Genomic DNA, 171,290 nt, shown 5'->3' with positions numbered 1-171,290 from the left:
AAAGAGGTCGAACTTCAAGGCGCTGCGGGGCGTGATCATGCGGTGGCTCGGACTGTGGCGGGGGACTCAAGATTGAGTGGGTGGGTTTTGAGAGGTTCCCTATGGCAACGGCGATGGTGCCAACAATTGCACCCACAGACCAGGACGATCGCAGGATCCCCAGCCCGCCGGCATCAGTCTTCAACTGGTAGAAGGCCAGCGGCGCGAGGTAGGTTGCCAGGAAAGTGAATGCGCTATAAATGATGGAAATCATCACGATCAGCGGAATTTGATGGGTTGGAGATCCCGCTTCCGATGCCCGTGCTTTATTGCCCGCAGCTATGGCCGCAGCTGGTTGGCCCAGGACGGACACGTCCTAGAGGCTGCTTGCCCTTGGCCGAGATCTCCGGGAAGCCCGTGATTCTTGAAACGTCTTCCCCTCACTCCAGAGCCGTGCCCAATGCTTATGAAAGCAGCTTGTCGTAGACCCATGTAATCCGCTTAGGAAGGCATTGGGTCGCCAGATCGTATCGGTCTCGTATGTGCTCTCGCGCCTGACGGCCCATATCATTGGGGCTGCCCTTTGTGCTCTTCAGTGCTTCGCATACTCTACGAGCCATTTCGCTCGTGTCGAAGAAGTCCACTAGGTGCCCAGTCTCTCCATGGGTGATTACCTCTCTCACCGGGGCGGTATCACTTGCAACGATAGTGCACCCGATGCTCATTGCCTCTAGCAGACTCCATGAAAGGACGAAGGGGTATGTCCAATACACATGTACAGAGGAAACTTGCAGTACTGAGAGGTACGCCTCATAAGGCACTTTTCCCAGAAAGTGCACTCGGCTCCATTCCTCGTCCGTCAGTTGAGCGTGGGCGGGGATGGCAAATTTCTCTTTCCAGGTGGTGTAGCCATCAAGCTCGGGATCCGCCGACCGACCGTAGCTGACTCCATCGCCCCCGACAATCAACACGTGTGCAGTCGGGCTGCGGCGCAGTATTTCGGGTAGGGCGCGCATGAAGATGTGGTACCCGCGATAGGGCTCCAAATTTCTGCTAACGAATGTGACCACTTGGTCAGCAGCCCGAAGACTCAATTGCCCATTGACTTTGACTGTGGCCGCGGGATTCGGACAAAGGCGGATGGTATCGATGCCATCATGAGCAACGGTGGTGTGCTCACGGAAGACTTGAGGATAGGTGTTGCTTTGCCAAAGCGTTGGGCTTATTGCCGCATCCATTGCTTCTAGATGGAGCAAACTGACGGCGTTCCTCATGCGAAGCATGGATGCGGTCTTCAATGTGTCCGAGGATGCAAATTCAGGATCGAAGCCGACGTCCTGATGCTCCATGCGATAGAAAAACTCCAAATACAACCCGAGACGAGCCTTGGGCCAGAGGTCCTTCAGAAACAGGCTCTCGCCCCAAGCCGGGTGCGCGACGATTGCGTCCGGCGTCCAACCCTGCCTCTGCAATGAAAGGGCCGCTCTTAAACAAGCCTCACCGAGGATCACCTTGGTTTCTACGTCGCTCGCCCATCGATGAACGTTGGCGGACGTCCCACGTCGAGTACGGTACGAGAGCACCCTCACTCCCTTCCACACGGTGACTCCACTTGCACCTGGGCGCATGCTGAGAGCTACTACATCGTGACCCTCGCGCGCCAACGCGGGAGCCAAATGCAGAAATTGGCCGGGGAAGTTTTGGTGGACAAACAAGATTTTCATAATTAGAAGCAACGTGCTTCAATCTGGCACCGTAGACTCAAAAATGCCAGAGAGGGATTGCAGCAAAAAGCGGGCGAGAAGAAGCCAACTTCGCAATGAAGGGCGCCTACAAGGAAACCTGTGGATGAGCTACAACGTATGGTCGAGCATCAAGAATAGCATTGAAACATTTTGATGCAACTTCACCCATTTAGGTGGGTGATTCTCGAGCTTTAGCTTCATGGAGCACGCTAGCATCCTTGTAGAGAAAGAGGCTCCACACTACTTGAGGAGCGGATGCCGAAGCAACATGGAAAAAAGCGCACCAGGCCGACAACAGGCGCGGTCACAGTAACACTGCAATTTCTTGAGTCCTATGCATCATCTCGCGAGACTTGGTCTTATCTTAAAAAATGCAACCTGAAATCCCGAATCAGGAATCCATGATGATCAACCGCTTTGCACTACGAATGCGCCGCAGACACGATACCACGGACACAAGCAGAACCCTCCCTAGTTATCAAGGTCGACTATAAAGGATTTTCGGATGATCTTCCTCTCAAGAATTTGGTACTCCATTACACAAATCGCGAATCGAAAATTAATATGCTTCGTTTTACCTTGCCTGATTATTTTATCCGCAGAAGAAGCGAATTCTGGCATGCCATTCCCAAGCCCAGTGCCTCTCGACTATTTTCTGTCGTCTAAAAAGCCGTTAATATTTATCGGGAAATTCACAAGAATTGTATACATTGATGGCAAGGCTGGCGAACTAATAAAATTCACTGACCGAGATCTTTCTGGTGAGCTTTCATTCATGGAAAAACCAGAGAACAGATCGGTCAGCGATCAGTTCATGGAAATAATTGACGCAAAAGTTTACATGATGGCGCCTGACTCCACGGATTCATTAAAGTACGTTGAGCATTGCGAATTCAAAAAGCTATATATTTCCTCAAAAATTGATTTAATAAACGAAATTGAGCGTGACTTGTACTACAAGAGTCTTGTTGGGAACGAGGTGGTATTATTTTTATCCTACCGTGCAACTTACCAGCGTGGAGTTGAGAAATTTTCTACACCAATTTTCATTCCCGCTCTTGGATCTAATTGGAATGATGGAAAGCCACTGCCAGTCGAAAGCTTGACCAGTGTAAAGGATTTTGCGCTGAGAGCGGGATTTGCAGCTCCAACCTTGAAATCATGCAATAAAGTAAAATAATACCATGACAATCAAAACCATCCCTGACATTAATCGCGACAGCTATCTCAATTTTGTGGAGAATGGTGTAGACGGATCACTATATCGGCCATGGGATGAGAGGGGCGAACCCGTTAATGTATATTTTTTTAAAGCAGGCGACATCGAGGGGCCTTATTATGATGGCCACCTCAAAATGAACGCGAATGGCACCTATCAGGTAAGAGACTGGACTCCTGAAGAAAAAAAGAGAGCAGAAGCGGCATTTACAACAATGTCAAAGGGGGTAAAGGTAAGCTTCACCTTTACTGACGATCCAAGCAAAGCTCAGATTCGAATTGGATTAGGGGTTCCAGCCACAAATCATACCGGAATCGAATTAAGAAACAACATAAAAGAAAATCCTAAGAGTGAGATATTTATCGACCCCAGTGCCATTGAGAATGCTGCCTATGGAGGGTTTGGTTATTTTGCATTGCTTCACGAAGTAGGTCATGCAATGGGGTTGGACGACCTCAATACAAATTCGTCCACCAGCACAACTACTGAAAGTCAGGCAGCCTCAGTAATGTCGTATGCAAGACTCCTAGGTGGACTAGGATGGCAAGTTCACGACACCTACGCTACTAGACCTTTGGTGCTGGACCTTGTGGCACTTCATGAGTTATATGGAGCCGAGGCTCTACAAAGCGGCCCAACCACCTATGTCTTTAATCCCAGGGGACTCTCAAGCGAAGAACAGTTGGCAAAGGGAGATGAAGATACTCAATTTTATGCTGGCCAAGTTCGGGCAATTTGGGACTCTGATGGCATCGATACGATGGACCAAAGGTATTGCGGCAGCCCTTGGGCGTCGGCTCACGCAGAATTTCCCTGGACAGTGGTCGCATGAACATGCTCATCGTCTTGCGCGCAGTCAACGCCATTCCGACCTTCACCGGGATACCGGAATTCTCGATGTCGGTGGCGGTCATCGCCATCGCGACGTCGGTCAGTGATTTCTATTTACACCAGCGAAGGCGGATGACTGTTCCGACAAGATTGAGGGCATCATTGGACTCCTGAAGACGAAACGGGTAAGTGCAGCGGCGACATGACGCACTCATTCAGGCGCGCCATAGTCAAGCAGCTTGGCAGCTTGGCTCGCCCCTGATGAGCGAAAATACCCCAACACACTCGCCACACTACGATGGCCAGTCATGGCCATAGTGTCCGCAAGAGGTATGTTCTGCGTTCCAGCTTCGGTGACAAACCCTGAGCGTAGCGAGTGAGCAGAGTACGAGTCGGGCAATCCCGCCGCCTGGGCCCGTTCCTTCACGATGTCGCGCACCGAGGCAGGAGAAAGCCCAGCACCAGGTTTCCCGCCTTTGCCCACGCGTCTGAACACAGCTCCTTCGCTGATCCCTGCAGCAGCCAGCCACCCCTCCAGGGCCTCACCAGCCACGCCCTCAATGGGCTTGTAATTTTCAGGCCGATCCACTGCCATCTGGTTGGTCTTGGAATGGGTGAGCACATAGGTGAATGACCCTGGGCCATTTCGCCGAAGGCTCTTCATATCCGCGGCCGCCACCTCGGACCGGCGGCGCCCCCCACTGGCAAAGGCGAAGAGGAGGAGGGCGCGGTCGCGCAAACCCTTCAGTGTGGAGAGATCGCAGGTCTCGATCATCGCCATCAGCGGATCCTTGGTCAGAGCGTCCTTCTTCTTGGGAAGGTCGCCGCGCTTGCCGTAGGCCCGGCGCGTTTTCCCCAGTAGCTCGCGTACCTTGGCATCCTGACACGGATTCTTCAGTTCCTTGATCTGATGGGTCTTCGAAAGGACTGCGATCCGATGCACCAAGGTATTGAGAGCCATCGGGCCCAGCTTTCCCTTGAACCCGGCCTGGACCAGTACATCGTCGATCGCGGGCGGCAGTTCGTGCACCAGCCCATCGGCCGTGGTGCGCTGCGCATGGTCGACGATGAACTGCAGCACCGCGCTGGGCGGCACCGGCAAGGCTATCGGCTGGCCATACCGCACATTGAACCAGGCAGCCCAGTAGCGCAGGGCAGAGCGGTAGCTAGCAAGCGTGTTGACCGACTCGCCCTCGCGCAGCAGCTCGTGCACCGCACGCGCCGTAGCATCCGACAGCATTTCCGGCTGCAGCGCCGGCAGGCTTCTAAGGGTTGGAAGGCGCATTTGTAGCCACGAGAAGTCGATTTTTGCATTTTTCGTACATATGATGTATTGTTTTATATACAAAATAGAGTTGAACCGCGATAAACATGCCTTATCGTGGGTAATTCTAACGTTGGAGTAGGGCAATGCAACCAGGAATTGTTCGAGGGCCGCGAGGCGTGCAAATGGATGAGGTTTGGGCCGCAGCCGATGCCGTGCTGGCCCTGGGCGAGCGGCCAACCATCGAGCGCGTTCGGCAGCGGCTCGGCCGCGGGTCTCCCAACACGGTCGGGCCTATGCTTGATGGCTGGTATGGCGCGCTGGCCAAGCGGTTGCAGGCGCCAGGAGAGACTGCAGAGCAAGTCGCTGGCGCCGACGCGCCCCTGCCCGCTGCGGTTCTCCGGGCTGCGAAGACCCTGTGGGGCAGGGCGCTGCAGTACGCCGATGAGCGGACAGCAGCCCAGTTCAACCAGGCTCGCGAAGAGCTGAATGCTCAAGTCGATGCGTTGAATCACGCCCAGGAAGCATTGGCTCAGGAAACCCAGCGTCTGGCCGACCGCAGCGAGGCCTACACGGTAGCGATGCAGGCTAAGGATGCCCAGATCGCCGAACTGGGCCGCTTGGTCCAGGATCTGCAACAGCAGCTTGCAAGCAGCCAGGAGATGCTAGCAACGGCTCGATCAGAGGGTGTGCAACTGCGCTTGGCGGCGGATGCAGACCGTCGAAGGCAAGAGGTCAAGGAGGCAGAGTACCTGGCCGAACGCTCGCGCCTAGAGGAGCGCGCCCAGGCTCAGGAGCGCAGGCTCAACGCAGAAGTAGATCGGGCACGCCAGGATTCAAAGCGCTTGGCTCTCCAGTTGGAGAGCGACAACCGGAAATCTGCCAAGTCCTTGTCTGATTTGCAGGACAGGGTCCGAGAGCTCGAGGTCTATGGGGGCGCACTGCAGGCTGAGAAAGCAGGCTTGGTCAAAGACCTGAATGCAGCTCGCGATGAAATGAAGGCCCTTCAAGCAAAGTTTGACGAGCGCAACAATGACATGTTCGCTGTTCTCAACGAACTGCGTGATCGATTGCCGCCTAGCCAGACCGGCAATGTTGAATCGCCTACTGCAAAGAACCGGAGAACGAGGCGCTAGCACCAGCAGCCGGCTACCGTGGTGCAGGAGATATGCTGCTGCCCAGCCGTGAGGCTCCCACCAACCGAACGCCAAGGCTTCATGCACACTCTATTCAGTGACGCAAGCGACCGCCGTTTTGCTGCAGTCGGCCTCGAGTGCTGATTCGGGAGGCATGTTGGTGAGCAGACGAACAAGCGGAAGGCATATTGGTTAGCGTGCGAACAATCGGAAGTGAAGTTGGAGAGCTTCATACCGGCAGGCAAGTTGGGTTGCTGTTGACGCAAACGGCACTCAAGGTGGTGAGGTGATGGTCGGATCGCTGGCAAACCGCCTTGCTGAACGGCGTTTCTTCCGTCTGACTGCACAAGTTCTCTGCCGTCGGACAACAGCCTCAAAAAAAGTGCAAGCGATAGGAGGAGCCATCGCGTGAGCAAAAAGTACTTTAGTAGATACGATGTGTATTATGTTAAATATCATACGCACCAAACAGCGGGTTGCGCGCCGCATCCAGACCCTGTCACCGGCCCGCATTCATTCGGCGCCAACGCCGCTCGCCCTTCTATGCGGTCAGCATGGAACTTGGCGCAATCGGGCCGATGAACCCTGCCACGCCAGAACCCATGGACCACAGTCAGCAACTTATTGCCCCGCTGCCCCAGCGCACGGGCTTCAGCCCCGAGGCGCTCGGGCACCTGATTCGAATCCATCTCGCAGCTGTCCACGTCGAAGGACAAAGAGATCCTCACCGAGGAAGAGTTCGCAGCGAAGAAGGCTGAACTGCTCGCCAGGATCTGAGTTCGACTCACCCCAGCGTCATTGCGCCTTGCCTGCCCGTGGCCGGTGCGGCACCGGCTTCGGGCTGTTCTGGCTTCTGCTCCTTTTAGCCCTGGGGGGCGCTGCCGGTTCGCCGGTGGAACTGGGTGGCAACCGGTCCCGCAGCTCTTTGAGCACGGCGAACAGCTCGTTGCTGCGCTCGTCGACCTTGGCCTGCAGGCCTCTGGCCTCCTCGCGGGCGGACTGCAGCTGCTGGAACAGACTGGCCTTCTCGGCTTGCAGGGTGCCTGCATGGGCGTCGAGCTCCCGCGCCCTGTCCGTGGCATCGGCCAGCGCCTTGGCGGCTTTCTTGCCGTCCACCTCGAGCTGCAATGCGAGCCGCCTGGACTCCTGGCGCGCCCGGTCAACCTCGGCATGGAGCCTGCGCTCCTGGGCCTGTGAACGCTCTTCGAGCCGGGATCGTTCGGCCTGGTGTTCCAGCTCTCTGGCCTCCAGGCGCCGCCGCTCTGCATCCGCCGCCTGGCGCAGTTGCACACCCTCGGCGCGCGCTCTGTCCAGCAGTTGCTGGCAGGCCTGCAACTGCTGCTGCAGCTCCTGGGACTGGCGTGCCAGGTCGGCAACCTGGGCGTCGCGGGCTTGCATGGCCACCGCATAGGCCTCACTGCGGTCGTCCAGGCGCTGCCGGTCCCGCGCCAGCCCCTCCTGGGCGGTGCGCAGTATTTGCTCCTGTGCCTCCAGGCCGGCGCGGGCTTGCGCGAATTGGGTGGCAGCCTGTTCGTTCGCATGCTGGAGCGCCCTGCCCCACAAGGTTTTCGCGGCCCTGATGACCGGGGCGGGCAACGCGGGATCGGCATCTGCCAACGGATCCACTACGTCCGCGGGCGCTTGAAGCCGGCGGGCCAGGGAGCCAAACCAGCCATCGAGCATGGGCCCCACTGTGTTGGGGGATCCACGGCCCAGTTGGGGTGATCTCAATTCACGCTCAGATTTTTACGCCACCCATTGCGGGTAAACCCGGAGCTCTAAGACGCCTTGACCGAACCCGATCCTGCTGCCAGAGTGCCCGTCCAGGGAGGCAGGAGAAATGTCGGGATTTCATCAGCGCTTCATAGGCTCAACCGCGTTCCCCAAGACCCTCACCGACATCGATCTGGGGCTGTGCTTTCGGCTGTCCAAGGAAGATGTGGATGCTCTGAAGTCGCGGTACCGAGACAACGCGCTTGGGCCTGCTGTCCTGCTCGTTTTTCTGCGTGCGTCAGGGCGGCATCTTGAGAACTTGACGCTCATCCCTGCGCTTCTTCTGAAGTACCTCAGCGCTGAGCTCCAGCTGCGACAAACGTCCATTGCCTCGCTCAAGTCCCTGTACAAGCGGCCTGCAACGTTGACCGCCCACCGTCAGTGGATCCTCGAAAACCTCGCCAATCTGGCACCGGCAACTGCGCAGAACCTCGATGAACTCGGCAATGCGCTGAAGGCCCTGGCGACAACGGCTGTCTCTGTCGAAGACCTGGTCAAGCGCGCGGAACTCTGGTTGCTCGACAACCAACTGCTGATCCCCCACGAACGGATACTGCGGAGCATTGCCGCCCGAGCGTTTGAGGCCGAAACGGCCGCCGCGCTCGAAGTGGTGCGGGTCAAAGTCACTGAGGCCCATGCTCACAGGGCCTTGAAGGCTGTCTTTTCCGGGCGCAAAGGCCGCACCGGTGGCACGCAGCTGGAATGGCTTAAAGAGCCGCCCGGGAAACACGGGCTTCATTCACTTCGTGAAGCAAGCAAGAAGATCGCCTTTCTCAAGGAACTGGGTGTCCATGACTGGGATTTGTCCGCGATTGGTGGAGAGCGGATCCGCGCCTATGCCCGAGCCGTGGTGCATCGCCCCCCATCAGCAACGCGGTTGCTGGCCGAAACGACCCAGATGCTCGAGGTTTGCTGCTTTCTGCGCGCGACCTTGCTTGAATTCACCGACAACGCGTTTTACACAGCGGGCCGCCATCTCAACCGCCTGATCGGCCAAGGACGTGGCCGCGTGCAGTCCTTGCGCGCGCAAACCGCTATGGAGTACGCACAGCAAGAGCAGCGGGTTCGAGCGGTGATCCATAGCAATGACAAGACCGACAGGCAAAAAGTGGAAACGCTCAAGGAAATGTACCCCTCGGAGAAAGCACCACCCAACCTCTCTGGCTCTGCCCTGGTGCGCGACCACTTGGCCGGCGAGCGCTTTGCGGTGGCTTCAGTGCTCAGCGCTTTTGAAGGCATCGAGATCGAGGGACCAGACGACGATCCTGCGCTCCAGTTGGTCCAGGCACTGCGCGACATCAAAGCTCAGAACCTGAACGAGCTGCCCGCTGACTTCCCACTGCCAACCACGGACAGGGTATGGCATGACTTGCTCAAAGGCGATGACCGGAAACGGGCCTTGGGGGCCCTGCAGGCTTCTACCGCTCTGGCCATCCACAAGGGGCTGCGCGGCGGCAGGCTGTGGGTAGCACATAGCTGGAAGCACCGAAATCGTGAGGACTTCTTGATCCCGAAAGATCAGTGGGATCGAGACCGCAACAAGCTCACCAGTGCAATGAACGCGTTCTCAGACCCAAAGTTGTATTTGAAGCGGACCCGCCACGCGTGCGAAATTGGCCTCCGAGCGCTGTCCGAGGCGCTGGACGCCGGTAGGCTGGAAATACACGAATCCCAGCACATCAGCTTTCCCAGGTTGTCTCCTCAAGACATCGACATGCAGGTCGAACGGGCACGAGATGCCATCTTCAAAATCATCGGACCAGAGCGCTTCGAAAAAATCCTGATCGAAGTGGATGCCAAGACCAATTTCTCGGAGGTCATTCTTGGTCGAAAGGCGAAGTCCACCCGCGAACTCATTGCCCTGTATGGCGCAATGCTCGCGATGGGCACTGAAAATGACGTCGCCGGCGTTGCAGCCATGATCCCGCGTGTCGAGCTGTCGCACATCGCGGCCGCCATGCGGCTGTTGGAGAACCCTGAGCGCGTACGGGCTGCGAATGACCGGGTGCTGGTTTTCCAGATGGAGCACGCCATTGCCGCGCATTGGGGCAACGGGGAGAAAGGCTCTTCGGACATGATGTCCATGGACGCAAGCAACCGCCTCTTCAACGCCCGTGTAGACCCGCGCCGCCGCACTTTCGCGGTGGGCATCTACACCCACGTCCTCGATAGCTACGGCGTTTTCTACGACCAGCCAATCGTCCTGAACACGCGCCAGGCGGCCGCGGCCATTCATGGGGCCCACTGGTACAACACCAAGAGTCCGGTGGACCGCAAGCTGCAGTGGCTCGCCGTCGACACGCACGGCTACACGTCGATCGCCATGGCCACGGCCAAGCTGTCGGGGTTCGATCTGTGCCCCCAACTTCGCAACATGGCCGAGCGAAAGCTCGTGCTGCTGCACGGCATGAAGGTGCCGGAGAACATGGAGCGCCTGAAAATCCAGTACATCTCGGAAAAGTCCATCGTCCAGGGGTGGGACGAGGCCATGCGCGTCATGGCTTCAATCCACACTGGCCGGGTGACCCCACGAGAATTGCTGGAAAGGCTCGGCTCGCACGCTGCCGGCTCACCCATGTTCAAGTCCCTTGAGAACCTTGGCCGCCTGCTGCGTACCGTCTTTCTGTGCGACTACTTTTCCAACGAGAGCTTTCGCCGGGAAATCCATACGAGCCTGAATCGCGGGGAGTCGGTTCATCAATTGCAGCGGGCCATTTACTTCGGGCGGATCTCCCCCAGTCGTGGGCGCAGGGAAGACGAGATGGTGGCCATCAGCGGATGCCATGCACTCCTTACGAATGTGGTCATCGCTTGGAACACGCACCGGATGCAGCAGGTCGTCGACCGCTTCGCCAAAGAAAAGCACCCCATCGAGGATGACTGGATTGCCCATATGGGGCCGGTGCACTTCAGTGGAATCAACTTCCGGGGAACGATGGATTTCGCGGTGGAGGAGTATGTTGATGCCCTCCTGGAGCGCGCCAGCCGGCGGCGGGTTGTCGGGGCGTGAGACTGTCGGCCGCCTGGCGCGCCGAACCCATCGCAGGGCTCCGTTCCGGGATTTCTTGGCTGCCCAAATTGAGTGCCCAAAATTTAGGCAGCTCATTTCACGTGCAAATTTTTACTCTGGTCAAAAACTCAACCCAATAAAATCAACAACTTAGAGCTGCTTTGAGGTTTGCTTAAAATTTAGGCAGCTCATTTCACGTGCAAATTTTTACTGTCGAGCCTTTAGCGCCCTCTACCCAGAGGGGCACTACGCTCTGCCGTTTTGGATCACCGATGGGGCAGCCTGCGCAGTCGTGTTGGTCAAAATTAGCCCCCCTCGTTGCGAACCAGGAAGGCGTCTTTTGGTGCGACGTAATGTTGCCCTTGTGTCCGCCACGCTTCACGCCATACTGCTCGGCATTTAACTTAGCAGGGGCCGCGACATTGCCAAAGGTCTTGACCTTGCGCTCCTCGGTTCCGCCGATCGCGCACGTGATGAAAACTCGGCGTCGGTCAGCGGCCTCACGGGCACATGGTGGCGCCCTGGGCTATGCCGGCCAGGTTCGCCGCGCTCAACAGGGCTGCTCCCTTTAACTCAGAAGCACAACTCAATGACGATATCACCCGAGGTTCTTGGCAACAACGCTGCAGGACGGCTGTATGCAATTCTTTCCGCTGCAAAAGTTCAGCTTGTGCATCCAAACCCAAATGCGGCTGCAAGCGCAGGGTGGCTAAGGGCTGCAGGGCTGCCAGGCAATGAAAATGAGGTGGAGAGCGCGCGTCTCGCCGCAGAGCTGATCACGGCCATCGCAAGGGAGATTCCAGCGGTGCTGGAGGCGACGAAGGCGGCGGGCATCCCAGAGGGACTGATCGGGCCCCAGGTGCACCACTTGGGGAACTCTCTCCACGTCCATCTTCTGAATGCGCAAGGCTCTCAGTCAGCGCAATACATCACTGGTGAGGCCCTACTAGCGCTTGGCTGGGCTTCGGTGGTTCTGCCGAACGAAGATGTCGTCGTGGAAGATGCGGCGGTGGCAGAGTTGACACAGAAAATTGACGAGCTACGCCAAGCGCTTGAGGTGGAAGGCATCCCCCCTTCGCTTCGGCGATATGCCGACCAGCAGTTGGAAAGTCTCAATCGCGCGCTTCGGATGTTCCGTGTCCAGGGGGCAGCACCTTTTCGCAGCGCAGTTCGCAAGGCAGTGAGTGATGCCCACTTCGATGAGGAAGAAATCAAAGCGGCGCTGGACACTCACGCAGAATCCCCGCCCGTTCGAACGCTTCGGGAAAAACTGGGCGGCGCGCTGAAATCTGCGGCGGCTGTCGCAGGAGAAGCTGAGAAGTTTACCAAGGCGGCAATTTACTTGGGCAATCAAGCCAAAGATGGAGCAACGCTTTTGATTGATGCCGTCTCAAAGCTGTAGAACTACCTTCGGTCGGAATTTTGCAACGAAATTTCTAAATTCCGCATTTAGAAGCCAGGCGGCTGGAATCCAGCCAGCGATGGACGAAATACCCATTGCTCCATTTCCTTCGACCCGCCAAGTAAACTGACCGGAAGTATCCCAGGTTGCGAATAGGCGCCTGTTCCCAAGCTTCGTGCATCGATGGCAATAGGCTGAGGTCAAAAAATGGGTTCTGAACTGACACAAGAAGATAACCGGAGCCATACTTCTCGTGCAGACTTGAGTAAGAACCCTTCTCCAGCTTTATCTTTATCACCTCTACCAAGCCGTCTAAAAATTGGGCGTCAGGGTTTACGATCCCAGATTCCATCGGCTTTGGAGTCTCGCCAAGCGTAGCATGAGACATTATATCGGCAGCGAATCTTTTGTTCAGCGGGGCCATAGTCACCTCTACCCAGCTGCATGCCCTTTTTGATCGAATAATCGCATCCGGCGGGTCTGGCTGCTCAGCAATAACGTATGTTGAGCGGTGACGTCGATTGAGCTCCTCGAGAAATATATCGACAATGGCCTTTTCGTGTGCAACCTTAACCAATCCACGGGCGTTCACCATTCACCCCTCCATTTAGTTGATTTTTGTACTTCACTGAGTAATTACCCGATTCAAGCAGCGGGTCAAATCTCAGTGAAGTCCAACAGGTTACTTGTGGATTAGTGTGATGATTGCCGCGAACCAAGGCAGAATGGCCAAAAACGACCACACCCGGGGCACTTGGCGCCAGGTAGCTCTCCTCAGCAGCGCAAATCAGGGCCGAGTCTGAGAATTCAAGCCACCAGCGCGGGCAAAGCGCGGGGAGGCAGTCTCTGGGGAGAACGCGAGCCATCATCGCGCTCGCTTTATCGCCCCACTGTTGCCTGCGGCAGCCCTAAACCTCAGTTTCCCTTCATCGCTAGGGCCCGATTGGATCAAATTTCCAAACGAAGCGCAAAACGGTAACAACGCTACCTATAGTGTTTTTACAATTACAAAAACACTATATATAGTGTGTTGACAGTTTTCGGGTTGAAGAGGTCCGGGTCCCGGCAGCCGTCTCCAGCAATGGGTGAACTGGAATGTGGGGTCGTTCATTTGCCTGCGGGAGATCGAAGCGCGTCCAGGCGATTCATCAACTCTGTCGTGAGTTGCTGACGAGCGGCATCTGCTGCGACGGTTGCTGAAAGCTGTCGCTCCAGCTCCAGATTGCGCTGAGTGGCCTGGAGCAGATCGGCCCGCAAACGGGTGTTTTCTTCCTCCTGGCTCAGGACCTTTGCTGTCAACTCTTCCAGTTGCTGGGGCATATCCGCAAAGCCTTGAGCGGCTTGCTGGGTCACTTCCAGTTGTGTTCCAAGCTGCTGGAGCTGTGACCTGGCCAGGCCCAGCTCCCGTGAAAGCGCCTGGTTCTGCTGATGGTCGTTGCGCATCTGCTGCTGGCTGGCCAAGGCGGCCGCATTCGCTTTGCTCAGCTCCGTTTGCAGGTACTGCAGCTGCTGCTCGTGCTGGCGGAGCTCGCGCTCGCGCTGCTCTTTGGACGCTTCACGAAAGTGCTCCAGCGCTTGCCTAGCATGGGTGTGCTTTTCTTCCAGCGACTGGCTGTGAGTTTGGGCACTCTCCACTCGTGCATGCAACTGGGCAACCTGCTCGGTCAACTGGGCCAGCTCTTTCTCCTTGTTTGCCAGCTGCCTGCCGGCGCCCTCTGCGGCGTCGCGCTCCTTGGTCAACTCGGCCCCGGCCTGCTCCAACTGCTGCCTGGTCGCCGCTGCCTCACTTCTGGATGCGTCCAAGCTGGCTTTGAATTGGACTTCCTTGCCGTTGAACTCCTCCATGAGCGCAACCACCCTCGCATTGGTCTCGAACTCCAGCCGGCCGGAGAGGCGGTTGACCAACTCTGCGATTTCTTCGCTGATACTGATTTTGGGCGCCGCGGCGTTGGCTTCGTCCTCTTCAATTTCCTTGAGGTACCGGTGGATGGTGGCCTTGGATCCGGTGTTGCCAAGCTCGATGCGTACGGCATCGATGGAGGGGTACTTCCCTAGGCTCACCAGCCGATCCCTGGCTCGCAGCACCTCGGACTTGTAGATTCCACCTCTGGCCATGGCATTCTTCCAACTATTTCGTACCGTGGTACATACTACGATATTACATACTAGTTTGTTGCGTTTTGGAGCTCATTCTTCGGAGAAATTCGAATAAGTTAATAAGGGTTTATCTGTTGTGATCACTTCAAAGCCCGCAAAAATGGGGGGGCCGCAGCATGTAACGCGATGGGAGGGGTGGTTTTTCAGTTGCGCGGTCGCGCGTTAAAAATCAGACATGGGGCCGTGGCATGCTATCGATATGAGCATCACATGCAATCTAAGAACCTGGGCAAGGCGGATCAAACGCGATGGAGTGACGCTGTGGTTTGCAGGAAAGAATCCACGCACCCCCTGGTACGCAAAGGCCCTTGGAGTGTTTGTCGTGGCGTACGCGCTCAGCCCGATCGACCTGATTCCGGATTTCATACCAGTGCTGGGGTACTTGGATGATGTATTGCTGCTCCCCGGCCTGATATGGGTCGCTATCAAACTTTTGCCGGCGGACGTCCTGGCTGAATGCAGAACACAAGCCGATGAGTGGATGGCTTCCAAAGCAGCAAAGCCGACCAGCAAAGTCGGCGCAGTCGTTGTTGTACTACTGTGGCTCGCTGCCTGCTTGGGCGCCTGGTATTGGTGGAAGTCGGGCATGACTGGCTGAGGGACGGACTTGCGCGAATCGCCTCGGGAAGGCGCTTCTCCGCCGCAGGCTTTGCGGCATAGGCCTTTGTGAACCTCCGTGGCTACGCTTAGACACAGTGCTGTCAAAACTGTAATGCTGCGGTCAGCGGCATGTGGGTGCCGGATTTCTAGACTTGTCTCCGAGGTGCAAGAAGGTTGTGCCTCCTGAATTCCCACCCGGGCGTTCAGTGCTCAAGGAGACCCCATGAAAGCTCGTTTCGCCCTCATCGCATTCAGCCTGGCAGCCACTGCTACGGCGTCTTTCGCTTCGACCGCGTTTCACACCAGTCCTAGCCAGGAAGAAGGTGCCACTTTCGTGCCATCTCACCTGGGCCGCACCGTCAGCCGTGAAGACGTCCAGCAAAACGTGCTCGTTGCGCAGCAAAACGGTTCGTTGCACTGGATCAGCCGCGGCTACCCCGCCACCTATCCACTGGTCAAAGCACCGGTGTCAAACAAGAGCAGGCAACAGGTTCTGGATGAACTTCAAGCTGCTCAAAAGGGCCCCGCCACTACGAATGGCGTGCGCGACCTGGGCGGCGAGATCGGCTGGGTCGAAGCCCACCAGGCGCCGTGACCGGCTGAGGGCCCTCGGGCCTGACACACGCAATGCAATCGACTCCGCCCATCCAAGGCACAAATTTTCGCTTCCAACCATTGACCTTAAGGACCAACATGAAACTCAAGACCACCCTCATCATCCTCGCGCTGAGCGCAGCCCCTGCATTCGCTTTCGATGCCAGCCATGGCGCCCAGTCCAAGACACGCGAGGAGGTCAAAGCCGAGCTCTCGCAAGCCCTGCGCAGCGGCGACATCATGGCCGGCGGGGAAATCGGCGCCAAAGTCAGTGAGCTCAACTCCGGTGGCTACCAGTTGAAGACCCCGGTGCTGGGCAAGACCCGGGACCAGGTGCGCGCGGAACTGGAGCAGGCTGTTCGCAGCGGTGACATGCTTGCCGCCGGGGAATCCGGATCACGGCTCAATGAACTGCAGCCCAACCTGTATCCGTCCAAGATGGCGCAAGCAGGCAAGACACGCGAGCAGGTCAAGGAGGAACTGGCAGAGGCTATCCACACCGGGGACCTGATGGCCGCCGGCGAGGACGGCCGCAAGCTCAATGAAATCTACCCTGGCCAATACCACCAGCACCACGCGGGCTCGACGGCCGCGCAATCGGGCCACTCCAATGGCCGCGATCTCTGAACATCAGATCCAGAGCCCAGTCGCGCTGGGCTGGCCCGCCCTCACGCTCCGTGGTGGTGGGCACCAGCGCCGTTCACTCGTGCACACCGGGTGCGACCGGTGAGGTATCTGAATCGGCCGACTTGAGCTCGCCTGTGCTCTAGTTCATCTCACGTTTGACGAGGGCTGCCGAGCAATCCCAAACCTTGACGTAGACCGGCTCTCCAGCAACCACGGCTACATCTGCAGGCAGACGCGCAACGGTCCAGCGCGACCGACCCACCTCTCTCCACTGAACAATGGCGAACCGCTCTTGCGCACGATCTAACTGATCGGCCTTGCACCGGCGCTTGTAGAACGCCAGGTCCTGAGCAGTGGCTTCAACCCTGCTGACTTTGCCCACGCGCCAACCCTCCGCCCACGGTAGGGAGTTTTCATACACGGGGGTGGCGCAGCCGGCGGCGAGCATGGCCACGACACACAGCGCTGGCAGGCGCCACCTGTTTGCCCAGCGCTGTGCAAAGCAGGAACGGAGGGTGGTCGTCCACGCGGAAATCACACGGGTGCTTTCCAGTGATCCGCACCAGCATTCGAAGTGCCGGCGGCAGCCGTACCGCAGGCTTGGGTTTCCAACTGAATGGTGGTGTGGGTGATCTCGAATTGCTTCGCCAGCAACTGGTTGACGGCGGCCAGCATGGTGCCAGGGTCTGCCGCTTGCGGGTTGTACACGACGTGAGCGCTCAGGCTGGTCTTGGCGCTGCTGACCGCCCAGACATGCAGTTCATGCAAGGACACCACCCCTGGCAGGTCCAGGAGCGCACGCTTGAGCTGAGGCAGATCGATGCCTTCGGGGACGCCTTCGAGCAGGATGTTGAGCGTCTCTTTCAGGAGGATCCAGGTGCGCGGCAGCACCCACAAGCCGATGGCCACGGCAATGACGGTGTCGACCCAGTTCCACCCTGTGAACAGAATGACCAGCGCCCCCACGATGACCCCAATCGAGCCGAGCAGGTCGCTCCAGACTTCAAGGTAGGCTCCTTTGACGTTGAGGCTGGAATCCTTGCCTGAGGACAGAAGGCGCATGCTCACGAGGTTGACGATCGTGCCCAGTACAGCGATCACCAGCACCCCAGTGGTCTGGACTGCCGGCGGGTTGCTCCAGCGTTGCCACGCCTCATAAAGGATGTACGCCGCAACGCCAAACAGGAGTAAGGCATTGAACGCGGCGGCCAGGATCTCAAATCGGTGGTAGCCAAAGGTGCGCCGGTCGTCGACATCCCGGCGCCCGACCCGAATGGCCGCCAGCGCAATGGCCAGCGCCGCCACGTCGGTGAACATGTGTGCGGCATCGGACAGCAGAGCCAGGCTGTTGAGCATGACGCCGCCAATGACCTCTGCCAGCATGAAACCGCCGGTGAGCATCAGCGCGTAGCGCAAAGCCTTTTCGTTTCCTGCCGCTGGCAAAGCGTGGTCGGAACCTTTTCCCATGGTCTGTCTCCTCAGATTCAGTCTGGTGATGTCATCGACCGCGTTCAGTCCGCGGTCCTCGTCCGGCCTTGGCGCTCAGTGACGTCGCCGGTGCCGAGGCTTACCCGTGGTCCGGCACTTCAAGCGCGTTATTTGCCGGTCCCTCAGTCTCTTGGCCAGTCGCCGGCTGTACTTGGTTCGAACGTCCATCGGGGGATGGCGCTTGAGCCACATGTGCCGCAGCCGCCAGAACACAAACACAGAGACCAACAAGCTGATCCAGATCCAGAACAGCTTGGCGAAAAGCCCACCCTGGGCCGCCTGCATTGACATGGATCGCTCCTTTTTGCCTCTAAGGGCAAGGACATGCACAGCGCCGAGGGGCGGTACGGACCCGCCACTGCGGTGTCGTTCGCATGGACTGGAGCGATGCTTCGGGCGGCGTTGGTGTTACTTCAGCGTGAAGCGGACCGAGGCGACCGACTTGCCGGCCTTCGAGACGGCGACCACGGCTTTGGTACCGGCGGGGACCTTGAAGCTACCCGCGGCTTCCAACTTGCCCTCACCGGCTTGGAGTTGAACCTCCTGCTTCTCGCTGCCGGCCAGCAGGGTGACCTTGGCGGTCATCCCCGCCACGGCAACGGGTTTTCCGTGGTCGCGCATGAAGAGCTGCAGCTTGTCGGCACTGGCGACGAATTCGTACTCGACGTCCTTGGCTTCCGCCACAGCACCACCATGCATCGGCTTGACGTCGTGGCCGTGGTTGTCAGCCGCGATGGCTGCGCCAGAGATCGATACCGTGAGGGCGAGAAAGAGGTGGGAGAGTTTCATGGCAGTTCCTTTGGGGTTGGAGAAATGGGAAGGTCCCGCGATCAGCGGGACCGCCTTTGACTACACAGGCTTCGGTGCGTCCGGGTGGGAGGGCTCGGCAGACACGTCCTCGGCTTCTTCATCGGGCCTGTGGGCCAGCCGGTAAAGAATCGGCAGCACGAGCAGCGTGAGCAGCGTGGATGAAAGAATTCCACCGATCACCACGGTGGCCAGAGGACGCTGGACTTCCGCGCCGGTGCCTGTGGCGATGGCCATGGGAATGAATCCCAGCGAGGCCACCAGGGCGGTCATCAGCACCGGGCGCAAGCGGGTCAGGGCGCCATCCCTGATCGCTTCGTCCAGGCCGACACCGCCTTCCCTCAGGCTGCGGATGTAGGAAATCATCACCAGGCCGTTGAGCACTGCCACCCCAGAGAGCGCGATGAAGCCAACGGCCGCGGAGATGGACATCGGAATGTCCCGAAGCCACAGCGCCAGGATGCCCCCTGTCAATGCGAATGGGATGCCGGTGAAGACCAGCAAACCGTCCTTGGCATTGCCGAACATCGCGAACAGCAGCACGAAGACCAGCAGCAGGGAGACCGGTACAACGATCTGCAGGCGCTTGGTGGCTGACTGCAGGTTCTCAAAGGTGCCACCCCAGCTCGTCCAGTAGCCGGTGGGGATCTTGATCTGCGCCAGGCCTTGCTCGGCCTCTGCAACGAACGAGCCCACATCCCGTCCGCGCACGTTGGTGCTCACGACAATGCGGCGCTTGCCGTTCTCTCGGCTGACCTGGTTGGGGCCGGGTGCCAGCTCGAACGATGCGACCTCACCCAATGGGATGAAATTCGTCTTGGCTTCCGTGCCACCGGCAGACCGCGGCAACGGTATGGGTAGCCGCTTCATGCCTTCCAGGTCATTGCGAAGCGCCTCAGGCAGGCGAACCAGGATGTCGAACCGGCGGTCCCCCTCGAACATGGTGCCGGCCTCACGACCACCGATGGCCGTGGCCACGGTGTCCTGGATGTCGGCAACGTTCAGCCCGTAGCGCGCTGCCTTCTGGCGGTCGATGTTCACCGTGAGCATCGGAAGGCCCGTCGTCTGCTCGACCTTGACCTCGGAGGAGCCCTGGATCTTTTGCAGCATGGCGGAGACTTCTTCAGCGGACTTGTTCAACACGTCCATGTCGTCACCGAAAATCTTCACGGCCACGTCACTGCGCACCCCTGAGATCAGCTCGTTGAATCGCAGCTGAATGGGCTGGGAGAACTCGTAGTTGTTGCCGGGGATCTTGCCAATGACTTCCTGGATCGCCGCGAGCAGCTCATCACGGGTCTTTCGAGGCTCGGGCCATTCATCCATCGGCTTGAGCATGATGTACCCGTCCGAAATGTTCGGCGGCATGGGGTCCGAAGCAATCTCCGCAGTACCGGTTCTGGCGAAGATGCGCTCGATTTCGGGGAACTTCGCTTTCAGCGTCTTTTCGATCTGCTGCTGCATCGCCACCGACTGGGAAAGGCTGGTGCCCGGAATGCGCAGTGCCTGGATCGCGAAGTCGCCTTCATTGAGGTTGGGTACAAACTCGCTGCCCATGCGGGTCGCGATCAGTCCGCACAGGACCACGGCAACCGCGGCAATGGTGAGAACCAGCGTTTTGGCGCCCATCACGCGATCAAGCATGGGGCCGTACAGGCGCTTGGCGTGGCCCAGCAAAAAGTTCTCCTTCTCGCTGACCCGATTGCCGATGAAGAGGGCCACAGCTGCCGGGATGAAGGTCACAGAAAGGATCATCGCGCCCACCAAAGCGGCAACCACCGTGAAGGCCATGGGGTGGAACATCTTCCCTTCAACGCCCGTCAGCGCAAAGATAGGCAGGTACACCACCATGATGATGAGCTGTCCGAACAGCAATGGGCGGCGTGACTCCTGGGATGCCAGGAACACTTCATGAAAGCGCTCTGCCCGGGTCAGCGGCCGGCCGTGGTGCGCCTGCGCATGGGCGAGCCGCCGAACGCAGTTCTCCACGATCACCACAGCGCCGTCAATGATGATGCCGAAGTCCAGGGCCCCCAGGCTCATCAGATTGGCACTCACCTTGTAGTGGACCATCCCGGTGAACGTGAAGAGCATCGACAAGGGGATGACCATTGCCGTGATGACTGCGGCCCGGATATTGCCCAGAAAGAGGAACAGGATCACGATCACCAGTACCGCGCCTTCCAGCAGGTTCTTCTTGACGGTATTGATGGCCTTGTCGACGAGCACGGTACGGTCATAGACCGTCACCGCGTGCACGCCCTCTGGGAGGCTCTTGTTGACCTCCAGCATCTTCTTGTCCACTGCCTGCGAGACGGTCCGGCTGTTTTCTCCGATCAGCATGAACACCGTGCCGAGAACCACCTCGCGCCCGTTGTCAGTTGCGGCACCCGTTCGCAGTTCCCGGCCAATGCCCACCTCGGCCACGTCGCGCACGCGCACAGGGACACCGTTGGCACTGCTCAGGATCACGTTGCCAATGTCCTCCAGCGACTTGACCTGTCCAGGGGCACGAATCAGGTACTGCTCGCCGCGCTTTTCGATATACCCAGCGCCCACGTTGCCGTTGTTGCGGTCCAGTGCCGTGACGACGTCTTGCAGCGTCACGCCCAGCGAGGCAAGTCGTTCCGGGATGGGGGCGATCTGATACTCCTTGGCAAAGCCGCCAATGGAGTTGATTTCGGTCACGCCAGGAACGTTTCGCAGCTGCGGCTTGATGATCCAGTCCTGGATCTCGCGCAGGTCGGTCGGGGTGTAGGGACTTCCATCGGGCTTCCTGGCCCCATCCTTGGTTTCGACGGTCCACAGATAGATCTCGCCCAAACCGGTTGAGATGGGCCCCAGGGCTGGCGTGATGCCGGCGGGCAGCCGGTCTCTGGCTTCCTGGATGCGCTCATTGACCAACTGGCGCGCGAAATAGATGTCGGTTCCGTCTTTGAAAATGACGGTCACTTGCGACAGTCCGTACCGTGACAGCGACCTGGTCTGCTCCAGGTTCGGCAGGCCGGCCATGACTGTCTCGATGGGATACGTGACCCGCTGCTCGGTCTCCAGAGGCGAATAACCGGCGGCCTGGGTGTTGATCTGAACCTGGACGTTGGTGATGTCGGGGACCGCGTCGATGGGCAGCTTCTGGTAGCTGAAGACGCCCAGCGCCGCCATGCCCAGGGCCGCCAGCAGCACCAGCCATCGCTGCTCGATCGAGAATCGGATGAGTTTTTCAAACATGTATGCGCTCCGGGATCAGTGCGTGTGTTCGGCAGATCCCTTGCCGAGTTCGGACTTCACGACGAAGCTGCCTGTCGAGGCGTAGGGCATGCCGGGCTTGAGGCCCGACAGGACCTCGATGCGCTTGCCATCGCTTCGGCCCAGCTTCACAGGTTGGGCGATGAAGCCGCCGTCGACCTTGAGGAAGACCACGGGCTTTTCTCCGACGTTCTGGACTGCGTCGGCCGAGATGGTCACAGGCGCTGCCGTTTCTTCGGACACCACCTCGACGTTGACGAACAGGCCGGGGCGCCAGGCGCCCTTGGGGTTATCAAGAACGACGCGGGCCTTGGCGGTACGGGTCTGCTCACCGATCAACGCGCCCACGAAAGCGACAGTACCCGTGGCGGAGGCATCGAAGGCGGTGGCCTTGATGGTGACCTTCTCGCCCACCCGCACCGACGGCAGATCCTTTGCAGGAACATTGATCTCAGCCCACACCGTGGCAAGGTCCGAGATGGTGAACACCGCCGCATCTTCCTTGACGGCCTCGCCAAGACTCAGGTGCTTCTCGATGACGATGCCGTCAAAGGGCGCGCGCAGTTCGATACGGTTCAGTCCGGACACGGACGAGGTGGACAGGCCCAGCGCACTGAGCTTCTGATTGGCGTTGGCAACAGCGACCTCCGCTTCGCTCAACGCCTGCCTGGCCTGCAGGTAGTCCTGTTCGGCGGAGACCTTCTGCTCCCACAGCTTCTTTTCCCGCTCGTAGGTGGTCTTGGCCAGCGCCAGGCGCTTTTGCGCCGTCTGCAGCTCGCTGCGCTGCTCCGAAGCGGTCGGGCTCGCAATGGCGGCCAGAACCTGCCCCTTTTTGACGACCTGGCCCAGGCTGGCGCTGACACTCTCCACCACACCCGCCAGACGGGGAACCACGTGCGATGTCCGGTCCTCGTTTAGCCGGATCTCGCCGGGCAAAAGCAGCGCCGTCTTGATGTTGGCTGCCGACGCAGAGTCCACCGTAATGGAGGCGGCCTTGATCTGGGCATCGGTCAGTTCGATCTTTCCCTCTTCCTTGCTCATCACGAACATGAAAGGTTCGGTGGCCGTCTGCGCAATGATCTCGATGTCGAACGCGTGGGGTTCGGCGACGATCTCGCGGCTGACCAGGCTGTCCTTTTCCGCGGCAAACGTCAGGTTTTGCTTGTCGTCTGTGGGGCGGGTCACTGTTGCCGTGACCGTTACCGTGTTCAGGGGGAGCGGCTTGTCCTTGTCGGACAGCCAGATCCGCAGCCGAGGCTCGCCACCGTCTTCGGACAGCAATGCTTCCAGGCTGAAGTCGCCTTCCTTGAACACTGTGCCACCGTGGGGGCCCTTGGCCTGGCTCTTTTCATGGTGCTCGCCATCGGCGTGGCCTTTGTCGTCGTCGTGGCCTTTTTCACCGCCTTTGCCGTGGTGTTCTCCATCACCGTGCCCCTTGGCCTCGGTATGGCTGCCGTGGCCGTGGCCATCGCCCTCGGCGGCGACTGCAGTGGGCTTGCCGCCGCCTTGTAGGATGAAGGCTCCTGCCCCGACCCCTAGCGCGAGGACAACGGCAATAGCGATGAGATGCTTTTTGCTGATGGAGGATGTGCTGATGTTCATTGTCATGCTCAGTTGTGCGTTGCGATCAATCCGGAAACCGTGCTGGCCCCAAGCAGGCGGTCGACATCCGCCGCCGCGCGGTGTGCCTCGCCCAGGGCTTTGAGGTACTGGGATTTGGCGGTGAAGTAGGTGCGCTGGGCATCGAGCACCTCCAGGAAGTTGAACTTTCCGTTCTCGAAGCCAATGGTGGCCGCGTCGTAGGCCGACTTCGCGCCGGGCAGAACGTCCTGTTGCAGCGACTGGATCTCCGCAGTGATGGTCGAAAGGCGTTCGCGCGCCTGCGCCACTTCGCTGTGCAGGCGTACCGTGGCCGCTTGCAACTCGTCGCGGGCCTTGTCCTCAAGCTTGAGAGCTTCCAGCAGGTTGCCCTGGTTGCGGTCAAACACAGGCAGAGGCACGGAGACACCAAACAGCAGGACGTTGCGTTGGGTCTCGTTGCTGCGCTGCATGCCGACGCTGACGGTGACATCGGGCACGCGCTTGCTTTGCTCCAGTGCAGTCAGGGCCTGGCGCCGATCCACCTCGATCCGCGCAAGGACAACGCCTGGCGAAGAAGAAATCAAGGGCTGAAGATCGGCGAGGGGCGGTACCGCGGGAAGGTGGTCGGCTTTGCCCTCGAGGACGGTGAACGGCGCGTTGATCTGTCCCAACAGCGCAAACAGGCGAGACAGTGCATTGCGTTGTTCGCTGGCTGCCTGTGCGAGCTCGACGCGAACGCCGGCTTCCGCAACGCGGGCCTTGGACTCTTCCACAGGTGATACCTTGCCAGCGGCTACGCGCTTGGCTACGGTATCCGTTGACGACTTGGCCAATGCCACGCTGTCTTTGGCGAGCGCCAATCGCTCCTGCGCCGTCAGGACGTCGAAGTAGGCTGCGGCCACATTGGCTCGCACGGTGGCCTTCAGCTCAGCGAGCTGGGCCTGTGCCTGCTCGCGTGATTTTTCGGCCGCCTTGGTACGCGCTGCGCGCTTTCCACCCAATTCCACGGGGAGGTTGAGTTGCCAGCTTTGCGTACGTGTTTTGGAGCGTGCGTCTTCCAGCGAATAGGCAAGCTCGGGATTGGGGCGTGAGTGCCCTTGAAGAATCTGCCCTTCTGTTGCCTCCAACTGGCGGGTAGCGGCAGCCACCTCTGGATTCCCGTCCAAGGCCAACTCGATGGCCTTGGCCAGCGACAGAGGCTCAGCGGGAGACACCGCGGCAGTCTGGGGCGCCTGTACTCCACCGACTGTGCCTTGCGACATGCCCTGAGAAGAGGCCCCGCCCGAGAAGGTCAGCAATATGGCCGCGGCACCTGCTGCGAGCCTGAATTTCGTGCGGCCGCCCCATGCGTGCGGCTTTCCTTGAAGGTAAATACCCTTGAACATCCGATTCTCCAGTGATTTCAAAACACGAGGGAATCGGCGGGGTGGCAACCGTGCAGCTGCCTGGCAACTCGTCAGTCAGTGCAGCCGCGACACGCACAACTGCAGCCGCCAAGGGGCGGTCACGACTGACTGAAAGAAGGAGAGATGCCCCCGCCGATCAGGCGAGGACGGGCCACTGTGGGCGGTCGGGAGGTGTGGGCGTTACAGCCGCCAGGCGCTCGCCCGACGGTGAGTCCACGCGGCTGTCATGGGAGACGCGATGTTTGGCGCAGGACCAGTTGAGGGCCCCGATGCCGGCACCATGGCAAACCGAGCAGTCGACATCGGACATGTCGGTGCCTTGGCTGGTCTTGTCGGCTTGGCCGACCCCGCTTTTGGCTTCGTGCTTGTGCTCGTGATGCCCAAGGTGCTGGGCCTGGTCGGTCGAGTTCTCGTGCATGCAATAAGCAGCCACCGCGGACCAGCTGAACTGGAACGGGAGCAATGCAAGCATAAAAACGACGATCAGGCGGCGCATTTTTTGAGTCTAGCACGCGGTCAAGAAGACTTCGTGTGCCGATCAGCCGCCCGCGCCGTACAGTTCCTGGTTGCGCTGCTTCTCAGCGGCTGACATGTTCAGGTACTCCTGCTGCACCTGCTCACGCGTCTTGGAGCCACCCGTTGCTTTGACAGGCAGTGCACCACCGCGAGACAAGATCGCCAGCGTACCGTCCTTGCGCGCGGCTTCTACAGACTGAAGCACTTCGCCACGGGACACGTTGCTTTGGACGTGGTCGGGATGGGTGGTCATTCCCACTTCGCCACCGGCTGGATGGTAGAGCGCCGAAGCAGATGCCAAGCCTGGGGCCGCAATGGCCAGGGCAATCAGGGAGAGTGCGAGGGGTTTGCGAACGGTCATGGTGTGGTCCCTTGATTCGAATGAGCCAGCGGCGATCTACCGCGGCTATGCCTTTCGACACAGGGGGTACTGTAAAAATCGGACCTCGACAAGGCGCCAACAGCCAGATGACAAATTCGTAATCTACGAACAGGCGGCATTCTTCGAGAATGGCACCATGAAAATTCTGCTCATTGAAGACGAGGTCAAGCTGGCCGAGTACCTGCGCAAGGGCCTCGGAGAGGTCGGTTATGTGGTGGACGTCGCCCATAACGGGGTGGACGGCCTGCACATGGCCCTTGAAGGCGGCCACGATCTGCTGGTGCTGGACGCGATGCTCCCAGGGATCGACGGCTTCAGCCTGCTGACGGCCTTTCGCAAGACCAGGCAGACCCCTGTCTTGATGCTCACAGCCAGGGTCAGTGTCGAGGATCGGGTGCTCGGACTTCAGACGGGTGCGGATGACTATCTGGTCAAGCCCTTTGCGTTTTCCGAGTTGAGCGCCCGCATCCAGGTTCTGCTCAGGCGCACCCAAGGTGCGCGGGTCGCGGCAGAGCCCACGCAACTGCGTTTGGCCGACCTGGATGTCGACCTGGTGCGGCGCAAGGCGTCCCGAGGCGGTCAGCGCTTGGAGTTAACTGCCAAGGAGTTCCTGCTGTTGACCCTTTTTCTGAGAAGGAAGGGAGAAGTGCTGTCCCGCACGGAGATCGCCGAGCAGGTCTGGGACATGAACTTCGACAGCGATACCAACGTGGTGGAGGTCGCCATACGGCGCCTGCGTACCAAGATCGATGTGCCCTTTGACACCGCGCTTCTGCACACCATCCGCGGTATGGGGTACGTCATGGAAGAGCGCAACGGATGAAGGCCCTGATCCAACATCGCTCATTGCGCCAGCGGTTGTCGTGGTGGCTGGCACTTCAGAGCTTTGCCGGGCTCGGGCTGGTCTGTCTGGCCGTCTACCTGGTGACCGAATTCAACTTCCGAGATCGACAGGAGGAAACGCTGGCGCAAAAGGAAAACGTCATCCGGCACTTGCTGGTGGACGGCAAGGAGCACGGGGATTCGGAAGACCTTGCTCACAAGCTCGATGATTTCCTGGTAGGGCACGGAGATCTTTCGCTTGAAGTCGCGCAGGCCGATGGGGCCATCCTCTACGCCCATACCCGCAACCAGAATGCGAAGACGGTCTGGCGCCAGCGGCAGTTCGAAGTGGCACTGGCTTCGGGCCAGACGGCCTCAAAGAGTTTGCGCGTCCAGCTGTCGCTGGACATCCAGACCGACAACCAGTTGCTGCACCGTCTTGCAGTCACATTGCTGGTGGCAGCCATTGGCGGGGCCGTCGTGGTTTCGCTGGGCGGCTTCTCCCTGGTCAACCTGGGCCTGGCGCCCGTTCGAAGACTGGCCAGCCAGACGCGCGCCGTTTCGGCGGACAACCTCCACCAGCGGCTCGATGGCGCGGAGCAGCCCCTTGAACTCGTGCCGCTGATCGACCAGTTCAATGCACTCCTGGCTCGCATTGAAAAGGCCTACTCCCAGATGGAGGGCTTCAATGCGGACGTGGCGCACGAGTTGTGCACGCCTTTGGCCACGCTCATTGCCAACAATGAACTGGCGCTGCGGCGCCCCGAGCAAGCGGATATTCGCGAGGTGCTGGCGTCCAATCTGGAGGAGCTGCATCGCCTGACCGGTATCGTCAACGACATGTTGTTCCTGTCCCAGGCAGATCGGGGCGTGGGAGCGCGTCGCGCGCCCGTGGCTAGCCTGGCATCGGTGGCGGCCGACGTGCTGGACTACCACGAGGCAGCGCTGGCCGAGGCGGGTCTCACCGCGAAAGTGGTCGGCGATGCGCATGGCACCTTCGATGTGCCGTTGTTGCGCCGGGCTTTGTCCAACCTGCTGGGAAACGCAACCCGCTACGCGAGCACCGGCTCCATCGTTCAGATCAACTTGAGAACTGGTGACGAGGACCGCGTGTTGATCAGCGTCACCAACTACGGCAACACCATCGATCCCGAAATACTTCCCCAGCTGTTTGACCGGTTTTTCCGGGCAGATCCTGCTCGCAGCCATGGGCAGAGCAACCACGGCCTGGGTCTGGCCATCGTGGGCGCGATTGCCCGCATGCACCAGGGCAAGCCGGTGGCCAAGTCAGAGAATGGGGTGACAAGTGTCGGGTTAGAAATTCGCGCTCACTGAAAATCAGCGTCGTTTGTTGGCCCGCTGCCTCGGAGCCACGCCAATATCATGATGAGCACCTGGCGGGTGGGCCTCGCTGGGCTGCATGTGATTGTGTTGAAGTGCCGCAGTGGCCAAGCCGCCCAAGATGCCGCACTCACCGGCGAGGTGGCCTGGTGAGCACTGCTGCTGCAAGCTGCGCAATTCCGACTCCAGTGCCTGGAGTTCCCGGATGCGAGACACCACGTGCCCGATGTGCTCCTGAAGAAGTGCGTCCACCGCGCCGCAGTTTTCATCCGGAGCGTCCTTGAAATGCAACAGCACCCGGATCTCATCGAGCGTCATGTCCAGGCAGCGGCAATGGCGGATGAAGGCCAGGCGCTCGACGTGGCTGCTGTCATAGACCCTGTAGTTGCTTTCTGTGCGCATCGCGATCGGCAGCAGGTTCTCGCGCTCGTAGTAGCGGATAGTCTCTGTCTGCGTGCCGGTGGCCTTGGCAAGTTCGCCGATTTTCATGAAGCGTCCTCTGCAAAAATCCGGTTTATGTAGGACAAGGCGGCGAGATATGGGGAGTCGCTTGACTTTAAGGTCACTACAGGGTTTCCAATTAGGCCATGAAACCAGAAACCAGCACTTCCACCAGCGTTGTTGACACCTGCTGCTCCTCGGGCTGCTCCAGTACCGTTGCCTCGCCTCCTGCCGCCGCAAGCAGCCCAGGCAAAGGCACGCTGTTGCGCATCGCCACCATGGACTGCAGCGCCGAGGAGTCAGAGATCCGCCGGGCGCTGGAACCTCTAGAGGGAATCCGGTCATTGGGCTTCCAACTGGGCGCGCGCACGCTGAAGATCGATGCAGAGGATGGTGTCTTGCCCTTGGCGCTGGATGCCATCCGCAAGGCGGGTTTCGATCCACAGCCGGTGTCTACTGCGGCACACACTCAGGGTGGCCAGGGCCGGGTGTTTCGCATAGCGACCATGGACTGCAGTGCCGAGGAGGCGGAGATTCGCCGGGCGCTGGAACCTCTGGGTGGAATCCGCTCCCTGGGTTTTCAGCTGGGCGCACGGACGCTGAAGATCGACGCAGAGGAAAGCACCTTCCCGTTGGCACTCGACGCTATCCGGAAAGCGGGCTTCGATCCGCAGCCTGTGGCCAGCTCCGAGGGTGGACAGGCGGGCGGAGCAGCCGACGACCACGACCATGGACATGGTTTTGCAGGTGGCATTACCCGGTTGGTGGCTGCGCTGGTGTTCGCGACTGGGGCAGAGGTCTTGTCGTTCTTTGCACCGGACCAAATGGTCTGGAAGGTGGCGGGCATGGCCATCGCCGCCGTGGCGATCTGGCTGGCGGGGATCGACACCTACAAAAAAGGCATTGCGGCACTTTTGCGCGGCAAGCTCAACATCAATGCGCTGATGTCGGTGGCAGTCACCGGGGCATTCCTGATCGGTCAGTGGCCCGAGGCCGCCATGGTGATGGCCCTGTATGCGATTGCCGAACTCATCGAGGCCAAGGCAGTGGACCGGGCCCGCAACGCCATCAAGGGCTTGCTGGAACTGGCGCCGGAAGAGGCACTGGTTCTGGGAGCAAATGGGTCGTGGTCTGCTACACCGGTGGCTTCGGTGGCCATTGGAGCAACCGTGCGCATCAAGCCAGGCGAGAGGGTGCCCCTGGACGGCAAGGTGACCAAGGGCAACGGGGCCATCAACCAGGCGCCGGTGACTGGAGAGAGCATTCCAGTGGACAAAGCGCCTGGCGACCAGGTGTTCGCAGGGACCATCAACGAAACTGGTGAACTGGAGTTTGAGGTTACTGCCTTGTCCAGCAACACCACCCTGGCAAGGATCATCCAGGCCGTGGAGCAGGCGCAGGGCACGCGTGCACCGACGCAGCGCTTCGTCGACCGCTTTGCCTCGATCTACACCCCGGCTGTCTTCGCCATTGCCGTGGCGGTAGCGGTGCTGACCCCTTTCCTGATGGGCCTGACCTGGCTGGAGGCGCTCTATAAGGCCTTGGTGCTGCTGGTGATCGCCTGTCCATGTGCTCTGGTCATTTCCACACCCGTCACAGTGGTCAGCGGATTGGCCGCGGGAGCGCGCCGCGGGATCCTGATCAAGGGCGGAACCTACCTGGAAGACGCCCGGCTCCTGAAGGCCGTTGCGCTGGACAAGACGGGCACCATCACCGAGGGCAAACCCAAGTTGGTGAAGTGGCAGGTGTGGGGTGCCGGCGATGAGTCCGCAATCCAGCTGATGGCGGCCAGCCTGGCGGCCCGATCCGATCACCCGGTCTCGAAGGCGATTGTTCAGGGCCTGGAGGCGCAAGGCCCAGAGGCTGAGAGCTTCAAGGCCTTGCCGGGGCGCGGTGTCGAGGGCTGGGTCAATGGTGCGCGCCTGGTGCTGGGCAATCACCGGCTGATTCACGAGCAGGGATTGTGCGGGCCGGAACTGGAGGCGGAGCTGGCCATCCACGAAAAGCAAGGTCGCACGGTCACCCTTCTTGCAGACGAATCGCGCGTCCTGGCGCTCTTCGCCGTAGCGGACACCATTCGCGAGACCTCAAAACAGGCCATCGCCGATCTCAAGGCACTGGGAGTGACTTCGGTCATGCTGACAGGCGATAACACGGCCACTGCAAAGGCCATCGCAGCGCAGGCCGGCATTGATGATGCCCGCGGAGATCTGCTGCCCGAAGCCAAGCTTGATGCTATCAAGGAGATGCAAAAGCGCTATGGCGCCACCGGTATGACCGGCGATGGCATCAATGACGCGCCGGCGCTGGCGCAGGCCGACATCGGCTTTGCCATGGGCGGTGCGGGAACCGACACAGCGATGGAAGCGGCCGACGTGGTCATCATGAACGATGACCTGCAGCGCGTCGCCGAGACCGTGCGCCTGTCCAAGCGCACCCATGCCGTTCTCTGGCAGAACATCACCTTGGCGCTGGGTATCAAGAGCGTTTTTCTGGTGATGGCGGTGGTGGGCACTGCGACCATGTGGATGGCCGTTTTTGCGGACATGGGGGCCAGCTTGCTGGTCGTGGGCAATGGACTGCGCCTGCTTCGCGGCACGCGGGTCGAGCCTGCCGCGAAGGCCCAGCCTGCGCAGCCCAAGGAGCATGCCCATTCCCACTAGCGATTGCCCGGGACGCACGATGCCTATTTGCCCGCCTTGGAGACCTCCTGGGCTACCAGCTCAGCCAGTTGCTTGGCGCCAAAGCTGGGCAACGGCCGCCCATTCACAAAGAAGGTCGGGGTCTTGTCGACCTTGAGGGCAGTCAGGTCCTGCACATCCTGCTGCAGCATCGCTTCCAGCGTGGGCGATGCTATGTCGGCCCGAGCTCTCGCCATGTCCAGACCTGCCTGCTCGGCCGCACTGTAGGCCAATGCCAGATTGGGACTTCCATGGTCTGCCCACTGTGGCTGTGCCGCCAGCAGGGACTCCAAGACCACGAGGTACCTGTCCTGCAGCCGCGCGGACTCCAGCAGCTTGACCACCTCGCCCGAGCCCTGGTGGAACGGTGCATACCGGATGACCAACCGTACCTGGGAGGGATACCGCTGCATGAGATCTTTCACGACCGGATAGAAAGCGCGGCAGGTCTCACATGCGGGATCGAAGAATTCGACAATGGTCACGGGCGCCTCTCGGGGGCCGATGACTGGCGAATGCATGCGCACCAGCCGCTCAGACTGCCCGGCGGCATGCTGCTCTTGGTTGCTGGTCACATGGCTCTGGTAGAGACTCGCACCGACCGCGAAGGCTGCAAGTGCGACGCCCAGCACGAGGGCGATGATGTATTTGCGGTGGATCATTTGGCTGTTTTGCGCAGATAAAGACAGAGTGAAACGGCGATGACAATGAACGCCGCCAAGGAAAGCCAGGGCAGTTCAATGCCATAGAAAAAGTCGAGCTTCTGATCGGCGCAGGACACGCCTACAGCGCATGGAACCCATGCCCTGGGAACCAGGCCTGCAGCCAGAAGGCTGTGGTAGCCCGCTACGGCCGCGCCTGCAAGCGCCAGGGGCAAGGCATAGACCGCTCCCCGGCGGTCCTCGCTGTAAAAGGCCATGCCCAGCACCATTACCAAGGGGAACATGGCGATGCGCTGGTACCAGCACATCACGCAGGGGGCCATGCCCATCACCTCGCCGAGGAACAGCGCGCCGCCTGTTGCTACAACGGCGGTCAACCAGGCGGCCAGAAGTAGCAATGAGGTATGTTTCATCGGTGCCTCCATTGCATCCTCAGGAGAGTGCAGCAAGGGGGTGTCGCAGCACTACTTGCGGTGGTTTGCGGGCCAGGCGGCCCAATGGCTATGAACATGAAGAGATCCCGAAGGCATGCGTCGAGGCCGGCACACAGGTGCCGGCACGCTTGGCAGGGATCGCCGTGGATTGCTGGGCGATACCCTGGTCAGGCCAGGGCGTGCCACTGAGGACGTTCGGGACGGTTGGCAGGCACTGCGGACCAGCGCGCTCTGATAGAAATGCCAAAGTGCTCCTGCCCGACGGCCGCGCAAACGCCGCGCCGCGCGGGCAGCGCCTCTGGACCCTGGGCGTGGCATGTGCCGCACTCCACTTCGATAGCGGCAGTGCCCATTCGAGCTGACTCCCGAGCCAACTGCTCGTCGGCCGCAGCCAGGCCCATTTGGTGGTGTTCGCACAAGTGCCGTGCTGTCATGAGCGAAACCCCATACTCCGGCGCGCTGTCGTGCGGCCCCACTACAGCCCAGACCAGTTGCAGCGGCAAAAGCACAAGCAAAAGAACAAGCAGTCGGGAGCGCATCCAGAAAATTGTACTGGCGTCTCGACCGCAGTCCGCGCGCGCGCAAGCGTGCAAGCGCGCCGGCCGTGCGGGCCACACGGCACGCCCGAGTGGGCGCTATGAACATAACAAACTTGTAATCCTGTGGTGCGCAAGCTGTCGGCATGCGGTCAGCAAACTGTCACACGTGGCCCGACTGCTGGCCCTACAGCGGCGCAGATGACGGGGCACGTTCATTCAAACCCAAGGAGATACACATGACAGTCCGCACTTTCCTGACCGCCTTGTCGCTGGCCGCGGTCGCTGCCCCGGCCCTGGCCAGCAGCGTGATCCACCCCGCGAGCACCGAGATGGGATACACGACGCATCCCGAACACGCGCAGGCGGGCAAGTCGCGCGATCAGGTCCTGGCAGAGATGGAACAGTCCAAGAAAGACGGGCTGTGGCAATACCATCGGTTTGGCGCTCCCGTCCTAGTGAAGGGCAAGGCTGCGACACGGGACGAGGTGCTGGCGGACCTTGAGCGGTCACAAAAGCATCCGAGCTGGGCACTGCGACGTGTGGGAGCACCTGTCGCTGACGTTCCCACGCTCAAGTAAAGCAATCCTGGATCTACCGTACATTTTCGCGCATGGGCTGAGCAACGATCTCGGGCGGCGACGATGAAAACTCCCCCGACAAGCTTCTCCTGGCGGGTCGCTCATTGGTCGAGCGCCGCTATGGGGGTGTGGGTCAGGCCGTTCATATCCGATAGTCTATGAGTTCCCAGCACGTTCTTACTGCCGCTCAAAATGCGCTTTATATGCTCCTGATGGTGGCTGCGCCCATCATTTCGGTTGTGTTGATCGCTGGGCTCATCGTGAGCATCCTGCAGGCCGCAACTCAAGTTAACGAACCGACCCTCTCTTTCATTCCTAAACTTATAGCAGCTCTGGTCGCACTGATCATCGCAGGGCCTTGGCTTTTGGCTACGCTTGTTGACTATCTGCAGGGCGTCCTCAGCTCGATTCCCAGCATGGTTCGATAAGAGACAGGGCTTGCGCTGCATACGCTGGAGACCAGCGAGCAGCCGGACATGGAATATGCGATGGTGGATGCCACGATTGTGAAAGTGCATCGGCATGGCCAGGGGGCAAAAGGGGGGGCTTCGGACCAGGCTATTGGTCGCTCGCGAGGAGGCCTGACTACGAAGATCCTGGCTCTGACCGATGCGTTGGGCAATCTGGTGAAGATCATCCTGATGCCAGGGCAGCGCAACGACATCACGGGAGTGAAAGAGTTGATTGCCAACGTGCGCTTCGAGTCGCTGCTGGGCGACAAAGCCTTCGATGCCAACTGGCTGATCGAGGAGTTGGGCAGACGCGGAGCACAGGTGTTGATCTCACAGATGCCGCATCGGCGATCTCCTTTGGAGATTGATCGTGAGGTCTACAAGTGGCGTCACTTGATCGAGAACTTCTTCGGCAAGCTCAAGGAGTTCAAACGCATCGCACTGCGCAGCGACAAGACGGACACCAGCTTCGCAGCCGAGATCCATCTTGCGGCGGCTGTTATCAACTCCCGTTGATTCTCAACAGCCCCTAGGGTGTGCGCTCTGCCCCTCGAGAGCGAAGAGAGGGGGATCGGTCGGTAGTTGTCGATGCCAGGATTACGAAGGCGCGCGGTCCAAATGTTTGCCGATCTTTGGCCTGCGCATGAGCACGTAGGCAGCGGGAATCACAAACAGGGACAACAATGGCGCGGTCACCATTCCGCCCAGCATGGGGGCCGCGATGCGGCTCATGACCTCCGAACCTGTTCCGCTACTCCACACGATAGGAACCAGGCCTGCCAGGATCACTGCCACGGTCATGGCTTTGGGCCGCACGCGTAGTACGGCGCCTTCCCGGATGGCGTCCAGCAACTCCTCAAGCGTAGGCTGCCGACCATCCGGGCACCTCTCGGCCAGTGCCTGCTTGAGGTAAATGAGCATGACCACACCGAACTCCGCAGCAACCCCTGCCAGCGCGATGAAACCGACCCCCGTCGCGATCGACAGGTTGTAGTTCATCACGTACAGGAACCAGATGCCTCCTGTGAGCGCAAACGGCAGCGTGGCCATGATCAGGGCCGCCTCGCCAAGGCGGGAGAAAGTCAGGTACAACAGCACGAAGATGATCAGCAGGGTCGCGGGCACCACCACTTTCAGGCGCGCGTTCGCCCGCTCCAAGTATTCGAACTGGCCCGAGTACGTGATGCTGACCCCGGGTTCAAGTTTGACCTGGCGGCCCACCGCTTCCCGCAGGTCATTTGCCACCGAGGCCAGATCTCGCCCCCGCACATCTACATACACCCAGCCCGACGGGCGCGCGTTCTCACTCTTGAGCATGGGAGGGCCATCGGTGATGGACACCGTGGCCACGCTGCCCAAGGTGACCTGCTGCCCTGCGGGCGTGGAGAAAGGCAACTGGGCCAGCCGCTCGGGTGAATCCCGCCATTCACGCGGGTAGCGCAAACTGATGGGGAACCGGGCCAGCCCTTCGACGGTCTCGGAGATGTTTTCCCCCCCGATGGCCCCTGAGACTACGGCCTGGACGTCGGACACATTCAGGCCATACCTTCCTGCCGCTGCGCGGTTGATGCGCACGTCCACATAGCGGCCTCCCGTCAGGCGCTCCGCGAGCGCGGATGACACGCCAGGAATCCCCTTGGCCACTTGCTCGACCTGGGCTGCGATCCCATCGATCACGCGCAGGTCACTTCCAGTCACTTTGACACCGATCGGGCTCTTGATGCCCGTGGCCAGCATGTCGATGCGGTTGCGGATGGGGGGGATCCAAATGTTGGACAGGCCAGGGATTTTGACGGCCTTGTCCAACTCCTCGATGAGGCCTTCGGGCGTCATGCCTAGGCGCCACTGGTCCCTGGGTTTGAGCTTCACCGTGGTCTCGAACATCTCCAGGGGTGCGGGGTCGGTTGCTGTCTCCGCACGTCCCGCTTTGCCAAACACCCGTTCGACCTCGGGTACCGTCTTGATCATGCGATTGCTCAGCTGCAGCAACTCGGTTGCCCGCTGGGCCGACAAGCCCGGCAGCGCCGAAGGCATGTACAGAAGATCCCCCTCGTCCAGGCGCGGCAAGAACTCGCCGCCCAGCCGGGACAACGGCCAGATCGTGGTTGCCAGTGCCAGGACGGCGATGACGAGGGTCGATTTGGGGCGGGAGAGCACCCATTCGAGGCACGGCCGGTACACGGCGATCAGCGCCCGCGTGATGGGGTTCTTCTGCTCGTCGGGGATGCGTCCCCGTATCCAGTAGCCCATAAGCACGGGAATCAAGGTGACGGAAAGGCCCGCCGCCGCCGCCATGGCGTAGGTCTTGGTGAAGGCCAGCGGCCCGAACAGGCGCCCCTCCTGCGCTTCGAGGGTGAAGACCGGTACGAAGGACAAGGTGATGATCAGCAGCGAGAAGAACAGCGCGGGCCCGACCTCTTCAGCTGCTTGCGCGATGACCTGCCATCGCTCCTGCCCGACCAATGCCTGGTCCGGATGGGCGTGCTGCCAGGCCTCCAGCTTCTTGTGGGCGTTCTCGATCATCACCACTGCGGCGTCCACCATGGCACCGATGGCGATCGCGATCCCGCCCAGGGACATGATGTTGGCGTTGATGCCCTGATAGTGCATGACCAGGAAAGCCGTCATGACTCCCAGCGGCAGCGAGATGATGGCCACCAGCGCAGATCGCAGGTGCCACAGGAAAACGACGCAGACCAGCGCGACCACGGCAAACTCCTCCAGCAGCTTGACCGTGAGGTTCTGGATGGCCCGCTCAATGAGTGCACTGCGGTCGTACGTGGTGACGATCTCCACCCCCTCGGGCAGGCTGCTTTGCAGTTGAGCCAGCTTGGCTTTGACGGCCGCGATGGTCTCTTGGGCGTTCTTGCCAGAGCGCAAGATGACCACCCCTCCTGCGACCTCGCCTTCACCGTCGAGCTCCGCGATGCCGCGCCGCATTTCCGGGCCTGTCTGGACGGTGGCGACATCTCCCAGGCGTACCGTGATTCCGCCGCGCGCCGCCAGGGGCACGGCACGAAAGTCGTCAAGGGTCTTGAGGTAGCCATTGGCGCGAACCATGTACTCCGCACCGGCCAGTTCCAGCACCGATCCTCCGGTTTCCTGGTTCGCATTCATGACCGCTTCGCGCACTTGTCCTTGGCTGATCCCGTAGGAGGCGAGCTTGATGGGGTCGAGCAAGACTTGGTACTGCTTGACCATTCCACCCACCGAAGCCACTTCGGCGACGTTGGGCAAGCTCTTGAGTTCGAACTTCAGGAACCAGTCCTGCAGGGCGCGCAGTTGGGCCAGGTCATTCTTGCCAGTGCGATCCACCAGCGCGTACTGGTAGATCCAGCCCACACCCGTCGCGTCCGGTCCCAGGGCCGACTTGGCCGTGGCCGGTAACCGGCCCTGGACCTGGTTCATGTACTCCAGCACCCTCGAACGCGCCCAGTAGAGATCGGTTCCGTCCTCGAACAGGATGTACACGAACGAGTCCCCGAAGAACGAAAACCCGCGCACCGTCTTCGCCCCAGGCACGGACAGCATCGTGGTCGACAGCGGGTAGGTCACCTGGTTTTCAACAATCTGTGGTGCCTGGCCGGGATAGCTGGTGCGGATGATGACCTGGACGTCCGAGAGGTCTGGCAGCGCATCCACGGGGGTCATGCGCACAGCCCACCCGCCCCAGGCCGTGAGCATCAATGTGGCCAGGAGAACCAAAAAGCGGTTCGCAACCGACCAGCGAATCAGTCGCGCGATCATGGCTTGATCCTTTCCACCGCGGTGATGACATAGTCTTCGCCCTGTTTCGAGAAAGTGAAGCGCACCTGCTGCTTGGGCAGCAGGCCCATCGCCAACTGAGGCTTTTCCAGCTTGAAGCCCATCGTCATGGCAGGCCATTTCAGACCCGGAACGGCATCGTGGGCAAGCGTCAGCACATTGGGTGCCACTTCCAGAACCTCGCCTCGAACCGTGAAGCTGCCTGCCGCGGGCGGAGCGGTTCCTTGTGCCGCAGTTGTTTGGGGAGCGGTTTCGCGCGCACCAGTGTCTGTCTGGGGGGGAATCACGCCCCTGAGGCTGGCCTCGGAATCGATCAGGAACTGCGCGGAAGCAACCACCTGTTGTCCCGCGATCAGTCCGCCTTGCACGACCAGGCGGTCACCGATTTCGGCGCCGAGTTGCACTTGGACGGGGTGGTATTTTCCCGGGCCATCGACCACGTAGACCAGCGCCCGCTTGCCGGTTCGGATCACGGCCTCGCTGGGCACAAGCAGCGCAGGCTGCTTGCGGCCGGCCAGGACGATCTGCCCGGACATGCCGGCTTTGAGGCGCTGGCCGGGATTGGAAAGCTCCAGGCGCACGCGCACCGTTCGGGTGTCGCGGTTGGCTTCGGGAAGGATGCTCACGACACGGGCCGTGAGAGTTTCACCGGGGAACGCGGCCAGACGAACCTGTGCATCCTGTCCCAACTGCAAGGGCCCGCTTTGCGCCTCGGGAACAGCGGCCTCGATCCAGACACTGGCCAGCCCGTTCACGCGCACCAGGCTGGCACCCGCAGAAACGGTCATTCCCTGGCGCACCATGAGCTCCGCCACCAAGCCCCCCTGCGGAAAGGTCACGACGTAGCGGCCCTGGGGTTCGCCCGTGCGTTCTACCTGGGCTACGAGCGCAGCCGGCATGCCCAGCAACGCCAGTCGCTGGCGCGCGGCCGCCGTCAGCGTGTCGTCCTTGAGGGCCCGGACCTCGAGGAATTCGCGCTGAGCAGCGACCCATTCGGGCAGCAGCAGGTCGGCCAGCGGCGCGCCTGCGGCTACCACGTCGCCCGGCGCCCTGGCGTACACCCGCTCCACAAACCCGGCCGAGCGGGCCTGGACGATACTCACATCCCGGTCATTGAGCTGCACCGTGCCCAGCGCATCCACGTCGGCGCCTATGTCACGTTGCTCCACCACGGCGGTGCGAAGGCCAAGGGCCTGCACTGCCTGTGCGGACACATTCAGCCCACTGCCTTGCTGCATGTCTTCCTCGGCGTACTTGGGGACCAAGGCCATGTCCATGAAGGGCGACTTGCCCGGCTTGTCGAACTTCTGTGTCGGCACCATGGGGTCGTACCAGTACAGGACCTTGCGGTCGGCTTTCGCGGCTCCTGTCTCTGCCGTGGAGACACCAGTCCCGATGCCACCGGAGATTCGCCATTGGGCCAGGCCCCATCCCAGCGCGATGCCTGCGCAGAGCAACGCCACCGCCACAGCGGTCTTCTTGAAACCAGAATTTGTCATGTCGTTCTCCGCTCAGTCGGCGATCAGGCTGTTCAGCCGGGCAGTCACTGCATCGCGCTGCGCCTGCAGGTCGATCAAGCGCCATTGCACTTCCAGCACTTGTGCGCGGGAGCCCAGCACTGCACTGAGGTCGCCCTTGGCGGCCTGGTATTCGGCAAGCGCGAGCTGGGCACGTCCCTGCGCCAGACCAATGCCGGCGGACTGCAGGCGCTCGATCTGGCTTTGCAGCGCAGCCAGCTCGGCGGCGCTGTCGTCCAGCTCCTGCAAGCGCCTGCGGGTCACGTCTTCTTGCTCTGCCTCAAGGCGCTGCAGCTCCAGTAGCTTGGCCTCGATCTGGGGCCCCTGACGCCGCTCTTGTTGCCACGGAAGATCAAACGTCACCTGGAAAGACACCATGTCGCCCCACTGGCGCGCACGGCGGCTGTAGGCGACCTCCCAAGACCAGTCGCCGCGCGCTTGCGCCTGCGCCTCGAGCGACTCGGCCGCGGCCATGGCCTGCATGGCGGGATACTGGGCGAGCTCGGCGTGGCGCTGCACCTGCGTGCGCAGTTCTTCCACAGGGCGATTGAGCGGACCCGGCGTGCCTTCCAAGGCTTCATCCGAACGGGAGCCCACCCAGCGCCGCAGCATCGCGCGGGCCTTTGCGCGATCCCTGCGCAGGTTATCTCGCCGATCCGACAGAGCAAGCGCCTCTTGCCGGGCCGCCAGCAGGTCACCCGCCTGGGCGGTGCCTCCTGCGATGCGCGAGGGAAGAGTGTCCTGCAGGCGCTGGTTCTCCGCCAGCAAGGCCGTGAGCACTTGATCGCGCTGCTCGATGGCCTGGGCAAGGATCCAGGCTTGGCTCAGTTCCTGTCGTATCTGCACCCGCTGAACCGCCAAAGTGGCTCGTTCGCGCTCTACCTTGGCCTGGGCACTGGCGATCTGCGCATCGCGCTTGGCCCGGTTGGGGACTTCCTGCATCAACGCCAGGCGCTGCATGGTCATGGATTCGCGCGTGAGGCTTCCGCGGTCCATGCCGGTGATGGGAAAGTTTTCGATACCCACCGACAGTTTGGGGTCGGGGAGCGTTCCGGCCGCCTTCTGGCTGCTGCCGGCTGCGTCAATCTGCAGCCGCTGGGCTGCGATGCGGGGACTTTGTTGCTCCGCCAGCTCCAGCGCTTCGGTAAAGCCCAGGGCATAGATGGGGGTGCTGACGGCACCTGCGGTTGCCAGCAAGGCTCCCAGCGCGCCAAGGCGCAGGGAGCTTAGGTGGCACGCCAGGGTGCGCTGCGGGACGCGTGAAGACGCGGCCTTGCGCCCGCACGGGGCGCCGGTAAAGACATTTGACATGATGGTCCTCGAAAATGAATGGGCACGAAGTCAGACTTGCGCACACGCTGCAGCGCAGCGTGCACGCCGTGCACGATCAATTCCGAAAGACCTGGTGTGTCAGATAGAGGGGTGGGGATCCCGCTCGGCTATCGAACTCTGCGTAGAGAGCCCGGGGGTCGGCGCGTTGCAATTCGTCCAGCACCGCGGGCAGCACATAGGCAACCCAGATGGCGTGCGCCGCGATGGCCTGCAGATCAAGACTGTGCAGCGAAGGCGTCGACTGGTTGTCACCTTCGCAATGCGCCCGACATAGCTGCGGATCCTGCTCGTCCATGGTCGTCGCCATGGCATGGCACTCCGGCATGGACGCCATCGGGACCGCTTCCTCCATGGCCATGCCCGCCTTTTGCATCGCCGATGCATGGACTGCAGAGTCAAGCCTCGGGCAGGCATAGGCAGCCAGGGCGAATTGCATGAGAAGCAACGCCGCGACTAGGAGGCTGGCAATCCAGCGTCCTTGGCGCGACACGATGCTTCTGACATTTGTCATGGTGCGATGGTACCCAAGTCGGAGGGGAGCGGCATGATGCAGATCAGTTTCTGCTCGGGCTACTGTCTACCCCTTGCGCAAACGCAATGCATTGGCGATCACGGATGCAGAACTCAGGCTCATGGCCAGGGCGGCGATCATCGGCGACAGAAGCCAGCCGGTGAATGGATACAGGAGGCCGGCGGCGATCGGAATGCCCAGGGCGTTGTATAGGAAGGCGAACATCAGGTTCTGCTTCATATTGCCCACTGTCGCCTCGGACAGCTCGCGCGCCGTGGAAATCCCGCGCAAATCACCCTTGACCAGGGTGACCTGGGCGCTGTTCATGGCCACGTCGGTGCCCGTGCCCATCGCAATGCCTACATCGGCCTTGGCCAGCGCGGGCGCATCGTTGATGCCGTCTCCGGCCATGGCAACCACGCGGCCCTCTGCCTGCAGCCGGGACACCAGGGCCAGCTTGTCCGCAGGCTTGACCTCACCGTGAACCTCGTCGATGCCCAGCTTGGCACCCACTGCCTTGGCGGTGGTCATGCCATCGCCCGTAGCCATCACGATGCGCAGGCCAGCCGCGTGCAAGGTGGCCAAGGCCTCCGGGGTGCTTTCCTTGACCGCGTCCGAGACCGCCAGCAGGCCTTGCAGTTGACCATCGGCTGCCAGGTACATCACGCTCGCACCCGTGGCACGCAAAGCCTCGGCCTGGGCGAGGAGCGGCTTTGCGGAAACCCCCACTTGCTCCATCAGGACGGTGTTACCGAGGGCCAACTGGCGGCCTCCCACCCGGCCGCGCACTCCGATGCCTGATCCGGATTCGAAGTCCTCGGGCTTATCGAGCGCCAGGCCCTTGGCGCGGGCCGCCTGCACGATGGCGTCCGCGAGGGGGTGTTCGCTACCCTGGTCCAGGCTGGCCGCCAGGCGCAGCACTTCATCCTCGGACAGGCTGGGCATGGCCACCACCCGCTCGAACGATGGCTTGCCCTCGGTCAGCGTGCCGGTCTTGTCCACGATCAGCGTGTCCACCTTGCGCAGGTTCTCGATGGCCGCAGCGTCCCGGAACAGTACACCGCTGGTCGCGCCGCGGCCCGTTGCCACCATGATGGACATGGGCGTTGCCAGGCCCAGGGCACAAGGGCACGCAATGATCAGCACGGCCACCGCATTGACCAGCCCATAGACCCAACGTGGTTCTGGCCCGAAAAGACCCCATGCAAACAGGGTTAGAAGCGCGATTCCGACGACGGCCATGACGAAGTACCCCGCCACCTGGTCCGCCATGCGCTGCATCGGCGCCCTCGAGCGCTGCGCCTGCGAGACCATCTGCACGATCTGGGACAGCATGGTGGCTGAGCCCACGCGCTCGGATCGGATGATCAGCGCACCATTGGTGTTGAGCGTGGCGCCAATCACCGAGTCCCCCGGCCCCTTGACGATGGGAACCGGCTCGCCCGTGAGCATGGCCTCGTCCACGGCGCTGCTGCCCTCGACCACCACCCCATCCACTGGCACCTTCTCGCCGGGGCGCACGCGCAGCAGATCGCCCACGTGCACGTGGGACAGGGGCACGTCGCTCTCCTGCCCATCGGCGCCGATGCGGCGCGCGGTCTTAGGCGCCAGGCCCAGCAGCGACTTGATGGCTGCGGACGTCTGGGAGCGGGCCTTGAGCTCCAGCATCTGGCCGAGCAGCGTCAGCGAGATGATGACGGCCGCTGCTTCAAAGTACACCGATACGCGCCCCATGGCCTGGAACGACGCCGGAAACACGCCGGGCGCCACGGTGGCCACCACGCTGTACACGAAGGCCGCGCCGGTGCCCAGGCTGATCAGCGTCCACATGTTGGGACTGCGATTGGCAACCGATTGGGCTCCACGCAGGAAGAACGGCCATCCGGCCCACAGGACGATGGGTACGGTCAGGACCAACTCGATCCAGCTCTGGGTGGCCATCTCGAACCACTGCAAGCGGTGGCCCGCCATGGCCAAAACGGTGACGACCGCGGTGAGCGGCAGGGTCCACCAGAAACGGCGGCGGAAATCCACCAGTTCGGCGTTCTCGCCTTCATCCAGCGTCGGGAGCATCGGCTCCAGTGTCATGCCGCACTTGGGGCAGTTCCCAGGGTGGTCCTGCTGAACCTCAGGGTGCATCGGGCATGTATAGGTGGTGCCCGGCTGGACCGGCTCTGGCTCGGGAGGAGCCAGTGCGTCGCGCCCCGGCACGTACTTCTCTGGTGCCTCGACAAACTTTGTGCGGCACTTGGCGCTGCAAAAGTAGTAGTGGTGTCCTTCGTGCTCCGCTGAATGAAGGGACTGCCTCGTGACATCCATGCCGCACACGGGGTCCTTGAGACCAGTCGGCGTTTGGGAGGCATGCTCGTCGTGGCCCCCATGGTGCGCATGCCCCTCGTGCGCTTGGTGCCCATCATGGGCTTGGTGGTCGTGCGGTGTTGCTGTTGACATGTATGGAACTCCTTTTGCTGATCTGAGCCGTGCGCACTGTCAACGGTCGCTCGGACCACTGCCGCGTGGTCCGTGGTGGCCGTGAAAGAGGTGCATCACTGGACATGCGAGCAAGAGCAGATAGGGCCAGTACCCGGCAAGGTGCTCCCAGTGCTCCCGCAAAAGGAAAAACACCCCGATCAGCGCGAGCATGATCGCTGCGCCGACAAGCCTGCGGCCGCTTCGCCAAGCGCCGACTCCAGACGGCTGCATGATCCCGTTGGTGGACTGTTGATGGTTCATCATGATCTCCAGGAAGGAGGCTGTCTCCTTGCGGACAGGCCTTGCGGTGACGATAGGGCCTGACACGGTGGTAATGTCAAGCATGAACCAAGGCAACTCCTGATCTGTCGCAAATCTGCATTGGCGTTGGGCCGACGCTCTTTGCATGGCGCCATGCGCCGCGGCCCCCGCACCTGAAGCGCATCCAGGTGCAGGGGCCGCAGCAGTGGCATGGCCGGTAGCCTACTTGGCGGCGGCAGCGGGCGCTTTGCCGCTTCGAGCCAAGAATGCGTCGAGGACTGCGATCTCTTTCTTCTGGGCCGAGATGATCTCCTTGGCCATCTTCAACAGCTGCGGATCCTTGCCATCGCGCAACTGGCCTTGCGCCATGTCGATTGCGCCCTGGTGATGGATGCGCATCATCTGCGCGAAGTCCACATCGGGGTTTCCGGTCATCGCCAAGGAGGACATCTTCTCGTTGTTCTCCTTCATCATGGACTTCATGTCCATCTTGCCGGCGGGCATGGACGCATCCATGCCGGAGCCCTTCATGCCAGGGTGCGGTGCTTGCTGTGCCTGCGTGATCACGGGGCACAGCAAGGCGCTGACCACCAATGCTGAGGCGGGGATTGCTTTCAGGACGGGGGAGGAATTGGTCATAGCGTTTCTCCAGGCGGGAACTGTGGTGGTTCAGTGGGCGCTGGCCATGGAGCGACACTCCTTGGCGCAGTTGTGGCACGCCGCAGCGCAGGCCTTGCAGTGCTCCGCTTCGTGCTTGGCGCACTCATCGCCGCAGGCTTGGCAAATCTCGGCGCACAACGCACAGATGGCCTTGGCGTGGTCGCTGTTGCGGGCCATTGCGCCCGCAGCGAAACTGCACACGGCCGCGCAGTCCGCATCCAGAGCGATGCAGCGCGCCATCATCTTCACATCGTCTTCCTGCAAGCACGCGGCATGGCACTGGTTGCAGGCCGTGGCGCACGACAGGCAAGCTTGGATACAGCTTTGGTAAGGGGTTTGGGTGTGGTTCATTGAAAGCTCCTTGGTTTCGTTCGATTGGTAGGGTCCGTGTGAAATCCTGCGCAACTCGCTGCCAGGAACAGTCATCTTTTGCTGCGCGCAGCGGCCGGCACTGTAGGCGGGGACCGATGATTGGCACGTGAGCGAGGTGTTTTGCGTCTGATTTCGCACCAGGATTACCGAGAGATTTCAACGATGTAATCGGAGCGTCAGATTGGAGGGAAACAGCGGCAATTGGCGCTCACAAACGGAGTGCATTGCTCTTGCGCGGTGAGTTCAAGCCTCACTTGCGCGCGCTCATGCGAGAAAGCCGTAAGTGCGAGCGAGGCGTCTGCCGATGCATTTCAAAAGCGTAATCGGGAGGTCAGCCCTGTGTGGGGGTGAAATTTCTAGACTTCTCTCCGTGGTGCACAAAACGCCACCTGGATGGACCATATCGGGCATCCGGCGCCACAGGAGACCATCATGAAAATCCGTACCGCCGTCCTCGTCGCCAGCCTCGCTGTATCCGCCACGGCATCCTTCGCCACTTCCGTTTACCACGCCAGCCCAAGCCAGGAGGAAGGTGTGAGCTTCGCTCCCGACCACCTGGGCAATGCGGTGAGCCGCCAGGCAGTCGAAAACACCGTGCTGGCGGCACAGAAGGACGGCTCCCTCTATTGGATCAGCCGCGGCTATCCAGCCACCTATCCGCTGGTCAAAGGTCCACAGCTGACGAAGACCCGCCAGCAAGTCCTCGACGAGCTGCAGGCCGCCAAGCGCAATCCCGTGAGCAGCGATGGTGTGCGCGACATGGGCGGCGAGGCAGGCTGGGTCGACGCCCGCCAGCTTCCCTGACGGCGCATCCGAACGCAACACTGCGCGCGGGCCGCGCGTATACGGCCCGCGGTAGTGCCCTTATCTCTCATTCATTCAACCAGGAATACCACCATGAAACTGAAGTCCACACTCCTCGTTCTCTCCCTCATTGCCGCCCCCGCGTTTGCTTCGGACCAAGGCGTCAGCAAGACGCGCGAGCAGGTACAGGCAGAGCTGGTGCAGGCCATGCGCAGCGGCGACATGCTCGCCTCGGGCGAGTCCGGCCTGACGCTCAAGCAACTCAACCCGCATGCCTACCCTGTGACCGAGTCCGCGTCGGGCGCCAAGACCCGTGAGCAGGTGCAGGCAGAGTTGGTACAGGCGATCCGCACCGGCGACATCATGGCCGGCGGCGAATCGGGAGCCAAGCTCAACGAGCTGGAGCCTGCCCGTTACCCCGCAGTCGCCTCCGCTCCTTCTTTGACCCGCGACCAGGTCAAGAACGAATTGGCGCGCGCCATCAGCCAAGGGGAGCTTGTGGCGGTGGGTGAGGACGGGCGCAAGCTCAACGAGATCTATCCAGATCGCTATCATGCAGCGCATCACCCAGCCGTCGCGGGCAACACGCAGGAACCCGCCGAGCAAAGCCGGTTCTAAGTCGGCTTGCTGCCTCTGACAAGGCGCTCACCGCCACGCGGCACTGCTGCGCGGTGAACGCTTCAAGCCAGAAAAGCCATCAAGACACCTGCCGGTCAATGGCTGACCTGCAGGTGTCTTTCTTTTCCGGCTGTGCATGCCACGTCGGCGCGTTCCCCTGCGCTCGTTGGACATCACACCTGCATGTTCATCACATCCGTGTAGGCCTGGACGACGCGGTTGCGGGTCTGCAGCGTGGCCTGGAACGCGATGTTGGACTTGACGCCTGCGAGCATGGTTTCTTCAAGGCCGACGGTGGGGTTTCCAAAGGTCACCTCACGGCTCAAACGGCCCGACTCACTCTGCAACTTGGTCGTGGTGGTCAGCGCCCGTTTCATGGCGTCCAGAAAGCCGCCATCCTGAATGTCCGGTGCCTTGGGCATGGGCTTGCCGAGCGAAGCGACAGGCAGCAATGCATCCAATGGCTTTGTCGTGACGTTCATGGCGAGGCTTTCAAGAGTTCGATGTCTGCGCTGTCGAACAGTCTCTCGGAGAGCACTGCCAACACGAAGCCAAATGGTAGTTCCCGACACGCGAGCTGTAGCCCGCATGACACAAAGCTCTACCTGCCAATCCCTCGCGTTGGGATTACAGAAATCTCATCTCGCCGACAGCGCAGCCGTTCGCGCGGTCTTACAGCCGCTGCGAAATCTCCAGCAGCGGCTTGATGCTGGAGCCGAAGCGGCTCATCGAGGCGTGGTTCAGCTCTAGCTGGCTGTACGGCAGGTAGCGGATCCCCAGTTCCGACACGCGGGAGAACGCAGGTCTCTTGAGCTGTTCTGCCACCTTGTCTCGACGGTTGTCCGGGGCCACCAGAAACAGCGCGCATTGTTCAGCGACTGGTGTGCCAAGCGCAAGATCAAGCATGCGGACAATGCCCGAATAGATGGACGTGGTGTGCTCGACTTCAAAGGCCGCAGCGACCAGCGAGGTCTGGCGGTCAATCCACACCACGTCGATCAGCCGCACCGACTCCAACCCCGCGTATGCAGGTGGCGGCAACTGGGCCAGGCATCCATCCCCCAGGAGGCCGGTGCCATGCACACGCCCCCGGTCATTGGATGCAATCCACACGTCAAACCCCAAGGCCTTGCCAAGGTCTCGCAGCGACGCCTGAACACCGGTGTGGGTCGCATCGCTCTCAGCCGCCTGGGACAATTCTTTGTGCATGGCCGTAGATTCCAGCCGGACGCGCTGGAGATCTTCCCGCCACAGGGCTGCCGCCGCCGCATCCATTGCCGCCGGCGGCGCGGTGTACCGGCCGCTGCCGATATCGAACATCAGTCCCGCGATCGCACCAAGATCGTTGGAGAGCTGCCGGCGGTACTGCTCGTTCAGGCGCAGCAGGCCCTCCCGCATCGAGAGATAGTGGTCCCAGCGCCCGAGTTTGACCCTACCGCCGGTGACAGCGTTGAAGCCGTTGACGATGGCGGTGTTGAAAGGGGTCACCAAGGTCGGGTGAATGAAGTACAACAGGTTGGCGACTGCTGGACCCAGGCCTTTGATGCCGATCGCATCGATGCGCTGGATGGCCGACACCACGTCCTCGGCGCAGTCGCAGTGGTCGCAGGCATGGAGCAGATCGGCGAACGCGCGCTGGTTGCTGGCGTTCTCGTAGATGTCCGGGATACGCAGTTTGGGCTTCCATAAAAAAGCGTGATCGGCGCCTTTGAAGATCTGGCGTTGCTCGGCGACCGACCCCACGATGGTTTCGAGCGAAGAGCCTCGATAGGCGTTGCCGAACGTTCCTGCGCGGATGTCCTTCACTACCTGCGCGATGCCACGGCGTATCGAACGGAAGTTTTTGACCCGCTGATCCCACAGAAACCAGGTGTTGTACGTGCTGCTCGGGTCAGCCTTCCAGCCGTCGATGAGTGTGCCCAGGGAATCATGCATTGGTGGTCTGGTGCTTTCCGACGCTGTGTGTGCTTGGGAAGAACATGGAAAAGCAGGTTCTGCCGCTCTCTGAACTCACCGACATGCGGCCCCGGTGGGCCTGAACAATGGCCTGGGTGATGGACAAACCAAGGCCTGCACCGTCGGAGTCGAGTTGCTTGCGCGACTTGTCGGCCCTGAAGAACCGGTCAAACAGGCGAGGAATCATCTGCGCATCAATGGTGGGGCCATGGTTGATGACATCCACCGTGGTCCCGTGAACGTCTCCTGATATCTCAACGACCACGCTTTCTCCTGCAGGGGTGTATCTCACCGCATTGGACAGAAGGTTGCTCAGGGCCCGTCGCAGCATCAATCGATCGCCGGAAATCTCTGCGGCACCCAGGAGCTTGAGCTGCACCTGTTTCTCTTCCGCCAGCGCCTCGTAGAAATCGAAAAGGGCTTGTGCCTCGGCATGCACCGCGATCTTCTCGGTGCTGGGCAGGATCAGACCATGATCGGCTTTGGCCAGGAACAGCATGTCCGCCACCATCCGAGCGAGGCGCTGGTACTCCTCTGCGTTGGAAGCCAGGATGTCCCGGTACTGGTCTGCGCTGCGCGACTGGCCGAGCGTGACCTGGGTCTGGGTCATCAGATTGTTGATGGGCGTGCGCAGCTCGTGGGCCAGATCCGAGGAGAATTCCGAGAGACGGTCGAAATCTTCCTTCAAGCGCCGCAGCATTTCGTTCAAGGTCGTGGCCAGGTCGGCCATCTCGATGGGAAATTCCTGGCTGGGCATGCGCTCGTCGAGTCGCTTGGCCGTGATGGCCATGGCGCGCGATCGCATGGCACGCAAGGGAGCCAGACCGTTCCTTGCTGCCCACCAACCCAGCACGCCTGCCACCAGGGTGGCCAGGGCCACATACACCGCGAGCACCCGGATCAAGTCGTGCATGAAATGCTTGTGGTGGGCAATGTCCAGCGCAACACTCACCTGCAGCGGCAAATCGCCTCCCCCAGGAGCGGACAACACCTCGTACATCCCTCGGACTTCGCGGGTTCCGGCGTGCCAGGCGGCCACCCCCAAGCGCGCCCCGCGGACCATCTCCGGCATGCCGCCGGGAAACTCAAAGCCTGGCGTGGAGTAAAGCGCTTCGCTGCCCCGCGTCACGCTGACAAAAAGTCCCTCGTGGCTATGGAGCACATCGTCCATGCGGGTCTGCAAATCCTGGGGGGATTTGGACTTCCCGATCACCTCCCGCATGAGATGGATCTTGTCGCGCAGGGCGTCACGGTCCAACTCCACGAAATGCCGATCAATGGAGATGGCGACCAGGGTTCCCAGGCCTATGAGCACAAACGCGGAGGCCAGGGTAAAAAACACCGTCAGTCGTGTCGTCAGCGAATATGGGGCGCTCACAGGCTCTCCTCAGGCTCCTCGAGCACATAGCCCATGCCCCGAACCGTCTGAATGAGCTTAATGTCGTAAGCGTCATCGATCTTGGCTCGCAGCCTGCGCATCGCCACCTCGATCACGTTGGAATCGCTATCGAAGTTCATGTCCCACACCTGCGAGGCGATGAGCGATCGCGGCAACACCTCGCCATGGCGCCGCATCAGCAGTTCCAGCAAGCCGAACTCTTTGGCCGTGAGGTCGATACGCTTGCCAGCGCGGCTCACGCGCCGGCGCAGCAAATCGAGCTCCAAATCCGCCACCTGCAGCACGGTCACCTCTGTCCCGCTGCGACCGCGCCGCAAGATGGTGCGCACCCGCGCAAGCAGTTCGGCAAAGGAAAACGGCTTGACCAGGTAGTCGTCGGCGCCCAGTTCGAGACCTTTGATCCGATCATCCACGTGGTCTTTGGCCGTCAGGAACAGCACCGGCATCTCCAGCCCGTAGCGGCGAAGGCTCTTGAGGACCTGCCATCCATCCATTCCCGGGAGCATGACATCCAAGATGACCAGGTCGTAGTCACCTTCTTGGGCCATGTGCAGCCCATCCACCCCGTTGTGAACCAGATCTGCGTTGAAGCCTGCCTCTCGCAGGCCCAGGCGCAGGTACTCCCCGGTTTTGATTTCATCCTCTACGACCAATATCTTCACGGGCGACTCCCTTGACCTGTTGGCGCAAGTGTGCCCGGGGATCGCAGGCTTTCATGAACATTACAAAGATGTAATGGACAAGTTATGTCGGCGGCAGCAAGGGGTTCACACAATGCATCCATCACGAAACGCATGGTGAACCTATGAAAAATCCTTGGCTTTCACGACCCACCTCAAGCCGATGGCTGGCCGCCGCGCTCGCGGTTCCCTCCTTGGCATTCGCGCAGACGCCAGAGGCCGGCGCCACAAAGGTGGACTACCAGATCTCCTACCGCTCGGCATTCACGGGCTATGAGGCGTACAAGGAGCAATCCGTCCAGCCTTGGAAGGAGGCCAACGACAAGGTGGGGCAAATCGGTGGCTGGCGCGCCTACGCCAAGGAAATGCGCCAGACGGCGCCCGATGCAGGCCAAGAGCAGCCCGCCCAAGGCCATGGCACCCACGGTGGAGGCAAGCAATGAGCCGCCCAGTTCGCATGCCCCGTGCCAAGCTCCTGGTGGCTCTGGCCGCCGTCGCGGTATTGTCCGGCTGCGCCAGCGTGAACCTGGAGCAGAACCTGTCTGGCACCAATGCCGCCACGGCCGGCTTCACGGATGGCCAACTCACCCTGGCCCGAGACAAGTCCGAGCAGGACGCCTTGCGCCAGCGTGCCTCCGATCTCTTGAGCAAGCCGCTTGGGCAAAAGGAAGCCGTACAACTCGCGCTGGTCAACAGTCCGTCCATGCAGGCCATCGTGGCCCAAAGCTGGGCCGATGCCTCGAGCGCCGCCCAGTCGGGGCGGATTGCAAATCCCATCCTCACCCTGGAGCGGGTGCGCCTGGGCAGTGAAACCGAGATCGGCCGGCTTCTGTCCTTTGGACTGCTGGACCTGCTCACCCTGCCCATGCGCAAAGGGACAGCTGAACTGCGCATCAAGCAAACACAGCTGCGCCTGAGCAGCGATGTCGTGGATCAGGTCACACAAGTGCGCCAGGCCTGGGTACGCGCTGTAGCGGCCCAGCAGACGCTGACCTATACCCAGCAGGTCTTGGCCAGCGCCCAGGCCAGTGCCGAGCTGGCAAAGCGCATGCAGTCGGTCGGGAACTTCAACAAGCTCGATCGTGCCCGCCAGCAGGCGTTCTATGCGGACACTGCCACCCAGGTGGCCAACGCACAGCACCAGACTACGGCCGCCCGCGAGGAGCTGGTCCGGCTGCTTGGCCTGGACGACAGCCAGGCTGGCATGCTCAAGCTGCCCGAGCGCCTGCCCGCACTGCCCAAGGAGCCTGTGTCTGCTCAGGAGGCGGGCCGCCTGGCCTCCAAGGGCCGCCTGGACCTGCAGATCGCCAAGTCGGACTATGACGCAGCTGCGCGCTCGCAGGGCTGGAACACGCTCATGACCTTCACGGACATCGAACTGGGGGTGCGACGCGACTCCGTGTTTGATGCGACCGAGAACACAAAGCAAACCCGCCGCGGCTTTGAGATCAGCCTGAACCTGCCCATCTTCGACTGGGGCGGCATGCAGCGCAGCGCAATGAGTGCGCAGACGCTGGCGGCGGCCAATCGCCTGGAGGCCACCGCCCGAGCGGCCGGCTCCAACCTTCGCGAAAGCTACTCCGCCTACCGCACGGCCTATGACGTCGCGCGCCACCACCGCGATGAGGTGATCCCGCTGAGGAAGACCATCTCCGAAGAAAACCAGCTTCGCTACAACGGGATGCTGATCAGCGTGTTCGAGCTGCTGGCTGACTCCCGCGACCAGGTGAACTCGGTGATGGCAGCGCTCAATGCCGAACAGCAGTTCTGGCAAGCAGAGGCGGCCCTCCAGGCCTCCCTGATCGGCAAGCCCATGAGTGCCGGTGTCGCTGGCGGCGGGGGTGCTGCCGCCGCCGAGTCTGCAGCAGGCCACTGATCCCAAAGGAAACCAACATGAGTTCGAGAAGAGATTTTTTCCGCTTCGCAGGCATTGCCGGAGGGGCTGTGGCTGCGGCCAGTGTGAGCCGAGTTGCGATGGCAGCTTTGCCAGAGCCTGTTTTTCAGACGAGTCCTGAGACCATGGCACCGCTGGTGCCCAACTCGGGGCGTCCCTACAACCCCGTGGTCACGCTGAACGGCTGGACGTTGCCCTGGCGCATGAACCAGGGTGTCAAGGAGTTCCATCTGGTCGCCGAGCCCGTGGTGCGAGAAATGGCCCCCGGCTTCAAGGCCCACCTGTGGGGTTACAACGGACAGAGCCCAGGCCCCACCATTGAAGTGGTCGAAGGCGATCGCGTGCGCATCTTCGTGACCAACAAGCTACCTGAGCACACCAGCATCCACTGGCACGGTCAACGCCTGCCCAATGGCATGGATGGCGTAGCAGGACTGAACCAACCTGCCATCAACCCAGGCAAGACCTTCGTCTACGAGTTCGTGGCGCGCCGCCCTGGCACCTTCATGTACCACCCGCATGCCGACGAAATGACGCAGATGGCCATGGGCATGATGGGCTTCTGGATCACCCACCCCAAGGCCAAGCATCCGCTGATCGATGAGGTGCAGCGCGACTTCTGCTTCCTGCTCAGCGCCTATGACATCGAGCCCGGGGCCGCGACACCCAAGGTCGCAGAGATGACGAACTTCAATCTGTGGACATGGAACAGCCGCATCTTCCCGGGCATTGACTCGTTGAATGTCCGGCTCAACGACAAGGTGCGGATCCGCATCGGCAATCTGACCATGACCAACCACCCCATCCATCTGCACGGCCACGAGTTCCTCGTGACCGGCACCGATGGTGGTCCAACGCCCAAGAGCACGCGGCTGTACGAGGTCACCACCGATGTGGCCGTGGGCCAGATGCGGCAGATCGACTTCCTGGCTGACGAAGAAGGCGACTGGGCATTCCATTGCCACAAGAGCCACCACACCATGAACGCGATGGGGCACGACATTCCTACCATGATCGGCGTGGACCACCGGGGGGTGGCCAAGAAGATCAACAACCTCATTCCCGACTACATGGTGATGGGTGAGCGCGGCATGGCGGACATGACGGAGATGGAGATGCCCATCCCTGACAACACGATTCCGATGATGACCGGCGAAGGCCCGTTTGGGTCGGTCGAGATGGGCGGCATGTTCAGCGTCGTCAAGGTGCGCCGCGACCAAAAGCCGGGCGACTACAAAAACCCCGGTTGGTACAAGCACCCTGAAGGCACCGTCGCCTATGAGTACACCGGCCCGGTGGCCGAGCCAGCGCGCTTCAAGGCCGAGGGCGGTCAGTCCATGCCGCGCAAGGAAAAGGCCACCTCGGACACCGTCGTCAAGGTCAAGAAGCCATCGGCCCATAGCGGGCACTGAAAACCCATCCCCCCTGAACCACTCTACGAGGTACCTATGAAACGCAACCTTTCCCTGATCGCAGCCTCCGCCCTGGTGGCCATTTCCTTCAACAGCTTCGCCGGCGGTAACCACGGTGGCGGTCATGACGCCGGTGGCGCCAAAGGCCACGGCAGTGCTGAATCCGCCATTGGTCAGCCCGGTCAAGCCGGCAAGGTGACCCGCACGATCAACGTCGAGATGGCGGACACCATGCGCTTCACGCCAGCGAACATCGCCGCCAAGCAGGGCGAGACCATCCGCTTCGTGATCAAGAACTCCGGCCAGGTCAAGCACGAGTTCAGCCTGGGTACCGAGGCCGAGCTCAAGGAGCACTACGAGACCATGAAGAAGTTCCCCGAGATGGAACACGACGAGCCGAGCAAGATTTCCCTGGCTCCCGGCAAGCAGGGCGAAATCATCTGGCAATTCACCAAGGCGGGCGACATCAACTTCGCATGCCTGTACCCAGGCCACTACGACGCAGGCATGAAGGGCCAGGTCAAGGTCGCAAAGAAGTAACCACGGGGTTGCGCGTCAACCCACTGAACAAGGAACTCTCATGAAGCAAATCAACACTGCTATCGCCGCCGCCATGCTGTCGCTGGCCGCACTGCTGCCGGTCGCGGCCATGGCCCAGGCCGCCCCCGACGCCGCCAAGTCCTCCGCAGCCGCCTCGATGACCGATGGTGAGGTGCGCAAGATCGACAAGGACGCCAGCAAGATCACCATCAAGCATGGCGACATCAAGCACCTGGAAATGCCCGGCATGACCATGGTCTTCAACGCCAAGGACAAGGCCCTGCTCGACAAGGTGCAGGTAGGCGACAAGATCCGCTTCATGGTGGTCAGCGAAGGCGGAAAAATGGTCGTGACGGACATCCAGGCCGCCAAGTAAGCCAGGCGAAAAGCAGACGGCGCCCTCGTACAGGGGGCCTTTCCTCACCCATGCGGCCATGCCGCGAAAGAAAAATCATGAAGTCTTTTCTCATCGCTCTGGCCCTTACGGCCGCATCGTCCGCATTTGCAGCTGGCGATACCCAGGAGGCCACCCCCTACACCAACTCCAAGGCCCAGGCGCACGGCGAGGATCACAAGAAGGCCCGCCCAGCAACGCCACCCAAGCGTACCAACGACGGCAGCACGGCCCGCGGGGAAGGCTCAGGCGTGGCCACGACCAGCAAGTCCGAAGCCCGCGGCCAGGACAAGGCCAACGAGCGCGAAGCCAAGCCACACAAGGAAACGAGCCAAGGGACCACCCCGAAGTAAAACCGGCATGAAGCGCGGCGGACGGGCTATGCCTGTCCGCGCTATACGCCGGTGGCAAGCCGCGTATAGCGCGCAAGTCTGATGCGAGCACAGGCCTGCTCTGGCCATGACGGTGTACGGTGAGGTAGACGTGACTTACGCGCTATTTGCCAACTTGGCCGAAGACACCAGCGGTGGGTGGTGGGACATGGTGCTGCGCGGAACTTTGGAGCAGTGCATCTGGGCTGGAAACTCCGTCAAGGCCGATTGGGCGCACATTGTCGACATGGAGACTGCCCAAGTCGTGCGCTGGAAGAAGCGCGATGCCTCAGGACCGCCGCTTGACTTGGTTCCGTGGTCGATGCGGACATTCCATTGACCTTCGGCGTATTGCTTTCCTTTCAGGAGCTTTGCAAGCTGTCGGCCCTTGGCGGCTCTCGATGGGTTCGCGCGCAGTTGGCCAAGGCCACTGTTTCGCCCGCGCTAGCCGAGGTAGCTACGGCTTCGGCCATGCTGCACTTGATACAGGGCTGCCCTTTGCCATTTCTCGTGAGCGGACCACAGGCAATCCTGGTTGAGGAGCTTCAGCAAAACGGTCTCCTGCGAGCCGAATTTACCTACGCGGATTCACAAGAGGAGGACACGGCAACGGTGCTTGCCATCACGGACAAAGGGCGCGAAGCACTTGCTGGCAACGCCGTCTCCAACACGGCATCTCGCCCATCGAAGGCCGCTGTTTCTCCCGACCCCTGAGCGGCTTTGCCGGGATAGAAAGTCCCACAGGCTGCCAACCCACAAGGGTCGTCTTGGACAACCGCCGCGCGGTCAATGATTGCCGTGATGGACGTGAACGCCGCGCATCCAGGCCATGAGATCCAGCTGGCTGGTTGCAACCGAACCAGGCGCTGGGCTGCGGCTGTCATTTTGGCTGCGACGCCGCGGCTTGACGAAGTTTGCGCTGTGGCTGGGCCTGGACGGGCTGTCGACCGCCAGATTGTCCAGGATTGCGCAATCGGCGTGGTCGTCACCAGCACAGACAGCCACGAGCTGCTCAAGCGCTGACTTCATCTCGACGATCTCCTGCAGCTTCTGTTGCAGATCCTGCAGATGGCGCTCTGCAATGGCCTTGACCTGCCGGCTGCTGCGGGCAGCATCACCCCACTGGCCGATCAGCTCGGCGATCTGGGGCATGGAGAATCCGAGTCGGCGCGACTGGCGGATGAAACGCAACACGGAGATCTCCCGCTCCCCGTACAGGCGGTACCCAGAATCGCTGCGTACCGCCTCCGGGAGCAAGCCGGTCTGCTCATAATGGCGAATCATCTTGGCTGAGACCCCTGCGGCTTTGGCGGCATCGCCGATGTTCATGAGTGCGGTCATGGCTGTTCCTGCGAATGAAGAAAACACGGTAGCAGGACTGTCCACCTTGCCACCGTGTCAATGTCAAGAACCCCCAAGAGGTTCCTGCTGAGTACCTCAAACGAGATCAGGCGGGTGGGTATCCCGCCTCGGACAGCACCTCCGTCAATGTCTGGCGGTCTTCCGCGCTCTGCACAGTAACCGTGCGCTTGGGCATGTCCACCTGGATCTTGCATTCGGGATCGACCATCTTCAGTGTCTGGCTGACCATCCCGGCGCAATGCCCGCAGGTCATGTTGGGGAGTTGGAATTCATGCATGTTTCACCTCGTGGAAAAAAAGTTGTGAAGCACGCAGTCTCCAGCTTGTCACGGTGGAAAGGTCAAGCCCTGGTGACGCTAGCTACTACCTCGCACAACGCCACGCTTGCGTTTGCCACCGTGTCAAGCCTGACAGTTCAGCTGTGCCGGCCACAGCCGGGTTTGAACCTCATTTGGAGACTGCCATGAATTCCGTTGCCAATGGCGCAATGCTGCCCTCGTCACTACCGACATCACTCTTGGACCTTCCGATCACGGGCATGACCTGCGCCTCCTGCGTCGGGCGGGTCGAGAAGGCGCTCAAAGCGGTGCCAGGCGTGCGGGACGTGACCGTGAACATTGCCACGGAGCGTGCGACCGTGGTGGCCGAGGCATCCGTTGCCGCCCCCGCCTTGGCGGCGGCCGTACAAAAGGCCGGGTACTCAGTGGCCGAGGAACTGGTGGAGCTTTCTGTTGGCGGGATGACCTGCGCCTCCTGTGTCGGTCGTGTCGAGAAGGCCTTGAAGGCCGTGCCCGGGGTGACGGATGCCGAAGTCAGCCTGGCCACCGAGCGGGCGCGGGTGCGCCTGCAAGCGGGGGTGGCATCCGATGGCCTCGTGAGAGCCATCCAGAAGGCCGGCTACGAGGCCCAGGTCGTGACTTCAGATGCACCCGCCCCCCCAAAGTCCGGTGGCGAGCCTTGGTGGCCGGTTGCATTGGCTGCCGTCCTTTGCGTACCGCTCGTGCTGCCCATGCTGGGTATGCTGTTCCGGCAGGACTGGGCTCTGAGCGGCTGGATTCAACTGGCTTTGGCCACGCCGGTGCAGTTTTGGCTGGGGGCACGGTTTTACCGGGCGGGATGGAGGGCGCTGCGCGCCGGCGCGGGCAATATGGACCTGCTGGTGGCTCTGGGCACCTCGGCAGGGTATGGGTTGAGCCTCTACCTGCTCTTCAAGCACGCAGAGCATGGCACACCCCATCTGTACTTTGAGGCATCGGCTGTGATCATCACCCTCGTGCTTCTGGGGAAGTGGTTGGAAGCGCGGGCCAAGAGGCAGACCACAGCGGCCATCCAGGCACTCAATGCCCTGCGCCCGGAAGTGGCGCGCGTGCGTACCGCTGCTGGTGACGTCGATCTACCCCTGTCGCAGGTGAAAGTGGGGGACGACGTGGTCGTTCGCCCCGGAGAGAGAGTGCCGGTGGATGGCGCCGTCATCGAGGGCGCAAGCCAGGTCGACGAATCGCTGATCACCGGCGAAAGCCTTCCCGTTGCCAAGAACGTCGGCGACCAAGTGACCGGAGGGGCCGTGAATGCGGAAGGCTTGTTGCTGGTTCGCACGAGCGCCGTCGGCGCCGAGTCCACGCTATCGCGCATCGTGCGCATGGTGGAATCTGCGCAGGCCAAGAAGGCTCCGATCCAGCGCATGGTGGACAAGGTCAGCGCCGTGTTCGTCCCCGTAGTCCTCGGCCTTGCCGCACTCACCCTGGTGGGATGGGGCCTTGCGACGGGGAACTGGGAACAGGCCATCCTCAATGCTGTGGCGGTGCTGGTCATTGCCTGCCCCTGCGCGCTGGGCCTGGCGACTCCGACCGCCATCATGGCGGGGACCGGCGTGGCAGCGCGCCATGGCATCCTGATCAAGGATGCCGAAGCCCTCGAGATTGCACACCGCATCGACACGGTAGCCTTCGACAAGACCGGCACTCTCACTGAAGGCAGACCCACCTTGGCAGCAGCAGTCCCTGCTGAGGGCGCCCAGGAGCATCTATTGCCGTTTGCCGCGGCCCTGCAGAACGGAAGCGAGCATCCCTTGGCCAGAGCCGTGATGGACGCTGCTCGCAGCCAGTTGATCACCGTGCCGCGAGCCACCGACGTCACTGCAGTGGCAGGCCGGGGGATGTCGGCCATCGTCAAGGGGCGCGAGATACGCTTGGGCAGTACCCGGTACATGAACGAGCTCCTGGTCAGCACTGAAAGTCTGGCGGCGACTGCCGCGCAGATGCAGCAGGAAGGCCGAACCGTGTCCTGGCTTGCCGACGTGACCGACACGCCGACATTGGTGGGTCTGCTGGCGTTTGGCGATACCGTCAAAGCCAGCGCACGCCAGGCGATAGCGCAGCTGCACGGCCTGGGCATCGAGACCGTCCTGGTGACCGGGGACAACCAAGGCAGCGCGGCCGCGGTGGCCAAAGCGTTGGGCATAGACCAGGTCCGTGCTGATGTGCTGCCTGAAGGCAAAGCCGAAATCGTCGCGCAACTCAAATCCGGTGGTCGGCAAGTTGCGATGGTCGGGGATGGAATCAACGACGCCCCCGCGCTGGCGGCGGCCAACGTGGGAATCGCCATGTCCACAGGCACGGATGTGGCCATGCATGCGGCTGGCATCACGCTCATGCGTGGGGATCCGGCGTTGATCGCGGATGCCATTGACATCTCGCGGCGCACCTACGCCAAGATCCGCCAGAACTTGTTTTGGGCCTTTGCCTACAACGTGGTGGGTATCCCGTTGGCGGCTTTTGGCTTGCTCAACCCCATGGTGGCGGGCGCCGCAATGGCGCTCAGCAGCGTGAGTGTCGTGACCAATGCCCTTACCCTGCGGTCCTGGAAGAAGTGAGGGGCGCAGGGCCGTCGTCAATATGAAGAACCAGGCGGCTCCAAGGGACCAGGGAGATGGATCCAGACGAAGATTTCGGACGTCTTTCCTGGCGCTCTGGTATGCCGCGAGGTTCTACACCGGCTGCGTCCGCAGTGAACACCCAGGGCCGCGCGTCCACTCGCTGAATGCCCACAAATCTGCGTGTGAGGAATGGACCAGATCGAGCTCCGGCCCGACGTTCGGTGTCCCATTGGGACCGCGGCAAATCAGTGCTCGATGGACGGCCGGAGCGATCCCACGAAAATACGGCAGGAAGTCATCTACAAACGCCACTGGCGCAAGGCGCTCGATGGCCTCAGCCTTCGGGCTTCGCTCCCCTGCTGCGACTCCTGTGGCGATCACGCGCTCGATCGGAAACCCCGCATCCCGCAGATTCCTCAGGCGCGCCGCTTCAAACTGCTGGGCCAGAGCTGAGACGCAGACCAGTTCGTAGCCCGCATCGTAGAGCACATGGCTGGCTTCGACAGCCCGCTCCAGTGGTGGCACGCAAGACCAGAACTGCTCATCCATGCAGGCCCGCAACGCCGCCAGGCGATCCCCCTGCAGAAACTCGACCGCCCAGCGGTGATGCGGAAAGTACGCGTCCTTGTCCCGCTCGACGGGCCGCTGGCCAAACGCGCGCTCCCAGACCGAGGCATAAGCCAGGCCATAGTCGAGCAGCACCCCATCCGCATCCAGGGCGATGATTGGCTTGGTGCTCATGTCGATGATCCTCCAGCAAGATCTCATTGCAATTGCGCTCGTGGGGCCGGCGAGCATGCCATCGGTAGGTGACCACCCGCGTGCTTGCAGACGCGTCGCAGTCTCTGCTCAGCCCACATCCACACAGAAATCCACCCGGAACTCCGAATTCTGCATGCCACCCCCTCGGCGCCTGTAGCCTCTGGGGTTGGTGACGATCCGAGTCCCCCGCACCTGATAGTCCTGGCTCTCATGGACGTGCCCATGGATCCAGGTGCCGGCCTTTCCCATCAGCGCTTCCAGGTCGCTGGCGTAGCAAGGTGACAGCGGGTGGGCTTCAAACCCCTGCGGGATTGATCGCGGATGCGGTGCATGGTGGGTGACCACCACCGTGTTCTCTGGATCACCCAGGCCCAGTTGCTCCTGCAGCCACTGCCGGCTCGCGTCATGCCGGCGCCCGGCCATTGCCGGCACCAGGCGGTGCTTGCGTTCGTGCCAGTACATCTCCGCCGGCCGGGTGATCTTGATCCGCGGGTAGTCGCTCATGCGATGGCGCGCGGTGTTCATCGCCATCAGCTTCTCGTCGGCGCCGTGCAGCGCATAGTCCGTCCAGAGCGTGCACCCCAGGAACCGAACCTCCCCGATCACGACGGCATCGTTCTCCAGGTAGTGGACCTGGTAGTCACTGGCGAGCTTGCGCATCACGTCAATGTGCTTGTCCCAATGCTGGCTGTAGAACTCGTGGTTGCCGTCCACGTAGATGACGGGCTTTCCCGGGAAGGTCTCGCGTGCCCAGCGCAGCCCGCCCGTGCCCTCGGTGGTGTCGCCGGCCAGCACCACCACGTCGACGGTCTGGAGGAAGTGCGGGTCCAGCCGCGGCCTGAAGGGAGCCAGGTCCAGATGCAGGTCCGAGTACACGAGCAGTTTCATGGATGCTCCGTTGAAGGCGTTGCGCGGACTCATGGCCAACAGCGGCGAGGCTTCTTGCGCGCCCTGACCATCGGCGCGAAGCCTGCGCGCTGAATGCGTGCGGAAACCAGTCTCCCTTTCAGCAGCCTCCCTGGTTCGGTCGTGATCACGAACTGTGGTGGCTCGTCCCCGTCAGCGCTACTCCTGGCCAGCGAGAAGTACACGCGAGCGCCCACCGTCCACCCCATCCCAGGCGGCAAGGGAATGCGATTGCGACTGTCGATGTGCACTCTGCGCTCGGGCTCGAATCGCTTACTGACGGATTGGGGGTTTAAAGGCATAGCAATCCTTGGATGACATCCCAGCCCACATTGACAACATGGGTGATTTCGGAGGGAGCCAGCACGTCTCGGTGCAGGTGACCGTGGTAGAGCCGGCGAAACGAGTGGTTTACGCTCACCGGGCATCGCAGCGTGCACATAGGGCCGGGATCGCTCCGTGGCCAGGGTGCGCTGAAATAGGTTCGTGCGTCGTTGAAATCCATAGTGCGTGGCAAGGAAACGGAACTATTGCCAGGGCGGCAGCAGCTCGCCGCCATGGGCTGGCCACGAGCCGACAGATACCGCGTCCCAGACGACATCGCTCACGTCAGCCGAAATCGTCCCGATGGCAAGCTGGCCACGCAGTTCCATCAACATCCGCAGGTCCTCGTCTTCTTCGGGAGATGCTGCCAGGTGATAGTTGCGACCCGATCCCGTCTTGACCATTGCGCTCGCAAGATCGATGGCAGCCAATGCCGAAGTAACTCTGAGTGTCATGGGCCCCAGCATCGCGACGATGTGCAGCGTCCCGGTTCCACGTCGAAGGATTCGCCAATGATCCAGTTGGACCTCGGGCTGGACTTGAAGATCGGGGGCGGGACGCTCATTGAGAAATTGAATCTGCACGATGCAGGACCTTGTTTTTGATCAAAAGAGCGAACAGGATGAGGGCCTCGTTTGCGATGAATCGCTGCAGTGCGATCCAGGCCTGCATGTCCAGATCGAGGATCAGTCCAAGGCTGAGAAGACACTGGCATGAGGACTCCGCGGCAGCCGTCCGGAAGTGGAAATCATCAGATTTCCATTGAAATGCGACTAGTTAGACGTGGTCTTTTTAGTCGCCATCGGCGGAAATCGAGTGAATGCCAACTCGAAAGTCAGATCCGCCAAAAGCTGCCGTCGGTCGCGCGCTCAAGGAGCTGCGCACCGCTCGCGGCTTCACGCAGGAGGATCTGATGTCGTCGATCAGCCGACGGCACGTTGGACGTCTTGAGCAGGGCGAACAACTTCCCAGCATTGGCATGGTGGAACACCTCGCTGAAGGCCTGCAGGTCCATCCAATGACTCTCCTGGCGGTTGCATATGCACGCCGATTCGATGCAGCATCGGTTGAAAAAGTGCTGAAGTCGGTGAGAGCCGACCTCTCTACACTGCTGCCCGAGGACGCGTCCTAGACTTCTTTGCCCGCTGTGGGTGGCTTGCTTCGTCCATGATGGCTTCGATGCCTGTCAACATAGTCAGCGACTCTTCGTCGTTCGGACGATTGAGCAGCCTGTTCACGATCTCTCGGTCTGCAGCCACGCTCAAGACCATCATCACTTCGCGCAGCTGCTGCATGCTGCCTTCAAATAGCTCGCCATTTGCTGGGGGAGAGGGATGGCTCTTTGCCATCAGCAGCAATGCCATGGCGATCGCAGCATTGGGTGTGCCATCAGGTCCTTGCGTGCCTTCGCCCCACAACATGGCCCGAAGCTGATCGGAAACGCAGACCAACTGGCTGTCGCTGAGGCTCTTCGGAAGGATTGCGCTCCAGCCCCCGGCGTCAAGAATGCCTGCAAGGTCCATCTCACTGAAATGGCCAATCTGTTCTCTGTCTAACTGCAACATGCTCTTCAAATAATTGTGGGACTAGTTGGTCCCATTTGGGACTGAGCGTGCGAAGATAGCTGAACTTTCTCCGCGCAAATGCCGTTTGAAACCGGCCATGTGCAAATGGAAAGTTCCCGGTTGCCTTGCATTGACATATGCGCAACCGAAGCGTTGTCTTGAACCTTTTTTGCCACCCGCCCTTGACGAGTCGATTGGATCTTTCCCGCTTGGTTGAACTCGACAGCCAGCTTCGCGAACTGGCGAAGCAGCAAGGTGCAGGCACGCCCAGGAGCGGCTGGGTGAAGACGGTGCGCCTGGCGCTCGGGATGAACTCGGCGACTCTAGGCCGTCGCATCGGCATCTCTCCGCAGGGGGTCCGGAGACTGGAGCAGTCGGAAGCGGAAGGCTCGATTTCCCTCAACACACTGGCCAAGATTGCCGATGGATTGAACTGCGACGTACGGTACGTTCTGGTCCCCAGGATCAGCCTGGTCGATCAAGTGATGGCGCGGGCCACGGAGCACTCCAAAGGCGCGGGTTCGATGGGAGCTGGCAGCACCCCGATGAACATTGACGGCCAATCGTTGGTTGTGCTCGCATCGCTTCTTTCGCGCATCGACAAACGCGCGTTTTGGTAGCTGGCGTGACCTGCTGCTGAAGAGGAGTGCAGTACGCCGGCAGGACAGGCCCACAAGACAGCCCGCGGGTTGTGGCGCGGGCGGCTTGAACGCCTATAGTGGCTGCAGTCGGCGCTGTTCCTCGTGAAATGCGGTTGCGGGGCCGAGTCCAAAAGGAGGCGTGGTGGGGGAACTGGATGACTATCTGCAGGCTGCCGACCGTGAAACCACGGTTCGGAGCTACGCAGCTGCGATCAAGCACTTCGAGCAGGACTGGAAAGGCCTGCTGCCGGCCACCAGCGATACCGTCGCTCGCTACCTCGTGGCCTACGCGAGCACGCACAAGGTCAGCACCTTGAGGCAAAGGCTGGCGGCGCTCGCGCGCTGGCATGCAGAACAGGGCTTTGCGGACCCGACCAAGACACCGCTGGTGCGAAAGGTGCTCAGGGGCATCGTGGCAAAGCACCCGTCCAAACAGAAACAGGCGCGCCCCCTTGAACTCGACCAGCTACAGAAGATTTCCGAATGGCTGCAGGCCGCTCAGCGCGCCGCACGCGAACGAGGCGATGAAGCGGCGTTGCTGCAGCTGACGCGCAACAGGTCCATCGTGCTGTTTGGGTTTTGGCGCGCATTTCGATCCGACGAGATCGTCAATATGCGCGTGGAGAACGTGACAGCCATTGCCGGCAAGGGTCTGACCTGCAGGCTGGATCGCAGCAAGGCGGATCGCGCGATGGAGGGCCGCACTTTCCATTGCCCGGCACTATCCAGGCTGTGCCCAGTGGACGCCTATCTGGAATGGATCGCGGTCAGCGGCCGTCTGGCCGGCCCGGTGTACTGCGGCATCGACCAGTGGGGCCACATGTCCGATCGACCCATGCACCCCACCAGCCTGATTCCCTTGCTGCGCAAGATGTTCCATGACGCCGGCGTCGAGTCTGCTGAAGGCTATTCGAGCCATTCGCTGCGGCGCGGATTTGCGGGATGGGCACGCGCCAGCGGGTGGGATATCAAGGAGATGATGGAGTACGTTGGATGGCGCGACATGGAGTCGGCGCTGAGGTACCTGGATGCCCCGACCGCCGGACTGCAGGAGCGCTTCGAAAGCGGGCTCTGACATCGCTTGGACAACACCCAACCCGAGGCATGCATGCAGCCCATTCTTGCCCCTCACGTGCGCACCTTCGTCGACTGCCTGACGGATCTGCCGGTACAGCCTTCATCTGTGTGGCTGATCGGTTCGCAGGCCAGTGGCCGAGCCCAGGCAGGCTCCGACACAGATCTGCTCGTGTTCGGCCCGCCCGGGTTGATCGACGCGATCCGGGCGACACTTTCTCAGCCACACGGGATCGACTGCATGGTGCTTGTAAACGGCGACGACTTCGAGGACCCCTGGCAGGAAAAAGGCGGCTCCCTTTCCCGCTGGCGTTGGGCCTTGAAGTCAGCCACCGAAGCCCAGTACGAAGGGAACAAATTCATCGCAGATGAGCCTGGTGGATCGCTCGGCCAATTTGAGACGCGGCAAGAGAGAGCCATCCGCATCTGGTCCAGTTGAAGGCGAGCGGCATGCGAGTCTTCCCACCTGAAGTCAGGCAGGCCCGTCGACCGACATCGCTAGCACCCATGGCAACGAGCTGGATCAATCGGGCGCCACTGGGCCATCAAACAGGAGAGAAGATGCTTCTTGTGTATGTGGATACCGGTGGAATGCTCAAGGAAGTCGCAGCCTTGGAGGCTGCTGGCCTTCTGAAAACGCACTACTTCCCCTTCGAGCAGCGAAATCGCCGGGTCAAGGCCTTCGTGCCTGGCTCGGGCGCTTCCTGGAAGCAAAGCAATCTGAGTTGGAAAGAGGCCCCTGGAACTTGGAACGACTACAAGCCCTCGGCGCTGTTTGAACCGCTACGCAAGTTGCTGGGCGCCAAGGTCGATGCGCAGCACCTTGATTCCGGGGTCAAGGCCGGTTGCTCAGTTTTCCTCACGAGCGACAAGACGGACATTTGGTCCAAGCGCGATGCAATACAGGCGCTCGCCAACATCCGCGTCCTCCATATGCCTTCCGAGTTGGCGACACTGAGGCAGCTAGCAAACCAAGGGTAAACCCGGATCTGCTAACGGAATAATTTGCACGGGAAACGAGATCACCCCCAGTTGCTGCCGCACGCGCTCAATCGTCGGCCGCTCTCCCAGGGCGAGAACGGCGTCCGCCGCCGCCCACACCTCTTCCACCTGCACGCCGCGCGGTCCTCGGACACTTCTGGATTGCATGGCCCTGCTCCATCTTAAAATTACCCACGATAAAGGATATTTATCGCGACAAATTCACCAAATCTGTAGCAAACAATACATTGTATGTAATTTAATAGTGAAACAATAGCTTCTCAGGCTACCTATGCCCTTTCCAACCCTCAACAACGTGCCTGCGCTGCAGCCGGAAATGCTTTCGAATGCCGCAACGCGGGCGGTGGAGGAACTGCTGCGCGAAGGCGAATCCGCCAACACGCTCGCCAGCTACCGCTCTGCCCTGCGCTACTGGGCGGCCTGGTTCAATCTGCGTTTTGGCCGCCCGATTGCGCTGCCCGTGCCGCCCAGCGCGGTGCTCCAGTTCATCGTCGATCACGCGCAGCGCAGCACGGCCGATGGGCTGGCCCACGAACTGCCGCCAGCGATCGACGCGGTGCTCGTGGACGCGGGCTTCAAGGGCAAGACGGGCCCGATGGCCCTCAACACCCTGGTGCACAGGGTTGCGGTGCTCTCCAAGGCGCACCAGCTCAATGCACTTGAAAATCCCTGCCAGGACGCCAAGGTCCGTGAGTTGCTGGCGAAAACCCGCCGGGCCTATGGCAAGCGCGGGGACCTGCCCAGGAAAAAGGATGCACTGACCAGGGACCCGCTGATGGCGATGGTCGACACCTGCGACACCTCCACCTTGAAGGGCTTGCGCGACCGTGCCCTGCTCCTGTTCGCGTTTGCCAGCGGGGGGGCGCCGCCGGTCGGAGATCGTCGGCGCCGACATGAAGGACCTGCGCCGAAGCGGCGCCGCGTCCTTCACCTTCGTGCTGGCCCACTCCAAGACCAACCAGGATGGCGCCGACCGCCCCGAGAACTACAAGCCGGTGCAAGGCAAGGCCGGCGCGGCCCTGGGGGCCTGGCTCGACGCTTCGGGCATTGCCGAGGGGCCGGTCTTTCGGCGCATCTGGAAAGGCGGAAGGCTGGGCGGCGCGCTCTCGGCAGCCGCCGTGCGCGACATCGTGCAGGCGCGGGCGCAGGCTGCGGGCCTGCCCAATGACTTCTCCGCCCACTCCCTGCGCTCGGGGTTCGTGACCGAGGCCGCGGCGCAGAACGTTCCGATGGCGGACACCATGGCGATGACGGGGCACCGCAGTGTGTCCAGCGTTCTGGGCTATTTCAGAATCTCTCCGAAAAGCCGGGGCGCGACCCTTCTCGATGGGGACCATCACGCGGTGTAGGAAAGGGCCTGTGACTGTGAGCGGGTGCACGGCAACTTCGACCAGCCGGACTGAACCGCGCGCTGCACCTGGGGTGGCTTTGAAGACGGGTCGAAGCTGTCAGGCGCACCTGGATTTGAGTGTCGGTTGCCTCCTACAAGAATAAATTTACAAAGGGCTACACTCACCTCGCACCAGCGCAGGCACACGATTTTTGTCTCTCTCAACCGCTATTGGAAAGGCGAGTGCAGTCCCATGACGACGACCACAGCATCCGAGTCATCGGACTTGGCGACCCTGCCACGCGACCACGCTGCGGGTGCCTTTGCGGCAGACCCCTTGGCCGAGGCGCGTTCGCGGCAGATCCTGTCTGCCCTGCTGGCTTTTGCCGAGGGTGATTTCCAGGCGCGGCTGCCGGTGGACTGGCCGAGCACCGATGGCCGCATCGCAGAGGCTTTCAACCGGACGATCCGGCAGGCAGCAGGCTTCACCGGCGAAGTCGCACGGCTGAACGAAACCGTCGGCAAGGAAGGTCGGCTGGCGCAGCGCATATCGGCCCCTGCCGCACAGGGCAGTTGGGCGGCGCAGGCGGTCGCGCTCAACACCCTGGTGGACGACCTGGTGCGGCCGACCACCGAGATTGCGCGCACCATCGGTGCGGTGGCCAAGGGGGATCTCGGGCAGTCCATGGATCTGCAGGTCGATGGCCGGCCGCTCAAAGGGGAGTTCCACCGTTCGGCCGAACTGGTCAACACCATGATCGAGCAGCTGTCGGTGTTCACCTCCGAAGTGACGCGGGTCGCGCGCGAGGTCGGCATCGAGGGCAAGCTCGGCGGCCAGGCCCAGGTCAAGGGCGTCTCCGGCGTCTGGAAGGACCTGACCGAGTCGGTCAACCAGATGGCCGGCAACCTCACGGCGCAGGTGCGCAACATCGCCGAGGTGACGATTGCCGTGGCCAACGGCGACCTGTCCAAGAAGATCACGGTGGACGTGCGCGGCGAGATCCTGCAGCTCAAGGAAGCGACCAACACCATGGTCGATCAGTTGCGCTCCTTCGCCTCGGAGGTGACACGCGTGGCGCGCGAGGTCGGCACCGATGGCCGGCTGGGTGGCCAGGCCGTGGTGCCCGGGGTGGCCGGCACCTGGAAGGACCTGACCGACTCGGTCAACTCCATGGCCAACAATCTGACGTCGCAGGTGCGCAACATCGCCACCGTGACCACGGCCGTGGCGCGCGGCGACCTGTCGCGCAAGATCACGGTGGACGTGAAGGGCGAGATCCTGGAGCTCAAGGAAACCATCAACACCATGGTGGACCAGCTCAACGGCTTCTCGTCCGAGGTGACGCGGGTGGCGCGCGAGGTGGGCACCGAGGGCAAGCTCGGCGGCCAGGCCCAGGTGCCGGGCATCGCAGGCACCTGGAAGGACCTGACCGATTCGGTCAACTCCATGGCCAGCAACCTCACGGGCCAGGTGCGCAACATCGCCGGCGTGGCCACGGCCATCGCCAAAGGCGACCTGTCCTCCAAGATCACGGTGGAGGTCAAGGGCGAGATCCTGGCGCTCAAGGAGACCATCAACACCATGGTCGACCAGCTCAACGCCTTCGCGTCCGAGGTGACGCGGGTGGCGCGCGAGGTGGGCACCGAGGGCAAGCTCGGCGGCCAGGCCCAGGTGCCCGGCGTCGCCGGCACCTGGAAGGACCTGACCGACAACGTCAACTTCATGGCGTCCAACCTCACGGGCCAGGTGCGCAACATCGCCGAGGTGACCACCGCCGTGGCCAATGGCGACCTGTCCAAGACCATCACCGTGGACGTGCGCGGCGAGATCCTGGAGCTCAAGAACACCATCAACACGATGGTCTACCAGCTCAACGGCTTTGCCTCGGAAGTGACGCGCATGGCGCGCGAGGTGGGTACCGAGGGCAAGCTCGGCGGCCAGGCCCAGGTGCCCGGCGTCGCGGGCACCTGGAAGGACCTGACCGACTCGGTCAATTTCATGGCCTCCAACCTTACGGGCCAGGTGCGCAATATCGCCGAGGTGACCACCGCCGTGGCGCGCGGCGACCTGTCCAAGAAGATCACCGCCGACGTGCGGGGCGAGATCCTGGAGCTCAAGAACACCATCAACACCATGGTCGACCAGCTCAACGGCTTTGCCGGCGAGGTCAGCCGGGTGGCGCGCGAGGTCGGCACCGAGGGTGCACTCGGCGGGCAGGCCCAGGTGCCCGGCGTGGCAGGGACCTGGAAGGACCTGACCGACAACGTCAACTCCATGGCCAGCAACCTGACCGCCCAGGTGCGCAACATCGCTGCCGTGGCGACGGCGGTGGCCAACGGCGACCTCTCGAAGAAGATCACCGTCGACGTGAAGGGCGAGATCCTGGAGCTCAAGAACACCTTGAACACCATGGTGGACCAGCTCAACGGCTTTGCCTCCGAAGTGACGCGCGTGGCGCGCGAGGTGGGCACCGAAGGCAAGCTCGGCGGCCAGGCCCAGGTGCGCGGCGTGGCCGGCACCTGGAAGGACCTGACCGACAACGTCAATTCGATGGCCAACAACCTCACGGGCCAGGTGCGCAACATCGCCGACGTGACCACCGCCGTGGCGCGCGGGGACCTCTCGCGCAAGATCACGGTGGAGGTCAACGGCGAGATTTTGGAGCTCAAGAACACCATCAACACCATGGTGGACCAGCTCAACGGCTTCGCTTCCGAGGTGACGCGCGTGGCGCGCGAGGTGGGCACCGAGGGCAAGCTCGGCGGCCAGGCCGAGGTACCGGGCGTGGCCGGCACCTGGAAGGACCTGACCGACAACGTGAACTTCATGGCGTCCAACCTCACTGGCCAGGTGCGCAACATCGCCGACGTGGCCACCGCCATCGCCCGGGGCGATCTCTCGCGCAAGATCACCGTGGAGGTCAAGGGCGAGATCCTGCAGCTCAAGGAGACCATGAACACCATGGTCGACCAGCTCAATGCCTTTGCCGAGGAAGTCAGCCGTGTGGCGCGCGAGGTGGGTACCGAGGGCAAGCTCGGCGGCCAGGCCGCCGTGGAAGGCGTGGCCGGCACCTGGAAGGACCTGACCGACAACGTGAACTCCATGGCCAGCAACCTCACCGGCCAGGTGCGCAACATCGCCGAGGTGACGATTGCCGTGGCCAACGGCGACCTGTCCAAGAAGATCACGGTGGACGTGCGCGGCGAGATCCTGGAGCTCAAGGAAACCATCAACACCATGGTGGACCAGCTGCGTTCCTTCGCGGCCGAGGTGAGCCGCGTGGCGCGCGAAGTGGGCACCGACGGCAAGCTCGGCGGCCAGGCGCAGGTGCCCGGCGTGGCAGGTACGTGGAAGGACCTGACCGACAACGTGAACTCCATGGCCAACAACCTCACCGGCCAGGTGCGCAACATCGCCGACGTTGCCACCGCCATCGCCCGGGGCGACCTGGGCCGCAAGATCACCGTGGACGTGAAGGGCGAGATCCTGCAGCTCAAGGAGACCATCAACACCATGGTGGACCAGCTGTCGGCCTTTGCCTCCGAAGTGACCCGGGTGGCACGCGAGGTGGGCACCGAGGGCAAGCTCGGCGGCCAGGCCACCGTGCCCGGCGTGGCCGGCACCTGGAAGGACCTGACCGACAACGTCAACTCCATGGCGTCCAACCTCACGAACCAGGTGCGCAACATTGCCGAGGTGACCATCGCCGTGGCCAACGGCGACCTCTCCAAGAAGATCACGGTCGACGTGCGCGGCGAGATCCTGCAGCTCAAGGAGACCATCAACACCATGGTCGAGCAGTTGCGCTCCTTTGCGTCCGAGGTGACGCGGGTGGCGCGCGAGGTGGGTACCGAAGGCCGCCTGGGCGTGCAGGCGGTGGTACCCGGCGTGGCCGGCACCTGGAAGGACCTGACCGACTCGGTCAACACCATGGGCGCCAACCTCACCTCGCAGGTGCGCAACATCGCCGAGGTGACCACCGCCGTGGCACGCGGCGATCTGAACCGCAAGATCACGGTGGACGTGAAGGGCGAGATACTGGAGCTCAAGAACACCATCAACACCATGGTGGACCAGCTCAACTCCTTTGCCGGCGAGGTGACCCGCGTGGCGCGCGAGGTGGGCACCGAAGGCAAGCTCGGCGGGCAGGCCCAGGTGAGCGGCGTGGGCGGCACCTGGAAAGACCTGACCGACAACGTGAATTTCATGGCCAGCAACCTGACCGAGCAGGTGCGCGGCATCGTGAAGGTGGTGACCGCCGTGGCCGACGGCAACCTCAGCCAGCGCCTCACCGTGCAGGCCAAGGGCGAGGTCGCGGCGCTGGCCGACACCATCAACGGCATGACCGACACCCTGGCCACTTTTGCCGACCAGGTGACCAACGTGGCGCGCGAGGTGGGCGTGGACGGCCGGCTGGGCGGCCAGGCCAACGTGCCCGGTGCTGCGGGCACCTGGAAGGACCTGACCGGCAACGTCAACCTGCTGGCAGCCAACCTCACGACGCAGGTGCGCGCCATCGCCGAGGTGGCCACCGCGGTGACCAAGGGCGACCTCACGCGCTCCATCCAGGTCGATGCCAAGGGCGAGGTGTCCGAGCTCAAGGACAACATCAACACCATGATCTCCAACCTGCGCGAGACCACCGAGCGCAACCGCGAGCAGGACTGGCTCAAGACCAACCTGGCGCGCTTCACCGGCATGCTGCAGGGCCAGCGCGAGCTCAACACGGTCGGCAAGCTGCTGCTGTCTGAACTTGCGCCGCTGGTGTACGCCCACCAGGGCACGGTCTACCACCTCGACGCGCAAGCCGGGGCCAGCGGCGAACTGGTGAAACTATCCAGCTATGCCCAGGTGGGCGAGGCGCGGCTGGCCGATCGCATGGCCCTGGGCGAAGGCCTGGTGGGGCAGTGCGCGGTCGAGCAAAAGCGTATCCTGCTGTCCGACGTGTCGTCCGATTTCATCCGCATCGGCTCCAGTCTGGGCGAGGCACGGCACGTGAACATCGTGGTGCTGCCGGTGCTCTTCGAGAACCAGACCAAGGCGGTGATCGAGCTGGCATCGCTGCATCCGTTCACGGTGGTGAACCTGAACTTCCTGGACCAGCTGGCGCTGAACATCGGGGCAGTGATCAACACCATCGAGGCGACCATGCGCACCGAGGGCCTGCTCACCCAGTCGCAGCAGCTCACGGCCGAGCTGCAGTCACGCCAGAGCGAGCTGCAGCAGACCAACGAGGAACTGGGCACCAAGGCGCGCCTGCTGGCCGAGCAGAACGCCGAGGTCGAACGCAAGAACGCCGAAGTGGAGCAGGCGCGCGGCGCGCTGGAGGAAAAGGCCTCGGAGCTGGCGCTGACCTCCAAGTACAAGTCCGAGTTCCTGGCCAACATGTCGCACGAGCTGCGCACGCCGCTCAACTCCATCCTGATCCTGAGCCAGCAGCTGGCCGAGAACGGCGCGCGCAACCTCTCGGCCAAGCAGATCGAGTATTCGCGCAACATCAACTCCTCGGGCACCGACCTGCTGCACCTCATCAACGACATCCTGGACCTGTCCAAGATCGAATCGGGCACGGTCACCGTGGAGGTCGAGGAGATCAGCTTCGCGGCGCTGCGCGACAACATCGACCGCAACTTCCGCCATGTGGCCGAGGCCAAGAACCTGCCGCTGCACATCCGCTTCGAGCGCGACCTGCCGCGCTCGATGGCCAGCGACCCCAAGCGGCTGCAGCAGATCCTGAAGAACCTGCTTTCCAACGCGGTCAAGTTCACCAGCCAGGGCCAGGTGGAAGTGCGCGTGGGCGTCGCCAAGGTCGGCTGGACGCCAGACCACCCGGTGCTGCGCCAGGCGCAGCAGGTGGTCGCCTTCGCCGTGGAGGACACCGGCATCGGCGTTGCGCCCGAGAAGCAGCGCCTGATCTTCGAAGCCTTCCAGCAGGCCGACGCGGGCACCTCGCGCAAGTACGGCGGCACCGGCCTGGGCCTGGCCATCAGCCGCGAACTGGCGGTGCTGCTGGGTGGCGAGATCCGGCTGACCAGCGTTTTCGGCCAGGGCAGCGTCTTCACGCTGTACCTGCCGCTGCAGCACGTCGCCACCGAACCCATGGGCTCCCGCTCGCCGGCAGAGCTGGCAGAAATGCCCAGCCGTTCGCTGACCACCCTGCCCGGCCTGCGCGAAGAGCAGGTCGCCGACGACCGCGATGCCATTGGCGCGCAGGACCAGGTGCTGCTGATCATCGAGGACGATCCGCACTACGCCCGCATCCTGCTGGGCCTTGCGCGCGAGCATGGCTTCAAGGGCATCGTGGCCAACCAGGGCAGCCTGGGCCTGGCCCTGGCGCGCGAGTACCGGCCGGCGGCCATCTGCCTGGACATCTTCCTGCCTGACATGCTGGGCTGGACGGTGCTCAACCAGCTCAAGCTCGACCCCGGGCTGCGCCATATCCCGGTGCAGATCATCACCCAGGAGGAAGAGCGCCAGCACGGGCTGTCGCACGGCGCCTTCGCCTACCTGGTGAAAGGCCCCACCACCACGGGGCTGGAGGCGGCCTTCGGGCGCATCAAGGACTTCATCGTGCCGCGCACCAAGCGCCTGCTGGTGGTGGAGGACAACGAAATCGAACGCGCGGCGGTGCTGGAGCTGCTGGGCAACGACGACATCGAGATCGTGCCGGCCCCGAGTGGCGGCGCGGCGCTCGATGCGCTGCGTGCCGAGCCCTTCGACTGCGTGGTGCTGGACCTGCGCCTGCCCGACATGAGCGGCTTCGAGCTGCTCGAGCAGGTGCGCGCCGAGCCGGCCTGGTCGCAGCTGCCGGTGGTGGTGTTCACGGGCAAGGACCTGAGCAGCGCCGAACAGGCGCGGCTGCAGGCGCTGTCGCGCAGCATCATCCTCAAGGACGTGCAGTCGCCCGAGCGCCTGCTCGACGAGACCGCCCTCTTCCTGCACCGCGTGATCACCGCGCTGCCGCCCGAGAAGCAGGCCATGCTGGAGCGACTGCACAACTCGTCCGATGCGCTGCGCGGGCGCAAGGTGCTGGTGGTGGACGACGACGCGCGCAACATCTTCGCCCTGACCTCGGTGCTGGAGAACCATGCCGTGGAGGTGATCAGCGCCACCAACGGCCGCCAGGCCATCGAAATCATCGACCGCACGCCCGAGCTGTCGATGGTGCTGATGGACATCATGATGCCCGAGATGGACGGCTACGAGACCATGCGCGAGATCCGCAAGGACCACCGTTTCCATACACTCCCCATCCTGGCGCTCACGGCCAAGGCCATGAAGGGCGACCGCGAGAAGTGCCTGGAGGCCGGGGCCAGCGACTACATTGCCAAGCCGGTGAACACCAACCAGCTGCTCTCGCTGATGCGCGTGTGGCTGTTTCGCTGAGCCCGGGCCAGACCATGCTGCCCGCTTCACACGACCTTCCGCCCCGCATGGCCACCGCAGCGCCAGCGGCGGCACCGGACTCGCACACGCGGCCCGAGGCACCCGTCAAGATCCTCGTCGTGGACGACGAGCCCTCCAACCTGGCCGTGCTGGAGGCCGTGTTCCAGGACTCAGGCTACAGCCTGGTCCATGCATCATCGGGCGCCGAGGCGCTGATGGCACTGATCCACCACGAGTTCGCGGTGCTGGTGCTGGACGTCAACATGCCGGACATGACCGGCTTCGAGCTGGCGCAACTGATCAAGCAGCGCAAGAAGACGGCGCATGTGCCCATCATCTTCCTCACCGCGTACTTCAACGACGACCAGCATGTCGTCGAAGGCTATGGCAGCGGCGCGGTGGACTACCTGCACAAGCCCTTCAACGTGGCGGTGCTGCGCTCCAAGGTGGCCATCTTCGCGGAGCTGTACCGCAAGACCCTGGCCCTGGAAGAGGTGAACCGCACCCTGGTGCAGGAGGTCGCCGAGCGCAAGACTGCCGAAGAAAAGCTGCGCCTGCTCAACGAGAGCCTGGAGCACCGCGTGCAGGAGCGCACCCACGCCCTGCAGTTGCGCGACAAAGAGCTGCGCGAGGCCGACCGGCGCAAGGACGAGTTCCTGGCCACGCTGGCGCACGAGCTCAGGAACCCGCTCGCGCCGGTGGGCTATGCGGTGCGTCTGTTGCGGCTCAAGGGGCCGGCATCGCCGCAGGTCGAACGCGCGGCCGACCTCATCGACCGGCAGGTCAAGGCGATGAGCCGCCTGATCGACGACCTCATGGACGTGAGCCGCATCAACCAGGGCAAGATCCAGCTGCGCAAGAGCAGCGTGCCGCTGGCCAGCATCCTGCAGGACGCCATCGACACCGCCCGGCCCGTGATCGACGAGCTGCGGCATGAACTGGTGGCAGAACTGCCCGCCCGGTCGCTCACGCTCGAAGGCGACGCCACGCGCCTGGCCCAGGTCTTCATGAATCTGCTGCACAACGCCGCCAAGTACATGGATGCCGGCGGGCGCATCGAGCTCTCCGTCGATGCCTCCTCGGCCGGCGAGGCCCGCGTCACGCTCACCGACCGGGGCATCGGCATTGCGCCGGACCGCCTCGAGAAGGTGTTCGAGATGTTTTCCCAGGAAGAAGCGGCCCTGTCCCGCTCGCGCGGCGGCCTGGGCATCGGGCTGGCCCTTACGCGGCGCCTGATCGAACTGCACGGCGGCAGGATCGCCGCGTTCAGCGAGGGGGTGGGCCATGGCAGCTCTTTTGTGGTGCGCCTGCCCCTGGCCGGGCTGGCCGAGCCTGCCGCCATTGGGCCTGCGTCCGAGGAACTCCATGGACTGCGGCCAGCCAGGCCGCTGCGCATCCTGGTGGCCGACGACAACCAGGATGCGGCCGATGCACTGGCACAACTGCTCCAGGCGCTGGGGCATACGGTGCATTGTGTCTACGATGGCGAGGCGGCCGTCGAGGCGGCGCGGCACTTCGGCCCCGAACTCGCGCTGCTGGACATCGGCATGCCCCGGCTCAACGGCTATGACGCCTGCCGCGCCATCCGGGCCCAGGGCATCCAGGGCCTCCTGCAGGTCTGGGCCATCACGGGCTGGGGGCAGGAGCAGGACATGCGCCGCGCGTCGGAGGCCGGCTTTGACCACCACCTGGTCAAGCCCGTGAGTCCGGACGTGCTCATTGGCCTGCTGGCCGACGCGGCGCCCGCCGTGCCTGCCGGCTAAGAATGCGTCAGGGCAGGTCCTGCGCCCGCGCACCCAGGCGCAGGCTGGTGCAGAACACCGAGAAATCGCCCGCCTCGTCGATGGGCGGGTCTTGCAACTGCACGAAGAGATAGTGCGCCAGCGGCACCAGCGTGACGCTGGCAGCACCCGAGCCGGCATGGATGCCTGTGTAGTTCTTGGCGCGGCTACGCTACCAGTAAATGCGCACGATGGTTTCTCCCTTCCAGGCGGGCCTGGCGCAGAATTTGAGGCCGCAGGCGGCGACATGGACCGGTTCGGGTTCGCCGGCATGGGCGCGGGGTGGCTGAACACCGACACCAACACGGCAGCGAATGCCAGTGCATGGCGCAGGCAAGCCTTGGTCATCCTTCTCTTGCGGCCTCGTGACCGTCGAAAAGCTGCCGCAGCAGCGCCGCCCGGAAATCCGCTCTGGCATGCCAGTGGCCTTCCACCTGCACCAGTTCGCCGGCACTGGCGCGCGCCTGGAACCAGTCCTCCACGAAGCCCGGGGCCCAGCCGCCGGTGCCGAAGTTCGCGCTGCCCACCATGGCGATCACGCCAGGGTAGGACTGCAGGAAGCCTTCCTTCGACTTGACCGGCCGGCCGTGGCTGAGCAGCAGGAACTGGATGGCATACAGCAGCTGCGATTTGGCATCCGCATGCAGTGCGAAGTAGCCCTTGTCCTCGACGATGGCCTCGGCCAGGCGGCGGATGGCCGCGGGCATCCGCGCATCGGGCCACTGCTCGCACAGCTTGTGCAACCGAGAGTTGAAGGGCGCGCTGCGCACATGCGCCAGCGCGTCGTTCTTGACGTCTTCGGGGTCGTCTTCGTACACGGCTTCGTGCACCAGGCCGCGCACGAAGCTCTCGAAATCCGGCGCGAGCGGTGTGATGCGGTAGCCGCCCTCCTGGTCGACATGCACCACCGCAGGCTCGCCGGACGGCCCGCAGGCGCGGTAGTCGAGCGCGATCATGTCGTGGCCAGCCGAGGGGCAGTCGCCAAAATAGACACCGATGTCCGGGTAGTCCCATTGCTCGATCTTGAAGCGGCTGCCCAGGCCGCCGCACAGGCTCCACTGCTTGTCGAAGCCGATGCCCTTGAAGGCGCTGATGGCCACATGGTCCTCGGCCCAGGAGGTAGGCTGCTCCGAGGGAAAGCAGCGCCTGGACGGGATGCCGCCGTTCTGCGACTGCATCAGCGCAACGTAGCTGGCCGGCAGCCGGTAGCCCAGCGCGGCCTCCACCGCGGCAATGGCCGCGGGCGTGGGCGGCGGCTCCACATACTCCTTGCGCGCGTAGTCGCTGTCGTCCCAGAAGCCGGACAGATCGAAGCCCGAAAACGGCGTGGCCCTGGTGTTCATGCGCCCTGCCCCCCCTCTCCTTGCGCGGCACGCGCCTTGTCGAGCAAAAATTCGATGCACAGGCGCACGGCGCGTGTCTGGTGGCGGTTGGGCATGTACAGCAAGTGCATGCGCGTGCCGAAGATGCTCAGGCGGTAGTCGTCCAGCGTGGTCAGCACCTCGCCCGACTCGATGGCGTCCTTCACCACGTAGTCCGGCACCAGGCCCACCCCCAGGCCAGCGAGGACGCCCTGGCGCAAGAAGGGGAAGTGCTCGGAGATCAGCGTGGGCTCCAGCAGCAGCTCCTGCCGTTCTTCGCCCTGGTAGGCGCTCAGGCGCAGTTGCCGTCCCGTCACGCCGGCGGTGATCAGCGGGGCGCTGCGCAGCTCGAACAAGGTCTGGGGCAGCCCATGCTGCTGCGCAAACGCGCGCGAGGCGCAGGCGATGTAGCGCACGGTGCCCAGACTGCGCGCCACCAGGGACAGCGGAGGCTCCTGGATCACGCGGATGGCGATGTCCACCTCGTCGCGCAGGTTGTCGGCGCGGTTCTCGAACAGCACGTCCAGCACGATGCCGGGGTACAGGCGCTTGAACTCGATCAGCCAGTCGCTCATCACGATCTGACCATAGCCGCTGGGCACGCTGATGCCCACCCGCCCCTGCAGGCCCTGCCCCAGGGTGGCGATGGTCTCGCGCGCGGCCAGCATCTCGTTCTGGATGCTGCGGCCGTGCTCGTACAGGCGCATCCCCACCTCGGTGGGCTCGACCCGGCGCGTGGTGCGCCGCACCAGCTGCACGCCCACGGATTTTTCGAGCTGGGTCAGGTGGTAGCTGACATTGGCGCGCGACACCTTGAGCTTGCGCGCAGCCTGGCTCAGGTTGCCGCTGTCGATGATTTCGACCAGCAAGGCCAGAGAGTGGGAATCCATGAAATTATTGTCTTAATTATTTTGACAGTCTGTCAATTAGAGAAGGGATTGTTATAAATCATTGTCACCGCAAGAATCCCGGTTTTCCAAAAGCCCATAGAGGAGACATGCGCGTGACCCTTCCAGCCCCTGCTTCTGTCGTTCGGTGGACCCCGCAAGAGGGCGTGCTGCTGGTCAGTGTGGACAACCCGCCGGTGAATGCCCTGGGGGCCGCCGTGCGCCGGGGGCTGATGGCCGCGATTGCCCAGGCCGAGGCCGATGCCGGCATCCAGGCCGTGCTGATCGTGGGCGAAGGCCGCGCCTTCATTGCCGGGGCCGACATCCGCGAGTTCGGCAAACCGCCCGTGCCACCTGCGCTGCCCGAGGTCTGCCAGGCCATCGAGGCCTGCAGCAAGCCGGTGGTGGCCGCCATCCATGGCGCGGCGCTGGGCGGTGGGCTGGAAGTGGCCCTGTCGGCCCACTACCGGCTGGCGCTGCCCGGGGCCCGACTGGGCCTGCCCGAGGTGTTGCTGGGGCTGCTGCCCGGCTCCGGCGGCACGCAGCGCGCGCCGCGCCTCATGGGGGTGAAGGCCGCCACCGAACTCATGCTCAGCGGCAAGCACCTGGGCGCCCAGGCGGCGCTGACGGCTGGCCTGGTGGATGCGCTGGCTGAGGGCGACGACCCCGTGGCCGCGGGCCTGGCCTACGTGCGCGAATTGCTGGCTCGCCGGGCACCGGCGCGCCCCACCAGCGCCCTGCCCGGCCGCCTGGCCGACAAAGCTGCGGCCCAGGCCGAACTCGATGCCCTCAAGACCGAGACCGCCAAGTCCGCGCGCGGCCTGTTCTCGCCCCTGAAGATCATCGACTGCGTACAGGCCGCGCTGGATCTGCCCTTTGACGAGGCCCTGAAGTTCGAACGCGCCCAGTTCATGGCTTGCCTGGACAGCCCGCAGCGCGCCGGCCTGATCCATGCCTTTTTTGCCGAGCGCGAAGTGGTCAAGGTGCCCGAGGCCAAGGCGGCTGCGCCACGCCCCTTCACGTCCATCGCCGTGATCGGCGGCGGCACCATGGGCGCCGGCATCACCGTGTCGGCCCTCGACGCGGGCTTGCCCGTGACCATGATCGAGCGCGACGAGGCGTCCATCGCGCGCGGCCGGGCGCACGTGGAGAAGGTCTACGACGCCCTGGTGGCCAAGGGCCGCATGAGCGCCGAGGCCAAGGCCGCCACCATGGCGCGCTACAACGGCAGCACGCGCTATGAGGACATTGCCGGCGCCGACCTGGTGATCGAGGCGGTATTCGAGGACATCGAGGTCAAGAGAACCGTGTTCCGCGAGCTCGACCGCGTCTGCAAGCCCGGCGCCGTGCTGGCGACCAATACCTCGTACCTGGATATCGACGCCATCGCGGCCGCCACGGCGCGCCCAGAGGACGTGATCGGCTTGCACTTCTTCAGCCCCGCCAACATCATGAAGCTGCTGGAGATCGTGGTGCCCGCCCGGGTCAGCGCCGACGTGGTGGCCACCGCCTTCGAGCTGGCCAAGCGGCTCAAGAAGGTGCCGGTGCGCGCCGGCGTGTGCGACGGCTTCATCGGCAACCGCATCCTGGCCGTGTACAAGCAGGCGGCCGACTACCTGATGGAAGACGGCGCCAGCCCCTACGAGATCGACGCGGCCGTGCGCGCCTTCGGCTACCCCATGGGACCTTTCCAGGTGACCGACCTGGCGGGCGGCGACATCGGCTGGGCCACGCGCAAGCGCCGCGCCGCCACGCGCGACCCCAAGGCCCGCTATGTGGAGATTGCCGACCGCATCTGCGAGCGCGGCTGGTTCGGCCAGAAGACCGGCCGGGGCTTTTACCTCTACCCGGAGGGTGCCCGCGTGGGGCAGAGCGACCCCGAGGTGCTGGCCATCGTCGATGCCGAGCGCGCCAGGAAGGGCGTGGTGCCGCGCCCCTTCAGCGCCGACGACATCATGCGCCGCTACATGGCCGCCATGGTCAACGAAGGCGCCAAGGTGGTGGCCGAGGGCATTGCCCTGCGCCCGCTGGACGTGGACGTGACCTTCCTGTCCGGCTACGGCTTTCCGCGCCACCGTGGCGGCCCCATGAAATGGGCCGACATGCAGGGCCTGCCCCAGGTGCTGGCCGACATCCGCGAATTCGCCAAGGACGACCCGCTGTTCTGGCAGCCCGCCCCCTTGCTCGAACAGCTGGTGGCCGAAGGCCGCAATTTCGACAGCCTGAACCAAACCACCGCCTGAACCAGGAGACACATCCCATGCGCGAAGCCGTCATCGTTTCCACCGCCCGCACCCCGCTGGCCAAGTCGCACCGCGGCGAATTCAATGCCACGCCGGCCGCCCAACTGGCCGCCTTCTCCGTCACGGCGGCCGTCGAGCGCTCGGGCGTGGACCCCGAGCTGTTCGAGGACTTCATCCTGGGCTGCGGCAACCCCGATGGCTTCCAGGGCCGCAACCTCGGCCGCCAGACCGTGCTGCGTGCCGGGCTGCCGCTGTCGGTGGCGGGCACCACGGTCACGCGCTTTTGCGCCTCGGGCCTGCAGTCCATCGCCATCGCGGCCGGCCGCATCGTGGCCGAGGGCGTGCCGGCGATGGTCGCGGGCGGGGTGGAAACCATCTCCGGTATCCGCCCGGGCAACAACCTGCCCAGCGACATGGACCCTTGGCTCGTGGAGCACAAGCCTGCCCTGTACATGGCCATGATCGACACGGCCGACGTGGTGGCGCACCGCTACGGCATCTCGCGCGAGGACCAGGACGCCTTCTCGCTGCAGAGCCAGCAGCGCACGGCGGCGGCGCAGGCAGCGGGCCTGTTCGACGATGAAATCATCCCCTGTGCCACGCGCATGGCCGAGAAGAACAAGGACACCGGCGAGGTCACCTACCGCGACGTGGTCGCCACACGCGACACCTGCAACCGCCCCGGCACCACGCTCGAAGGCTTGGCGGCACTGGAGCCTGTGAAGGGTCCGAACCAGTTCGTCACGGCCGGCAATGCCTCGCAGCTGTCCGATGGCTCGTCGGCCTGCGTGCTGATGGAGGCCAGGGAGGCCGAGCGCCTGGGCCTGCAGCCGTTGGGCGCTTTCCGCGGCATGGCCGTGGCCGGCTGCGAGCCCGACGAAATGGGCATCGGCCCGGTGTTCGCCGTGCCCAAGCTGCTGGCGCGCCATGGTCTCACGGTCGAGGACATCGGCCTGTGGGAGCTCAACGAGGCCTTCGCCTCCCAGGCCCTGTACTGCCAGCGCCGGCTGGGCATCCCGATGGAGCGGCTCAACGTCAACGGCGGCGCGATCTCCATCGGTCACCCCTTCGGCATGACGGGTGCCCGCCTGGCCGGCCACATCCTGCTCGAAGGCCGGCGCCGCAAGGCGAAATGGGGCGTGGTGACCATGTGCATCGCGGGTGGCATGGGTGCCGCCGGCCTGTTCGAGATTTTCTGAAGCGAGGCACGACATGGATCTGCAATTCACCCCTGAAGAACAGGCCTTCCGCGAGGAAGTGCAGGCCTTTCTGAAAGACAAGCTGCCCGCCGCCCTGGCGCACAAGGTCAAGGCCGGACAGCGCCTGACCAAGGCCGACCAGGAGGAGTGGCATGCCATCCTCAACGCGCGCGGCTGGCTGGCCAACCACTGGCCCGAGCAATACGGCGGCCCCGGCTGGGGTGCGGTGCAGAAGTTCATCTTCGACACCGAGTGCGCCGTGGCCGGCGGGCCGCGCATCGTGCCCTTCGGCGTCAACATGCTGGGCCCGGTGCTCATCAAGTACGGCAACGAGGCGCAAAAGCAGTACTGGCTGCCGCGCATCCTGAGCGGTGCCGACTGGTGGTGCCAGGGTTACTCCGAGCCGGGCTCGGGCTCGGACCTGGCCTCGGTGAAAACCACGGCGGTGCGTGGCGTGGATGCAGAGGGCGAGCACTACATCGTCAATGGCCAGAAGACCTGGACCACCCAGGGCCAGCACGCCAACATGATCTTCTGCCTGGTGCGCACCGACCGCGAGGCCAAGGCCCAGTCGGGCATCAGCTTCTTGCTGGTGGACATGGGCACCCCTGGCGTGGAAGTGCGCCCCATCCGCACGCTCGACGGCGACCGCGAGGTCAACGAGGTGTTCTTCACCGACGTGCGTGTGCCGGCGGAGAACCTGGTGGGTGAGGAGAACAAAGGCTGGACCTATGCCAAGTACCTGCTGACCTACGAGCGCACCGGCATTGCCGGCGTGGGCTTCTCAGTGGCCGCGCTGGAAAAGCTCAAGGTCATCGCCGCCAAGGTGCAGCGCAACGGCCGCCCGCTGGACCAGGACCCGCAGTTCGCCACCCGCATGGCCAAGGTCGAGATCGACCTGGAGAACATGAAGACCACCAACCTGCGCGTGATTGCGGCCGTGGCGGGCGGCGGCGTGCCGGGGGCCGAGAGCTCCATGCTCAAGATCCGCGGCACCGAGATCCGCCAGGAGATCCTGTCGCTGATCCGCCGCGCCATGGGCCCCGCGGCCCTGCCCTACATCGAGGAGGCGCAGCACCAGGACATGGCCGATCCGTTGACCGGCCCCGACGAGGCGGCCACGGCGGCAGCCAACTACTTCAACTACCGCAAGCTGTCGATCTTCGGCGGCTCCAATGAAATCCAGAAGAACATCATCTCCAAGATGATCCTGGGCCTGTGAGGTGGATGCGATGAACTTTGAACACACCGAAGACCGCCGCATGCTGGCGGACACCCTGGACCGCTTTGTCGCCGGGCAGTGCCCTGTGGAGACCCGCAACGCCATCGCCTATGGCGCAACCGGCATGTCGGGTACCTTGTGGGGGCAGTTTGCCGAGCTGGGTGCCATTGGCGCCCTCTTCCCCGAAGCCGATGGCGGCTTTGGCGGCGCCGGTTTCGACATTGCCGTGGTCTTCGAGGCCCTTGGCCGCGGCCTGGTGGTGGAGCCCTTTCTCGGGGCGCTGCTGGTGGGGCGGGCCCTGGGCGCCGTGGGTACGCCCGCGCAGAAGGAACGCATCGCCAGCCTGATCGACGGCAGCACCGTGGCCGCGCTGGCGCACGACGAACCGGGCAGCCACTACGAACTGGCACGCGTCGCCACGCAGGCAGTGCGCAATGGCCAGGGCTGGGTGCTGTCGGGCGCCAAGGCCGTGGTTGTGCAGGGCGGCACGGCGCAGCTGCTGCTGGTGTCGGCCCGCACGGCAGGCGCGGTGGACAGCGAGGACGGCATTTCGCTGTTCCTCGTGCCGGCCGATGCGCCGGGCGTTGAACGCCGGGACTACGGCCGCATCGACGGTGGGGGTGCCGCCGACATCAGCTTCACCAACGTGGAACTGGGCCCCGATGCGCTGCTGGGCACCGAAGGCCAGGGCCTGGCCACGCTGGAGCTGGCCGTGGGCTGGGGTGTGCTGGCCCTGTGCGCCGAGGCGCTGGGCGCCATGGAAGTGGCCAAGAAGGACACGCTCGAATACCTGCAGACGCGCAAGCAGTTCGGCGTGCCGATCGGCAGCTTCCAGGCGCTGCAGCACCGCATGGCCGATCTGCTGCTGGAGGTGGAGCAGGCGCGCTCGGCCGTGATCAACGCCGCGGCCGCCATGGATGGCGAGCGCCTGGCGCGCGAGCGCGCGCTGTCGGCCGCCAAGTTCACCATCGGCCGCATCGGAGCGCTGGTGTCCGAGGAAAGCATTCAAATGCATGGGGGCATCGGCATGACCTGGGAGCTCCCGCTGTCGCACTATGCCAAGCGGCTGGTGATGATCGACCACCAGCTGGGCGATGAAGATCACCACCTGGCGCGCTACATGGCTTTGGGCGCCGGCACACAAGGAGACTGAACATGGCGACCACCCAAGAACCGAACCAGGGCCTGGACCTGCCCCTCGAAGGCGTGCGTGTGCTGGACCTCTCGCGCGTCTTCGCCGGGCCGCTGTGCGGCCAGGTGCTGGCCGACTTCGGCGCCGAGGTCATCAAGGTCGAGCACCCCGGCCGCGGCGACGACACGCGCGACTGGGGCATGCGCATCGGCAAGACCGAGACCACCTACTACAACAGCATGAACCGCAACAAGCGGTCGATCACGCTGGACCTGCAAAGCCCGGAGGCCCTGAAGATCATCCACAGCCTGCTGCCGCAGGTCGACGTGGTGATCCACAACTTCAAGACCGGCGGCGCTGAGAAGCTGGGCCTGGGCTACGAGCAGCTCCGGGCCATTCGGCCCGACCTGGTCTACTGTGCCGTGGCCGGCTACGACGCGAGCGGCCCCGAGGCCAAACGCCCCGGCTACGACCTGGTGATCCAGGGCGAGGCCGGCCTGATGGCGCTGAACGGCGAAGCCGAGCGGCCGCCGCTGAAGTTCGGCGTGGCCGTGGTGGACCTCGTGACCGGCATGCATGCGGCCCAGGCCGTGCTGGCCGCCCTGTTCCGCCGCGAGCGCACGGGCAAAGGCCGGCTGATCGAAATGGCGCTGTACGACTGCGGCATCATGGTCACGGGCTACTACGGGCTCGACGCGCTGCAGCTCGGCCGCGACCCGGCGCGCTACGGCAACGCCCACCCCTCCATCGTGCCCTACGGCATGTTCGAGGCGGCCGACGGCCCGCTGATCATTGCCGTGGGCAACAACACGCAGTTCGACAAGTTCTGCCGCACGGTCATCGAGCGGCCCGATATCGTCGAGGACCCGCGCTTTGCCACCAATGTGGAGCGCGCCAGGAACCGGCCAGCCCTGGTGCCTCTGCTCAACGGCATGATCCGCTCGCTGCCGCGCGATGTGCTGCTTGAACGCATGACAACGGCCGGCATCCCCTGCGGCCGGGTTGCGGGCCTGCACGAGGCCTTGACCAGCCAGCGCACGCGCCAGAGCGGCCTGGTGCAGGACATGCCCCACCCCGTGACCGGCACCACGCCCGTGTTCGCACCGCCCTACCGGCTGGACGGCCAGCGCCTGCCGCTGCGCAATGCGCCGCCCACGCTGGGCGAGGGCACGCGCGAGGTGCTGCAGCGCTTGCTGGCCTTGGGCGAGGACGAGCTGCAGCGCTTGCAGCAAAGCGGCGTGCTAACCCTTCCAGCCGCCTGACACCAGACATCACAACACCGAGACAAGACCATGAGCACCTCTTTCAACCGCCGCACCGCCCTGCAGGGTTTGGCTGCCCTGAGCGGCGCGGGCCTGCTGGGCAGCAGCCTGGCCCAGCCTGCCAAGGACGCAGCCTGGCCCGCCAACCTCATCAAGCTGGTCGTACCCTTCCCGGCCGGGGGACCCACCGACACGGCCTCGCGCATCGTCGGGCAGAAGCTGGCCGAGCGCCTCAAGCAGGCCGTGGTGGTGGAAAACCGCCCCGGCGCCTCGGGCTCCATCGCCGCGTTGCAGGTGGCCAAGGCCGAGCCCGACGGCTATACGCTGATGATGCTGGCCACCCCCACCCTGCTGGCGCCCCACCTGTACAAGAAGACGGGCTACGACACGGTGAAGGACTTCGCCCCCGTGGCCACAGTCTACGACCTGCCCATCGTCGTGGTGGTCAACCCCACCCAGCTGCCCGAGGTGACCGACCTGCGCAAGCTGATCGCCAACGCCAAGGCGCAGAAGGCCCCGCTCAACTACACCAGCTCGGGCGCGGGCAGCTTCGGCCACCTGAGCATGGAGCTGCTCAAGCAGATGGGCGGCTTCGACATGCAGCATGTGCCCTACAAGGGCGGCGTGCCAGCCATCACCGACACCATCGGTGGCCAGGTGCCGGTGATGTACGCCGACCTGGTAGCGGCACTGCCCCACATCAAGGCCGGCAAGCTGCGCGCCATCGCCATCGGGTCGCCCCAGCGCGTGGCCATGCTGCCCGATGTGCCGACCATCGCCGAGCAGGGTTTCAAGGGCTATGACGCCGTCTCCTGGGGCGGCCTGCTGGCCCCCGCAGGCACGCCCAAGGCCGTGGTGGATCGCATCGCCAATGAAGTGCGGCAGATCCTGGCCGACAAGGAGATCCAGGAGAAGCTGCTGAACGCGGGTGCCATCGCCCGTTTCCAGGACCCGGCGCAGATGGGCCAGCATGTGCAGCAGGACTATGCCAAGTGGGGCCAGCTGATTCGCGACAAGGGCATTGCACCGGAGTGACACGGCCATGAAAACACGCATCACCGAACTCTTCGGCATCGAGCACCCCATCATCCAGGGGGGCATGCACCATGTGGGCCTGGCCGAGCTGGCATCGGCCGTCTCCAACGCGGGCGGCCTGGGCATGGTCACCGGGCTGACCCAGCGCACGCCCGAACTGCTGGCCCGCGAGATCGCGCGCTGCCGCGCCATGACGGACAAGCCCTTCGGCGTGAACCTGACCTTTCTGCCCTCGGTCAACCCGCCCGATTACCCGGGCTATGTGAAGGCCATCATCGAAGGCGGCGTGAAGGTCGTCGAGACCGCGGGCAACAACCCGCAGAAATGGCTGCCGGCGCTCAAGGAGGCCGGCATCAAGGTCATCCACAAGTGCACCTCGGTGCGCCATGCGCTCAAGGCCCAGGCCATCGGCTGCGATGCGATCAGCGTGGATGGCTTCGAGTGCGGCGGCCACCCGGGCGAGGACGACGTGCCCAACTTCATCCTGCTGCCGCGGGCGGCGGAAGAGCTGGGCATCCCCTTCGTCGCATCGGGCGGGATGGCCGACGGCCGCTCGCTCGTGGCCGCGCTGGCCCTGGGCGCCGAGGGCATGAACATGGGCACGCGCTTCATCGCCACCCAGGAGGCGCCGGTGCACGAGAACGTCAAGCGCGCCATCGTCGCGGCCAGTGAGCTTGATACGCGCCTGGTCATGCGCCCGCTGCGCAACACCGAGCGGGTGCTCAGCAACGCGGCGGTGGAGCGGCTGCTGGCCAAGGAGCGCGAACTGGGCGCGGCCATCAGCTTCGAGGACATCCTGCCCGAGGTGGCCGGCGTCTACCCGCGCATCATGCAAAGCGGCGAGATGGACGCGGGCGCCTGGTCCTGCGGCATGGTGGCCGGCCTGATCCACGACGTGCCCACGGTGCAGCAACTGATCGACCGGACCATGGCCGAGGCCCATGCCCTGATCCACGAACGCCTGGCTGGCCTGGCCCGCTGAGTCCCAACACTTATTGAAGGAAGCCCCATGAAAATCCTCGTCCCTGTCAAGCGCGTGGTGGACTACAACGTCAAGGTCCGAGTCAAGTCGGACCAGACCGGTGTGGACATCGCCAACGTGAAGATGAGCATGAACCCCTTTGACGAAATCGCCGTCGAAGAGGCCGTGCGCCTCAAAGAAAAAGGCCTGGTCACCGAAGTCATCGCCGTCTCCTGCGGCGTGGCCCAGTGCCAGGAAACCCTGCGCACCGCCATGGCCATCGGCGCCGACCGCGCCATCCTGGTGGAAACCCCCGCCGACCTGGATCTGCAGCCCCTGGCCGTGGCCAAGCTCTTGAAGGCCCTGGTGGACAAGGAACAACCCGGCCTCGTGATCCTGGGCAAGCAGGCCATCGACGACGACGCCAACCAGACCGGCCAGATGCTGGCGGCCCTGGCCGACCTGCCCCAGGCCACGTTTGCCAGCAAGGTCGACCTGGCTGCCGACAAGGTCAGCGTCACCCGCGAAATCGACGGTGGCCTGGAAACCCTCTCCTTGTCCCTGCCCGCAGTCATCACCACCGACCTGCGTTTGAACGAGCCCCGCTACGTCACCTTGCCCAACATCATGAAGGCCAAGAAAAAGCAGCTGGACACCGTCAAGCCCGAAGACCTCGGTGTGGATGTGTCCCCCCGTCTGAAGACCCTCAAGGTCAGCGAACCGCCCAAGCGCGGTGCGGGCGTCAAGGTGGCCGACGTGGCCGCCTTGGTCGAGAAGCTCAAGAACGAAGCCAAAGTCATCTAAGGAGAACAAGAAATGACCGTACTCGTTATTGCTGAACACGACAACGCCAGCATCAAGGGCGCAACGCTCAACACCGTGACCGCCGCCATCGCCTGCGGTGGCGACGTGCACGTGCTGGTGGCCGGCCACAATGCCGCTGGCGCCGCAGCCGCAGCCGCACAAATCGCGGGTGTCGCCAAGGTCCTGCACGCCGACGCAGCCGGCCTGGCCCACGGCCTGGCCGAGAACGTGGCCGCCCAGGTCCTGGCCATCGCCAGCTCCTACAGCCACATCCTGTTCCCCGCCACCGCGGGCGGCAAGAACGTGGCCCCGCGCGTGGCGGCCAAGCTCGATGTGGCCCAGATCAGCGACATCACCAAAGTGATCTCTCCTGACACCTTCGAGCGCCCCATCTACGCGGGCAACGCCATTGCCACCGTGCAGAGCCAGGACGCCACCAAGGTCATCACCGTGCGCACCACGGGCTTCGATGCCGCAGCGGCCTCGGGTGGCAGTGCATCCACCGAAACGGCGGCGGCAACCGCCGACGCGGGCAAGAGCAGCTTTGTGGGCAGCGAGATCGCCAAGAGCGACCGCCCCGAGCTGACCGCCGCCAAGATCATCGTCTCCGGTGGCCGCGCCCTGGGCAGCAAGGAAAAGTTCGACGAAGTGATGACCCCGCTGGCCGACAAGCTGGGGGCTGCCATTGGCGCCAGCCGCGCGGCAGTCGATGCGGGTTACGCACCGAACGACCTGCAGGTGGGCCAGACGGGCAAGATCGTGGCGCCGCAGCTGTATGTGGCGGCCGGTATCTCCGGGGCCATCCAGCATCTGGCTGGGATGAAGGACTCCAAGGTGATCGTGGCGATCAACAAGGATGCGGAGGCGCCGATCTTCAGCGTGGCCGACTATGGGCTGGAGGCGGATCTGTTTGCGGCCGTGCCGGAGCTGGTCAAGGCGCTGTAAGGCGGCCGCGTCTGAGACATCAGGAGACAAACATGCACAACAACAAAGCCCTCAACCGCCGCCGCCTGCTGGCAGCCGCCACGGCCGGCATCGCCGCCACGGCCGCACCCGCCTGGGCCAACTCGGCCTGGCCCAGCAAGCCCATCCGCATCGTCGTGCCGTATACGGCCGGCGGCTTCACCGACCAGATGGCGCGCCTGCTCCAGGTCGGGCTGCAGCAGGCGCTGGGCCAGCCCATCGTCATCGACAACAAGCCGGGTGCCAACAGCATCATCGGCGTGGATGCGGTGGCCAAGGCGGCGCCCGACGGGCACACCTTTGCAGTGGTGATCGCCGCCTATGCAGCCAACACCACGCTGTACCCCAAGCTGCCCTACGACCCGAAGAAGGACCTGGTGGGCGTGTCGCTCATGGGGGTGTCGCCGCTCGTGGCCGCCGTCGCCACGAATGCCCCGTTCAAGACCACGGCGGAGCTCGTGGCCTATGGGCGCGCCAATCCGGGCAAGCTGAGTTTCGCGTCCTCGGGCGCGGGTTCGGCTGCGCACCTGACCTCGGAACTCATGCGCCTGGTCACCAAGGTGGACATGGTGCATGTGCCCTACAAGGGGGCGTCTCCGGCGCTGGCCGACCTCATGGGCGGGCAGATCCCCCTGTTCCTGGACCCGCCGCCCAACCTGATCCAGCCGGCCAAGGCCGGCAAGATCCGGCTGATCGGCGTGGCCAGCGACAAGCGCGTGCCGGCGCTGCCGGACGTGCCGACCTTCGGCGAGCAGGGCTACCCCGGCATCGTGGGCAGCACCTGGGCGGCCATGCTGGCGCCGGCCGGCGTGCCGCGCGAGATCGTGCAGCGCATGTCCACCGAGGTCGCGCGCATCATCCGCAGCGCCGAAGTCTCGCGCCGCCTGGAGCAGAGCATGGGCACCTTCGCGGAGGGCTCCACACCGCAGGAATGCGATGCCTTCATCGCCAGCGAGACCGCCAAATGGGCCAAGGTCATCCGCGAGGCCAATGTGGTCGTGGACTGATTCAGGCAAATAACGATTGCTCCCGGCGCCTATGCGCCGCATCTGCCTTCTCCTACAAGGTCAAAGGCGGCCGCTTCGTACCATCCATCATCCCTGCCGCTGCGGCTGCCTGCAGCCAGGCCACCCATTTGGCCCGAGGTGCCGCCATGATGACGGATTCGAAAAACCTGTTCAGCACCGCCCAGGCCTTGCCTGGCGCGCTGGCGTCCATGGGTTCCGCTCCGGTCATCAGGCAGTTGCGCCACCTGGTGGTCAGCGGGCTGGCGGACCTGCCCCTGCCGGGCACGGGCCGTACGCTGGAGCGCTGGCAGGCGCTGAGCGTGGTGGCTGGCCACGATCTGTCGCTGGCCAGGCTGTACGAGAGCCATACCGACGCTTTGGCCATCCTGCGCGAACTGGGGTATGAAGAACACACCCGTGGCGCCGTCTGGGCCATGTGGGCCGCGGAATCGCCCGGGCGCCGCCTGGCAGCCACCGACCGGGGCGCCGAGGGCATCGTGCTCTCGGGCTCCAAGGCTGCATGCGCGGGCGCCCTGGGGGCCAGCCATGCCCTGCTCACGGCCTGGCTGCCAGGGCAGCAACCGCAGCTCATGGTGGTGGAACTGGACCACCCCAGCGTGGGCATCCATACCAATGACTGGCATGCCGTGGGCATGGCGGACACGGGCAGCGCGGACGTCAGCTTCCACAACACGCCTGCGACCCGGCTCGGGGCCCCTGGCGATTTCATGCGGCGCAGCGGCTACTGGCATGGCGCGGCAGGCATCGCGGCATGCTGGCATGGCGGCATCCGTGCGGCGGCCCATGTGCTCTTTGCCGCGGTGCAGCAGTGCCCGCCCAGCCACCCTCTGCACACGATGCGCGCGGCTGCCTTGGCCAAGGTCGATGTGGCCCTGCACAGCAGCGCCGCCGTACTGCGCGACAGCGCGGCCTGGATCGACGCCCACCCTCGCGATGCCGCCATGGCCCTGGCCCTGCGCACCCGGCAGGCCGTGGAAAGCAGCGCCTGGCGCGTATTGCAGGAAGCCGGGCGGGCGTTGGAAGGCACGGCGTTCAGCCGGAGCGCATTCTTCGCGCGTATGGCGGCAGACCTGCCGGCCTTCATGCGCCAGAGCCAGGGTGGCGACCGCGACGAGGCGGCCCTGTCCGGTGCACTCCTCGCCCAGGACGCGCCGCCCCTGTGGGCCCTGTGACGGTGCGCGCTGCTCGCGGTGCCGTCCTACACTCTGGGCGTGCGCTGCTTCATACCATAAGGATGTCGATACCGCAGTCGACTTCCACCGCCTGCCCCGTGCAGGCAGAAAGCCCGCTTCATGCGGGCTTTCTTTTTTGCTGCACCGCGTCGAAACCCCTTCCGCCCCAGGGCTGTTGCGAATAGTTGCCCCGGCGCCGCAGCCCGAGGTTCAGAATGGATTCTCGCCAAACACGCGGGGGTCCTATGCCGATGGAGTACCTGAAAGTGATCGCTATGGAGATGCTTCCATACGATGTGGACGACGAAGCCGGCGTGGACATGCTACGGGTGCTGGAAGCTGCCGGCATGGTGGAAGTGCAGTTCGCGCCCGGGCGTGGCAGCCCTGCCCGCGTGGTCGCCGTCACCGGCCTGGGCCGGGCCTCGCTGCTTGCCGAAACCGCCAAACAGGTGATCCGACGACAGCGCAGCCCCGAGGTGTCTTCGGCATGGGCGGCGCTGTCCTGACCTGCTGATTCGGCATCGCCGCGGCGCAGCATTCGCTGCAAATCCCTTTTTTCTAGGGCCTGTCCCCTGCGGCTGGCAGGCCGGGTGTGCTTTGCGCCACGCATGGTGCATGCGCCTGCGCTTCAAAAGGCGTCCCTCCGGTCACAGGCGTTGCACGACGGTAAGGAGCGCAGTCGCCGCTGAGGGCGGCGGGGTTGTTCATGGCCCGTTACTGCCCCGTGCCTGCCAGCCGGCAGGCGTCTGGAGGGCGCGTTGGCCCCCTGCCTTTCGCTACACCGCAACCTCGAAAACCGCGTAGGCAAACGCCTACCTGAGCACGCGCGGCGGTCTTGCATTGGCATATTGCACTGCAGCAGAACATGGAGGCCAACCACCCGTCACCATGAACGTCGCAGCGCACTCCACCCCCCTTGCAGCCACTGCGGCTGCGGTGTCATCCCACTTCCGGCAACATGAAGTGCTGGGTGCGCACACCGATCCAGCGGGCACCCTGTTCACGGTATGGGCACCCAATGCCTGGCAGGTGCAGGTGATCGGCAGCTTCAACAACTGGACCCCCTTGGCCATGCAGCGCACGCAGGACGGATCCGGCCGCTGGAGCGTCCGGGTCGAAGGCGCGGGCCATGGCGACCTGTACAAGTACCGCATCCAGGACGCGCAGGGCCAATGGATCGAGAAGGCGGACCCCTATGCCACCCGGCAGGAACACCCGCCCGGCACGGCTTCACAGATCTGGAGACTCGACTACGAGTGGAACGACCGTGCCTGGATGGCAGCCCGCGGCGAACGGCAGGCGCTGGCAGCGCCCATGTCCATCTACGAGGTGCATCTGGGCTCCTGGCAGCGCCAGGAAGACGGCCGATTTCTCAACTACCGCGACATCGCTCAGCGCCTGGCCGCGCACTGCACGGCTCTGGGCTTCACCCATGTCGAGCTGATGCCGGTCACGGAACACCCTTTCTATGGCTCGTGGGGTTACCAGACCACCGGCTACTTCGCGCCCACGGCCCGCTACGGCAACCCGCAGGACCTGATGGTGCTGGTGGACACGCTGCACCAGCACGGCATCGGCGTGCTGCTCGACTGGGTGGTGTCGCACTTTCCGTCCGACGCGCACGGCCTGGCCCGCTTCGATGGCACGGCCCTGTACGAACACGAAGACCTGCGCAAGGGCTTCCACCCCGAGTGGAACAGCCTGATCTTCAACTACGGTCGCTACGAGGTGCGTGACTTCCTCATCAGCAACGCCCTGTTCTGGCTGGGCAAGTACCACTTCGACGGCATCCGCGTGGATGCCGTGTCGTCCATGCTCTACCTGGACTTCGCGCGCAAGCCCGGCGAATGGGTGCCCAACGCCGATGGCGGGCACCAGAACTGGGAAGCCGTGCGCTTTCTTCAGGACCTCAACTGCGCCGTCTACGCCGAGTTCCCGGACGTGCATGTGATCGCCGAGGAGTCCACGGCCTGGGCCGGCGTGTCGCGCCCGGTGCATGCGAATGGCCTGGGCTTCGGCATGAAGTGGAACATGGGCTGGATGAACGACACGCTGCGCTACATGCGCCGTGACCATGTGCACCGCCATTGGCATGAGGGCGACATCCGCTTTTCCATGGTGTATGCCTTCGACGAGAACTTCGTGCTGGCGCTCTCGCACGACGAAGTGGTCTACGGCAAGCGCAGCCTGCTATCGCGCCAGCCTGGCGACCAGTGGCAGCGTTTTGCCGGGCTGCGCACCCTGTACGGAATGATGTGGTCGCACCCGGGCAAGAAGCTCTTGTTCATGGGCGGCGAGTTCGGCCAGGTGGACGAATGGCACCACGAGCGCACGCTGGACTGGCACCTTTGGGCCAAGGCCCGCCACAGCGGCATGGCGCGCTGGGTGACCGACCTGAACCACATCTACCGCGAGCGCCCGGCCCTGCATGCGCACGATTTCGACGCCGAAGGCTTTGCCTGGGCGCCCATGGCACCGCACCAGACCACCGTGCTGGCCTTCATCCGCCGCGCAGGCGACGACATCGTGCTGGCCGTGCACAACCTTACGCCGCAGCCAGTGGCCGCATTGCGGGTGGGCGTGCCGGTGGCCGGCCGCTGGCACGAACTGCTGAACAGCGATGCGGAGCCCTATGGCGGCAGCGGCATGGGCAACTTCGGCGGGGTGGATGCGACCCCCACCCCACTCGAAGGCCAGCCGGCCCATCTGCACCTGACCGTGCCCCCTCTTTCGACCGTTCTTCTTTCCAACCGCCCCACCAGGGCTTGATTCTTCACTGGAGCTGATGCTATGTCGCGTACCCGAAATGTGTTGGCGATCGTGATGGCCGGGGGCGAAGGCTCCCGCCTGCACCCCCTGACGGCCGAGCGCTGCAAGCCGGCAGTGCCCTTCAACGGCAAGCACCGCATCGTGGACTTCGTGCTGTCCAACCTGGTCAACTCGGAGATCTATTCGATCTACCTGCTGGTGCAGTACAAGTCGCAGTCGCTGATCGAGCATATCCGCAGCTCCTGGACCATGACGCGCTTCATCCCCCAGCACTTCGTGACGGTGGTGCCGCCGCAGATGCGCAACGGTCCCGAGTGGTTCCAGGGTACGGCCGACTCGGTCTACCAGAACATCCACCTGATCGAATCTTTCCAGCCCGACATCGTGGCCGTGTTTGGTGCCGACCACATCTACCGCATGGACGTGCGCCAGATGGTGGACTTCCACCGTGCCAGCCAGGCCCACGTGAGCGTGGCCACCCTGCCCGTGCCACTGTCGCAATGCAACCAGTTCGGCATCGTCGAGGTGGACGCGCACCACCGCATCGGCAACTTCGTGGAAAAGCCCAAGAACACGCGCCCCATGCCCGGCAGCAGCACGCACGCCCTGGCCTCCATGGGCAACTACCTGTTCAATGCCGACGTGCTGCTCGATGCGCTGAAAAAGGCGCACGCCACCGGCCACAGCGACTTCGGCCGCGATATCCTGCCCACCATGCTGCAATCGCACCGGCTCATGGCCTATGACTTCACTGCCAACGAAATCCCTGGCACGGCGCCCTATGAAGAGCATGCCTACTGGCGCGACGTGGGCACCATCGACGCCTACTTCGATGCGCATTTCGACACCCTGGGCGCCACGCCCCGCTTTCGCATGACCAACCGCGAGTGGCCCATCTACGCCAGCCCCGACCAGGCCGAGTCGGCACAGATCGAGAACGGCGTGATCCACCGCTCTGTGGTGGGCTCGGGCAGCATCGTCGATGGCGCCACCCTCGATCACGCCATGCTGCGCCGCTCGGTGTTGGTGGAACGCGATGCGACGCTGGAGCATTGCATCGTCATGGAGCGCTCGCGCATCGGCCAGGGCGCCCACGTGCGCCGCGCCATCATCGACCAGGACAACGATATTCCCCCGGGCGAGCGCATCGGCTTCGACGAGGCCGAGGACCGCCGCCGCTTCCACGTGACGGAGAGTGGCATCGTGGTTGTGCCCCGGCAGTTCTTTCCGACGCGCAGCGCACTCGTGAGCAATACGCTGAAGGTGGACCGGGTACGCCAGCCCGTGCCGGCCGCCCTGGGCAGCAACTTCAAAGCTGCTGCATGAAGCCCGAAGTGCATGCCGCAGGCCCACTGCCCACCACCTTCAAGCGGGTACGCCCGGTGAGGCAGGTCGAACCCGGACGCCCCTGGCCTCTTGGTGCGACGGCGGACAAACTGGGCGTGAACTTCGCGGTGTATTCCTCGGTGGCGACATGCGTGGAAATTTGCCTTTTTTCCGAGAATGACCGGGAAATGGAGCGCATCGCCCTGCCCTGCCTGACCGACGACGTATGGCATGGCCACGTGGCGGGCCTCAAGGCCGGGCAGAAATACGGGCTGCGCGTGCACGGCCCCTATGAACCAGATGCCGGCCAGCGCTGCAATCCGGCCAAACTGCTCATGGACCCCTTTGCCCGGGCCCTGGACCGCCCGGTGCGGGGCGCGGCCGACCAGTTCGGGTACGAACTCGCCCAACCCGACGAAGACCTGGTGCGCAGTGCCCTGGACAATGGCCGCACGGCCCCCAAGTGCCGCGTGGTGCGCTCGCGCTTTGACTGGGGCGACGACCGCCCGCCCCGTGTGCCAGCGCGCGACACGGTGTTCTACGAGGTGCATGCCAAGGGTTTCACGCAGACCCATCCGGGCGTGCCGGAAAAGCTGCGCGGCACTTATGCCGGCCTGGCATCGCCCGCCGCGATCGCACACTTCAAGCAACTGGGCGTTACCAGCATCGAACTGCTGCCCGTGCAGGCCTTCATCGACGACCACCGCCTGGTGGAGATGCAACTGGCCAACTATTGGGGCTACAACACCGTGGCCTTTTTCGCGCCCGAGCCGCGCTATGCGGCGCATGCCGGTTCCGACGGCGGGGTCGATGAATTCAAGGCCATGGTCAAGGCGCTGCACGCCGCAGGGCTGGAGGTGATCCTGGACGTGGTCTACAACCACACCGGCGAAGGCAACCACCTGGGCCCCACGCTCAGCCTCAAGGGTATTGACCACGCCGCCTACTACCGGCTGGCCGAGGACCGCCGCATGTGCATGGACTACACCGGCACCGGCAACACCGTGGACACCAGCAGCCCGCCCGCGCTGCAATTGGTGATGGACAGCCTGCGCTACTGGGTGCAGGAGATGCATGTGGACGGCTTTCGCTTCGACCTGGCCTCGGCCCTGGGGCGTGACGCGGCCGGTGCCTACACCCTGCGCGCGCCGTTCTTTGCCGCGCTGGCGCAGGACCCGGTGCTCTCGCGCACCAAGCTGATCGCCGAGCCCTGGGACCTGGGACCCTATGGCTACCAGCTGGGCGGCTTTCCCGTCGGCTGGATGGAGTGGAACGGCCGCTACCGCGATGCCGTGCGCGATTACTGGATCAATGCGGACGGCAGCCTGCCGGCCTTCGCGGCCTGCCTGTGCGGCTCGGCCGACATGTACCAGCCGCGCCGGCGCCGGCCCACGGCCAGCGTGAACATGGTCACCGTGCACGACGGGTTCACCCTGGCCGACCTGGTGAGCTACAACGAAAAGCACAACGAGGCCAACGGCGAAGGCGGGCAGGACGGCGAGTCGCACAACCGCAGTTGGAACTGCGGGGCCGAAGGCGACACCGATGATGCCGAGGTGCTGGCCCTGCGCGAGCGGCAGGTGCGCAATTTCCTGGCCACTCTGTTCATGTCCCACGGCACGCCGTTGCTGCTGGGCGGAGACGAGCTGGGGCGCACCCAGCAGGGCAACAACAATGGCTACTGCCAGGACAGCGCCCTGTCGTGGTACGACTGGGATCGCGCTGGCCGGCACAGCGAACTGCAGGGCTTCACCCAGGCACTGGTGGCCTTGCGCCGGGCTCTGCCTGTGGTCCGGCCCCACACCTGGCCCGTGGATGAGGCGGGGCTGCCGCAACTCGTCACGGTCGCATGGCACAGTGTATGGGGCATCGACATGACTGCCGAGGAGTGGGACGATCCCGCCGTGCGCTGCGTGGGCGCGGTCATGGAGAGCGTGGCCGAAGAGGAGCTGTCCGTGATGCTGCTGTTCAATTCCAGCGATGCCGATGCCATCTTCACCCTGCCTGCGGACGGATCGGGCCGCAACTGGACCCTGCGACTGGACACCCGGGATGCCCGCGTGGTGGCCATTGGCGAGGAAGCCGGTGCGCCCACGGTGGCAGCCGGCGGGCAGCATACCCTGCTCGCACGTTCGATGGCGGTATTGACGGCACCCTTCGCACCCAGCCACCCTGCCACCGCATGAGGCGCACGCACACCATGCCCTTCGGCGCCCGGCTGCTGGCCGGTGGCGGTGCCCGCTTCTCGCTGTGGGCGCCTGCGGCGCAGGAGGCAGCATTGTGGTACCGTCCGACGCCCAAGGCGGCAGCCCGAACCCTCCCCGCCACCCGGTCCGACGGTGGCTGGTGGCAGGCGAATGCGGCCGACGCCGGTGCGGGCACCCCGTACCGCTGGCTCATCGATGGCAAGCTCGCCGTGCCCGACCCAGCCTCGCGCAGCAATCCCTGGGGGCCGCACGAGCCCAGTGTCGTCACCGATCCCGCCAGCCATGAATGGAAGACGGACTGGGCCGGCCGACCCTGGAACGAACTGGTCTTCTACGAGCTGCATGTGGGCAGCTTCAGCCCGCTGGGTACCTATGAAGGCGCCATCCGCAAGCTGCCGGAGCTGGCGGCGCTGGGTTTCACGGCGCTCGAGCTGATGCCGCTGGCCAGCTTCGGCGGGCAATGGGGCTGGGGCTATGACGGCGTGCTGCCCTTCGCACCGCATGCGGCCTATGGTAGCCCGCAAGACCTCAAGCGCCTGGTCGACGAAGCGCATGCGCTGGGCATGTGCGTCTTCCTCGACGTGGTGTACAACCATTTCGGGCCTGACGGGAATTACCTGCACGCCTATGCACCCCCGTTCTTTTCGAGCAGCCATGCCAGCCCCTGGGGTGCGGCCATCAATTTCGACCAGGAGGGCAGCGCCGTGGTGCGCGATTTCTTCGTGCACAACGCGCTCTACTGGATCGAGGAATTCGGCATGGACGGCCTGCGCCTGGACGCGGTGCACGCCATCGCCGACGACAGCCGGCCCGACATCCTGCAGGAGCTGAGCGCGCGCGTGCGCGAGCTGGCCACGGCCAGCGGACGACTGGTGCACCTGGTGCTGGAGAACGAGAAAAACCAGCCCGCGCGCCTGGCCTCATCGCCCGAGCCCGGCCTGTACGACGCCCAGTGGAACGACGACTTCCACCATGCGGTGCACGTGGCCCTGACGGAAGAATCCCAGGGCTACTATGCCAAGTTCGCGCGCCATCCGCTGGCGCTGCTGGCGCGGGTGCTGACCCACGGCTTTGCCTTTCCCGAGGCGGCCGGCGTGGCTGGCGGTGACCCGGTGCCGCTGCCCTGCATGGTGAACTTCATCGGCAACCACGACCAGATCGGCAACCGCGCCTTCGGCGAACGGCTGGGGCACCTGGCACCGGCCGAGGGGGCGGAGCTGGCGTTGCTGCTGGCCCTGCTCACCCCGGCCACGCCCATGGTGTTCATGGGCGATGAGTTTGCGGCCTCCACGCCGTTCCTGTACTTTGCCAACTGGGACGGCGGCCTGCGCGATGCAGTGCGCGAGGGGCGCGCACGCGAGTTCGGCCATGCAGTGACCGGCGACGCGGTGCTGCCGGACCCCTGCGACGTGGCGACCCTGCAGGCCAGCCGGCTGCAATGGGAAGAATCGGACACCGCAGCCGGGCAGGCGCGCCGGGCCCTGGTGCAGAAGGCGCTGGCGGTGCGCCGCGCGTGGTTTCAGCCCCGGCTTGCGCAGCTGCGCACACAGGGGCATGTGGCGGAGTTCGTGGGCGAAACCGGCCTGCGCGTGGCCTGGCACTACCAGGATGGCGTGACATTGGGAATGGAAATGAACCTGGGACCTGACGCGGTCGTGGCGACGCCCTCCGGCGCCGCCGGCCGCGTACCTGCAGAGATCTTCAGCCACCGTTGGAACGCCGACGGGGGGACGTGGGCACCCTGGTCCGCCCGCTGGACCGCCAGCGAAGGCCGGCCATGAGCCAGGGCACCCCTGCCCCGCACGTGCTGGACGCGGACCTGCAGCGCCGGGCCGAGCGCGCCGGCATCGCCACCGGGTACGCGAGCTTCTGGGGCGAGGACCTGAGCGTGCCCCCTGAGGTGCTGGCCAAAGCCCTGGCCGCCATGGGCGAGCATGCCGACCGCGAGGTGCCACCGCCCATCGTGGTTGAACAGGGGCAGGCTGCATCCGTGGACCTGGGCGCACCAGGCGCCTGGCAGCTGTCGCCCGAAGAAGGCGGCATGGCCCCGCTGCTACAGGGCCATGGCACCGCCGCTGAACTGCCGGCCAGCCTTGCCTGCGGCTACTACCTGCTGCGCGCACAGGGCACTGAGCACCTGGTGCTGGTCGCGCCCCGGCGTTGCTGGCTGCCCGAGGGCTTGCTGGCGGGCGAGCGCTGGTGGGGCATCACCGCCCAGATGTACGCCCTGCGCTCCGAGCGCAGCTGGGGCATCGGCGATTTCTCCGACCTGTGCGCGCTGGTGCGGATCGCGGCGGCGCGCGGTGCGGCCTTCGTGGGCGTGAGCCCGCTGCACGCCCTGCGCACGGAGCGCCCCGAGCAGGCCAGCCCCTACAGCCCCAGCAGCCGGCTGGCGCTGAACGTGATGCACATTGATGTGACGGCGGTGGCGGAGTTCGCCCACTGCGCCTCGGCGCAGGCCCTGGTGGCGGACAACAGCTTCCAGCAGCGGCTGCACGAGGTGCGCGCCAGTGCCACGGTGCGCTATGGCGAGGTCGCAGCGCTCAAGGAAGCGGTGCTGGCCCTGCTCTGGCAGGAGTTCCGCGACCGGCACTGGCACGCAGGCACGGAGCGCGGCCAGGCGTTCGATGCCTTCATGGCCGAGCACCAGTCCACCCTGGGCCTGCATGCCCGGTACGAGGCCATCCAGCTCGCATTGGGCGCGGCCAACCCCGCCGTCTGGGGCTGGCCTGCCTGGCCCGAGGCCTTGCGCGACCCGCAGGGCCAGGCCGTGCAGGCGTTCACCCGCGAGCATGCCGACGCCGTGGCCCGCCGCTACTGGCTGCAGTGGCTGGCGTACGGGCAGTTGGAAGCTGCCTTCCGGCAGGCGCGCGGCAGCATGGCCCTGGGCCTGTACTGCGACCTGGCCGTGGGGGCCAGCGACGGCGGCTCCGAAACCTGGATGTGGCCGGGCCTGCATGCCCGAGGCATGAACGTGGGCGCCCCGCCCGACCCGCTGAGCACCCAGGGGCAGGACTGGGGCCTGCCGCCGGTGAACCCGGTGGCCCTGACCGCGGCACGCTTCATGCCCTTCCGGCAACTGCTGGCCAGCGTGATGCGCCATGCCGGCGCGCTGCGCATGGACCACGCCATGGCGCTCATGCGCCTGTACTGGAACAGCCCGGCGGGCGGCACCTACGTGCGTTACCCGCTGGAGGCCCTGGTCGCGGTGATGGCCATCGAAAGCCACCGCCACCAGTGCATGGTGATCGGCGAAGACCTGGGCAACGTGGCGCCGCGCATGCGCGAGGCCATGGCCGAGCACGCGCTGCTGTCGTACAAGCCGCTGATCTTCGAGCGCCTGGAGGGCGGCGCCTTCCGCCCGCCGGCCGATTGGCAGCCGCAGGCGCTGGCGGTGGTCAGCACACACGACCTGCCCACACTCAAGGGCTTCTGGGGGGGCGACGACATCGCCATCCAGCAGTCGCTGGGCTGGCTCGGAGACGGTGACGCCCACGTGCAGGCCCAGCTGGCGCGCGCCCAGGACCGCACCCACCTGCTCGCAGCGCTCGATGCCCAGCAGCTGCTGCCGCCGGGCGTGACGCTGGACGCCCAGTCCGCCCCCGAGATGACGCCCGCGCTCGCGGCGGCCGTGCATGCCTTCCTCGCGCGCACGCCCTGCCAGCTGCTGGGGGTGCAGCTCGAAGACCTCACCGGCCAGCGCGAACAGCTCAATGTGCCGGGCACCACGGAAGACCGCTACCCCAACTGGCGCCAGCGCATGCCCGTGCCGCTGGAGGCCCTGGCAGGCGACCCCTGGTTCGAGGCCATCGGCCAGGCCATCGGCGGTGTGCGCCGGTCGGCGCTGGCCGCGCCGGTGGCGGCCCTGCCCCCGATGGCGTCGGCCGACGTCCCGGGGGCCACCTACCGGGTGCAGCTCAACCGCGGCTTCACCTTTGCGCAGGCCGCGGCGGCCGTGCCCTATCTGCACGCGCTGGGGGCGACCCACCTGTACACCTCGCCCTACCTCAAGGCGGCGGCCGGCAGCATGCACGGCTACGATGTCGTGGACCCCACAGAGCTCAACCCGGAGATCGGCACCGAGGCCGAGCACGCCGCACTGTGCCAGGCGCTGACCGACCGCAACATGGGCCACGTGCTGGACATCGTGCCCAACCACATGGGGGTGGAGGACCCGGCCAACCGCTGGTGGCAGGACATGCTCGAACACGGCGAGGCCTCGCCACATGCAGCCACCTTCGACATCGAATGGCAGCCGGCCAACCCGCAGACCGGCCGGCGCGTGCTGCTGCCGGTGCTGGGCGACCACTACGGCAAGCTGCTCGACGCCGGGGAGCTGCAGCTGCGCCTGGACGCCGCCCAGGGCCGCCTGCAGGTCGGCTACTGGGACCACGCCTTCCCGCTGGACCCGCGCAGCTATGCCCAGGTGCTGGGCGCCGTGGCCCTGCCAGCGGGGGAGCCGGCCGATGAGCTGGCCGAAGTGGCCTCGCTGGTGGACGCCTTCGGGCAGATTCCCCCCCGCGACAGCATGGATGCCGCGCTGCGCGCGGCCCGACTGCGCGACGCCCCGCTGTACCAGCGCAGGCTGGCCGAGCTGGCTGCCTCCCGCCCCTGGGTGGCGGGCTGGATCCAGGCCTGCCTGGCCCGTGTGAACGGGCAGACGGCGGACGCGGCGGGGCGCGAGTCGCTCGATGCCGTGCTCCAGGCCCAGGCCTACCGGCTGGCCGACTGGCGCGTGGCGGGCGACGACATCAACTACCGGCGCTTTTTCGACATCAACGCCCTGGCGGCCATCCGCATGGAAGACCCCGAGGTCTTCGAGGCCGTGCATGCCCTGCCCCTGCGCTGGCTGGCCGAGGGCCAGGTCACGGGCCTGCGCATCGACCACCCCGATGGCCTGGCCGACCCGGCCCGGTACTTCGAGCGCCTGCAGCAGCGCCATGCCGCGCAGCGCCAGGCCCGGGGCCAACCGCCGCAGGCGCTGTACCTGGTGGTCGAGAAGATCATGGCCGACCATGAGCCCCTGCCCGCCGACTGGCGGGTGCATGGTGGCACGGGCTACCGTTTCAGCACCCTGGTCAACGGCCTGTTCATCGCGGCCGACGCGCGGGAACGCTTCGACGCGATCTATGGCGCGTTCACCGGGGACACCCGGCCCTTCGAGGAGGCCGCTTACGAATGCAAGCGCCTGATCATCGAGACGGCGCTGTTCTCCGACATGGCCTGGCTGGTGGACACCTTGAGCCGGATCACCCGCGCCGACCGCGCCGTGTGCGACTTCACGCGCAACCAGCTGCGCGTGGCCCTGGTGGAGGTGGCGGCCCAGTTCCCCGTGTACCGCACCTACGTGGTGCCCGGCGGCGCCCCGCCGAGCGAGGCGGACCGCCAGCACATCGCCTGGGCCATCAGTGCCGCACGCCGGCGCCTGGGCTCGGCCGAAGGCGGGGTGCTGGCCTACCTGCAGGCGGTACTGCAGGGTGAGCCCGGTCCCGAGCCTGGCCTGCGCGAGCGCTTCGTGCGGCGCTGGCAGCAATTCACTGCGCCGGTGATGGCCAAGTCGGTCGAGGACACCCTGTTCTACCGCTACGTGCGGCTGGTCTCGCTCAACGACGTGGGCGCAGAGCCGCAGCGCTTCGGCATTTCGGTCGCGGCCTTTCACCAGGGCAACCTGCAGCGCGGGCGCCACCTGCCGCACGAGCTTTTGGCCACCTCCACGCACGACAGCAAGCGCTCGGAGGACGTGCGCGCGCGGCTCAACGTGCTCTCCGAAATGCCCGCCGCCTGGCAGGAAACGGTGCAGGCGCTGCAGGCCTGCGGCCAGCGCTTCGAGGTGGAGGTCGACGGCCGGGCGGCGCCGCTGCCCCACGACCTGTGGGGGCTGTACCAGGCGATGGTCGGCATCTGGCCGGCGCACGCCACCGATCCCCAGGAGCGCCAGGGCCTGGTGCAGCGCATTCAGCGCTACAAGGAAAAGGCCATGCGCGAAGCCAAGCTCGAGAGCAACTGGCTGTTTCCCAATGAGGCCTACGAGGCCGCGGTGCGCGACTACATCGAAAAATCACTGTCCACGGAGCGTTTTGTCTCCGAGCTCGAAGCGTTCGTGCAGCGCGTGTCCCCATACGGATTCCGCAACAGCCTGTGCCAGCTGGCGCTCAAGCTCACCGCGCCGGGCGTACCGGACATCTACCAGGGCTGCGAGGTCTGGAACTTTGCGCTGGTGGACCCCGACAACCGGCGCCCGGCGGACCTGGCGGCGCTCGCCGCTGCGCTGGAACCGCTGCGGGCGCTTTACCGGGGCGAGGGGCAGTATCCGGCCCCCGCCGACTGGCATGCCCTGCTGGGCAACGGCCCGGTCATGCCGCCGGGTGCCAAGCAGCTGGTCACCTGGCGCCTGCTGCAGCTGCGCCGGCTGATGCCCGCGCTGTTCCGCGACGGGCTGTACCTGCCGCTGGCCCTGGAAGGCCCGGCGCAGGAGCATGCCCTGGCATTTGCCCGCATCGGCGGGGACCAGGCCATCGTGGTGGTCTGCGGGCGCTTGCTGGTGGGCCTGGGCGAGCGCGGATGGGACAGCACGCGCATGGCGCTGGCCTCGGCCCACCCTGCGCTGGCCCGCCCGGGCCGCTGGCGTGACTGGATGACCGGCCAGACACTGGCCAATGCGCCAGACCATTCCCTGGATGAGGTGCTGGGCGATATCGGCCCGGCCAGCACCCGCCTGCCCTTTGCCATCCTGGTGGCGCAAGATACCCCGCCATGAAAATCCTGTTTGCCACGCCCGAATGCGCTCCCCTGGTCAAGACCGGAGGGCTGGGAGACGTCAGTGCCGCCCTGCCCCGGGCCCTGAAGGCGCTGGGGCATGAGGTGGTCATCCTCATGCCCGCCTATGGCGGCATGGTCATCGATGGCACGCTCGATGCGATCATGCCCATTCCCGCCCATGGCCCCTGGCCGGCGGCCCAGTTGCTGCAGGTGATGGCGCCCGACGGCATGCCGTTCCTGCTGTTGTCGTGCCCGTCCCTGTATGCCAGCGCGGGCACGCCCTACGGCGATCCGGCCCACACGCCCATGCACGAGCAGGCCCTGCGCTTCGGCCTGCTCAGCCGCGTGGCCGCGCTGATCGGTACGGAGCACACCCCCTGTGGCTGGCGCGCCGACATCGTGCACGCCAACGACTGGCCCTGCGGCCTGGCGCCGCTGTACCTGCGCCAGGCGCGGGATGCCGGGCAGAAAGACGTGGCCCGCAGCCTCATCACCATCCACAACCTGGCGTTCCAGGGCGTGTTCCCGATGGAGGCCTGCGAGGTGCTGGACATCGCGCCGGCCCACCGTGGCATGGAGGGCGTGGAGTTCTGGGGCCAGTTGTCCATGCTCAAGGCGGGTTTGCAGTTCGCCGACGCCATCACCACGGTGAGCCCGACCTATGCGCGCGAGATCCAGCAACCGGCCCTTGGCTTCGGGCTCGATGGGGTGCTGCGCGCCCAGGCCGACCGTCTGCACGGGCTGCTCAACGGCATCGACACCGAAGTATGGAACCCGGAGCTCGACCCTTTGATTGCGGCCCACTACGGCGCGGACCGCCTGCAGGCCAAGGCCTTGAACAAGGCCGCCCTGCGCCAGCGCTGCGGCCTGGAAGAGGCGCCCGGCCCTCTGCTGGGCCTGGTGGGGCGGCTCACTTCCCAGAAGGGGGTGGACCTGGTGCTGGCGGGCGCCCCTGCCCTGCTGGCGCGGGGGGCCCAACTGGTGGTGCTGGGCCGGGGCGAGGCACCGCTGGAGGCCGGACTTCGCGCGCTGGCCGAGGCCCATCCGGGCGAGGTCCACGCCACGCTGGGTTTCGACGAGGCGCTGGCGCACCAGATCGAGGCCGGGGCCGACTGCTTTCTGATGCCCTCGCGCTTCGAGCCCTGCGGGCTCAACCAGATGTACAGCCAGGCCTACGGCACGCCGCCGGTGGTCACGGCCACAGGCGGCCTGGCCGATACGGTGAGCGACGCCGGCCCCGGCCTGGACCAGGGCACCGGCTTCATGATGGCGGCACCGACCCAGGCCGAGTTCGACCGCGCGCTGAGCCGGGTGCTTGAGGCCTGGGCGCAGCCCGCGCTCTGGCGCGGACTGCAGCGCAGGGGCATGGCGCAGTCCTTCGGCTGGGCCGCCGCAGCCCGCCCTTACGAGCAGTTGTACCTGCAGTTGCTGGGCCAAGGGGTACCGCCACCGGCCGAGGCCAAGGTGGTCGATATCGCCAGCCGGCGCTGAGCCTTGCTCAGGCGGCGACCGGCGCGCCTGTACCACGGAGCGCGCGGCGCAGGGAGGTCGTTGTGCGCGCGGCCGGCTTGTCTCCCGTTGGCGGCTCTATGAGCAGGCGCGCTGGTGCCAGGGCGTACACCAGGGCCCTCTTGTGCTCTGGGCTGGAAAAGCTCTCGCCCTGCTCCAGCACGATATCCCGGGTGTCGTGGTCCAGCGTGATCCAGACGGTGCCGCTCTGGCACTGAATGCGCTGACCGGCCGCATCAGGCATCTGGTGCAGGCCGCGGTGTGCGAGTTCGATCATCATGGTAAACGCTCCTATCCATTCGCTGATGGAATGAATATAGTGAGCCGGTCCCTTTTGCTCAAACGGTCATTTGGAATTCTTGGCATGCCAATTCAGAATGTGAAAGCGGCTTCTGCGGCCATCGGGCGGGAGGAGCTGCCACCGCTGGACCTGCTGCGCAGCTTCGAGGCCTCGGCACGCCACCTGAGCTTCACCCTGGCTGCGCAGGAGATCTTTCTCACCCAGTCGGCCGTGAGCCGCCAGATCCAGCAGATGGAAGCCTGGCTGGGGGTGGCGCTCTTCGAGCGCCGGCACCGCGCCCTGGTGCTGACCGAGGCCGGCACCATCATGCAGCGGGCCGCAGTCGACGCCCTGGAGCGCCTGCGCGACGCCACCGCCCGGGTGCGCGCGGTGCCGGTGCCGCGCCAGGTGGCGCTGACCTGCACGCCGGGTTTTGCCTCGCTGTGGCTGATTCCGCGGCTGGCGCGCTTCACCGAGCGGCATCCCGACGTGGATGTGCGCATCTCGGCCACCCTGGAACTGCTGGACCTGGACCGCAGCCAGCTGGACCTGGGGGTGCGCTTTTGCCCCACCAAGGATGGCCAGGGCAAGCCCCTGTTCGAGGAGTGGGTGGTTCCCATGTGCTCGCCGGGCCTGGCCCGCAACCCGGCCAACCCGCTGCTGCAGCCGGGGGACCTGGTGCGCCATACCCTGCTCGCGGTGGACCCGCATGCCAACATGCCGCTCACGGGGGAATGGGACCCCTGGGCGCGCCTGATGGGCGTGTCCGAAGTGCGCATGAAGAACACGGTGCGCTTCACGCAGTACGCCGATGCGGTGGCGGCGGCCATACAGGGCCAGGGGGTGGTGATCGGCCGCCTGCCGTTGCTGGCGGAACTGGTGGCCAGCGGCCGGCTGGTCACGCCCTTCGGCAGCTGTGCGGCGTCCCAGCGGGGCTACTACGTGGTACCCAGCCTGCGGGGTGCCGCCAACCCCGATGCCCAGGATTTCGTGCGCTGGCTGCGCTCGGAGGCCGAGTCGGCGCTGTCGCCTGCAGGAGCCTGAACACTGGGTTACGCTGCCTCAGCGGTACATCCGCTGCCGTGTTGTGCCATAGGGCACATGGTCATTCGCGGCAAGGAAGGGCTCATGCAGCACCTTGCGCTTGGGCGCTGTAGCCGGGCTGCCGCCGTGTACCGCCGCAGCCTTGACCTGCACAGCGGCTTTGCCGCTGGCGGTGGCACTGATCTCCAGCTGCACGGGGTCCTGCCCCGTCTGCTTGTGGTGCGCCCAGGCCACGTCGGAAATCACCGCGTGTTCCGCGATCACCAGGCCCAGCAGGTCGGTGAACTCCCGCGCCTGCGGCTGCTGCCACTGAACCTGGATCGTGAAGCACCGGCCATTGTTGGAGCAGTTAATCGTGAGGTAGGGATTGGTTTCCTGGCTCGGGCGTGGCGAGTCTGCCGGGGCTTTCCTCTTTGATTGGTTGTGTTGAAGTGCTGCGTTGCGCAGGATTTCGAGGGATGCGCCGGGATCCTCCTCACCAACGACCGAGGCATCGAGCAGGGAAGATACAGCGGATTTGGAACGGGACATAAGGTACCTCGTCAAGGTAGGCTCCGTAAATATCCTGGTTTTCAGGAACTCGCCCTGGAATATCCGCAGATGCCTGCGCAGCCTGGAGCATTGGGGTTGCGCTTGCCGAAACCGGCAATGAATGCACCTATGGGCGATTTATCAATGCACCCATGGTGAACCTTGCATTGATTATTGGCTGTAGGACAATCGCCGTGTGCCAGGCCATCCCTGCTCCGCAATGCAATTCACATCGTAAATACCATCTATATTCGGTTACCGAATCCATCCGGCAATATGACCACTGTGCAGGCCGATATTCCTCAGGCCTCTCTTGCAGGGCAGTCCAGGGTATGCGGCCACAGGTTGGCATGGGCGGCGGCGTTGCCGCCAGCGCTGTACCGGGCCGCGCTGAATGCATCAGGTACCTTGCCGAGGTCACCCCGATGCGCTTGCAGCGCATGGCGCATGCGGCTCTGGGCGGCATCCACCGTGCCTTCGGGCAGGCCTCAGGCGGCCAGCGACGGTGTCTGCGCCATCATCGCTCTCATTGGGGATGGAAAGCCTGCCTACCCCCTTGCCTTCTTGCGGGCACCGTTGAGCATTTCCTGCACCCAATTGACGAGGATGCTGGTGTAGGCATCCTTCCACTCGGCCCGGGTCAGTGCGTGGTCGGCATCGCTGATCACCCGGTAGGTCATGGACTGCGTGTGCAGGAAGGCCGCACGGTAGTTCTCCAGCACCGGATGCGGCACCACGTCGTCGTGCTCGGACTCCACCAACAGCACGTCGCCTTCGAATTGGGCGCTGGCCGCCAGCGCGCGGTTGCTCTGCGGCTCGATGCGGCTGCTCTTGCGGTAGGCGGCGACTTCCTGGCGGTTGAGCTTGATCTTGGAGACCATCCAGTCCTCGTCCTTGTACAGCGCGGGCGCGCGCAGTGCCATCCAGCGCACGGGGCGCAAGGCACTGAGCACGGCCGCCAGGTAGGCGCCGTAGCTGGTGCCGACCACCAGCACCGAGGCAGGGTCCACCGCCGGGTGGCCTACCAGCAGGTCGTAGGCGGCCAGCATGTCGTTCAGGCTGTCCTCCCGGGTCACGGTCTCGCGCTCGGCCCGGTCGTTGGCATGGCCGCGCAGGTCGAAGGTCAGGCAGATGCAGCCCATGGCGGCGATCTGGTGGGCGCGCTGGATGTACTGCTGCTGGCTGCCATCCCAGCCGTGCACCAGCATCACGCCAGGCACCAGCACGTCGGGTGCGACCAGGGTGCCGGCGATGCTGCGGTCGCCCACGGGAATGCGGATGGCTCTATGCCGTGTGGTCATGGATCTCCAGCGTGGTGTACTTGGTCAGCGGCCCGGCCTCGGGATCGACCCCCTGGTAGTACAGGGTGGCCCCAACCGGTATGGGCTGGGGGGCACCGAATTTTTCGACGCAGCTGGCGCGCACCCGGCGCAGGCGCGGATCCTGGTGGAACGCCTCCAGGGCCGCCACCTCGGCACCGCTGGCCCCGCCCACACGCCAGGACTGCTCGAGCACGCCCGAACACCATTGGCCTGCCGCGTTCAGCCCTTGGGCCACGTCGTAGTTGATGCGCGATGCGAAGAAACCCGGGTAGCAGGTGCGCACCGCCTCGTCATAGGCCAGTGCCTGGGTCACGGCATCGTGCAGCGGGCCCGAGGGTGTGCAGGCCAGCAGCGCATTGAAGTCGCCCCGCACCACCGTGAGGTCGGAGCCGCCGTAGACCAGGGCGCCGTTGTTGTCGGGGGTCAGGCGCTGCAGTCCATAGTACGAGGCCTGCAGGCCGGCCACCCGCACCTGGCCGATGCTCAGCGTTTCCACCTCGGTCAGGTTGTGCTCCAGCACCACCCCGGCCCGCTCCAGCAGGCTGTCGCCCAGCGCGGTCAGGCAGGTTTCCAGGGCCTGCATGGTGGCAACCACCGTCTGCCCCCGCCCGCCCGTCTCGCCTACTGGCTTGACGCGCAGCGGCCCCAAGGCAAAGAGCGCCTCGCCAGCGCGCAGCGCGTCGGCACGCGAAAAAGCCGCATAGCCGGGCAGCACCGAGCGCTTGACCAGCCGCGAGAAGTCGGGATTCCAGCCTTCTGGCGCATTGGCCTCGAAAGACACCAGGGGATGGGTGATGGCCTTGGTGGCCACGAAGGCGTGCGGCACGACACCGCCGAACAAATCATCCTGCCCATGCACCCCGAGGGCATGCGCGGTGGCCAGGCCGACCAGCGTATCGCTGGGCACCAGGTAGGTGCGGCCCTGCCATATGGGCTGCGGCAGTTCGTCGATGCTGTAGGCGCAGCCCTTGATGTCGGCGAGCCTGCGCACCAGCTCCTCGCGGGTGACCTGCTCATGCGTGCTGGCGTGGCCACGCAGGCCCCGGGTGAAGGGCATGACGGTTTCCTGGGCTTCGGGGCGCCGCAGGGCCAGCGCATTGTGGGCGGCCTCCAGGCCGTGCGGAAACTCCGATGGGTGGGATGTCATGGCCGGGGCCCTCCAGGGTGGGTGGGCGCGTGCTGCAAGGTATCTGCAGACCCGCCACTGGCACGTAAAGTGTGCGGTCAGGGGGCCCGTGCCCGGTGTGACCGTGGCTCCATGCTATTTTTGAAGGGTTCCCGCGGCGCTTCTTGTGCGCCGCAACAAGTTGTAGGACGCGGGCTACAGCGCGGCGATTGCCTGGGGAGTGGCCTTTCAGATCACGACGCTGTTGTCGGGCTGCACGCCCGCCCTGGGCGCGACAAAGCCCGCGATCCACCCCGGCAGTTCCTCTGCCGGCATGGGCCGCGCCAGGAAGTAGCCCTGTCCGATATCGCAGCCCAGGGCCGCCAGCAGGTCCCAGTGCGCCTGTGACTCGATGCCCTCGGCCACCACCTTGCGGCCCAGGTCATGCGCCAGGTCGATGGTGGAGCGCACGATCACGGCCGAGGCCTTGCTCACCGACATCTCGCTGACGAAGGACTGGTCGATCTTGATGCACTCCACCGGCAGCTGCTGCAGGTAACTGAGCGATGAATAGCCGGTGCCGAAGTCGTCGATGTACAGCGCGATGCCCAGGTCGCGCAATGCCTGCAGCACGCGCAGGGCACGCTCGGGCTCTTCCATGACGGTGGTTTCCGTGATCTCCAGTTCCAGCAGTCCGGGCGCCACGGGCCAGGTGGCCTGCAACTGGCGGATGGTGTGCAGCAGCGATTCGTCGCGCAGGTTGCGCGCGGACAGGTTCACGGCAATCGGCAGCGCCGCGCCCCGGGCGGCCCAGCCGTGGTTGAGCTTGAGGCCCGCCTCGATCACCCATTCGGTCAGCGGCTTGATCAAGCCCGTGTGTTCAGCCAGTCCGATGAATTCGCCCGGCATCAGCATGCCGCGCGCCGCATGGCGCCAGCGCACCAGGCCCTCGGCACCGCACACCCGGCCCGTGGCCATCTCGATCTTGGGCTGCAGGTAGAGCGACAGGTCACCGTTTTCGATGGCAAGCCGCAGTTCGCCGGCCATCTGCAGATGCTGCGCCTGGTTGCGGTGGTGGCTCTGCGCCGGGTCGAACACCACGTGCCCGAGCCCGGCCTTCTTGGCCTGGTGCACGGCCGTGTCCATGTGCCGGTAGAGGTCGTGGGGGGTTTCGCCATGCAGGGGGAACAGGGCGACCCCGGCCGTGACCGAGACTTCCATCGCAATGCCGGCGATGGGAAACGGCTGGGCCAGCGCCGCATCCACGGCCCGCACCATGGCCACCGCGGAAACGGCATCGCACTGCGGCAGCAAAATGGCGAACTCGTCGCCGCGCAGTCTTCCCACCGTGGCCGAAGCTGGCACGGCATTGACCAGGCGGGCCCCGACCTCCTGCAGGATCTGGTCGCCATGGCAGAACCCCAGTGCATCGTTGATCTCGCTGAGCCGCTCCACATTGGCCTGCAGCACCGCGAAGTGCTGGCCGGACTGCCGGCCGGCCGCGATGGCGGCCACCAGGATCTCGGTGAAGTGCGCCTCGTTGGGCAGACCCGTAAGGCTGTCGTAGCGGCGCATCTGCTGCATCGCCTCCTGCACCCGGGCCTGCTCGCTGCGCTGGCGCAGCGTGGCCACGCCATAGGCCAGGTCATCGGCCGACTCGACGAGGAAGGTGATCTCGTCGGACTCGAAGATCTTCGGGCGGCTGCTGTAGATTGCCAGGACACCGACCACCGTGCCCTCCACCCGCAGCGGGCACGCGAGCACCGAGGCTGCGGCAGGCATGCCTGCCAGCCAGACGGGGCCATCCGGCCCGGATGGCTCCCCTCCCCGGCCCACGCAGGCCAGCCCGGAACGCAGTGCGTCACCGGGCAGGCCCTGGGCTGCGTCGCCGCCCTCCCAGCGGGCATTCAGCGTGCGCAGCCAGGGCGGGGCCCCGGGGGCCTCGCTCTCGGCCACCGGCACCAGCCGGCCCTCGCCATTCGCGGCGCGGCACCACACCACGGCCATGGCGTAGCCGCCCGCCGTGACGATGGCCTCGCACATGCTGGACAGCAGGCCCTGCTCATCCACGGCACGCAGCATGGTGCGGTTGCCGGCGCTCAGCGTCTTCAGGGCCCGGGTGGTGTGTTCCAGCCGCAGCACGTGGTCCTCCAGGGAGGCGTTGAGCGCCAGCACCTTGTCCTCGGCGTGCTTGCGCACCGTGATGTCGGAACCCAGCACATAGTAGCCCTGCACGCGACCTTCGTCGTCGTACTTGGGTATGCAGTCGATGGCCTGCCACATGCCGGGAAAGGGCTGCCAGTCATAGCTCTGGCGCTCGCCCTGCAGAACCCGCTCGATCATCGGTCGCGCATGGGCGTAGCGCTCCTCGCCGATGATCTCCCGCACCGTGTGCCCGGCCACCTCGTCGCGGTCCGGGGCGTACAGCGATTTGTGGTGCGCGTTGACGTAGACGTAGCGCTGTTCGGCGTTGACGTAGGCCAGCACCGTCGGTACGCTGTTGATCACGCTGTAGAGCTGGTCTTCGCTGGCGCGCAGCTGCGCCGTGCGCTCCTGCACCCGCTGCTCCAGCTGCGCATTGGCGTCCACGATCAGGCGCTGGGCCTGGCGGGCCAGGCTCTCGTCGCGGAACACCAGCACCACCCCCGTCACCTCGCCAGCGCTGGTGCGTATGGGGGCTGCACTGTCGGCAATCGGGCACTCGGTGCCGTCGCGCGCGATCAGGGTCGTGTGGTTGGCCAGTTCATGGACCACGCCGGTGGCCAGCACCTGGGCGACGGGCACCACGGCCGGCTCGCGGGTGATCTCGTTGATGATGCGGAACACCACGTCGATGGGCAGGCCGCGCGCCATCTCGAAGGTCCAGCCGGTCAGTTGCTCGGCCACCGGGTTCATGCGGGTCACGCGGCCTTCGGTGTCGGTGGCCAGCACGGCGTCGCCGATGGACTGCATGGTGGTGGCCAGGCCTTCCTCGCTGTCGGCCAGTGCGCGCTGGGCCTGGCGGGTCTCGCGCAACTGGCGCGTGATCAGCGCATAGGCCCCCGCCAGCAGTCCTGCCAGCACCAGCACCGCTGCGCCATTGGCAGTCAGCAGCAGGCGGCGGATGCGCAGTTGCGCTTCGGTGCGCTCGCGCAGCAGCGAGGCTTCCTCGAATTCCATGCCGCGCAGCAGTTCGTGGATGCGATCGCGCGTCTTCTGCAGCGGGGCCGTGGCCACATAGGCATTGGCGGCCTCCGGCCCCTGGGTCTTGCGCAGCATTTCCACCCGCCGGGAAATGGCCAGCCGCTCGTCCACCATCTGGCGCAGCAGGGTCCAGCGCTCCTGCTGCAAAGGGTTGTCGGCGGTGAGCTGGCGCAGTTGCGACAGCATGGCCTCGCGGGCCTCGGCCGCAGCATCGCGCTCGGTGAGGTGCGCAGTGTCTCCGGTGATGCGGAAGGTCTGCGTGCTCAGCTCGATCTGCAGGGTGTTGGCTCGGATGTGGGCCACATTGCCCAGCACCTGGTGGGTGTGGGCCACCCATCGCGTCGCCTCCTCGGCGTCATCGGCCAGCTTCCATCCCATCGCCGTGACGCCGGCCACCACCGCAGCGGCCGCAATGAAAGCAGCCAGAACCTTCGATTCGAAGCTCGAGCGCAACAATGGTCCTCCCCGCCGATCCTGTTATGCCAGGACAACCCATTCTTACACCCGATACCGGCAAAGGGGTAGCACAAAATTGCAGGGGTGCCGCCATGGTGAGGTTGTCCTACAGGGGCGCCTAGGTGAAAACTCTTAGCCCCGCTGGCGGCATGCCCCCTCAGCGGTCGGCAGGCCCGTCGGATGCGCCGCCACGTGCCCAGGGCAAGGTGAACCGGAACGCAGCCCCGGTCTCCGGAGTTTCCAGCAGCGCGATGCGGCTGCCATGCAGCGCCAGAATGCGGTGCGCAATGCGCAGCCCCAGGCCGCCGCCGCGCCGCGCTCCGCCCACGGCAAACGGCCGCTCGAACAGCCCTTCGCGCAGCTCTGGCGCAATGCCGGGCCCGGTGTCCTGCACCAGCACGGCCAGGGCATCGCCCTCGTGCGCCAGCCCCACCGTCACGGAGCCACCGGACGGGGTATGGCGCAAAGCGTTGTCCAGCAGGTTCGTCAGCACCCGCTCGATAAGGCCCAGGTCGGCATGCACGGGCGGCAGTTGCGGCGCGATGTCCGCCTGCAGCGCCACCTGGCGCTCCTGGGCCATCAGCTCGAATTTCTGGAACACATCCTGCACCAAGTCGGCCATGGCAAAGGGTTCGGCCTCCGGCTGGACAAAGCCGTATTCGAGCCGTGCCAGCTCGAACAGGCTCTGCGCCAGCGCGCCTACCTTGCGGCTCTGGTCCAGCGCGATGCCCAAGTAGCGCTGGCGTTCGGCCGGCTGCAGGGTGGCGTCCTTCACCAGCAGGGTCTCCAGGTAGCCGTGCAGCGAGGACAGCGGCGTGCGCAGGTCGTGCGAGACGTTGGCGATCAGCTCGCGCCGCTCCTGGTCCTGGCGGCTCAGGGCCTGCCATTGCTCGCCGATGCGCGCCACCATCTGGCGGTAGGCGCCATCCAGCACCGCGATCTCGTCGCGGCTGCCCGGCGGTACCGGCTCCTGCAGCGCAGGCGCGGGCAGGGGCACCGGTGCGCCGCTCATGTCGAAGCCGCGCACGGTCTCGGTCAGGCGGCGCAGCGGCCGGGTGATGAGCGTGAAGGCCGTGAGCCCGGCCGCCAGGCACAGCAGCGCCACCATGGCGATGGACCACAGCGCCGTGGTGAGCACGGCGTTGGTGGAGCCCTGCGCGGCCACCGCGTCGTGCGCCTCGCCCAAGAGCACCACGTAGATGAAGCCCACATCGCGTCCATGCACGCGCAGCGGCGCGGCGCTGAAGACCTTGCGCCCGTCCTGGCTGCGCGGGTCGTCCCCCAGGATGGGCAGCGGCGCCCCTTCGATAAGGCGGCGCACGGGGGCCAGGTCCACCCGGTCGCGGCGCAGCCGGCCTTCGGGTGCGGCATGGCCGGCAATGGCGCCATCGGGCCCGAGCAGATAGACCTCCACGCTGGGGTTGACCACCATGAGCTGGTTGAACAGCCTGCGTACCGCGCCGGGCATGAGGCCGTCGGCATCGGTGAGCTGGGCGTCGCGGGCGATGCTGGCGGCCAGGTCGCGCGAAAGGCCTTGCACCACCTCGAGCTCGTGCATGCGGTTGGAGCGCACCTGCATCCAGGCCGAGGTGCCGCTGCACACCAGCAGCAGCACGGCGAACACCAGCGACAGCCGCTGGGTCAGGGTGAGCTTCATGGTGCCTCCCCAGCGAATTTGTAGCCCCGGCCCCAGACGGTGAGGATGCGCGCGGGCTGGGCCGGGTCGGCCTCGATCTTGGCGCGCAGGCGGTTGATGTGGGTGTTGACCGTGTGCTCGTAGCCCTCGTGCTGGTAGCCCCAGACGGCATTGAGCAGGTCCATGCGCGAGAACACCTTGCCCGGCTGGCGCGCGAAGAAGTACAGCAGGTCGAACTCGCGCGGCGTGAGGTCCAGCCGCTGGCCGGCCAGGCGGGCCTCGCGCGCCACCGGGTCCATGGCCAGGCCGGCCACCGACAGACTGCCCGCCTCCTGGCGCGCGTTCTGCGCCATGGCCTCGGCCCGGCGCAGCAGGGCCCGCACGCGGGCCACCAGTTCCAGCACCGAGAACGGCTTGGGCAGGTAGTCGTCGGCACCGACTTCCAGGCCCAGGATGCGATGCACCTCGCTGGCACGGGCGCTGATGATGATGATGGGCACGTAGCGCTGCATGGCGCGGGCGCGGCGGCAGATTTCCAGGCCATCCACGCCGGGCAGCATCAGGTCCAGCACCAGCGCGTCCCAGTCACCACCGCGCGTGAGCTGCTCCAGGCCGTCGTCACCCCGCGCGCAGTGCACGACCTGCAGGCCTTCGTCACGCAGGTGCATGGTCAGCAGGTCGGCGATGTGGGCATCGTCTTCGACAAGCAGGACGCGTTTGGAGGGAGGTATGGACATGGAAAAAGCAGGTGAGCAAGGGATGGCCTGCATTGTGCGCAATCGCCGCGTGCCGAGTTATCACGATTTTTTGAAGTTTGCGTGAGGACTTCGCGATGGGAGCGAACCTAAGCTCCGTGCCATCCCTACCGACCGAGGACACCATGCCCACCACCCGCCGCCAACTCCTGTTCACCGGCAGCGCCAGCGCCTTGGCCCTGGCTGCCGTGTTCTCGCACCGCCAGGCCCCGGCCGCCGCCGGCGGCAGCGAAGTCTTCGAATTCACCCTCACCGATGCCCAGTGGCGCGCCAAACTCACGCCCCAGCAGTACGCGGTGCTGCGCCAGGAGAGCACCGAGCGCCCGGGCAGCAGCCCGCTCAACAAGGAGCACCGCCCCGGCACCTTCGCCTGCGCGGGCTGTGCGCTGCCACTGTTCTCGTCCAGCACCAAGTTCGACAGCGGCACCGGCTGGCCCAGCTTCTGGAAGCCGCTGGACAAGGCCGTGGCCACCCGCACGGACCGGACCTTCGGCATGGCACGCACGGAGGTGCACTGCCGCCGCTGCGGCGGCCACCTGGGCCATGTGTTCAACGACGGGCCCCAGCCCACCGGCCTGCGCTACTGCATGAACGGCCTGTCGCTCCAGTTCACGCCCGGCGCGGCCTGAGGAGAGACCTGCCATGCTGCTCATCCTTCTGGCCTACCTGGGCGGGGTGCTCACCATCCTCAGCCCCTGCATCCTGCCCGTGCTGCCCTTTGTATTCTCGCGCGCCAGCCAGCCCTTCGTGCGCAGCGGCCTGCCGCTGCTGGCAGGCATGGCGCTGACCTTTGCGGCCGTGGCCACGCTCGCTGCCGTGGGCGGCGGCTGGGTGGTGGCCGCCAACCAGTACGGCCGCTGGGCCGCACTGGTGCTGGTGGCGGTGTTCGGTTTGGCGCTGCTGTGGCCCGGCCTTGCCGAGCGCATGGCGCGCCCCCTGGTCGCCGCTGGTGACCGCCTGTCGCAGACGGCGCAGGGCGATGGCAGGCCGCGCCCCGGTGCCTCGCTGCTGCTGGGTGTGGCCACCGGCCTGTTGTGGGCACCCTGCGCCGGGCCGGTGCTGGGCCTGATCCTGACAGGAGCCGCGTTGCAGGGCGCCAGCGTGGGCACCAGCCTGCTGCTGCTGGCCTATGCCGCCGGTGCGGCCACTTCGATGGCCGCCGCCCTGTTGCTGGGCGGGCGGGTGTTCTCCGCGCTCAAGCGCTCGCTGGGCGTGGGCGAGTGGGTGCGCCGCGGCCTGGGGGCTGCCATGCTGGCCGGCGTCGCCGCGATCGCGCTGGGGCTGGACACGGGCGTGCTGGCCCGGCTTTCCACAGCATCCACCGGCGGCATCGAGCAGGCCCTGGTGGACCGGCTCGGCGGCCAGCCCCAGGGCGGGGCCATGGCGATGAGCGGCAACCCGTCGATGATGATGATGGCGGCCGGTTCTGCGGGGCACGGCGGTACCGAGCGGCTTGCGGACCAGGGCGAGGTGCCCTCGCTCGACGGGGCCGTGCAGTGGCTCAACTCGCCGCCCCTCACCACTGCCGGCCTGCGCGGCAAGGTGGTGCTGGTGGACTTCTGGACCTATTCGTGCATCAACTGCCTGCGCGCCATGCCCTATGTCAAGGCCTGGGCCGAGAAGTACAAGGACCAGGGCCTGGTGGTGGTGGGCGTGCACGCGCCCGAGTTCGCCTTCGAGCGCGATGCCGCCAACGTGGGCAAGGCCGTGCGCGACCTGGGCATCACCTACCCGGTGGCCATCGACAACAACTACGCCATCTGGCGTGCCTTCCAGAACCGCTACTGGCCCGCGCACTACCTGATCGACGCACAGGGCCGCATGCGCTACCACCATTTCGGCGAGGGCAGCTATGCCGAGTCGGAGCGCGCCATCCAGCAACTGCTGCGCGAGGCTGGCACGGCCGCCCCGGTACAGAACGGGCTGGCCCGGGTGGCCGCCTCGGGCGTGCACCAGCCGGCCGACATGAAGGCGGTGCGCTCGCACGAGACCTACCTGGGCTATGAACGGGCCGAGAATTTCGCCTCGGCCGAGCCTGCGGTGCGCGACCGCGCGGCCACCTACACCGCCCCGTCGAACCCGGCGCTCAATGCCTGGGGCCTGGCCGGCCAGTGGACGGTGGGTGCCGAGCGCGCCACGCTCTCCGGCGGCAGCGGCCGCATCGTCTACCGCTTCCAGGCTCGCGACGTGCACATGGTGCTGGGGCCGGGCGCGGGCGGCAAGCCGGTGCGCTTCAAGGTCACGGTCGATGGCCAGCCCCCTGGCACTGCCCACGGCCTGGACGTGGCCGCCGATGGCACGGGCACGGTGACCGGGCAGCGCCTGTACCAGTTGGTGCGCCAGAGCGGGGACATCCGCGAGCGCACCTTCAGCATCGAGTTCCTGGATGCCCCTGTCGACGCCTATGCCTTTACGTTTGGCTGAGCCACGCCGCGCATCTGCGCACCACACTCCCTCCACCTTCCCACCAAGGCCTTCACCATGACAACGACCCCGTCCTCTCCCCGCCGGCGCAGCCTGCTGCAGTTTCTCGCCGGCGGCGCCACGCTGGCCAGCGGCGCCCTGCTCTTCCAGGATTTGGCCTACTCGGCCGAAGACGCCGTGGTGATCCCGCCGCCCGCGCAGGATGTGCCTGCGGGGAGCGCCAGGCTGGAGAAGGCCATCTTCGCCGGCGGCTGCTTCTGGGGCGTGCAGGGGGTGTTCCAGCATGTCAAGGGGGTGCAGAAGGCCGTGTCGGGCTACAGCGGCGGCTCAGCCGCCACGGCCAGCTACAACCAGGTGAGCAGCGGGCGCACGGCCCATGCCGAGTCGGTGGAAGTGAGCTACGACCCCGCGCAGGTGAGCTACGGCGCCCTGCTGCAGATCTTCTTTTCGGTGGTGCACGACCCGACCCAACTCAACCGCCAGGGGCCGGACACGGGCCCGCAGTACCGCTCGGCCATCTTCGCGGCCAGCCCCGAGCAGGACAAGGTGGCTCGCGCCTACATTGCCCAGCTCGATGCGCTCAAGGTTTACCCCAGGCTCATCGTGACGCGCGTGGAGAGCAACCCCAGCTTCTTTCCCGCCGAGGCCTACCACCAGGATTTCCTGACCGAGAACCCGCGCCACCCCTATATCGTGATCAACGACCTGCCCAAGGTCGCGCATCTCAAGCGGCTGTTCGCCGCACGCTACCGGGCCGAGCCGGTGCTGGTCAAGCGCGCGGCATAGGTGGGTTGTGGCACAGTCGCCTGCGCGGCCCTTAGAATCCCATTCGGCACCAACTGGTGCCGAAGAGGCACGCTATGCCTCGCGCCGGATGTAACCATGGGTTAATCCAAATCACCTCTCAAGGATGCCCCATGGACACGATGATTTTGAAGACGGTCCGTACCGTTGTTTCAGTGCATGTGCTGGCCCTGTCCAGCATGGCCGCCTGGGCGCAGGACTATCCGTGGAAGGCCATCACCCTGGTGGTGGGCTACCCCGCAGGCGGCAGCGTGGACCTGGTGGCGCGGGCCATTGCACCCGGCCTGTCGCGCCGGCTCGGCCAGCCGGTGAAGGTGGAGAACATTCCCGGCACCAGCGGCGCCCTGGCCGCGGCCCGGGTAGCCCTGGCCGACCCGGACGGGCACACCCTGCTGCTGGGCTCGCCGGCAGAGGTGGGCATCAACCACCTGGTGAGCCGCCGGCGCGACGGCTACAACCCGCTCAAGGACTCCACCCCCATCGGCCTCATCGGCAGCCAGCCCCTGGTTCTCGTGGCCAGCAAGAAGACGCCTGTGGCCAGCATCGAGGAGTTCCTGCTCGCCACTGCGCAATCCCCCGACGCCATGCGCTACGCCTCGTCGGGCATGGGCACGCCGCTGCACCTGGCGGGTGAGACCATCCGGCAGCAGTCCGGGGTGCGCATGGCGCATGTGCCCTCGCGCGGCGCCGGCGCCATGCTCGCCAACCTGGACAGCGGCGACGTGGAATTCGCGGTGATGGTGCTTTCCAGCGCCCTGCCCCACATCAAGGACGGTAAGCTCAAGGCCATTGGAGTGACGAAGCTGGAGCGCTCTGCGGCGGCGCCCCAGATCCCGGCCCTGGCGGAGAATGCACGCTTCAAGGGGGTGGATGCGGGGGTGTGGTTCGGTCTGCTGGGCCCTGGCAAGCTGCCGCCCGCCACCACCACCAGGCTGCGCGAGAACCTGCAGCAATTGCTCCGGAACCCCGAACTGCGAAAGACGCTGGAAGCCGTGGGCCTGACCATGATGGAAGGGACCGATTTCGCGCCCTTCCTTCAGGCAGAAATCCAGAAGTTCAGGCGGGTCGTGGAGTTCGCAAGCATCCGCAACTGAGCGCAGCCTGCATCAGCCTCCGTCACCCGCATTGCCTGTGATGGGCAGCACGATGCCGGTGATGTAGCTTGAACAGCACGGCGCGGCCAGGAACACATAGGCCGGCGATATCTCCTCGGGTTGCGCAGGCCGCCCCAGGTGCGTGCTGGCGCCGAACTGGGCGATGTCCCCAGGGGTCTTGTCGGCCGGGTTGAGCGGCGTCCATACCGGGCCGGGGGCCACGGCGTTCACGCGGATGCCCCGTTCGGCCAGGTTGTGCGCCAGGGCCTTGGTGAAGGCGTGGATGGCGCCCTTGGTGGCAGAGTAATCCAGCAGCTCCTTGCTGCCGCGCAGGCCGGTAACCGAGCCGGTGTTGATGATGGCGTCACCCCGCCCGAGGTGCGGCAGCGCCGCCTTGGCCATGTGGAAGTAGCCGTAGATATTGGTCCGGAAGGTCTCGTCGAAGCGCTCTTCGCTCAGGTCTTCCAGCGCGCTGGCATGCTCCTGGAAGGCCGCATTGTTCACCAGCAGATTGAGCTTGCCGAAGGCCTTGACGGTGCGCTTCACTGCGCTGGCGCAAAAGCGTGCGCTTTTCACGTCGCCCGAGATGGCGATGCAGCGCCGGCCCTCGGCCTGCACCAGCTCGCAGGTGCGCCGGGCATCCTCGTGCTCGTTGAGGTAGGCGATGGCCACGTCGGCGCCTTCGCGGGCAAACAGCACGGCCACCGCCCGGCCGATGCCCGAGTCGCCGCCCGTGATGAGCGCCGACAGGCCTTCGAGCTTGCCGCTGCCCCGGTAGTGGGGCGCCTCAAAGCGCGGCGGAAGCGCCATGCGCGCCTCGATGCCCGGCTTGGCCAGCGGCTGGGCGGGCAAGGGCGTGGCCGGCTCGGCCCGGCCAGGGCCCGGGGCCACGGCCTTCTTCTTGGCGGCGGACTTCTTTTTGTTAGAGGCGTCTTTGGCATCCTGCTCGGCCTGGATGCGCTTTTGCTTCTTGGCGGTCTGTTCGGCAGCGGCGGGTTTTTTCATGGTGTCGCCGCCTACTTGAGCCACTTGCGTTGGGGTTTCGGCTGCACGGTGATGTCCACCGTCTTGTGCACGTCGGGCTGGCCCGTGGCGGGATCGGTCTCGACGACATCCTCCAGGTCGATGTCCTTGACCTCGGAATTGGTTTCTTCCTCGAGGTCTTCGAGGATGCTGTCGACCTTGCGTTCGGCCTTGTCGACTTCGGCTTTGGGAAGCGGGGTGATGCGCATGGGCTACTCCTGAAGCAATAGACCCATTCTTGCGAGCCCGCAAGTCCCCGCCTGTCAGCCATTGCCGCAGGATGGCGTCGTTCAGAAGTCGAATTTGGCCGAGAGTTCGAAGGTGCGCCCCGGCGCCAGCAGCACCTGGCTGGTGGCCCGCCCGGCATAGCTGGCATAGAGCTTGTCGGTGAGGTTGCGTACGCGCAGGGTCAGCAAAGCGGGCTTGAGCCGGTAGCTGGCCGCGATGTCGGCCGTGGTGTGGCCGTTGATGCGGATCTGGTTGGCATTGTCCGTGTACATGGAGCCGGTGCGGTTGACGGACAGGAACAGGTCCAGCGGTACTTCTTTGAAGCGGTAGCTGGCGAACAGGTTGGCCACGCGCTCGGGCACGTTGGGAGGGGTATTGCCCACGCGCGAGACACCGCCCGCCTCCACCAGCGAGCCGAAGCGTGCGTCGAGCGCCGCCACATTGCCCGACAGGGTGAGCTGCTTCGTGGCACGCCACGCGGCGGACAACTCCACTCCGCGCGAGGACTGGCTGCCGTTGTTCACCGTGAGGTTGGCGTTGTTGGCGTCGCGCGAGAGCACGTTGTCCAGGGTGATGTAGTAGGCCGCGGCCGTCCATTCCACATCGCCCGCACTCTGCTTGAAGCCCGCTTCGAACTGCTTGCCCTTGGATTGCGGGAAGGCGGCGTTGCCGGCCGACAGCAGGAACAGCGAGCCCACGGGGATGGTGGCATTGGTGTACTGCGCGTAGACCGACGATTCGGAAGACAGCTCGTAGACCGTGCCCAGGCGCACGGAGTTGGCCGTGTACTTCGTGCCAAAGGCGCTGAAGCTGCCCAGGTTCAGGTCGGTCACGCTGCGGTCCACGTCCACCCGGTCGTGGCGCAGGCCTCCGACCAGGGTCCAGGCCTTGGTCAGCTTGAGCGCGTCTTCGGCAAAAATGGAGGTGCTGTGCACGTCCGACGTGAAGTTGGTGCGGTTGCCGCCGCCGGCCATGAGCGCCGGGTCGTCGTTGTAGATGCCCACGGCCGGATCGAACAGGGGCACGCGCAAGCTGGCGTTGGTGGTGGCCGAGCCGTTGGAGAAGCGCCGTGTGTTGTCGAAATCGGTCTTGCTGAACTCGCCGCCGATGACGAGTTTGTTGGCCAGAGCGCCGATGCGGCCCTCGTGCGATGCATCCAGCCGATTGGCCAGGTAGCGCTGGTCGTGAGCGATCTGGGTCTGGTCGCGGGTGATGGAGCCTGGCGCACTGAAGACGGCGCTTTCGGAGTTGCGCCACAGGCGGTCCACCTTGTTGGCGGTGAATTCGTTGCGCAGCGTCCATTCGGGCGTCACCCGGCTGGTGATGCGGGCGCGCAGCCAGTACGCCTCGGACTGGTTCCGGTCGTCCAGGATGTTGTAGTTGTTCTGCGCGATGCGCCGGTCGATCACCCGGCCATCGGGCGTGCTGACCACGCTGGTCGGCTGGGTGGACAGGCTGCCCGGGATCAGCGGCGTGCCCCAGTAGGCGTGGCCTTCGTCGCGGGAATAGTCGAAGGACAGGTCGAGCCGCGTGGCGCGCGCCAGGTCGAACGACAGGCCTGTGGTCAGGTGTTCCAGCTTTTCGCTGTTGCGCGCGATGGTGCCCACGCGCGTGTCATTGCGGCTGTAGTCGATCCGGTAGGCCCCGGTTTCGCCCACCGCACCGCCCAAGCCCACGGCGGCGCGCGTGGAGCCGTAGCTGCCGTAGGACAGCAGGGCCTCGCGCCCGGGGTTGTTGCGGTCGGGCCGTTTGGTCTGGAAGTTGACGATGCCGCCGATGGCACTGTCGCCCTGCAGCACCGAGGCCGGGCCCTTGAGCACCTCGATGCGCTCGTAGTTCCAGGTGTCCTCGACCCGGTTGGTGACGCCCGCGCCCGACATGCGCACCCCGTCGTACAGGTAGAGCACGTTGGTGAAGCCGCGCAGCGACAGCGTGGTGGGCGACGATGGCGGGCCGCCGCCGGCCATGCCGGCGGTGCTGCGCAGCGCCTCGCTCAGGGTGCGGGCGCCGCGCTCCTGCATCAGGTCCTGTGAGAGGATTTCCACCGAGGCCGGCGTTTCGCGCAAGGTGAGGCCCAGGCGCGAGGCGCTGCTGCTCTTGTTGTCCAGCTGCAGGCTGTCGCGGTCTTGCCCGGCCTGGATGCTGATGGCCGGCAGTTCGGCTTCGACGGCCTGCGCGAGTGCGCCCTGCATGGCGGCAGTTGCCGCCAGCGCCACTGCGCTGCGCTTGAATGAAGTCATGGTGTGCTCTTTCTTGGGATTTGAAATGGGGTCATCGGGTCAGGCCACCCGGTAGCGGCGCAGCCGCCAGCCGGCAAGGCCCAGCAGCGCCAGCGTGGGAAGCAGCAGTTGCAGCACCGCCCGCGCGGCCTGGGCCTGCACGGCGCCCTGCCCCTCCTCGCGCCAGTAGAAAGCGGGGATGCGCGGGAAGTCGGCCTCTGCAAGGGCCAGCCCGCCGTCGATGCGGGGGTAGAAAAAGTCCTTCCAGGCCTGGTGGTAGCTGGCGACCTGGGCCAGGAACCAGGCATTGCGGCTGTGTCCCGTGCCGGCCAGCGCGGTGATGCCCTCGTAGGCCACCGCCGCGGGCGAGATGGCGGACCAGCGCGCCACCAGGGCCTGCTGGCGCGCCTGCTGCGCGTCGAAGCGTTCCAGCTCGGGCTGCAGGGTTTCGTCCACCTGGCGCTGGATGCGGTAGTTGGCCATGGCCCGGCCGCTCATGGCCAGGCGACCGCCCCGGGGCACCAGCGTGTCGGGCTGGTCCACGTGTGTGTAGTCGGTGGCCAGCAAGGCGGCGTTGTGCGACATGGCCTGGGCCGTGACCACCCGGGTGCGGGCCGCCAGCTCGGCGCGCGAGGGGGCCGGGCTGGCCTGGGTGACCGCGATGTTGAGCAGCACGGGCGCCACCAGCACCAGCACCACCCAGCCGATGACCAGCACCATGGCATTGGTGGCCGACGACCAGCCGAAGGCATTGACCGCCACCACCGCCGTGAACCAGAACAGCGCATAGGTCCCCACCACCAGCGCCCACCACAGCGTGGCGCCGGGCGCCGCCAGGGCTTGCGGCCGGGCGATGAGCAGCACCGCCAGCGGCACCAGCACCGCCGCCCCGAGCAGCACGGCCGCGCGCACGGCGATCTTGGCCGCCACCAGCGTGGGCAGCGCCAGCGGCTGGGACAGCAGCAGGCGCAGCGTGCCGTCCTCGCGCTCGCCCGACAACAGGTTGTAGCTGAGCGCGAAGATCAACAGCGGCAGCAGGTAGACCACGACGAAGGCCAGGTCGAAATGCCCGCTCTGCAGATGCCAGGGATTCTCGATGTCGTTGTTGTGCAGGAAGTTGACCTTGCTCTGGTGCGTGACCTTGAACTGCGCGGGGAACAAGTCGGTCTGCCCCAGGGCCACGGGCGCCAGCGGCGCGCTGGGCATCACGGCATGCTGCGCACCCAGGCCGCCCGCCATGTTGGCGGGGTTGGCCGGGTTGCCGAAGGGCGTGGGCAGCTCGGTGCCGGCCATGATGCGGCCCAGTTGCGCCCGCTGGCCGGCACGCGCCTGGCCATCGGCCGCGACCAGGGCGGCCTGGGCCTGGTCGCGCTGGCGCGTTTGCAGCATGCCGTTGAACAGCGCATAGGCCACGAGCAGCAGGAACAGGCCGCCCACCAGCCACAGGCTGCGGTCGCGCGCCAGCAGGCGCAGCTCCTGGCGCGCGACCAGGCGAAATCGTTGGAATGGGGATGGGTTCACCAATGTCTCCTACAGCGCCCGCTGCCGCGCGACGGCAATCCAGGCAAAAGCCACGGCCAGCGCCAGGCTGGCGCACAGCACCAGCGCGCTGGCCCCGCCCCGGGCCAGGGCCCAGCCGGCGCTGGGCGCGTGGTAATCGAAAGCCGGCACCCGCGCCCACAGCGCGGGGCTGGCCTGGTAGGCGAAGTGCTGGTGGCCCAGCGGGTCGGCATGGTCCACCAGGTCCTGGCTCACGATGTCCTGGATCAGGCGGCGGTGGCGCTCGGCAGCGGTGGTGAAGTCGCGGTGGTGCGCGAAGTCCGTGCCCGCCATGGCGCTGGAGAAGCTGCGCACGGCCAGCAGCGGCAGCAGCAGGCCGCCGGCTTCCTGCACGGCCTGCTGCTGCTCCCAGGTGTCCCACAGCCGGCCGAAGTGGCGGTCGTACACGGCATAGCTGGCCTGGTCGTCGAGCTTGAGGGCAATGCCCCATTGGTTCAGCGGCACATCCTTGCTCCAGCGCTCGGTGGTGCCGAAGGCCTGCATCCAGGTCTTGTCGGAGGTGGCCTTGAGGTCGGCCGCCAGAGCCTGGTTGAATGCGAGCCGCGTCGGGCTGGGGAACAGCGCGCGCGAGAGTTCGGACAGCACACGCGGCGCCACCACGGCATTGGCGATCCACAGCGCCAGCAGCACCGTAATGGCCACGCGCGAGCTGCGCGAGACGGCCGATACCCCGAGCGTGGCGAAGACGAAGATGGCCAGGTACAGCGCGTAGCCCAACGCCAGCCCGGCAAAGCGCAGCAGTGCATCCAGGCGCTCGCCGCTGCCCGCGGACAGGGCCACGGCCGCTGCGGCGATCAGCGCGGCCGGTACCAGCAGCACCGCCAGCGCCATGGCCAGCGCCAGCGCCTTGCCCCACAGTAGGCGCAACGGCGGCACGCCCAGGCTCAGGGTCTGGCGCAGCATGCCCTGCTCGCGCTCGCCGGCAAAGGCATTGAAGCCCAGCACCACCACCAGGAGCGGGCCCAGCACCTGCAGGATCCAGCCCACCGACAGGTCGCCAAAGCGTTGCAGCCCGGTGGCGTCCTGCGCGGGGCGGAATTTCACCTCGCTCTGCCGGTGCGCCTGCAGCCACACGGTGCTGCCGATATAGGGGTTGATGCCCGGATCGACCAGGGCCAGCGCCGCATCGGGCTTGAAGGCATGCATGCCCTGGTGCGCCGCGTCGTGCGGGTGGCGCGCGCCCTGCGCCAGCCAGTCCTGGTAGTCGGAGCTTTGCGCGGCGGCCTGTTCGGCACGTGCCCCGCGCTGGTGGCTGGCGCCCACGGCCAGGGCCGTGAGCAGCAGCAAGGCGACCAGCCCACCGGCCCAGTACAACCGGCCATCGCGCAAGCGTTCGCGCAGGTCCTTGCAAGCCATGAGCCAGATCATGCGTTGCCCCGCATGTGCCGCAGGTACAGGGCCTGCAGGTCGGTATCGCTGATCTGTGCGGCGTCGAGGTCCTCGACCAGGCGCCCCTGCTTCATGATGCCGATGCGCGTGGCCGTCTGCCTGGCGTGGAACAGGTCGTGGGTGGTGGCCAGGATGGCCACGCCCGCCTCGCTGGCGCGCTGCAGCAGGCTGGTGAACTCGGCCGCGGCATGCGGGTCCAGGCCCGAGGTGGGCTCATCCAGCAGCAGGGCCTTGGCCTCCTTGGCCAGCGCCACGGCGATCCAGATCTTCTGGCGCATGCCCTTGGAGTACGCTGCCACGCGCTTGTCGGCCGCGTCCGCCTGAAGGCCCACCTGGGTCATCAGCTCCAGCAGGCGCGCACGCGGCGGGGCCTCGCCCAGCGCCAGTGCGGCGAAGTAGCGCAGATTCTCCAGCCCGGTCAGCGTGCCATAGAGGTTGACCTGCTCGGGGATGTAGGCCAGGTAGTGCTTGGTCGCCACCGGCTCCTGTGTGACATCTGTGCCGTTCACCAGCGCCCGTCCGCCATCCGGTGCGATGAAGTTCAGGAACAGGTTGACGGTGGTGGTCTTGCCCGCGCCGTTGGCGCCCAGCAGGCAGTAGATCTCGCCCGGGCGGATGCACAGGTCGAGCGGGTGCAGGGCGGTCTGGTCGCCGTAGCGTTTGGTGAGGCCTATGGCTTCGAGCACAGGGGTTCCTTCCATCGTCTGATGGCTGCAGAAGTGAAGTGGACGCGGGTGGGCCAGCGCTTTGGGAAGCGGGCGCTTCGGAAACGCGCTTGCCGGTAGTGACTGGTCCGCGAAAGACACAAATGATAATGCGTTATCAATATCAATTGCAGCAGTACGCAAGAAATTTGCAGGCAGACGCGGGAAGCGCCCCGCAGTGCCCCTTGCGGCAAAGTCCTGCGGGAGGCCAGGGCTGCGCTCCCTTGGTCGATAATGGTTTCTCAACAACAAGCCCTGAGGCAACGCCCCACCCCATGGAACGATCCACCCGGCAGCGCACCGCCATCCTGGCGGCGATCGCAGATGCACAGCGCCCTCTCACGCCACAGGAGGTGCTGGAGAGTGCGCGCGAAACCGTTCAAGGCCTGGGCATGGCCACGGTCTACCGCAACATCAAGGCCTTGCTCGAAGACGGATCGCTGCAGGCCGTACAGCTACCGGGCGAAAGTCCGCGGTATGAGCCCGCCGAGCATGAGCACGGGCACCACCATCACCACTTCCAGTGCACGGTGTGCTCGCGCGTGTTCGATGTGCACGACTGCCCGGGCGACCTGGCCGGCATGGCGCCCAAGGGCTTCACGGTGGAGCGCCATGAGCTGACGCTGTATGGCCGCTGCGCGGATTGCGCGAAGGTGGCGGCGCCCAAGGCCGGCCGCAAGCCCGCAGCCTCTGCCTGAAACGGCCTCAGGCCGATTGGTAAAGCGTGACCACGCAGGCCCCGCCCAGCCCCAGGTTGTGCTGCAGCGCGGTGCGGGCACCGGGCACCTGCCGATCCTGGGCACTGCCGCGCAACTGGTGGGTGAGCTCGTAACACTGGGCCAGGCCCGTGGCGCCCAAGGGGTGGCCCTTGGACAGCAGTCCCCCCGACGGGTTGGTCACCACCTGGCCGCCATAGGTGTTGTCGCCCGCATCGATGAAAGCCGCCGCGCCGCCCGGCGGGCACAGGCCCAGGGCCTCGTAGCTGATGAGTTCGTTCTGGGCGAAGCAGTCGTGCAGTTCGACCACATCCAGATCCTGCGGCCCGATGCCGGCCTGCTCGTAGACCTTGTGCGCAGCTTCCTGCGTCATGCCGTAGCCCACCAGGCGCATCATCTCGTGGCTGTCGAAAGTGTCGGGCCGGTCCGTGGTCATGGCCTGGGCGGCGATGATCACGTCGGTACGCAGGCCCTTCTTTTTTGCAAAGGATTCGGACACCAGCACCGCCGCCGCGGCGCCGCAGGTCGGCGGGCACGCCATGAGCCGGGTCAGCACGCCGGGCCAGAGCATGGGGGCGTTCATCACGTCATCGACCGACAGCTCCTTGCGCAGCAGCGCCAGCGGGTTGCGCGCCGCATGCCGGCTGGCCTTGGCGCGCACCCGGGCAAAGGCTTCGAGCGGCGTGCCGTACCGGCGCATGTGGCTCTGCCCAGCCCCGCCGAAATAGCGCAGCGCCAGCGGCAGTTCGGGCATGCCGACCAGGACCTCGGCCTCGCGGTCGAAGTCCTCGAAGGGGCTGGGCCGGTCGTTGAACACGGTGCCGATGGCGCCCGGGTTCATCTGCTCGAAGCCCAGGGCCAGCACGCAGTCGGCCGCGCCGCATTCCACCGCCTGGCGCGCCAGGAACAGCGCCGTCGAACCGGTCGAGCAGTTGTTGTTGACGTTGAAGACCGGTATGCCGGTCATGCCCAGGCCGTAGACGGCCTTCTGCCCGCTGGTGGAGTCGCCATAGACATAGCCCACGTACGCCTGTTCGATGGCGCAGTAGTCCACGCCCGCGTCCGCAAGTGCCAGCCGCCCTGCCTGCGCCGCCATCACGGGATAAGTCTCGTTGGCGCCGGGCTTGGCGAAGGGAATCATGCCCACGCCCGCGATGAATGCCTTGTCTGCCATGGGGATACAACCTTATTTTTCAGCGCGCCAGCACGGTGGCGCGGATGTCCTTCTTGAGCACCTTGCCCACCTTGGAGCGCGGCAGGTCGGGCCAGATCTCCACCTGCTTGGGCGCCTTCACGCTGCCGATGCGCGCCTTGGTGAAGGCGATCACCTCCTCGGGCTGCACCGTGCGCCCCGGGCGCAGCTGCAGTACGGCCACCACGCGCTCGCCCCATTTGTCGTCGGGCAGGCCGATGACGGCGCTGTCCTGCACGTCGGGGTGCTGCATCAGAGCCTGCTCGACCTCGACCGAGTAGACATTGAAGCCGCCGGTGATGATCATGTCCTTGGCGCGGTCCACGATGTAGAGGTAGCCATCGGCATCCACCCGGCCGATGTCACCCGTGTGGTGCCAGCCACCCCGCCCGGCCTCGGCCGTGGCCTCGGGGTTTTGGTAGTAGCCCATCATCACGAGCGAGCTGCGCACCACGATCTCCCCGGTCTCGCCGCGCGGCAGCAGCCGGCCTTCTCCGTCCATGGTGGCCACCTGCACCAGCGGGCCGGGCCGGCCGGCGCTCGCCAGGCGCTCGCGCGCCACCGTGCCGTCGGCGTGGAAATGCTCGCGCGGGGACATCATGGAGATCATCATCGGCGCCTCGGTCTGGCCGAAGAGCTGGGCCATCACCGGGCCGATGGCCGTGAGCGCCTCTTCGAGCCGCGCCGCCGCAATGGGCGCCGCGCCGTACCAGAAGCACTGCAGCGAATCGAGCCGCGTGCTGGCCAGTTTTTCGTGCTGCAGCAGCATGTAGATCAGCGTGGGCGGCAGGAAGGTGTGGGTCACCCCGTGCCGCTCCACCAGCGCGAGGAACTCGCCCAGGTCGGGCTTGGGCATGATGACGATGCGCCCTCCCAGGGCCATCACCGGCAGGCACAGCACGCCCGCCGCATGGGTGAGCGGCGCCAGCGCCAGGTAGACCGGCCGGCCCTCGAAGGGGTAGCCCATCAAGGTAAGGGCCGACATGGTCTCCAGGTTGCGGCCCGAGAGCATCACCCCCTTGGGCTGGCCCGTGGTTCCGCCGGTGCCGGCGATCATGGCCAGGTCGTCCACGGGGGCGATTTCCACTGGTTCGTCACCCACGCCCTGGACCCACTCTGCCCACGAAGGCGCCCAGCCCAGGGCCGCATCCAGGCAGACGAACTGGCGCACCTTGGGCAGTTGCGCGCGCATCTGCTCGACCATGGGCGCGTAGGCGCTGTGGAAGATCAGGCAGCTGCAGTCGAAGGCATCGAGCACGTAGCGATTCTCCGCCGTCTCGTTGCGCGGGTTCACCGGGCACCACACGGCGGCAGCGCGCGAGATGCCGAACACGCAGGCAAAGGCCAGGGCGTCGTTGCTCGACAGCACGGCCACCTTGTCGCCGGGCGCGATGCCCGAACGCAGCAGCGCCCGCGCCACCCGGTGGCTGGTGCGCTGCACCTCGCCGTAGGACAGGTCGGCCATGCCCATGCTCAGGCACGGCGATCCCTCGCCCAGCATGGCCCCCTTGTCGAGGTAGTCGATCAGGCGCATGGGGCCGCCTGCTCAGTGCTGCACCGTAAGCACGGGCGGCTGCACCAGGCCGAAGCTGCGCAGCACGCCCAGAAGCTCGTGGTGGCCAAAGGCCTGGCAGCCCGAGGCAAAGCCCACGCGGCGCGGCGCCTGCTGCAGCAGGTAGGCTGCGGCATAGGCCTGCATCAGCCCGGTCTGCTTGTAGTTGCAGTTGCCGTAGATCACGCAGTGCGCGCGCCCCAGCGGGCCCGAGGCATGCACCGAATCCACCGACTTGTTGATGCGCGGGTTCTCGCGCGGCGGCATGCTGCCCATCACGCTGGCGGCCGTCTGCGCCAGGGCGGCGTAGCGGTCTTCCTCGTTCATGCCCTCGGTGGCCTTGAGCGCGGCGGCCACGATCTGCGGCACGCCCAGCATCAGCGGCTTGTTGAACACGCCGCCCAGCACCTTGACGTTGGCCACGCGCGGGTCCTTCTTGAACCACACGGGGTGCGAGGTGCCGCCCCAGGGCAGGGCCAGCGCCGTCTCGTGCTGGCCGGGGATGGCCAGGCTGTACAGGCCGGCGTCGGGCTGCCATTCCACGTACTGGTTCTGCTCCAGGAAGTAGGCCTTGGACGTGGCCGCGTTGACCAGAATGGTCTGGGTCGATGCCGCCGTGGGGCTGCCGCCCCAGAACACGGCGATGTCCAGGGTATCGAGGCCCGGCGTCTCCAGGCACAGCTGGGCGGCGATCTCGCCCGTGGTGTACATCTGCGCCAGGCCGGGCGAGAGCAGCAGGCCGGCGGCGGCGAACTTCGTCCCGTACTCGGCCTCCAGCGTGATCAGCCAGTCCTGCTCGCCCGTGGTGTCGGTGTAGTGGCACTTCGTGGCCAGGCAGGCCTGCACCACCTCGTGGCCAAATTTCGCGAATGGTCCCACGGTGTTGAGCACCACGCTGGCGCCGTCGAACAGTGCGCTGAGCGCCTCCACCGTGTGCGCTACCTCCACCACCTCGTAGCTGGCGGTTTCGATGCCGGGCACGTGCGAGCGCATCGCATCGTCGAGTTTTTCCTTGCTGCGGCCGGCCGCGATGAAGGGGATGTTGTACTCGCGCAGGTACTCGCAGACCAGCCGGCCGGTGTAGCCGGAGGCGCCATAGACCACGACGGGTTTCTTGTTGCTGTTGCCCATAGCCATGTCTCCTGTGCTGGTTTACATGCCCATGCCGCCATCGACCGGCAGGCCCGCGCCGGTGATGAAGCGCGATGCGTCGGAGCACAGGAAGACCACGGCGTCGGCCATGTCGGCCACCTCGCCCAGGCGGCCCGCAGGCGTCTGCTCGATGATGGCGCCCACGGCCGCCTCGGGCGATGGGAACAGGCCTGCGGCCACCACGTCGGCGGCGAGCTTCATGCCCATCTCAGTGGGCACCAGGCCGGGGTAGATGCAGTTCACGCGCACGCCGTAGCCGAGCTTGCCCGACTCCATCGCCGCCACGCGGGTCAGCCGGTCCACGGCCGACTTGGTGGCCGAGTAGCCTGCGATCGCCGGGAAGGCGATGGTGGCGGCCACCGAAGAGATGTTGACCACCGCCCCGCCCTTGCCCGCGCCGCCGCCCGGGCGCATGGCGCGAAACGCGTGCTTGAGGCCCAGCGCCGTGCCCACGATGTTCACGTCGAGCATGCGGCGCAGCGATTCGGCCTCGATCTCGGACACCAGGGCCGTGACCTCGATGCCGGCGTTGTTGATGAGGATGTCGAAGCCGCCCAGCGTCTCCTGCGTGGCCTGCACGGCGGCGGCCCAGTCGGCCTCCTGCGTCACGTCGAGCTTCACGAAGCCCGCCTTGGCGCCTGCGGTGACCGGCAGCTTGCCCGCCGTCTCCTGCCCCAGCGACGTGAGCACGTCGCCAATCATCACGGATGCGCCTGCGGCAGCCAGTGCCTGGGCCATGCCTTCACCGAGGCCGCGCGCGCCACCGGTGACCAGGGCCTTGCGGCCGGTCAAATCGAACTTCGCCATGTCTTGTCTCCTGGTATTGGGATCGTTGGCCCACCGCTTTCTGCGATGAACGGAATCGATTCTGGAAATGTGCTGGACAAGTGTCAAGATATTTTCTTGACACTTGTCATAAATTCAATCGACCCGGCCTGGTCCATGCATGAAAAGACATGGGCGCCCTGCCCGGCTCTGCCTACAATGGCGCGATGGAAAGAGCACCCCGCCGTGACAAGTACGCCGAACGCCGCGCCGAACTGGGCGAGGCCGCGCTGCAGACGCTGGCCGAACTGGGCTACGCGCGCACCAGCCTGCGCGAGATTGCGCAGAACTCGGCCTTCTCGCATGGCGTGCTGCACTACTACTTCACCGACAAGCTCGACCTCATCCTGTGCAGCGTGCGCCAGTACAAGGCGCGCTGCGTCACGCGCTACGACGATGTGACCGAGCAATCCACCTCGTTTGCGCAACTGGTGGACGGCTTTGTCGACGTGTTGGGCGAGACCGTGCGCACCGAGGCGCCGATGCACCGCCTGTGGTACGACATCCGCTCGCAGTCGCTGTTCGAGGAGGCGCTGCGCGCCGACGTGGAGGCCATCGACAAGAGCCTGGCCAACATGGTCTGGCGCGTGCTCACGCGCATGGCCGAACTGGCCGGCTCGCCCGTGCGCGCACCCATTGATCTCACTTACGCCATGTTCGACGGCGTGTTCCAGCAGTGCCTGCTGCGCCACATGGCCGGCGATGCCAAGGCCATCCCCACCATGCAGGGGCATGTGCGGCTGCTGGTGGAACAGCTGATCGGCGTGCCAGCTGCAGCCGCCGCGCCTGCCAAGGCGCCGCGCAAGCGCAAGCCTGCAGTGCAGGCCGCGTAGCCCGCCCCCTGGTATCCCATACAAGCCGTTCTGTTCTGCAGAACGGCTTTTTTGTTTCTGCGCGGTGCTTGACCTTGCATCGGATCTTTCTCATACTTCCATAGGACAGATTGATGTTCTTTCTTATAGAACTTTGAAGAAAACAGGAGATCCGATGCCCCAAGCACCCGATGTGCTGATCAGCGAGGTCGGCCCGCGTGACGGCCTGCAGTCCGTCAAGGGCACCATGCCCACGGCCGACAAACTGCGCTGGATCGATGCGCTGTATGCCGCCGGCCTGCGCGAGATCGAGGTCGCCTCTTTCGTGCCCGCCCGCCTGCTGCCGCAGATGGCCGACGCGGCCGAGGTGGTGCGACACGCCATCACCCTGCCCGGCCTGACGGTAATGGCGCTGGTGCCCAACCGCAAGGGCGCGCAGGCGGCGCTCGAAGCCGGGGTGCACAAGCTCACCATGCCCGTGTCCGCCAGCGCCGCCCATTCGCTGGCCAATGTGCGCAAGACGCGCGAAGAGATGGTCGAGGAGGTGCGCGCCATATCCGACCTGCGCCGCGACATTGCCCCCCATGTGAAGCTGGAGGCCGGCATTTCCACCGCCTTTGGCTGCACCTTGCAGGGCCTGGTGCCCGAGGACGAGGTGATCTGGCTGGCCGCGCAGTGCGTGGCGGCCGGGGCTGATGAGTCGGGCCTCTCGGACACCGTGGGCTATGCCAACCCGGCCCAGGTGCGCCGGCTGTTCCGGCGCCTGCGCGCCGAGTTGGGTGACAAGGCGGGCGCCGCCCACATGCACAACACGCGCGGCCTGGGCCTGGCCAACTGCCTGGCAGCCTACGAAGAAGGTGTGCGCACCTTCGATGCCTCCCTGGGTGGCCTGGGCGGCTGCCCGTATGCGCCGGGCGCCTCGGGCAACGTGGTCACGGAGGACCTGGTGTTCATGTTCGAGGCGAGTGGCATTTCCACGGGCATCGACCTGCAGCGGTTGATGGACGCGCGCGCGCCGCTGGTGGCCGGGCTGCCCGGTGAGCCGGTGTACGGCATGACCCCCGAGGCGGGTTTGCCCAAGGGCTTCGTACAAGGAACCAGCCATGTCTGACGCAACGAACAACGACCAGCCCCTGCCCTACGCCGGCATCCGCGTGGTGGAGTTCACCCACATGGTGATGGGCCCCACCTGCGGCATGGTGCTGGCCGATCTGGGGGCCGAGGTCATCAAGGTCGAGCCCATCGAGGGCGACAGCACGCGCCACCTGCTGGGCTCGGGCGCCGGGTTCTTTCCCACCTTCAACCGCAACAAGAAGAGCATCGCGCTCGATTTGAAGAAACCCGAGGGCCTGCAGGCCGCGCTGCGCCTGATCGCCACGGCCGACATCGTGAGCGAGAATTTCAAGCCCGGCACCATGGCCAAGCTGGGGCTGGACTACGCCTCTCTGAAAAAGCTCAACCCGCGCCTCATTTATGTGAGCCACAAGGGCTTTCTGCCCGGCCCCTACGAGCAGCGCACGGCCCTGGACGAGGTGGTGCAGATGATGGGCGGACTGGCCTACATGACCGGGCGCCCCGGTGATCCGCTGCGTGCGGGTACCAGCGTCAACGACATCATGGGCGGCATGTTCGGTGCCATCGGCGCCATGGCGGCGCTGCGCCAGCGCGAGCTGACCGGAGAGGGGGCGGAGGTGCAGTCCGCGCTGTTCGAGAACAATGTCTTTCTGGTGGCGCAGCACATGATGCAGTTCGCCAGCACCGGCAAGGCGGCCAACCCCATGCCCAGCCGCATCTCGGCCTGGGCCATCTACGACGTCTTCACGGTGAAGGATGGCGAGCAGATCTTCCTGGCCGCCGTGAGCGACAAGCAGTGGGCCATCTTCTGCGAGGCCCTGGGCCTGGCCGAGTTGCTGGCCGACCCGCGCCTCAAGACCAACAACGACCGCGTGCAGGCGCGCGACTGGATGATGCCGCAGCTGCGCTCGCACCTGGCCGGGCGCAGCGCGGCGGAGCTCGCTGCCATCTTCGAGGCCAACGAGCTGCCGTTCGCGCCCATCACCAGGCCCGAGGAGCTGTTTGCCGACCGGCACCTCAACGAAAGCGGGGGCCTGGCGCCCATCCGCCTGAACAACGGCACCGAGTCCAAGGTGCCGCTCTTGCCCCTGACCATCGGTGGCACGCGCCCCGGCGTGCGCCTGCAGCCGCCGCGCGCGGGCGAGCACACGGCCGCGCTGCTGCAGGAGCTGGGCTACTCCGATGACGAGGTGGCCGCCCTGCGAGACCAGGGCACCGTGGCTGGCGGCTGACGATCAAATCCCTGCCCCTCCAGCCGGCCGCCGTGCGGCCTGGCTGGGCGCCGCTGTGCGCCGCTGTGCGCCATTTCCCTGCAGCGGCCCGATTTCGACCACACCAAGGAGACACATCCATGCATTCCCCAAGCCTCACCTGCATTCTGGCCGGCGCCGCATTGGCACTGAGCGCAACCTCCGCTGCCGCACAGGCCACCACCTGGCCCGACAAGCCGGTGCGCCTGGTCGTGCCCTACTCGCCCTCGGGCACCACCGACTATGCGGCGCGGCAGATCGCCCAGAAGCTCACCGAGCAGACCGGAAAGTCCTTCTATGTGGAGAACAAGGTGGGCGCCAGCGGCACCATCGGCTCGGACCTGGTGGCCAAGGCCGCGCCGGACGGCAGCACCTTCCTCATTAACGACACCACCTACGCCATGCTGCCGCACCTGTTCAAGAAGCTGCCCTGGGACCATGCCACCGGGCTGGTTCCGGTGACGCGCATCGTCGACACGCCGCTGGTCGTGGTCGTGGGGGCCAATTCGCCGTACAAGACCATGCAGGAACTGCTCGATGCCGCCCGGAAGAACCCCGAGAAGCTCACCTTCGGCTCGGGCGGCATGGGCAGCTCCTCACACCTGGGCGGGGAGCTGCTGCGCCAGCACGGCAGGATTTCCCTGACCCATGTGCCCTACAAGGGTGCCGGCGAGGCCATGCTGGGCGTGATCTCGGGCCAGGTGGACCTGGTGGTGACGGCCGCGCCCACGGCCATTCCCCAAGTCAAGGGCGGCAAGGGCCGTGCGCTGCTGGTCACCTCGCCCCAGCGCCTGGCCGCCCTGCCCGACGCGCCCACCAGCGCGCAGCTGGGACTCAAGGATTTCACGGCCACCAACTGGTTCGGCATTGCCGCGCCCAAGGGCACGCCCCAGGCCATCATCGACAGGATGCAGGCCGAGGTGAAGAAGGCCGTGGAATCCCCCGACCTGGCCAAGCGCTTTGCCGACCAGGGCGCGGAAGTGGGAGCCATGGCACCGGCCGACTTCCAGAAGTACGTGCGCAGCCAAACCGAGGACTGGGGCCGGGTGATCAAGGCGGCCGGCGTGCAGGCCGAATGAGCGAAACGGAAGAAAGAAAGGACCCCTCTCCCATGTGGAACCTGAGCTTTGCCCCGCCCGAGGTCATCGAGGCCACCGTGCTGACCCGCCTGCCCGACGCCATGCGCCAGCCGCGGCGCACCGAATGGGTGGACGCCAACAAGCCCGGCCATGTGATGGACAGCTTTCTCGAAGGCCCGGTGTTCGACGGCCAGGGCAACCTGTACGTGACCGACATCCCCTACGGCCGCATCTTGCGCATCACGCCCGACGGCCAGTGGCAGCTGGTGGTGCAGTACGACGGCTGGCCCAACGGCCTGGCACTGCATGCCGATGGCAGCCTGTGGATCGCCGATTACCGGCGCGGCATCCTGCGGCTGGACCCGGCGGGCAGCGGCGCGCCCGAACCGGTGCTGGCGCACCGCAACAGCGAGTCTTTCAAGGGGGTCAACGACCTGACCTTCGATGCCGCGGGCAACCTGTATTTCACCGACCAGGGGCAGACGGGCATGCACGACCCCACGGGCCGCGTCTACCGCTACACGCGCGGCGGCCGGCTCGACCTGTTGCTGGCCAACGCCCCCAGCCCCAACGGACTGGCGCTGAGCGCCGACGGCGGCGCCCTCTTCGTGGCCGTGACGCGCGGCAACCAGGTCTGGCGTGCGCCGCTGCTGCCCGACGGCAGCATCTCCAAGATGGGGGCGCTGCAGACCTTCTTCGGCACCAGCGGGCCCGATGGCCTGGCCGCCACGGCCGATGGCGGGGTGGTGGTGGCGCATGCCAGCCTGGGCGGCGCCTTCGTGCTCAATGCGCGCGGCGAAGTGACCCATTTCGTGCGCAGCCCCGTGGGTCCCACGGTGACCAACATCGCCTTCCGGCCCGCCACCTCGGAGATCGTCATGACGGAATCTTCTTCGGGCACCGTGCTGCGGGCCACCCTGCCCGTGACCGGCGCGCCTCCCCACCCCTTGCGCTGAGCGCGCCCCTGGCAGGCCCCTCGGTGGCTTCGGCCAGTGGTCATTCCACAGGTGCGTGAAAACGCGCAGGCTGCTATAAAGGGACCATAAAGCAGGAACAACGGCCTCACAGGCCGATGAGGGAGAATTGCATGACCGGTGCGTATCGGGCCAGAAGCCCATGGCTGCGCCTCGCTGCAGGCGTTGTGGTGTCGGCCTGTGCCTTTTTCTCCCCTGCGCAGGCACAAATGACCGCGCTGGAAAAGCCCGCCGGCCGCGTGGTGCTGACCGTGCAGGGCAGCACCACCCAGGCCAACCAGGGGCAAAAGGCGCAGTTCGACATGAAGATGCTCGAAAAGCTGCCCCAGAAGACCTTCACCACCCAGACACCCTGGTACCCGCAGCCGGTGAGCTTCACCGGGCCGCTGCTGCGCGACGTGCTGGCCGCCGCGGGCGCCAAGGGCAGCAAGATTACGGCGGTGGCGCTCAACGACTACAAGACCGAGATCCCTTTCGACGACGCCACGCGCCACGAGGTGATCGTGGCGCGGCTCATGAACAACCGCCCCATGCCGATCCGCGAGAAGGGGCCGCTGTTCATTGTCTATCCTTTCGACACCAAGGCCGAGTTGCGTACCGAGCTCTACTACAACCGCTCCGCCTGGCAGCTCAGCACACTGCAGATCCAGTGAGCGGCACCAGGGGCACCCATGCTGCGCAGCAAGCACCTCCTGCCCCTGATCATTGCCAGCCTGGTGGTGGTCTATGTGTCCATTGCGACCGTGCAGTACCGCCAGTACCGCAGTGTCGAAGCCGTGATGCGCCGGGGCGACGTGAACGCCCTGTGGTCCTACCTGCAGCTCAATGTGGAGCATGAACGGCTGGACCACGCGCTGCACCAGTACGAATACGACCCGCAAAGCATCTCCACGGATGCGCTGCAGCTGCGCTACGACCTGTTCCTGAGCCGCTTCAGCGCACTGGAGAGCGGCACTGCGCGCACGCTGATGCAGCACGAGCCGCTGTACGCCAAGGCACTGGCGGAACTGCAGGAGTTCGTGGAGGCCGGTGACAGCTATTTCGGCCAGAGCGTCGACGCGCGCACCAGCCAGGCCAATATGCGGCTGTTGCGCGAGCGCCTGGTGGAACTGCGCCCGACGGTGCAGGAGCTGTCGCTCAACGCGTCGCGCATTTCCGCGCTGCTCGGCGACCAGCGCAACGCCGAGGTGCAGCACCAGACCCTGCTGACCACCGGCCTCACGGCCTTCCAGGCGGTGCTCACCTTTTTGCTGGCCGTGGCCATGGCCCGGCAGTTCCTCAAGCGCGAAAAAGCCAAGTCGCTGGCGCTGGCCGCGCAGGCCGAGCTGGTGGATGCCTTGAAGCGCAGCGAGGAAGTGCTGGAAGCCCGCGTGGTCGAGCGCACCGAGGCGCTGGAGAAAGCCAACACCGCGCTGCGCGAGCACGAGGAAGAGCTGGAGATCGCCCGCGCCCGCGCCGAAGACGCCTCGCAGATGAAGTCGGACTTCCTGGCCAACATGAGCCACGAGATACGCACCCCCATGAATGCGGTGATCGGCATGAGCCACCTGGCGCTCACCACCGACCTGTCGCCGCGCCAGCGCGACTATGTCGAGAAGATCCAGCGCTCGGGCCAGCACCTGTTGGGGCTGATCAACGACATCCTCGACTTTTCCAAGATCGAGGCCGGCAAGCTGGAAGTGGAAACCGTCGATTTCGGGCTGCGCAGCGTGCTCGACAACGTGGCCAATCTGATCGGCGACAAATGCTCGGCCAAGGGCCTGGAGCTGATGTTCGATGTGGACCCGGCCCTGCCCGACGACCTGCGCGGCGACCCGCTGCGCCTGGGGCAGATCCTCGTGAACTACGGCAACAACGCCGTGAAGTTCACCGACACCGGCGAGATCGTGGTGCGCGTGGCCGAGCTGGCGCGTGATGATGAGCAAGGCCTGCTGCTGCGCTTCGAGGTGCAGGACACGGGCATCGGCCTCACGCCCGAGCAGCAGTCGCGGCTGTTCCGCTCCTTCGAGCAGGCGGACACCTCCACCACCCGCAAGTACGGCGGCACCGGGCTGGGCCTGGCGATTTCCAAGAAGCTCGCGGGCCTGATGGGCGGGGATGTGGGCGTGCAGAGCACGCCCGGCCAGGGCAGCCGCTTCTGGTTCACCGCCCGCGTGGGCCTGGGCACGCCTTCGGCGGGCCCGCTCATGCCCGAGCCCGACCTGCGCGGGCGCCGCGTGCTGGTGGTGGACGACAGCGAGCAGGCGCGCCAGATCCTGGCGGGCCTGCTGGCCAGCATGAGCTTTGCCGTGACCACGGCCGCCTCGGGCGAGGAGGGGATTGCCGCCGCCCGCGAGGCCGACGAGGCGGGCCTGCCTTGCGAGATTGCGTTTCTCGACTGGCGCATGCCGGGCATGGATGGGTTCCAGACGGCCGCCCAGCTGGCCCTGCTGCCGCACCCGCCGGTGCCGGTGATCGTCACCGCCCATGGCCGCGAAGAGGTGTTCCGCGCACTGGAGAAGGCCGGCATTGCGCTGATGCTGACCAAGCCGGTCAGCCCATCGCTGCTGTTCGACGCCGCCATGCGGGCGCTGGGGGGGCAGGAGGCCAGCCTGGCGGATCGTGCCGCACCGCGCCGCGCCGGCAGTGCCCCCGACCTGGCCCCCATCCGCGGCGCCCGCGTGCTGCTGGTGGACGACAACGACCTGAACCAGCAGGTGGGCGCCGACCTGCTGGGCGATGCCGGGCTGGTGGTGGAGGTGGCCGAGAACGGCCAGGTGGCGCTGGACATGTTGCACCAGCGCGCGCCCTACGACATCGTGCTCATGGACATGCAGATGCCGGTGATGGACGGCCTCACCGCCACCCGCCGCATCCGCGAGAACCCGGCCTGGGCCAGCCTGCCCGTGCTGGCCATGACGGCCAACGCCATGAGCAGCGACCGCGACAACTGCCTGGCCTCCGGCATGAACGGCCATGTGGCCAAGCCCATCGACCCCGACGAACTGTTCGCCCAGTTGCTGCAGTGGGTGCCGGCGCGCGGCGAAGCACAGGATGGGCTGGCGGCGGCTGGAGCAACGCCAGCGCAGTCCGCGGATGTGCTCCATGGGCCGCTCACGCGAATCGATGGGCTGGACACGGCCGCCGGCCTGCGCCGCGTGCTGGGCAAGCCCGCCGCCTATGAAAGCCTGCTGCGCAAGTTCACCGCCGGCCAGGCGTCGGCCGTGCAGAACACGCAGGCCTTCCTGGCCGCAGGCCAGCGCGACGACGCCTTGCGCAGCATGCACACCCTCAAGGGCACGGCGGGCACCATTGGCGCGGCCCACCTGGCCCATCTGGCCGCGGCGGTGGAAAAAGCCATTGCAGACGGCGCGGACGCGGGCACCCTGGCCGCCCTGCTCGCCCCACTGGGCAAGGCATGCCAGGCCCTGGTGGAGGCACTGCAGCATGCACTGCCCGCCCAGGAAGCCGCAGCGCCCCCGGCCGTGGTGGACCCCGCCGAGGCGCAGCAACTGCTGGCTCGCCTGGACGCATTGCTGGCGGACGACGACTCGGACGCCGTGGAGCTGTTCAAGGACTCGGCCCCTGCCCTGCAGGCGCTCCTGGGCCCGGTCTACGGCGAGATGAAGCGGGCCCTGGACAGCTACATCTTCACGGACGCACTGGCACTGCTGCGGGCAGCCCCTCTGCCCGGCCCAGCGATACAAGGAGGACCCACGACATGAACAATCCCATGGAATCCAGCGGCAGGTGCACGGTGCTGGTGGTGGACGACACGCCCGACAACCTGTCGCTGATGAGCGACCTGCTGCGCCCGGACTACAAGGTCAAGCTGGCCAACAGCGGCGAGCGGGCACTGCAGATCGTGGCGGGCGAAGCCAAGCCCGATTTGATCCTGCTGGACATCATGATGCCCGAGATGGACGGCTACGAGGTGCTGCGCCGCCTGCAGTTCAACCCCGACACCGAGGACATCCCGGTGATCTTCCTCACGGCCATGAGCGCCACGGACGACGAGACCGTCGGCCTGGAGCTTGGGGCCGTGGACTACATCACCAAGCCCGTCAACCCCGCCATCACGCTGGCGCGGGTGCGCAACCACCTGCTGCTCAAGCGCGCCCGCGACATGCTGGCGCGCCAGAACCAGTACCTGGAGGACGAGGTGGCCAAGCGCACGCGCGAGGTCGTGGAGCTGCAGGACGGCACCATCCGCGCCATGGCCTCGCTGGCCGAGACGCGCGACAACGAGACCGGCAACCACATCCGCCGCACCCAGCACTATGTGGAGGTGCTGGCGCGCAAGCTGCAGCACCACCCGCGCTTTGCGGACGAACTGACCGAGGCGGCCATCGAGATGATCTTCAAGTCGGCACCGCTGCACGACATCGGCAAGGTGGGCATCCCGGACCGCATTCTGCTCAAGCCCGCCAAGCTCACGCCCGAAGAGTTCGAGGTCATGAAGACCCACACCACGCTGGGGCGCGACGCGATCATTGCGGCGGAGCGCGAGACCTCGCAAGCCAACCCGTTCTTCCGCTACGCCAAGGAGATCGCCTACAGCCACCAGGAAAAGTGGGACGGCTCGGGTTACCCCGAGGGCCTGGTGGGCAACACCATCCCCCTGTCAGCGCGGCTGATGGCGGTGGCCGATGTCTACGATGCCTTGATCTCCGAGCGCGTGTACAAGGCCGCCTTCCCGCACGAGATGGCGGTGGAGATCATCCGCGACGGCCGGGGCAGCCATTTCGATCCCGACATGGTGGACGCCTTCCTCGCGCTGTCCGAGGAGTTCAGGGCCATCGCCCAGCGCTTTTCCGACGGTGAACATGCGCTGGCCGCCCAGGTGGACCGCATCGCCGCCGACCTGCCTGCGGAGCACATCGAGCTCACCGCAGACGGCGCCCTCAAGCCCTGAGCCCATCCATCCCATGCATCCCTCCAAGACCACCGTGCTGCTGGCCGAAGGTGCCAGCGCCATGCGCCAGGCCCTGGCCAGCCAGCTGCAGACCTTCGGCTTCGGCCAGGTGCTGCAGGCCCGCGACGGCGCCCGCGCCCTGCAGCTGCTGCGCGCGGAACCCGTGCACGTGGTGGTATGCGACATGGACATGCAGGGCATGGACGGCCTCGGGTTGCTCGAAGCCATGCGCGCCGACCCAAAGCTGGCGGGCCTGCCCTTCATGCTGATGTCGGGCGGGCTGGACCGCGACTCGGCTGCCCGGGCGATCCGCCTGGGCATCGGCGACCTGCTGGTCAAGCCCTTCACGGTACGCCGCCTCATCGAGCGCATGCAGCGGGTGATGCAGCGCGACGCCCAGGCCCTGGTCTCCGCACTGGCGCCCCCGCCCCCGCTGGAGCCTGCACCCGAACCACCCGCCGAGCCCGAGCGCGCCACCATCCTGGTGGTGGACGATACGCCCGACAACCTGCAATTGCTGGCCGGCCTGTTCCGCGACCGCTTCAAGGTCAAGATCGCCCAGAGCGGCGAAAAGGCCCTGGCCATCTGCCAGTCCGACGCGCCGCCGGACCTGATTTTGCTGGACGTGATGATGCCGGGCATGGACGGCTTCGAGGTGGCGCGCCGCCTGCGCGAGCACCACGCCTCGGAATGCACACCCATCATCTTCGTCACCGCGATGACCGACGACGCCTCACGCCACCAGGGCCTGAGCCTGGGCGCCATCGACTATGTCTTCAAACCCATCGAGCCCGAGCTGCTGCGCCTGCGGGTCAGCAACCTGATGTACTACGTGGAGCACCGCAAGCAATTGCAGAAGGATTTTGACCAGATGCATGAGAACAGCCGGTTGCAGGCGGAGGTGGAGCGGTTGCGCGCGGAGGTGCGGGGCCTGCGCGGCGATTGAACCCGGAAGGCCGGGGCAAAGCCCCGGCCTTCCGGTCCACGCTCAGGTCCAGTTGGCTGCGATCACCGGATTGAGCGCCGCCTGGTAACTCGCACTCAGCGTCGTCTGCCCCGCTGCTGGTGGCGAGAACGCCGCCATGGCGTCCACCAGGGCCTGCGCCTTGGTGTCCGTCAGCACCTTGCCATTGCATTGGCCCAGATCTGCTCGACGTGCTGCGCCGTGCCCAGGTACCAGTCCTTGATGATGGCCTTGTCGCTGGTACCGATCACGCTCACCTCCAGGTTATTGCCTGACTTGGCCAGCCAGATCTGGTCGTGGCGGATGCTCGACCCCCACTGCAGCAAGTCGTTGACGCCGCCCGTGCTGTCGTTCTCGACAATGGTGTCCTGGCCCGTGCCCGCTTCCATGAAGTAGGTGTCGCCACTCTTGCCTCCCGTCAGCGTGTCATTGCCTGCAGCGCCATTGATGACGTTGGCACCGTCGTTGCCGGTCAGCTTGTTGGCTTTGGCATTGCCCTTGAAGTTGTAGGCCGCCGTGCCGGTCACGGTGTAGTCCGTGTTGGCGGTGGGCATGGTGTAGGCATAGGTGTAGCTGCTCGGTGGTGGAACAGGCATCGCCAGAATGGTGTCGATCCTGGCCTGGTCCCAGGTCTCGCCGTTGTCGAAGACGATCTGGTCGATCTTGCTGTTGGTGGGCACGCTGCTCGGTGTGGTATCGGCCGCGATGTAGTTGGACAGCGTCACCTGGTCGGCGGTGCCCCCGCCCATGCGAACCTGCAGGTGGTTGCCCGAGCGAACCAGTTGGATCTGCGAAGGCGTCCAGCCGTGGATCAAGAGCTTGTCCACGGCCGTCTTGGCGTCGATGGCATCGAGGGTGTCCTGACCATCGCCCTGGGTGAACTCGAAGGTGTCATCGCCGGCGCCGCCATTGAGGGTATCGTTGCCCAGACCGCCGATGAGCGTATCCGCGCCTGCGTGGCCCAACAGGGAGTCGTTGCCTGCACCGCCCTCGAGCCGGTCGTTGCCGCCATTGCCCTGCAACTGGTCGGTGCCGTCCATACCCTTGAGGACGTCATCTCCGGCGCCGCCTCGCAAGGTGTCATTGCCGGAAGTGCCTTGCAGGTTCAAACCAGGAACCCGAATCGCCAGTGCCAGGATGCCAGAGACGGATAGCCCCTCGGCATCGGTCACGGTAAGTTTGATCCTCAGGTTCTGGCTCAAGTTGGCGGGAATGTTGCCGGTGATATCGCCATTGGAATGCACAGTGGCCCAGCTGGGCAAAGGCGATCCATTTTCCAGGGTGGCGGTATAGGTCAGCGGACCATCGTCAACGAACGAGTCACCCGGCATGTACCACTCGAAGAACTTGCCAGGCTGTGTTTCCACGGGCGCCAGCGGAGTCTGCAGTACCGGCGCAGCGTTGGTCTTTGCCAAGGCAAAAATCGCTGCAAAGTCCATGCTGGTGTAATCGTCGAAGACGATTTCCTGAAGCGCATTGAACTGGCCGGGGGCGCCGTTTTCGCCAAAGAACCCTTCAACCCTCACCAAATTGTTGGCAGTTCCCCGGATCACCAGATCATTTTCTTCTCTTATGAATCTTGTTGCTGTCTTTGAAACACCAGACAGATACAGTGTGTTGTGCTCTTCCGATGCAGCTATCGTATTTTTTTGATTATATCTTGATAACCCTTTTCGATATAATACTCATCATCGCCCGCGCCGCCGATAAATATAACGCCGACATAGTTTCCGCCAGAGAGGGTGTCATTTCCATCGCCCCCATCCAGCGTCATTCCTGCACGATTGTCAGAATACAGCTCATCGTTACCACCCATGCCGCGCAAAACCACAGAATCGGCGCCCCGGCCGCTAACCCGAATGGTGTTATTTCTGGAATTTCCGTTGACGGTTGTTGGATTGCACTGAGATCTGACCCGCCTTTTCCATCGAATACTGACCCACTCTGTTGTGTGAGATGAGTGGTCTACGATGTGGATAAGTGCTGGGTTTTCTGCTTTTTAGGCTGAGGCTGTGTGGAGCTGCCGCAAAGTGCGCCGCTGTTTGCGTGACTTTGTTGCCTCCAGAGCTAGCCAGGTAGAAAGCTTCTCTGCGAATGGATCGAGCTTGCTGGAGCTCGCGCGCTTGGCATAGCTGGGCTGCTCATCACCCGAGCGCAGATACTTCTTCACGGTGTTGCGAGCCAGGCCTGTGCGCCTTGAAATCTCGCGGATGGACAGCTGCTCGCGCAGAGCCCATCGCCTGATGACACTGCGTGTCGCCACGTCTATCACTCCTGAAATCTCCTGCTTCTAAAAGCAGCAGGATAGGGTTAGTACGTGGGTCAACTTCAAATGGAAATTACTGCTTGAACTGGGTCAAGATTCAGTGGAATTCAACACCGTTTTTCAAAAGACTGCCTGCACTTTCGCGATTGATATCTGGATTGATTTTTATCATGGCATTATTGATTTGGGGGTTGCAGAGTTTCAATTGCGGGGTCACATATCCGGCTTTGTTTGCGGAGTCCTGCACAAAGATTAAATCTTCAGTCGGTAATGGCTTCCCATCATTCCAGTTGGGGCCGGGATAACGCAAGAAAATTGGCGTGGAAAATTTCTCAACTCCACGCTGGTATGTTATGCGGTGGGATAAAAATAAGATAACACTCTTTCCAACAAGGCTTTTGTAGTAAACATCGCTATCCATTTTGCTGCTTGGATCAATTGTGGATGGAATGTATATTCGTTTGAATGCGCATTTCTGAAGAGATTTTATATATTCCTCCGAGGTAGGCGCAATCATGAAGATTTTTGCATCAACTATTTCCATGAATTGATCATTGATTGATTTGTCTTTTGTATTTTCTGTGAACAATAGTTCATTTCCGGATTTCTCATTGGTATAGCCTACAAGTTCACCCGATTTGCCGTCTGTATAGACAATTCTTGTGAACTTTCCAGTCAGTATCAATGGATTTTTAGCCCATAGAAAATAGTCGAGAGGCATTGGACTCGGAATTGGCAAGCCAGCTGTCGCCTTTTCCATTATTAATAAACAAAGAAATAGCAAATAACAAAATTTTGGCATGAATTTGACTGAAAATTCAATTGCCAGTTTCATTTTTGACGGGCAAATCATCTAAGCTATTTTTTATCTCGATGACGGCGTTAAATGCATTCATTTTATTTTGGTTTCCTCTTACTATTTTTAGCCATCAGTGGTTGCAAGAGAGGCTGAAAATTATTTGAATTTTTATTTAATTGTTTGAGGTCTGAAAAATTTTTTTGATGATGGCGAAGCGCATCACCGCTCCCTCAAACTCTCACTCCCCGCCTTCTGAATCGGACTGAGCAGGAATTCAACAACCCGTCGCTGGCCCGTCTTGATCTCCGCCGTGATGTTCATCCCCGGCGCCAGCTTGATCTGCTTGCCATCCACGTCGATGGTGGTCTGGTTCAGCTTCAACGTGGCCGGGAAGATCGCCCCGCGCTTCTCGTCATTGACCGCGTCCTGCGTGACCTTCTCCACCGTGGCATCGAGCGTGCCGTAGCGCGTGAAGGCAAAGGTCCCAGCTTGATCGCCACGCCCTGCCCCGGGCTCACGAAGCCGATGCCTTTGTTCTCCAGCGCCACCTCGGCGCTCACGCTGGCGCTGTCGGACACGATGATCATCAGGGCATGGGCTTCGGTGTGCATGGCCAGTTGCTGGACGGTGCCGGCCACAGGGGCACTGAGGTTGCGCGGGCTGGCGCTGGTGAACCCCTGGGTGATCTGTTGGCGCTTGAGGTCGGCCTGGGCTTGGCGTTCGCTTAAAGAGCGCCTGGGTTCCGCGCTGTAGATGCTGCGGGTCTGTTGGGCTTTACGCAATGCCGCATGGGCTTGCGGGGTTTGGAAATCGCGCTCGCGCTGCTGGGAGGCAATCGTGGCCTGCGCGATGGCCAGTTCGTCCTGGCGGCACTGGTCTTGCGGACGCACCCGCTGATGCAGCGGCTTGCCAGCCGCGCGCGCAGCATCCTCCCGAGTTTCGTGCATCACGCCCCCTCACAAGAGTCGCTCTTATGGGGAGTGATTCTAGCTGTCCGCAGGTGGAAGCTGGTGCTTCCAAGGCCCCCTAAACAGGTGAGTTTGCAACCAAACGATTCTGCTTCTTCACCGTTGGTCAATTCGCAATTCAATTGTGCTCAAGCGCCTTGGTGCATGCCTGGCCGGTTGCGTGCAGGCCGAGCTTGCGCAGCAGTTGCTCGTCGGCCTCCACATCCGGGTTTCCCGTCACCAAGAGCTTGTCGCCGTAGAAGATCGAATTCGCCCCGGCAAGAAAGCACAGCGCCTGCACGGCTTCGCCCAGCTGCTGGCGCCCGGCCGAGAGGCGCACGCGCGCCTTGGGCATGGTGATGCGGGCCACGGCGATCATGCGCACGAAGTCGAGCGGGTCAATGGGTTCGCTGTCGGCCAGCGGGGTGCCGGGCACGCGCACCAGGCTGTTGATGGGCACGGATTCCGGGTAGGGGTTGAGGTTGGCCAGTTGGGCGATCAGCCCGGCGCGGTGCACGGGTGCCTCGCCCATGCCCACGATGCCACCGCAGCACACGCTGATGCCGGCGCTGCGCACATGCTGCAAGGTGTCCAGGCGGTCCTGGTAGGCGCGGGTGCTGACCACGTCGGTGTAGTACTCGGGGGCGGTGTCGAGGTTGTGGTTGTAGTAGTCCAGGCCAGCGTCTTTGAGCGCCTGGGCCTGGTGCCCTTCGAGCATGCCCAGGGTGGCACAGGTCTGCAGGCCCAGGCCCTTGACGGCGCAGATCAGCTCGCTGACCTTTTCGATATCGCCGTCCTTGGGCGCGCGCCAGGCGGCCCCCATGCAAAAGCGCGTGGCGCCTGCGTCCTTGGCGGCCTGGGCGGCGCGCAGCACTTCGTCCACGGCCATCAGCTTGTCGGCCCTGACGCCCGTGTCGAACTCGGCCGCTTGCGGGCAGTAGCCGCAGTTCTCGGGGCAACCTCCGGTCTTGACCGAGAGCAGCGTGGCCAATTCGATGTCGCCCGCGGGCCAGTGCTGGCGGTGCACGGTCTGGGCCCGGAACAGCAGGTCCATCAGGGGTGTGTCGAGCAGGGCCTGGATGGCCGCTACCGACCATTCGCCCTGCACTGCCGGCTTGGGCGCAGGGCGGTGCAACTGGATGGGCTGGGGGGTGGACAGTGCTTGAGATTCCATGGGGGGTGATCCTTTCAAAGATGCCGGACGCCACGCGCACCGGTGTCACACAAGGCGCCACTCCGGTGATGGATTAAATGGCACCTTGCGTTGCTATCACCCTGATTTTGAAGGAGGTTTTGGCGCAGATACAAGCTGTATGGTCACAAAAAGTGCCACAAATTTCTGTTCCATAACTTCATTCATTTGCAAATTCATGAAGAGCGACAAAGCGTGCATTTGAATTCTTTAGACTGCATTTTGAAAGCACCGAAAAATCCGTTTGCGGAACTTGCAGCCTATGGAGCGCTTTTGCTTCCATCTTGCACGCCAGGCCGCCCTGGAAGCTTCGACGTTCGTGAAAGTTAGGGCGCCGTTGCCAGCGTGCATTCCGTCCAGAGCAGCGCACCGGCCCCCGCGAGCAGGCATGCCAGGGCCAGGACATCGGCGTGCACCACGCGCTGCAGGTGCGAGTTGAATCCACCGGTGGACCAGGCGAGCCAGAGGAAAGAGGCCACGCTGGAAAAAGCCAGCGCCAGGGCCAGCCATTGCAGGGCTGGTTTGAAGGCGGCGTAGACGCACACCGCCCCCACGATGCCGAACAGCACGGCGCGGTGGCGCATGAGGATGAGCGCACTGGGGTCGGACGGTGCAGCCCCATACAGGCGGGCCAGGTGCTCGGGGCCGAGCACGCCCGAGACGGGGATCAGGTGGATGATGCCCACGACCAGCAGGGCCAGGGTGGTGAGGATGCGCATGGGAACACAACTCCATGAAGGGACGGAATGCTCCGTTTGTATTCCCCATGGACTTGCGGATCCATGACCCGCCAGGTCATGGACGGTGTTCTCCAGGATCAGCGCCCGAGCAGTTCTTCCAGTGCCTTGCGGATGGCGGCCGGCTTGTCCGCCGTGCCTTCGAACGCGGCGCAGCTCGGGGCACGCTCGGTCTCGGGCCCGCGTGCACCCACGCGCGAGAACAGGCGTTCACAGTCGCAGCGCAGGCTGGCCAGGGTCTGGCGGGTGCGGCGGTTCCTCACCTCGGCCACCCAACAACTGTCGGCGCAGCCGCAGGAGCGGTATTGCAGGGTCTCGCCGGGGCGGGCCCAGCCCAGCGGGTAGGCGTTGCCAGCAGCCCAGGGCGCGGGGCTGGCCAGCGCGAGCAGCAGCACCATCGCCGCAGTGCGCAGGCAGCGCCCCGAGGAGGCCATCAGCCCAGCGCCGCGATCACGTCGGCCGGCGCCTGCACCAACTCGATCAGCACGCCCTCGCCCGCAATCGGGAACTCGTCGTTGCTCTTGGGGTGCAAAAAGGTGATGTCGTAGCCCGCAGCGCCCTTGCGGATGCCGCCCGGCGCAAAGCGCACGCCTTGGGCGGTGAGCCATTCGACCGCCTTGGGCAGATCGTCGATCCACAGGCCGATGTGGTTGAGCGGCGTGGTGTGCACGGCGGGCTTCTTGTCGATGTCCAGGGGCTGCATGATGTCCACCTCCACCTTGTGGGCGCCCTGCCCCATGGCCAGGATGTCCTCGTCCACGTTCTCGCGCTCGCTCTGGAAGGTGCCCGTCTGGGTCAGGCCCAGCATGTCCACCCACAGGGTCTTCATGCGCGCCTTGTCGGTGCCGCCGATGGCGACCTGCTGGATGCCCAGGACTTTGAAGGGACGGGTTGCGGATGTGTTCATGGCAGTCTCGATAGGAAGAATGGCGGTTGCAGGCGAAGCATCACACCTCGCCAAGGATCCAGCTGCTGGCGGTGGCGAAATACTCGCGCAGCCAGGCGTTGTAGCGCAGGTACAGCGGCGTGGGGGCGGCCACCACCACGGATTGCGTGTAGCCAATCTTGCGCGCGATGCGCTGGGCGCGCACGGTGTGGAAGTCGCTGGTGACCACGGCCACGGGGCTTTCCAGACCCAGGCCCTTGGCCTGCAGCAGCGGCAGGCTGTAGCGCAGGTTCAGTTCGGTGCTGGTGCTGCGCTCTTCCTGCAGGATGCGCTCGGCCGCCAGGCCCTGGGCGCGCAGGTAGTCGCCCATGATGCGGCCCTCGCTCGCGGTCTCGCCAAAGTCCACCCCGCCCGATACCACGACCCAGGCGGCAGTGTGGGCCGCGGCCAGCTCGCGCGCCTTGTCCAGCCGCGCGCGCAGCGCGGGCGACGGCTGGCCGTTGGGCGTGCCGCTGCCCAGTACGATGATGGCTTTGAGCGGCACATCGGCCGCTGCGGCGTTGAATGTGCGCACCTGCCCGGCCAGCGCATTCCAGAACAGGGCCACGCTGGCCACCCAGGCCAGGAGCAGCAGCCAGCCAGCGCGCCACAGGCGCCGCCCCCAGCGAGATCGCTTGCGCCAGGCCTGTAGCGGTTGCCAGCGCCAGGCCAGCAGGCACAAGCCCAGGCCCAGCGCGCCGGGCACGGTCACGCCCATGGAGAACAGGCCCATGGACATGAGCACCAGGCCATCGGCCAGCAGCACCGTGCCCGCCAGCAGGCAGGCCAGGCGCGCCAGCGGCCAGCGCCTGCGGGGCGCGGCCGATGGCCACTCATCCACCGTCACGAACACAGCTGCGTGCGCTCCGCGATCATTGGAATTCCAGGATCACCTGGTCCACGGCCAGCGATTCACCCTTGCCGGCGACGATCTTGCCCACCACGCCATCCTGCGCGGCAAAGAGGATGTTCTCCATCTTCATGGCCTCGATCACGGCCAGCTTCTCGCCGGCCTGCACCTTCTGGCCGGGTTGTACGGCCACATCCACCAGCAGGCCGGGCATGGGCGAGAGCAGGAAGCGGCTCAGGTCCGGCGGGGCCTTGAAGGGCATGAGCTGGTGCAGGCGCGCACCCAGGGGCGAGAGCACGATGGCCTCGATCTGCGTGCCGTTGTGCGCGATGCGCAGGGCCAGCGGGTTCTTGCCTGCGCCGCGCTCCACCTGGGCCGTGAACCCCAGGCCGTTGCACTGGCCCTGCACGCGCACCTGGCCCAGCGTGGCCGAGCTGCTGATGCGGTAGGTGCGGTTGTCCACCGTCACGGCGCTGGAGCCGGACAGGTCCTCGAAATCCGTCACCGACACGGCGTTGTGCACGTTCTGGCCGCCTGCGCCCAGCGTGACCACCACGAACTGCTCGCCCACCTTGACCTCATGGCCAGCCAGTTGGCCGCTGATGCCCGAGGCCCGCGCGCGATAGCGGCGGTTCATGTAGGCGGCCAGCGCCACCAGGAACAGCGGGTCCTCGTGCGGCACGTCTTCGGCCGCAAAACCCTGGCTGTAGTTCTCGGCGATGAAGCCGGTGTTGAAGTCGCCCGAGACGAACTTGGGGTGCGCCAGCAAGGCTGCCTGGAAAGGGATGTTGCTGCTGATGCCGCGGATCACGAAGCCGTTGAGCGCCGCGCGCATCTTGTGGATGGCGTCGTCGCGGTCGGTTCCGTGCACGATGAGCTTGGCGATCATCGAGTCGTAGTACATGGGGATCTCGCCGCCCTCGTACACGCCGGTGTCCACGCGCACGCCGAGCTTCTTGGCCGTGTCGGACTGGAACATCGATTCTTCCGGCGGCTGAAAGCGCACCAGGCGCCCGGTGCTGGGCAGGAAGTTGCGGAACGGGTCTTCGGCGTTGATGCGGCACTCGATGGCCCAGCCGTCGCGCTTCACGTCGGCCTGGGTCAGCGGCAGGGCCTCGCCGGCGGCCACGCGGATCATCAGCTCCACCAGGTCCAGGCCGGTGATGCACTCGGTCACCGGGTGCTCCACCTGCAGGCGGGTGTTCATCTCCAGAAAGTAGAAGTCCTGGTCCTTGCCGACCACGAACTCCACCGTGCCGGCGCTCTGGTACTTCACGGCCTTGGCCAGTTGCACGGCCTGCTCGCCCATGGCCTTGCGCGTGGCGTCGCTGATGAAGGGCGACGGCGCCTCCTCGATCACCTTCTGGTGGCGGCGCTGGATGGAGCATTCGCGCTCGTTCAGGTAGATCACGTTGCCGTGGCTGTCGCCCAGCACCTGGATCTCGATGTGGCGCGGCTGCTGCACGAACTTCTCGATGAAGATGCGGTCGTCGCCGAAGCTGTTGCGTGCCTCGTTCTGGCAGCTGGCGAAGCCCTCGAAGGCCTCCTTGTCATTGAAGGCCACGCGCAGGCCCTTGCCACCGCCACCGGCCGAGGCCTTGATCATCACCGGATAGCCGATGCCCTTGGCGATCTCCACCGCCTGCTCGGGGCCGCTGATGGCATCGTTGTAGCCAGGGATGGTGTTGACCTTGGCTTCGTTGGCCAGCTTCTTGGAGGCGATCTTGTCGCCCATGGCCGCGATCGAATGCGCCTTGGGGCCGATGAAGGCGATGCCCTCGTCCTCGCAGCGCTGGGCAAAGGCCTCGTTCTCCGACAGGAAGCCATAGCCCGGGTGGATGGCCTGCGCGCCGGTCTGCTTGGCGGCGGCGATGATGTTGTCGGCCAGCAGGTAGCTCTCGCGGCTGGGCGCGGCGCCGATGCGCACGGCCTCGTCGGCCAGCTTCACATGGCGGGCTTCCTTGTCCGCGTCGGAATACACGGCCACGGTGGCGATGCCCATCTTGCGCGCGGTAGCGATGACCCGGCAGGCGATTTCGCCACGGTTGGCGATCAGGATCTTGGTGAACATTTTTCTGTGCTTTCTGTGGTCAGTAAGTCGAAGAGGTCCTCGCCGCCAGGGCAGGAAAAGGATGTTGAAGGGATGTGGACAAAGGCGTCATCGGGCCGCCAGTGCGCCCACCGAGGCGCGGTATTTCTTCTTGAGCAGGTCCCGGGGTGTCTTGCCGGCCCGGTTGCGCACCTCCCAGGATGCGCCCAGGTCGAGCAGCGACTGCACGCTGGGCAGGTCGTGTTCGCTGTCGACATAGCCGGCCATGAGGTGCAGGGCCGTGTTGCCATCGTCATCCTGGGCATCGACCGCAAGGCCCCAGCGGACCATCTGCGGCCAGAGCGTTTCGGAATGGGTCTCCAGGCGGTGGTCCCGCTCCAGCGCGAAGTGCAGGCAGGTCTGGCCACGGGCATTGCGCCAGCCCGGGTCGAAAGGCAGGCGCTTGGCCAGCAGCCTGGCGCATGCGAGGTGCCGGCAGTAGGCCCAGGCGTTGTTGCCCAGCGAATCCGCCACTGCCGGGTCGGCGCCGGCTGACAGGAAGGCCTTCACCCCCTCGGAAGGCGCGGTTTTCGACCATTCGCCCAGCGCGTCCTGCAACGGGGTGGTGGCGGTGTCGCCGGGGGGCGGGGTGGACAGGTCATTCACGTCCAGACCATGCTCCGCCAGCAGCTGGATCTGCTGCGCCGATCGCGCCTGGTGCATGGCGGTGCAGCCCTGCAGGTCGCGCGCCCGTGGATTGGCGCCGGCCGCCAGCAGGCGTGCCTGGGTGGTGGGGCCGGCACGCATCAGCAGCGTGGTCGTGGCTCCGCTGGACGCGCTGTCCCAGCCCACGTCGGGATCGGCTCCCTTGGCCAGCATGGCGTCGAGCACGGCGAAGTATTCGTCGTCGGACAGCTGATCGGCGTCCAGCAGGCGGTGCAGGGCCGCAAACCGCTCCCCGGGCCAGGGGTCGATGCGGGCGCCGGCCTGGACCAACCACAGCAGGGTGGACGCCTGCGCGGTGGTGGTGGCGGCCAGCAGTGGCAGGTGGTGGGGTGCCAGCGAGGCTCCGTGGCGCACCAGGCATTCCAGCATGGGAATGTCATCGCGCCTGGCGGCCAGCGCCACGGCGGTGTTCTCGTCGTTCAGGTGGTCGTCGAGGTCCAGGCAGTCGAGCTGGGCGCCGGCCGCGATGGCGGCCTCAAGTGCCTTGATCCCACCCTTGGCCGCAGCCTTGAGCAAGGCGAAGTCAGCGGGCGTGCTGGCGCGCACCGCCGGGGGCCGTGCGGGCACGCCGTCAGGCATCAGCGCCGGGTCGTCCGCCAGCCACATGCGCCAGCGCTGGGCCGTGGTGCCCGCGCTGTCCAGGCGCACACGCCCAGGGGCCTCATCGGCCGTGAACAGGTTCCAGCAGTGCCAGGTAGTGCCCACGCAGCCCAGTGCCATCCAGCCACTGAGGAAGCCGAACAGGTCGGCCGCGATCACATCGCCGTGCAGGCCGTCCTGCTCGTGGCTGAAGTAGCGCACGGGCCTGTGGGTCGGGTCGTCGCTGCGCAGGTCCAGTGCCAGCATATCGCCATTGGGAAGGTGCAGGAAGGCCAGGTGCCCGTGCCAGAAGGCCTGCACGGCGTCGGCCTCGGCGTGCTCCTCGTCGTCCCGCAACTGCTCCACCCAGCCCTCGACCCAGTTGGAGAGCATGGCTCCGGTGGCGTCGACCTGCTCCAGGTCCCAGAGCGCTCCGCCGCCGTGGTAGCAGGCGTCGAACTCCCCGTCCGGCCGGTCTTCGGCTGGCGGGCGCCAGCCGAAGGTGCAGGCCGAGGCCTGGGACAGGAGCCAGCGCAGTTGCGCAGGCAGTGGGCGCCCTGCCCGCTCCATGAGGGTGGCGTCGAGCGCCTTCAAGGCCGCTTCGGAAGCGGGCTTCTCCCGGGACAGCGGTTCGACCTGCCAGCCTCGGGCCGTGGCCACGGACTCCATGGTGGACAGCTGGCGCGTCCATGCCTTCCACATCCGGGACAACCCGGCAGCATCGCCCATGGCGGCGGACCCTGCGGATTGCCAGGAAAGAACGGCGGGAAAGCGTGCGGCGCTCGGGGCGATCAGCATGGCGAAAATGGCGCCTTTCTTCAGCGGTTGATGATCAGGGAATAGGCCGGTGGCAGCTGCGACCGGTCGATGAAGATGAAGGCGGTGCCGTCGGAGCAGAAGTTCGCTACCTCGGTGATGCCCCCCTCCTCCAGGTACACCCAGTTGTCGATCTGCAGCACCAGCCGGCCCGGCGGCACCTGCTGGGCGCCGTTGGCGGTCCAGTACGGCACGCCGCCGGCCTTGGTGCGCCATTCGCCGGCCCAGTTGTGCGGGTGGGCAATCTCGTCGGGCAGGTCGCTGTGATCGCCATAGTCGTAGAAGGCCTCTTCCAGCTCGGCAGGTGCGCCATCGTCGGCGGCATGCCAGTGGGTGATGGCCAGCTCGGGCAGAACCTCGGGCGCGCCGTCCTCCACCACCGGGGCCGGGGTCAGCGCATCGGCCAGCGCTTGGCGCGGCACGGTGAAGACGGCATTGGCGCCGCCATCGACTTCCCAGAAGCTGCAGACGCTGTCCCATTCGCACTTGAAGGCGAACAGCACCTCGCCCTCCGGCACGCCTGGCAGCACCGCAGGGTCGGCAGGCAGCTGGGCCAAGTGGCTCATGGGGCGGCCGCATTCCTCGCAGACCGGCCAGCGCTCAGGAGGCAGGCCCCAGGGCAGGCCGCCGAGCTTGGGCACCAGGCCCTGTGCGGCGCCCTTGCGGAAGCGGGGGTAGTGGCTTAGCACCATGGCCTCACAGGGGGATGTTGCCGTGCTTGCGCCAGGGGTTCTCGAGCTTCTTGTCGCGCAGCATGACCAGGCTGCGGCAGATGCGCTTGCGCGTCTCGTGCGGCAGTATCACGTCGTCGATGAAGCCGCGGGCGCTGGCCACGAAGGGGTTGGCAAAGCGCTCCTTGTATTCGGCCTCTCGGGCGGCGAGTTTCACCGGGTCGTTCTTGTCCTCGCGGAAGATGATCTCCACCGCACCCTTGGCGCCCATCACGGCGATCTCAGCATTGGGCCAGGCCAGGTTCACGTCGCCGCGCAGGTGCTTGGAGCTCATCACGTCGTAGGCGCCGCCATAGGCCTTGCGCGTGATGACGGTGATCTTGGGCACGGTGCACTCGGCGTACGCGTACAGCAGCTTGGCACCGTGCTTGATGATGCCGCCGTATTCCTGGCTGGTGCCGGGCATGAAGCCGGGCACGTCGACGAAGGTGACCACCGGGATGTTGAAGGCATCGCAAAAGCGCACGAAGCGCGCCGCCTTGATGGAGCTCTTGATATCGAGGCAGCCAGCCAGCACCAGCGGCTGGTTGGCGACGATACCCACGGTCTGCCCTTCCATGCGCGCCAGGCCGATCACGATATTCTTGGCGTAGTCGGGCTGCAGCTCGAAGAAGTCGCCGTCGTCCACCACCTTGGTGATCAGCTCCTTCATGTCGTAGGGCTTGTTCGGGTTCTCTGGCACCAGGGTATCGAGGCTGCGGTCCATGCGGTCGGCCGGGTCCTTGCTCGGGCGCACGGGGGCTTTTTCGCGGTTGTTCAGCGGCAGGTAGTTGTACAGGCGGCGCAGCATCATCAGCGCCTCCACGTCGTTTTCGAAGGCCATGTCGGCCACACCGCTGCGCGTGGTGTGGGTGCCGGCGCCGCCCAGTTCCTCGGCTGTGACCTCCTCGTGCGTCACGGTCTTGACCACCTCAGGGCCGGTCACGAACATATAGCTCGAATCCTTGACCATGAAGATGAAGTCCGTCATAGCCGGCGAGTAAACGGCGCCACCCGCGCAGGGGCCCATGATCATGCTGATCTGCGGGATCACGCCGCTGGCCAGCACGTTCTTCTGGAACACGTCGGCATAGCCGCCCAGCGAGGCCACGCCCTCCTGGATGCGCGCGCCGCCCGAGTCGTTGATGCCGATGACCGGGGCGCCGACCTTCATGGCCTGGTCCATCACCTTGCAGATCTTCTCGGCATGGGTTTCGCTCAGGGCGCCGCCGAAGACGGTGAAGTCCTGGCTGAAGACGAAGACCAGGCGGCCGTTGATCATGCCGTAGCCGGTGACCACGCCGTCGCCGGGGATCTTGTTGTCCTCCATGCCGAAGTCGGTGCAGCGGTGCTCGACGAACATGTCCCACTCTTCGAAGGTGTTGTCGTCCAGCAGCAGCTCGATGCGCTCGCGCGCCGTGAGCTTGCCCTTGGCGTGCTGCGCATCGATGCGCTTTTGCCCGCCGCCCAGGCGCGCCAGGGCGCGCTTCTTCTCCAGTTGCTCCAGGATGTCTTGCATGGTCGCTCTTTCGGTGAAATGGCTGTGGTGATTACGGTGTATTGGTATGGGATGCTGCCAGCAGGGTGCGCGCAGCAGTGGATGCCGCCACGCGCCCCGCGGCCACGTCGGCCTGCAGCGTGGGCAACAGGCCGCGCACGGCCGGGTGCTGGCGAAACGCCTGCTTGAGCCCGGCGTCGATGCGCTCCCACATCCAGGCCAGCGACTGCTTTTCGCGGCGCAAGGCCAGGCGGCCGTTGTCGGTCTGCTGGGTGCGGAACTGGGTGACGGCGTCCCAGAAGCCGTCCACGCCCTGGCCCAGCAGCGCGCTGATCTGCACCACCCGCGGCTGCCACAGCGCTCCGTGCGTGGCATGGTCGGGGTTGCCGTGCATGCCCAGCAGGCGCAGGCTCGAGGTGATCTGCGCCTGGGCGCGGGTGGCGGCGTTCTTGTCGATGTCGGCCTTGTTGATGGCCACCAGGTCGGCGATCTCCATCACGCCCTTCTTGATGGCCTGCAGGTCGTCGCCCGCGTTGGGCAACTGCAGCAGCACGAACATGTCGGTCATGCCGGCCACGGCGATCTCGCTCTGGCCCACGCCCACGGTCTCCACGATCACCACGTCGTAGCCGGCGGCCTCGCAGACCAGCATGGCCTCGCGCGTCTTCTCGGCCACGCCGCCCAGGGTGCCGCCCGAGGGGCTGGGGCGGATATACGCCTCCGCGCGCATGGACAGCTGCTCCATGCGCGTCTTGTCGCCCAGGATGGAGCCACCCGAGACCGTGCTCGACGGATCGACGGTAAGCACCGCCACGCGGTGCCCCTTGCCAATGAGGAACAGGCCCAGCGCCTCGATGAAGGTGGACTTGCCCACGCCGGGCACACCGCTGATGCCCAGGCGGAACGCCCGGCCCGTGTGCGGCAGCAGGGCCGTGAGCAGGGCGTCGCCCTGGGCGCGGTGGTCGGCGCGGGTGGATTCGAGCAAGGTGATGGCCTTGGCCATGGCCCGGCGCTGCACGGCCTGGCTGCCGTGCAGGATGCCGTCGAACCAGGTGTTGGCGGGAGCCTGCAGGTCGGGCAGAGGCAGGGGTGCGTTCATGCGGCAGCGCCCTCCCCGGCCCGCCACTCGTAGTGCACGTCCACGTCTTCCTCGCCAGTCTGCACGAAGCCGTGGCGCAGGTAGAAGCGGTTGGCATCGCTGTGCTGCAATGCGGTCACGCGCAGCACCGCGCCTTCGCGGCGCGCCCGGTCCTGCACGCTGGCCAGCACCGCGGCGCCGGTGCCGCCGCCCTGCCAGTCGGGGTGCAGGTACAGGTGCTGCAGGCGCAGCACGCCCGCACCCTCGGGCTGCACGGTGACGAAGCCCATGCGCCGGCCGTCGGGCGACACCAGGTGCTGCATGTACCGGGGCGCAAAGGCGGCGTGCAGGCGCTCGCGCGAGCGCTCGGGCGTGTAGCGGCCCACGCGCTCCAGGCTGTCGCGCATGGCGGCGGTGCGCAACTCCAGCATGGATTCGAAATCCTCTTCGGCCACGGGCTGCAGGGTGAACAGGGGCGCAGTCAAGGCAGCACCTCCCACGCCCCTCATGCCGCGATGGCCTTGCGGATCTGTTCGAGCACGTCCTTGGCGCTGGCCGGGATGGGCGTGCCCGGGCCATAGACGCCCTTGACGCCGGCCTCGTACAGGAAGTCGTAGTCCTGCGCCGGGATCACGCCGCCAACAAAGACGATGATGTCGTCCGCACCCTGGTCCTTGAGCGACTGGATGATGGCCGGCACCAGGGTCTTGTGGCCGGCGGCCAGCGTGCTCACGCCCACGGCGTGCACGTCGTTCTCGATGGCCTGGCGCGCGCATTCCTCGGGGGTCTGGAACAGCGGGCCCATGTCCACGTCGAAGCCCAGGTCGGCAAAGGCCGTGGCCACCACCTTGGCGCCGCGGTCGTGGCCGTCCTGGCCGAGCTTGGCGATCATCACGCGCGGGCGGCGGCCCTCGGCGTCGGCAAACGCGCTGATTTCGCTCTTGAGTTTGTCCCAGCCCTCGGCCGAGTCATAGGCAGCTGCGTACACACCGGTCACCTTCTGCGTGTCGGCGCGGTGGCGCCCGTAGACTTTTTCGAGCGCGTCGGACACCTCGCCCACCGTGGCGCGCAGGCGCACGGCCTTGATGGCCAGGTCCAGCAGGTTGCCCTCGCCGGATTCGGCGGCGTGGGTGAGTGCGTCGAGTGCCTCTTGCACCTTGGCCGCATCGCGCGTGGCGCGGATGTTCTTCAGGCGTGCGATCTGGCCGTCGCGCACCTTGACGTTGTCGATCTGCAGGATGTCGACCGGGTCTTCCTTGGCCAGCTTGTACTTGTTGACGCCCACGATCACGTCCTTGCCGCTGTCGATGCGCGCCTGCTTCTCGGCGGCCGCGGCCTCGATCTTGAGCTTGGCCCAGCCGCTGTCCACGGCCTGGGTCATGCCCCCCATGGCCTCGACCTCCTCGATGATGGCCCAGGCGGCGTCCACCATGTCCTGGGTGAGCTTTTCCATCATGTAGCTGCCGGCCCAGGGATCGACCACGTTGGTGATGTGCGTCTCTTCCTGGATGATGAGCTGCGTGTTGCGCGCAATGCGGGCCGAGAATTCGGTGGGCAGCGCGATGGCCTCGTCGAGCGCGTTGGTGTGCAGGCTCTGCGTGCCGCCGAACACGGCCGCCATGGCCTCGATGGTGGTGCGCACGATGTTGTTGTAGGGGTCCTGCTCGGTCAGGCTCCAGCCGCTGGTCTGGCAGTGGGTGCGCAGCATCAGGCTCTTGGGGTTCTTGGCGCCCGTCTCCTTCATGATGCGGCACCACAGCAGACGCGCGGCGCGCATCTTGGCGACTTCGAGATAGAAGTTCATGCCGATGGCCCAGAAAAAGGACAGGCGGCCGGCGAACTCGTCCACGTCCAGGCCCGAGGCGATGGCGGTCTTTACGTACTCCTTGCCGTCAGCCAGCGTGAAGGCCAGCTCCAGCGCCTGGTTGGCGCCCGCCTCCTGCATGTGGTAGCCGGAGATGGAGATGGAGTTGAACTTCGGCATGTTGCGTGCCGTGTAGCCGATGATGTCGCCGATGATGCGCATGCTCGGCTTGGGCGGGTAGATGTAGGTGTTGCGCACCATGAACTCCTTCAGAATGTCGTTCTGAATGGTTCCGCTCAGCTGCGCCTGCGACACGCCCTGCTCTTCCGCCGCCACAACGTAGCCGGCCAGCACGGGCAGCACGGCGCCGTTCATGGTCATGGAGACCGAGACCTTGTCCAGCGGGATCTGGTCGAACAGGATCTTCATGTCCTCCACCGAATCGATGGCCACGCCGGCCTTGCCCACGTCGCCGGTCACGCGCGGGTGGTCGCTGTCGTAGCCGCGATGGGTGGCCAGGTCGAACGCCACGCTCACGCCCTGCCCGCCCGCCGCCAGCGCCTTGCGGTAGAAGGCGTTGGATTCCTCGGCCGTGGAAAAGCCCGCGTACTGGCGGATGGTCCAGGGCCGCACCGCGTACATGGTGGCCTGGGGGCCGCGCAGGTAGGGCTCGAAGCCCGGCAAGGTGTTGGCGTACGGCAGGTCGGCCGTATCGGCCGCCGTGTACAGCGGCTTGACGGTGATGCCGTCAGGGGTGACCCAGTTCAGCGCATTGACATCGCCGCCCGGCGCCGACTTGGCGGCGGCTTTCGCCCAGGCCTCGAGCGAGGCGGCAGCGAATTCAGGGGGGCTGTGGGGGGGCGTGGCACTCATGGCGAAACGGTCTCCGAAGATGGCTGGGGTAGCGTGAATGGCTGTTCCCGGTGTGGCACCGAGTTTACATCATTCATAATTATTGATTCAAAATATTCTTCGCAGCATACAATCCGTCCATGTCTGCACTGACCCTCACGCCCCGCGCCCTGTACGAAGAAGTGGCTGAGCAATTGCGCCAGCGCATCTTCCGCCGCGAGCTGGAGCCCGGCAGCTGGATCGACGAGCTCAAGATCGCCGAGGAATTCGGCATCAGCCGCACGCCCCTGCGCGAGGCGCTCAAGGTGCTGGCCGCCGAGGGCCTGGTCACGATGAAGGTGCGCCGTGGCGCCTATGTGACCGAGATGTCGGACAAGGACCTGCGCGACGTCTACCACCTGCTCAGTCTGCTGGAGAGCGACGCTGCGGCCGTGGTGGCCACCAGCGCCACCCCGGCGCAGCTGCAGGAACTGCAGGGCCTGCACGCTGAACTGGAGGGCGCCGCCGGTGAGCGCGAGCGCTTTTTTGCCGTGAACGAGCGCTTTCACATGCGGGTGCTGGAGATGGCCGACAACCGCTGGCGCAGCCAGATGGTGGCCGATCTGCGTAAGGTCATGAAGCTCAACCGCCACAATTCGCTGCTCAAGCAGGGCCGCATCGAGGATTCGCTGGCCGAGCACCGCGCCGTGATGGCCGCGCTGGCCCGGCGCGATGGGGCCGGTACCGCCCAAGCCATGCAGGCCCACTTCGCCCAAGGGCTCGAAGCAGCGGCCTGAGCCGACGTTCGTCAGGCGATCCTCAAGCCAGTTCGACCCGGTTGCGCCCGCTGCGCTTGGCGGTGTACAGCGCATCGTCGGCGCGGCGCAGTATCTGGTCCAGCGTGGTGTCGCCGTCCGCCTGCAGGGCGATGCCGGCCGAGATGGTGATGGTCAGCGAGGCCCCGTCCGCCGTGAACGGCGCACCCGCCACCGCCAGGCGCAGCCGCTCACCGGCGGCCTGGGCATCGCCGTGCTGCCCCAGGTCCAGCAGCACCACGAATTCCTCTCCTCCATGGCGCGCCACGAAGTCCAGCCCGCGCGCCGAGGCACGCAGCTGCCGGGCCACGTGCTGCAGGGCCTTGTCGCCCACCTCGTGCCCATGGCCATCGTTGATGGCCTTGAAGTGGTCCACATCCACCAGCGCCAATGCCAGGTGCGCACCGCCCTGGCGTGCCAGGGCGAAGCGGCTCTCTCCTTCGGCGAACAGGGTGCGGCGGTTGGCCAGGCCGGTCAGGTAGTCGGTGGCGGCGGCCAGCTCCCACTGGCGGCCGATGCGCTGCGAGCACATGAACAGAAAGGCCGTGGTGCCCACCACCGGCAGCAGGGCCGTGACGAGCGGGCTGGCGGTGTTGATCCAGGCGCCCTCGCCGGTGATGTCGAACGACGGCCCCACGCGCCGCACCAGAAAGTAGCCCGCACGAAAGGCCACGAACAGGCCCACCAGGAAGAACAGGCCCGCCAGCGCCTTGCGGCTGCGCGCCCGCTCCCCCGTGCCGCCGCGCACGAGCTGCAGGGTGCCGGCCATCAGGACGAAAGCCACCACGCCGGACAGCAGCAGGATACGGCTGGGCGTATCGGGCCGCACGCCCGCGAACCAGACCACGCCGCCAATTCCGGCCAGCGCGGGCAGCCACATCCACCAGCGGTCGGGTGCCCCATCGAACTGGCGCAGCGCGCGCCAGTAACCGGTGCAGCCCAGCATCACCATGCCGTTGGCCATGGGCGAGACCAGGCCCAGCGGCAGCTCGTACTGCACGGCATACAGCACGGCACTGCCGGCCAGCAGCAAGGTGGCGATGCGCCAGGTCTCGGCACAGGGCCGCAGCGACACCGGCAGGTCCCGGTGCATCAGGCCCAGCACCCCGCCATTGGCCAGCATCATCAGCGTCGCGACGATAAAGATGGTGATGGGGTCCATGGATCGGTGGAGCGCTGGCGGGCAAAGCGGCGTGGAGGGATGCGGCGATTGTGGCCGAGCTGCGCAATGCCCCCAGTTGCGCGAAACAAAGAAGCACAGCTTGTGCCCTCAGGATAGGTATGATCGCGCGGGTTTTCCCCAGGTTGGTACCCGATGGTACCGCTCTGGCTCCGTGCATGCCGTCCAGGCCCCGAACGACCCGATGACTTCCACCTTTTCCGACATCGGCAGCGTCCAGACGCTGCCCCAGCTTCTCACCTGGCGCGCCACCCAGACGCCCGACACACCCGCCTTCCGCGCCTTCGACGCGCAGACCCAGGCCTGGATGGCCTGGACCTGGGCCGAGACCGCCGCCCATGTGGCCCGCTGGTCGCGTGCCCTGGTGGCCCTGCAACTGCCGGCCGGCGCCCGCGTGGCCATTCTGCTGCCCAATGGCCTCAATGCCATGTGCGCCGACCAGTCCACCCTGGCCAGCAACTGCGTGCCGGTGCCGCTGCACGCCATCGACAACCCGGGCAGCATCGCCTACATCCTCTCGGACTGCGAGGCCTCGGTGCTCATCGTGGCCAGCGCCCCGCAGTGGGAGAAGATCCAGGCCGCAGGCACGGAATTCCCCGCGCTGCGGGCCGTGATCGTGACCGAGCCGGAACCATCGTTCACCGCCACCCCGCCCTCCGCACATGCCCCTGCCGTGGGCTCGCTAGCCCAGTGGCTCGAAGGCGCGGCCCAGGCTGTGGAACTGGCGCCGCCGGCGCAACCGGGCCCCGAGGACCTGGCCGCCGTCGTCTACACCTCGGGCACCACGGGCAAGCCCAAGGGCGTGATGCTCACGCACCGCAATGTGGTGAGCGACGTGAAGGCCGTGCTGGAACGCATTGCGCCCACGGTGGACGACGTGTTCCTGTCCTTCCTGCCGCTGTCGCACACCTTCGAGCGCACGGGCGGCTACTACCTGCCGATTGCGGCCGGCAGCTCGGTGGCCTATGCGCGATCGGTGGCGCAACTGGCCGAGGACCTGCAGACCATCCGCCCCACGGTGCTGGTTTCGGTACCGCGCATCTACGAGCGCATCCACGCCAAGCTGCTCGAAAAGCTCTCGCCTTCGCCCTGGAAGATGCAGCTTTACGAAGCGGCGCAATCCAAGGGCTGGCAGCGCTTTTGCGCAGCGCAGGGCCTGCCCGTGCCCGAGGCAGACCCTGCCGGCGGCTGGATGAACGCCCTGCCCTGGGGCCTGCTGCAGGCCCTGGTGGCCAAGCCCCTGCTGGCCCAGTTCGGCGGCCGGGTGCGTGTGGCCGTGAGCGGCGGCGCCCCGCTCTCGCCCACCATTGCCAAGTGCTTCCTCGGGCTGGGCCTGCCGCTGGTGCAGGGCTACGGCATGACCGAGACCGCGCCCGTGGTGTCGGTCAACTCGCTCACGGACAACGACCCGGCCTGTGTGGGCCGGGCCCTGCCCGGCCTGGAGGTGCGCATCGGAGAGAACCGCGAGCTGCAGGTGCGCGGCCCCATCGTCATGAAAGGCTACTGGAAGCGCCCCGAAGACACGGCGCGCATCCTGTCTGCCGATGGCTGGCTGGGCACGGGCGACCAGGCCGACATTGTGGATGGGCGCATCTTCATCCGGGGCCGCATCAAGGAGATCATCGTCACCTCCACCGGAGAGAAGGTGCCGCCGGGCGACCTGGAGCTGGCCCTGCTGGCCGACCCGCTGCTGGAGCAGGCCTTCGTGCTGGGTGAGAACCGCCCCTTCATCGCCGCCGTGGCCGTGCTGCGCCGCGACGAATGGGAGCGCCTGGCCGGCGACCTGGGCCTGCCCGCGCGCGACCCCGCCAGCCTGAACAACCCCGCCGTGCACCGCGCCGTGCTGGCACGCATCGAAAAGAGCACCGCCAGCTTCGCACGCTATGCCGTGCCGCGCGCCGTGCACCTGGTGCTGGAACCCTGGACCATCGAGAACGGCTTCATGACGCCCACGCTCAAGCTCAAGCGCGCGCCGCTCATGGCGCACTTCGCGCAGGCCATCGAGGGCCTGTACCAGCAAAAGCCGGGGGCGCGCTGACCCCAGGGACCGGCTGGGCTTGTGCAGACTCAGTCCATGCGGTCCCTGCGCCTGCCATGCACCTTGGCAACCCAGGGTTGCGCAGCGGGCGCTGCCCTGGCGCAGGACGCCGGGCGCCCTGCCCGGCTGCAGGCTGCGGTGGATATGTCACTGGCCTCCAAGGGGTTCCATATCTGGACCGGCGCCGAGGGGGACCTCAACGGCGATGGGATCGCGGACCTGGCGGCGGTGGTGGCAGACCTGAGCGGGGCCGGTCCGCGCGAGGAACGGCTGCCCGTGCTCGCCGGCACGCCGGGCGGCGGCTATGCGCCGCTGTCCGTCTCAGGGCAGTTCTGCCGCGTGAACAAGCTCTATCAGCTCGACCTCACCGCGACCTCCCTCCGGGTCCAGGGGGTCTGGCGTGCAGCTTCCTCGGCCATGGACTTCAGCGTCCGCAGGTAGCCCGGTCAGTCTTTCACCGGGGCTTCATCCCTGGGGACTTCTGGGTATGAACCACCATCCGAGGGAACCCATGGGAGTGGCGTCGTCAGTGGCGGCTTGGCGCTGTTGGAAAAATGGGCCCCGATGCCGAAGACCTTGCTGCTTCGCCACATCCCGAAGCCCCTGCACCAAGATGCTGCCCCAAGACCTGAGAAAATGCAGGTCGTCAACCCATTGGGCGCCCACAGCCCCCTGCAACACCGGTTTTTCGCCTTGGACCACAGCCCCCTCGCCCCCACCGCCGCCCCGCCTGCCGAATTCAGCCCCTGGCGGATGTCCGTCGCCCCCATGATGGACTGGACGGACCGCCATTGCCGCTATTTCCACCGGCTGCTGACGCGCCAGACCCTGCTGTACACCGAAATGGTGAACGCGGGCGCCATCATCCACGGCGGCACCGAACGGCACCTGCGCTTCAATGCCGAGGAGCACCCCGTGGCCCTGCAGCTCGGCGGCAACGAACCTGAGCTGCTGGCGCAGGCCGCGCGGCTGGGTGCGCAGTGGGGTTATGTCGAGATCAACCTCAATTGCGGCTGCCCGAGCGACCGGGTACAGCGCGGCGCCTTCGGTGCCAGCCTGATGAAGGCGCCGCAGTTGGTGGCCGATGGCGTGAAGGCCATGAAGGACGTGGTGGACGTGCCGGTGACGGTCAAGCACCGCATCGGCATCGACAAGGTCGAGGACTACGGTTTCGTGCGCGATTTCGTGGGCACGGTGGCCGATGCGGGGTGCACGGTGTTCATCGTGCATGCGCGCAATGCCTGGCTGCAGGGCCTGTCGCCCAAGGAGAACCGCGACATCCCGCCGCTGCGCTACGAAGTCGTGCACCGGCTCAAGGCCGAGTTCCCGCACCTGACCATTGCCATCAACGGCGGCATCCAGGCCGACGAGGTGGTGCTGGAGCAGCTCGCGCACCTGGACGGCGTGATGATCGGCCGCGAGGCCTACCACAACCCCTGGTGGCTGGCCCGCTGGGACCAGCTCTACTACGGCGGGCAGCCCTGCGCGCTGACGCGCGAGGAAGTGGAGCTGGCCATGGTGGAGTACATGGAGCGCGAAGCGGCCCAGTACGGCACCCCCTGGGCCCACATCGCGCGCCATATGCTGGGCCTGCGCCACGGCCTGCGCGGCGCACGCCTGTGGCGCCAGGTCTGGAGCAACCACCTGCTCAAGGACCGGCCCGCACGCGAGGTCTACGCTTTGGCGCAGGCTACGATCCAGGAGCCCGAGCCCGCCTGAGGCGCTCGAGCCAGCCGGCCAGCGGCTCCGGGCGGTAGAACAGGTAGCCCTGCAGGCAATCACACTGGCTGGCGGCCAGGAAGTCTGCCTGGGCCTGGGTTTCCACCCCTTCGGCCACCACGCGCAGGTTCAGGTGCCGCGCCACCGAGAGGATGGACTGCACGATGGCCGTGTCGCTGGGGTCGCCGGGCGTGTCCTGCACGAAACTCTTGTCGATCTTGAGCTCGTACAGCGGCAGCCTCTTGAGGTAGGCCAGGCTCGAATAGCCGGTGCCGAAGTCGTCGATGGAAAAGCGCACCCCGAGCCGCACCAGCTCGGTCATGCGGGCGATGGTGTCGTCCAGGTTCTCGATGAGCAGGCTTTCGGTGACCTCCAGGATCAGGCAGGACGGCATGGCACCGGTCTGGGCCAGCACGTTGCGCACGCGCTCGACGAAGTCGTCCTGGCGGAACTGGCGCTGGCTGACGTTGACCGAGATCGACAGCGGCATGCCCTGCCGCTGCAGCTGCGCAATGGCGTCGCAGGCCTTCTCGATCATCCAGGCGCCCATGGGCAGGATCAGCCCCGAGGATTCGGCAATCGGGATGAAGCGCGACGGCGGCACGCTGCCGCGCACCGGATGGCTCCAGCGCATGAGCAGTTCGCCGCCAACCACCTCCCCCCGCGCATCCACCTGTGCCTGCACGAAAACGGCCAGCTGCCCCTCGGCCATGGCCTTCTTGAGGTCCTGCTCCAGCTCCAGGCGCTCCTGCACGTCGGCCTGCATGGCTGCCTCATAGAAGCGGATGCGGTTGCGGCCCAGGTCCTTGGCGCGGTACATGGCGGTGTCCGCCTCGCGCAGCAGGTCCTCCACTTGCTCCGCGCGCTTGGGGAACAGGGTGATCCCCAGGCTGCCGGTGCTGCTGTAGAGGTGGGTGTCGATGGCGTAGGGCAGTTCCAGCGCCTCGCGCACACGCTCGGCCACGGCCAGCGCCTGCCGCCCTGCCGTGGCCATGTCGGCGGCAATGCCCTGCAGCAGCAACACGAACTCATCCCCCCCCAGGCGTGCCACGGTGTCGCCCGGGCGCAGCAGGCGGGTGAGGCGCTGCGCCACCTCCACCAGCAACTGGTCCCCGAGGGTGTGGCCGCGCGCATCGTTGATCTGCTTGAAGTTGTCCAGGTCCACGCACACCAGCGCCCCGACCTGGCCGCTGCGGCGCGCCGCAGCCAGGGCCAACCCGAGCCGGTCCATCAGCATGCGGCGGTTGGGCAGGCCCGTCAGGGCATCGAAGTAGGCCAACTGGTGCGTGCGCGCCTCGGCCTGCTGGCGCTCGGTGATGTCGCGCGCCAGGGCCACGAAACGCGCTCCTTCGCCCGCATGGTGGCCCTCCTTGCGCGCGACGGACAGCTCGTACCAGCGGGTCTGGCCATCGCTCTCCAGGTGGTAGCGGTGGCCCGCCGAATACCCGTTGGCGAGCGCGGCCCGCACGGCGTGCAGGCAACCGGCAGCCTCCTCGGGCGGCACGATGTCCTGCAATCGCTGCCCCACGAATTGCGCGGGGGCCAGGGTCGACTGCGGCATGCGCGCGGAGCGGCAATGGTGGATGCGGCCTTCGCCGTCCAGTTCGAACAGAAGGTCGGGGATGGCACTTAGCGTGCTCTCCAGGTCGTCGCGCGCGCCGCGCAGCTGGGCCGTCATGCGGCGCGCCAGCGCCACCGCGCGCTCGCGGCCGGTGGCCAGTTCCCAGGCGATCCAGCCCAGCAGCAGGCCTAGAAAGGCGCCCATGACGGCCACCATGTGGTGGCCTTGGTCCTCGTGGCGCAGATCGAACGCCGGGAGCGGCGCCATCAGCAGCGTCCAGGTGCGCCCGCCCACCTCCAGGCGGCGGCTGACCTGCAGGGCACCGCGGGCAAGCGCCTGCTCCTGAAGCCCGGCATCGCCATGCAGCAGGGCTGCGGGCGCAGGGTCTTCGCCGTCGTAGATGGCCAGGGCGATGTCCGGATCGAACTCGCGCGAGAGGCCCTGGACCACGTCGTCCACGCGAAACGGCGCCGCCACCCACCCCCGGATGGCGCGGCGGCGTCCCGACAGGGATTCGGCCTCCAGCAGCGTGGAATAGACCGGAAGGAACAAGCCCACCTCGCCCTGCGGCGGCACGCCCGGCGACAGGGGCCCGAGCAGGCCGGACAGAGCCAGCCGGCCCGAGTCGCGGGCCCGCTCCAGGGCCTCGCGCGCCACTGGCAGCGTGAGGGTGTCCAGGCCCAAAGCCTCCAGGTTGCGGCCCTCCAGCGGCTCGATGTGGGTGATGGGGGCGTACTGCGCCCGCCCGCCCGGCGGGTGCACGCCGTAGCCGGAAAAGCCGCGGCCGCGCATGTCGGCCAGATGCGCTGGCAGGCCGCTGCCCTGAACGAACATGACCAGCGCGATGCCCTGCAGGCCCGGGCGCGTCTGCTGCATCTGCAGCGCATCGACGTAGGACTGGAATTCGCTGCGCTCGATGCGCTCGGACCCGTCCACATAGCCCTGCACCCCCCTGAGCATCACTTCGTAGGTGGACATGCGATCGCGCAGGTTGTAGGCGATCTGCTCGGCCGCCGCATGGAAGTTGGCCCGCTGCTTCTCTGCGGATTCGCTGTGTGCCCGGTACCAGTAAAGTGCGGTGGCCCCGAGCACCATGCAGGCCATCAGCGGCGGCAACACCAGCACCAGCCAGCGCTGGCTGGCAGGGGCGTCCTGGAGCGTCTCGGATTGCGTGGATGCGGGGACCTGGTGTTGTTCTGGTGTCATCGCATGGGACAGGGCAGCAGCGGCCGCGCCCCAGCGGGACACAGGTGACGTGCCTGCCCATTATCAGGTTTCAGCCCAAGCTGCCAAGCGAGGTCACCCGGTGCATTGCACAGGCGTGCTCCCCGTGAACTTGTGCCGCAGCGCGGCATCCGCCGACATCCCGGCGGCCAGAAACGGAGTATCGTCTGCATGGCAATTTTTTCGCATTCCCCGGTGTTCCCGGCCTTTGCAGACCCATCCATGGCATCGCTTGATTTTGAACGGGAAGAGTCCCGGTTCCGTGCGTTCTACGCAGCCCAGAGACCCGCGCTGGAGGAGGCATGCGCGGCCTTCACCGCCACCATCGCCGACGTGGTGGCCGCTGCCCGCAGCGTCGACGTGTCCAAGGTGGAGGGGCGCGTGAAGGATGTGGACGAGTGCGTCCGCAAGTTCACACGCAAGTACCGGCCCGGCCTGGAGGAAAGCAACACGCCCTACGAGATCCAGCACTGGATCACCGACTTGGTGGGCGTGCGCGTGGTCTGCCTGTACGAGGATGAACTGGAGAAGGTGGCGCAGATCGTGCGCAGCCATTTTGCGGTGATCGACGTGACCGACAAGGCCTCGGCCGTTGAAAGCACCGAGGCCTCCTTCGGCTACAAGGGACTGCACCTGGACCTGCGCCCCGGCAGGCGCGACCTGCCGGCACTGGCGGCCCACGCCGAGCAGCCCTTCGAGCTGCAGGTACGCACCATCATCCAGGACTCCTGGAGCGTGCTGGACCACAAGATCAAGTACAAGAAATCCATCCCCGGGCAGCTCAAGCGGCGCATCAATGTGCTGTCGGCCCTGTTTGAGCTGGCCGACCGCGAATTCCGCCAGATCCGCGACGAAACCGCCGCAGAACTGCTGCAGGCCCCCGACGAGACGGTGGAAGCCGGCGCGGAGATGGAGGACACCGCTGCCAGTTCCAAGCCCTCTGCGCTGGGCAGCGAGCTCAACGCCTTCACCTTTCTGAAGATCGCCACCCATTTCTTCAAGGACTTCGAGTTCGACCCCGCCAAGGTGGACAGCTTCGTGGACGACGTGCAGGCCTGGTCGCCGGGCATCACCCGCGCACGCTTCAACACCCTGATGCGGGAAACGGTGGGCACCGTCAAGCGCTACAAGCAGTACTTCGAAGAGCAGAACCCAGAGGGCAGCTTCAACCCCTATACAGTGATACGGCACTGCCTGTACCTGTCCA

General features: G+C 65.1%; 145 protein-coding genes and 3 pseudogenes (1 of these 148 only partly in view). 73 read left to right on the top strand and 75 right to left on the bottom strand.

Annotated elements, in window-relative coordinates; translation table 11 throughout:
- A partial coding sequence (locus AC07X5_RS18635) for a hypothetical protein (RefSeq protein WP_494771332.1) occupies positions 1–352 on the bottom strand: 352 nt, incomplete at its 3' end.
- A gap of 91 nt (positions 353–443) precedes the next feature.
- The gene (locus tag AC07X5_RS18630; RefSeq protein WP_494771331.1) at positions 444–1,703 is read right to left on the bottom strand and encodes a glycosyltransferase; all 1,260 of its coding nucleotides are present in this window, start codon (positions 1,701–1,703) and stop codon (positions 444–446) included.
- 640 nt (positions 1,704–2,343) lie between these two features.
- On the opposite strand from AC07X5_RS18630, the gene AC07X5_RS18625 reads away from it, so the two are divergent.
- From AC07X5_RS18625 to AC07X5_RS18615, 3 genes are read left to right on the top strand one after another with little or no spacing between them, the layout of a single operon-like run.
- Positions 2,344–2,904, top strand: a complete 561-nt coding sequence (locus tag AC07X5_RS18625) for a hypothetical protein (protein ID WP_494771330.1) — start codon at positions 2,344–2,346, stop codon at positions 2,902–2,904.
- Positions 2,905–2,908: 4 nt separating this feature from the next.
- Entirely contained in the window at positions 2,909–3,775 is an 867-nt protein-coding gene (locus AC07X5_RS18620; RefSeq protein WP_494771343.1) for a zinc metalloprotease, read from the top strand.
- A complete protein-coding gene (locus AC07X5_RS18615; RefSeq protein WP_494771342.1) occupies positions 3,772–3,948 on the top strand; it encodes a hypothetical protein in 177 nt (58 codons plus the stop codon). Before AC07X5_RS18620 ends, AC07X5_RS18615 begins: the two co-directional genes overlap by 4 nt.
- Before the next feature lie 37 nt (positions 3,949–3,985).
- Here the strand turns inward: AC07X5_RS18615 and AC07X5_RS18610 are convergent, their stop codons facing one another.
- The gene (locus AC07X5_RS18610; RefSeq protein ID WP_494771341.1) at positions 3,986–5,059 is read right to left on the bottom strand and encodes a site-specific integrase; all 1,074 of its coding nucleotides are present in this window, start codon (positions 5,057–5,059) and stop codon (positions 3,986–3,988) included.
- A gap of 164 nt (positions 5,060–5,223) precedes the next feature.
- Between AC07X5_RS18610 and AC07X5_RS18605 the strand changes: the two genes are divergently transcribed.
- Positions 5,224–6,174 (top strand): DNA-binding protein, encoded by a 951-nt coding sequence (locus AC07X5_RS18605; protein WP_494771329.1) that lies wholly within the window; start codon positions 5,224–5,226, stop codon positions 6,172–6,174.
- A gap of 795 nt (positions 6,175–6,969) precedes the next feature.
- Here AC07X5_RS18605 and AC07X5_RS18600 read toward each other — a convergent pair.
- Positions 6,970–7,905, bottom strand: a complete 936-nt coding sequence (locus AC07X5_RS18600) for a DNA-binding protein (protein ID WP_494771328.1) — start codon at positions 7,903–7,905, stop codon at positions 6,970–6,972.
- A 109-nt stretch (positions 7,906–8,014) separates the two neighbouring features.
- Between AC07X5_RS18600 and AC07X5_RS18595 the strand changes: the two genes are divergently transcribed.
- Together AC07X5_RS18595 and AC07X5_RS18590 are read left to right on the top strand one after the other, a co-directional pair.
- Entirely contained in the window at positions 8,015–10,957 is a 2,943-nt protein-coding gene (locus AC07X5_RS18595; protein WP_184856106.1) for a Tn3 family transposase, read from the top strand.
- A 589-nt stretch (positions 10,958–11,546) separates the two neighbouring features.
- On the top strand, positions 11,547–12,359 hold the full coding sequence (locus AC07X5_RS18590; RefSeq protein WP_184856108.1) for a hypothetical protein: 813 nt from the start codon (positions 11,547–11,549) through the stop codon (positions 12,357–12,359).
- A gap of 34 nt (positions 12,360–12,393) precedes the next feature.
- Here AC07X5_RS18590 and AC07X5_RS18585 read toward each other — a convergent pair whose 3' ends face one another.
- On the bottom strand, positions 12,394–12,954 hold the full coding sequence (locus AC07X5_RS18585) for a hypothetical protein (protein WP_494771327.1): 561 nt from the start codon (positions 12,952–12,954) through the stop codon (positions 12,394–12,396).
- 512 nt (positions 12,955–13,466) lie between these two features.
- Positions 13,467–14,474, bottom strand: a complete 1,008-nt coding sequence (locus AC07X5_RS18580) for a DNA-binding protein (protein ID WP_494771326.1) — start codon at positions 14,472–14,474, stop codon at positions 13,467–13,469.
- 241 nt (positions 14,475–14,715) lie between these two features.
- Here AC07X5_RS18580 and AC07X5_RS18575 point away from each other — a divergent pair, with 241 nt between their 5' ends.
- From AC07X5_RS18575 to AC07X5_RS18565, 3 genes are all read left to right on the top strand, one after another.
- Positions 14,716–15,114 carry a YkvA family protein gene (locus AC07X5_RS18575; RefSeq protein ID WP_494771325.1) on the top strand — a complete coding sequence of 133 codons (399 nt, stop codon included), beginning with the start codon at positions 14,716–14,718 and terminating at the stop codon, positions 15,112–15,114.
- Positions 15,115–15,339: 225 nt separating this feature from the next.
- On the top strand, positions 15,340–15,711 hold the full coding sequence (locus tag AC07X5_RS18570; protein WP_056419676.1) for a DUF4148 domain-containing protein: 372 nt from the start codon (positions 15,340–15,342) through the stop codon (positions 15,709–15,711).
- 98 nt (positions 15,712–15,809) lie between these two features.
- The gene (locus tag AC07X5_RS18565; protein ID WP_056419680.1) at positions 15,810–16,337 is read left to right on the top strand and encodes a DUF4148 domain-containing protein; all 528 of its coding nucleotides are present in this window, start codon (positions 15,810–15,812) and stop codon (positions 16,335–16,337) included.
- A gap of 534 nt (positions 16,338–16,871) precedes the next feature.
- On the opposite strand, the gene AC07X5_RS18560 is transcribed toward AC07X5_RS18565, so the two are convergent.
- From AC07X5_RS18560 to AC07X5_RS18530, 7 genes are all read right to left on the bottom strand, one after another.
- Positions 16,872–17,804, bottom strand: a complete 933-nt coding sequence (locus AC07X5_RS18560; RefSeq protein ID WP_056419686.1) for a cation diffusion facilitator family transporter — start codon at positions 17,802–17,804, stop codon at positions 16,872–16,874.
- Positions 17,805–18,233: 429 nt separating this feature from the next.
- Positions 18,234–18,614 (bottom strand): hypothetical protein, encoded by a 381-nt coding sequence (locus AC07X5_RS18555; RefSeq protein WP_056419692.1) that lies wholly within the window; start codon positions 18,612–18,614, stop codon positions 18,234–18,236.
- Between the two features lie 60 nt (positions 18,615–18,674).
- Entirely contained in the window at positions 18,675–21,860 is a 3,186-nt protein-coding gene (locus AC07X5_RS18550) for a CusA/CzcA family heavy metal efflux RND transporter (protein ID WP_494771324.1), read from the bottom strand.
- Positions 21,861–21,875: 15 nt separating this feature from the next.
- On the bottom strand, positions 21,876–23,486 hold the full coding sequence (locus tag AC07X5_RS18545; RefSeq protein ID WP_312844638.1) for an efflux RND transporter periplasmic adaptor subunit: 1,611 nt from the start codon (positions 23,484–23,486) through the stop codon (positions 21,876–21,878).
- 2 nt (positions 23,487–23,488) lie between these two features.
- Complete coding sequence (locus AC07X5_RS18540; RefSeq protein ID WP_056419702.1) at positions 23,489–24,844, bottom strand: TolC family protein; 1,356 nt, start codon at positions 24,842–24,844, stop codon at positions 23,489–23,491.
- Between the two features lie 157 nt (positions 24,845–25,001).
- Positions 25,002–25,361, bottom strand: coding sequence for a cation efflux protein, CzcI family (czcI, locus tag AC07X5_RS18535; RefSeq protein WP_056419705.1), 360 nt, complete (start codon positions 25,359–25,361; stop codon positions 25,002–25,004).
- A gap of 42 nt (positions 25,362–25,403) precedes the next feature.
- Complete coding sequence (locus AC07X5_RS18530; protein WP_056419708.1) at positions 25,404–25,742, bottom strand: DUF4148 domain-containing protein; 339 nt, start codon at positions 25,740–25,742, stop codon at positions 25,404–25,406.
- A gap of 157 nt (positions 25,743–25,899) precedes the next feature.
- Here AC07X5_RS18530 and AC07X5_RS18525 point away from each other — a divergent pair, with 157 nt between their 5' ends.
- Positions 25,900–26,586, top strand: a complete 687-nt coding sequence (locus tag AC07X5_RS18525) for a heavy metal response regulator transcription factor (RefSeq protein ID WP_056419925.1) — start codon at positions 25,900–25,902, stop codon at positions 26,584–26,586.
- Entirely contained in the window at positions 26,583–27,920 is a 1,338-nt protein-coding gene (locus tag AC07X5_RS18520) for a heavy metal sensor histidine kinase (RefSeq protein ID WP_082493263.1), read from the top strand. Before AC07X5_RS18525 ends, AC07X5_RS18520 begins: the two co-directional genes overlap by 4 nt.
- A 3-nt stretch (positions 27,921–27,923) precedes the next feature.
- Here AC07X5_RS18520 and cadR read toward each other — a convergent pair whose 3' ends face one another.
- Complete coding sequence (gene cadR / locus AC07X5_RS18515) at positions 27,924–28,415, bottom strand: Cd(II)/Pb(II)-responsive transcriptional regulator (RefSeq protein ID WP_056419711.1); 492 nt, start codon at positions 28,413–28,415, stop codon at positions 27,924–27,926.
- Positions 28,416–28,645: 230 nt separating this feature from the next.
- Here cadR and AC07X5_RS18510 point away from each other — a divergent pair, with 230 nt between their 5' ends.
- Complete coding sequence (locus AC07X5_RS18510; RefSeq protein ID WP_116750447.1) at positions 28,646–31,030, top strand: heavy metal translocating P-type ATPase; 2,385 nt, start codon at positions 28,646–28,648, stop codon at positions 31,028–31,030.
- Positions 31,031–31,053: 23 nt separating this feature from the next.
- Here the strand turns inward: AC07X5_RS18510 and AC07X5_RS18505 are convergent, their stop codons facing one another.
- Positions 31,054–31,710 (bottom strand): DsbA family protein, encoded by a 657-nt coding sequence (locus AC07X5_RS18505; protein ID WP_409954603.1) that lies wholly within the window; start codon positions 31,708–31,710, stop codon positions 31,054–31,056.
- Positions 31,707–32,123: a disulfide bond formation protein B gene (locus AC07X5_RS18500; protein WP_184856143.1), complete on the bottom strand. Its 417-nt coding sequence runs from the start codon at positions 32,121–32,123 to the stop codon at positions 31,707–31,709. Before AC07X5_RS18500 ends, AC07X5_RS18505 begins: the two co-directional genes overlap by 4 nt.
- A gap of 796 nt (positions 32,124–32,919) precedes the next feature.
- Here AC07X5_RS18500 and AC07X5_RS18495 point away from each other — a divergent pair.
- The 3 genes from AC07X5_RS18495 (at position 32,920) to AC07X5_RS18485 (ending at position 34,229) form a co-directional block, all read left to right on the top strand.
- Positions 32,920–33,261, top strand: a complete 342-nt coding sequence (locus AC07X5_RS18495; RefSeq protein WP_409954604.1) for a DUF4148 domain-containing protein — start codon at positions 32,920–32,922, stop codon at positions 33,259–33,261.
- A 158-nt stretch (positions 33,262–33,419) separates the two neighbouring features.
- Positions 33,420–33,689, top strand: a complete 270-nt coding sequence (gene fliQ / locus AC07X5_RS18490; RefSeq protein ID WP_184856145.1) for a flagellar biosynthesis protein FliQ — start codon at positions 33,420–33,422, stop codon at positions 33,687–33,689.
- Positions 33,690–33,737: 48 nt separating this feature from the next.
- Entirely contained in the window at positions 33,738–34,229 is a 492-nt protein-coding gene (locus AC07X5_RS18485) for an IS5 family transposase (RefSeq protein WP_184856146.1), read from the top strand.
- 81 nt (positions 34,230–34,310) lie between these two features.
- Here AC07X5_RS18485 and AC07X5_RS18480 read toward each other — a convergent pair whose 3' ends face one another.
- The 8 genes from AC07X5_RS18480 to AC07X5_RS18445 all read right to left on the bottom strand — a co-directional run bounded on the left by AC07X5_RS18480 (position 34,311) and on the right by AC07X5_RS18445 (position 44,657).
- The gene (locus AC07X5_RS18480) at positions 34,311–37,460 is read right to left on the bottom strand and encodes an efflux RND transporter permease subunit (protein WP_494771323.1); all 3,150 of its coding nucleotides are present in this window, start codon (positions 37,458–37,460) and stop codon (positions 34,311–34,313) included.
- Positions 37,457–38,977, bottom strand: coding sequence for an efflux RND transporter periplasmic adaptor subunit (locus tag AC07X5_RS18475; protein WP_409954606.1), 1,521 nt, complete (start codon positions 38,975–38,977; stop codon positions 37,457–37,459). Before AC07X5_RS18475 ends, AC07X5_RS18480 begins: the two co-directional genes overlap by 4 nt.
- Before the next feature lie 12 nt (positions 38,978–38,989).
- The gene (locus AC07X5_RS18470) at positions 38,990–40,306 is read right to left on the bottom strand and encodes a TolC family protein (RefSeq protein ID WP_494771322.1); all 1,317 of its coding nucleotides are present in this window, start codon (positions 40,304–40,306) and stop codon (positions 38,990–38,992) included.
- A 76-nt stretch (positions 40,307–40,382) separates the two neighbouring features.
- A complete protein-coding gene (locus tag AC07X5_RS18465; RefSeq protein WP_409954608.1) occupies positions 40,383–40,838 on the bottom strand; it encodes a hypothetical protein in 456 nt (151 codons plus the stop codon).
- 66 nt (positions 40,839–40,904) lie between these two features.
- Complete coding sequence (locus AC07X5_RS18460) at positions 40,905–43,289, bottom strand: heavy metal translocating P-type ATPase (protein ID WP_494771321.1); 2,385 nt, start codon at positions 43,287–43,289, stop codon at positions 40,905–40,907.
- Positions 43,290–43,328: 39 nt separating this feature from the next.
- The gene (locus AC07X5_RS18455) at positions 43,329–43,541 is read right to left on the bottom strand and encodes a DUF2933 domain-containing protein (RefSeq protein WP_494771340.1); all 213 of its coding nucleotides are present in this window, start codon (positions 43,539–43,541) and stop codon (positions 43,329–43,331) included.
- 252 nt (positions 43,542–43,793) lie between these two features.
- Positions 43,794–44,210, bottom strand: coding sequence for a DUF305 domain-containing protein (locus AC07X5_RS18450; RefSeq protein WP_494771320.1), 417 nt, complete (start codon positions 44,208–44,210; stop codon positions 43,794–43,796).
- Between the two features lie 30 nt (positions 44,211–44,240).
- Positions 44,241–44,657: a four-helix bundle copper-binding protein gene (locus tag AC07X5_RS18445; protein ID WP_409954611.1), complete on the bottom strand. Its 417-nt coding sequence runs from the start codon at positions 44,655–44,657 to the stop codon at positions 44,241–44,243.
- Positions 44,658–45,035: 378 nt separating this feature from the next.
- Here AC07X5_RS18445 and AC07X5_RS18440 point away from each other — a divergent pair, with 378 nt between their 5' ends.
- Complete coding sequence (locus AC07X5_RS18440; RefSeq protein ID WP_409954612.1) at positions 45,036–45,407, top strand: hypothetical protein; 372 nt, start codon at positions 45,036–45,038, stop codon at positions 45,405–45,407.
- Between the two features lie 93 nt (positions 45,408–45,500).
- Positions 45,501–46,025 carry a DUF4148 domain-containing protein gene (locus AC07X5_RS18435; RefSeq protein ID WP_494771319.1) on the top strand — a complete coding sequence of 175 codons (525 nt, stop codon included), beginning with the start codon at positions 45,501–45,503 and terminating at the stop codon, positions 46,023–46,025.
- Between the two features lie 173 nt (positions 46,026–46,198).
- Here AC07X5_RS18435 and fliE read toward each other — a convergent pair whose 3' ends face one another.
- From fliE to AC07X5_RS18415, 4 genes are all read right to left on the bottom strand, one after another.
- Positions 46,199–46,507 (bottom strand): flagellar hook-basal body complex protein FliE, encoded by a 309-nt coding sequence (fliE, locus tag AC07X5_RS18430; protein WP_494771318.1) that lies wholly within the window; start codon positions 46,505–46,507, stop codon positions 46,199–46,201.
- Positions 46,508–46,697: 190 nt separating this feature from the next.
- Positions 46,698–47,960, bottom strand: a complete 1,263-nt coding sequence (locus tag AC07X5_RS18425) for a type II restriction enzyme NmeDI-related protein (protein ID WP_184856155.1) — start codon at positions 47,958–47,960, stop codon at positions 46,698–46,700.
- On the bottom strand, positions 47,953–49,359 hold the full coding sequence (locus AC07X5_RS18420) for a heavy metal sensor histidine kinase (protein WP_494771317.1): 1,407 nt from the start codon (positions 49,357–49,359) through the stop codon (positions 47,953–47,955). The genes AC07X5_RS18425 and AC07X5_RS18420 overlap by 8 nt, the downstream gene beginning before the upstream one ends.
- Positions 49,356–50,042 carry a heavy metal response regulator transcription factor gene (locus AC07X5_RS18415; RefSeq protein ID WP_184856157.1) on the bottom strand — a complete coding sequence of 229 codons (687 nt, stop codon included), beginning with the start codon at positions 50,040–50,042 and terminating at the stop codon, positions 49,356–49,358. The genes AC07X5_RS18420 and AC07X5_RS18415 overlap by 4 nt, the downstream gene beginning before the upstream one ends.
- 212 nt (positions 50,043–50,254) lie before the next feature.
- Here AC07X5_RS18415 and AC07X5_RS18410 point away from each other — a divergent pair, with 212 nt between their 5' ends.
- From AC07X5_RS18410 to AC07X5_RS18375, 8 genes are all read left to right on the top strand, one after another.
- Positions 50,255–50,503 carry a hypothetical protein gene (locus AC07X5_RS18410; RefSeq protein WP_409959200.1) on the top strand — a complete coding sequence of 83 codons (249 nt, stop codon included), beginning with the start codon at positions 50,255–50,257 and terminating at the stop codon, positions 50,501–50,503.
- Entirely contained in the window at positions 50,500–51,936 is a 1,437-nt protein-coding gene (locus tag AC07X5_RS18405; protein ID WP_494771316.1) for a TolC family protein, read from the top strand. Before AC07X5_RS18410 ends, AC07X5_RS18405 begins: the two co-directional genes overlap by 4 nt.
- A gap of 17 nt (positions 51,937–51,953) precedes the next feature.
- A complete protein-coding gene (locus tag AC07X5_RS18400; RefSeq protein WP_184856160.1) occupies positions 51,954–53,366 on the top strand; it encodes a multicopper oxidase family protein in 1,413 nt (470 codons plus the stop codon).
- A gap of 36 nt (positions 53,367–53,402) precedes the next feature.
- Positions 53,403–53,906 (top strand): cupredoxin domain-containing protein, encoded by a 504-nt coding sequence (locus tag AC07X5_RS18395; RefSeq protein WP_409959196.1) that lies wholly within the window; start codon positions 53,403–53,405, stop codon positions 53,904–53,906.
- Between the two features lie 40 nt (positions 53,907–53,946).
- On the top strand, positions 53,947–54,282 hold the full coding sequence (locus AC07X5_RS18390; protein WP_184856162.1) for a copper-binding protein: 336 nt from the start codon (positions 53,947–53,949) through the stop codon (positions 54,280–54,282).
- A 77-nt stretch (positions 54,283–54,359) separates the two neighbouring features.
- Entirely contained in the window at positions 54,360–54,653 is a 294-nt protein-coding gene (locus AC07X5_RS18385) for a hypothetical protein (protein ID WP_184856163.1), read from the top strand.
- Between the two features lie 154 nt (positions 54,654–54,807).
- Positions 54,808–55,011, top strand: coding sequence for a hypothetical protein (locus tag AC07X5_RS18380; RefSeq protein ID WP_494771315.1), 204 nt, complete (start codon positions 54,808–54,810; stop codon positions 55,009–55,011).
- A complete protein-coding gene (locus AC07X5_RS18375; RefSeq protein ID WP_494771314.1) occupies positions 54,987–55,385 on the top strand; it encodes a hypothetical protein in 399 nt (132 codons plus the stop codon). Before AC07X5_RS18380 ends, AC07X5_RS18375 begins: the two co-directional genes overlap by 25 nt.
- A 72-nt stretch (positions 55,386–55,457) precedes the next feature.
- On the opposite strand, the gene cueR is transcribed toward AC07X5_RS18375, so the two are convergent.
- Together cueR and AC07X5_RS18365 are read right to left on the bottom strand one after the other, a co-directional pair.
- Positions 55,458–56,012, bottom strand: coding sequence for a Cu(I)-responsive transcriptional regulator (gene cueR / locus AC07X5_RS18370; RefSeq protein ID WP_311773808.1), 555 nt, complete (start codon positions 56,010–56,012; stop codon positions 55,458–55,460).
- Positions 56,013–56,118: 106 nt separating this feature from the next.
- Complete coding sequence (locus AC07X5_RS18365) at positions 56,119–56,310, bottom strand: heavy-metal-associated domain-containing protein (RefSeq protein ID WP_184856165.1); 192 nt, start codon at positions 56,308–56,310, stop codon at positions 56,119–56,121.
- 209 nt (positions 56,311–56,519) lie between these two features.
- Between AC07X5_RS18365 and AC07X5_RS18360 the strand changes: the two genes are divergently transcribed.
- Positions 56,520–58,904 (top strand): heavy metal translocating P-type ATPase, encoded by a 2,385-nt coding sequence (locus AC07X5_RS18360; protein ID WP_494771339.1) that lies wholly within the window; start codon positions 56,520–56,522, stop codon positions 58,902–58,904.
- 114 nt (positions 58,905–59,018) lie between these two features.
- On the opposite strand, the gene AC07X5_RS18355 is transcribed toward AC07X5_RS18360, so the two are convergent.
- The 3 genes from AC07X5_RS18355 to AC07X5_RS18345 all read right to left on the bottom strand — a co-directional run bounded on the left by AC07X5_RS18355 (position 59,019) and on the right by AC07X5_RS18345 (position 61,483).
- On the bottom strand, positions 59,019–59,648 hold the full coding sequence (locus AC07X5_RS18355; protein WP_184856166.1) for an HAD family hydrolase: 630 nt from the start codon (positions 59,646–59,648) through the stop codon (positions 59,019–59,021).
- 108 nt (positions 59,649–59,756) lie between these two features.
- The gene (locus AC07X5_RS18350; RefSeq protein ID WP_184856167.1) at positions 59,757–60,557 is read right to left on the bottom strand and encodes a metallophosphoesterase; all 801 of its coding nucleotides are present in this window, start codon (positions 60,555–60,557) and stop codon (positions 59,757–59,759) included.
- A 545-nt stretch (positions 60,558–61,102) separates the two neighbouring features.
- Complete coding sequence (locus tag AC07X5_RS18345; RefSeq protein WP_184856168.1) at positions 61,103–61,483, bottom strand: hypothetical protein; 381 nt, start codon at positions 61,481–61,483, stop codon at positions 61,103–61,105.
- Position 61,484: 1 nt separating this feature from the next.
- On the opposite strand from AC07X5_RS18345, the gene AC07X5_RS18340 reads away from it, so the two are divergent.
- Positions 61,485–61,616 carry a hypothetical protein gene (locus tag AC07X5_RS18340; protein ID WP_260420124.1) on the top strand — a complete coding sequence of 44 codons (132 nt, stop codon included), beginning with the start codon at positions 61,485–61,487 and terminating at the stop codon, positions 61,614–61,616.
- A gap of 103 nt (positions 61,617–61,719) precedes the next feature.
- Positions 61,720–62,031, top strand: coding sequence for a helix-turn-helix domain-containing protein (locus tag AC07X5_RS18335; RefSeq protein WP_184856169.1), 312 nt, complete (start codon positions 61,720–61,722; stop codon positions 62,029–62,031).
- On the opposite strand, the gene AC07X5_RS18330 is transcribed toward AC07X5_RS18335, so the two are convergent.
- Positions 62,003–62,464 carry a hypothetical protein gene (locus tag AC07X5_RS18330; protein WP_184856170.1) on the bottom strand — a complete coding sequence of 154 codons (462 nt, stop codon included), beginning with the start codon at positions 62,462–62,464 and terminating at the stop codon, positions 62,003–62,005. The genes AC07X5_RS18335 and AC07X5_RS18330 overlap by 29 nt on opposite strands.
- A gap of 209 nt (positions 62,465–62,673) precedes the next feature.
- Here AC07X5_RS18330 and AC07X5_RS18325 point away from each other — a divergent pair, with 209 nt between their 5' ends.
- The 4 genes from AC07X5_RS18325 to AC07X5_RS18310 all read left to right on the top strand — a co-directional run bounded on the left by AC07X5_RS18325 (position 62,674) and on the right by AC07X5_RS18310 (position 65,160).
- Positions 62,674–63,084, top strand: a complete 411-nt coding sequence (locus tag AC07X5_RS18325) for a helix-turn-helix domain-containing protein (protein WP_260420125.1) — start codon at positions 62,674–62,676, stop codon at positions 63,082–63,084.
- A 163-nt stretch (positions 63,085–63,247) separates the two neighbouring features.
- On the top strand, positions 63,248–64,180 hold the full coding sequence (locus AC07X5_RS18320) for a tyrosine-type recombinase/integrase (RefSeq protein WP_184856172.1): 933 nt from the start codon (positions 63,248–63,250) through the stop codon (positions 64,178–64,180).
- 33 nt (positions 64,181–64,213) lie between these two features.
- Positions 64,214–64,618 (top strand): nucleotidyltransferase domain-containing protein, encoded by a 405-nt coding sequence (locus AC07X5_RS18315; protein ID WP_184856173.1) that lies wholly within the window; start codon positions 64,214–64,216, stop codon positions 64,616–64,618.
- Positions 64,619–64,686: 68 nt separating this feature from the next.
- The gene (locus AC07X5_RS18310; RefSeq protein ID WP_184856174.1) at positions 64,687–65,160 is read left to right on the top strand and encodes a hypothetical protein; all 474 of its coding nucleotides are present in this window, start codon (positions 64,687–64,689) and stop codon (positions 65,158–65,160) included.
- A 45-nt stretch (positions 65,161–65,205) separates the two neighbouring features.
- On the opposite strand, the pseudogene AC07X5_RS18305 reads toward AC07X5_RS18310, so the two are convergent.
- A pseudogene (locus AC07X5_RS18305) lies at positions 65,206–65,328 on the bottom strand (DNA-binding protein); the annotation flags it as partial.
- A gap of 124 nt (positions 65,329–65,452) precedes the next feature.
- On the opposite strand from AC07X5_RS18305, the pseudogene AC07X5_RS18300 reads away from it, so the two are divergent.
- From AC07X5_RS18300 to AC07X5_RS18290, 3 genes and pseudogenes are all read left to right on the top strand, one after another.
- A pseudogene (locus AC07X5_RS18300) lies at positions 65,453–66,530 on the top strand (site-specific integrase).
- A gap of 234 nt (positions 66,531–66,764) precedes the next feature.
- Positions 66,765–73,898: a HAMP domain-containing protein gene (locus AC07X5_RS18295; protein WP_494771313.1), complete on the top strand. Its 7,134-nt coding sequence runs from the start codon at positions 66,765–66,767 to the stop codon at positions 73,896–73,898.
- 14 nt (positions 73,899–73,912) lie between these two features.
- Positions 73,913–75,661 carry an ATP-binding response regulator gene (locus AC07X5_RS18290; protein ID WP_494771312.1) on the top strand — a complete coding sequence of 583 codons (1,749 nt, stop codon included), beginning with the start codon at positions 73,913–73,915 and terminating at the stop codon, positions 75,659–75,661.
- Positions 75,662–76,023: 362 nt separating this feature from the next.
- Here the strand turns inward: AC07X5_RS18290 and AC07X5_RS18285 are convergent, their stop codons facing one another.
- Together AC07X5_RS18285 and AC07X5_RS18280 are read right to left on the bottom strand one after the other, a co-directional pair.
- Positions 76,024–77,022 carry an SMI1/KNR4 family protein gene (locus tag AC07X5_RS18285; RefSeq protein ID WP_494771311.1) on the bottom strand — a complete coding sequence of 333 codons (999 nt, stop codon included), beginning with the start codon at positions 77,020–77,022 and terminating at the stop codon, positions 76,024–76,026.
- On the bottom strand, positions 77,019–77,930 hold the full coding sequence (locus AC07X5_RS18280; protein WP_494771310.1) for a LysR family transcriptional regulator: 912 nt from the start codon (positions 77,928–77,930) through the stop codon (positions 77,019–77,021). The genes AC07X5_RS18285 and AC07X5_RS18280 overlap by 4 nt, the downstream gene beginning before the upstream one ends.
- A gap of 107 nt (positions 77,931–78,037) precedes the next feature.
- On the opposite strand from AC07X5_RS18280, the gene AC07X5_RS18275 reads away from it, so the two are divergent.
- The 18 genes from AC07X5_RS18275 to glgA all read left to right on the top strand — a co-directional run bounded on the left by AC07X5_RS18275 (position 78,038) and on the right by glgA (position 105,500).
- Positions 78,038–80,170 (top strand): 3-hydroxyacyl-CoA dehydrogenase NAD-binding domain-containing protein, encoded by a 2,133-nt coding sequence (locus tag AC07X5_RS18275; protein ID WP_494771309.1) that lies wholly within the window; start codon positions 78,038–78,040, stop codon positions 80,168–80,170.
- Positions 80,171–80,187: 17 nt separating this feature from the next.
- Complete coding sequence (locus AC07X5_RS18270) at positions 80,188–81,369, top strand: acetyl-CoA C-acyltransferase (protein ID WP_494771308.1); 1,182 nt, start codon at positions 80,188–80,190, stop codon at positions 81,367–81,369.
- Positions 81,370–81,382: 13 nt separating this feature from the next.
- A complete protein-coding gene (locus AC07X5_RS18265) occupies positions 81,383–82,591 on the top strand; it encodes an acyl-CoA dehydrogenase family protein (protein WP_494771307.1) in 1,209 nt (402 codons plus the stop codon).
- Positions 82,592–82,601: 10 nt separating this feature from the next.
- The gene (locus tag AC07X5_RS18260) at positions 82,602–83,744 is read left to right on the top strand and encodes an acyl-CoA dehydrogenase family protein (RefSeq protein WP_494771306.1); all 1,143 of its coding nucleotides are present in this window, start codon (positions 82,602–82,604) and stop codon (positions 83,742–83,744) included.
- A 2-nt stretch (positions 83,745–83,746) separates the two neighbouring features.
- Positions 83,747–84,985 carry a CaiB/BaiF CoA transferase family protein gene (locus tag AC07X5_RS18255; protein ID WP_494771305.1) on the top strand — a complete coding sequence of 413 codons (1,239 nt, stop codon included), beginning with the start codon at positions 83,747–83,749 and terminating at the stop codon, positions 84,983–84,985.
- 30 nt (positions 84,986–85,015) lie between these two features.
- On the top strand, positions 85,016–86,020 hold the full coding sequence (locus AC07X5_RS18250; protein WP_494771304.1) for a Bug family tripartite tricarboxylate transporter substrate binding protein: 1,005 nt from the start codon (positions 85,016–85,018) through the stop codon (positions 86,018–86,020).
- Positions 86,021–86,027: 7 nt separating this feature from the next.
- Positions 86,028–87,002, top strand: coding sequence for an NAD(P)H-dependent flavin oxidoreductase (locus AC07X5_RS18245; protein WP_494771303.1), 975 nt, complete (start codon positions 86,028–86,030; stop codon positions 87,000–87,002).
- 27 nt (positions 87,003–87,029) lie between these two features.
- Entirely contained in the window at positions 87,030–87,785 is a 756-nt protein-coding gene (locus AC07X5_RS18240; protein WP_494771302.1) for an electron transfer flavoprotein subunit beta/FixA family protein, read from the top strand.
- Positions 87,786–87,797: 12 nt separating this feature from the next.
- Positions 87,798–88,730 (top strand): electron transfer flavoprotein subunit alpha/FixB family protein, encoded by a 933-nt coding sequence (locus AC07X5_RS18235; protein ID WP_494771301.1) that lies wholly within the window; start codon positions 87,798–87,800, stop codon positions 88,728–88,730.
- A gap of 32 nt (positions 88,731–88,762) precedes the next feature.
- Complete coding sequence (locus tag AC07X5_RS18230; protein ID WP_494771300.1) at positions 88,763–89,755, top strand: tripartite tricarboxylate transporter substrate binding protein; 993 nt, start codon at positions 88,763–88,765, stop codon at positions 89,753–89,755.
- Positions 89,756–89,904: 149 nt separating this feature from the next.
- Entirely contained in the window at positions 89,905–90,948 is a 1,044-nt protein-coding gene (locus AC07X5_RS18225; RefSeq protein WP_494771299.1) for an acyl-CoA dehydrogenase family protein, read from the top strand.
- A gap of 275 nt (positions 90,949–91,223) precedes the next feature.
- Complete coding sequence (locus tag AC07X5_RS18220; RefSeq protein WP_409955224.1) at positions 91,224–91,454, top strand: hypothetical protein; 231 nt, start codon at positions 91,224–91,226, stop codon at positions 91,452–91,454.
- A 382-nt stretch (positions 91,455–91,836) separates the two neighbouring features.
- Positions 91,837–93,717 (top strand): 1,4-alpha-glucan branching protein GlgB, encoded by a 1,881-nt coding sequence (gene glgB / locus AC07X5_RS18215; protein WP_494771298.1) that lies wholly within the window; start codon positions 91,837–91,839, stop codon positions 93,715–93,717.
- Positions 93,718–93,738: 21 nt separating this feature from the next.
- Positions 93,739–95,043, top strand: coding sequence for a glucose-1-phosphate adenylyltransferase (locus AC07X5_RS18210; RefSeq protein WP_409955221.1), 1,305 nt, complete (start codon positions 93,739–93,741; stop codon positions 95,041–95,043).
- Positions 95,040–97,229 (top strand): glycogen debranching protein GlgX, encoded by a 2,190-nt coding sequence (gene glgX / locus AC07X5_RS18205; RefSeq protein WP_494771297.1) that lies wholly within the window; start codon positions 95,040–95,042, stop codon positions 97,227–97,229. The genes AC07X5_RS18210 and glgX overlap by 4 nt, the downstream gene beginning before the upstream one ends.
- Positions 97,226–99,031: a malto-oligosyltrehalose trehalohydrolase gene (gene treZ, locus AC07X5_RS18200; RefSeq protein ID WP_494771296.1), complete on the top strand. Its 1,806-nt coding sequence runs from the start codon at positions 97,226–97,228 to the stop codon at positions 99,029–99,031. The genes glgX and treZ overlap by 4 nt, the downstream gene beginning before the upstream one ends.
- Positions 99,028–104,007, top strand: a complete 4,980-nt coding sequence (gene treY / locus AC07X5_RS18195) for a malto-oligosyltrehalose synthase (protein WP_494771295.1) — start codon at positions 99,028–99,030, stop codon at positions 104,005–104,007. Before treZ ends, treY begins: the two co-directional genes overlap by 4 nt.
- A complete protein-coding gene (glgA, locus tag AC07X5_RS18190) occupies positions 104,004–105,500 on the top strand; it encodes a glycogen synthase GlgA (RefSeq protein WP_494771294.1) in 1,497 nt (498 codons plus the stop codon). The genes treY and glgA overlap by 4 nt, the downstream gene beginning before the upstream one ends.
- Before the next feature lie 7 nt (positions 105,501–105,507).
- Here glgA and AC07X5_RS18185 read toward each other — a convergent pair whose 3' ends face one another.
- Positions 105,508–105,798 carry a DUF2917 domain-containing protein gene (locus AC07X5_RS18185; RefSeq protein ID WP_494771293.1) on the bottom strand — a complete coding sequence of 97 codons (291 nt, stop codon included), beginning with the start codon at positions 105,796–105,798 and terminating at the stop codon, positions 105,508–105,510.
- Positions 105,799–105,882: 84 nt separating this feature from the next.
- Between AC07X5_RS18185 and AC07X5_RS18180 the strand changes: the two genes are divergently transcribed.
- A complete protein-coding gene (locus AC07X5_RS18180) occupies positions 105,883–106,842 on the top strand; it encodes a LysR substrate-binding domain-containing protein (RefSeq protein WP_494771292.1) in 960 nt (319 codons plus the stop codon).
- 18 nt (positions 106,843–106,860) lie between these two features.
- On the opposite strand, the gene AC07X5_RS18175 is transcribed toward AC07X5_RS18180, so the two are convergent.
- The 6 genes from AC07X5_RS18175 to AC07X5_RS18150 all read right to left on the bottom strand — a co-directional run bounded on the left by AC07X5_RS18175 (position 106,861) and on the right by AC07X5_RS18150 (position 115,812).
- A complete protein-coding gene (locus tag AC07X5_RS18175) occupies positions 106,861–107,373 on the bottom strand; it encodes a hypothetical protein (RefSeq protein WP_409956586.1) in 513 nt (170 codons plus the stop codon).
- 548 nt (positions 107,374–107,921) lie between these two features.
- Positions 107,922–108,674, bottom strand: coding sequence for an alpha/beta hydrolase family protein (locus AC07X5_RS18170; protein WP_494771291.1), 753 nt, complete (start codon positions 108,672–108,674; stop codon positions 107,922–107,924).
- Positions 108,658–109,842, bottom strand: coding sequence for a DUF3182 family protein (locus AC07X5_RS18165; protein WP_494771290.1), 1,185 nt, complete (start codon positions 109,840–109,842; stop codon positions 108,658–108,660). Before AC07X5_RS18165 ends, AC07X5_RS18170 begins: the two co-directional genes overlap by 17 nt.
- 207 nt (positions 109,843–110,049) lie before the next feature.
- Positions 110,050–113,436, bottom strand: coding sequence for an EAL domain-containing protein (locus AC07X5_RS18160; protein ID WP_494771289.1), 3,387 nt, complete (start codon positions 113,434–113,436; stop codon positions 110,050–110,052).
- Positions 113,437–113,596: 160 nt separating this feature from the next.
- Positions 113,597–115,096 (bottom strand): sensor histidine kinase, encoded by a 1,500-nt coding sequence (locus AC07X5_RS18155; protein WP_494771288.1) that lies wholly within the window; start codon positions 115,094–115,096, stop codon positions 113,597–113,599.
- On the bottom strand, positions 115,093–115,812 hold the full coding sequence (locus AC07X5_RS18150; RefSeq protein WP_409956576.1) for a response regulator transcription factor: 720 nt from the start codon (positions 115,810–115,812) through the stop codon (positions 115,093–115,095). Before AC07X5_RS18150 ends, AC07X5_RS18155 begins: the two co-directional genes overlap by 4 nt.
- Positions 115,813–115,955: 143 nt before the next feature.
- Between AC07X5_RS18150 and msrB the strand changes: the two genes are divergently transcribed.
- From msrB to AC07X5_RS18130, 4 genes are all read left to right on the top strand, one after another.
- Entirely contained in the window at positions 115,956–116,459 is a 504-nt protein-coding gene (msrB, locus tag AC07X5_RS18145; RefSeq protein WP_409956574.1) for a peptide-methionine (R)-S-oxide reductase MsrB, read from the top strand.
- Positions 116,460–116,472: 13 nt separating this feature from the next.
- Entirely contained in the window at positions 116,473–118,254 is a 1,782-nt protein-coding gene (locus AC07X5_RS18140; protein WP_494771287.1) for a cytochrome c biogenesis protein DipZ, read from the top strand.
- Positions 118,255–118,311: 57 nt separating this feature from the next.
- A complete protein-coding gene (gene msrA, locus AC07X5_RS18135) occupies positions 118,312–119,040 on the top strand; it encodes a peptide-methionine (S)-S-oxide reductase MsrA (RefSeq protein WP_494771286.1) in 729 nt (242 codons plus the stop codon).
- A 131-nt stretch (positions 119,041–119,171) separates the two neighbouring features.
- Complete coding sequence (locus AC07X5_RS18130) at positions 119,172–120,152, top strand: Bug family tripartite tricarboxylate transporter substrate binding protein (RefSeq protein ID WP_494771285.1); 981 nt, start codon at positions 119,172–119,174, stop codon at positions 120,150–120,152.
- A gap of 12 nt (positions 120,153–120,164) precedes the next feature.
- Here the strand turns inward: AC07X5_RS18130 and AC07X5_RS18125 are convergent, their stop codons facing one another.
- From AC07X5_RS18125 to AC07X5_RS18100, 6 genes are all read right to left on the bottom strand, one after another.
- Positions 120,165–121,157 carry an SDR family oxidoreductase gene (locus tag AC07X5_RS18125; RefSeq protein WP_494771284.1) on the bottom strand — a complete coding sequence of 331 codons (993 nt, stop codon included), beginning with the start codon at positions 121,155–121,157 and terminating at the stop codon, positions 120,165–120,167.
- An 11-nt stretch (positions 121,158–121,168) separates the two neighbouring features.
- Positions 121,169–121,384, bottom strand: coding sequence for a hypothetical protein (locus AC07X5_RS18120; protein WP_494771283.1), 216 nt, complete (start codon positions 121,382–121,384; stop codon positions 121,169–121,171).
- A gap of 81 nt (positions 121,385–121,465) precedes the next feature.
- Entirely contained in the window at positions 121,466–123,643 is a 2,178-nt protein-coding gene (locus AC07X5_RS18115) for a TonB-dependent receptor (RefSeq protein ID WP_494771282.1), read from the bottom strand.
- A 39-nt stretch (positions 123,644–123,682) separates the two neighbouring features.
- Positions 123,683–125,143 (bottom strand): ABC transporter permease subunit, encoded by a 1,461-nt coding sequence (locus tag AC07X5_RS18110; protein ID WP_494771281.1) that lies wholly within the window; start codon positions 125,141–125,143, stop codon positions 123,683–123,685.
- Between the two features lie 9 nt (positions 125,144–125,152).
- Positions 125,153–126,550 carry an ABC transporter permease subunit gene (locus tag AC07X5_RS18105; RefSeq protein ID WP_494771280.1) on the bottom strand — a complete coding sequence of 466 codons (1,398 nt, stop codon included), beginning with the start codon at positions 126,548–126,550 and terminating at the stop codon, positions 125,153–125,155.
- Positions 126,547–127,257 (bottom strand): ABC transporter ATP-binding protein, encoded by a 711-nt coding sequence (locus AC07X5_RS18100; protein WP_494771338.1) that lies wholly within the window; start codon positions 127,255–127,257, stop codon positions 126,547–126,549. Before AC07X5_RS18100 ends, AC07X5_RS18105 begins: the two co-directional genes overlap by 4 nt.
- A 293-nt stretch (positions 127,258–127,550) precedes the next feature.
- Here AC07X5_RS18100 and AC07X5_RS18095 point away from each other — a divergent pair, with 293 nt between their 5' ends.
- Positions 127,551–127,973: a Fur family transcriptional regulator gene (locus AC07X5_RS18095; protein ID WP_494771279.1), complete on the top strand. Its 423-nt coding sequence runs from the start codon at positions 127,551–127,553 to the stop codon at positions 127,971–127,973.
- A 7-nt stretch (positions 127,974–127,980) separates the two neighbouring features.
- On the opposite strand, the gene AC07X5_RS18090 is transcribed toward AC07X5_RS18095, so the two are convergent.
- Genes AC07X5_RS18090 through AC07X5_RS18075 form a run of 4 tightly spaced genes read right to left on the bottom strand, consistent with a single transcriptional unit; the run spans position 127,981 to position 132,694 of the window.
- Positions 127,981–129,165, bottom strand: coding sequence for a lipid-transfer protein (locus AC07X5_RS18090; protein WP_494771278.1), 1,185 nt, complete (start codon positions 129,163–129,165; stop codon positions 127,981–127,983).
- Between the two features lie 19 nt (positions 129,166–129,184).
- The gene (locus tag AC07X5_RS18085; protein WP_494771277.1) at positions 129,185–130,717 is read right to left on the bottom strand and encodes an acyl-CoA synthetase; all 1,533 of its coding nucleotides are present in this window, start codon (positions 130,715–130,717) and stop codon (positions 129,185–129,187) included.
- A gap of 12 nt (positions 130,718–130,729) precedes the next feature.
- A complete protein-coding gene (locus AC07X5_RS18080) occupies positions 130,730–131,866 on the bottom strand; it encodes a DUF5938 domain-containing protein (protein WP_494771276.1) in 1,137 nt (378 codons plus the stop codon).
- A 21-nt stretch (positions 131,867–131,887) separates the two neighbouring features.
- Positions 131,888–132,694, bottom strand: coding sequence for an SDR family NAD(P)-dependent oxidoreductase (locus AC07X5_RS18075; RefSeq protein ID WP_494771275.1), 807 nt, complete (start codon positions 132,692–132,694; stop codon positions 131,888–131,890).
- A 185-nt stretch (positions 132,695–132,879) separates the two neighbouring features.
- On the opposite strand from AC07X5_RS18075, the gene AC07X5_RS18070 reads away from it, so the two are divergent.
- The 9 genes from AC07X5_RS18070 (at position 132,880) to AC07X5_RS18030 (ending at position 143,741) form a co-directional block, all read left to right on the top strand.
- Positions 132,880–133,545 (top strand): TetR/AcrR family transcriptional regulator, encoded by a 666-nt coding sequence (locus AC07X5_RS18070; protein ID WP_409956546.1) that lies wholly within the window; start codon positions 132,880–132,882, stop codon positions 133,543–133,545.
- A 154-nt stretch (positions 133,546–133,699) separates the two neighbouring features.
- Complete coding sequence (locus AC07X5_RS18065) at positions 133,700–134,635, top strand: hydroxymethylglutaryl-CoA lyase (protein WP_494771274.1); 936 nt, start codon at positions 133,700–133,702, stop codon at positions 134,633–134,635.
- A complete protein-coding gene (locus tag AC07X5_RS18060; RefSeq protein WP_494771273.1) occupies positions 134,628–135,830 on the top strand; it encodes a CaiB/BaiF CoA transferase family protein in 1,203 nt (400 codons plus the stop codon). Before AC07X5_RS18065 ends, AC07X5_RS18060 begins: the two co-directional genes overlap by 8 nt.
- A gap of 119 nt (positions 135,831–135,949) precedes the next feature.
- Positions 135,950–136,927, top strand: coding sequence for a Bug family tripartite tricarboxylate transporter substrate binding protein (locus tag AC07X5_RS18055; RefSeq protein WP_494771272.1), 978 nt, complete (start codon positions 135,950–135,952; stop codon positions 136,925–136,927).
- 32 nt (positions 136,928–136,959) lie between these two features.
- Positions 136,960–137,883, top strand: a complete 924-nt coding sequence (locus AC07X5_RS18050; RefSeq protein WP_494771271.1) for an SMP-30/gluconolactonase/LRE family protein — start codon at positions 136,960–136,962, stop codon at positions 137,881–137,883.
- A gap of 227 nt (positions 137,884–138,110) precedes the next feature.
- Entirely contained in the window at positions 138,111–138,554 is a 444-nt protein-coding gene (locus AC07X5_RS18045) for a putative pterin-binding protein (RefSeq protein ID WP_494771270.1), read from the top strand.
- Between the two features lie 18 nt (positions 138,555–138,572).
- On the top strand, positions 138,573–141,605 hold the full coding sequence (locus tag AC07X5_RS18040) for a response regulator (protein ID WP_494771269.1): 3,033 nt from the start codon (positions 138,573–138,575) through the stop codon (positions 141,603–141,605).
- Positions 141,602–142,795 (top strand): response regulator, encoded by a 1,194-nt coding sequence (locus tag AC07X5_RS18035; RefSeq protein WP_494771268.1) that lies wholly within the window; start codon positions 141,602–141,604, stop codon positions 142,793–142,795. Before AC07X5_RS18040 ends, AC07X5_RS18035 begins: the two co-directional genes overlap by 4 nt.
- A 13-nt stretch (positions 142,796–142,808) precedes the next feature.
- Positions 142,809–143,741, top strand: a complete 933-nt coding sequence (locus AC07X5_RS18030; RefSeq protein WP_494771267.1) for a response regulator — start codon at positions 142,809–142,811, stop codon at positions 143,739–143,741.
- A 42-nt stretch (positions 143,742–143,783) separates the two neighbouring features.
- On the opposite strand, the gene AC07X5_RS18025 is transcribed toward AC07X5_RS18030, so the two are convergent.
- From AC07X5_RS18025 to scpA, 19 genes and pseudogenes are all read right to left on the bottom strand, one after another.
- Positions 143,784–143,918, bottom strand: coding sequence for a hypothetical protein (locus tag AC07X5_RS18025; RefSeq protein ID WP_494771266.1), 135 nt, complete (start codon positions 143,916–143,918; stop codon positions 143,784–143,786).
- Complete coding sequence (locus AC07X5_RS18020) at positions 143,912–145,285, bottom strand: calcium-binding protein (RefSeq protein ID WP_494771265.1); 1,374 nt, start codon at positions 145,283–145,285, stop codon at positions 143,912–143,914. The genes AC07X5_RS18025 and AC07X5_RS18020 overlap by 7 nt, the downstream gene beginning before the upstream one ends.
- 110 nt (positions 145,286–145,395) lie before the next feature.
- Complete coding sequence (locus tag AC07X5_RS18015) at positions 145,396–145,533, bottom strand: hypothetical protein (protein WP_494771264.1); 138 nt, start codon at positions 145,531–145,533, stop codon at positions 145,396–145,398.
- Positions 145,534–145,773: 240 nt separating this feature from the next.
- A pseudogene (locus AC07X5_RS18010) lies at positions 145,774–146,031 on the bottom strand (IS21 family transposase); the annotation flags it as partial.
- A gap of 91 nt (positions 146,032–146,122) precedes the next feature.
- Positions 146,123–146,860, bottom strand: a complete 738-nt coding sequence (locus tag AC07X5_RS18005; protein ID WP_494771263.1) for a hypothetical protein — start codon at positions 146,858–146,860, stop codon at positions 146,123–146,125.
- Positions 146,861–147,043: 183 nt separating this feature from the next.
- Complete coding sequence (locus AC07X5_RS18000) at positions 147,044–147,268, bottom strand: leukotoxin secretion protein D (RefSeq protein WP_494771262.1); 225 nt, start codon at positions 147,266–147,268, stop codon at positions 147,044–147,046.
- The gene (locus AC07X5_RS17995; protein WP_494771261.1) at positions 147,202–147,774 is read right to left on the bottom strand and encodes an HlyD family secretion protein; all 573 of its coding nucleotides are present in this window, start codon (positions 147,772–147,774) and stop codon (positions 147,202–147,204) included. The genes AC07X5_RS18000 and AC07X5_RS17995 overlap by 67 nt, the downstream gene beginning before the upstream one ends.
- 136 nt (positions 147,775–147,910) lie before the next feature.
- Positions 147,911–148,945 carry a biotin synthase BioB gene (bioB, locus tag AC07X5_RS17990; RefSeq protein WP_494771260.1) on the bottom strand — a complete coding sequence of 345 codons (1,035 nt, stop codon included), beginning with the start codon at positions 148,943–148,945 and terminating at the stop codon, positions 147,911–147,913.
- Positions 148,946–149,289: 344 nt separating this feature from the next.
- On the bottom strand, positions 149,290–149,682 hold the full coding sequence (locus AC07X5_RS17985; RefSeq protein ID WP_494771259.1) for a phosphopantetheine adenylyltransferase: 393 nt from the start codon (positions 149,680–149,682) through the stop codon (positions 149,290–149,292).
- Positions 149,683–149,780: 98 nt separating this feature from the next.
- Positions 149,781–150,134: a hypothetical protein gene (locus AC07X5_RS17980; protein WP_494771258.1), complete on the bottom strand. Its 354-nt coding sequence runs from the start codon at positions 150,132–150,134 to the stop codon at positions 149,781–149,783.
- Complete coding sequence (locus AC07X5_RS17975) at positions 150,134–150,607, bottom strand: VOC family protein (RefSeq protein ID WP_409963598.1); 474 nt, start codon at positions 150,605–150,607, stop codon at positions 150,134–150,136. The genes AC07X5_RS17980 and AC07X5_RS17975 overlap by 1 nt, the downstream gene beginning before the upstream one ends.
- A 40-nt stretch (positions 150,608–150,647) precedes the next feature.
- Positions 150,648–151,472 carry a YdcF family protein gene (locus tag AC07X5_RS17970; RefSeq protein ID WP_494771257.1) on the bottom strand — a complete coding sequence of 275 codons (825 nt, stop codon included), beginning with the start codon at positions 151,470–151,472 and terminating at the stop codon, positions 150,648–150,650.
- A gap of 25 nt (positions 151,473–151,497) precedes the next feature.
- A complete protein-coding gene (locus AC07X5_RS17965; protein WP_494771256.1) occupies positions 151,498–153,546 on the bottom strand; it encodes an acetyl-CoA carboxylase biotin carboxylase subunit in 2,049 nt (682 codons plus the stop codon).
- 87 nt (positions 153,547–153,633) lie between these two features.
- Positions 153,634–155,607, bottom strand: a complete 1,974-nt coding sequence (locus AC07X5_RS17960) for a hypothetical protein (RefSeq protein WP_494771255.1) — start codon at positions 155,605–155,607, stop codon at positions 153,634–153,636.
- Between the two features lie 20 nt (positions 155,608–155,627).
- The gene (locus AC07X5_RS17955; protein WP_494771254.1) at positions 155,628–156,317 is read right to left on the bottom strand and encodes a YwqG family protein; all 690 of its coding nucleotides are present in this window, start codon (positions 156,315–156,317) and stop codon (positions 155,628–155,630) included.
- Positions 156,318–156,321: 4 nt separating this feature from the next.
- Entirely contained in the window at positions 156,322–157,854 is a 1,533-nt protein-coding gene (locus AC07X5_RS17950) for an acyl-CoA carboxylase subunit beta (RefSeq protein ID WP_494771253.1), read from the bottom strand.
- 31 nt (positions 157,855–157,885) lie between these two features.
- Complete coding sequence (gene meaB, locus AC07X5_RS17945) at positions 157,886–158,932, bottom strand: methylmalonyl Co-A mutase-associated GTPase MeaB (RefSeq protein WP_494771252.1); 1,047 nt, start codon at positions 158,930–158,932, stop codon at positions 157,886–157,888.
- Positions 158,929–159,396 (bottom strand): GNAT family N-acetyltransferase, encoded by a 468-nt coding sequence (locus AC07X5_RS17940; protein WP_494771251.1) that lies wholly within the window; start codon positions 159,394–159,396, stop codon positions 158,929–158,931. The genes meaB and AC07X5_RS17940 overlap by 4 nt, the downstream gene beginning before the upstream one ends.
- Before the next feature lie 20 nt (positions 159,397–159,416).
- Positions 159,417–161,588 (bottom strand): methylmalonyl-CoA mutase, encoded by a 2,172-nt coding sequence (gene scpA, locus AC07X5_RS17935; RefSeq protein WP_494771250.1) that lies wholly within the window; start codon positions 161,586–161,588, stop codon positions 159,417–159,419.
- 119 nt (positions 161,589–161,707) lie between these two features.
- Here scpA and AC07X5_RS17930 point away from each other — a divergent pair, with 119 nt between their 5' ends.
- Positions 161,708–162,343 (top strand): GntR family transcriptional regulator, encoded by a 636-nt coding sequence (locus tag AC07X5_RS17930; protein ID WP_494771249.1) that lies wholly within the window; start codon positions 161,708–161,710, stop codon positions 162,341–162,343.
- Positions 162,344–162,365: 22 nt separating this feature from the next.
- Here the strand turns inward: AC07X5_RS17930 and AC07X5_RS17925 are convergent, their stop codons facing one another.
- Positions 162,366–163,523 carry a GGDEF domain-containing protein gene (locus AC07X5_RS17925; protein WP_494771248.1) on the bottom strand — a complete coding sequence of 386 codons (1,158 nt, stop codon included), beginning with the start codon at positions 163,521–163,523 and terminating at the stop codon, positions 162,366–162,368.
- Between the two features lie 202 nt (positions 163,524–163,725).
- Between AC07X5_RS17925 and AC07X5_RS17920 the strand changes: the two genes are divergently transcribed.
- The 3 genes from AC07X5_RS17920 to dusA all read left to right on the top strand — a co-directional run bounded on the left by AC07X5_RS17920 (position 163,726) and on the right by dusA (position 167,298).
- Positions 163,726–165,579, top strand: coding sequence for an AMP-dependent synthetase/ligase (locus tag AC07X5_RS17920; RefSeq protein ID WP_494771247.1), 1,854 nt, complete (start codon positions 163,726–163,728; stop codon positions 165,577–165,579).
- Between the two features lie 144 nt (positions 165,580–165,723).
- Positions 165,724–166,020 carry a hypothetical protein gene (locus tag AC07X5_RS17915; protein WP_494771246.1) on the top strand — a complete coding sequence of 99 codons (297 nt, stop codon included), beginning with the start codon at positions 165,724–165,726 and terminating at the stop codon, positions 166,018–166,020.
- Between the two features lie 312 nt (positions 166,021–166,332).
- Positions 166,333–167,298, top strand: coding sequence for a tRNA dihydrouridine(20/20a) synthase DusA (gene dusA / locus AC07X5_RS17910; RefSeq protein ID WP_494771337.1), 966 nt, complete (start codon positions 166,333–166,335; stop codon positions 167,296–167,298).
- Here the strand turns inward: dusA and AC07X5_RS17905 are convergent.
- Positions 167,270–170,065 carry a bifunctional diguanylate cyclase/phosphodiesterase gene (locus tag AC07X5_RS17905; RefSeq protein WP_494771245.1) on the bottom strand — a complete coding sequence of 932 codons (2,796 nt, stop codon included), beginning with the start codon at positions 170,063–170,065 and terminating at the stop codon, positions 167,270–167,272. The genes dusA and AC07X5_RS17905 overlap by 29 nt on opposite strands.
- 240 nt (positions 170,066–170,305) lie before the next feature.
- On the opposite strand from AC07X5_RS17905, the gene AC07X5_RS17900 reads away from it, so the two are divergent.
- Positions 170,306–171,290, top strand: the 5' portion of a protein-coding gene (locus AC07X5_RS17900; protein ID WP_494771244.1) for a GTP pyrophosphokinase. 77 nt of this gene lie beyond the right edge of the window; 985 of the gene's 1,062 nt are visible here — the first part of the coding sequence; the start codon lies at positions 170,306–170,308; its stop codon lies off the right edge, out of view.

It is taken from the genome of Acidovorax sp. GW458-11-26-14-TSB4 (assembly GCF_059423865.1).
This window is presented reverse-complemented; position numbering and strand designations above follow the sequence as displayed.

Excerpts from the sequence above, each read along its gene's own strand:
- AC07X5_RS18220 (WP_409955224.1), top strand. The coding sequence starts at position 91,224 with ATGGAGATGCTTCCATACGATGTGGACGACGAAGCCGGCGTGGACATG.
- AC07X5_RS18315 (WP_184856173.1), top strand. The coding sequence starts at position 64,214 with ATGCAGCCCATTCTTGCCCCTCACGTGCGCACCTTCGTCGACTGCCTG.
- AC07X5_RS18085 (WP_494771277.1), bottom strand. The coding sequence starts at position 130,717 with ATGCGCCTGATCGACTACCTCGACAAGGGGGCCATGCTGGGCGAGGGA.
- AC07X5_RS18015 (WP_494771264.1), bottom strand. The coding sequence starts at position 145,533 with ATGACGCTGGATGGGGGCGATGGAAATGACACCCTCTCTGGCGGAAAC.
- AC07X5_RS17980 (WP_494771258.1), bottom strand. The coding sequence starts at position 150,134 with ATGGCCTCCTCGGGGCGCTGCCTGCGCACTGCGGCGATGGTGCTGCTG.
- AC07X5_RS18475 (WP_409954606.1), bottom strand. The coding sequence starts at position 38,977 with ATGACAAATTCTGGTTTCAAGAAGACCGCTGTGGCGGTGGCGTTGCTC.
- AC07X5_RS18440 (WP_409954612.1), top strand. The coding sequence starts at position 45,036 with ATGAAAATCCGTACCGCCGTCCTCGTCGCCAGCCTCGCTGTATCCGCC.
- AC07X5_RS18405 (WP_494771316.1), top strand. The coding sequence starts at position 50,500 with ATGAGCCGCCCAGTTCGCATGCCCCGTGCCAAGCTCCTGGTGGCTCTG.
- treY (WP_494771295.1), top strand. The coding sequence starts at position 99,028 with ATGAGCCAGGGCACCCCTGCCCCGCACGTGCTGGACGCGGACCTGCAG.
- dusA (WP_494771337.1), top strand. The coding sequence starts at position 166,333 with ATGTCCGTCGCCCCCATGATGGACTGGACGGACCGCCATTGCCGCTAT.
- AC07X5_RS18610 (WP_494771341.1), bottom strand. The coding sequence starts at position 5,059 with ATGCGCCTTCCAACCCTTAGAAGCCTGCCGGCGCTGCAGCCGGAAATG.
- AC07X5_RS18450 (WP_494771320.1), bottom strand. The coding sequence starts at position 44,210 with ATGACCAATTCCTCCCCCGTCCTGAAAGCAATCCCCGCCTCAGCATTG.
- AC07X5_RS18575 (WP_494771325.1), top strand. The coding sequence starts at position 14,716 with ATGAGCATCACATGCAATCTAAGAACCTGGGCAAGGCGGATCAAACGC.
- AC07X5_RS18395 (WP_409959196.1), top strand. The coding sequence starts at position 53,403 with ATGAAACGCAACCTTTCCCTGATCGCAGCCTCCGCCCTGGTGGCCATT.
- AC07X5_RS18065 (WP_494771274.1), top strand. The coding sequence starts at position 133,700 with ATGCCCCAAGCACCCGATGTGCTGATCAGCGAGGTCGGCCCGCGTGAC.
- AC07X5_RS18455 (WP_494771340.1), bottom strand. The coding sequence starts at position 43,541 with ATGCAGCCGTCTGGAGTCGGCGCTTGGCGAAGCGGCCGCAGGCTTGTC.
- AC07X5_RS18115 (WP_494771282.1), bottom strand. The coding sequence starts at position 123,643 with ATGACTTCATTCAAGCGCAGCGCAGTGGCGCTGGCGGCAACTGCCGCC.
- AC07X5_RS18525 (WP_056419925.1), top strand. The coding sequence starts at position 25,900 with ATGAAAATTCTGCTCATTGAAGACGAGGTCAAGCTGGCCGAGTACCTG.
- AC07X5_RS18565 (WP_056419680.1), top strand. The coding sequence starts at position 15,810 with ATGAAACTCAAGACCACCCTCATCATCCTCGCGCTGAGCGCAGCCCCT.
- AC07X5_RS18245 (WP_494771303.1), top strand. The coding sequence starts at position 86,028 with ATGAAAACACGCATCACCGAACTCTTCGGCATCGAGCACCCCATCATC.
- AC07X5_RS18275 (WP_494771309.1), top strand. The coding sequence starts at position 78,038 with ATGCGCGTGACCCTTCCAGCCCCTGCTTCTGTCGTTCGGTGGACCCCG.
- AC07X5_RS18120 (WP_494771283.1), bottom strand. The coding sequence starts at position 121,384 with ATGCGCATCACCCCGCTTCCCAAAGCCGAAGTCGACAAGGCCGAACGC.
- glgB (WP_494771298.1), top strand. The coding sequence starts at position 91,837 with ATGAACGTCGCAGCGCACTCCACCCCCCTTGCAGCCACTGCGGCTGCG.
- AC07X5_RS18280 (WP_494771310.1), bottom strand. The coding sequence starts at position 77,930 with ATGGATTCCCACTCTCTGGCCTTGCTGGTCGAAATCATCGACAGCGGC.
- AC07X5_RS18585 (WP_494771327.1), bottom strand. The coding sequence starts at position 12,954 with ATGGTGAACGCCCGTGGATTGGTTAAGGTTGCACACGAAAAGGCCATT.
- scpA (WP_494771250.1), bottom strand. The coding sequence starts at position 161,588 with ATGAGTGCCACGCCCCCCCACAGCCCCCCTGAATTCGCTGCCGCCTCG.
- AC07X5_RS18630 (WP_494771331.1), bottom strand. The coding sequence starts at position 1,703 with ATGAAAATCTTGTTTGTCCACCAAAACTTCCCCGGCCAATTTCTGCAT.
- AC07X5_RS18435 (WP_494771319.1), top strand. The coding sequence starts at position 45,501 with ATGAAACTGAAGTCCACACTCCTCGTTCTCTCCCTCATTGCCGCCCCC.
- AC07X5_RS18335 (WP_184856169.1), top strand. The coding sequence starts at position 61,720 with ATGCCAACTCGAAAGTCAGATCCGCCAAAAGCTGCCGTCGGTCGCGCG.
- AC07X5_RS18530 (WP_056419708.1), bottom strand. The coding sequence starts at position 25,742 with ATGACCGTTCGCAAACCCCTCGCACTCTCCCTGATTGCCCTGGCCATT.
- AC07X5_RS18040 (WP_494771269.1), top strand. The coding sequence starts at position 138,573 with ATGCTGCGCAGCAAGCACCTCCTGCCCCTGATCATTGCCAGCCTGGTG.
- AC07X5_RS18125 (WP_494771284.1), bottom strand. The coding sequence starts at position 121,157 with ATGAAAAAACCCGCCGCTGCCGAACAGACCGCCAAGAAGCAAAAGCGC.
- AC07X5_RS18615 (WP_494771342.1), top strand. The coding sequence starts at position 3,772 with ATGAACATGCTCATCGTCTTGCGCGCAGTCAACGCCATTCCGACCTTC.
- AC07X5_RS18425 (WP_184856155.1), bottom strand. The coding sequence starts at position 47,960 with ATGCATGATTCCCTGGGCACACTCATCGACGGCTGGAAGGCTGACCCG.
- AC07X5_RS18360 (WP_494771339.1), top strand. The coding sequence starts at position 56,520 with ATGCTGCCCTCGTCACTACCGACATCACTCTTGGACCTTCCGATCACG.
- AC07X5_RS18255 (WP_494771305.1), top strand. The coding sequence starts at position 83,747 with ATGGCGACCACCCAAGAACCGAACCAGGGCCTGGACCTGCCCCTCGAA.
- AC07X5_RS18095 (WP_494771279.1), top strand. The coding sequence starts at position 127,551 with ATGGAACGATCCACCCGGCAGCGCACCGCCATCCTGGCGGCGATCGCA.
- AC07X5_RS18050 (WP_494771271.1), top strand. The coding sequence starts at position 136,960 with ATGTGGAACCTGAGCTTTGCCCCGCCCGAGGTCATCGAGGCCACCGTG.
- AC07X5_RS17965 (WP_494771256.1), bottom strand. The coding sequence starts at position 153,546 with ATGTTCACCAAGATCCTGATCGCCAACCGTGGCGAAATCGCCTGCCGG.
- czcI (WP_056419705.1), bottom strand. The coding sequence starts at position 25,361 with ATGCGCCGCCTGATCGTCGTTTTTATGCTTGCATTGCTCCCGTTCCAG.
- AC07X5_RS18290 (WP_494771312.1), top strand. The coding sequence starts at position 73,913 with ATGCTGCCCGCTTCACACGACCTTCCGCCCCGCATGGCCACCGCAGCG.
- bioB (WP_494771260.1), bottom strand. The coding sequence starts at position 148,945 with ATGGAATCTCAAGCACTGTCCACCCCCCAGCCCATCCAGTTGCACCGC.
- AC07X5_RS18155 (WP_494771288.1), bottom strand. The coding sequence starts at position 115,096 with ATGAAGCTCACCCTGACCCAGCGGCTGTCGCTGGTGTTCGCCGTGCTG.
- AC07X5_RS18180 (WP_494771292.1), top strand. The coding sequence starts at position 105,883 with ATGCCAATTCAGAATGTGAAAGCGGCTTCTGCGGCCATCGGGCGGGAG.
- AC07X5_RS18005 (WP_494771263.1), bottom strand. The coding sequence starts at position 146,860 with ATGAAACTGGCAATTGAATTTTCAGTCAAATTCATGCCAAAATTTTGT.
- AC07X5_RS18580 (WP_494771326.1), bottom strand. The coding sequence starts at position 14,474 with ATGGCCAGAGGTGGAATCTACAAGTCCGAGGTGCTGCGAGCCAGGGAT.
- AC07X5_RS18140 (WP_494771287.1), top strand. The coding sequence starts at position 116,473 with ATGCTGCTCATCCTTCTGGCCTACCTGGGCGGGGTGCTCACCATCCTC.
- AC07X5_RS18350 (WP_184856167.1), bottom strand. The coding sequence starts at position 60,557 with ATGAAACTGCTCGTGTACTCGGACCTGCATCTGGACCTGGCTCCCTTC.
- AC07X5_RS18595 (WP_184856106.1), top strand. The coding sequence starts at position 8,015 with ATGTCGGGATTTCATCAGCGCTTCATAGGCTCAACCGCGTTCCCCAAG.
- AC07X5_RS18505 (WP_409954603.1), bottom strand. The coding sequence starts at position 31,710 with ATGATCCACCGCAAATACATCATCGCCCTCGTGCTGGGCGTCGCACTT.
- AC07X5_RS18625 (WP_494771330.1), top strand. The coding sequence starts at position 2,344 with ATGCCATTCCCAAGCCCAGTGCCTCTCGACTATTTTCTGTCGTCTAAA.
- AC07X5_RS18355 (WP_184856166.1), bottom strand. The coding sequence starts at position 59,648 with ATGAGCACCAAGCCAATCATCGCCCTGGATGCGGATGGGGTGCTGCTC.
- AC07X5_RS18130 (WP_494771285.1), top strand. The coding sequence starts at position 119,172 with ATGGACACGATGATTTTGAAGACGGTCCGTACCGTTGTTTCAGTGCAT.
- AC07X5_RS18170 (WP_494771291.1), bottom strand. The coding sequence starts at position 108,674 with ATGACCACACGGCATAGAGCCATCCGCATTCCCGTGGGCGACCGCAGC.
- AC07X5_RS18175 (WP_409956586.1), bottom strand. The coding sequence starts at position 107,373 with ATGTCCCGTTCCAAATCCGCTGTATCTTCCCTGCTCGATGCCTCGGTC.
- AC07X5_RS17930 (WP_494771249.1), top strand. The coding sequence starts at position 161,708 with ATGTCTGCACTGACCCTCACGCCCCGCGCCCTGTACGAAGAAGTGGCT.
- AC07X5_RS18510 (WP_116750447.1), top strand. The coding sequence starts at position 28,646 with ATGGACTGCAGCGCCGAGGAGTCAGAGATCCGCCGGGCGCTGGAACCT.
- AC07X5_RS18605 (WP_494771329.1), top strand. The coding sequence starts at position 5,224 with ATGGATGAGGTTTGGGCCGCAGCCGATGCCGTGCTGGCCCTGGGCGAG.
- AC07X5_RS18485 (WP_184856146.1), top strand. The coding sequence starts at position 33,738 with ATGGAATATGCGATGGTGGATGCCACGATTGTGAAAGTGCATCGGCAT.
- AC07X5_RS18030 (WP_494771267.1), top strand. The coding sequence starts at position 142,809 with ATGCATCCCTCCAAGACCACCGTGCTGCTGGCCGAAGGTGCCAGCGCC.
- AC07X5_RS18570 (WP_056419676.1), top strand. The coding sequence starts at position 15,340 with ATGAAAGCTCGTTTCGCCCTCATCGCATTCAGCCTGGCAGCCACTGCT.
- AC07X5_RS18210 (WP_409955221.1), top strand. The coding sequence starts at position 93,739 with ATGTCGCGTACCCGAAATGTGTTGGCGATCGTGATGGCCGGGGGCGAA.
- AC07X5_RS18545 (WP_312844638.1), bottom strand. The coding sequence starts at position 23,486 with ATGACAATGAACATCAGCACATCCTCCATCAGCAAAAAGCATCTCATC.
- AC07X5_RS18495 (WP_409954604.1), top strand. The coding sequence starts at position 32,920 with ATGACAGTCCGCACTTTCCTGACCGCCTTGTCGCTGGCCGCGGTCGCT.
- AC07X5_RS18385 (WP_184856163.1), top strand. The coding sequence starts at position 54,360 with ATGAAGTCTTTTCTCATCGCTCTGGCCCTTACGGCCGCATCGTCCGCA.
- AC07X5_RS18285 (WP_494771311.1), bottom strand. The coding sequence starts at position 77,022 with ATGAACACCAGGGCCACGCCGTTTTCGGGCTTCGATCTGTCCGGCTTC.
- AC07X5_RS17905 (WP_494771245.1), bottom strand. The coding sequence starts at position 170,065 with ATGACACCAGAACAACACCAGGTCCCCGCATCCACGCAATCCGAGACG.
- AC07X5_RS17950 (WP_494771253.1), bottom strand. The coding sequence starts at position 157,854 with ATGCAAGACATCCTGGAGCAACTGGAGAAGAAGCGCGCCCTGGCGCGC.
- AC07X5_RS18620 (WP_494771343.1), top strand. The coding sequence starts at position 2,909 with ATGACAATCAAAACCATCCCTGACATTAATCGCGACAGCTATCTCAAT.
- AC07X5_RS17955 (WP_494771254.1), bottom strand. The coding sequence starts at position 156,317 with ATGGTGCTAAGCCACTACCCCCGCTTCCGCAAGGGCGCCGCACAGGGC.
- glgX (WP_494771297.1), top strand. The coding sequence starts at position 95,040 with ATGAAGCCCGAAGTGCATGCCGCAGGCCCACTGCCCACCACCTTCAAG.
- AC07X5_RS18270 (WP_494771308.1), top strand. The coding sequence starts at position 80,188 with ATGCGCGAAGCCGTCATCGTTTCCACCGCCCGCACCCCGCTGGCCAAG.
- AC07X5_RS17960 (WP_494771255.1), bottom strand. The coding sequence starts at position 155,607 with ATGCTGATCGCCCCGAGCGCCGCACGCTTTCCCGCCGTTCTTTCCTGG.
- AC07X5_RS18550 (WP_494771324.1), bottom strand. The coding sequence starts at position 21,860 with ATGTTTGAAAAACTCATCCGATTCTCGATCGAGCAGCGATGGCTGGTG.
- AC07X5_RS18470 (WP_494771322.1), bottom strand. The coding sequence starts at position 40,306 with ATGTCAAATGTCTTTACCGGCGCCCCGTGCGGGCGCAAGGCCGCGTCT.
- AC07X5_RS18310 (WP_184856174.1), top strand. The coding sequence starts at position 64,687 with ATGGCAACGAGCTGGATCAATCGGGCGCCACTGGGCCATCAAACAGGA.
- AC07X5_RS18225 (WP_494771299.1), top strand. The coding sequence starts at position 89,905 with ATGACGGATTCGAAAAACCTGTTCAGCACCGCCCAGGCCTTGCCTGGC.
- AC07X5_RS18250 (WP_494771304.1), top strand. The coding sequence starts at position 85,016 with ATGAGCACCTCTTTCAACCGCCGCACCGCCCTGCAGGGTTTGGCTGCC.
- AC07X5_RS18090 (WP_494771278.1), bottom strand. The coding sequence starts at position 129,165 with ATGGCAGACAAGGCATTCATCGCGGGCGTGGGCATGATTCCCTTCGCC.
- AC07X5_RS18080 (WP_494771276.1), bottom strand. The coding sequence starts at position 131,866 with ATGGGCAACAGCAACAAGAAACCCGTCGTGGTCTATGGCGCCTCCGGC.
- AC07X5_RS18260 (WP_494771306.1), top strand. The coding sequence starts at position 82,602 with ATGAACTTTGAACACACCGAAGACCGCCGCATGCTGGCGGACACCCTG.
- AC07X5_RS18235 (WP_494771301.1), top strand. The coding sequence starts at position 87,798 with ATGACCGTACTCGTTATTGCTGAACACGACAACGCCAGCATCAAGGGC.
- fliE (WP_494771318.1), bottom strand. The coding sequence starts at position 46,507 with ATGAACGTCACGACAAAGCCATTGGATGCATTGCTGCCTGTCGCTTCG.
- AC07X5_RS18185 (WP_494771293.1), bottom strand. The coding sequence starts at position 105,798 with ATGATGATCGAACTCGCACACCGCGGCCTGCACCAGATGCCTGATGCG.
- AC07X5_RS18165 (WP_494771290.1), bottom strand. The coding sequence starts at position 109,842 with ATGACATCCCACCCATCGGAGTTTCCGCACGGCCTGGAGGCCGCCCAC.
- AC07X5_RS18055 (WP_494771272.1), top strand. The coding sequence starts at position 135,950 with ATGCATTCCCCAAGCCTCACCTGCATTCTGGCCGGCGCCGCATTGGCA.
- glgA (WP_494771294.1), top strand. The coding sequence starts at position 104,004 with ATGAAAATCCTGTTTGCCACGCCCGAATGCGCTCCCCTGGTCAAGACC.
- AC07X5_RS18560 (WP_056419686.1), bottom strand. The coding sequence starts at position 17,804 with ATGGGAAAAGGTTCCGACCACGCTTTGCCAGCGGCAGGAAACGAAAAG.
- AC07X5_RS18465 (WP_409954608.1), bottom strand. The coding sequence starts at position 40,838 with ATGACAAATGTCAGAAGCATCGTGTCGCGCCAAGGACGCTGGATTGCC.
- AC07X5_RS18295 (WP_494771313.1), top strand. The coding sequence starts at position 66,765 with ATGACGACGACCACAGCATCCGAGTCATCGGACTTGGCGACCCTGCCA.
- AC07X5_RS17985 (WP_494771259.1), bottom strand. The coding sequence starts at position 149,682 with ATGCGCATCCTCACCACCCTGGCCCTGCTGGTCGTGGGCATCATCCAC.
- treZ (WP_494771296.1), top strand. The coding sequence starts at position 97,226 with ATGAGGCGCACGCACACCATGCCCTTCGGCGCCCGGCTGCTGGCCGGT.
- AC07X5_RS18230 (WP_494771300.1), top strand. The coding sequence starts at position 88,763 with ATGCACAACAACAAAGCCCTCAACCGCCGCCGCCTGCTGGCAGCCGCC.
- AC07X5_RS17920 (WP_494771247.1), top strand. The coding sequence starts at position 163,726 with ATGACTTCCACCTTTTCCGACATCGGCAGCGTCCAGACGCTGCCCCAG.
- AC07X5_RS18400 (WP_184856160.1), top strand. The coding sequence starts at position 51,954 with ATGAGTTCGAGAAGAGATTTTTTCCGCTTCGCAGGCATTGCCGGAGGG.
- AC07X5_RS18555 (WP_056419692.1), bottom strand. The coding sequence starts at position 18,614 with ATGAAACTCTCCCACCTCTTTCTCGCCCTCACGGTATCGATCTCTGGC.
- AC07X5_RS18340 (WP_260420124.1), top strand. The coding sequence starts at position 61,485 with ATGCAGGACCTTGTTTTTGATCAAAAGAGCGAACAGGATGAGGGCCTC.
- fliQ (WP_184856145.1), top strand. The coding sequence starts at position 33,420 with ATGAGTTCCCAGCACGTTCTTACTGCCGCTCAAAATGCGCTTTATATG.
- AC07X5_RS18060 (WP_494771273.1), top strand. The coding sequence starts at position 134,628 with ATGTCTGACGCAACGAACAACGACCAGCCCCTGCCCTACGCCGGCATC.
- AC07X5_RS18265 (WP_494771307.1), top strand. The coding sequence starts at position 81,383 with ATGGATCTGCAATTCACCCCTGAAGAACAGGCCTTCCGCGAGGAAGTG.
- AC07X5_RS17915 (WP_494771246.1), top strand. The coding sequence starts at position 165,724 with ATGTCACTGGCCTCCAAGGGGTTCCATATCTGGACCGGCGCCGAGGGG.
- AC07X5_RS18590 (WP_184856108.1), top strand. The coding sequence starts at position 11,547 with ATGACGATATCACCCGAGGTTCTTGGCAACAACGCTGCAGGACGGCTG.
- AC07X5_RS18520 (WP_082493263.1), top strand. The coding sequence starts at position 26,583 with ATGAAGGCCCTGATCCAACATCGCTCATTGCGCCAGCGGTTGTCGTGG.
- AC07X5_RS18500 (WP_184856143.1), bottom strand. The coding sequence starts at position 32,123 with ATGAAACATACCTCATTGCTACTTCTGGCCGCCTGGTTGACCGCCGTT.
- AC07X5_RS18105 (WP_494771280.1), bottom strand. The coding sequence starts at position 126,550 with ATGATCTGGCTCATGGCTTGCAAGGACCTGCGCGAACGCTTGCGCGAT.
- AC07X5_RS17925 (WP_494771248.1), bottom strand. The coding sequence starts at position 163,523 with ATGGACCCCATCACCATCTTTATCGTCGCGACGCTGATGATGCTGGCC.
- msrA (WP_494771286.1), top strand. The coding sequence starts at position 118,312 with ATGACAACGACCCCGTCCTCTCCCCGCCGGCGCAGCCTGCTGCAGTTT.
- AC07X5_RS18150 (WP_409956576.1), bottom strand. The coding sequence starts at position 115,812 with ATGTCCATACCTCCCTCCAAACGCGTCCTGCTTGTCGAAGACGATGCC.
- AC07X5_RS18035 (WP_494771268.1), top strand. The coding sequence starts at position 141,602 with ATGAACAATCCCATGGAATCCAGCGGCAGGTGCACGGTGCTGGTGGTG.
- AC07X5_RS18365 (WP_184856165.1), bottom strand. The coding sequence starts at position 56,310 with ATGCATGAATTCCAACTCCCCAACATGACCTGCGGGCATTGCGCCGGG.
- AC07X5_RS18540 (WP_056419702.1), bottom strand. The coding sequence starts at position 24,844 with ATGTTCAAGGGTATTTACCTTCAAGGAAAGCCGCACGCATGGGGCGGC.
- msrB (WP_409956574.1), top strand. The coding sequence starts at position 115,956 with ATGCCCACCACCCGCCGCCAACTCCTGTTCACCGGCAGCGCCAGCGCC.
- AC07X5_RS18330 (WP_184856170.1), bottom strand. The coding sequence starts at position 62,464 with ATGTTGCAGTTAGACAGAGAACAGATTGGCCATTTCAGTGAGATGGAC.
- meaB (WP_494771252.1), bottom strand. The coding sequence starts at position 158,932 with ATGAACGCACCCCTGCCTCTGCCCGACCTGCAGGCTCCCGCCAACACC.
- AC07X5_RS18480 (WP_494771323.1), bottom strand. The coding sequence starts at position 37,460 with ATGATCGCGCGACTGATTCGCTGGTCGGTTGCGAACCGCTTTTTGGTT.
- AC07X5_RS18460 (WP_494771321.1), bottom strand. The coding sequence starts at position 43,289 with ATGTCAACAGCAACACCGCACGACCACCAAGCCCATGATGGGCACCAA.
- AC07X5_RS18390 (WP_184856162.1), top strand. The coding sequence starts at position 53,947 with ATGAAGCAAATCAACACTGCTATCGCCGCCGCCATGCTGTCGCTGGCC.
- cueR (WP_311773808.1), bottom strand. The coding sequence starts at position 56,012 with ATGACCGCACTCATGAACATCGGCGATGCCGCCAAAGCCGCAGGGGTC.
- AC07X5_RS18240 (WP_494771302.1), top strand. The coding sequence starts at position 87,030 with ATGAAAATCCTCGTCCCTGTCAAGCGCGTGGTGGACTACAACGTCAAG.
- AC07X5_RS18075 (WP_494771275.1), bottom strand. The coding sequence starts at position 132,694 with ATGGCGAAGTTCGATTTGACCGGCCGCAAGGCCCTGGTCACCGGTGGC.
- cadR (WP_056419711.1), bottom strand. The coding sequence starts at position 28,415 with ATGAAAATCGGCGAACTTGCCAAGGCCACCGGCACGCAGACAGAGACT.
- AC07X5_RS18445 (WP_409954611.1), bottom strand. The coding sequence starts at position 44,657 with ATGACTGTTCCTGGCAGCGAGTTGCGCAGGATTTCACACGGACCCTAC.
- AC07X5_RS18070 (WP_409956546.1), top strand. The coding sequence starts at position 132,880 with ATGGAAAGAGCACCCCGCCGTGACAAGTACGCCGAACGCCGCGCCGAA.
- AC07X5_RS17975 (WP_409963598.1), bottom strand. The coding sequence starts at position 150,607 with ATGAACACATCCGCAACCCGTCCCTTCAAAGTCCTGGGCATCCAGCAG.
- AC07X5_RS18045 (WP_494771270.1), top strand. The coding sequence starts at position 138,111 with ATGACCGCGCTGGAAAAGCCCGCCGGCCGCGTGGTGCTGACCGTGCAG.